Here is a 162147-nt window from a genome sequence, read left to right on the forward strand (position 1 = left end):
AAAGGACAGGCGCGGAAACAGCCGCTTACTGCGTCTTCGCCACCCTTGGCGGCTGGGCCGTGGTGATGAAGCTGGTGGCTTCCAGCATGGCCGGGCCGAGCGGCGTCGGCACTTTCAGCCAGAACGGGACCAGGATGCGGGTGCCGGCGACGGGAGCGAAGGCGATCTCGATGTTGCGCTGGGCGGCAAGGTATTTGATCACGGGGCGGTCGGGGATGTAGCCCGCGACAGGCACGAAATAGAGCGAACAGACCACCACCGGGCCGTGATAGCCCTTCTCCGCCTTCACGCTCTCCATGCGCTTGAAATCGAGCTTCAGATCGTAGCGCATGCGGCCGTCGAACACGGGGGCCGAGTTGTGGCAGGCGTCCGGCGAGACGGGGTCGCCATTGCCGGGCACGCGCAGCAGCGAGGCCGTCATGGGGTCCCAGACGCCGCGGCGATGCGCGTCGGTGACGACGATACGGTCAGGATCGACCGGCGGCTCCGGCAGAATCGCAAAATCCTTCACATTGCCCTTGTCGAGCGTGATGCGGATCTCTTCGGTCTTCTTCGAGGTGGTGGTGGAGGCCTGGTAGCCGGTCGCCACCAGCGCGCCGCCAACGATGCGCCCTTGGCTAGCGCCGGTGCCGGACCCGCCGGTGAACGACTTCAGCAGCCCCGAGGTGCCGCCCGCGGCCGCCGCCGAAAACACGTCGTCCTGGATGTCGATGTTCCATGCGCCCTTGCCGACGGGAATGCCGGCCAGCGAGGCCTCATACTGCGCCTCGAGCTTGCCCTGCGCCGCCGCCGGCACCGCGCCCCACGCCACCACCAGGCCGCAAAGCGCCGCCAGCCAGCCGGCAATGCGCGGGCGGACTGAGCGCTGTTCAGGCGCAAAAGGGGACGGTGTGAGCACGAAACAATCCAATCGGGGCGCGACGGTTGTTACTTAAGCCAAAAACCGCGGCAAACAATGTGTCCGGGCGGGTCGAGCCGGGAACTCCACCGGAGTCTTCAGGCGCGAATACGCCCTTTATGTGATGGTAAGGCGCGACAAACATTGCCGTTTTGGTGATCGGGGGCGCCGGGAGCGCTCACCTACCTCCACCCACTCCGCCGTCATGCCCCGGCTTGACCGGGGCATCCAGTACGCCGCGGCCCCCCTGGTCAGCCGCGCCGCCGCGGAGTACTGGATCGCCCGGTCAAGCCGGGCGATGACACCTGTTGTGGCGCGCAAATCCCCGCCCAAAACCTTGACTGCCCGCCCCTTCCCCCCTATACGTCCGCCCGCTCCCTGCAAGGACAAAAGAATTAGCCCCCGTGGCGCCCAGAATGGCGGCCGCAATCGTTGGGGGATCGAACTCAAGGATTTATGCCATGTCTCGCCGCTGCGAACTGACGGCCAAGGGCCCCCTCGTCGGCCACAAGGTCAGCCACTCCAACATCAAGACCAAGCGCCGCTTCCTGCCGAACCTGGTCAACGTGACCTTCATCAGCGAAGCCCTGGAGCGCAACGTGCGCCTGCGCGTCTCGACCAACGCGGTCAAGAGCGTCGACCACAATGGCGGCCTGGATGCCTTCCTGCTCAAGGCCAACGCCGACGTGCTGTCGCCGCGCGCCCTCGAGCTGAAGCGCGCCATCCAGAAGAAGGTCGGCCCGACGGCCGCACCGGCCAAGAAGGCCAGCTGAGTTTTTCAGGTTTGGGCGGGGGCTAGGTTGCGTCGCGTGGCGTAGGCTTAGCCAGTAGAGTTTGCGTTGCGGCCGGATCGGAAGATCCGGCCGTTTTTGTTTTGTGGTGCAAATGTCTATGTCGCCGCGTTGCTCGGAGTAAACTACTCTAAAGTCATCAATTGACTGAACTTTTGGGAGCCTCTCAAACGACGGCCGCACGGTCCTTCGCGCGCGGCTCAGACCGAGTTAGCTTTTGAGCATTCGCCCAGCGGAAGCACATCCCCTAATGCATAGTTACCAAAAACAAACGGTTGCCGTGCAGAATCACACCGACGAGCACGTCGAAGGTGAACGACAAACCTTTCTTCGTGTCGCGGAGATTGTGTTGAGCAAGTCTCGTGTCCCACTTAGCGCTGGCGAGATCGTTGATCGAGGGATCGAGCAAGGGCTCTTTGGCGACCATACAATGGGCCGCACGCCCCAAAAATCCATGCAAGCACGGCTTAGCATGGACATCTTACACAGAAAGACTGACTCACAATTTGTTCGCACTGGTCGAGGGCGTTTTACTCTACGCACTTCTCTAGGCGCACCAGCCAGTGAACCTGGCACCACTGCCGGTGAAGCTCAATCTGAATATGTAGCCGAGCGCCGTGTCCTTCGTACGCCGAGAGAAGAAGTTCTGTGCGTGCCGGAGTCTGCTTTTCGCGATGTCCTCACTTTTCAGGGCATTGACACCGACACGCCCCCAATACTTGGGCAACTTCTTAGCGAAAGCAACACTACCTACGTCGGGCGGGCTGAGGCCGAAGTCAACAATGACGCGAAGCAATTCATAACGTACGTCCTAGTTCAATGTGGTCAGCGCCTGCTGTTCTTCAAACGGTCCTATCTCAGCCGAGCAGCCGAATTTCTAAGAGGATCGAAGTGCATTGGCTTTGGTGGCCATGTTAGCGCCGCCGACCTCGATATGCTTTCGCGGGTTGACTTTGGCTTGTCAGCTTGTGGACGCAGAGAGCTCGCGGAAGAGCTTTTCTTGCCGGACCGACCTCGACGAAAACGCAAGGTTTCGGCCGAGGCAAGTCTTACGGATAAAGCCACTATCGATCTCTTTCAAAGCGTTCCGTTGGAGTGTCTTGGCGTACTGAACGACGATTCTTCGGAGGTTGGGCGACGGCACGTCGCCGTTGTTTATCGTGCGTGGCTCCCTGATTGGAACACAGCCAAGAAACTTCAAAAGGGCGATTCATCGATCAAGGGGCTGGGATGGATCGACCTTTCAAAGGACAAGGTCGACATAACCGACTTCGAATATTGGTCACAGCTTTGTTTGCGACGCTTCTATCCCTCGACTCTCTTCACGCGAGCGAGATTCGAGATCTTGAATAACTCTCGCTTCGCCAGCGACCGTATCCTAGTCGTCGCAGGCCGAATTGGATCAGGGAAGTCAGAGACCGCCACCTACCTAAGCCAGCGCCTGCATTGCTCTTTGGTCAAGACCGGGGAGTTGGTTCGCGAGCTAATGGCGTCACCTCCAATCTCGGAGATCGGACGTGAGGCGTTTCAAACTCGAGCATACGAATTCATAAGCGCGGAAGGGGGCACTAAGAAGCTGGCTGATGCGATAGCGAGCCAGATCGTTCGCGACGGCAGCAATCGCACGATCATTGATGGAATTAGAAATCTCGACACGTTTGAGCACTTAGAAAAAGGGTGCGATGGCGGGGTTGGATTACTCTTTGTACAAACCCCACCCGACGTCGCCTTCGACATGTATCGCGCCAGGGAGGCGGGGACGCTGAAATTCAGCTATCGCGATTTTCTTAAAGTATACGACGCCCCGGTAGAGGAGGAGATTTCGAGCCTCGGGCGCCGAGCAGACGCGTACATCTACAATTCCTTTGGAATGGAAGCCTTTCGGCGAACACTGGACGAGCTACTACCGAAGATGCGTTCATAGCGCAGGAAACAGGGATGGCTCAGCGGCGAGGCGATGCAGCATGAATGCCTTAAGCGCCTTGATTGATTGCGACACGGCGAGTTTTTCCCCAAGACCGGAACGATCATCCTTTACGATCTCCGCATACGTCCGACCGTCAAAGCCGTCAGGACAAAAAATGGTGTCCCAGTAAAATTCTCTAGTTCCTCTTGGAGAGTTGCTTAAAGTGCCTCGGGTCTCCCCAAGAAAGGTATGCACGTTTAGGCCATCACAATAGCCGACCACAGCCCGTGCAACAGCTCTACTCGTGAGCGTCGAGCAAGCCGCTAAAAACTGCTCTGGGGCAAGCGAGTCCCACATAGGTTGAGTGAGACCGCCCGGAAACGATTTATCTGCGAACCCCTCGAGAATGAGCCCAGCATGCTCAACAATGCAGGGAACTTGAATCTGTCTATAGGCAGACTCAACTTTGAACTTCACCATGGCCTCAAGATCGCACAATAGCGGCTCGGTCGTTGCGACCTTCCTAAAGCGAATATCGAAGAGCTCGCCCAATTTCTTGCCAGTGGCGTCAAGCTCGATCGCGTCCTTCGCTAGCGCCCATTCCTCCTTCTTATAATTGCTCCAAGAACAATACGCGATCTGTATGGGAGAGGAACTCATCACTAGATCCTCATCTCATGAAGCACTTCAGCCACGTTCTTTGATATCTCTTCGGCCCCAACTGGTATGACCTCGATGTTGCGCTCATTGAAGAGCCGCCGCTCAAACTCCGACGGTTCCGGAAGAACGATGTACGCCCTTCTTCCACTCGGAGAGTTTGGCAGATCGGAAAATAGACGATTCACGATGTGGAAGATGTAGTTCACATTGGGATCGCGGAAGCTGTATCCAATGAACAGAACGGCTCTACCAAGAATGTCGCCGCGCAACTTGAAGTCCATTGGACTCTCCAATCTCATCCGCTCCATGTATTGCGATTCGGACACCACCATCTGCTGGGGATTATTGAAATCACCGTGGAACTTCACTACTTCGACGACAGACCTATCATGCGCGATGGTGTGTTCGCCGGATACAATGTGCGTATTGCGGCCGCGCTTTTTTAGAGCTCGTTCGATAAAGTCATCATAATTCGTCGTATAGTAAAGGCTACAGCGATCCAGCTCGACCAACTCTGAATGAACTGGCGAAGCAAGAATGTCTGCATCGGTTGCTTCTGCGAATTGCAGCGAGAGCCAATTCGTTAGCGGCGCGAGCTCACGGTTCATGATCTTGAAGTATTCCAAAATCTGAAGATCACTTCCGCGCAACCGAAGTAAATTTTCTTCATTACAGCCAATCAGCTTGGCGGCCTGATCTACCATAGCCTCCCACGACGGCCCCCTCTTAGTACCTCCGTCCCAGCTAACTGACATAGACGCTCCCGCACCAATAAACGGGACCACGCGTCTATCACGATACAGTCTTCGAAGATCAGGGGGGCAGGTCATAGAACCTTCTTCACCAGCAAACGAGTAAGGCTATGGAAGTGTGGAATGTTGTTGTGAGGATGCGTCTCGTGAATAATTGAGTCCGATTCAGTCAGGATCGTGTGGCCCTCGTATTGATCAACGTAAAATGAATGAGGCAGCAGCATTGGTGAAAAATTTGGATGGGCTGACAGATCGTGCGGTCCGTCATTGAATGAAACAAGGAAATGATACCCGCCGGGCCGTGTCCTCTGTAACGCGGTTTGGATTAGTGAAGATATCTCCTCCGGCGAACTAAGACAGTGCGCCAAGCCGTAGAGCACAATCACATCAAATAGTTCATCCCTACTGAGATAAGCTCTCCCATCTAAGACAAGCCATTCAATTCGCGGGTCTTGAAACGCGCGCCGTCCATTTTCTATAGCCTTCGCGGAGCAATCAACTGCCGTAACACTTGCGCCAGATCGGGCAAAAGCAGCGGCATTCTTCCCTTCCCCGCAGCCCAAGCCGAGTACACGGACTCCACTCAAATCCCGACGCTCTTCGAGGAACGACTTAACTAGAGAGCCCGGGGAAGCTCCCCAAAAGCAATCACTCGATAAATAACCTTCATCGTAACCGCCACTATCTCTCGTCATCTTGCCTGCAATATGGACTGAGCCAGAAACAGGCAGTGTATGGGTATCGATAATATCTCGCAATCACTGGTTGATTTCCGTCCACCGCCTGCTCCGCATGCGATCATCGATTTATTCCGCTATACTCGCCCGGTAGCATCACCCGGAGGCGTATCCGGTGGAGCACGCGCACACCAGCGCCCCCAAACCCTCCCCCGAAAAACCTCGTCATCTGCTGTGACGGCACCGGCAACGAGATTTTCGGAGAACATCTCCAACGTCCTGAAGCTCTATCGCTGCCTGCGCAAGACGGACAGGACACAGCCGCGGCAGACGGTGCTCGGCTCGGTGGCGGGCACTCGTAAACACCCTCCGCGCCCGTTAACCGTCCATTAACCAACGCACCCTAGCCTGCTGTAATCGTCCAGCCATCATTAGCTCGAAATGCCTTCCCGGTTCGCTCCAGGAGAAGCGCCGATGTGCGTTGCGTTGTTGACGTATGCCGATCTCAGTGCCCGCCTCAACATTTCGCGCGAGGCCGCGCGGTCGCTGGCGAGACGACGCCTTCTGCCGCGCTCGCGTTCGGATGACGGCAAGGCCCTGGTGAGCGTTGATCTCGCCGAGCTCCGGTACACGCCCCGCCCGCGACGTGCCCGCCGGGCAGACCCCATCGCCGCCTCCATGGCAAGGATCGAGGCGGTCAAGACCGAGGCCTTCAAGGCGGAGATCGCGCGGCTCGAAGACGTCGCAACCGCCTACAGGGCGGTGTTCGAGCGCGAGCGGGAGCGCGCCGATCGCCTCGCCGTCGAGCTGCAGCAGGCGACCGCCGAGACCATGGCAGCCAATGCGTGGGCGGCGCGACTGGAAGACGAGGTGACGGCGCTGCGGAGCGATCGCCGGGGCGGCTCGATCGCGGGACACGCCGCGCGTCGATTGGGACATCTGGCCGCCGCCATCGTCAAAGCAGATCGCGCGGCTAGAGCGCGATGAGATTGGGATGAATCGTCATCGCGCTCTAGTTTTTGTTCGAGCATGATCTTTTCGGAAAACCGCTTCGCACTTTTCCGGATCATGCTTGCAGGTAGCACTCGAGACCTTCTCCATCCCCGGCTTGCCGGACCAATCGCGAGGGAAAAATGGCTGGCAATATCGATATTCATGAAATGAAGGCCCGCATCGTCGTGTTCGGTGTCGGCGGCGCAGGCGGCAATGCCGTCAACAACATGATCACGGCCGGGCTGCAAGGGGTCGAGTTCGTGGTCGCCAACACCGACGCGCAGGCGCTGGCCATGTCGAAGGCGAAGCACCTCATCCAGCTCGGCACACATGTCACCGCAGGCCTTGGCGCCGGCTCGCAGCCGGAACTGGGCCGCGCCGCGGCCGAGGAGGCCATCGATGCGATCCGCAATCAGTTGACCGGCGCGCACATGGTGTTCGTAACCGCCGGCATGGGCGGCGGCACCGGCACCGGAGCTGCACCCGTCGTCGCCAGGACCGCGCGCGAGCTCGGCATTCTCACGATCGGCGTGGTCACCAAGCCGTTCTACTTCGAGGGCCAGCGCCGCATGCGCTTCGCCGAGGCCGGCATCGAGGAGCTGCTGAAGACGGTCGACACCCTCCTGATCATCCCGAACCAGAACCTGTTCCGGGTGGCCAGCGACAAGACCACATTCGCCGATGCCTTCGCCCTTGCCGACCAGGTGCTTTATTCGGGCGTGGCCTGCATCAGCGACCTCATCGTCAAGGAAGGCCTGATCAATCTCGATTTTGCCGACGTCCTCTCCGTCATGAAGGAGAAGGGCAAGGCCATGATGGGACGAGGCGAGGCCTCCGGCGAGAAGCGCGTGCTCGCCGCCGCCGTCGCCGCGATCTCCAATCCGTTGATCGAGAACCCCTCGATCAAGCGCGCCAGTGGCCTCATCATCTCCATCACCGGCGGCAAGGATCTCATGCTGTACGAGGTCGACGAAGCGGCGAGCCGCATTCGCGACGAGGCCGACCCGGACGCCAACATCATCGTCGGCGCGTCCTTTGACGAAAGCTTAGAGGGCATCGTCCGCGTCTCGGTGGTGGCGACCGGTATCGACAATCTCGACCCGGCGCAGGCGCTGCCGGTGGAAACCGCCCTCACACAACTCGCCGGCAGGCTGCGCAACGACAGCCGCCGCATCGCCGATCGCATCGAGCGTAGCGCACCAATTCCGCAAGCGGGCAGCCCGCCGCTCCGCCCGCAGCCGCACCACCCGGTGGGGCCACCGGCACGGCCGGGTCTGGACGGTGCGCGGCAGCCGGCGCTTCAGCCGCTCGATCCTTATGGCCGCGCGCCTGCGCGCAATGCGCCCGACGAGGCCGTTCTCGATATCCCGGCCTTCCTGCGCCGCGCCGCCAACTGAGTGGTGGCGAGAGCCGCGGTTGCCAATGCCGGAACCAAATCGCTGCTACGCGACAACGCGCTGAGATTAGCCTTGTTCTAGCCGCGCCTCTCCCGCTTGCGGGAGAGGCCGACGCGCCCCGGGCGATGCGAAGCATCGTCCCGAGCGCGGCGGGTGAGGGTTCTCACCACTCGGGGACATTCGCCGCGATTCTCAACAATCCCAATGCGGAGACAGCCCCCACCCCAGCCCTCCCCCGCAAGCGGGAGAGGGAGCCGACTGCCAATGCCGCCGCATCGTGCACGCCATAAGCGATAGCCCTGCCCGCAAGCGGGAGAGGTTGAGCGAGCCCGCGGCCCGCTCGATCCAACCAAAAGCCATCCTGCTCCAGGTCCGCGCGCTTAGAGCGCGCAGATCATTCACGCTGCCGTGCTGCGCGGGCTCTCCGCGGTTTCCTTCTTGTCCGACTCCTTGTCGCGCGACAGCCAGGCCGGAAAGCGAAGCAGGCGTTCGTTGGTGTCTTTCGGCAGCTCGACGGGCGGCGCTTCAACGGCCGAACTCGGCAAGTCCAGCGCTGCCTGTCCGGATCGCACCGAATCCGCGCGCTGATCCAGTTCGCGCAAGAGGGGATCGAGCACGCTGTCGATCTCGGTCGCCACCGACACGAGGAAACTATTGAGCTCGCGCGCCTCGGGCACGACGGCCGCAGCCGATTCGATCGCGCTGGAGAGACCGTCGACGACGGGCGCAAACGCGCCGGCGGCTTGCTTCACTCGCGTCTTGATCATTTCGATCTCGCTCAGGACGCGCTCACGCTCCCGCCTTTTCTTCTCTTCGATGAGGCGCGCTTCGATTTCGGCGATCTGGGCCGTCAGGGTCGTGGCTTCGGATGCGAGCGCATCGCGTCGTCCGCGCGCGCGATCGAGATCGCGGCTGAGATTGTCCACTAAGTCGTCCTTTCCGAACATGGCTTTGCTCCGTAGGACAGGCGCTTTGCCCTGTAGGACGGCCTTGGCGCGAACCGCCAGCCTCGCCACCGACCGGATGGCCGGATCGGTCGAAACAGGCATCAACCTCGGTCGCGTCACATGGGCCGACATGGTGATCCCCCCATCGTCAACATTAGGCAACCGCATGGTTAACAAGGGGTTAATATCAACAGATGATGGGGCCATGGGGCTGCATGCCGCGGCGCCGCCTTCGTCTCCTCGCTGCCACCCCTTTCCGCTATACTCGCCCCGGTAGCATCACCCCGAGGCGCATCCCATGGACCCCGCCCACACCACCTCATCCAACCCCTCCCCGAAAAACCTCGTCATCTGCTGTGACGGCACCGGCAATGAGATTTCGGAGAACATCTCCAACGTCCTGAAGCTCTACCGCTGCCTGCGCAAGACGGACAGGACGCAGCCGCGGCAGATGGTGTTTTACGATCCCGGGGTCGGCACGGTGACGGAGCCGACGACATGGCACCGGCTCAAGGCCAATATCAACCTGGTGCTGGGGCTCGCCACCGGCTACGGGCTCGATGACAATGTGCTCAGCGCCTATTGCTTCCTGGTCGAGCATTACGCGCCGGGCGACAAGATCTATCTGTTCGGCTTTTCGCGCGGGGCCTACACGGTGCGCGTGCTGGCGGGGCTGATCCACAAGGTCGGGCTGATCAGGCCGGAGCAGGCGAACCTCGCAGGCTCGGGCCTCGTCGCCTACAAGCAATATTCCGGCACCGGGCGCGGCAACGACATCGAAGACCTCAGGAACGTCGCCTTCGACGACCAGGGGCCGCTGCCGAAGGACGCGTTCGATCTCGCCGCGCAGTTCGCGCGCATCACCTCGACGCGCTGGCCGACCATCCACTTCATCGGCGTGTGGGACACCGTGGCGAGCGTGATCGTACCGCGCGCCGACCGGCTGTTCTGGCCGAGCCTGGAGGAACTCGCCTTCACGCTGCGCAACCCCAGCGTCAAGATCTTCCGGCAGGCGATCGCGATCGACGAGCGGCGCTGCATGTTCCGCCTGAAAAAATACGAAGAGCCGCAGGAGTTCTGGAGCAACCGCTACGTCCCTGATGAAAAGAAGGTGCCGCAGGACATCCTGCAGGTGTGGTTCGCCGGCGTGCACAGCGACGTCGGCGGCGGCTATCCGGAAGCCGAGAGCGGGGATTCCAAATATCCGCTGATCTGGATGATCGCGGAGGCGGAGAAGGCGGGGCTGAACTTCAACCCGGCGACCATCAAGCAGCTCGCCTGGGGAATCCAGCGCAAGAACTCACCGTTCCAGTATGTCGAGCCGGCCTACACCGGGAAGACCGGCATGCTGCACGATTCGATGACGGCGGGCTGGCGGCTGCTGGAGTTCTTGCCGAAGAGCGCGAAGTACAAGGAGTGGCCGGAGCGGAAGGTTTATTTCGGCTTCTACATCCCCGATTGCGAGCCGCGCCCCATCCCCGATGGCGCGCATGTGCATGAGAGCGTGTTGAAGCGGATGGCGGCGGAGCCGGATTACCGGCCGGTGAATCTGCCGAAGGACTATGTGACGGTGCCGATGCCGGTGGGGCCGCAGCATGCGGAGCTGGAGACGGCGGGTGTGTGAGGAGAGCGGCGCGCTCATAATGATGGGTGTGGAGGCAGGTGCGCGCATCACGCTCAGCCGTCGTCCCTGCGAAAGCAGGGACCCATAACCACAGGGAGGGTTTTGGCGAAGACTCGTTGTTCGGGACTGCTACCGCGCGCAACCGATGGATCACGCGGTATGGGTCCCTGCTTTCGCAGGGACGACGGCGGAGTTTGAGGTGACACCCCATCCCGCTACCGCCGCTTTCTTCCTTCGCCGCTACTTTTCATTAAAATTCTTCCGCCCGCCTTAGCTGGATCGCATCATCTGCGTTCCATCATTGGCTCCGAACCCGCCGCGAGAACCTGCGGAATTGGAGGAGAGTGCCAATGTATCCGCGTAAATATGCCCGCGTGAAGCCTGCAGGGCTGGTGTCGCGCCAGGCCAAGATCATCACCGATCCGCGCGCGCCCGTGATCAACTGCACGCTGATCGACTATTCGCCCGGCGGCGCCTGCGTCGATCTCGGCGGCCAGGTGAACATCCCCGACCGATTCGAGCTGCTGCACGTCAACACCAAGAAGCGCTGCCGCATCGCCTGGAAGCGCGGCACGCGCGTGGGCGTGGTGTTTTGAGGGACGCTGGAGTCACAAGCGCCGCTGCGCTGGAGGTGCGCTCCCTCCCCCGCTTGCGGGGGAGGGCTGGGGAGAGGGTGTCTCCGCAGAGGGATTCCCCCAGCGGAGAGAGCCCCCACCCGGCGCGCGGGACGATGCTTCGCATCGCCCGGAACGCGCCGACCTCCCCCGCAAGCGGGAGAGGTTGTAGCGAGCCCGGAGCACGATTGTTCTCCAACAATTCCCCCGCTACTTCCGCATCCGCGCCTTCGCGCCGCCGACGATCTGCATGGCGACGCCGGCGATCCAGCCCAGCAGAGCAAGCCAGGTCCAGACCAGATGCGGGTCGAGGCGGAGCACGATGACGGCGACGGAGGCGAGCGCGGTGAGCGTGGCGCAGAGCGTGCCGGCGGCGCTGAGGAATTCGGCGGCGTCGATCTCGCTATGCGCCTCGTCGAACGGCAATTGCGGCGTGTCGATGCCGAGATAGAAACCGACGAAGCCCAGCACCATCATCACCAGCAGAAAGCCCTGCGTGGTGAGCGCCGAGATCGCCGATCCCACATAGGCGCCGACGAACAGCCCGCACGCCGCGCCGGCCATCGCAAGCCCGACACGCTCGAACACATGAGCCGTATTGCGAACACGAAACCGCATGGCAGGCCTCCGCGAGGAGTTGGGTCGCGCAAGGTTAGGCCAGTTTTGCGGGAGGTGGAAGCTGGGGGGATTTACGGATGCGGGAGGGCTGGTGCGCGAGAGACGCGAAAGGCGCGCTTCACATTCCGCTGTCGTCCCTGCCTAGTGCGCAATTGCGCACGGGAGCAGGGACCCATAACCACAGGACGTGGTTTGACGAAGACTCTTAGTTAAGTTGTCAACGTGCACCGCGGGTCATCGCGAGATCACGCGGTATGGGTCCCTGCGCCCGTGCGCAATTGCGCACTAGGCAGGGACGACAATGGTGGTCGTCGCGCCACACCAGCAGCGCGCCTTCACCGCGCCCCGAACGTCGTCCTCCCGAACAGCGCCTTCTGCGTCGAGGGCTGCGAGCGCCAGTATTGCGGCGGGGCCTCGACCTCGCCGCCGACATCGGCGGCGGCGTGCCAGGCCCAGCGCGGATCGTAGAGCATGCCGCGGGCGAGCGCGATCATGTCGGCCTTGCCGGATGCGACGATCTCTTCGGCCTGCTTGCCCTCGGTGATCAGGCCGACGGCGATGGTCGGCAATCCGGTCTCGCGCTTGATGGCCTCCGCAAACTGCACCTGGTAGCCGGGGCCGAGCGGGATCTTCTGCAGCGGCGAGACGCCGCCGGAGGAGGCATCGATCCAGTCGACGCCGCGCGCCTTCAGCGCATTGGCAAACTCGATCGTCTGCGCCAGATCCCAGCCGCCCTCGACCCAATCGGTCGACGACACCCGCATGCCGACCGGCTTGTCGTGCGGAAACACCGCGCGCACGGCATCGTAAATTTCGAGCGGGAAGCGCATGCGGTTCTGCAAAGACCCGCCATATTCGTCGGTGCGCTTGTTGGAGATCGGCGACAGGAACTGATGCAGGAGATAGCCGTGCGCGCCGTGCAGCTCGATGGCGTCGATGCCGATGCGCTCCGCGCGCTTGGCGCTGTCGACGAAGGCCTCGCGGATGCGCTTGAGGCCCGCTGCATCCAGCGCCAGCGGGGCGGCCTCGCCCTCCTTGTGCGGCAGCGCCGATGGGGCCACCGTCTGCCAGCCGCCCTGCTCCGCCGGGATTAGTTGGCCGCCGTCCCAGGGCCGCGCGCTACTGGCCTTGCGGCCCGCATGGGCGAGCTGCATCGCGATCGCGGTGGAGGAATGCTTGCGCACCGAAGTGAGCACCTGTTTCAGCGCGGCTTCGGCGGCATCGCTGTAGAGTCCGAGACAGCCCGGCGTGATGCGGCCGATCGCCTCGACATGGGTCGCCTCGATGCAGAACATCGCCGCGCCCGACAGGCTGAGATTGTTGATGTGGGTGAAGTGCCAGTCATTGGCGACGCCGTCGTCGGCCGAGTATTGGCACATCGGCGACACCACGATGCGGTTCTTCAACGTCAGGCCGCGCAGCTTGATCGGGGAAAACAGGACGCTCATGCGGGGGAGTTCCGGGGAATGAGAGGGGCAGTTGAGAGAGTGTAGTGGGCGGGCGGCGGATTGCCAGTTGCGCGCGGGGAATGGCGGGTAGTGGCGGCACGCATTGCGACCGCGGCTTGACGCGAGACCGCGCCACACATTCTGCCGTCGTGCCGGACAAGCGTCAGCGCAGATCCGGGACGACAGTGGAGATTGGGCGCGCCCCGGGACGACGGCGGAGAACTACTCCGCCAGCGTGAATTGCAGCAGCAGGGTCCGCTGCAGCATCGAGAAATTATCGTCGGAGATCAGCGTCAGCACGGTCTCGCCGTCAGCCGTGACGTGGGCGTCGATGCCTTCCATGTTGTCGATCTCGTGGCCGAGATCGGCGGCGAACAGCGCGGGGCCGTCGACCAGCGCGCCGGGCGTGATGGATTTCAGAGGGATCGAGCGGATGCGGATGTTGACGCCGGTGAACCAGGAGAATTTGCGCTCGAGGATCAGAAGCTCGCCGCTAGCCAGCAGCACGGCATCGCTGATGTCGTATTTCTCGGTACGGCGCACGCTGAACTGGCCGGGCGAGGGCCCGCCGATCAGGAAGGCTGTGAGGTTGCCGTCGGCATCCAGCCCGCGCTCGGAGAAGGCGATCAGGGTGCCCGCCAGCGGCAGGTTCTGGTCTTTGCCCTTGTCCTTTTCTTTGGGCACGACGACCAGCGCCTCCAGCCCCTTGTTGGAGGGCAGCTTGCGGATTCCAGCCGGCACCGGCACCACCTCGCCGCGCGCGCGCGTGCCGCCCTTGGCAAAATCGTAGCGCAGGATCTGGTTGACGCGCTCGAGCCCGACATAGACGAAATTGCCGTCGCGCGCGATCGATTCCGAATCCCACCACAGCCGCTTTTCCGTGATCGGCCGCCCTTCGGCGCCGAGCAGCGGCGCGGCCTCGACGTCGTCGAGGCCGACCATCTTGCCACCGGCGTAGCGGATGCGACCCGTGAACCAGCCGCCCTGGTCGGACACCGCGAGGAAGCCTTCGCCCTTGGCGTCGAGCCGGATGCCGGACAGGCCGCCAAAGCCGCGATAGCGCGAGGTCAGCACGAGGCCGCTGCGATATTCCAGCGAGCCGAAGCGCGTCCGCGTGCGGTCACGCGGCTCGAAATTGGGAATGACGCGCGCGTTGACCTCGACGGTGACGGGCTCGACGACAGCGTTCTCGACCTGAAGCGGACGCGGCGGCGGCTCGGCCACCCCTTGCGCCAGCGCGGAGCGGGAGAGTGCGAGAGTGGAGAATCCCGCCGCAGCGTGCCTGAGGAAGCTGCGGCGGGATGGGTGCGTGCTCACGAATGCAATTTGCGTCGCGGGCGACCGGCCGGCTGGGTGGGTGCGGTGTTGGTCTCGCTGAAGAGTTCGGCGAGCTTCTCGGTGATGGCGCCGCCGAGCTCCTCGGCATCCACGATCGTCACCGCGCGGCGGTAGTAGCGGGTCACGTCATGGCCGATGCCGATCGCGATCAGCTCGACCGGCGAGCGGGTCTCGATCTCCTCGATGATGTGGCGCAGGTGCCGCTCGAGATAGTTGCCGGGATTGACCGACAGCGTGGAATCGTCGACCGGCGCACCGTCCGAGATCATCATCAGGATCTTGCGCTGCTCGGGCCGGCCGAGGAGGCGCTTGTGCGCCCAGTCCAGCGCCTCGCCGTCGATGTTCTCTTTCAGCAGGCCCTCGCGCATCATCAGGCCGAGGTTCTTTCGCGCACGACGCCAGGGGGCGTCGGCGGACTTGTAGATGATGTGGCGGAGATCGTTGAGGCGGCCGGGATTGGCCGGCTTGCCGGCGGCCAGCCACGCTTCGCGTGATTGCCCACCCTTCCAGGCGCGCGTGGTGAAGCCCAAAATCTCGACCTTGACGCCGCAACGCTCCAGCGTGCGCGCGAGAATGTCGGCGCAGGTCGCCGCGACCGTAATGGGTCGTCCGCGCATCGAGCCGGAATTGTCGAGCAGCAGCGTCACCACGGTGTCGCGGAACGTCGCCTCCTTCTCGTGCATGAAGGACAGCGGATGATAGGGATCGGTGACGACGCGCGACAGGCGTGCGGGGTCCAGAATACCCTCTTCGAGATCGAACTCCCAGGCGCGGTTCTGCTGCGCCATCAGGCGGCGCTGCAGGCGGTTGGCGAGGCGGGCGACGATGCCCTGCAGATGCGCGAGCTGCTTGTCGAGATAGGCGCGCAGGCGCTCCAGCTCGTCATGGTCGCAGAGGTCCTCGGCCGCGATGATCTCGTCGAACTTGGGCGCGAAGGCATGGTATTCCGGCCCGCGCGGTTCGTTCTTGCCGTGCTGGTTCGGACGCGTCGCCTCGCCCGGGGTCTCGTCGTCGCCGAGCTCGCCGTCGTCGAAGGTGTCGGAGGTCGAGGCCTGCGCGCTTTCCATCGCGCTCTCGCTCATCTCCTCGCTCGACGCCTGCGCCTGGTCGGCACTCATCTCCTGCGCAGCGTCGGAATCGGGCGAGCCCTCGGCGCCGGACTGGTCGTTGTCGCCGTCCTGGTTCTCGTCGTTCTCGTCATCGTCCTCGCTGTCGGCGTTGCGCTCGTCGCCGATATCGAGCGCCGTCAGGAGATCGTGCACGGCGTCGCCGAACCGGGTCTGGTCCTCGACCAGGGTATCGAGCCGGTCGAGCCGCTTGCCGATCTTGTCTTCGAGAATGGGACGCCAGAGATCGACCATCTTCTTCGCCGCGGTCGGCGGCGCCATGCCGGTCAGGCGCTCGCGCACCAGCATCGCCAGCGCGTCCGCCAGCGGCGCGTCGGCACGGTCGGTGATTTCGTCGAACTTGCCGCGGTGGAAATGGTCGTCGAGCATCGCGGTGAGATTCTTCGCAACGCCCGCCATGCGGCGCGCGCCGATCGCCTCCACCCGCGCCTGCTCCACCGCCTCGAACACGCCGCGCGCCTGCGGATTGCCGGGCATCAGCTTGCGATGCAGTTTTGCATCGTGACAGGCGATCTTGAGCGCGATGGAATCGGCGTGACCGCGCACGATCGCCGCATCACGCTTGGTCATTTTGCGCGCGGGCTCGGGCAGCCGCGCCTTGCCGGGCGCAAGGCCCGGCCGCTCGGCCGCGAAGGAGACGTCGAGCTCCGGCGTCTTGGCGATCGCCTTGAGACAGGACGCGACCGAGCGCTTGAACGGCTCGGTCGGCGCTTCCTTGGTGTTACGGAATTTGGAGTTGGAGGTGGTGCTCATCTCGATCTCACCGTCGTCCCCGCGAAAGCGGGACCCATAGCCACCGGCGGTAGTCAGTCAGGGAAACTATCAGCGCGCTTCAATCGAGACATCACGCGGTGAGTCCCGGCGTTCGCCGGGACGACACACCGAGAGAAATCAGCTCAGTGCCACGTTGACCGCCGATTCCGGCAGCTCCGCGTTGAAGCAGCGCTGGTAGAACTCGGCGACCAGGGGACGCTCGAGCTCGTCGCACTTGTTGAGGAAGGTGACGCGGAAGGCGAAGCCGATATCGCCGAAGATGTCGGCGTTCTCAGCCCAGGTGATCACCGTGCGCGGGCTCATCACCGTCGACAGATCGCCGTTGGCGAAGGCGTTGCGGGTGAGATCGGCCAGGCGCACCATCTTGTTGACGATGTCGCGGCCTTCCTGGGTGCGATAGTGCTTGGCCTTGGCCAGCACGATCTCCACTTCCTCGTCATGGCTGAGATAGTTCAGCGTGGTGACGATCGACCAGCGGTCCATCTGGCCCTGGTTGATCTGCTGGGTGCCGTGATAGAGGCCCGAGGTGTCGCCGAGGCCGACGGTGTTGGCGGTCGCGAACAGACGGAAGGCCGGATGCGGCTTGATCACCTTGTTCTGGTCGAGCAGCGTCAGGCGTCCGGAGACTTCGAGCACGCGCTGGATCACGAACATCACGTCGGGGCGGCCGGCGTCGTATTCGTCGAACACCAGCGCGACGTTGTTCTGCAGCGCCCAGGGCAGGATGCCGTCGCGGAATTCGGTGACCTGCTTGCCGTCGCGGACCACGATCGAGTCCTTGCCGACGAGGTCGATACGGCTGATGTGGCTGTCGAGGTTGACGCGGACGCAGGGCCAGTTCAGGCGGGCCGCGACCTGCTCGATATGGGTGGATTTGCCGGTGCCGTGATAGCCGGTCACCATCACGCGGCGGTTGCGGGCGAAGCCGGCGAGAATGGCGAGCGTGGTGGCGCGGTCGAAGCGGTAGTCGGAATCGACTTCGGGCACGTGAGGATCGACTTCGGAATAGGCGGGGACTTCGAGATCGCTGTCGATCCCGAACACCTGCCGCACCGACACCTTCATGTCGGGCTGACCGGAAACTTCCTCAACTTTGGACAGAGCGGCGGTCGTCATCAATCCTCCGAGGTCCCGGGCGGTCCCGAAACCGGTTATTCGCACGTTGGCTGCGGCTGGGTGCTGAAAATCAACCTATCAGAGACAACGTGCCGGCAGAAGCCCGGCCACCAATCAAAGTTCCGTTGTCTTTTCATTTAGATAGGCAAGGAGCGCAGATTTTGGAGGGCTGCCTTGCGAATCACGCCCAAATTCGGGCGCGTCACGCCCGTTCCGTGCGAATGGCACTTTGGCCGTATGCGGTTACTTATGTAGGGTCCAAAGCTCCGAGCTCCAGCCCCTCAAGAGACGACGTGACGTCCTTCCTTGATCCCCTCATATCCTTCGTTTCCGCCCATCCGTGGCTGGCCTATCTGACCCTATTCCTGGCGGCCCTGCTCGAAGCGGTCCCGGTGGTGGGGTCGGTGATCCCCGGCTCGACTATCATCCTGGCGCTGAGCGCCCTGGTTCCGGGCGGTGAGCTGAAGCTGCCATGGGTGCTGCTTGCCGCCGCCACGGGCGCCGTGCTGGGCGACGGCTCGGCCTACTGGATCGGGCACCGGCAGCAGCGCGAGATCCTCAACACCTGGCCGCTGACCAACTATCCGCGCGTGGTCGCGGAGAGCGAAAGCTTCTTCCATCGTTTCGGCACCTGGGCGGTGTTCTTCGCCCGCTTCGTGCCGCCGATCCGCGCCTTCGTGCCTGTGACCGCCGGCGCGCTCGGCATGGCGCCGGCAAAGTTCTACGCCGTGAACATCCCGGCGATCCTGGTCTGGGCTCCCGCCCATGTGCTGCCGGGCGTGCTGGCGGTATCGGCCCTGCACGAATATGCCGGACTGCATCACCATGGGCATGTCGGCAAGCATATCTGGGTGTTGACGGTGGTTGGGGTGGCGATCGTTGGCGGCGTTGGCGTGTGGATCTATCGGCGGCGGAATGGCGTCGCGACGGCCAAGCCGCGGGCGTAGGCCGCACCACACACAGGTGTCGTCCCTGCGAACGCAGGGACCCATACCGCGTGATCTATCGATTGGGACCGGCGGGAGTACCGAACGAACAGTCGTCGCCAAACTGCTCCCTGGGGTTATGGGTCCCTGCGTTCGTAGGGACGACAGCAGAGAGATATTCTAACTAACCCCCACCCTTCGCCCCGGCGCCGGTCCCACATACCTCGCCCTTGGCCTGATCAATTTCCCGAACTGCAACTGCTCGCTGGCGTGCGCGATCCAGCCGACGCTGCGGGCCATGGCGAACAGAGCGAGCTCGCTGCCGGTGGGAAGGCGCAGCGCGTGCACCAGCACCGCGAGGGCATAGTCGATATTGACGAATTCGCCGGTCGCCTCCGCGATCCGCTCCGGCACCTCGCGCGTGAATTTTCGCGGCGCGCCGGCGCGGGAGAGCGCGTTCAGCAGCGATTGCGCGCGGGGATCGCCGCGCTTGTAGACGCCATGGCCAAAGCCGGCAAAACGTTCGCCGAGCGCGACGCGCTCACGCACCATCGGGGCGACGTCGCGATCGATCAGGGTCTTGACGAGCTGCGAAGCCAGCACGCTCGCGCCGCCATGTTTGGGCCCCTTCAATGCGGCGAGACCGGCGATCACGGCATCGTAGAGATTGAGGCCGGTCGAGGCGGCGCAGCGCGCGGTGAAGGTCGAGGCGTTCAGCTCGTGATCGGCCAGCAGCACCAGCGCGCGGCGAATCAGATCGGGCGCGTGCTTGTTATCCGCCGCCCAGGCTGTTGCGATCTGCTGATGCAGCGGCTCGGCCGAGGGTTCGGCATTGAGCATGGTCGCGACCAGCAGCCGGACGATGCGGCCACCGACCATGGCGCGGCCGTCGGGCGCGCGGGTGAAGGCACGGGGATCGACGCTCGCCGCCAGCGCGAGCACGGCGATGGCGCGGTCGATCGGCGCGGCCCGGCGTGCGGCTTGCCCGATCGTGCGCATTTCTTCGGAGAGCGCGGGCTGATTGTCCGGGGCGAATGGATCGACCTCGGAGACATCCCAGAGCAGCGTCGCCGTGTGCTCCAGCGTGTCGTTCTCGGCGAGATCGACGCAATTGACGCCGCGATAGATCGCCCCCTCTTCGGTGATGGTGGAGATCTCCGTGTCCATCACCGGCAGGTCGGCGTCGAAGCTGCGCAGGCCGCGCGGCTCCGGCGACGGCACCCGGCGCTCCTTCAACGCGCGGACGTCCTCGGCACGGTAGCGATTTTTGCGCGAATCCGGCGTCGGCTCGGAGCGGATCAGGCCGCGGCTGACATAGGCGTAGAGCGTGGCCGGCGAGATCGCGAGCTCGGCGGCGGCTTCCCGGGCGGAGAGGTAAAGCCCCTCGGAATTTTTCATATTGATTTATGTAATCAAGATTGATCAATCTGTCGAGAGGACCGAATTTTCCCTGGTGCAACGCAAAGGGAGATTTGGGCCATGAACATCCACCTCACCAAAAGCCAGATCGGGCTGGACGGCGTTCCCGCGGCCGAGACCGTGCTGAGCCATGTCGACGGCGAGCGTGGCGAGCTGATCATCGCCGGCGAGCATGTCGGCCGCCTCGCCGCTCTCTCGAGCTTTGAGGGCGTCACCGCCCGGCTCTGGAACGGCGCCAGCAAGACCACCCTCACCGAAGCCAATGTGCGGGCGAGCCTCGGCCTTGCGCGCGAGCGCGCCTTCGCGCGGCTGCCGGACCTGCTGCCGGCAACGCGCGGCATGGGCGTTGTCGACGGGTTTCGCGCGGCGGTCGCGGGGCTCCGCGCGGAGAACGGGCTGGAGCACGAGGCGACGATCGTCGGCGCGTTTCCGGTGATCGCAGGCGCGCTGGTCCGGCGCGCCAAGGGGCTCGAGCCGGTCGCGCCGGATCCCAATGTCAGCCATGCTGCCGATACGCTTCGGATGTTGCATGGGCGCGCGCCGGCCGCACGCGAAGTCACCGCGCTTGATGCCTATCTCGTCACCGCCAGCGACCACGGCATGAACGCCTCGACCTTCACCGCGCGCGTGGTGGCTTCGACGCAGGCCGATCTGTTTGCCGCGGTGACCGCGGGCTATTGCGCCCTCACCGGCCCGCTGCATGGCGGCGCGCCTGAGCCGGTGCTGGAAATGCTGGACGCGATCGGCTCGCGCGAGCGCATCCAGCCCTGGGTGGATGCGGCGCTGGCCCGCGGCGAGCGGATGATGGGCTTCGGCCACCGCGTCTACCGCGTACGCGATCCGCGCGCCGATGTGCTCAAGACCGCAGTCGAGGCGCTGGCGTCCAACGGCACCGATTTGCCCTTCGCCGGCGAGGTCGAGGCCTACATCCGCGCCGCCTTGCGCAAGAAGAATCCGGAACGGCCGCTGGAGACCAATGTCGAATTCTTCACCGCGATCCTGCTCGATGCGCTGGCGATCCCGCGGCAGGCGTTCACGCCGATCTTCGCAGTCGCGCGCGCCGCAGGCTGGACCGCGCATGCCCGCGAGCAGCAGCGGACGGGACGGTTGATAAGGCCGAGCTCGTCGTATGTGGGGGCGATGCCGGAAGTTTGAGAGCGGATGTCTCCGCGAGCCCCGAAATCGTAGGGTGGGCAAAGGCGCACTTGCGCCGTGCCCACCATCTCTCTCGATCACACAAAATGCGTGGGCACGCTTCCGCCGCTTTGCCCACCCTACGAGACTAGCGCAAGAGGCGGAGCAAAACACTCCGCTGTCGTCCCTGCGAACGCAGGAACCCATACCGCGTGATTTATCGACAAGAAGCGGGTGGAAATACTGCGCGAAGACTTCGTCACGACGAGTCTTCGCCAAATGTTGCCCTGGGGTTATGGATCCCTGCGTTCGCAGGGACGACGCCGAGGGGGTGGCGCCGGGGTGCCTGGCACCTACACAGCGCGCGCAAAGGCCCTACGCCTCGCGCACCACCGTCTTCAGATAATTATAGGCCTTGATGATCTCGATCAGGCGATCTTCCGTCGAGCGGTCGCCGCCATTGGCGTCGGGGTGGTGCTGCTTGACCAGCGCCTTGTACTTGGTCTTGACGTCGGCGAGCGTGGAATCGGGGCCGAGGCCCATGACCTGGAGCGCCTTGCGCTCGGCGTTCATCACCTTGCGCGTCTCGGCCTTGGGCTGAGCATCCGGGCCCTTCCGCCAGCCCGCGCGGCCGTTGATCTCGCTGAACATGCTGAACGGGTCGGCCGCCATGTCGATCTCGGCTTCCGCACCCTTCTTGCCGCCATTGGCGCCCATCTTCCAGGTCGGGCGGTGACCGGTCAGCGCATCCTTCTGATAGCGCGCGACGGCATCGGCGTTCATGCCGGAGAAGAAATTGTAGTTCTGGTTGTACTCGCGCACGTGGTTCAGGCAGAAGTGCCAGTACTCACGCTGGTTCTCACGGCCCTTCGGCGCGCGATGCGCGCCCTTGTTCTGGCATCCGGCCCATTCGCAACCGACCGCGGTGTCGCGCGGCTTCACTTCCGGCTGCTTGCCCCGCGGCTTGACGCGGATGGAGTCGAAGAACTTTGATGAATCGATCGGCATGGCTGACTTTGACTACGCAATGCAAAAACCTTCAAGTCTTGACATTGCAATTCGCTGCAAACCCGGCAAATAACGGGTGTGATCTCTGCACCCGAATGGCACAACATGGCTATGCGCGACACTATCAGCAACAAGTTGCAGGAAGCTTTCACGCCGGAAAGCCTGCAAGTTGTCGACGAGTCACATTTGCACGAAGGCCATGCCGGCCATCGGCCCGGCGGTGAGACGCACTTCCGTGTTTATATTGTATCTGATGGCTTCAAAGGGAAGAGCCGGGTCGAGCGCCACCGCATGATAAATTCGGCGCTGGCCGCGGAACTCTCCGGCAGCGTGCACGCGCTGGCAATCCAGGCAAAGGCGCCGGGGGAAAGCTGACTTCGCTTACCCTCCCCCTCCAGGGGAGGGTAAGAAATTCAAAACGACGTCCCGGCCCGTCTCGGCTTGGCTTCTTCCAGTTCCGCCTCGCGCGCTACCGGTGAAATACGGAGCGCGGTGATGCGGTTGCGCTCGCGGCGCAGGACGCGGAAGCGGAAGCCGTGGAACGTAAAACTCTGGCCGCGGTCGGGGATCGAGCGCGCCTCGTGAATGACGAGGCCGGCAACCGTCGTTGCCTCTTCGTCGGGCAGATGCCAGTCCAGCGCACGGTTGAGATCGCGGATCGGCACCGAGCCGTCGACCACGACGGAGCCGTCGGGCTGGCGCCTTACACCGGCGACCACCACGTCGTGCTCGTCGGAGATATCGCCGACGATCTCCTCCAGAATGTCTTCCAGCGTCACGAGGCCTTCAACCTCGCCATACTCGTCGACGACGAGCGCGAAATGGGTCTTGCGGCGACGGAACGCCTTGAGCTGCTGGGATATTGGCCGCATTTCCGGCACGAACCAGGGCGGCAGCATGATGGTGGTGACGTCGATGCGCGAGGTATCACCTTCCGAGACGCGGATGGCCCGCAACAGATCCTTGGCGTGCAGGATGCCGATGATGTTCTCCGACTTGTCGCGCCACAGCGGAATGCGGGTGTATTCGGTGGCCAGCACCTCCCGCACCAGCTCTTCCGGCGGCAGGTCGGCATTGATCATCACCATGGCGGTGCGGTGAACCATCACGTCGGACACGGTGAGCTCGCCGAGGCGGAAGACGTTGTGAATGTATTCGGCCTCGCCGCTCTCGATCTTGCCGTGCACCGCGGATTCCTCGACCAGGCCCTCGATCTCGGAATCCGTCAGGATCTCGTGCTGCGAAAACTCCTGGACGCCGATCAGACGCAGGATCGCGCTTGAGGCCGTGTTGAGACACCAGCTCAGCGGATAGAACACGAGGTAGGAGGCATAAAGCGGATAGGCGATCCACTGCGACACCGGCATCGGCTCCCTGATTGCAAGCGTCTTCGGCACCTGCTCGCCGATGATGATGTGCAGGGAGGAGAAAACCAGGAACCCCGCCACGAACGAGGTGAAGTGCAGCGTGGCCTCCGATAGTCCGAGCGGCTGGAGGATCGGGCTCAGCAGCGCAGACACGGTCGGCTCGCCGATCCAGCCAAGACCGAGCGAGGCCATGGTGATGCCGAGCTGGCAGCAGGCCAGATAGGATTCGATGTTTCCCATCATGGTCTGCAACAGGCGCGCGCCGAAGCGGTTCTGCTCCACCATGGCCTTGACGCGGAAGCCGCGGCTCTTCACGAGCGCAAATTCGGCTGCCACGTAAAACGCGTTGGCGGCGAGCAGGAGAACCGCAAGCAGCAGATTGATCGAGATCGAACTCATGTTTGCCTCGCGACCGCCTTGATCATCCGCGCCTCATTGCGGGCGGCCGATCCAGACGATGCCGCCATCACTGCGATAATTTCGACTTCAGGAAGTCCCGCACCGGGGCCGGCTCGACATCCTTCGCGATCACCGCGCGCCCGACGGCCTCCAGCAGGATGAAGGTGAGCTTGCCGCGCGTGACCTTCTTGTCCTGCGCCATCAGGGCCATCAGCGCGTCGGCATCGGCAAGCCCCTCCTGCGCAAAGCCCGCGATGTCCTGCAGGCGCGTCGGCAGGCCGGCTTCGATCAAATGCCGCTCGACGCGCGACGCATCGGCTTCGCCGATCATGCCGAGCTTGGCCGAGAACTGCGCCGCCAGCGTCATGCCGATGGCAACGCCTTCGCCGTGGAACAGGCGGTCGGAGAAGCCGGTCGCAGCTTCCAGCGCGTGGCCGAAGGTGTGGCCGAGATTGAGCAGAGCGCGCTCGCCGGTCTCGCGCTCGTCGCGCGAGACGACGCCCGCCTTGGCGCGGCAGGAGGTCGCGATCGCGTGCTCGCGCGCCGAGCCGCCCCTGAAGATGTCGGAATGGTTCTTCTCCAGCCAGGTGAAGAAGGCCTCGTCACCGAGCACGCCGTATTTGGCGACCTCGGCATAGCCGGCGCGGAACTGCCGCGGCGACAGCGTATCGAGCACGGCGGTGTCGGCGACCACCAGCACCGGCTGGTGGAACGCGCCGAGCAAATTCTTGCCCTGCGGCGAGTTGATGCCGGTCTTGCCGCCGACGCTGGAATCGACCTGCGCCAGCAGCGAGGTCGGCACCTGCACGAAATCGACACCGCGGCGCAGGATCGCCGCGGCAAAGCCGGCGAGATCGCCGACCACGCCGCCGCCGAGCGCGATGACGAGGTCGTTGCGCTCGATCTTCGCGGCGATCAGGGCTTCGCTGACCTTTTCGAGGCCGGCATAGGTCTTGGAGATCTCGCCTTCCTCGACAATGATGCGCGAGGTCGGGATGCCGCTGGCGGCGAGCGAGGCCTCGGTGGGCTCGAGCCAGTGCTTGGCCACCGTGCGATCCGTCACGATCGCGGTACGCACGCCAGGACGCAAGGCGGCGACCCGTTCGCCGAGCGAGGACAGCACCCCGCGGCCGATGACGATGTCATAGGCGCGATTCCCCAGCGCGACCTCGACGTTGACAGGGTCGGAATGTTTCAACGGCGCAGTCATCGTATTGCACTCGCAACGTCGGCAGGTGGTTGGGTGGCTTGCTCGCCACAGAGATGCGCGCGCAGCGCCTCGATGGTCTCCTCGACGATCTTGTCGTGCGGCACGTCGCGCGAGGCGATGGTGAGATCGGCATGGCTGTAGACCGGCTCGCGCTCGGTGAGGAGGCGCGTCACGGTTCCCTCGGGGTCGGCGGTCCGGAGCAGCGGGCGGTCGGCACGGCGCCGCACCCGGCGCATGATGACGTCGTGGTCCGCCTTGAGCCAGATCGAAACCGCCTTCGCCGCGATGCGCGCACGGGTCTCCTCGCGCATGAAGGCGCCGCCGCCGGTCGCCAGCACCACCGGACCGCTGTCGAGCAGCCGCGCGATGACCCGCGCCTCGCCGTCGCGGAAATACGGCTCGCCGTGGCGCTCGAAGATCTCCGGGATGCTCATCTGGGCCGAGGTCTCGATCTCGGTGTCGGCGTCGACGAAGGGCAGCTTGAGCCTGCTCGCCATGCGGCGGCCGATGGTGGATTTGCCCACCCCCATCATACCGACGAGCACGATCGAGCGCGCCCCGAGCGCCGACAGGATGTCGGCTTCGGGCGAAGCTGGTATCGGCAACGCGGCGTCGGACATGGATATTGCTCTGGATCTCGCTCTGGATCTCGCTCGATCTGCCGCCAAAGGCGGCATGCTTTGGCCACCTATACGACCCCGCAGGGGGCCTCGCCAGTGGACTCTTGCCACGAAACGGCGAACATGTTGGATGATTTCATTGGTTAATTTGCCCGCCGAGACCCTAACCAAGTCCCCGACAGAGACCCCAGAACGATGCCCAGCCTGTTCCGCTTCCTGACGGTCGTCGCCGTGATCGCCGGCATCGTCTATGGCGTGGTCTTCGCACTGGCCAATTTCGTCAGTCCCAAGTCGCGGGAAATGACGGTGACGATCCCGCCGGACAAGTTTCTCAAGAAATAGGAGCTAGCCTCCCGGGCATGCGCAACCCGCCCTCAGATGCCAAGCTCACCGGCCTGTTCCTCGACATGCTCGCGGCGGAACAGGGCGCCGGGCCCAATACGCTCGACGCCTATCGCCGAGACCTCACCGATTTCTCGGAATTTTTGGGCCGCGACGGCCACAGCTTTGCCGACGCCGAGACGCAAAATTTGCGCGACTACCTCGCCGATCTCGATGCCCGCGGCTTCAAATCCACCAGCGTCGCGCGCCGGCTGTCGGCGATGCGGCATCTCTATCGCTTCCTGCTGAACGAACGCATCCGAGCTGAGGATCCTGCCGCGATCCTGTCCGGCCCCAAGCGCGGCCGCGGCCTGCCGAAGGTGCTGTCGATCGCCGATGTCGACCGCATGCTCCGCCGCGCCAAGGAATTGAGCGAGGCGCAGGATGCCTCGCCGTCGAAGCGGCTGCGCTCTTTAAGGCTCTATTGCCTGCTCGAGGTGCTCTACGCCACCGGCCTGCGCGTCTCCGAGCTGGTGGCGCTGCCGCGCTCGGCGGCCAAGCGCGACGCCCGCATGATCGTGGTGCGCGGCAAGGGCAACAAGGAGCGCCTGGTGCCGCTCAACGAGGCCTCCCGCCAGGCGATGGCGGATTATCTCGCCGCGACGGAAGCTGCGAAGACGGAGAAGAAGAAAGACAGCCTCGCCGCCTCGAAATGGCTGTTCCCCTCGTTCGGCGAGAGCGGGCATCTGTCGCGGCAGCATTTTGCCCGCGACCTCAAGGAGCTTGCGGTCGCCTCGGGGCTTCAGGCGCGGCTGGTCTCCCCGCACGTGCTGCGCCATGCCTTTGCCAGCCACCTCCTGCACAATGGTGCCGATCTGCGCATCGTGCAGACCCTGCTCGGCCACACCGACATCTCGACGACGCAGATCTACACCCATGTGGTGGAGGAGCGGCTGAAGAGCCTGGTGCGCGACCTGCACCCGCTGGCGGAGAAGTAGTTGTCGCCGTAGCCCGGATGGAGCGCAGCGAAATCCGGGGTTCTCGCCCCGCGGACAGACCTTCCCGGATTGCGCTTCGCTCCATCCGGGCTACGGGCACCCCATGAAACCGCCTTGACTTCGGCCACATCTCCGCAGAAAGAGCCGGGGCCTTTCGACTGATTTGGCTCCCGGCCAGGAGCGCACAAGCCAACTCGTTGAAGACGCTACACTTCTCTCCGCGGCCCCGACCTCGCTTCGCCTCTTCGCCCCGTCCCCCTATATTGAGTTGATGCAAGACCAGATGCGCAGCTATCTCGACTTCGAAAAGCCCGTCGCCGAGCTCGACTCCAAGGTCGACGAGCTCAGGACGCTGGCGGCCTCCGGTACCGACATCTCCGACGAGATCGGGCGGATCGAGGACAAGGCGGCGCAGGCCCTGGCCGACCTCTATCAGAATCTGACGCCGTGGCAGAAGACGCTGGTCGCGCGGCATCCGCAGCGGCCGCATTTCAACGATTTCATCAAGGGTCTGATCACCGAATTCACCCCGCTCGCCGGTGACCGCAAGTTCGGCGAGGACGAGGCTTTGGTCGCCGGCTTCGGCCGTTTCCGCGGCGAAGCGATTTGCGTGATGGGCCAGGAAAAGGGCGATTCCACCGAGAGTCGCATCAAGCACAATTTCGGCATGGCGCGCCCCGAAGGCTATCGCAAATGCGTGCGGCTGATGGAGATGGCCGAGCGGTTCGGCCTGCCGGTGCTGTCGCTCGCCGATTCCGCCGGCGCCTATCCCGGCATCGGCGCCGAGGAGCGGGGACAAGCCGAAGCGATCGCGCGCTCGACCGATGCCTGCATGGCGCTGACGGTACCGAACGTCGCCATCATCACTGGCGAGGGCATGTCGGGCGGCGCCATTGCGATTACCACCGCCAACAAGGTGCTGATGCTGGAGCACGCGATCTACAGCGTGATCTCGCCGGAAGCGGCGTCCTCGATCCTCTGGCGCGACGGCACCAAGGCCCAGGAAGCCGCCAACAACATGAAGATCACCGCCCAGGACATGCTCCGGTTCGGGGTGATCGACAGCATCCTGAAGGAGCCGGTCGGCGGCGCCCACCGCGACCCCGCCGCCATGATCGCTACCACCGGCGATGCCATCGCCAAGGCCTTCGACGAGCTGCGCGGCCTGGATGGGGATGCCATCCGAAAGCAGCGCCGGCAGAAATTCCTCGATATCGGCCGGAAACTGGGCTGATTCGGGCCGATTCCGGTGCCGTAGGATGGGCAAAGCGAAGCGTGCCCACCACTGCCGACTATTAGGACCGGCTCGTGGGCACGGCGCCTCGCGCCTTTGCCCACCCTACGGGACCGTTCGGGCGGCCCCCGGTAACCGCCCGTTAACCCTTTTTTTGCCCAAATCAGCGATCTGAGTCCCAGTCGGGCCGAAAGGCCCAAGTAAGGCCCAAAGTCGCGTCCATTCAGTCTTCGTTGACCATGCCGATGGGCCAACGGGCTCGTGATCCCCGCTCGGGTTGCGACCACATGACCCAGAGGTTAGAATTTTAATCAATGGCTTCAGGGCATAAGCGCTGGGGCGTGAGCTGAAAAAGCCCGTCACGACGGGTCCGGTTCTCCGGTCGGATCATGCTCCATCAGAATTGGGGTTCGCGCTCTCTGCCCGGCACGGTGTGGGGTCCATCTTGATTTCTCGTTCGCTTGCTCGCGCGCTCTTGGCTTCGGTTGCGCTGATGACAGCCAGCGTCCTGCTGGCCGGCTGCGATACCGACCAGGTCTCGCTCGCGACCAATGCCAAGGCCAACCAGCCGGTGCCGCCAAAGCTTCTCGCCGCGATGGTCGAGAAGGACATGGACCTGCAATCGCCGATCCTGGTCCGCCTGTTCAAGCAAGAGGCCGAGCTCGAGGTCTGGAAGCAGGCCCGCAACGGCCAGTTCGCGCTGCTCAAGACCTATCCGATCTGCCGCTGGTCGGGCGACTTAGGTCCGAAGGTGCGCGAAGGCGACCGCCAGGCGCCGGAGGGATTCTACTCGATCAACCCGAGCCAGATGAATCCGCAATCGGCCTATTACCTCTCGTTCAACACCGGCTATCCGAACGCATTCGACAAGGCGCTGGGCCGCACCGGCTCGCAGCTGATGGTGCACGGCGACTGTTCTTCGCGCGGCTGCTACGCGATGACCGACGAGCAGATCGCGGAGATCTATTCGCTCGGCCGCGAATCCTTCTTCGGCGGCCAGAAGGCGTTCCAGCTGCAGGCCTATCCGTTCAAGATGACGCCGGTGAACATGGCCAAGCACCGGAACAATCCGAACATGCCGTTCTGGAAGATGATCAAGGAAGGCTATGATCATTTCGAGGTGACGCGGCAGGAGCCGAAGGTCGATTTCTGCGAGAAGAAGTACGTCTTCGACGCGGCGAAGCCCGCGGACGCAAAGCGCGATCCGGTGTTCGACGCCTCGGCAAAGTGCCCGGCCTATGTGATTCCCGAGGACGTCGTCGCCGCCGTGCGGGGCAAGCAAGCCAAGGACGAGGCGGAATACGCCAGGCTAGTCGCCAAGGGCACGCCGGTGGCGCGCATGAACACCGGCATCGACGGCGGCATGAACAAGATCTTTGCCGCAAAAATTCCGGAAGGCTCGACCGGCCTGTCCGAAGGCGCCGAAGGCACCACGCTGCAGATGCTGGCGATGGCCAAGGCGCCGGGCACGATCCCCGGCCACGTCAATCCGCCCAAGCCGAATCTCGACAGCGTGGCGTCCGCGCCTGCGCCGCAGGAAGAGCCGGTCGTCGCCGTCAGCGCGCCCGCGACCAGTGCCCGCGTCGCCACGGCCGCGCCGACGACTGAGAAATCCGGCGGCTTCTTCTCCAACCTCGGCCGCAAGATGGGCATGGGCTCATCCGACACCACCGCGACCACCCCGCCGCCGCAAGCCACGGCATCCGTGGCTCCGGCCACCACGACCACGACCACGACGCCGCCGACCGCCGCGTCGCGGCTCAAGGCCGCCGTGACCCGCTTCGTGCCGGGGCATGACAAGTCCAAGGATGCCGCGAAGGATGCGCCGAAGCCGGCTGCGACCGTGGCCGCCAAGCCCGCCGAGCCGGCAAAGCAGCCCGACACCCGCCTCGCCGCAACGCGTCCGGCGCTGAAGCCGTCAGTGGCGGATGGTACGAGTGAAGCGACGCAGATCATGGGCGCCGCGCCGGTGATCTCGTCGAACTCGTTCGACAGCCGCTTCGGGGCGATGAAGTAGGCGGCGGCCGGAGCCGCGCTTTCCTCGATATAGCCGAGCTGACACCGTCATTATCCGCGGAGGCGGAGGTTGCTCGCTGCTGCGCTCCCAGTGCCAACCTTGCGCCCGATTGATCCCCTGATACGCTTCGGGTTCGAGAGGCAGAAGCTTGGACCCCGAGCAGATCGAAGGCATTGCAGGGACGCCTTGGACGGAGACTGAAATCTCCGCCGTGGTCGACAGCTATTTCCGAATGCTGGCCTCCGAAAAGGCGGGTATCGCCTACAGCAAGGCAGACAATTGGCGTCGTCTCATGACGACCGTCCGTCGATCCAAAGGATCAATCGAACGCAAGCTCCAGAACATCTCTGCAGTTCTGGACGTATTGGGCGCGCAGTGGATCAACGGTTACAAGCCATTGGCGCACTATCAGGATGCGCTAGTGCCGGCTGTCGAACGCAATATTCGGCGCGAGCCAAACTTTCTCTATCCGGCGAGTACAGATACGCAACCGCTAGCACTGAACGACGACACGATCTTCGTTGCTCCCCCACAGTTCACCGATTTGGATAAAGTGTTGCCGCCTGCGATCCGCCAACTTGTCGGAAAGTTTGATCCTGCGGAGAGAGATGCGAGAAATCGCGACTTGGGGAAGGCCGGAGAGAAGTTTGTCGTAGAATTCGAGCGCATTCGCCTCCGACAAGCTGGACGTGAAGATCTCGCCGACGACGTTCGGTGGGTTTCCGATCTGGACGGAGACGGCTACGGGTACGATGTCCGTTCCTTTGAACCCGATGGGCAAGAGCGGCTACTGGAGATCAAGACGACGTGCGGGCACGAACGCACGCCATTTTGGCTGACCAAGCGCGAAGTCGACGTTGCTGCGGAGAGAAGAGACAGATATCGAGTCCGGCGCGTCTTTCACTTTCGGAACCACGCGCAGATGTTCGAAATCGCTCCACCGCTTGAGGATGCGCTCTTCTTGACGCCCACCACGTACTCTGCGGAACCTAGATAGCATTCCTCAAATTCAATCTCTTCGGATAAATCATATTTTCTCTTTACCCGAACCGCGACACACCCTATACTCCCTCGCCATCTCATCCTGCCGGAAGGGGCGGGTCGCGATCGTCACGGTTCGTGGGGTGAGTTGCGGTGGACGCGGGCGGTGTTGGCGCCAGATGCGGTCGCAGGGCGGGTCTCCCCGTGAGCGATCAGCGGGCGCGGTACGACAGGCCGGCCGCGTACGGCAAAATCGTGTGGTCCTGGCGCCCGCAGGCTGGCGTCAAGTCTCCGCGGTGGTGTGCGTGCCCGACCGGGTTGCGCACATCAGCGATCTGCGAGGCGACGGGGGCAAGAGTGCATCGCTCCCCGGGGAGAGCGCGACATAAGCCGTCAACCCACTGCGCAGGGAAGGCCGGTTATCGGGCTGCACCTGTGTCTCCCCTGTGAGCGTCTATCCACGCATCATTGCACAGGGGCTCGCGGGTACCAGCCGGTACCCGGCCTTCCCTGCGCCCTTCCGATTCCGAAGGGCGCCAGAAGCGAACCAAAACCCGGGCGCTGGAGCGCTGCGGGATCGCGATGTCATGTGGGCTGTTTGACAGTTGAAGACGATAAGACCGTGACCAGGCTTCTGGCTGACGTCGGCGAATTGCGGTGAAGTCGGAGCCCACGCGACCATATCTCACCGTCACCCTGAGGTGGCCGCTTCTTCAGCGGCCCTCGAAGGGCGACGGCCCGGCTGGCCGCGCGGCCGTTCATCCTTCGAGGCTCGCTACGCGGTGCTCGTGCACCGCGCTGCTCGCACCTCAGGATGACGGGGCAGCCAGAGTGCTCGCTGCAGAACGGGCGGTGTCAAGCAGCGTCGCCTACGGCGCCAGATACCGCATCAGCTCCGGATTGCCCCGCACCGCGCCCGCCTCTCCCTGCAGCGCGACGCGGCCGCGGTCGAGCACGTAGGCGTAGTCGGCGACGCGCAAGGCGAGGTCGAGGTGCTGCTCGACGATGATGACGGCAATTGTCTTGGCGAGCTCGATCAGGCGCTCGGTGATCTCCTCGATGACGCCGATCCAGACGCCTTCGGTCGGCTCGTCCAGCAGCAGCAGCTTTGGATCGCCCAGCATGGCGCGGCCGATCGCCAGCATCTTGCGTTCGCCGCCGGACAGCGTGCCGGCGGGCTGGTCGAGGCGCTGGCCGAGCTTCGGGAAGATGGTCAGCACCTGGTCGACCGCGTCTGGCTTCTTGCTGGCGAGCGAGCCGACGGCGAGATTGTCGCGCACCGACAGGCGCGCGAACACCGAATGCTCCTGCGGCACGTAGCCGATGCCGGCGCGCACGCGCTCCTGGGTGGCGCGGCGACTGATGTCGCGGCCGTCGAAGGCGACCTCGCCCTTCCACGCCGGCAATTCGCCGACGATGGTCTTCATCAGGGTGGTCTTGCCAGCGCCGTTGCGCCCGAGCACGGCGACGCCGCCGCGCCAGGGAATGCCGAGGGTGACGTCGAACAGCACCTGGCTGCGGCCGTAGCCGGCATCGAGATGTCTAATGTCCAAAAATTCAGGCACGGCGCAGATAAATCTCCTGGACGGCGTTGTTGGCCTGGATCTCGGACACCGTGCCTGACGCCAGCACCTTGCCCTGGTCGAGCACGGTGAGGCGATCGCAGATGTCGCGGATGAAATCGAGGTCGTGCTCGACGATGACGAGCGAGCAATGCTGCTTGATCGGCTGCAGCAGCTCGCCGGTGACGCGGCGCTCCTCCAGGCTCATGCCGCCGGTCGGCTCGTCGAGCAGCAGCAGTTTCGGCCTGCCGGCGAGCGCCATCGCTATCTCCAGCCATTGCTGCTGGCCGTGCGACAGCGCCGCTGCGGCCTCGAAGGCGCGATTCGCGAGGCGAAACTGCGTCAGCATGGTCATGACCTGATCGTGCAGCGCGCCTCTCGTGCGCGAGAACACGAGGTCGACCAGCGAGGACTGCGCCTGCAGCGCGAGCAGGATGTTGTCGTACAGCGTCAGTGACGGCAGCACGGATGTGATCTGGAATTTCAGGCTCATGCCGGCCCGGGCGCGCTCGATCGGCGTGAACGCGGTGATGTCGGTATTGACGAACGAGACCTTGCCTTGCGTCGGCACCTCGGCGCCGGCGATGCACTTCATCAGCGTGCTCTTGCCGGAGCCGTTCGGGCCGATCAGGCCGTGGAACTCGTTGGCACCGACGGTGAGCGCGGCGCCGTCGAGCGCGGTGAGCTTGCCGAAGATTTTTGTGATGCCGGCGGCTTCAAGGAGCATCGCGATTCTCCTTGACGTTCTCCTTGAGGTTTTCTTTGGCCCTGGCGCCGAAGCTACCGACCCGCTCGCGCTCGCCGAGGACGAAACTGATCAGGCCGAGAGGGCGGAACAGGATGACGAGCAGCAGCAACAAGCCCAGAATGATCGGCCAGATGTCGCGATAATTGTCCGAGAGCCAGAAGCTGACGCCCTCGACGATGACGGCCCCGATGACGGCGCCGATCAGCGTGCCGGAGCCACCGAACAGCACATAGAGCACCACCTGCGTCGAGACGACGACGCCGACCATGTTGGGCCAGACAAAGCCTTCGTGGAAGGCATAGAGGCTGCCGGCAAGCCCGGCGACGCCGCCACCGATGGTGAAGATGATCGCCTTCAGGTGCTGCGCCTTGTAGCCGAAGAAGGCGATGCGCTGCTCGTTCTCGCGCAGGCCGGCGAGCGCGAGGCCGAACTGCGAGCGCACAAGGAAGCGGCAGAGCAGGTAGACCACGACGAGAATGCCGAGGACGAGATAATAGAACGCCGGCCCCTCCGTGAACTCGTAAGTCCCGAGCGACATCGGCGCGATCGAGGGAATGCCGTTCTGGCCGCCGAGATAATACCAGCCGCGCGCCAGGCGATCGGCGGCGTAGGAGCCGGTCAGCGTACCGAGCGAAACGAAGATCACGCTGGAGGGATGCCGCCCGAGCAGCAGGAAGCCGCCGAGCAGCAGCGCGAAGGTAAGGCCGATCAGCGTGCCCGCGGGCAGCACCAGGAGGATGTTGGTGATGTCCAAGTCGCGCGCGAGCAGCGCCACGCCATAACCGGCCGAGCCGAAGAACAGGGCCTGGCCGAAGCTCATGATGCCGGCATAACCCCAGACCAGATCGAACGACAGCGCGAACAGCGCGAGGATGATCACGCGCGTCGCGAATACCGTGAGATAGTCCTGCAGCACCAGCGGCGCGAGCAGCGCCGCGACCAGCACGACGCCCTCCACGATCGGCAGGATTTTTCGCGCCGACAATCGTTCCGCCGTCCCGCCGCTATCCATGGCGACGTCCGCCTCCCCGCCGATCTCGGCGGGGATCGCCTGTTTCACTGCGCCCATCGACTTCAGCATTCCAAATCAGCATTCCTTGGGATCGACGAGGCCGTTGCTGCGCCCGACGATCTCGTAGTTTCCGCCCTTGGCGACCGCGGTGTACATCTTCATCTTGCAGTGTCGTTTGCCCGGCACCATCTCGGCAGGTCCTCCGGGGCCTTCGGCGATCTTGGCGTGGTCGAGCGCGGCGGCGACCGACTCACGATCGATCTTGCCGGCCTCCTTGACCGCGGCTTCCCACAGCTTGAGGCCGCGATAGGTGCCGGTGGCGGCGCTGCCGGCGGCGAACAGGAAGTTGCCGGGGAAATCCTTCTCGTAGGCCGCCTGGATTTTGGCGTCGAACGGGTTCTCCTTGGTCAGCACCTTGAAATAGTCGAGGCAGCTGGCGAGTCCCTCGATCTCCGCGGCCTGATTGATGTTGAGCGTGTTTTCGTCATAGTAGACGCAGGCGAGCCGCCCGCCGTTCTTGAGGAAGCCCGCTTCATAGAGCTGCTTGAAGAACGGGCCGACGCCAGGCGGAATGACGGTGTTGAAGACCACGTCGACCTTGTTGGAGATGATGCGGTTGACGGTCGCGGAGAAGTCGACCTGGTCGAGCGGGTAGTATTCCTCGAACACGACCTCGCCGCCGTTCGCCTCGATCACCTTGCGGGCATAGACGTTGAGCGTGTGCGGCCAGACATAATTGGCGCTCGGCAGCGCGAACTTCTTGCCGCCGTTCTTGATCAGCCAGGGGATGAATTCGTCGCATTGCTGCGCCGGCGTCGGGCCGGTGCAGAACAGATAGGGCGTGCACTCCTTGCCCTCGTAGAGCTGCGGATAGATGTAGAGCGTCTTGCCGCGCGCCACGATCGGGTCCTTGATCGCGTTGCGCATCGAGGAGGTGATGCCGCCAAGGACCATGTCGACCTTGTCGCGCTGGATCAGCTTGCGGACATTGCCGACGGCGACGGATTCGTTGGAGGCGGTGTCCTCGATGTAGAGCTCGAGCGGACGGCCGAGCAGACCGCCGGCGGCGTTGATCTCCTTGATCACCATTTTCGCGACGTTGGCGTCGGCGTTGCCGGCATAGGCGATCGGGCCGGTGAGATCGGTCGCGATGCCGACCTTGATCGGAGCCTCTGCGGCATTGGCCCAGTCGGCCGGGATCACCCAGCTTCCGACCCCGGTTGCGACCGCGCCGGAAGCGAAGGCGAAATTGGAGAGGAAGCGGCGGCGTGAGAGCTGAGTGCGATCGAACATGACTAAACCCCTTTTCCAGCGATGAGGCCCTGCGGGCGGAATTTGATGAAGACAATGGCGAGCACGAAGACGAGCACGTCGGCGACGACGGGCGCCATCACCCAGGGCAGCGCGGCGCTGAGCGTGCCGATGACACCGGCGCCCGCGACCGGCCCGATGAAGGAGCCGACGCCGCCGACCATGACCGCGACGAAACCCTGGATCAGGAAACGCAGGCCGAGATCGGCGTAGAGGCTGAACACCGGGACGATCAGGGCACCGGCAAGGCCGGCGAGCGCGGAGCCGAACGCGAAGGTGGCGCCGTACATCAGGGGCGTGGAAATGCCCGAGGCCCGCGCCAGCGATGGATTCTCCAGCGTGGCGCGCATGCGCAGACCAAAGTTGGTGCGGGACAGCAGCAGATAGCAGCCGGCCATCACCAGCAGCGTGATGACGATGATGGTGAAGCGCCAGGCCGAGATGTGCATGGCGCCGATGTCGATCGAGCCGCCGATCGGCTCGGGCACAGTGAGATAAAAGCCGCCGATCAGCCCGCGCACGGATTCGCGGATGATCAGGCCGAGCGCGTAGGTGCCGAGCATGGCGACGATCGGCGCGGCGTAGAATCTGCGGATGATCAGCGCCTCCAGCACGAAGCCGAGCGCGCCGACGACGAAGGGCGCTGCGACCATGCCGGCCCAGATCGGCAGGCCCTTGGCGTAGGCGAGATAGGTGATGTAGGCCCCGAGCAGGACGAACTCGCCCTGCGCGAAGTTGAAGATGCCCATCATGCTGGCGATGATCCCGAGCCCCAGCACGATCAGAACGATGATCGCGCCAAAGCTCAGGATCTCGAACGCTGCGACGAACGCGTTAGCCATAGGGTGGTCTTCCGTCCGTCTGCATCAATGCCCGCTCACATCTTCTTCCAGTCGCCGATCTGCTCGAAGGCGTGGGCGGCGCGGTAGATGGTGGATTCCTCGAACATCCGGCCGACCAGCATCAGGCCGACCGGCAGGCCGTCGACCATGCCGCAGGGCAGCGACATCGCGGGATGATGGGTGATGTCGAACGGCGCGGTGTTGGAGATCATCTCCAGGGCGCGGGCAACGTATTCCTCGCGGCTGGCATTGGGCTCCGGCAGCTTGGTCGCCTTCATCGGCGTGGTCGGCATCAGCAGCAGATCGTAATCGCCGAACGCCTTGTCGTAGGCCGCGGTCAGCCGGCGCGAGATGTTGAGCGCCTTGCCGTAGAAGCGTGGACCGAAATTGTTGTTGATGTAGGTGCCAAGCATCATGAACAATTTCGTGGTCTCGGACAGCGAATCGGCCTGGCGGCGCCAGCCGCGATGGAAATCCATCAGCGAGGTCGAATAGAGATCGCCGCGGGACAGGCCATAGCCGTCGCCGAACATCATGGTCTGGGTCAGGCCTTCGGTGCCGATCGGCGTCCAGATCGCGCCGCCCAGCAGATGCATCGGGATCGACACCGTCTCGACGGTGGCGCCGAGATCCTTGAAGCGTTTCGCCGCCTCGCGCACGCTTTCATTCACCGCGGCCTCGGCCGTCGGCTGTTCAAAGCCTTCCTTGACGATGCCGATTTTCATGCCCTTGACGCCTTGGCCGAGCGCCTTGGTGTATTCCTCGACCTTCGGCGACTTGATGCGCGGATCGTAGCCGTCGTCGCCGGCGAGCACTTCGAGCAGCAGCGCATTGTCGGCGACCGTCGCCGTCATCGGCCCGGTATGGTCGACATAGATCTCGATCGGCATGATGCCGGTGTAGGGGACGAGGCCCCAGGTCGGCTTCATGCCGTAGATGCCGCAGAACGAGGCCGGCATGCGGATCGAGCCGCCCTGATCGCCGCCGATCGCCATGTCGACCTCGCCGAGCGAGACCACGACGCCCGAGCCCGACGACGAGCCGCCGGCCGAGTAGCCCATCTTGTGCGGATTATGCACCGGCCCGTAGGACCCGGTGTGGCTGCCGCCGGACAGGCAGAAGTGCTCGCAATGCACCTTGCCAGCGATCTCGGCGCCGGCATCCAGCATGCGCGTGACGATGGTGGCGTCGAAATCGGGCACATAGCCTTCCAGCGTCGACGAGCCGTTCGTCATGGGAACGCCGGCCAGCATGATGTTGTCCTTCAGCGCGACGGTCTTGCCCTTGAGCTTGCCGCTGGCGGCGCCCTTCACGGTCGACTTGCGATACCAGGCGTTGCGCGGGTTCTCTTCAGCCGAGGGCCGATAGCCCGGGGTGCGCGGATATTTCACCTCGGGCAGTTCGTCCGGCATCGCGGCGACGAGATTGTAGGCCTCGATCGAGCCCTGCATCAGGCCACGGAACGAGGTGACGTCGTCATCGGTGAGCGAAAGGCCGCATTGCTCGGCGACACTGCGAAGTTGGGCGGGGGTGGGAAGGACAACTGTCACGGCGCTCTCCTCTGAGGCTTCTTGATCCCTGGCGTTGGACGGAGTCTCGCGGTCGCGCTGCACAAGCGCGGGCCGTTCGGCTTCGCGTCGATATTACAGACGGAAATATTTTCCTTTTCAAGTATTATTTCGCAAAGCCGCTGCGACGTATCAACAGCCGACTCTCAAAGCGTCTTGATGATCTTGAAGTCGAGACCGTCGGCTTCAGCGAGGTACATCGGCATCTCGGCGCGCCCGTCGCGAAGAACCACGGGACCGCGGCCCGCCGAGTAAACGGTGTTGCGTGCGGCCTTCAGCAGCGGACGAAAGGCCAGCGAGCCGGCACGGTTGGCCACCGACTCCAGGAACCGCAGCCCTTCATAGTTCGACTGGCCGACCGAGCCGACCGGCGGCGCGTGCGGGCCGAACATGGCCTGGTAGCCGCTGAGGAACTCGTCATTGGCACGCGAGGCCATGCAGTTGAAATAGCCGGAGGCGCAGAACAAATTCTCGGTGTTGTCGGCGCCGATGCCGAGCAGCACGGTCTCGTCCATCGCGCCGGCAAGTCGCAGCGTCGAGGTCGCAAGGCCGGCTTCCGCGAAGGCGCGGTTGAAAGTGATGCTGTCGGTGCCGATCAGCGAGATCAGCACGACATCAGGCTTGGCTGCGCGGATGCGCGCCAGATGCGGCTCGTGATTGTCCTCGCCGACCGGGACGAACTCCTCGCCGACGACCTGACCGCCGGCCTCCTTGATGTAGCGCTTCACCGCCCGATGCGACTGCCAGGGCCAGACATAGTCGCTGCCGATCAGGTACCAGCGCGCCGCCTTCTTGACGTCGGCGAGCCAGTGGATCGAGGGGCGGCTCTGCCAGCGCGGCGTCTCGCCGATCGCCATCACGCCCGGCGTGCGCTCGCCGCCTTCATAGACGGGAGTGTAGATGTAGGGGATGCGGTTGCCGGTGACCTTGCGCAGGGCAACACGGACGGCGCTGATATGCGAGCCCATGATCAGGTCGACCTCGTCGAAGGCGATCGCCTGCTCGGCGCGCCGCACGACGTCTTCGATCGGGCCACCGGAATCGTAGATCGATAGCTCGAGCTCGCGCCCCAATATGCCGCCGCGCTTGTTGATCTCGGCGACCGCCAGCATGGCGCTGTTGGTGGAAGTCGGGCCCCAGATTCCGGGCGAGCCGGTGAAGGTGAGGAAATTGCCGATGCGCAGCTTGTTGCGGGCGCCGCGGCGTTTCATGACGTGGATGTCAAATGGCGACAGGTCGAAATCCGCTGCCGCGGACGACAGATTCCTGAACAGCAAAGACGGTGGCAACGCCGGACCGCCATGAGCCGGGAAGTTTACCGTCGCGCGCACGCCAACTCCTGTCTGGCACCAGACCTGAAAGCACATTGAGCAGGCGGCCGCGGCTTCCGCCCTTTTGTTGTGCAATGATCCTATTTTGAAAATATTGAATATTCAAGAATTGAAGTGCATATAGATGCAGCATTGATTGCAAGACATTCACTCAATTGGGTCAAGACGAAGTCTTAGCCGTGGCAAAACCGTCGAAAGAAAACACCCCGATCACCGAACACCTCGCTTACCTGCTCGCGCAAGCCAACCGGGAGATCAACCGGCAGCTCGAACTGAGGTTGAGCAAGGAAGGCGTGCCGGTCGAGCAGTGGCGCATCCTCAAGGTGCTGTCGGATGGCAACGGCCATTCGATGGGCGAGCTTGCAGGCGCCGTGCTGCTCAACCATCCGACGCTGACCAAGATGATCGACCGCATGGTCTCCGACACGCTGGTCTATCGCGTGCAGGACCCGGGCGACCGCCGCAAGGTGCTGATGTTCATCTCCGACCGCGGCAAGGTGCTGTGCAAGAAGCTCAACTCGCTCGCGGTCGACCAGGAGGAGCATATCCTGGAGAGCTACGGCGACAAGTCGACGAGCGAATTGAAGCGGCTGCTGGAGAGCTTGATCGATAGTTCGAATTAGACCTCGTGGAGCGTGGGCGCCTTGCGGAGCCGACACACTCGTCTGCCATTCAATGCATGGAGAGAGGACCTCCATGAAAGCACGCGCGCTGGTCCACGCCGGCTTGGTGGCGCTCACAGCGTGCACCCGGGCCTTATTCAATTCTCAAGGCTCGCCCTTGAGTCCAGGCTGAGAATGAGCATGCGCCGCATGCATCATCGCCAGCACGAGAGGCGATAGCGTTGGCCGTTCCATGTCGTCCAGCCCACGGACTTGTTGCTGACCGGTTTGGCTAGATACCATTTATTGCCATCGGCATGGTTGAAGTATACGCCGCCCTGCGTTCCGCTGCGTGGATTTGTTAACTTCACCCATCGCGAGCCATTATCTGAGAAGTTGCCTGCCCAGCGTGCTCCCGAGCTGCTGGTGCAAGTGCCGCCGCTGCAGCTTGTCTGACTGTCATCAACGGCGGCCCATTTCATCCGGGCCGGCCGGCCGTCTATGTTGCACGACCATGTTCCGCCCCACCATCCGCCCACTTGGCTCGCAGGGGCGGAACCGCAAGCGTAGAAACTCAGGGCAAGAACGCAAAAGGTGGTTGGCAGCGCGCGTTTGGACATTGTCTGGCTCCCAATTTTCGGGCCGCGTATTGTGATTCAATCAAAACACGGATCGAGCTCGGTAGAGGTGATCCAGATCACAATGAGCAGTGGCAAAAGATTGGATGATCTACCCGCAGGTGTTCTCCGAGACACGATGCCGCGCTTTGACCATCGGCTTTCGGGCTTCAGCTGCGCGGCCGGGGGAGCGAGTGGCCGCCGACAATCTGCAGCAACAGCACTCGGAAGTGATCACAGGAACAGGCGCCGCAGGTCACGCGCATGCAACAGAGCGATGCTTCTCGCCTGTTCGCTCAGCATCGGGGCCGGTTGCCAGGTGGCCAAAGCGTGCTCAGCCGCGCGTGACGGATGCCAGACCGCCTAACAAATGTAAGCCAGCCATCCTCAATGGCGTGCGCCTACCATTCGTGATGCACCCTAAAGATCAGCAGGCACCATATGGATCGGAAGCATTTCAACCCCTCGCGAACTCGTAGGCCAATACAGCACCGCGAATTCGCTGGGTCTTGAGATCATCGATCAAGCATACCGCCCGTGGCAGTGCTTGTACTTCTTGCCTGAGCCGCAGGGGCAGTCCTCGTTGCGGCCGACCTTGCCCCAGCTTGCCGGGTTCTTCGGATCGCGCAGCGCGGCGTCGGAGGTCTGGGCTCCGAGCGTGACGCTGGCGAGCGCCATTTCGTCCTCGCCGGTGTTCGGGTCGAACTTGTGCGCCTCCATCGGCGGCAGCACCGGCGCTTCCTGCTCGGGCGGGACGATCTCGACCCGCATCAGCTGTGCCGTGACGGCCTCGCGCAGATGCGCACTCATCTCCTGGAAGAGATTGAAGGCTTCGGTCTTGTACTCCTGCAGGGGATCGCGCTGGCCGTAACCGCGCAGGCCAATGACCTGGCGCAGATGGTCGAGCATGATCAGATGCTCGCGCCAGAGATGGTCGAGCGTCTGCAGCAGAATGGTCTTCTCGACGTAACGCATCACGTCGGGACCCCATTGCGCCACCTTGGCCGCCATGTGCTCGTCGGCCTTGGTCTCGATGCGCGTGAGCAGTTCCTCGTCGGCGATGCCCTCTTCCTTGGCCCAGTCGTCGACCGGCAGGTCGAGATCGAGCACGCGCTTCAATTCGTCCTTCAGGCCGGCGACGTCCCACTGCTCGGCATAGGCATGCTCGGGCACGTGCTTGGCGACGAGGTCGTCGATGAAGGCGTGGCGCATGTCGGTGACGGTCTCGGCGACGCTCTCGTCCTTCATCAGGTCGACGCGCTGGTCGAAGATCACCTTGCGCTGGTCGTTCTGGACGTTGTCGAACTTCAAGAGGTTCTTGCGGATGTCGAAGTTGCGGGCCTCGACCTTCTGCTGCGCCTTCTCGAGCGCCTTGTTGATCCAGGGATGGATGATGGCCTCGCCCTCTTGCAGGCCGAGACGCTGGAGCATGCTGTCGAGTCGATCCGAGCCGAAGATGCGCATCAGATCGTCTTCCAGCGACAGGAAGAATTTCGAGCGGCCGGGATCGCCCTGACGGCCGGAACGGCCGCGCAGCTGATTGTCGATACGGCGGGATTCGTGGCGCTCGGAGCCCATGATGTAGAGGCCGCCGGGCTTGGTCACGGTCTTGGCGGGCTTGTTGCCCTTTGCCGGCTCGATCTCGACGATCTCTTCCGCCTTCAGCACGATCTCGCGGAAGCGCTCGACGTCGGCCTTGATCTGCTCGATCTTCCTGGCCTTCTCGGCCTCGTCCTCGATGCCCGCGGTCTCCTTCGGGATGCGCATCTCGAGCGAGCCGCCGAGCTTGATGTCGGTACCGCGGCCGGCCATGTTGGTCGCGATCGTGATCGCGCCGGGCACGCCGGCTTCCGCGACGATATAAGCTTCCTGCTCGTGGAAGCGCGCATTCAGCACCGCGAACAGTTTCGCCGGCTTGCCGGCGCGCGCGGCAGCGTAAAGCTTGTCGAGCGCGTTCTCCTTGCCGAAATCGATCTGCTTGTAGCCGTTCTGCTTCAGAAACTCGGCCAGCACTTCCGACTTTTCGATTGACGCCGTGCCGACCAGCACCGGCTGGAGCCGCGAATTGGCCCGCTCGATCTCGGCGAGGATGGCCGCGTATTTTTCCTTGTGGGTGCGATAAACCTCGTCGTCCTCGTCGAGGCGGCCGATCGGCACGTTGGTCGGGATCTCAACGACCTCGAGCTTGTAGATGTCGAAGAGCTCGTCGGCTTCGGTCAACGCCGTGCCGGTCATGCCGGCGAGCTTCTCGTACATCCGGAAATAGTTCTGGAACGTGATCGAGGCCAGGGTCTGGTTTTCCGGCTGAACCTGCACGTGCTCCTTGGCTTCCAGCGCCTGGTGCAAACCCTCGGAATAGCGGCGGCCCTGCATCATGCGTCCGGTGAACTCGTCGATGATGACGACCTCGTCGTCGCGGACGATGTAGTCCTTGTCGCGCGTGAACAGCGTGTGCGCGCGCAGCGCCTGGTTGATGTGGTGCACGACGGAGACGTTCTCGACGTCGTAGAGCGACTCGCCCTTGAGCTGGCCGGCATCGCGCAGCAGGGTCTCGATCTTCTCCATGCCGGCTTCGGTCAGCGTCACCGTGCGCTGCTTCTCGTCGACCTCGTAGTCGGTCTTGTCGAGCTTGGGCAGGAAGCCGTCGATGGTGTTGTAGAAATCGGAGCGGTCGTCGAGCGGACCGGAGATGATCAGCGGCGTGCGCGCTTCGTCGATCAGGATGGAATCGACCTCGTCGACGATGGCGAAGAAGTGCGGGCGCTGGACCATGTCCTCGAGCCGGTACTTCATGTTGTCGCGCAGATAGTCGAAGCCGTATTCGTTGTTGGTGCCGTAGGTGATGTCGCAGGCATAGGCCGCCTTGCGCTCGGCATCGTCGAGGCCGTGCACGATCACGCCGGTGGTCATGCCGAGGAAGCCGTAGATCTGGCCCATCCAGCCGGAGTCGCGGCGGGCGAGGTAGTCGTTGACGGTGACGACGTGGACGCCCTTGCCGGCGAGCGCGTTGAGGTAGACCGCGAGGGTCGCGACCAGTGTCTTGCCTTCGCCGGTCTTCATCTCGGCGATGTCGCCCTCGTGCAGCACCATGCCGCCGATCAGCTGGACGTCGAAATGGCGCTGGCCGAGCGTGCGCTTGGCGGCCTCGCGCACGGTGGCGAAGGCGGGGACCAGCAGGTCGTCCAGCGTCTTGCCCTCGGCGAGCTGTTTCTTGAAGTCGGCGGTGCGGGCCTTGAGCGCCTCGTCGGAGAGCTTCGAGACCTCTCCTTCCAGCGCGTTGATCGCGTTGACGCGGGACTGATATCCCTTCACCCGCCGGTCGTTGGCGGAGCCGAAAAACTTGCGGGCGAGCGCGCCGATCATGCCTGGTTCCTGTGTTCGCGATTCAACCGCGTTGGCCTAAGAAGTTGTCACCCGCCTGCCTATCAACTCACCGTGACGCCTCGTGGCGTCAGAGCCCGGACTGCGGGGGTCATCCGCCATATGGGTGGGAATTGGGCAAGTCTGGGTTCAACGGCCAAAAACGCAGCAAAATAAACGCCATCGCCATGGTCGCGACCGGGCAGAGATATGGCCCGGTCAGGGCCTTGTCAACGGCGGGCGCATTGCGGCTAATTCATCATTTTGACAGACTTTTCGCGTTGCCAAGCCCCCCTGTATTGGGCGAGTGTCCGCCCCGCTCGAGCAGCCCCCTGCTTCAACATAAGGATTTTCCATGACCACCTCGTTCCCGGTAACCACCGGCCAGCGTTTCCGCAGTGCGTCCGCCCTGGCTGGCAGCCTCGCTCTGGCGCTGTCCCTGGCGTTCGCAGGCCCGCTCCGGGCCGCCGACGATCCGGTGCTGGCGAAGGTCAATGGCGCGGAAATCAAGAAGAGCGACGTCGCCATGGCCGAGGAGGAGCTCGGGCCGAGCCTCGCCCAGATGGACCCGGCGACCAAGGACGAGAACGTCCTGTCCTTCCTGATCGACATGAAAATCGTCAGCAAGGCTGCCGAGGACAAGAAGGTTGCCGATAGCGAGGAATTCAAGAAGCGCCTGGCATTCGCCCGCAACCGGCTTCTGATGGACAGCCTGCTCGCAGGCGAGGGCAAGGCCGCCACCACCCCCGACGCCATGAAGAAGGTCTATGAAGAGGCCTCCAAGCAGATCACCGGCGAGCAGGAAGTGCGCGCCCGCCATATCCTGGTCGAGACCGAGGACGAGGCCAAGGCGGTGAAGGCCGAGCTCGACAAGGGCGCCGATTTCGCCGAGCTGGCCAAGAAGAAGTCCAAGGATCCGGGCTCGGCCGACGGCGGCGATCTCGGCTTCTTCACCAAGGAGCAGATGGTACCGGAATTCTCGGCGATCGCCTTCGCGCTCGAACCCGGCAAGATCTCCGACCCCGTCAAGTCGCAGTTCGGCTGGCACGTCATCAAGGTCGAGGAAAAGCGCAACCGCAAGGCGCCGGACTTCGAGCAGGTCAAGGCCCAGATCGAGCAGTACGTCACCCGCAAGGCCCAGGCCGACTACGTCGCCAAGCTTCGCGCCGAAGCCAAGGTCGAGCGCCTGGACCAGCCGGCGGCGGACGCCAAGCCGGCGGATGCGGCGAAGCCCTCCGACAGCAAGATGGCGCCCCCTGCAAAGAAGTAAGAATTCGCTGTCACTTCGGTGACGTGAAGAGTATCTAAGCCTTTGTGATGCCCGGCCCCAAGCGCGAAGCGCGTCTTCGCACAGAGGGGCCGGGCATCTGCATATTCAGATCCCACCAAGGCGCCCCGCGATGTCCTCCTCCGTCTCCCCGCTCGCCCCGAAAACAGTTCCCGACATGCCCACCGTTGCGGGCATCCGTCTCGCGACGGCCGAGGCCGGCATCCGCTACAAGAACCGGACCGACGTGTTGCTGGCGGTGATGGACAAGGGCACCGCCGTGGCCGGCGTCTTCACCAAGTCGAAATGCCCCTCCGCGCCGGTGGAATGGTGCCGCGGCAAGCTGAAGGGCGGCAAGGCGCGCGCGCTGGTCGTCAATTCCGGCAATGCCAATGCCTTCACCGGCAAGACCGGCCGGGCCTCCACGGCGCTGACCGCCAAGATCGCGGCCAAGGCGGTCGGATGCAGCGAGGGCGAAATCTTCCTGGCCTCGACCGGCGTGATCGGCGAGCCGCTGGACGCGACCAAGTTCGACGGCGTGCTGGGCCGACTGGCTGAAGCCGCCGAGCCCGGCGACTACCTCGCTGCGGCCAAGGCGATCATGACCACCGACACCTTCCCGAAGGTCGCGACCGCGACCGTCAAGCTCGGCAAGGCCAAGGTCACCATCAACGGCATGGCCAAGGGCGCCGGCATGATCGCGCCCGATATGGCGACGATGCTGTCCTTCATCTTCACCGACGCACCGATCGCGCCCGCGGCCTTGCAGGCGCTGCTCAAGAGCGGCGTCGAGGACACCTTCAACGCGGTGACGATCGACGGCGACACCTCGACCTCGGACACACTGCTGGCCTTCGCCACCGGCGCTGCCGCCGGGCAGGGCGCACCGAAGATCAGCCGCGCCAGCGATCCGCGCCTGAAGGCCTTCGTCAAGGCGTTCAACCAGGTGCTCGCCAACCTCGCCGAGCAGGTCGCCCGCGACGGCGAAGGCGCGCGCAAGCTGGTCGAGATCACCGTCGAGGGCGCCAAGACCAAGGCCTCCGCGCGCAAGATCGCGATGTCGATCGCCAACTCGCCGCTGGTCAAGACCGCGATCGCCGGCGAGGACGCCAATTGGGGCCGCGTCGTGATGGCAGTCGGCAAGGCCGGCGAGCCGGCCGATCGCGACAAGCTCTCGATTTCCTTCAACGGCATCCGCGTCGCCAAGAGCGGCGCGCGCGATCCTGACTATGACGAGGCGCAGGTCTCGGAAGCGATGAAGGCGCCGGAGATCGCGATCAAGGTCTCGCTCGGCCTCGGCAAGGGCCGCGACCGCGTCCTGACCTGCGACCTCACCAAGGAATATGTCGCGATCAACGGCGATTACAGGTCGTAGGGCTCACGACGCCTTCTTCGTCATCCTGAGGTGCGAGGGATGGGGCGCGGAGCGCCCCATCGGGAGCCTCGAAGGATGCAGGGCCACCGCTACAGCCGCGTGGAGAGAGCCGGGCCGTCGCCCTTCGAGGGCCGCTGAAGGAGCGGCCACCTCAGGGTGACGGTAAGAGAGCGCGAGAGCCGTGCTTCAAATCACCCTGAAATCCGCGCGTCCGCGACAGCTTTCTTGAACAGCGCGTTCATGGCGTCCGAGATGCCTTGCGTCGGGCTCACCTCGAAATAGAGCCCGGACGACGCGCAGCTCTGCATGTTCTGCGCGATCTCGCTGTTCGGCGACGGCCCGTAGGGGCCGGTATTGAACGGAGCGATCCATTTCATGTACCAGCTGTTGGTGGGCAGCGCGAGGTACGTTGTGTACAGCACGGCAATCTTGACGCCCCGGTCCTTCATCGTCTTGCAGAGCGCAGCATTGAGCGGCGATTGGCACCGCGTGGTGCCGGAGAGCGGTTTCAGACATCCGGTGTTGCTCTCGTCAGCGACCCCGTCGGAGACGAAGAACAGATATTTGAGCGGGCTGGACGGCGTGCCGGTTCCGGGGGAGCTGATCTCGCCGTTGATCGCAGGGAATATCGCGGTGAATGCCGTGTCCTGGTCGTTATTCTCGTTCTGACCGTTCACCGACATCAGGTCGATATTGCCCGCCGCCGTCTTGGCGCTGGAGAGAGAGGCCGACAACGAAAACAGATTGCGCAGGCCGAGCGTGCTTGCGGAGCCGCCGAAATCATAGATCGCCATTCTGAACTGGTTTGAATAGGTCTGGGTCACACTCGCCGTATCCATCAACGACTGCGTTGCGGTCCGAAGCACGTCGATCCGGGTGGTCACGCCAAGCTTCTTGGCAAGGTCGTAGTAATTGTTCTTGTCCTTGAGGTCGTGGCAGGCGAAAGCGCACTTGTCCGATGTGTTGTTGACCATCGTCTGCACGTCGGTCGGCGTCGCGCCGACACCCATCGACGGCGAATTGTCCAGCAGCAGGTAGAAATCGATATAGAGCGGCATGCTGGCCGTCGCCTTCGACGTACCGGACAGCGTCAGCGCGGACTTGCCGATCAGGCCGAGAAACATGGTGTTCATGGTGGCGTTGAACGCAACGGTCGAGGTGACGGTCGATCCGGTTTTGACCACGGTCGGCGTGACGCTGTTGAGAGTGTAGCCGGTCTGATTGGCGCGATTGGCGTCGAAGATGTTCTGGGCGTCGGTGACGCCGACGGAAATCGACCCATCCGACGTCATGGTACCGGCGGCCTTGAAGGCCGGTGAGGCCTTGGCGATCGAGCCGACGCTGGCGGCATCGGCCGCAGCCTGAAGCTTGGCCCGGGTCTGCGTCGCGCGCGAGTAGTCGACCGCGCAGCCGACCGCAGTGATCAGGGGGACGCAGGCGAGCGCGAAGATCACCGCGATATTGCCGCGCCGGTCGTTGACGAACCGGCGGATGATGGTGGAAAGCGCAGCGCGCATGATTGGGGCCCGGAGTGGTTTAAGCGTTCCCACTCTAGGAACCGTCGATTAAATATGACTTATGGGAACCTCGGAAACACGGGCCGCAATAGGGTTAATAAACCGTTGCGGATGATCTTCAGCGAGCGACATCACGTATGGCCGATCTGAAACTGACCCTGGTTGTGGCCTGCGCGCTGATCGACGCCGACAAGCGCGTCCTGATCGCGCAGCGCCCCGCGGGCAAGACGCTGGCCGGACTCTGGGAGTTTCCCGGCGGCAAGCTCGAGGTGGGCGAGCGGCCGGAGCAGAGCCTGATCCGCGAGCTGCACGAGGAGCTCGGCATCACCGTCGCCGAGCCGTGCCTGGCCCCGCTGACCTTCGCGAGCTACGGCTACGAGACCTTCCACCTCCTGATGCCGCTCTACATCTGCCGGCGCTGGGAGGGACAGGTGACGCCGCGCGAAGGCCAGACCCTGGCCTGGGTCCGTGCCAACAAGCTGCGCGACTACCCGATGCCCCCGGCGGACATTCCGCTGATCCCGCATTTGATTGATCTGCTGATGTGAGACTCCTGTCATTCCGGGGCGGTCCGCAGGACCGAACCCGGAATCTCGAGATTCCGGGTTCTCGCTGCGCGAGCCCCGGAATGACGGTGCTAGTGGCCTAAGTCTTCCCCGCCTTCTTCACCGCCTCCGCCAGGCTCGCTTTCGCCGATCCCGGCTTCAGCGGCTGCTGCTGGCTCGCATGCGGGGCCCAGCCGGAGAGCCAGATGATGTCGAAGGTGGCGCGGATGCGGCCGTCGGCATCGGCAAAGCGCTCAGTGTAGATCTCGGCCATCCGCAGCAGCGTCGCGCGCCGGCTCGGTGTTCGCCGCCGCTCGATCAGCACATTGGCAGCACCCATGCGCCGGAGATCCTGCATCAGCGCGAATGCGTTGGAATAGCGCACCACGACGCGGTCGACATCGGTCACCGGCAGCGCAAAGCCCGCCCGCTGCAGCAGCGCGCCGATGTCGCGCAGATCCGCGAACGGCGCGACGCGCGGCGACACGCCGCCCTCGCATTCGGCTTCCGCGGCGGCAAAGGCCTGGCGCAGCTCGGTCAGGCTGTCGCCGCCGATCATCGCGGCGAGCAGCAGCCCATCCGGCTTGAGCGCGCGGCGGATTTGCGCGAACACGCCCGGCAGATCGTTGACGAATTGCAGCGCCAGCGCGGAGACGACGAGATCAAGGCTTTCGGGCGCGAAGGGCAGCACCTCTGAACCCGCAGCATCAAGCGCGATCCGCTGGAGGGAAGGCAGCCGCGCACGCAATTCCGCCAGCCCTTCACCGGGTGTCCAGAGATCGGCCGGGGCGTGAAACTCCCGCATCACCGCAGCCAACCGGTCGGACATGTCCTCGGCGACACGATCAAGCAGAAAGCTCACGGCATCTTGCGCCTGCGCACGCCGCTGCCGCGCGTGCAGCAAGGCGCGATCGAACAACGCGGGCGGGGTTTGCGGGGTCTGGGCCATGCCGCTGGTTACGCCGATCATGCAGGTCATTGCAATCTCCCCTCTCGTGTCCCGGACGCGCCGCAGCGCCCCTGGCGATGCTTCGCATCGCCGGCGTGGCGCTGCAGATTCGGGGCACGAGAATGAGTCGCTTGAGCGCCGCCAAGCGGAACGCTAGCCTTCCCGCATGGACGCCAACGCCGCCCCCACCCGTTCCCTCGCCGCCCCCTTCCGGGCGGCATGGACGGCCGGCCGCCACGCGCTGTCGCGCGCGGCACGGCTCGCGCTCGACATCGCGCTGCCGACGCAGTGCGTATCCTGCCGCGAACCGGTCGAGGGCGAGGGCGTTTGCGCTTCGTGCTGGGCCCGGCTGTCATTCATCGAGCGGCCCTATTGCCCGCGGCTCGGCATTCCCTTCGTCTATGATCCCGGCCCCGACATGCTGTCGATGGAGGCGATCGCGAGCCCGCCGGCCTACCAGCGCGCCCGCGCAGCGGTGCGCTATGACGACGTCGCGCGCACGCTGGTGCATGCGCTGAAATACCAGGACCGCACCGATCTGGCGCCCGCCATGGGCCGGTGGATGGCGCGCGCGGGCGGCGAGCTGCTGGCGGGGGCCGACATGCTGGTGCCGGTGCCCCTGCATTGGCGGCGGGCCTGGCGCCGCCGCTACAACCAGTCCGGGGCCCTGGCGCAGATCATCGAGCGGCAGAGCGGGGTCAAGGCGAGGGCTGAGGTGCTGCGCCGGGTACGCGCCACCGAGCAGCAGATCGGCCTGTCGCGGGCCCAGCGCGCCACCAATGTGCAGGGCGCGTTCCAGGTATCCCCCGACCGTCAGGCCGAAATCCAGGGCCGCCGCGTTGTCCTGATCGACGACGTCCTGACGTCGGGGGCGACGCTGGATGCCTGCGCGCGGGTCCTGCTCCGGGCCAAGGCCGCCCAGGTCGACGTGCTGGTCTTCGCCCGGGTTGTCGAGAGCGGGCCCCGTCCCATATAATTCAATGACTTCATGACATGAGAGCGTCGGACGCCATGACTTCTGCTGTCGAGATCTACACCAGGCCGGGCTGCGGCTATTGTTCCGCGGCGAGGTCCCTGCTGACCCGCAAGAAGGCAATCTTTACCGAATTTGACGTCGCCAAGAACCCCTCCTGGCGGGAGGAGATGTACGACCGCGCCGGCGAGGGCTCGACCTTCCCGCAGATCTGGATCGGTGGAACTCATGTCGGCGGCTGCGACGATCTCTACGCACTCGACCGCGAAGGCAAGCTTGACGGCATGCTGGAAGGTGTGAAGGCCAACTCATGAGCGAGAACCGCACATTTACGGCCGCCATGGTGCAGATGCGCACGGGTCTGATGCCCGGGCCGAGCCTCGAACAGGCCACGAAGCTGATCCGGCAGGCGGCGGCCAATGGCGCCGACTACGTGCAAACGCCTGAAGTCAGCAACATGATGCAGCTGAACCGCAAGGCCCTGTTCGAGCATCTGCAGAGCGAAGAGGACGACACTTCGCTGAAGGCCTACCGGGCGCTCGCGGCGGAACTGAAGATCCATCTCCATGTCGGCTCGCTGGCGCTGCGCTTCTCGGCCGAAAAGGCGGTCAACCGCTCCTTCCTGATCGGGCCCGAGGGCAACGTGCTCGCGAGCTATGACAAGATCCACATGTTCGACATCGAGCTGCCGGACGGCGAGAGCTATCGCGAATCCGCCAACTACCAGCCGGGCGAAACCGCGGTGATCTCCGATCTGCCCTGGGGCCGCGTGGGCTTGACGATCTGCTACGACGTGCGCTTCCCCGCGCTCTACCGCGCCCTCGCCGAGAGCGGCGCTTACTTCATCACCGTCCCGTCCGCCTTCACCCGCAAGACCGGCGAAGCGCACTGGCATGTGCTGCTGCGCTCGCGCGCGATCGAGACCGGCTGCTTCATCTTCGCAGCTGCCCAGGCAGGCACCCACGAGAACAAGCGCGAGACCTATGGCCATTCGCTGATCATCGATCCCTGGGGCGAGATCCTCGCCGAAGGCGACGTCGAGCCCGGCATCATCATGGCCAGGATCGACCCCACCAAGGTCGAGACCGCACGCCGCGCGATTCCCTCGCTCCAGCACGGCCGCCGCTTCGGCGTGTCCGATCCCAAGGCCGGGCCGGATCATTTGCACCTCGTGCGGGGTTCGGCATGATCCGCTACGCGCTCCATTGCGATCGAAACCACGCGTTCGAGAGCTGGTTCCAGAGCTCGTCGGCCTATGATTCGCAAGTGAAGCGCAAGCTCGTGACCTGCCCGATCTGCGGATCCGCCAAGGTCGACAAGGCGATCATGGCCCCGCGCATCGTCGGCAAGAAGGGCCGCGGGCGCGCGACGCCGCCGCCGGAAGCGACCACTACTCCCACGCCCGAGGCCGCGCCATCAGGTCCGACCTCGCTGTTGATGGCGCAGGAGAAAGAGCTGCGCACCAAGTTGAAGGAGCTGCGCGATCACATCGTGAAGAACGCCGACAATGTCGGCGAGCGATTCGCCAACGAAGCCCGCGCGATGCATTACGGCGACAAGGAGCACCGTCCGATCTACGGCGAGGCCTCGCCGGAGGAGGCGAAGTCGCTGATCGACGAGGGCATCGAGGTGTCGCCGCTGCCGACATTGCCGGAAGACCGGAATTAGGCCCCCACCAGCACCGCCACACCGATGATGATCAGCGCGATACCTGCAAGCTCGCGTGGTGCGATCGGCTGCTTGAACGAATAATACGCCACCGCTTGCGCGAACAGCACCTCGATCAGAGCGAGCGTGCGGACATTGGCGGCGGCCGTCAGCGCGAACGCCAGGAACCAGAATTGTGAGGCGAAGGCGCCCATGAAGCCGGCCAGCATCGACGGCTTCCACAGGCCGAGGATCGCCTGCAGCACCTTTGGCGCGCGCCAGAGCAGATAGATCGTCAGCACAAGCGTCTGCACGAACAGGCCGAGCACCAGCGTGAACGAGGCCGAGGTCACGAAGGAGACGCCGGGCACGTTGATGATCGCGCCGCGAAAGCCAACCGCAGACAGCGCAAACGCGGCAGCCGCAACGAGGCCGGTGATGGTCGGCTTCAATTCGGCAAAACTCTTCTCGCCGCCGGGCCTGAGCGCGGTGATGACGACGCCGACGGTCGCGATCACGATCGCCAGCACCTTCAGCCAGGTCAGGTGATCGCCGAGGAAGACGAAACCGAAGATCGCGGTCTGGATCGCCTCGGTCTTCAGATACGCCGTCGTCACCACGAAGGAGCGGTCGTTCATGGCGAGCAGCATCAGGCCGGTGGCGACGATCTGGCTGAGCGCGCCGAGCAGGAGCCACGGCCAGAACACGGTCGGCGGCATGCCCAGATGATCGCCGGTGGCGACCAGCACCACGCCGAGGAACAGCACCGAAAACGGGAAGCCGAACAGGAAGCGGATATTGGTCGCGCCCCAGGTCCCCAGCGGCTTCGTCAACGACCGCTGCATCGCATTGCGCGCGACTTGGCCGAGCGCAGCAACGAGGGTGAAGGGAATCCAGAGGCTGGCGATGGTGAGCATGGGGTGGGGCGGGCATTAGCGGGAAATAACTGCGGCCAACCTGCAAGTTGAGGCCAGCGCGGTCAACCGCACGGACGTCATGGGAGCGATGCTCTCGCCACCGTTTGTGGAGAAGCAGCTCGCATCCAGCTCCAGCCTCACACCATCCCTTCCGCCACCACCATGTAGTTCACGTCCATGTCCGACGAGAGCGTCCATTTGTCGGCGAAGGGTGAGTAGACCACGCCGGTCTGCTCGGTGATGACGAGGCGGTTGTCGAGCAGGTATTTTGTCAGCTCGTCGGGGGTGACGAACTTATTCCATTCGTGGGTGCCGCGCGGCAGCCAGCGCAGGACGTATTCGGCGCCGACGATGGCGAGCGCGAAGCTCTTCCAGTTGCGGTTCAGCGTCGAGACCACCATGAGGCCGTTCGGCTTCAGCATCGCGGCGCAACGCTTCAGGAAGACGCCGACATCGACGACGTGCTCGACCACTTCCATCGCCAGCACGATGTCGAAGCGCTCGCGCGGGTCGATCTCCTCCACCGTGGTGCAGCGGTAGTCGATCGCAAGATGGCCCTTGTCGGCGTGCAGCTTGGCCGCGGCGATGTTGCTCTGGGAAGGGTCGACGCCGATGACCTGCGCTCCGAGCCGCGACAGCGGCTCGCACAACAGGCCGGCGCCGCAGCCGATGTCGAGCACGCGAAGCCCGCCGAGGCAGTTGAGGCTGCGCACGTTGCGCTCGAACTTGCGGCAGGCGGCGTCGCGGATGTAGCCGAGCCGCAGCGGGTTGATCCGGTGCAGCGGCGCCATCTTGCCGTTGGGGTCCCACCACTCCGCCGAGAGTTTCGAGAACTTTGCGATCTCGGCGGCGTCGACGGTCGAGCCCGGCTGCGGGCTGACGGAGAGGGAAGTATTTTGCTGCATGCTCATGGTTACGCGCGGTCCTACCGCGTGGTGATCGAACTACGGAAGGCGAGCGGCGAGGCGATGGTCCGGATGGTTTCGCGACCTTCGCCGACGCCGTTGATGGTCACGTCGCCGTAGTTGAGAATACGTCCAAGAATCGTCTGATTGACATCGACGCTCTCGACCTTGTCCAGCGCCATCTCGAAGGTGCGGCGCTTGATGAAGCCGGTCTTGTGCACAATCCTGAGATTGGTGACGTCGGTCTCGGTGGTGAAGCGATGGAACCAGCCCTTCACGGTCCAGAACAGGGCCGCCAGAGCCACCACGCCCGAGGCGATGAGACAGAGAATCAGGAGCCCGTTGACCGTGGTCTGCCCCGACAGGACGAACAGGGCGAAAGCCGCGATCCAGGCCAGGATGGCCGGAAAATAGAAAATCCAGTGCGCATTGGTCGAATACAGCACCCGCTCGCCGGGCTGCAGGATTTCGTCAATATAGCGCGCCATAACCTCTGATAACCCATTGCCCGGATTGGCCGCAGCAGGAACCCGCTTGCCCCCGGCCCCGCCCCTCTGTATACGCGCGGTCGGGTGCCCGCAGCATCGTCTCGCGCGGGCCACCATACTGATCCCTTTGAAGGAATGCACGCGTCGTCATGAGCCGCCTCGTGATGAAATTCGGCGGCACATCCGTCGCCAACATCGAACGTATCCGCAACGTCGCACGCCATGTGAAGCGTGAGGTCGACGCCGGCCACGAAGTGGCCGTGGTCGTCTCGGCGATGTCCGGAAAAACCAACGAGCTGGTGGCCTGGTGCACCGAGGCCTCGCCGATGCACGACGCGCGCGAATACGACGCCGTCGTCGCCTCCGGCGAACAGGTGACATCCGGCCTGCTTGCCATCGCGCTCCAGGGCATGGGCATCCAGGCCCGCTCCTGGCAGGGCTGGCAGATCCCGATCAAGACCAGCGACGCCCACGCCTCGGCCCGGATCGAGGACATCGACGGCAGCGAGATCATCAGCCGTTTCAAGGATCGCAAGGAAGTCGCGGTCATCGCCGGCTTCCAGGGCATCAATCCGGAGACGGGTCGCATCACCACGCTCGGCCGCGGCGGCTCGGACACCTCGGCCGTGGCGATCGCCGCCGCCGTCAAGGCCGACCGCTGCGACATCTACACCGATGTCGATGGCGTCTACACAACCGACCCGCGAATCGTGCCGAAGGCCAAGAGGCTCGACAAGATCGCATTCGAAGACATGCTGGAACTGGCCTCCCAGGGCGCAAAAGTGCTCCAGGTCCGATCGGTGGAACTCGGCATGGTCCACAACATGCCGATCTTCGTCCGCTCGAGCTTCGACAAGCCCGAGGATATCGACCCGCATGCCAACCAGCCGCCCGGCACGCTGATCTGCAGCGAGGAGGAGATCATGGAAAGCCACGTCGTCACTGGTATCGCCTTCTCCAAGGACGAGGCCCAGATCTCGGTGCGCCAGATCGAGGACAAGCCGGGCGTTGCGGCGTCGATCTTCGGCCCGCTGGCGGATGCCAACATCAATGTCGACATGATCGTGCAGAACGTCTCCGAGGACGGCAAGACCACCGACCTCACCTTCACGGTGCCGGCGGCCGACTATACCCGCGCCAAGGACACGATTACCGCCGCCAAGGGCAAGATCGGCTATGCGCGGCTCGATACCGCCACCGACGTCGCCAAGATCTCGGTGATCGGCAGCGGCATGCGCAGCCATGCCGGCGTCGCTGCCCAGGCGTTCTCGGCCCTCGCCGGACGGAATATCAACATCCGGGCCATTACAACCTCCGAGATCAAATTCTCGGTTTTGATCGACACCGCTTATACCGAGCTTGCGGTGCGCACCCTGCACACGCTCTACGGTCTCGATCAGGCCTGAAACGCGACCATCGTCGCGCTTCAGGCTGTTGTTTGAGCATGGTCTTTCCGGAAAACAGCTTCGCACTTTCCGGACCATGCCCGGACTAATTTTCTCTTAGCGGTCGCAGCAAACGCGAAGGTGTACACACCTTCGCGTTTGGCAGGCGTTTTGCTTGGCAAAACAAGCCTCAATTCGCTATACGGCGAACAGGGTGGGCTGCCGCAGACTGTGTCCCAGTTCGGGGCGGCGCTGATTCGGTGCAGGCGCTAAATCTCAAGGGGATTTTGGGCTTGTGCCGGCGCCGGACAAACAATTTGATTGTTTTTCTGGAATTTTAGGCCAGCCGCCGGCCGATACCGCCGGGCCGGGCAGACGGAGGAGATTGACGGGACATGCGGAGCGCGTCGGGAGGTCCCCGCGTCTTGTTGAGACGGCTCCGCGAAACCATGGCGGAGCAGGTCTCGGCCCAGGAGCGGCTGGACAAGATCGTGGTGCTGATCGCCGCCAACATGGTGGCCGAGGTGTGCTCGGTCTACGTGCTGCGCATCGACAACACGCTGGAGCTCTACGCCACCGAAGGTCTCAACCGCGAGGCGGTGCACCACACCGTGCTGAGCGCCCATGAGGGCCTGGTCGGCCTCGTCGCCAGCGAGGCGACGCCGCTCAATTTGAGCGATGCGCAGAGCCACCCGGCCTTCTCGTTCCGCCCGGAGACCGGCGAAGAAATCTACCACTCCTTCCTCGGCGTGCCGATCCTGCGGGCCGGCAACACGCTCGGCGTGCTGGTGGTGCAGAACCGCGCCAAGCGCAATTATGTCGAGGAAGAGCTCGAGGCGTTGCAGACCACCGCCATGGTGCTGGCCGAGCTGATCGCCTCCGGCGAGCTCTCCGCGCTGGCCCAGCCGGGCCAGGAGCCTGCGGCGCGCCATTCCGCGCAGAAGGTCGGCGCCATCCTGTCGGAGGGCATCGCGCTCGGCCATGTCGTGCTGCATGAGCCGCGCGTCGTCATCAAGGACTACATCGCCGAGGACCTGCCCAAGGAAATCAAGCGGCTCGACACCGCGCTGGCCAAGCTCCGCGCCGATCTCGACCGCATGCTGGAGCGCGGCGACGTCGCCGAGGGCGGCGAGCATCGCGAGGTGCTGGAAGCCTATCGCATGTTCGCCAACGACCAGGGCTGGTCGCACAAGCTGCATGAGGCGGTCGCCACCGGCCTTACCGCGGAAGCCGCCGTCGAGCGCGTGCAGTCCGACACCCGCGCGCGCATGCTGCGCTCGACCGACCCCTACTTGCGCGACCGGCTGCACGACCTCGAGGATCTCGGCTACCGCCTGATGCGGCAGCTGGTCGGCCAGGACCACGCGCCCTCGCGCGAGCAGCTGCCCGACAACGCGATCGTCATCGCGCGCGCGATGGGCCCGGCGGCGCTGCTCGACTATGACCGCAAGCGCCTGCGCGGCATCGTGCTGGAAGAAGGCACCGCCAACTCCCACGTCTCGATCGTGGCGCGCGCGCTCGGCATTCCTGCCGTTGGCGAGGTGCCGAACGCGCCCGGCATCGCCGATCCCGGCGACGCCATCATCGTCGACGGCACCTCCGGTTCGATCTATGTGCGTCCCTCGCAGGAAGTCGAGGCGGCCTTCGCCGAGCGCGTGCGCTTCCGCGCCCGCCGCCAGGCGCAATATCTGGCGCTGCGCGACCTGCCCTGCGTCACCAGGGACGGCCAGAAGGTCGAGCTGATGATCAACGCAGGTCTTGCCATCGACCTGCCGCATATTGAGGACACCGGCAGCGCCGGCATCGGCCTGTTCCGCACCGAGCTGCAATTCATGGTCGGCCAGAGCCTGCCGCGCACCAGCGACCAGCTGGCGCTGTATCGTACCGTGCTCGATGCGGCCGGCACCAAGCCCGTCACCTTCCGCACCCTCGACATCGGTGGCGACAAGGCGCTGCCCTATATGGAAGCGGTGATCGAGGAAAATCCCGCGCTCGGCTGGCGCGCGATCCGGCTCGGGCTCGATCGTCCCGGCCTGCTGCGCGGCCAGATCCGTGCGCTGCTGCGCGCCGGTGGCGGCCGCGCGCTGCGCATCATGTTCCCGATGATCTCGGAGGTCGCCGAATTCGATTCGGCGAAGGCGCTGGTCGAACGCGAGCTCACCTATCTGCGCCAGCACGGCCATACGCTGCCGGAGCGTATCGACATCGGCACCATGGTCGAGGTGCCCGCTTTGCTCTATCAGCTCGACGAGCTCCTGAAGAAGGTCGACTTCATCTCGGTCGGCTCCAACGATCTGTTCCAGTTCCTGTTCGCGGTCGACCGCGGCAATGCAAAAGTCTCCGAGCGCTTCGACACCATGTCGGCGCCGATCCTGCGCGCGCTGCGCGAGATCGCACGCAAGTCACAGGCGGCGAAGAAGTCGCTCTCGCTCTGCGGCGAGATGGCGTCCAAGCCGCTTGGCGCACTGGCACTGATTGCGCTGGGCTACCGCTCGCTGTCGCTGTCGGCAACCGCACTCGGCCCCGTCAAGGCCATGGTCATCGACCTCGATGCCAAGAAGGCCGAAGCCGTGCTCGGCCCACTGCTGGACGCGCCGGCGGGCAGCGTCTCGATCCGGCAGAAACTGACGGAATTTGCCGAGGCCGAAGGCCTGGCATTGTAGCGGACCTGTCGCCGCTCCCTGCCGCCTCGCCTCCTTCCGCCATTTGAGACTGAACCGATGTCGTCACTCCCCGAAGCCAAACTGGACGTGCTCCTTGCACATCATGCCTCTCTCGAGGCCGAATCGCTGGGGCAGCTCGCCTCCGAGCGCTATGTGCAGATCACGCGCGAGCTCGCCGAGATCACCCCGCTGATCGAGGCGGTGAAGGCCTATCGTGCCGCGGTCAAGGAGCTCGCCGACACCGAGGCGCTGATCGCCGATCCCGCGACCGACGCCGAGATGCGCAGCATGGCGGAAGCCGAACGCGACGAGCTGACGCCGAAAATCGAGGAGCTGGTCCAGAAGATCCGGGTCGCGCTGCTGCCCAAGGACGCCATGGACGACCGCAACGTGGTGCTGGAAATCCGCGCCGGCACCGGCGGCGACGAGGCCTCGCTGTTTGCTGGCGACCTGTTCAGGATGTACGAGCGTTTCGCTGCCTTGCAGGGCTGGAAGGTCGAGGTGATCTCGGCCAGCGAAGGCACCGTCGGCGGCTACAAGGAAATCATCGCGGAGGTGCAGGGCCGCGGCGCGTTCTCGAAGCTGAAGTTCGAATCCGGCGTGCATCGCGTGCAGCGCGTGCCGGACACCGAGACGCAGGGGCGCATCCACACTTCGGCCGCGACGGTGGCCGTGCTGCCGGAGGTCGAGGACGTCGACGTCGACATCAAGAACGACGATTTGCGCATCGAGACCATGCGCGCGCAAGGAGCCGGCGGTCAGCACGTCAACAAGACCGAATCGGCGATCCGAATCACCCACATTCCGACCGGCATCGTGGTAATGATGCAGGACAGCCGCTCGCAGCACAAGAATCGCGCCTCGGCCATGAACATCCTGCGCTCGCGCATCTACGACGCCGAACGCCAGCGCGTCGATGCGGCACGGTCGGCCGAGCGCAAGGAGAAGGTCGGCTCAGGCGACCGCTCCGAGCGCATCCGCACCTACAATTTTCCGCAAGGGCGCGTCACCGACCATCGCATCAACCTGACGCTCTACAAGCTGCCGCAGGTGATCGCAGGCGAAGCGCTCGGCGAGTTGACCGACGCGCTGACCACCGAGCACCAGGCCGCGCAGCTCGCCGCACAGGGCGCGGCGGCCTGATCCCTGCCTCAGCGCACCTTTGCCAGGAACGATCGCAGGATCTTGCCCAACGCAGGTGCAGCGGCGCTCAGCTCGTCCAGGTGAATGCGCGAAAGCGAGCGCAGCTTCTGCTCACCCTTGGCCGTTAGCTTGACCAGGACGCGCCTTGCATCCTCGGGATCGGCCTCCCGAGCGATCAGCTTCAACTTCGCCATGCGGTCCACCAGCTCCACCGCCGTATGGTGCCGGATCAGGAGGAAGCCGGCGATGTCGCCGACGCTGGCGCCGTTGGGCTCGGCCAGCCCCTTGATCGCCAGCAGTGCCTGGTGCTGCTGCGGCGTCAACCCGGCGTTCTGGGCCGCGGCCTCGCTGAAGGCGAGGAAGGTGCGCAGCTGGTAGCGGAATTGGGCGAGCGCCGCGTAGTCAGCCTCGCGCATCGCGCCGCCCCTCGAGGGCGCAGCGCGCGCCGTGCGTCCGGTCTTCCGCTTCGCGTCAGCCATTCCGTGCCTTTCGACCTCCGCCCGCCGGCGGAGCGGGCGCTGTCGAGACTAGCAAGGAAGGCCGGGCGGAACCACCGACGGGCCTGGCAGATGCACAAATATAGGGGGTCTTTCAGCCCTGCTATTCGAAATTCGAGAGCAGGATCTTCACCAGGATGACCTGAAATGCGATCGGAATACGAACGCTCTTCCGCCTGATCGAGCGCTGGAGTGCACTGGCGATCTCGGCGCTGGTCAAGGCGCCTTCGGATGCATTCGTGATCAACTCGCCCCACATCTGCGACAGCGAGCCGCCGGGCGGGATCACCGGCTTGATGGTCACGCCGCAACCCTGCGCCCAGTCGACGATCTCCCGCATGGTGTGAGGACCGCAATTGCGCGTCGTCGCAAGCCGCTCCGCCGTCAGCGCGAGCAGCAGCTCGCGCGACGGTGACCAGGTCCCCTTCGGCGGCTGCTCGCCGGTGAGCTCGACCGCGAGCTCCTTCAGGACATTCTGGGCCCGCACGCTCAGTCTCTGCATCGGCACCGGCGTGCGCTTGGCCTGAACGGACCCGACGGGCGGCCCTCGCTGACCGGCGGACCGGCCACGCGGCTCCGGCATGCGCGAGGCATCGCCGGGCTGCGGCGATGCGCGCTGGTCGCTCCCCTCCCCGGCAGGCCACGCCGCCTCCTGCCGCTCCGCTTCTTGCGGCCAGGACCGTCGCTTCCGGGTACCCGCTACTGTCGTCTGCCGCGGCATCTCTCTCGCCGAACCCGCCAATCTCGTACTCACAAAGACTAATATATATCGTGATCCGATATGTTTTCACGCGATAATTTTCATCGTTCGACCAAAGGCGAAATTGACAGAAGGTGTTCACCAGCAATGTTTACGTCCAGGAGCTACACGCGGATGTGACGTGGCCGGTGCAGGCAGGCCCTTCGAGGCCGGTTGCCGCCGGACAGGTCGTCTTTTGCCTGCAAACAAGAACGATATCCGGAGGAAACGATCATGACTGACCATCTCATTCGCCGTGGCCTCTCGCGCCGCGGCCTGCTCCAGACCACGGCAGGCCTCATCGGCGGCTCGGTGCTGCCTGCGATGCCGGCCTTCGCCGAGGACAAGCCGGCGATCGGCTCCTATCCCGCGGGCGTTTCGGGTTCCACCGCCTTCATCGGCATCTCGGTGCCGCGCACCGGCACCTATGCCGTGCAGGGCGAGGACGAGCTCAAGGGCTATCAACTCGCGATCGAGCACATCAACAGCGGTCACGACCTGATCAAGAAGATCTCGCCAAAGACCAGCAAGGGCGTGCTCGGCAAGGAGCTGAAATTCGGCGTCGCGGATTCCGCGGCCAAGCCGAACGAGGCGGTGCAGGCGCAGCAGCGCTTCATCAGCGAGAACAAGGCGATCATGATCACCGGCGGCACCTCGAGCGCCGTTGCGGTCGCGCTGAACAAGCTCGCCCAGCGCGAGAAGGTGATCTTCGTCTGCGGCATCTCCGGCTCGAACGACACCACCGGCAAGGACTGCGTCCGCTACGGCTTCCGCCAGAACTTCTTCGGCCAGACCGCGGCGGCGGCGATCGGCCCCGTCATGGTCAAGGAGTTCGGCAAGGGCAAGAAGGCTGCGTATCTCACGCCTGATTACACCTACGGTCACACCGTCACCAAGTCGATGCAGGACTTTCTTGCGACCGCCGGCTGGACCACCGTCACCAACCAGGTCGCGCCGCTCGGCGCGCCCGATTATTCCTCCTATCTGCTGAACGTCGCGAATTCCGGCGCCGACGTGCTGATCAACGTCAACTGGGGCCACGACGCGGTGCTGTCTACCCAGCAGGCCAAGCAGTTCGGCGTGCTCGACAAGATGAAGCTGGTCGTCCCCTACCAGGTGCCCTTCATCGCGCGCGAGACCGGCGGGCTGATGCAGGGCGTCTACGCCGCCACCGACTATTGGTGGACGCTCGAGGACAAATTCCCGCTCGCCAAGATGTTCAACGAAGCCTTCGAGAAGAAGTACGGCTACAAGCCGGAATGGGGCGCGGAGAACGCCTATGTCAGCTTCGCGCACTGGGCCCGCATGTGCGAGCAGGCCGGCAGCTTCAGCCCGCCCGAGGTGATCAAGGCCTATGAGAAGGGCGAGACGCTGCCGTCCCTGGTCGGCGACGTGCATTACCGCCCCGAGGACCATCAGTGCGTCCGCCCGGTGATCATCGTCAAGGGCAAGCAGCAGAAGGACATGAAGACCAAGGAAGACTGGTACGATGTGGTCGAGGTCGTCCCGGGCGAAGGCTTGATGCAGAAGCCGGACGCCTTCGGCTGCCATCCAGGCGACTACAGCTGAGCTCGCGCTAACCCCCTGTGACGCCGTAGGTCGCTTCCGGCTCCTGCGGCGTCACCCATTTTTTGCGCATCGCCGGAACGCGCCGCCACAACCGTGATCCCTGCATGATTAGTTGGCCCAACCTCGTCTCGCAGCTCTTCAACGGGCTCGCGCTCGGCGCGCTGCTCGCGCTGATCAGCTCCGGCCTGACCATTATCTACGGCACGCTCGGCGTGCTCAACCTCGCGCATGGCGCGATGTTCATGATCGGCGGCTATGCCGGATTCGTCGCCTACCAGTACACGGAATCGTTCATCCTCGCCGTGATCGCCGGCTCGCTGTTCGTGATGCTGCTCGGCGTTGCGATGGAACGCGTCATCATCCGCCATTTCTATCATCGGCCGCACGAGGATCAGTTGCTCGTGACTTTCGGGCTCGGCATCTGCTTCGTCGAGATCATCCGGCTGATCTTCTCCAGCCAGTCGCAGCTGGTCCCGCCGCCGGCGATATTCCAGGGCATCACCAATCTCGGCTTCATGTTCTATCCGACCTACCGCCTCGCGGTGGTCGGCATCGTCGCGATCGCGCTCGGCGCGCTGTTCATCATCCTCTACCGGACAAGGCTCGGCATGATCGTGCGGGCCGGCATCGAGGACTCCGTGATGGTGGATTCGCTCGGCATCAATGTCTACCGGGTCTTCATGGTGGTGTTCGGCATCGGCGCGATGGCCGCCGGTTTTGCCGGCATCGTCAACGCGCCGGTGGTGTCGCTGACACCGGGCATCGGTGACGACATCCTGGTCCAGACCTTCGTGGTGGTGGTGATCGGCGGCGTCGGCTCGTTCCCAGGCGCCATCCTGGGCGGCCTGATCGCCGGCGAGATCATCAGCGTCACCTCCATGTTCAACCCCGGCTACGCCTATGTGATGCTGTTTGCGGCAATGACGCTCGTGCTCGTGGTGCGACCGCATGGCCTGCTCGGCGTCCAGGGCCGCGAGTAAGTGATCTCCTGATGCTCAAGCAACGCCCCTTCCTGATCGAGACACTGACGGCGATCGGCCTGATCGTGGCCCCCTTCGTGCTGCCCCATCTCGGCTTCGCGCCCAACACCGTGAACCGGATCCTGGTCTGGGGCCTGTTCGGCCTCGGCTTCGACATCCTGTTCGGATTCACCGGCCTGCTGTCGTTCGGCCAGTCCGCTTTCTACGGCACCGGCGGCTTCGTCGCGGCCTACCTCCTGACCCGCGCCGGCTTCGGCAACGTGCTGGGCGCGCTGATCATCGGCATGATCGCGGCGGCCGCGACCGGCTATCTGATCGGCCTGATCGCGCTCCGCCGCACCGGCATCTACTTCGCCATGATCACGGTCGCGATCGCGGAAGTGTTTTTCTTCGTCGAGTTCAATCCGCTCTCCGACTTCACCGGCGGCGAAAACGGCCTGCCGGGCGTGCCAACGCCGAGCTTCAATCTCGGCTTCACCACCCTCCACTTCACCAATGGCTGGTCGCTCTATCAATTCATCGCGCTGTGCTACTTCATCGGCGTCATCATCGCGCTGAGGATCGTGCGCTCGCCGGTCGGCGCCATTTTCAGCGCGATCCGCGACAATCCGCTGCGCGCCACCGCGGTCGGCCACAACATCCATGGCTACAAGCTGACTGCTTTCGTGATCGCAGCGGCCTATGCGGGGTTTGCCGGCGGCCTGCTCGGCGTGCTCCAGGCCTTCATGCCACCCGACGCGTTCACCTTCGACACGTCCGGCCAGCTCGTGATGCAGACCGCCATTGGCGGCCGCGGCACGCTGTTCGGGCCTCTGGTCGGCGCGACCGTTTGGCTCTTCCTTCAGGATTTCCTGCAATCCGCGCTGGGCTTGGGTGCCGCCTGGAAGCTGGTGCTTGGCGTCGTGTTCGTGCTGCTGGTCTGCTTCCTGCGCGGCGGCATCATCGGCGGTCTTGCGGACCTTTATCGCCTCCTCTCCGGCAGGCGTAAGCGGAGCGATACGGAGGCCGAGCCGGACACTGACACGACACTGCACCTAGCGCCCGCGCCGATGCAGGCCAAGGAGGTCGCGCACCCCGCTTATTCCGGGCCGATCCTGAAAGCCACCGGCCTCACCAAGCGCTATGGCGGCCTCGTCGCCAACAGCGACATCGATTTCAGTGTCAATCAGGGCGAGCTGCGCGGCATCATCGGCCCCAACGGCGCCGGCAAATCGACCTTCTTCAAGATGCTGACCTGCGAGATCGCGCCGACCTCCGGCCAGATCGTGTTCGAGGGACGTGACATCACGGGATTGAAGGTCACCGAGGTTTGCCAGCTCGGGCTCACCAAGAGCTACCAGGTCAATCAGCTCTTCACCGGGCTGACGGTGCGGCAGAACCTGACGATTGCCGCGCTCGCCGAGCTGCGCGGCAAGTTCCGACTCGATCTCTTCCGCAAGCTCTCCAGCGTCAAAGGCCTGACCGAGCAGGTGGAGCATACGCTGGCGCTGGTCAACCTGACCCGCCGCGCCGACACGCCGGTCGCCGAACTCGCCTATGGCGAGAAGCGCCGGCTCGAGATCGGGCTCGCGCTCGCGACCTCGCCGCGCCTGCTGCTGCTCGACGAGCCGCTCGCGGGCATGAGCCCGCGCGAGCGGGTCGAGACCGTCAAGCTGCTCAAATCGATCGCGCGCGGCCGCACCATGATCATCATCGACCACGACATGGATTCGCTGTTCGAGCTGGTCGAGCGCGTCACGGTGCTTCAGGAGGGCAAGGTGCTGCTCGACGGCACGCCGGAGGAAATCCGGACCAACGCCGCGGTGCAGGAAGCCTATCTCGGCGGCGTGCACGGGGAGATCGCCGCATGAGCCTGATCGAGGTCAACGGCCTGAACAGCTATTACGGGGATTCCCACATCCTGTTCGACGTGGCCATGCACGTCGAACGTCACGAGGTGGTGGCGCTGCTCGGCCGCAACGGCGCCGGCAAGAGCACGACTCTGAAGAGCCTGATGGGCGTCGTGACGCCGCACAGCGGCAGCGTGAAATTCGACGGCATCGATATCGCCGGACGCAGGAGCCACAGAATCGCGCAGGCGGGCATGCAGCTCGTGCACGAGGAGCGGCGCATCTTCGGCAGCCTGTCGGTGGAGGAAAATATCGTCCTTGCCGGGTTCACCGCGCCGAAACGCTGGCCGCTCGACCGCATCTACGAGATGTTTCCGCGGCTGAAGGAGCGACGCAACAACCGCGGCACCGAGCTCTCCGGCGGCGAGCAGCAGATGCTCGCGATTGCGCGGGCGCTGGTGCGCGATCCCAAGATCGTGCTGCTGGACGAGCCGTTCGAGGGGCTCGCGCCCGTCATCGTCCACGATCTCGTCAAGGCCTGCCGGGAGTTGGCGGCGGCCGGCCAGACCATCGTGCTGGTTGAGCAGAATTTGGCGGCGACGCTGGCGCTGGCGAGCCGGATCTACATCATCAACAACGGCCACATCGTGCACGAAGGTCCGGCGCAGGAGCTCAAGGCCCAGCCGGAGCTGCTGCAGCGCTATCTCGGCGTCTAGCCACCCGCCGAGCTCAGGTTCAGCCGCCGAGCGCTGCGATCATCCGTTTGGCATGATCGGCGAGCACGGCCATATCTTCCTTGCGGGTCTGCGCCGGCAAGAGGTCGACGCCGGCCCTGACAGGCATGACGTGCATGTGCAGGTGAAGCACCACCTGCCCGCTGGCCGGCTCGCTGAACTGCTGGAGGATAATACCCTCCGCGTCAAACGCCTTCATCGCCGCAATCGCGATTCGCTTGGCCGTCCGGGCGACGGCGGCAAGATCGTCCTCCGCAATATCCAGGATGCCGCGCGCCGGCGCCCGCGGAATCACCAGCGCGTGCCCGGGCACGCGCGGCATGATGTCGAGGAAGGCCAGGCTGCGCTCATCCCTGAAAACCTCGAAGCAGGGAATCTCGCCGCGCAGGACCTTTGCGAAGACGTTCTGATCGTCATAGGCCGTCATGGACCCCTCCACGCTCGCGAGGCGCGATCAAACGCGCTCCTTTCCGTTGACGCAAGCGAGCCGGCCGATCTATCCACGATGCCAGGCAGGATGGCTCCATTGGCGACAAATATCTATCCCGGACATAATGTCGAGAGTGCCCGGCGCGCGCTTGCGGCACGGCTGCAAGCGGCCGGCATCGAGGAGGCGGCCCTCGATGCGCGCCTGCTCGTCGGCGCCGCGCTGGAGCTCGATCTGACCGGCATGGTGACGCAGGCATCGCGACAACTCACGCCTGAGGAGACCACGCAGCTCGAACGATACGCGCAACGCCGGCTCGCGCATGAGCCGGTCGCCCGCATTCTCGGCGTGCGAGACTTCTGGGGCATGCCGTTGCGGTTGTCCGAGGCGACGCTGGTACCGCGGCCGGATACCGAGACCGTCGTCGAACTGGCGCTCGAGATCTTCCGCGAGCTGGCGATATCGGGCCGGCGCCCGCGAATCGCCGATATCGGCGTCGGATCGGGCGCCATTCTGCTCGCATTGCTGTGGGAGATTCCCGACGCGTTCGGCGTCGGTACCGATGTCAGCCCGACGGCGCTCGATACGGCGCGCGACAATGCGGCCGCCCTCGGCCTCGGCGGCCGCGCAGGCTTCGTCGCCTGCTCCTATCTGACGGCGCTGCGCGGTCCGTTTGACCTCATCGTTTCGAACCCGCCCTATATTCCTTCCGCCGAAATCCCGAGACTGAGCATCGAGGTGCGCGACCACGATCCGCATCTGGCGCTCGACGGCGGCAATGACGGATATGACGCCTATCGCGCTCTCATCCCGCAGGCGGCCGAGCGTCTCGCCCCCGGCGGAGCGCTGATCGTCGAGGCCGGACAGGGGCAGGCCAGAAATATTGAAACCTTGATGATAGCTGGCGCGTTAACGGTGGACAGGCCACCCAAGGCCGACCTGGCGGGCATTCCGCGGGCCGTTTCGGCCCGAAAAATGCCCCCATAAAAGCCGGATTGGCTTGCAAAAAGCTCTTGGAATATCCCTTGGGAACGACTACGTTCCGATCAACACATCGGTGCCGGCCCCGTAGACCTACGGGCGAAAGCCGGGCTCTCGGGCGAGAGCTTTACTGATAAAGGTTCCAAGCCGCAGGTCCTGTGAAGCGCGATAGCCAGTGGAGCTGCGCTGCTCTCCGACCGCAAAAGTGAACGAAAGCCTGATATTGCGCTTGAAGACTTACGCAACACAGCTGGGCTTGTTTCGGCAGGCAAAATGAATGGGTTCGCTGGCGATCAGTGCTGGCGGGTGGGGAACGCGTCCTTGTTGAACGCGACGGTCGACGAACATCGGCAGGGTTCGATCCGCTCTTGCGCGCGGTGCGCGCGAGCGATGTGAACCGCTGTCACCAGGTCACTCCTGGCAATCAGTAATGCGTGCAACGTTTAGGGCTGGAATTAAAGGCAGGACATGAGAAACGGTCAGAACAAGCAGCGGATGCGCAACCGCAACAATAACAATAACAACAACAACCGGCGCAGCCAGAACCCGATGACCCGGGTCTACGAGTCCAACGGACCCGACATCAAGATCCGCGGCACCGCCTCGCACATCGCTGAAAAGTATCTCCAGCTCGCACGCGACGCGCGCTCCTCCGGCGACCCCGTTGCAGCCGAGAACTACTACCAGCACGCCGAGCATTATTTCCGCCTGATCGCCGCGGCCCAGGAACAGTTCCGCCAGAACCAGCAGCCGCGCGGTGACGAGCCGATCAGCAGCAATAGCGACGACGGCGACGACGACGGCGAGAATTTCTCGAATTTCGGCCAGGAGCCGGGCTTCGTCCCGCAGCCGCAACAGCAGCAGCCCTTCGCGCGCGACCGCGACGGCCAGCGCGATCATCATCAGCGTGATCATCAGCAGCGCGACAACCAGCCCTATCAGCGCGATCAGCAGCAGCCGCGCGAGCACCGCGAGCGCGACCATCGCCCGCAGCCGCAATATCAGCCCCAGCCGCAACCGCAGAATCAGCCGCAGCCCGTCGTCACCGACGCCGGCAGCGTCGATCGCCTGCCCTCCTTCATCACCGGCGCGCAGCCGCAGGTGAATGGCGGCGCGAATGGCGGCCAGGCCGGTTTCGAGGGCGGAGCCGGCGGTGGCGAACGCTATCCGCGCCGGCGGCGCCGGCCGCATGGCCCGCGCCCCGAGCGCGAAGCAGCTCCAGCCGCATCCGGCGATGATCTTGCGCCCAGCGAGTAAGTCTCTTCTGATCGACTGATCTGGAATCGTCCCGGCCTCGCCGGGACGATTTTGTTTTTGACGACCACCGGTCGCGACAACGCTTGTGACCTAGCTGCGCGTCGCCGTCGTCGAGGACGGGACCAGCACGGGCTTCGCGAGCGACGGAATCAGCCGTGCCCGCTCGCGCTTGGCAGGGATCGCGCGGTAGACCTGCTTGGTCGCCTCCACGATATGGACGCCGGCAAAGGGCAGCGACAATGCCGCACCGGCGCGCTCCCACATCTGCGCCGATTTCAGCACCCAGCCGCCGGCATAGGGCGGCATGAACAGCGCCTCGCCCCAGGCGGTCGGCGTGAACCAGGTTTGGCGCAGCAGGTCGGTGATCTGCGAGCGCGAATAGGGCCGGCCGTGACCGAACGGCGTGCTGTCGGTACGGGTCCACACCCCGCGCCGGTTCGGGATCACCGCGATCACGCGCCCGGACGGCGACAGCACGCGCCATACCTCGCGCAGCAGCGCGGCCGGATCGTCCGACATCTCCAGCGCGTGGACCAGCAGGATGCGGTCGACCGCGGCGTCGGGGAGCGGCAGCGAGAATTCGTCGACCAGCGAGGCCAGCGCCGGCCGTCCCGTGGGCCATTTCAGGACGCCCTGGGCCGCCGGCATGAAGGCGAGGCAGCGCTCGGCGTCTTCGCGGAACAACCCCAGATAGGGCGTGGGATAGCCGAGGCCGAGCACGCGCTGGCCTGCCGCCCTCGGCCAGCGTTCCCTGATGCCGCGATTGATCATTTGCCGCGCCACGATCCCGAGGCGGCGGGAATAGAACTCGCGGAGGTCGACGACGTCGATGGTCATGACGGCAATGTAACATGCACGAGACCGCCGCCGCGCGCGGAATATTGCATTGCCTGCGCAACGTTAACGCCATATTTGTCTGGCGGGGCTGAGCCCGATGGAGATGACATGGCCGCCGAAATTCGTACTTTCACCTGTTTAAACGACAATTTCGGCTATCTGATCCACGATGTGGAAACCAAGGCGACGGCGTCGATCGACGCGCCTGAGGCCGGCCCCATCCTGGCGGCGCTGGAGCGCGAGGGCTGGCAGCTCACCGACATCCTGATCACCCATCATCACGGCGATCATGTCGGCGGGGTCGCCGAACTCAAGCAGAAATACAAATGCCGCGTCGTCGCGCCGCACGACAAGACCACGAAGATTGCGGACGTCGATCTGCGTGTCGCCAATGCCGACGTCGTCAAGATCGGCAATTTGCTGGCGCGCGTGCTGGAGACGCCGGGTCACACGCTCGACCACATCTCCTACGTGTTCGACACCGAGAAGACGGTGTTCGCCGCCGACACGCTGTTCTCGATCGGCTGCGGCCGCGTGTTCGAGGGCACCTATCCGATGATGTGGGATTCGCTTCTGAAGCTGCGTGCCCTGCCCGACGACTTCAAGCTCTATTGCGGCCACGAATACACGGCCTCCAACGTCAAGTTTGCGCTCACCGTCGATCCCGACAATGCGGCGCTCCAGGCGCGCGCAGCGGAGGTGACGAGGCTCCGGGCCGAGAACAAGCCGACCATTCCCACGCTGCTTGGCGACGAGAAGCGGGCCAACGTGTTCCTGCGCGCCGATGAGCCGCAGGTCGCGGCGAGGCTGCACATGAAGGGCGCGGATGCCGCCGCGGTGTTCGGCGAGCTGCGCGAGCGCAAGAACAAGTCCTGAAGAACAAATCCTGACTGGAATCGATGCCGACTGCAGCCGAGATCATCGCGCGCCTCGAACTCCGTCCGCATCCCGAGGGCGGCCATTATCGCGAGACATTTCGCGACCAGACCACTGATGCCAACGGGCGTTCGCGCTCGACCCTGATCTACTTCCTGCTGGCACGCGGCGAGCGTTCGCACTGGCATCGCGTCGATGCGGTCGAGACGTGGCACTATTACGCCGGCAGTCCCTTGATGCTGCGCATCGCCCATGACGGCTGCTCGCAGCACCATGTGCGGCTCGGCACTGACCTTGCGAATGGAGACCGGCCGCAGGCGATCGTGCCGGCACAGGCCTGGCAATCGGCGGAGACGACGGGCGAGTGGACGCTGGTCGGCTGCACCGTGGCCCCGGCGTTCGAGTTCGCAGGCTTCGAGCTCGCGCCGCAGGGCTGGGAGCCGTAGGGCCAACTGACATTTCGGGGCATCGCATGCAGCATCGAGCCCGGAATGATCATCGCTTCCGCAGCACCATATCCTTCGCCGCAATCAGGCCGCCGCCGGCAATCAGGATTGCGGCAATGGCGATGTTGGCGCTGGCCTTGGCAAATCCGGCGGCGATGAGGAAGCCGGTCGAGAGCAGCGGCGTCGCGTAGGAGGCGGCGCCGAGCACGCGGATGTCACCGCGCTTCATGCCGATGTCCCAGGCGTAGAACGCGGCACCGACGGGACCGATGCCCAGCGCGATCACCGAGAGCCATTGCAGCGTGGTCTCCGGCCAGACGGTGGTCTCGAGCAGGCCGTGCATCAGCGCGGCAAGCACGGCGGTGGCCAGGCAGAATCCAGCGACCGCATCGGTCGGAACGGCCTTGAGCCGGCGCGACAGCACCGAATAGGCCGCCCAGACGAACGCAGCGATGAAGGCCGCGGCCAATCCCGGCACCTGCCCGGCCGCGAAGCCGGAGGTGTTGCCGGCGAACAGCAGCACGGTGCCGACGAGGCCGAGCACCGCGCCGATGATGTGATGAGGCGCGAGCCGCTCGCCCGGCAGGAAGGACGAGAACAGCACGATCAGCAGCGGCCACAGATAATTCAGCAGGCCGGCTTCGGCCGGCGGCGCAAAGCGCAGCGCGAGAAAATACAGTGCGTGATAGCCGAACAGGCCGCCGACGCCGACGGCCCAGACGGCCAGCGGCTGACGCAGGCTCTTCGCCGCCTCGCCGCGGCCGATCCAGGTGAACAGGCCGACCAGGCCGCCGATCGCGAAGGTCATCGCGGCGAGCTGGAACGCCGGGATCCTTCCAGTCGCCACCGTCATTACCGACAGCAGCGACCACATCAGGATCGCGGTCAATCCGATCAGCGTGGCTGTGCGCGGGGTCATTGACGAAGGCTCTGAGGACAACGATGCCCGGCACGAGGCCGGGCATTGTCGTCTTCACTATCGCCTTGTCGCGCCTGAAGCTACAGGCTTTTGACCTGAAGACCTGGCGCCCTATCAGGCCTGATATTGGCCGCCATTGATGGTCATCGTCGAGCCCGTGATGAAACCGGCCTCGTCAGCCGCCAGGAACACGACCGCGCGGGCAATCTCTTCGGGCTCGCCGAGCCGGCTGACCGGGATCTGCGGGATCACGTTCTTCTCCAGGACGTCCTTCGGCACCGCCTGCACCATTTCGGTGTTGATGTAGCCGGGGCAGATCGCATTGACGGTGATGCCGCCCTTGGCATTCTCCAGCGCGAGCGCCTTGGTGAAGCCGATGTCGCCGGCCTTCGCCGCGGAATAATTGACCTGACCGAACTGCCCCTTCTGGCCGTTGATCGACGAGATCGAGATGATGCGGCCGAACTTGCGCGAACGCATGCCCTCGATGACCTGGCGCGTCATGTTGAAGAGCGAGCCAAGATTGGTGTTGATGACCGCGTTCCACTGCTCCAGCGTCATCTTGTGGAAGGCGGTGTCGCGGGTGATGCCGGCATTGTTGACGAGCACCTCGATCGGCCCGAGATCGGCCTCGACCTTCTTCACGCCCTCGGCGCAGGCATCGAAACTACTGACGTCCCATTTGTAGACGGCGATGCCGGTATCGGCCTTGAACTTCTCCGCCGCCGTATCGTTGCCGGCATAGCTCGCCGCAACCTTGTATCCCGCCGCCTTCAGTGCCTTGCTGATCGCAGCACCGATGCCCCGCGTACCACCCGTGACCAATGCAACACGTGCCATGTCGTATTCCTTCCCTTGGACTCTTCGGACGTTTCTGAAGCGATTGTTTTTTAACGTTGGATTATGCGGTTGGTTTGACGGACATCAAGAACAAAACGCCCGGCGTTGAGCCGGGCGTTTGGATTTAGTCGAGGCATGCAAGATTGCGAAGAATATTTGATTTGCAACCGCTGCCTTTTTAGTCGCGTGCAACGCACTCACTGACGTGTGCAGCGCACGCGCAAACCGCGCGTAAGCTACGCGTCAGCTATCTTCAGTCGCGCGCGATGCACATTGCGATGCCCATGCCGCCGCCGATGCACAGCGTGGCGAGGCCCTTCTTCGAATCGCGCTTTTGCATCTCGTGCAGCAGCGTCACCAGCACGCGTGCGCCGGACGCGCCGACCGGATGACCGATCGCGATCGCGCCGCCGTTGACGTTGACCTTGGAGGTGTCCCAGCCGAGATCCTTGTTGACGGCGCAGGCTTGGGCCGCGAAGGCCTCGTTGGCCTCGATCAGGTCGAGATCGCCGACATTCCAGCCGGCCTTCTTCAGCGCGGCGCGCGAGGCCGGGATCGGGCCGGAGCCCATGATCTTCGGATCGACGCCGGCCTGCGCCCAGGACACGATCCGCGCGAGCGGCTTCTTGCCTTCCTTGGCGGCCTGTTTGGCGGTCATCAGCACCACGGCGGCGGCGCCGTCATTGATGCCGGATGCCGAGCCCGCGGTGACCGTGCCGTCCTTCTCGAAGGCCGGCTTGAGCTTGGCCATGCCGTCGAGCGTGGCGCCATGACGCGGATATTCGTCGGCGCTGACGACGATGTCGCCCTTGCGGGTCTTGATGGTGACGGGGACGATCTCGTCGTTGAACTTGCCGGCCTTCTGCGCCGCTTCGGCCTTCTGCTGCGAGGCGACCGCGAACTCGTCCTGCTGGGCGCGGGTGATCTGCCACTGCCGTGCGACGTTCTCGGCGGTGTTGCCCATGTGGTAGCCGTTGAAGGCGTCCCACAGGCCATCCTTGATCATGGTGTCGACGAACTCGACGGCACCCATCTTGACGCCGCCACGCAGATACTGGGCGTGCGGGGCCATGCTCATGGATTCCTGGCCACCGGCGACGACGATTTCGGAATCGCCGTTGAGCAGCGCCTGGTAACCGAGCGCGACCGTGCGCAGGCCCGAGCCGCAAAGCTGGTTGACGCCCCAGGCCGGGCTCTCCACCGGAATACCGGCGGCGATCGAGGCCTGGCGGGCCGGGTTCTGGCCTTGGGCGGCGGTCAGGATCTGTCCCATGATGACTTCCGAGACCCGGCCGGGCTCGATGCCACCGCGCTCCAGCGCGGCCTTGATGGCGACGGCGCCGAGATCGTGGGCGGGAAGGGTCGCGAACGCTCCGTTGAAGCTTCCGACCGGGGTGCGGGCGGCGCTGACGATGACGACATCGTCTGACATGGGCATCTCCTGAGGCTTGAGGTTTCTTGAAAGGGGGCAGGCGGGGCTTTGAGAAAACGGCTCGCCAGTCTCGTCAGCCATCCTGTTAACGTCGTTGAGGCATGTCAATCGGCCGGCGACCGAATTCATGCCGCAGCGCATTCAAAATAGCGTTCTTGGCGCTTTCGCAAGCAAGATTTTGCTCTGCGATTAACCGTGCCGCACAAAACGGTAGCGTGAGCCCTTTGAAAATGCTTATTTTGTTGCGTTGCGTACTCTTCCCGCCCTGCGGCATAGCCCGCCGGGTTCCCGTTCTCCGCGTTCCTTGCAAGTGAGAGCCCATGGCGAAATCAGACCAACCCACAACCATCAAGAAATACGCGAACCGCCGGCTCTATAATACCGGGACGAGTACCTACGTCACGCTGGAAGACCTTGCCGCGATGGTCAAGGATGGCGAAGATTTCCTGGTCTATGACGCCAAGACCGGCGACGACATCACCCGCTCCGTGCTCGCCCAGATCATCTTCGAGCAGGAGAACAAGGCCGGCCAGAACCTGCTCCCGACCACCTTCCTGCGCCAGCTCATCCGCTTCTACGGCGACAGCATGCAGATGGTGGTGCCGAAATATCTGGAGCAGTCGATCGCGACCCTGACCCAGGAGCAAGAGAAGTTCCGCAAGCAGATCGCCAACACCCTGTCCGGCACTCCTTTTGCTCCTCTGGAAGAACAAGTCCGCCGTAACATGGAGCTGTTCCAGCAGACCTTCTCGATGTTCAAGCCGTTTGCTCCGAATGCGGGCCGTCCGGCGACCAGCACGGAGCCGGAGCCCGACGCGAACGCCGAGGCGCCGAAGGACAGCAACATCGACGATTTGCGCCAGCAGATGAAGGACATGCAGGAGCGCCTCGAGCGCATGTCGAAGAAGGACGAGTAGGACCTTTCGCGCCGACCAGCGCGTCCGCCCGCGGCGGGCGCGCGATTGGCAATTTCGCGCGCGCCTACCATTTCTTCCTCACCGGCTTTAGCCCAGTCATCCCCGCGCAACGGCGAAGCCGTTGTCGCTGGAGGCCGCCGCTCCGCTCCGGCGCCTCAGGATGACGGCTTGACACGCACGGAGCGCGCCATGTCCGATCGCACCATGCATTGGGACAACGTCTACGCCACCAAGGGCGAGACCGAGGTCAGCTGGTTTCAGGACAGCCCGACGATCTCGCACGACATGATCCGCGCGGCCAATCCGGATCATGACGCGGCGATCATCGATATCGGCGGGGGCGCTTCGCGACTGGTCGACGCTCTTCTTCAAGACGGATATCGCGATCTCACCGTGCTGGACCTCTCCGCCAACGCGCTCGACGTGGCGAAGACACGAATCGGTCAGGCCTCTTCCGCGGTCGACTGGATCATCGCCGATGCCACGGCTTGGCGGCCGGCCAGGATTTACGATGTGTGGCACGACCGCGCGGCCTTTCACTTCCTGACCGAGCCCCGCGACAGGGCGGCTTATGTCGAGCGGCTGCGATCCGCGATTGCGCCCGGCGGCCAGATCATCATTGCGACCTTTGCACCCGATGGTCCGGAGAGATGCAGCGGCTTGCCGGTGCAACGCCATGACAGCGCCAGCCTTGCTGCAGAGCTCGGGCCGGAGTTCGAGCTGGTCGAGACGCGACGCGAGACGCATCACACGCCGTGGAATTCGATGCAGGCGTTTCAGTTCAGCCGGTTTAAGCGAAGCCTTTAGAAACGGGTGTCATGCCCCGGCTTGACCGGGGCATCCAGTACGCCGCGGCTTATCGAGAAATCACAACTGGCTCTGGAATACTGGATCGCCCGATCAAGTCGGGCGATGACAGCGGAGTCAATGGCAGCTACGCCGCCAGCTTCACCGCATGCGCGAAGTCCCAATAGAGTTTCCGCGCTTTGGTGTAGAACGGGCCCGGCTTCAGCTCGCGCTCGTCGATGCGGATCACCGGGGCGACCTTGGCGAAATTGCCGGTCGAGAAGATCTCGTCGGCAGCCAGGAAGTCGGCATAGCGCAGCGTCTTCTCGACCACGGTGACGCCGTCGCCGCGAAGCAGGGTGATGACGCGCTGGCGCGTGATGCCGTTTAGGAACGTGCCGTTCGGCACCGGCGTATAGACCACGCCGTCCTTGGCCATGAACACGTTGGAATTGCCGAACTCGGCGACGTTGCCGAGCATGTCGAGCATCAGCGCGTTCTGGAAGCCGCGGGACGCAGCTTCCGCGAGCGCGCGCGAATTGTTGGGGTAGAGGCAGGCCGCCTTCGCCTCGACCGGCGCACATTCGGCGGTGGGCCTGCGGAACGGCGACAGGGTGATGGCGTTGCCGACGGGTTTGGGCATCGGCGCCTCGTAGATGCAGAGGCACCAATTGGTGGTCTCGGGGTCGAACAGCACGCCGCCGCCCGAGCCGTTCTCCGCCCAATACATCGGACGGACGTAGAGCTCGGCATTGGCCGCAAAGCGCGCAATGCCCTCATTCGCAAGCGTGAGCCAGGTGCCGGTGTCGACCACCGGCTTCAGGCCAAAATTGATCGCGGATTGATTGGCACGGGCGACATGACGGTCGAGATCGGGCGCAACACCCTCGAACGCGCGTGCACCGTCGAACACGATCGAGCCGAGCCAGGCTGCATGCGTGCGCGGGCCCATGATCGGCACATTGCCGTCGTGCCATTTGCCCTCGAAGAAGGTCCAGCTCGGCGAATATTCGATCGGCTTCCTGATCTCGGCCATATCAGGCCTCCCCTTGCATATCCCCGCACTATTGTCCCAATTCCTAAACGATTTGCTGCGGGGATGAGGTGAGTTACCCTCTCCCCTTGTGGGAGAGGGTGGCTCGCCGCGTAGCGGCGAGACGGGTGAGGGGTAAATATCCGCGATCTCATCTGCGGAGAAAACCCCTCATCCGGCGCTACGCGCCACCTTCTCCCACAAGGGGAGAAGGGAAGATCCATGTCGCTCGATCCGCTCGCAAAGCGCTTGTTGACCATGATGGCTGCGGCTTCGCCGCGGGCGGGGGGCCGGCCGAGCGTGGAGGCGCGGCGGCAATCGCTGGCGAAGCTGATGCAGTTCGCACGCACCGATGCGCCGGATGTGACGGCGCGCGACGGTATGCTGCCCGGTCGCGCCAGCGAACTGCCCTATCGGCTCTACACGCCTGCAAATGCCGATGAGCGCGCGCCGGGCTTCGTATTCTTCCATGGCGGCGGCCTCGTCGCCGGCGGCATTGCCACGCATGATCGCATCGCGGCGGCGCTGGCGCATGCCACCGGCTGCCGCCTCGTCTCGGTCGACTACCGGCTCGCGCCGGAGCACAAATTCCCAGCCGCCGTCGACGACGCGATTGCCGCCACCGAATGGGTTGCGCGCGAGGCCGCATCGCTCGGCATCGATGCGGACCGTCTGGTGGTGGGCGGCGATTCCGCCGGTGCAACGCTCGCTGCCATCGTGTGTCAGGAGGCGGCGCAGACCGCCGGCCTCGCCATCGCCGCGCAATGCCTGATCTGCCCGGTGCTGGATTTCGAGGAAACCTCGCCCTCACGCGAGGCCTTTGCCGAGGGCCATCTGATCGACCGCGTCACGATCGAGGCAGATCTTGCCGACTATCTGCCTGACGGCATCGACACCGCCGATCCCCGCGTGTCTCCCTTGCGGGCAACACGGCTCACGGGTCTGCCGACCGCGATCATCCACACGGCCGAGTACGACCCGATGCGCGATGAAGGCAATGCCTATGCCCGCAAGCTGCTCGCCGCAGGCGTCGCTGTCGAGCATGTCTGCCACGACGGCATGGTTCACAATTTCCACGCCATGGGCGCGATCCTGCCGCAGGCGCAGCTGGTGCTGTCGCAGATCGGCGAGCAGGTGCGACGAGCGGTTGCGAGGTAAGAGCGCGGATCAGGCGCGCGCATCGATAACGGCCCTGGCTGCCACAACATAGTCAGGCCAATGGGCGTCCGCATAACGTTCGGCCTGCCGGGCGCAGGTGACGTCGGGCGCATGCGCCGCGGCGATCATGCGCGCGAAGCGCTCTTCGGCAACCGTCGTGTCATCGGGCACTGGCGCAGATGCGGCCACGGCAGCGGTCGGAGCGACGGCGAGCCCCGCCATTCCGGCGAGCAGGATGCGGCGTGACGTGGTCATGGCTGTCGTCCTCCATTGTCCGGCCTCCTCCGGCCGCCGAGCGAGTCGGTGCAATCGCGACAAGGTAGCCGCGCCTATCGATGCAGTCCATGGTTTGCGGATAGCGCTTGACCATTGGAACGATCACGTTCCATCTAGCACACGATTTCGCCATACAGTCCCCGCGCGCCGGATTGTCACGTGTCCCATCGCAGCCCATCGTATCGCCCGACCTTGCGCGCTGTCGCGATGGGACTGGCCTGCCTGATGGTTTCGGCCAGCGCCGTCTTCGCCGCCGAAGATGAAGAGGACGGGCCGGCGAAGCCAGCGGTCCCGAACCTTTATCTGGATCTGCGCACGACCTATGCGTCGATCCCGGCAGGCACGCTCGGGCTCGGCTTCGGCACCACGTCATTGTCGGCTGCGCTCGAAGCCCTGGCGGTGCGCAGCGGCGCAACGCTGCCGAACGGCTTGCCGGCCGCGAAATCGATTGCCGTCGACCTGCCGCTGACCGTCGACGTCAACGACCGCGTCTCGCTTTATGGCGGCGTGTCGGGCTCGACGACCGACATCGGCGGCGGCTGGTCGGCGTTCGACATCACGAGCTGGAACATCGGCGTGCAGGCCGACCTCTATCAGCAGAATGGCGGAACGATCCCGACCATCACGCTGCAATCGACCCTGACGCAGTCGGTGCCGAACGATCAGGGCATGACGAATTCATTGAACAACATCCTGGAATTCGACTACGCGCTCGACGAGGACGAGACGCGGGGCTGGCTCGCCGGCATGCAATACACTTACACCGCCGTCGCCAGCCCGTTCGCCAGCATTCGGCCGAACACGATCGTCTATGCCGGCGGCTATTACCAATGGCCGAGCAATTGGAAGTTCACCGGACGCCTCGGCATGCAATCGTTCGGAGGCGCGCAGCTCGCGGGCCGGACGCTGGCGGAGCCCTTCACGCAACCGTTCCTGCGGCTCGACCTCGATCGCATGGACGACAACGACAACCGCCTGTTCGGCATCACCGCGCAGATCGCGTGGATGCCGAAGCCGTCCTACCAGGTGACCTTGCGGACGCCGCTCTATGCGGTCCGGAACTGACTGGGATCATGGTGGATAGCAGGTAAACCGAATCTCCCATTTTCCTGGCATCGGTACAGCGGTCGCAATAGCCCCGGCATTGACGATGAAGGACTTTCGCATTCGCCGCGCGGCCGCCCGCGGTCCTCCCGGGCCATGGGCTACACGTCGGTCCTCTCGTCAGAGTGCCCATCCAGTTACCTCTCGGCAATATGCTTGCGACAGACTGGGCCGGAGTCACGCGGGAGGCTGCGAGTGTCCCATTTGGTCCCGGAACGGACGTTGCTTGCTGGAGAGATCTTCTTCAATTTCGGCCAGTCGTCGATCGATTGCGTCGTGCGCCGGCTGACCGAGGAGGCGGCGACGCTCGAAATGGAGAGCGGCCTCGGGGTGCCCGAGCGCTTCCAGCTCAGGCTCGCGGGGCGCGAGATCCTGACCTGCCGCGTGATCTGGCGATCGGACCGTCAGGTCGGCGTCGCCTTCGAGCAATCGGGCAGCGTCGAGCGCATCGCCGGCGAGGAGCGCGGGCGCTCGTCCAATGCGCTGATGCGCAGCCAGATGCTGGCGCTGCGTGCCGCGCTCGATCATGTGCCGACCGGCATCGTGTTGCTGGATTCCAGCCTCAGGGCGCGCCTCATCAACCGGTCGTTTCGCCAGATGTGGCGCCTGCCTGACGAGGTCGCCGACAGCAATCCATCCATCCTCACGCTGCTCCATCACGGTCGTGACACCGGCGCCTATGAGGTGCCCGACCCCGAGCTCGATGCCCTGGTGGCGGAACGCGTCCGGGTGATCGAGGCGGGCGATCCAACGCCGATCGATCTGCGCCGGCAATGGCGATGTCGTGCGCGTCCAGGTCACGCCCCTGCCCGATGGCGGACGCATGCTGACCTATACCCCCGTCACCGACATCGTGCGCGCCTCGGACGAGCTGAAGCTGCTGCGGGATGCGCTGGAGAATGTTCAGGACGGGGTGCTGCTTCTCGACCCCGACCTGCACGCCACCTTCATGAACCGGCGCATGCGGCGCTTCTGGGAGGTCAGTGAAGCCGAGGCCGCGGACCGGCCGGCCTATTCGTCGCTCGTGCGACGCCTGCACCGCGCCAGCGCGCCCAATCTTCCGACGAACGAGCTCGCGAGATTTCCGGCGCGGCGCGTCGCAGAGGTCATGGCCGGCGACCATGTGCGCGATTTGCAGACGCCGGACGGAAGGCGCATCAGGGCCCATTGCACCACGATGTCGAACGGCGGCCGCATGCTGACCTATGTCGACATCACCGACCTGACGGAAAAGGCCGCGATGCTGGAGACGCTCGCGACCACCGACCCGCTCACCGGCCTCTACAACCGCCGCCATTTCCTCGAGAACCTCGATGCGGAATGGAGCCGGTTTCAGCGCTATTATCGCTCCGTCTCGGTGCTGATGCTCGACATCGACCACTTCAAGTCGGTCAACGACCGCTACGGCCATGCCGTGGGCGACGCCGCGATCAGGGCTGTTGCGGCGGCGTGCCTCGACGGCAAGCGCAAGTCGGACATCGTCGGCCGCATCGGTGGCGAGGAGTTCGCGGTGCTGCTGCCCGAGACCAGCCTGTCTCGTGCAAGGACCGTGGCGGATCGCATCCGCAAGCGCGTGATGAGCGCGCAAATCATCGCCGGTGAGATTCAGTTCGGCCTCACCGTGAGCATCGGCATCGCCGAGGCCACCGTCAGCATGTCCGGGATCGACGCGCTGATGGGCGCGGCCGATCATGCGCTCTACCAGGCCAAGGCCGAAGGCCGCAACCGCTGCATCGCCTTCGCGCCCCCGCCGCCCGCAAGCAAGGCGGCGGAGTGATCGAAGGACGCAGCTTTTAGTCCGGTACCGGCACGTCGAAGGTGTTGAGCGTGACCGAGACCATGCAATAGACGCCGACGAGATAGGACAGCTCGGCCGCGCCGTGCTCGCCGAACTCCTTCACCGCGGCGCGCCAAGTCAATTCCGGCAGCACGCCACCACCGACCAGCGCAGACGCCACGTCGTAGGCGACGGCCTCCTGCCTGGTGAGATCGACCGGCCGCTGGCCGGCGACGATGGTCGCGAGCTTTTCGTCGGACAGGCCGCGCTGCTCGGCGACCAGCACATGGGCATAGAGCTCGTAGCCGGAGCGGAAATGAGAGCCGGTGACGAGGATGGCGACCTCGCGCACCGGTGCCGGCAGCAGCGGGTTCGACGCGATCGCCTTGACCAGCTCCCACACCGGCTTGCCGAAGCGCGGCTCGCGGATCCAGGGATTCCAGGGCCCGAGCAGCGCGCCGTCGTCGCGCATGTTCACAAAACCCTTGAAGTGGTCCTTGATGCCCGCTCGCATGTCGTCATAGAGCGGCTTCTGCTCGTCGGTCAGATCCTTGGGATCGAGAATGGGAAGACGCACGGCGGAGATCTCCTCGTTGAGAAGGGGTGAGGCTTGCCCGCAGGTGCGCGCAACGCAAGTGAAGTTGCCGTGACATCGCACGCCGAGCGGGCGTTCCGACAAATTCGACTATGTCGCCTCGGGGCTTCGTGCGCTCTGGGGATTTGCGAAATCGTCGACGGCGAGCGTCAGCGGCTCACCTGTCTCGAGAAACGACGACAAACTGGCCTCGAACGGCGCCGGATCGAGCCCGCGCATCTTCAGCCATTCGGGCTCGTAATAGGTCTGGCGATAGCGCTCGCCGGAATCGCAGATCAGCGTCACCAGCGACCCTGTCGCGTTCGCCTGCCGCATCTCCGAAGCGAGCCGGCACAGCGCCAGGAAATTGGTGCCGGTGGACCCGCCCACCGGGCGGCGCAGCCGGCGCGACAGCACGTTCATCGCCGCAATCGTGGCCGCATCCGGGATCTTCATCATGCGGTCGACCACACCCGGCACGAAGGAGGGCTCGCAACGCGGACGGCCGACGCCCTCGATCAGCGACGGGCGGTCGCAAATACGGGAGCGGTCCTGCGAGCGGAAGCAATCGAAAAAGGCGGAATGCTCGACGTCGGCGACGCACAGCCGCGTCGGATACTGGCGATAGCGCAGATAGCGTCCGATGGTAGCCGAGGTGCCGCCGGTGCCCGCGCCCATCACGATCCAGTCCGGCAGCGGACGCGGTTCGCCCTGCAATTGCGTGAAGATCGATTCGGCAATGTTGTTGTTGCCCCGCCAGTCCGTTGCACGCTCGGCGAAGGTAAACTGGTCCATGTAGTGGCCGTTCAGGCGCGCGGCGAGCGCGGCGGCCTCCGCATAGAGCGCGCGGCCGTCGTCGATCAGATGGCAATTGCCGCCATAATGCTCGATCGCGGCGATCTTCTCGGCCGAGGTCGTGCGCGGCATCACGGCGTAGAAAGGCACGCCGATCATCTGCGCGAAATAGGCCTCCGAGACCGCGGTCGATCCCGACGACGCCTCGACGACCGGCGTGCCTTCGCGGATGTGGCCATTGCAGAGCGCGTAGAGGAACAGCGAGCGCGCCAGCCGGTGCTTCAGGCTGCCGGTCGGATGGGTGGATTCATCCTTGAGATAGATGTCGATGCCCGATAGCGCCGGCACGATCAGCCGGATCAGATGCGTGTCGGCGGTGCGGCACTGGTCGGCCTCGATCGCGGCTACGGCCTCATCGACCCAGCCGCGCCGATAGGCCGGCCCGGCCGGATTGTGCTGGCGGAAGGGAAATGTCTGCATCGAGCGAATCTCTCACGACACGCATTGCGCATCAAGGGCGCGCTCAAAATTCCAGCGGCGCGTTGTCGACCACTTCCTTCATCACGAAGAAGGTGCGGGTCTGGCGCACGCCGGGCAGCGCGATCAGCTGCTCGCCGTGGATGCGGTTGAAATCCTCCATGTCGCCGACGCGGATTTTGAGGAAGTAGTCGAAGTCGCCGGCGACGAGGTGGCAGTCGAGCACGAATTTCAGCCTGGCGATCGCCTGCTCGAAGATGGCAAAGCTCTCCGGCGTCGAGCGGTCGAGCACGACGCCGACCATCACCAGGGTGCCCTTCGCCACCTTCTTCGGCGCGACCATGGCGCGCACCGTGGCAATGAAGCCGTCCTCGAACAGGCGCTGGGTGCGGCGATGGCATGTGGCAGGGCTGATCGCGACGGTTTCCGCCAGCTCCGCGTTGCTGAGCCGACCGTTATTCTGCAGTAATCTCAATATCTTAAGGTCGGTGCGGTCGAGCCGCGCTGTCATGAGAGAAGCTTTCATAAATAGGCGGAATTCTGGAAGGATTATTAGCTATTGCCGCCGCTTCCGCAAGAATTTGCGCAATATTGGCGCAATATTCGAGAGCACATTTTTCCGGCGCGATGCTAGGGAGCTGCCCGACGCCAACGCCAATCGGGATGACCCATGAAGCTGGACAAATTTCCGCGCTATCCTTTGACCTTCGGCCCGACGCCCATCGAGAAGCTGGAGCGGCTGTCCAAACATCTCGGCGGCAATGTCGAGGTCTATGCCAAGCGCGAGGACTGCAATTCCGGCCTCGCCTATGGTGGCAACAAGCTGCGCAAGCTCGAATACATCATCCCCGATGCGATCGCCTCCAACGCCGACACGCTGGTCTCGATCGGCGGCGTGCAGTCGAACCACACCCGCATGATCGCCGCCGTCGCCGCCAAGATCGGCATGAAGTGCCGCCTGGTGCAGGAAGCCTGGGTGCCGCACGAGGACGCCGTCTATGACCGCGTCGGCAACATCATGCTCTCGCGCATCATGGGCGCCGACGTGCGCCTGGTCGACGACGGCTTCGACATCGGCATCCGCAAGAGCTGGGAACAGGCGATCGAGGAAGTGAAAGCAGCGGGCGGCAAGCCTTACGCGATTCCGGCCGGCGCCTCCGTGCACAAGTTCGGCGGCCTTGGCTATGTCGGCTTCGCCGAAGAGGTGCGCAAGCAGGAGAAAGAGCTCGGCTTCACGTTCGACTACATCGTCGTCTGCACGGTGACTGGCTCCACCCATGCCGGCATGCTGGTCGGCTTCGCGGCCGATGGCCGCGCCCGCAAGGTGATCGGCATCGATGCGTCCTTCACGCCCGCGCAGACCAAGGCGCAGGTGCTCGAGATCGCGCAGAACACGGCAAAACTCGTCGAGCTCGGCAAGGAGCTCGTCGCTGACGACGTCGTGCTGATCGAGGACTACGCCTACCCCGCCTACGGCGTGCCGTCGGAAGAGACCAAGGACGCGATCCGCCTGACCGCGCGTCTCGAAGGCATGATCACCGACCCCGTTTACGAGGGCAAGTCGATGCAGGGCCTGATCGACCTCGCGCAGAAGGGCTATTTCGAGAAGGGCGCGAAGATTCTGTACGCCCATCTCGGCGGCGCGCCGGCGCTGAACGGGTACGCGTATGCGTTCCGGAACGGGTGAGTGAGGACATAGCTCTCGCCCGCTATCTTCGTAGCCCGGATGGAGCGCAGCGTAATCCGGGACTCGCGAATGCGGAAAGACTGCCCCGGATTGCGCTACGCTCCATCCGGGCTACGTCATCTATTCCTACCTTGTCCTGACGATCTGCAGCAGCTCGTCGCCGTAATGCTCGAGCTTCTTGTCGCCGATGCCGGGCACGTTGCGGAGCTCGTCGAGTGTCGTCGGCCAGGCCCGGACGATGCCGTCGATGGTGGCATCGTGCAGCACCACATAGGCCGGCACGCCGCGCTCGCGCGCGACCTCCGAGCGCCATGAGCGCAGCCGCGCGCGCAGCTCGGGATCGACATCGCCTTCCGGCGCGCCGGTCGCAGGCGCAAGGTCGCCGCGGCGGGATTTGCCGCGGCTTGCGCGAATGCGGGTGCCGGGCGCTTCCTCGCGCAGCCACACTTCGGTCTCACCGCGCAGCACGCCGCGCGCGGTCTCGGTCAGCTTCAGCGCGCCAAAGGCTTCGCTGTCGCTCTGCAAATGGCCCATCGCCACCAGCTGCCGCAGCACGGTGCGCCACTGCTTTTCGTTGAGCTCGCGCCCGATGCCGAACACGGACAATTTGTCATGGCCGAACTGCGTCACCTTCTCGGTCAGGCGCCCCACCAGCACGTCGATCAGGTGCATCGCGCCGAAACGTTGCCCGGTGCGATAGACGCAGGACAACAGCTTCTGCGCCAGCACCTTGCCGTCGCGCATCTTCGGCGGCGTCAGGCAGTTGTCGCAATTGCCGCAGCTCTCGCCCATCACGATCTCGCCGAAATAGGCGAGCAGCCGCCGGCGCCGGCAGTGCGGCGTTTCGGCAAGGCCGACCAGCGCATCAAGCTTGCCGATCGAGACTCGCTTGAATTCGTCGGAGGCGCTGGATTCGTCGATCATGCGGCGCTGCTGCACGATGTCGGAGAGCCCGTAGGCCATCCAGGCCGCCGACGGTTTGCCGTCGCGGCCGGCGCGGCCGGTCTCCTGGTAATAGGCCTCGATGCTCTTGGGCAGGTCGAGATGGGCGACGAAGCGTACATCGGGCTTGTCGATGCCCATGCCGAACGCGACGGTCGCGACGATGACGATGCCGTCCTCGTTGAGGAAGCGGTCCTGGTTGCGCGAGCGCACGCTGCTGTCGAGCCCGGCGTGATAGGGCAGCGCGGCAATGCCGGCCTCGTCGAGCGCGGCGGCGACCTCCTCGACACGGTTGCGGGACAGGCAATAGACCACGCCGGCGTCGCCGGCATGGCGCTCCCGGATGAACTCCTTCAGCTGCGACACCGCACTGCGCTTGTCGACGATCTCGTAGCGGATGTTGGGCCGGTCGAAGCTGGAGACGAATTGCGGCGAGTCCGTTAGCTGAAGCCGCGCCACGATCTCCTTGCGCGTCAACTCGTCGGCGGTCGCGGTCAGCGCGATGCGCGGCACGTCCGGGAAGCGCTCGGCGATGATGGAGAGGCCGACATATTCGGGGCGGAAGTCATGGCCCCATTGCGAGACGCAATGCGCCTCGTCGATCGCGAACAGCGCCACCTTGGCCTGCGCCAGCAGCGAGAGGCAGCGCGGCGTCACCAGGCGTTCCGGCGCAACATAGAGCAGATCGAGATCGCCCGCGAGCAGGCGCCGCTCGATGTCGGAGGCTTCCTGGAAGCTCAGCGACGAGTTCAACGCAGCGGCGTTGACGCCGGCCTCGATCAGGCCCGCGACCTGGTCGCGCATCAAGGCGATCAACGGCGACACCACGATGCCGCAGCCTTCGCGCAGCAGCGACGGCAGCTGATAGCACAGCGACTTGCCGCCGCCGGTCGGCATCAGCACCAGGCAATTGCCGCCGTCGGTGACGTGCCGGATGATCTCGCCCTGCGCGCCACGAAAACCCGGCAGGCCGAATACCGAATGCAGCACCGACAGCGCGTCACGGCCGTTGGCCGGCGCAGGTCGCGGAGCGGTGGAAGGGGCTGACATGAGAGGGCTGGAACCAAGGCCGTGAGATTCGTCACAAGGCCAGTCGCATGGCGGCGCGGGCGTGGCAAGCCCATCTTCTACCGACCTCTCCCCGCAAGCGGGGAGAGGTGAAAAAAAGCTACGCCCCGATCCTGCGCAGCGCTTCCGCGACCGTCACGATCGGCATGTTGCGCTGTCCGGCCGCCTCCAGCGCGTGGCGCATCAGGCCCGGGGTGCAGCCATAGGGGCTCGGCGCGTCCGCGACGTCATGGCCGTAGAAGATCAGCCATCCACCGCTCGCGACCGCCTCGTCGAAATAGCGATCGACGCCTGCCGTGTCGATCTCGCAATCGACCAAAGGCGACGCACGCAGGAACTGGAGATCGATGACGTCGCTGTTGACGCCGGGAAGGATGCCGCGCGCCGAACGGAACGCCCTGGCGAGCTGCGGCTTGCGCCAGACAGAGGCAATCCCATAGGGATAGGCGAAGTTCTCCAGATTGATCGAGGAATCGATACTACGAAAATAAGTGCGGTTCCGCTCGATCTCGCGAGCCATCGCGGCCTCGTCGAGCTTGGCCGAGCTCTGGTGCGAGAAGGTGTGGCAGGCAATCTCGTGACCGGCGCGGTGAAGCCGCACGATCGCGTCATCCGACAGGCCGTGCCAATGATCTGACGGCTGGCCGATCAGGCTGCCGGCGAGATAGAACGTACCGCGGCCGCCATGCTCTTCCAGGAGCGCGGCGCCTTCGCCTGCAGCGCTATCCGGGGCATCATCGAAGGTGAAGCTCACGATCGGCGCATGCGCGGGCAGCCGATGCGGCGCGGCGCGGAAATGCCGGGCCAGCCGATTGCTCACGCGTCCCTGGAGTGCCGACCACACGACTGCGTTTCCCGTGATTGACGTATGTCTGTACTGAAACATTCGCGCGCTGGTCGAGGCAAGCCTAACGCTTGGGTAATCCTAACGCGGCACCAATATCGGCTAACGCGCAAGGACCGGCGCTTCGGCTTTCATACTGAGATATTGCAGCCAATTGCGAAAAAGCACCTCGGCGGCGCTGCCGGCGCCGATGTCGGCGCGCAAACTCAGCCCGGGTAACTCGTTGGTGAGCGCCGGATGGCGCTGGTGGGCCGCCTTCTTCTCGAAGCGGACCAATTTCTCTTCCGTCGCTGCGTCAAAATAGCTCACGGGCAGCCGCGGATAGTTCTCGCGCTCCCGCGCAAGATAGCGACCGATGTCGCGCAGATATTCGCGCTGGAGCGACAGCGCGTCATATTCCGGATGCCCCTGGAAGAACACGAACCGGCTGGCATATTGGCGCACGAAAACGTCGACGCCGGCCTCAGCCGAGCGTGTCAGCACCTGATAACCGGCCTGCACTAGATCGCTCTCCGCGATCTCGTTCAGGCGCGAATGCGACACCTTCAAAGGCGCCGGCGCGGCGCGCGTCAGCGCATCGCTCGTCACGGCGTCGCAATCGAAGATACCGTGACATTTGGCTGGCAGGCGCCGCCGCTCGATGCCGTCGAGATGCAGCACCGCCGCATGCGCGGCAAGACACGACCAGATCGTCGAGCGCGTGTTGGCCTTGGCCCAGTCAATGAGGTCGGCGAGGTCGCGCCAATACGGCTCCTGGTCGAGTTCGGGCGCGACCGGCTCGGCGCCCGTCACGATCAGCCCGTCGAATTTCTGGCGCTTGAGATCGGACAAGTCTGAATATTCGCTCTCGACATGCCACTTCGCTTCCGGCGAGCGCTTCACGCTGGGCAGCGAGAAGCAGTGGAAGCGAATGCGGCGCGGACCGGCCGCAGCCTGAAGCAGCTTCAAGAATTGACGCTCGGTCGCCTTCAGCGCCGGATCCGGCATGTTGTTGACGAGCCCGATCGTGAGCTCGCCGCCGTGATCGCGCGCAAGATCGCGCTCGGCCGGCACCAGCGCCGGGCTCGAGATGACTTGATCCCTGTCGATCAAGATCGTCATTGGCGCCGTCGCCTACTCCGCGGCCTCGAGGCGCGCTGACCGGCAGGCCTTGTCCAGCGCCTGGTCGATGTCCTCGATGATGTCAGAGACATGCTCGATGCCGATCGACAGACGGATCGTCTCCGGCAGCACGCCGGCGACGCGCTGCTGCTCTGCCGACATCTGCCGATGGGTGGTCGAGGCCGGATGGCAGGCCAGCGACTTGGCATCGCCGATATTGACGAGGCGCGTGATCAGCTTCAGCGCATCATAGAAGGACTTGCCCGCCTCCATCCCGCCTTTGATGCCGAAGGTGAACAGCGAGGAGGCGTTGCCATCGAGATATTTCTGCACCAGCGGATAATACGGGCTGTCGGGAAAGCCGGTGTAATTGACCCAGGCGACGCGCGGATCCTGGCGGAGGAATTCGGCGACCTTGCGCGCGTTCTCGACATGGCGCTCCATGCGCAGCGCCACGGTCTCGATGCCCTGCAGCAGCAGGAAGGCGTTGAACGGCGACAGCACCGAGCCCATGGTGCGCTGATAGACGCTGCGCGCCCGCTCGATATAGGCGGTGCGACCGAAGCGCTTGGCATAGACGAGGCCGTGATAGGAGGCATCCGGCTTGTTGTAGGCCGGGAAACGGTCGGCGTATTTCGCCCACGGGAAGTTCCCGGAATCGACGATCGCGCCGCCGAGCGTGGTGCCGTGACCGCCGAGGAACTTGGTCAACGAGTGCACGGCGATGTCGGCGCCGTAGTCGAACGGCCTCAGCAGGATCGGGGTTGCGACGGTGTTGTCGACGATCAGCGGCACGCCATGCGCATGCGCGACCTTGGCCAGCGCCTCGATGTCGCAGACATTGCCGGCGGGATTGCCGATGGTCTCGGCGAACACCGCGCGGGTATTCTCGTCGATCAGCTTCTCGACCGCCTCCGGCTTGTCGCTCTCGGCGAAGCGGCCGGTGATGCCCTGCCGCGGCAGGATGTGTGAGAGCAGCGTATGCGTGGTGCCGTAAAGCTGCGGCATGGAAACGATGTTGCCGCCGTGATCGGCGACGTTGACGAAGGCGAAATGCAGCGCCGCCTGGCCGGTCGCGACCGCGAGTGCACCGACGCCGCCTTCGAGCTGCGCGATGCGCTTCTCCAGCACCGCGCTGGTGGGGTTGGCGATGCGGCTGTAGCGAAAACCCTCGGCCTCGAGATTGAAGAGCGCCGCGCCGTGATCGGCGCTGTCGAAAGCGTAGGCCGCGGTCTGATAGATCGGCACTGCGACCGCGTGCGTGGTCGCTTCGGGTTCGTAGCCGGCGTGAATAGCGATCGTCTCGTTGCGCATCGTGCCACCTCCGCGTGGGGCGGGCCGCACTTATTGGCCTGTATGAGGCATGTGCGTTGTCCGCCGCCCCCGTGTTAGAGGCGGGTGGTAAAGCGGACAATAATTCGCCTAGAGATCGAGGAAGTAACCCTAATGCTTGTCGGCGAATTGGCCGGAATCCGGGTTAAAGCCGATTAACGAAGTGCTGCTTTGGTGCGCCTCGCGAGGTCCCTTCCTTCTCCCCTTGTGAAGGTGGCGCGAAGTGCCGGATGAGGGGTCTCTCTCCGCGAAGTAATTTCCATAGAGTTCGCGGAGAGAGACCCCTCACCCGTCTCGCCGCTATGCGGCGAGCCACCCTCTCCCACAAGAGGAGAGGGTGAGACTGTCAATGCGGCGATAACCGGCTTGGACTAGGCCATGCTCTCCCACAGCCGATGCGCGAGCACGCCGGCGCGCTTCTCGATCGCGGCCGCTGCGTCGAGCGCGAGGTCCTCGCGATAGCGCCCGGCAATGAGCTGCACGCCGATCGGCTTGCCGTCGTGGAGGGCCACCGGCACCACGGCGCCGGGCAGGCCCAGCACGTTGATCGCGGAGATGAAGCGGATCTCGCCCCAGAAGATCTCGCGCACGCGCTCGGGGCTGACGGTATCCTCGCGCGGGCCCGGCGTCGGCTTCACCGTGGTCGGCGCCAGAACGACCGGATACTCCTCGAAGAACAATTGCCAGGCGCGAATGTGGCCGTTGCGCGCGGCGGTCGCCTGCATCCAGGCATTGAGATCGAGCACGTTGGCCTTGGCCTTCATGCCGCCCCACGCCTTGTGGAAATCCTCGGAGGTGACCTTCAGCATGCCGGCCTCCTGCATCACCACGGTCTCGTTGGTGATGATGTCGCACCAGGTCTGCCAGACGCCGTTGATGTCGGGCACCTCGACCTCGCTGACGCGATAGCCGGAACGTTCGAGATGGTCCGCGGCCTGGCGCAGCGCAGCGCCTACGGAGGGATCGACCTCCATGTCCTCGGGGATCTTGGCCAGCGCCACCTTGATCGGCCCCTTCGGCCTCTCGCCGACCAGCGGCGCCGGCACCCACCAGGGATCGCGCGGATCGCGCCGGCTCATCACCTCGAGCGCAAGGCGAACGTCGCCGACATGGCGGGCGAGCGGCCCCTGCGCCGACATCAGATGCGCCAGCATCGGCCGCTCGGCGGTTGCGCTTGCGTTGAACGCGGGGATGCGTCCTTGCGTCGGCTTGATGGTGGCGACCCCATTGCAATGCGCGGGCCAGCGCAGCGAGCCGCCGATGTCATTGCCATGGGCGATGGTGCCAATGCCGGCGGCGACCGCCGAACCCGCACCGCCCGACGACCCGCCGCAGGTGATGTCGGGATCCCAGGGATTGAGCGTCAGCCCGTGCAGGGGATTGTCGGTAAAACCGCGAAAGGAGAATTCCGGCGTGTTGGTGAGCCCGATGACGATCGCACCGGCCTTCTTCAGGTTGCGCACCACGGGCGCATCCGACGGCGCGACCAGGTCCTCATTGGCGGGCACGCCGTTGAAGTTCGGCCGGCCCTCGTAGTCGACGTTTTCCTTGATGGTGATCGGCACGCCGTGCAGAAGGCCGAGCTCGCCGCCCTTGGCGCGCTGCTTGTCCGCGGCATGCGCAGCCTTCAACGCCTCTTCCGAGAGATCGACGACGACCGCGTTCAGCTTCGGATTGACGGCGCGCATCCGTTCGAGATGCGCTTCGACGGTCTCGACGGCGGAGATTGCGCCGGAGCGGATTGCAGCCGCGGTCTCCACCGCCGACCATTGCCAGGCCGGTCCCTTGGGGCGGCGCGATGAAGCCAGCTTGAGCCCCGCGGCCTTCTTCGCAACGACGGCCTTGCGGCTTGCGCTGGTCTTGCTCAAGGTTTTCGCCGGTTTCTTCGAAGCAGTCTTCTTCTTGGCAGTCTTCTTGGCTGTCTTCTTCGCCACGTCGCATCTCCTGAAATTGCGCCGAGGAAGTTACGGATGGCGAAAGGATGTGTACAGGTGCGTTTTATGCATGGGCCAACGGCGCGACGCGGCGAATTGTCCGCGGTCGCGCCGCTTGCGTTATTCCGCGGGGCAGGCCGCGACGGCCGCCGGAGCGCGGTCGAGCCGCAGGCTCCACAGCGCCAGCACCAGACCGATAGCGGTGATGCCGGCTGCGACCAGAGGCAGCGCCGAGAGGCCGAGCCCGCGGTCGATGGTGACGCCGCCGGCCCAGGCGCCGAGCGCGTTACCGAGATTGAACGCGGCGATGTTGAGGCTCGAGGCTAGCGTGCGGCCGCTGGGACCGGCCGCTTCCAGCACGCGAAGCTGGAGCGGGGCGACAGTCGCAAAGGCCGCGATGCCCAGCAGCAGGATCAGCACGATCGCCGGGATCTTGACCGACAGCACGGCGGCGAGGCCAAGCAACACGATGGCGAGCGCGGCGAGCGTTCCGATCAACGCGCCGGCGAGGCCACGGTCGGCGAGCTTACCGCCGGCAACGTTGCCGATCGCGAGCCCGACGCCGAACACCAGCAGGATCGGCGAGACCGCTGCTTCCGAAAACCCGGTGAAGCGCGTCAGGATCGGCTGGATGTAGGTGAAGACGACGAACAGGCCGGCAAAGCCGAACACGGTCATGGCAAGGCCGAGCAACACTTGCGGGCGGCCGAGCACCGATACTTCCTCGGCAAGCGAGACCCGCTTGTCGCCGTTGCCGACATGGCCGGGCACGAGGGCTGCGACCACGGCAAAGGCGATCACGCCGATGACCGTCACGGCCCAGAACGCCGCGCGCCAGCCGAGCATCAGGCCGAACCAGGCACCGAAGGGCACGCCCAGCAGCGTCGCGACGGTGAGACCGATGAACATGGTGGAAATCGCGGAGGCCCGCTTGTCCTCGGCGACGAGGCTCGTCGCCACCACCGACCCGACGCCGAAGAAAGTGCCGTGGGCGAGCGAGGTCAGCACGCGCGCCGTCATCAGCAATTCGTAATTCGGCGCCAGCGCACAGGCCGCATTGCCGAGCGTGAAGATCGCCATCAGCGCGAGCAGCACGGTTTTGCGCGGCATCCGCCGCGTCGCCAGCGTCAGGACGGGCGCACCGACGAACACGCCGAGCGCATAACCGGAGATGAGCAGGCCCGCGACCGGTACCGTGACATGCATGTCGGCCGCGACCTGCAGCAAGAGGCCCATGATGATGAATTCAGTGGTGCCAATGCCGAAGGCACCGGCGGTGAGCGCGAGAACGGCGGGAGGCATGCGTAGCTCCGATGGATGATTACGAGCCACGCAGATAGCCGTGCCCGCGCAAAATCATTAGAATGTCCGCAATCCAATCATTTGTGACGTGAATTCAACATGGCCCGCTTCGACACCAACCGTTCCGCCGAGATGGAGGTCTTCGTCCGCGTCGTCGATCTCGGCGGGTTCACCCAGGCCGCGCGAAAGCTGCGCCTGACGCCGTCGGGCGTGAGCAAGCTGATGTCGCGGCTGGAGGCCCGGCTCGGCTCGCGGCTCGTCAACCGCACCACGCGCAAGCTGACCCTGACCGAGGAAGGCCAGGCGTTCTACCAGCGCGCCGTGCGAATCCTCGCAGAGATGGAGGAAGCCGAACGCGAGGCGGCCTCAGGCGCGGCGCCGCGCGGCCGCCTCACCGTGAACAGCAACATCCCGTTCGGCATGCTGCATCTGATGCCGCTGATCCCGCGCTTTCTGAAAGAGCATCCCGACGTGACGCTCGATCTCGTGCTGACGGACACGACGATCGACCTGATGCAGGAGCGCGCCGACGTTGCGATCCGGGTAGGACCTCTGAAAGCGTCCCGCCTGATCGCCCGCAAGCTCGGCAGCAGCCGCATGGTGGTCGTCGGCCCCCCCAACTATCTGGCGCGCTTTGGCACACCCAGAACGCCGGCGGATCTCGCCGATCACCGCGGCATCGGCTGGACCTTTCCGCGCATCCGCGGCGGCTGGCCGTTCAAGCGCGGCGATCGCACCGAGGAAGCCGTGCCGCCGCCGGTCGCGCGCGCCAGCGACGGCGAAGCCGCCCGACGCCTCTGCCTCGGCGGCGTCGGCCTCGCGCGCCTCGCCCTCTTCCATATCGGCGCCGACATCGAATCCGGCAGGCTCGTGCCGGTGCTGCAAGGCTACAATCCCGGCGACCGCGAAGACATCCACGCCGTCTATGTCGGCCATACCGCCCCCCTGCCCGCGCGCGTCCGCGCGTTCATCGACTTTCTCGCCGAGCACGTGCGGGTGAGCGATCCCGCGCTGAAGCGGGCGGCGGATGGGAGGTGGAAATTGGTGGGGTGAGGCGTGATGGCAGAGAGAGCGTCAGTCAATCCAGACTGATGCGATCGTGTTTCGCGTGGCTGGACCGTTGAGGACACGCCGCCGGCGCTTGCGCGAGGGTGCCGAAACCGCGAAAGTCCCAACTGTTTCAGAACTTGTCAGGGGAATTCCACACACATGCAGTTCGATGACGTCATCCTCGGTCGCCGGAGTATCCGAGGCTACAAACCCGATCCGGTCCCCAAGGAGCTGATTGCGGAAATCATTGGCTTGGCGATGCGCGCTCCGTCGTCGATGAACACCCAGCCCTGGAATTTCTATGTCATCACCGGCGAACCGCTCGATCGGATCCGCGCCGGCAACACCGAACGGATGGTGGCGGGCATCCCGCAGTCGCGCGAGTTCCGCACGGGCCAGGCCTTTGCAGGCAAGCACCGCGACAGGCAGGTCGGCGTCGCCAAGCAATTATTCTCCGCAATGGGAATCGAGCGCGACAACATGGAAAAACGCCAGGACTGGGTACTGCGCGGCTTCCGCCAGTTCGACGCGCCCGTCTGCGTGATCATCACCTATGACCGCGTGCTTGACGGCAGCGACGATACGCCCTTCGACTGCGGCGCCGTGGCGACCGCCCTGGTCAATGCCGCGTGGTCCCGCGGGCTCGGCGCCGTGATCAACAGCCAGGGCATCATGCAATCCCCCGTGGTGCGCGAGCACGCAGGCATAGCCGACGATCAAGTCATCATGAAAAGCATCGCGCTGGGCTGGCCGGATGAATCTTTTCCGGCGAATGCGGTGGTGTCGGAGCGGAAGTCCATCGAGGAAGCGACGGTGTTCGTCGGGTTCGAGACGTAGCGGCGCGCGGTCGGAAGGGCTGGAGGCACAGCAGTGATCCGCGCCATGGTCCGACGTGTATTCGTGCTGGCGGCGGCTTTTGCCACTGCCTTGACGCCGGTCATTTGTCTCGGCGAAAGCAGCAAGCCGTTGCCGGCCAAGGCAACGAGGGAACTACCTGCCGAGCTGCTCTCGCTGCTCGAACAGAAGAAGATGCCGAAATATTCACCTATCGTCGTGCGCCTGTTCAAAGAGGAGGCCGAGCTCGAGGTCTGGAAGCAGGACGCGACCGGCCTTTTCCAGATCCTCAAGACCTATCCGATCTGTCGGTGGTCGGGCGATCTCGGGCCGAAATTGTACGAGGGCGACCGACAGGCTCCGGAAGGGTTCTATACGATTACGCCCGAGCTGATGAATCCGAACTCCAACTTCCATCTTTCGATCAACCTCGGCTTCCCCAACACGTTCGACAGGGCGAACAAGCGCAACGGCAGCTTCCTCATGATCCACGGCGACTGCTGGTCGAGCGGTTGCTATGCCATGACCGACGAACAGATCAGCGAAATCTATTCGCTGGCACGCGACTCATTCCTCGGCGGCCGGCCCTCGTTCCAGGTCCAGGCCTATCCGTTCCGCCTGACGCCGGCAAACCTGGCGCGGCATCGAAATAGTCCCAACCTGGCCTTCTGGAAAATGCTCAAGATCGGCAACGATCATTTCGAGACGACGCGACTCGAACCAAGGGTGGATGTGTGCGACCGCCGCTATGTGTTCGATGCGCAACCTTCCCCGAATTCGCCGTCGCCTCCAGTGTTCAACCCTGCCGAAAAATGTCCCCCCTTCGTCGTCAACCCGCAAATCGCGCGGCGGGCGCTGGAGAAGAGGCGCTCCGACGAGCTCGAATACGCGCGCTTTCTCGAAGACAATTTTCCGGCTGCCCCGATATACAGCGGACTGGACGGCGGAATGAACAAGGCATTTCTCACACAATTTCCGGGCAGAGTGACGCTTGCGAAAGTCATGCCGTATGCATCCTACCTGCCGCAATTGCCGCCGATCCCCTGGATCGACAATGACGGCTCGTTGACGAGTAGATGGTTTGGCAGCTCGTTGGACAAGCCGCCGGAGTGTAATCCGACGCGTGTCGGCTTCCCGTCAGGTCGGTGCTGAACGCTCGCGCGGCGCCCGATGGATCATCGGTAGACAATGGCTGGCACCGGCATTCCGTCCAGGAAATGCTGGCGGCGTCGGAGCGGAGACCTTGAAAAAAGTTCGTCCCGGCTTGCTGAACCAAAGCAAGCGGCAACGAGTCCGCCTCCGCCCCGCGGGCTTCGGCGCGACAGCCTTGCGCAAACTTTGTTTGAAGGCTGGCGGAGAGAGTGGGATTCGAACCCACGGTACGGTTTCCCGCACACACGCTTTCCAAGCGTGCGCCTTAAGCCACTCGGCCATCTCTCCGGAGCGCCCTCTCTTGAAGGGGCGCCGATGATTTTGCAAGAGACCGCGGGGAAATCGGGTGAATTTTCCGTAAGCTGTTGTATTTACGGGATAATATCTGACACGGCAGATGCCATGACCCGCCTGCCGGCTGAACCGGTGACGGGTTTGGCGCGACGATTCACGTAAGAACAGCAAACACGACCGGGGACGCCATGACCATCCGAAGTACCATCGCCGCCGTCGGCCTGATTTCGACCCTTGGCTCCGCCTTCGCCGTGCCCGCCGCCGCGCAGGTCTGCACCCGGCAAGGGGTCGATGTCAGCTGCAATGACGGCCGGCGCGGGGTGCTGTCGGGCGATGCCATCATCTGGCCGGACGGCACGCGCTCGAGCGCCTCGCCGCATCCGAGCGTGATCATCGGCAACAAGAGCTCGGTGCATGTCGGGCCCGGCGTGTTCGTCGGCCAGGGCAAGGGCATGGTGCCAATGGACGATCCGAACGCGCCGAACAAGCGGCAATGCGCGATCCTGGATGGGGTGTCGTATTGTTATTGATGTCCTCTTTCCTTCTCCCCTTGTTGCGGGTGAAGGTGGCGCGAAGCGCCGGATGAGGGGTGTGCATCAACGAAATATGCTTCGGAAGATTTACGCGAGAGAGAAACCCCTCACCCGTCTCGCCGCATATGCGGCGAGCCACCCTCTCCCGCAAGGGAGAGGGGAAGAGCATCGAGCAAGCTCGTGAGAGCTAAATCAGCCTCACGCCTGATATCGCCGACTTCAGCCAGCGCAATGCCTGCGGCGGCTGCGCGGCGAGCGGGGCGACCGCGGCCTTCTCGGTCCGGCACTTCTCGAGCTCGGCGACGAAATCGGCCGACCATTGCTGGATGGTGTGGCCGCGCAGCTTCTTCATCATCGCGTCCCAGCGCATCTTGCGCTCTGTGAGCGGCATCGCGGCAGCGATCGCGATCGCGCGGGCCATGCCGTCGATGTCATGCGGATTGACAACCAGCGCGGCGTCGAGCTCGTTGGCCGCGCCTGCGAATTTCGACAGCACCAGCACGCCGGGATCGGCCGGGTTTTGCGCGGCGACATATTCCTTGGCGACGAGGTTCATGCCGTCATGCAGCGGCGTCACCACGCCGATCTGCGCGGTCCGGTAGAGCCCTGCGAGCACCGCCTGGCTGAAGCCCTTGTTCAAATAGCGGATCGGCGTCCAGTCGACCTCGCCGTGGCGGCCGTTGACGTCGGTGACGAGGCGCGCGACGTCGTTCTGCAGATTGCCATAGGCCTCGATGCCGCCGCGCGAGGGGTTGGCGATCTGGAGCAGCGAGATGCTGCGCGAGAATTGCGGCTGTTCGGTCCAGAGCCGGTCGAACGCGCTGATGCGGTTGACGAGGCCCTTCGAATAGTCGAGCCGGTCGACGCCGATCGCGAGGCGCTCGCCATTGAGGCTGCGCCGCAGCCGCGACACGTCGGGATGCGAGGCTGATTTCGCCGCGTATTGGGCGAACTTCTCCGCATCGATGCCGATCGGGAAGACCTCGCAGCGGGTGCGGCCATGCTGCGAAATCGCAACGCCGTCCTCGACGGCGAGGCCAAGCTCGCTCGCGACATAGCCGAGAAAATTCTGACAATCCTCCTCGGTCTGGAAGCCCAAGAGATCGTAGGCCAGCATTGCCGTGATCAGCTCGCGATGATTGGGCACGCCCTGCATCACCGCGGCGACCGGCCACGGCGTATGCAGGAAGAAGCCGATCGGATCGTCGAGGCCGAGATCACGCAGTTCGGCGCCGAGCGCGAGGAAATGATAGTCCTGCACCCAGAACGCAGTCTTGGCTTTTCGGAAGCGCATCAAGGCGCGCGCCATGAAGGCGTTGACCTCGCGATAGCTGAGGTAATCGTCGCGCGAGACGCGGATCAAATCGCTGCGCGAATGCAGCGCGGGCCACAGCGCCGAATTGGCGAAGCCTTCGTAATAGCCGCCGTAATGCGCCGCCGGCAGATCCAACGTCGCAATCGCGCCCGATCCGAGCGCTTCGATCTCAGCGAACGGTTCCTTCTGATGGCCGTCACGCACACGGCCTGAAGAACCCACCCAGATCGCGCCCGAATGTTCCACAACCGGCAACAAGGCCGCCGCGAGGCCGCCCGTCATGGGCTCGTTAGGCTTGCCGCGGGCGACGCGATTCGAAACGACGACTAAGTTCACAGGTCGTCCCCTCCTGTTTCATTCCACCCCGTTTAACTGCCGTTCATCAATATGGTTCCTGATCATCGTTTCAACCAATTGAAACCAAAATCGGGCACGCGCGTTGGAACTGGTTTCGCTTCGGGAACCCTAGATTTCGTTGCAAAGACAGCTCATGCGGGCATGTTGCGCAGCACGCATTGCAGCGCGCGGCGGCGCCGTTCCCAGAGCATCATGTCTGCGACATGGCGCTGCCTTTGTTTCACCTCGGGTCGAGCAGGCGGGCGAGGAATGCACGCACATCGTTCGGCGCGTCGAAATGGCCATTCACGCCCATGGCACGGCGGCCGACCGAGAAGGCAAGCCCGTTCATGTCGGGCATGATCGCGAACACGGTTTCATCGGTGACGTCATCACCGATGAAGATCGGACGCCGTCCCTTGAACGGTTCCCGCTTCATCAATTCGCGCACGCCGGTCGCCTTGGTGAATCCGGAATGCTTGATCTCGCAGACGAACTTGCCGGGCAGCACTTCGATCGGCGCATTGGGCAGGTCGGCGCGGATCACCGAGACCGATTCGTAGATCGCTTTCTCCGCGTGCGGCGCGAGGCGGTAATGCAGCGCGAGCGAATAACCCTTGTCCTCGAGCAGAATGCCGGGTGAAAGCTTGGCGATGGCGGCCAGCCGCCGCTTCAGCTCCTTGTCCAGCGGCGGCGCGTGCACGTCATCGGCCTCATTGTCGATCGACAGCCGCATCTCCGCGCCGTGGCCGGCGACGGCGCGGAACACATCGGGCGCGAAGATCAGGTCGATGTCGTTGAGCGAACGACCGCTGACCAGCGCCAGCGCGCCGGAGGTACGCTCGGTCAGCCGATTCAGCGTGTCCGACAGGCCCGGCGGCACCCATACTTCGCGCGGCGTCGGCATCAGGTCGAGCAGCGTGCCGTCGATGTCGAGCAGGATTGCGGTCTCGTCGAGATGCGGCACCAGCGCATGCGGAACCGGCACCGCATCCGGTGCTTCGTCGTCATGCATGGTGCGCTTCTGGTCCAACGCCATTTCTGCAAGTTCTGATTTCATCAGTCTACTCCATAAAGGCAAGCGGCCGCGCGATTTGTTCGAGCGATTTGCGCTCCGCAGGGACGGCATAGCGCCAAGCCACGATCGCGGCTGCGATCATCAGGAATGACCCCAGCAGATAGCCGGCGAACACGCTGGTGCGTGATCCCGTGTCGATCAATACGCCGAACAGCGCCGGCCCAATCACGCCGCCGATGCCGGTGCCGACCGCGTAGAACACCGCGATCGCCAGCGCGCGAACTTCGAGCGGAAAGGTCTCGCTGACGGTGAGATAGGCCGCGCTCGCGGCCGGCGAGGCGAAGAAGAAGATCACCATCCAGGCGATGGTCTGCCCCTGCGCGGTAAGCACACCGATGGAGAACAGATAGCCGGAGATCGCCAGCAACAGGCCCGATACGCCATAGGTGAACATGATCATGACACGGCGGCCGAGCGTATCGAACAGCCGGCCGAGCAGCAGCGGCCCGAGGAAATTGCCGGCGGCGAACGGGAGCAGGTACCAGCCGACATGATCGGCACTGATGCCGTAGAAATCGGTCAGCACCAGCGCGAAGGTGAAGAAGATGGCATTGTAGAAGAACGCCTGCGCGCTCATCAGCACGAGGCCGACCAGCGCGCGCTGGCGGTATGCCGAGAACAGCGTGTGCACGACCTCGCGGATCGGCGTGTGATCGCGCATCTTCAGCCGGATTTTCATGAAGCGCCCGTCGCTCGTATCCTTATCACGTCCGATCACCGAGCGTTCGATCTCGTCGACGATCGCATGGGCCTGATCGGGACGGCCATGGATCATCAGCCAGCGCGGACTCTCCGGAATCCACATCCGCATCAGGAGCACGACGAGGCCGACGGTCGCGCCGATGAGATAAGCCAGGCGCCAGCCGAGATCGGGGCTGATCACAGCAGGATCCAGCAGCACGATGGACGCCACTGCGCCCATTGCGGCCCCGATCCAGAAGCTGCCGTTGATGACGAGATCGGTCCAGCCGCGATAGCGCGCCGGCACCAGCTCCTGGATGGTCGAGTTGATCGCGGTGTATTCGCCGCCGATGCCGGCGCCGGTGAGGAAGCGAAACAGCGCGTAGCTGGCGACATCCCATGACAGCGCGGTCGCGGCCGTCGCCGAGAGATAGAGCGCCAGCGTGATGAAGAACAGCTTCTTGCGGCCGATGCGGTCAGTCAGCCAGCCGAAGCCGAGAGCACCGAGCACGGCGCCGGCGAGATAGGCGGAATTGGCAATACCGAGATCGAGATTGGAGAATTGCAGCGACGGGCTCTGCTTCAGCGCACCGGAGAGCGCGCCGGCCAGCGTCACCTCGAGCCCGTCGAGGATCCAGGTGATGCCGAGGGCCAGCACGACGCGGGTGTGAAAGCCGCTCCAGGGCAGCGCGTCGAGCCGCGCGGGGATACTGGTCTCGACGATGCGATCGGCCGGGGCTGCCGCGACCACAGGAGCATAGTTCGGCGCTGGGCTTTGCTGCAATTCCATCGGGTTGTTGTGTCTGATCAATGGAAGCGCCCCCGGTTCACATGATGTGGACGGGGTCGATCCGATCATCGGGGTGCGGCATTCCGCCTGCCACCTGCGACAACGTCTGCGGCGAGGCCGGGTTCCCAGGGGAACGGCCCTTCATACCGCTCGTTTCCGATGGAGCCGCAAGGAGTTGACGCATGGCTCATGTCAGAAAGACGACACAATCCCGCAAAACAGCCGCGCGCAGGACCACGAGCGCCAAGCGCGGCGCCGTGCGGAAGAGTGCGAGGCGTGCTGCGCCGAAGCGCTGGTCGCAGCGCGTGACGAAGCAGAGCGACGCGCTCGACCTGAAGCGCGGCGTGTTCAAGCTGACCAGCCCAAAGAGAATCGCGACATCGCTGAAGCGATCGGCCGAGCACAGCTCACGCCGCAAGGCCGGCGCCTATCGCTCGGCGCTGTCGATGCTGACCTTCTACATCAACCGCGCCGGCAAGACCTTGCCAAAGACGCAGCGCACGCGATTGGAGAAGGCGAAGCTGGAGCTGAAGCGGGCGTTCGGGAGGGAGTGAGATTTGTAGGGTGGGTTAGGCGAAGCCGTAACCCACCAGTCGACTCCCAGCCGTGACATCAAGGTGGTGGATTACGCTTCGCTAATCCACCTACGCGTTCTTTCCGCGGTCCGCTACGCCGCCCTGATATTGCCCATGAAGCGATCGAGCTCGGCGCGCAGGCGGGTGCTTTCGGATGACAGCGTCTTGGCCGAATGCAGCACCTCCTCGGAAGCCGAGCCGGTCTCGGCGGCGCCGCGGTTGACCTCGCCGATGTCGGTGGCTGCGATACGCAGGCGTGCCGCCTCGATGGTGGCATTGAGTGCGAGAAGGTTGGTCTGCTCGGCAATCGCGGTGATCAGCTTGACGACTTCGCCGATCTGCTGGGCGGCGTGCGACAGCTTGCCGATGCGACCGTCAGTCTCCTTGGCCTGCACCACGGCAGCTTCCGCAATCCGGCTGGAGTCGCGGACCTGACGGCCGATCTCCTCGACCGAGGCCGAGAGCTCTTCCGTCGCGGTGGCGACCGACTGCATGTTGGAGGATGCCTGCTCGGACACGCCGGCGACCTGGCTCGACAGGCTCTGGGTGGTCTCGGCAGTGCGGGTCAGCGTGGACGCCGCCGATTCCAGCTGCACGGCCGAGGCCGACACGTTGGAGACGATGGCGCCGACCGCGCTCTCGAAATCATCGGCAAAGCGGATCAGCTCGGAGCGGCGGGCAGCGCTCGCCTCCCTGTTCTGGGCTTCGCTGGCGGCGGCATCGCGCTCGGCTTTTGCCACGGCCTGGACCTTGAACTCCTCGACCGCGCCCGCCATCTCGCCGATCTCGTCCTTGCGGCCGAGACCGGGCAGCACCACGTCGAAATTGCCAGAGGCGAGCTCACGCATCGCCTTGCACATCGCGATCATCGGACGCGAGATACCGTTGCCGAGCCACAGGGCCAACACGGCACCGATGGCAAGGCCGCCGAGCGCCATCATCAGCATCAGTTGCTCGGTCTCTCCGATCGTCGCGTTGGCGCTCGCCTCGATGCGCTGCTGGTCAGCAGTCAAATCCGAACGCAGCTCGGCCGAGAGCTTGAGGATGGTCGCCGCCGTCTTGGTCATCTCACCGTTCGACTTGACGATGATCTTCACATTCTCGGTCAGCTTCGCGAACGAGGTGCGGTACTGCTTCAGCAGATTTCCGATCTCGGTGACGCGGTCGGTGATCTTCTGGTCGCTGGCATAGATCGAGACCAGCAGGGTCTCCAGGAATTTGATGCGGGCGATCACGCCGTCGGCGGTCTTCGGCTCCGGCTTGGCCACGAAGGCGCCGACCGAGGTGGAGACCGCCAGATATTGCGAGGTGATGTCCTTGGCCGTGGTCTGGACCGATGCCAGCCCCGCCAGCGCGGCAGTATCGGCGAGGTCGTCGAACTTGAAGCGGATCTTGTTGCCGACGCTGTTGAGCTCATCGGCCGCGATCTTGTTGTTCTCGCGCGTCAGGACGATGATCTCTCCGAACACCTTCGTGAAGCGCTGAAACTCGGCTTCCAGCTTGCCGACCTGCTCACGGCGGGCGGCGCCTGTCGTGGCGGACATCGACTTGGCGATCGCGCTCTTCAGATTGTCTTCGGCAGCCTTGGCTGCGGTCTCGTCGTCCACCGCGCCCGTCAGGGTATAGGCCCGGGCCAGTCCCTGATAGGCGATCAGCTCACGATCGACCGTCCGCGCGAGGTCGGCTTCCGATACGCTGGTGCGGTAGGAAGCCACGGCGGCCTGGATCCGCTCGAAGCCGAAATAGGCGAAAGCCATGCTGACGGCGAGGATGGCTAGCACCGCCACGAAGCCGAGGATGATTTTTGCGCGAAAACGCAAGGTAGGCAGCTTCGATTGGTTCGACTTCGACTTGGACTTGACCGACATTCCCCCACCCCATTCCATTCGCGGAAAACCAGGCGCAGCCCGGAAGCAGCCCGCTTCCTGACTCGCCCGCACGGTAATCGGCAAAGGATAAGCTGTGGTAAATTTGTGGCGCCGCAACTCGCGGTTAGGTGACGCGGGGAAGATGCGTACTCCGCTGTCGTCCCCGACAAGTGAAGCGCAGATCGGGGACCTCCGCGCGAGCGCTTGCGCTCATCGCCATAGCCACAGGGAGTGGTTTGGCGAAGACTCGGAGTTACGGGTCTTGCGTCCCAACTTCTCCCTGGGGTTATGGGTCCCTGCGTTCGCAGGGACGACAGCGGACAGCTGACGATAGCGGAGCGTCTAACGCTCAGCGAGCCTTACGCCGCCCGAATATTGGCCATGAAGCGATCGAGCTCGGCGCGCAGGCGGGTGCTTTCGGATGACAGCGTCTTGGCCGAGTGCAGCACCTCCTCGGAAGCCGAGCCGGTCTCGGCGGCGCCGCGGTTGACCTCGCCGATGTCGGTGGCTGCGGTCTGGGTGCCCTGCGCGACGGTCTGGACGCTGCGCGCGATTTCCTGCGTCGCCGCGCCCTGCTGCTCGACGGCGCTCGCGATCGAGGTCGAGATCGACGAGATCTGGCCGATGGTCGCACCGATCTCCTTGATCGCGGCGACCGATTCGGCCGTGGCGCCCTGCATGCCCGTGATGTGCGAGGAAATCTCGTCCGTCGCCTTCGCGGTCTGGCTCGCCAATGACTTCACTTCGCTGGCGACCACGGCAAAGCCGCAAAAAAAAAACGCGATCGAGGTCGAGATCGACGAGATCTGGCCGATGGTCGCACCGATCTCCTTGATCGCGGCAACCGATTCGGCCGTGGCGCCCTGCATGCCCGTGATGTGCGAGGAGATCTCGTCCGTCGCCTTCGCGGTCTGGCTCGCCAATGACTTCACTTCGCTGGCGACCACGGCAAAGCCGCGGCCGGCTTCACCGGCCCGTGCCGCCTCGATGGTGGCATTGAGTGCCAGAAGGTTGGTCTGCTCGGCAATCGCGGTGATCAGCTTGACGACTTCGCCGATCTGCTGGGCGGCATGCGACAGCTTGCCGATGCGACCGTCAGTCTCCTTGGCCTGCACCACGGCAGCTTCCGCAATCCGGCTGGAGTCGCGGACCTGACGGCCGATCTCCTCGACCGAGGCCGAGAGCTCTTCCGTCGCGGTGGCGACCGACTGCATGTTGGAGGACGCCTGCTCGGACACGCCGGCGACCTGGCTCGACAGGCTCTGGGTGGTCTCGGCAGTGCGGGTCAGCGTGGACGCCGCCGATTCCAGCTGCACGGCCGAGGCCGACACGTTGGAGACGATGGCGCCGACCGCGCTTTCGAAATCATCGGCGAAGCGGATCAGCTCGGAGCGGCGCGCAGCGCTCGCCTCCCTGTTCTGGGCTTCGCTGGCGGCGGCATCGCGCTCGGCTTTTGCCACGGCCTGGACCTTGAACTCCTCGACCGCGCCCGCCATCTCGCCGATCTCGTCCTTGCGGCCGAGACCGGGCAGCACCACGTCGAAATTGCCCGAGGCCAGCTCGCGCATCGCCTTGCACATCGCGATCATCGGACGCGAGATGCCGGTGCCGAGCAGGAAGGCGAGGACCGCCCCAAGCAGCGTACCGCCAATGGCCAGCATCAGCACCAGTTGCTCGGTCTGCCCGATGGTCGCCTCCGACTCCGTGTCCAGCCGCTGCTGTTCGGCGACGAGGTCCGCCTTCATGGCGGTCGCGCCTTGCTGGATCGCACCAGCCGAGCCGCTCATCTCGGTGACGAGTTCGTCGACCATCTTGGCGTTGGCGATCAGCTTCTCCAACGCCTCGCGATAGGCGCCGAGGATGGTCTTGGCCTCCTTCAGGCCGGCGACGATCTTGTCGTCCATGGAATAGACCGCGCCGAGCGAGTTCTCGACGAATTTCAGCCGCGCCAGCGCGCTGGTCGCGATGGCCTGATCGGACGTCAGCACGAAATTGGTGGCTGCAGCACTCGCGGTTTGGAACTGAGCGTTGACCTGCTTGGTGCCGAACTCGATCGCCTGCGCCTCGGAATCGGAAGCGTTATTGCCGACGTCGTCGAGCTTGTACTTCAGGAGATTGGCTTGGCGCTGCAGCTGGTTCTGCACCAGCAACGTGCTGTCACGCTTGGCCTGCAGAACCTTGCCGAAGGTTGCGGAGAAATTCGCGAACTCCTTGGCGAGCTTGTCGAGACTCTCCTTCCGTGCCGGGGTCTTGGCGCTCTTGACGGCCTGGTCGATGGCATTCTTCAGGCTGGCCTCGGCCTCGAGCGCCGCCTTGGCGTCATCTTCCTTGCCGGTCACGACGAAATATTTGACGGCCGAACGGTAGCCGAGCAGCTCGCGGTCGATGTTGCGGGCGAGGTCCGCCTCCGACACGCTGCTACGGTAGGACCCGACCCCGGCGGAGACTCGCTCGAAGCCGAAATAGGAGAAGGCCATGCTGCCGGCGGAGATCGCCAGCACGACTGCAAAGCCCAGGATGATCTTGGCGCGGAACCTCAGGGTAGGAAATATTGTGCGCTTTGACGGCGACGCGATACGCCCGGACATTCCCACCCCCATTATTTATTCCAAACAGCCGCGATCCGAAGGCGCCCCGCCTCCCCGACCGCATGCGCAAAACTAAGGCAGAATCGTCAAGGGGCGGTAAATTCCTCCGGCCCGCTATCCCGGGCTGCGCAAGCACCAGGCCGGCAATTTCCAGTCCGGGCCGGAGACCGCGCGATGTTGCGGGTAGACTGGAAAAGCCCTAGTGTTTTCGGCACTTGGCGGCAGATCTTGGCGACAGACCAAGCCGGTCCTTGAGGAGAGAAACGAAGTGGGGCAGGCCGATCTTCGGTTTGGCGGTTCGTCCGGCGTTGCGGTCGCGAAATCGAAAGCTCCGACCGTCGACGAGGCCGTTGCCGAGCTGGTCGCCCAGCTTCCGTCGGACGAGCTGGCCCTGGTCCTGGTCTTCCTCTCCCCCTGCTACGATCCTCATCGGTTCATCGCCGAGATCACGCGACACTTTGCGGACACGCCGGTCTGCGGCTGCACCACGGCCGGCGAGCTGGCGCCGGACGGCTGGGACGAGAACAGCGTTGTCGCGATGACGTTCAGCCAGGCCGACTTCAACGCCGTGGTCCGGCCGATCCTGAATCTCGCCAATTTCCACGTCGAGGACGGCCGCCGGATCGGCAGCGAGCTTCGCCACGAGTTGCTGCGGACGACCTCGGAGGTCAGTGGCGGCAACCCGTTCGGCCTGGTGCTGATCGACGGCATGTGCCGCCGCGAAGAGGCTGTGATGTCCGCCCTCTATGCCTCGCTCGACAATATCCCGATCGTCGGCGGGTCGGCCGGCGACGGCCTGCGCTTCGAAAGGACCTGGGTGTTCTTCGACGGCAGGGCCCACACCGACGCGGCTCTCCTCATTCTCCTCAACACGTCGCTGCCGTTCCGCGTGTTCAAATGCGACAATTTCGAGCCCACCACACAGAAGATGGTGGTCACCGAGGCCGATATCGAGCAGCGCGTCGTCAAGGAATTGAACGCCGAGCCTGCCGCCGCGGAATATTCCCGCGCCGTCGGAATCATCGACGCCAAGCTCGACCCGTTCTCCTTCGCCTCCCATCCGGTGCTGGTCCGGGTCGGCGGGTCCTATTATGCGCGGTCGATCCAGCGCGTCGATCCCGACGGCTCGCTGCGCTTCTTCTGCGCGATCGATGAGGGCATGGTTCTGACGACGGCAACCTCGTGCAGCCTGGTCGGAGCCACCCGCGACGCCTTCGCGGAAACCCGTGACCAGATCGGTGACGTCTCTCTCTATATTGGCTTCGAATGCCTGCTACGCCGGCTGGATGCCGAGCAGCACCAGCTCTCACGCGAAATGTCCGAGCTGTACCGGCAGAACCGCGTCGTCGGATTCCATACCTACGGCGAACAGTTCGGCTCGATGCACGTGAACCAGACCTTCACCGGCGTCGCCATCGGCAGGCGGCCGACGTAACGGAGCCGATGTGGCAGAGACCTGGCAGGATGCCGAAACGATCGAGCAGCTCCGGCGGGAGTCCGTCAAGCTGAAGAAGATCAATGCGGCGCTGATGTCCCGCGTCGAGCGGTCGATGGATCAGCAGCTCAATGCGTTCTCGCTGTTCGAAACCGCAATTGCACTCGACCATCAGATTCGCGACCGGACCCATCAGTTGCGGGATGCTCTGCGTTCGGTCGAACGGGCCAATGAAGGCCTGTACCGCGCCAAGCAGCAGGCGGAGGCTGCAAGCTCGCTGAAATCGTCCGTGCTGATCTCGGTCACCCACGATCTCCTCCAGCCGCTGAACGCGGCGCGCCTGACCCTGTCGGCACTCACCGAGATGATGGAGTCGCAGGAAGCGGGCCTGCTCATCGACCAGGTCGACCGGTCCCTGGTTACGCTGGAAGACCTGCTGCGCTCGCTTCTGGAGATCGCGAAGCTCGATGCGGGCGCGCTCCGGCCCGACGTGCGGCCGATCGCGCTTGGGCCGCTGCTCGACCAGCTCCGCGACGAGTTCGAGCCGATCGCCTGGAGGCAGGGACTGTCCCTGCGCATCCGCACCTCGCCGCTTGCGGTCCTGTCCGACCCGCTGATGCTCCGGAGGATCCTGCAAAACCTTCTCGCGAATGCGATCCGCTATACCCGCAGCGGCGGCGTCATCCTGGGATGCAGGCGGCGTGGCGATCGCATCGCGATCCAGGTCTCCGATACCGGACCCGGGATTGCGCAAGCGCAGCAGGAGGCGATCTTCCGGGAGTTCCAGCGCGGCGATGCGAGCGCGACCGACCAGGCCGGCTTCGGTCTCGGTCTTTCGATCGTGCGCCGCTTCGCGACGGCGCTCGGGCACGAGGTGCGGCTGTCGTCGCATCTCGGCCGGGGATCGACCTTTGTGCTCGACCTGGAGCCGGCCGATCGCGCCGATGTCAGCGACGACCTCCAGGAAATGAAGCCCGCCGATCTGCACTATGGCGGTCTGGGAGGGGCCAAGATCCTGCTGATCGAGAACGACGCCTCGGGCGCGGAGGCGCTGGCCGCCTTGCTGGAAGGATGGGGCTGCGATGTCGCGACCACGAGATCCGCCGCCGACGCCGCCCAGCGTTTGAGTGAGCTAGGCGGCTCGCCGGACGCCATCGTCGCCGATCTCCATCTCGATCACGGCGAAAGCGGATTGTCGGCCGTCGAGGAAATCCGGCGCCAGTTGAACACGGACGTGCCGGCGATGATCATCACCGCGGATTATTCCGAAAAGGCCGCGGCGGAAGCCAGCCGCTATGGGCTGGAAGTGCTGAAGAAGCCGATCAGGCCGGCGGAAATGCGCGCGCTGTTGTCGTTCCTGCTGAGCTAGTTCATCCCCTCGCGCCGCATCGGCGGCGAGCAAGGGCTGCATCATGCGGGCGGATCGGTCCGGGCGCGGTCGCGCTTCGCGGCAGCTCCGGAGCCCGCCAGGGTGGCAAAATCGATCTTCGACATTTCGACGATCGCCTTGGTGCGGCTCAGCACGTTCAGCTTGCGCAGGATATCCGAGACGTGAACCTTCACGGTGGTCTCGGAAATCTTCAGCTCAAAGGCGATCTGCTTGTTCTGCAGGCCGCGCTTGAGCATTTCAAGGACGCGCAATTGCTGCGGCGTCAGATCGTGAAGCCGCTTCAGGAGATCCTGGGCCGCGATCGGCGAGCGCTGCGGGCGGGCCAGCGCGCGAAAAGCGGCCGGCAGACACACCGCGCCGCGCACGACTTCGCTGATCGAATGCGCCAGCTCCTGCTTGGACGAGGATTTGAGGATGTAGCCGGATACGCCGAGCGACAATGCGCCCGAGATGATCTGCGCGTCCTGGTGCCCCGACACGATGACGACGGGAATGCGCGGAAACGCCTTGCGGATGCGGATGATGCCAGACAGGCCGGTCGTCCCGGGTATCGACAGGTCGAGGAGAATGAGGTCGACATCGGGTCTCGACGCCAACAATTCGAGCGCACCGTCGATCGAGGTGGCCTGAAGCATATCGGCATCCGGCGTCGCCATTTGCAGCGCCCCCTCGAGCGCCTCGCGAAACAGCGGATGATCCTCGACAATCAGAAACCGCATCAGATTTGGGCCGTTCCCAGCTCGTCACCGAAGTCAGCGATCAGAGCGGCGAGCATGCCGTTGCCGGAGCAATCCGGCTTGATCCAGATCAAGTCGGACCAGCAGCTCATTGCGGCCTCCCGCGATCGGTCCTTAGCTGGGGCCGCTGCCGCGGATCCGGCAGATCGACCTTGCCGATCTCGACGATCGCCTTGTTGCGGCTGAACAGTCCGAGCTTGCGCAGGATCTCGGTGATGTGCGCCTTCACGGTCGATTCGGCGAGTTGAAGCTCCTGCGCGATCTGCCGATTCGGATAGCCGCGACGAAGCAGATCGAGCACGCGAAGCTGCTGCGGCGTCAGTTCGCGGAGCTTGACCTTGAGTGCCTTGCTGCTGTCGGCCCGCTTCCGCTGCGGCTCCGCCACGAAATCCTTCGGCACGGACACCGATCCGCCGAGCACGCCTTCGATCGATTGCGCGAGCTCGCGCTTGGACGTGGATTTTGGCAGATAGCCGGCAGCACCCAGCGCCAGCGCCTCGCGGACCACATGCTGATCCTCCTCGCTCGAGACGATGGCGACCGGCAGGCGCGGATAGGTCTCGCGCAGCCTGAGAAAGCCGGAGAAGCCGGTTGCGTCGGGAAGCGAGAGATCGAGCAGCGCCAGGTCGATCCCGCGTTCGACCGAAAGCACCCGCAAGGCGTCCTCGATCGACATCGCTTCCAGAATGCGGGCCTCCGGCAGCGCCAGCCGCACGGCATTGCCGAGCGCCTCGCGAAACAGCGGATGATCATCGATGATCAGGAAGCTGGTCATGGCACCTTCCCCGGGGTCCATCGCGCGGGCGCATCCATCGGACGTTGGTGCCGATGGATGCGAAACGGACCCTAGAACATCTCCCCGATGCCGTCCGGTCAAGACCATTCAGTCGTTCGATTCGACCTGAACCGTCAGCAGAAAGGCGTAGATGTTGTCGAACTGGCTGTCGGTGAAGACCTCTTTCCAGGACGGCATGCCCTTGGCCGGACGCCCCTCATGCACCGTGGTCAAGAATTTCTCTCGCATCTCGTCGCCGTAGCGGTGACGCAGCAGCCTCAGATCGATCTTCCGCTCACTCTGGATCGCGTCGGGACCATGGCAATGCGCACAGGTACCGTTGAAGATCTCCTTGCCCTGACCGACAGCTTCGGCATTTGACGCCAGCGCGTCGCCCTTGGTCTCGGTCGCGACGACGTTGGCCACTTGCGCCACGCCGGTCCCGGCGCCGGTCGTGGTTCCCGCCGGTGTCTGCACGGCGCTGAGGCGGAGAGGCTGACCGGTCGGCAGGCCATACTTCGCCTTGAGATCGGCGATGGTCCGCTCGAGGTCCGGCAAGACCGCATCGATCTGGTCGCGCAGCTCTGTCGAGGCCTTCGCGAAGCCGATCGCCGCGTCCCACGACAAACCTTCGCCTTCGGTGAGCTGAACGCGATAGCGATCCTGGTAGACGGTCTTGTTCAGCCAGCCGGCCACGGGTCCCCAGATAAAGGCGACGTCGGCCTTGCCCCGATCCAGCGCCTGCATGCCTTCCTCGGGCGACAGCACCGTCACCTTCTGGATGTCGTCACGCATCGCCAGGAGGTTTTGCGGCGTGCTGGCGAACTGCACGGCGACCCGTTTGCCCCGGAGATCGTCGACCCCTGAGATCGTCCGGTCCTTTGCGGTCACGAGGGCATAGCCTTCACGCGCAACCGTGCTCGAGAAGATCACGGCCGGCCCCATGAAATCCTCGGAGCGCGGCAGGCCGATCATGGCGTCGCATTGCTTGCCGAGCAGTGTGACGCGGACAGTGCGCTTGCCGAAATACGATTTGTACCAGTCGTAGGCGATCGGCCGCCCGAGCGCCCGCGCCAGCGCCTGCCCGATCTCGACATAGAGGCCGGGTTGCGAGGGGCTGTTGCTCGAGAACGGAAGATTGGTCGGATCGGCACAGAGCCGGAACGGCTGCACTTCGTTCGCGCGGCTCGGGGCGGCTGGCACGATGAGCGCGGAGCCGGCAACACATGCGAGCAAAGCTGCGATGGCGCGACGTCTGCTGTGGCCAAGGCCAGAACGATTTGGACGCATCCTCACCTCCCGTGGTTGGGCATCGTTGGCGTGACGTTGGGACAAGGCCTGGCCTCGGCCGCAACGACGCGATCACATTTTGGGAAAAGAGCGCGTGTATCCCGTCACTCGGGGATACACGCGCCAGTGGTCACTGGACGGAGAACACGAAGAGCGAGCCGCCCTCGGGAGCTGCAGCCGTCATCTTCTTGCCAACCTCGCCCAGGAACGCGGGCAGCGCTGCCGTGCGGCCGACGACGATGGCGACGTATTGCTTGCCGTCGACCATGTAGGTCACAGGGCCCGCGCCGATGCCGGAGCCGAGATTCTTGCTCCAGAGCATTTTGCCGGATTTCGCATCGATGGCACGGAAATCGCCATGGATGTTGCCGGCGAACACCAGGCCGCCGCCAGTGGTCAGCGTCCCGCCATTGAAGGGCAGGTCTTCCTTGATGGACCAGACCTTCTTCTGGTTGACGGGATCCCAGGCCACGAGCTCGCCGAGGAAGCCACCGGGGCCTTCCTTGGTCGGGAATTCGGCTCCGAGATAGAACACGCCGCGCTTGTAGGCGACGTCGCTGACCGACCAATCCATGCAGACATTGTTGGAGGGAATGTAGACGAGGCCGGTCTGCGGGTTGAACGACATCGGCTGCCAGTTCTTGCCGCCGATCAAATTGGGGCAGATGTCCTTGGCGGGATGGCCGGGGCCCGGACGCTTGTCGGGATCCTCGACCGCGCGCATGGTGGCGAGATCGAATTTCTGCGCCCAGTTCGAGAAGACATACTTCTCCGCCGAAAGAACCTTGCCGGTCTCGCGGTTGGCGACGAAGAAGAACCCGTTGCGATCCGCCTTCATCAGCGCCGGAACGTTGCTGCCGCCGATGTTGAGATCGGCGAGCACGGCCTCATTCACGCCGTCATAATCCCAGGCGTCGGCGGGTGTGGTCTGGATATGCCATTTGATCTTGCCGGTGTTCGGGTCGAGCGCGAGCGTCGAGGCTGTGTAGAGATTGGTCAGCTTGCCGAAATCGCCGTTGCCGGTCGAGCGCACGGCAGTGTTCCACGGCCCGGGATTGCTGGTGCCCCAATACACGGTATCGGTCTTGGGATCATAAGAGCCGACCAGCCAGGCCGCGCCGCCGCCATGCTGCGCGGAATCGCCCTTCCAGGTATCGCCGCCGGGCTCCTCCGGCGTCGGAACGGTGTAGGTCTGCCAGGCGAGCTTGCCGGTGTTGATGTCGAAGGCCTGAAGCGCGCCGCGCACGCCGTACTCGCCACCGCCGAAGCCGGTGATGACCTTGTCGCGCACGACCAGCGGCGGCGAGGTGATGACCGAGCCCTGCTTGTAATCGACCACCTTCGCCGTCCACAGCGCCTTGCCCGTCGCGGCGTCGAGCGCGGTCAACTTGCCGTCGAGCCGGCCGACGAAGATCTTGCCGTCGGCGTAGGAGACGCCGCGATTGTTCACGTCGCAGCAGGCGTATTGCAGCACGTCGTCCGGAATCTCCGGCTCATAGGTCCACTTTCGCGCGCCGGTCGCAGCGTCGAGCGCATAGACGTATTTCGGCCCCCATGAGGTCGAGACGTACAACGTGTTGCCGATGACGATCGGCGAGGATTCGTTCGAGCGCAGCGATGCAAGCGAGAACGAATAGGCAAGCGACAGCTTGCCGGCGTTCTCGGCGTTGATCTGGTTGAGCGGGCTGAAACGCGTGTTGGCGTAGTCGTGGCCCGCGACCGCCCATTGATTGGAATCGGATTGCGCTTTGAGCAGTGAATCGTTGGCGCGAACGCCAACTGTGCCGGCGCCCAGCATCGCGATCATCGAAATGCCGGCCAAGAAGCCCCTCGTTCCAAAGGTCATTTATTCCCTCCGTGATGTTGCTTTGCGCGCCACGTTGAGCGCCGATGCGCTTTTGCGCTTTTCGATACGCAGTTCGACTGCGAACCATCACGGAAATTACAGCATCGCCTTTTCGCGCTTAGTATAGGCGGAAGGTAGTAGTGCAAATCGTTGTCAGGCTTGGCCGCTCATCTCGTTGTCGGCACTCGTTTCTTGTCGCTTGTTGGCAGCTCCAAACCAGCGATCGGATTGCGGCAACATCGTGTGGCCATCCGCGCGTTCCGTCGAAAGTCGGCATCAGCGACGACCGCAAATCACGACGACGGCTCAACCGCGGCGAGGGCTGCTGAGCGGTTACAATATCCGTCAATGTCGCTGTATCGTTGCAGCTCGCTTTGACCGGCCCGCATTCAGGCACGAGGGTGATGCTCGGCGGCGAAACCATCTCGAGAGATTGGTTGTCTTCTTCGCGTCCATCGATCGCCAGGGATCAGGGCGGACTTGGGCAGGCCGCCTCCCGACAGGCCGGCCAAGCCGGTCCAGCTCGTCATGTCGGATCAACATTCCAATAAAATCAATGACTTATCGTGCAAAACCCTACTACCAAGATCGCGATTACAAAGTTGCCCGGCCGTGCTCCTATTTGCGGAGCGACGACAGGAGTCGTCCCAAGGGAGAGACAATCGGCGGCGCCAAGACCGACATCCACGGGGCGAGCAGCCTTCGCGCGATGGCAGAGCAGGACGCCGCGGAAGACGCGAGAGACCATCTCCTTGCAAGTTTCAGACGGGTCGCGCCATGCACTGGCGGCGACACGGATCGGTGTTGTCTGATCGCAGCGCCTCGACGACCGTTTCGTGACACCCGGCGACCCAAAATCCCAGTTGCAAAGTTTCATCGCGCTGTTTCTAATTGGAATAACTACAAACATTCTGGGAGGACGACACCGTGTCTACAGTCAAACTGACAGTGAACGGCAAGGCCGTTGCTGTCGACGTCGAGGACCGCACGCTGCTGGTCCAACTGCTGCGCGATCATCTCAATCTCACGGGGACCCATGTCGGCTGCGACACCAGCCAGTGCGGCGCCTGTGTCGTGCACATGGACGGCCGAGCGGTGAAATCCTGCACCATGCTGGCGGGCCAGGCCGACGGCGCCAGCATCACCACCATCGAAGGCATCGCCAAGGGCGACGAGCTGCACCCGATGCAGGCCGCCTTCCGCGACAATCACGGCCTGCAATGCGGCTATTGCACGCCGGGAATGATCATGTCGGCGATCGACATCGTGCACCGCCATGGTGGCCAGCTCGACGAAGCCACCGTCCGCACCGAGCTCGAAGGCAATATCTGCCGCTGCACCGGCTACCACAACATCGTCAAAGCCGTGCTGGATGCAGCCGGGCGCATGAAGGTCTCGCAGGCGGCCGAGTAAAGCGGCGCGCCTCGAAAAGAACCACGGCTGCAGCTTTCGAGGGAAAGCGCGGTCAAAGAAATTTCCGGTCGGGAGGACCAGACATGGGTGTTGAAGGCATCGGCGCGCGAGTCGTGCGCAAGGAAGACAAGCGTTTCATCACCGGCAAGGGCCGGTACGTGGACGACATCAAATTGGTGGGCATGACCCATGCCCATTTCATCCGCAGCCCGCACGCCCACGCCAAGGTGAAGGGGATCGATTCCTCCGCCGCGCTGAAGATGCCGGGCGTGGTCGCCGTGCTCACGGGCCGAGAGATTGTCGACGACAAGGTCGGCAATCTCATTTGCGGCTGGGCCATCACCTCCAAGGACGGCAGCCCGATGAAGATGGGCGCATGGCCGGCGATGGCGCCGGAGACGGTGCGCTTCGTCGGGCAGGCCGTCGCGGTCGTGATCGCCGAAAGCAAGAATCTCGCGCGCGATGCGGCCGAGGCCGTCGCCGTCGATTACGAGGAACTTCCCGCAGTCGCCGACGTCCAGGCCGCGATCAAGTCTGGCGCGCCGCAGCTTCACCCCGAAGCTCCCGGCAACCAGGTCTATGACTGGGTGATCGGCGACGAGGGCGCCACCGATGCCGCCTTCGCCAAGGCCGCCAATGTGGTCAAGCTCGACGTCACCAACAACCGCCTCGCCCCGAACGCGATGGAGCCGCGCGCGGCGATCGCCGATTACGACGCGGCGGAAGAGCATTTCACGCTCTATACGACCTCGCAGAACCCGCACGTCGCCCGCCTCGTGCTCTCGGCGTTCTACAACATCGCCCCCGAGCACAAGCTGCGCGTGATCGCCCCTGACGTCGGCGGCGGCTTCGGCTCCAAGATCTTCATCTATCCCGAAGAGATGGTGGCGCTGTGGGCCTCCAAGAAGGTCGGCCGTCCCGTGAAATGGACCGGCGACCGCACCGAGGCCTTCCTCACCGACGCGCACGGCCGCGACCATGTGACCCATGCCGAGATGGCGTTCGACGCCAACAACAAGATCACCGGCTTCAAGGTGAAGACCTACGCCAATTTCGGCGCCTACATGTCGCTGTTCTCGTCCTCGGTGCCGACCTATCTCTACGCGACGCTGCTGTCGGGCCAGTACAACATCCCGGCGATCCATGCCGAGGTGATCGGGGTCTACACCAACACCACGCCGGTCGACGCCTATCGCGGCGCGGGCCGCCCCGAGGCGAGCTATCTGATCGAGCGGCTGATGGAAACGGCGGCGCGGCAGCTCAAGGTCGATCCGGCCGAACTGCGCCGGACCAATTTCATCACCCAGTTCCCGCATCAGACGCCTGTGATCATGGCCTATGACACCGGCGACTTTAACGCCTCGCTCGATGCCGCGATGAAGGCGATCGACTATGCCGGCTTCGCCGCGCGCAAGGCGCAAGCCAAGTCGCAAGGCAAGCTGCGCGGCATCGGCGTGTCCTGCTACATCGAGGCCTGCGGCATCGCGCCGTCGAAGGCGGTCGGCAGCCTCGGCGCCGGCGTCGGCCTGTGGGAATCGGCCGAGGTGCGCGTCAACCCGGTCGGCACCATCGAGATCCTGACGGGATCGCACAGCCACGGCCAGGGCCACGAGACCACGTTCTGCCAGCTCGTCGCCGATCGCCTCGGCGTTCCCATCAGCCAGGTCTCGATCGTCCATGGCGACACCGACAAGGTGCAGTTCGGCATGGGCACCTACGGCTCGCGCTCGGCGGCCGTCGGCCTCACCGCGATCCTGAAGGCCATGGAGAAGATGGAATCGAAGGCCAAGAAGATTGCGGCCCATGCGCTGGAAGCTTCCGAGGCCGACATCGTCATCGAGAACGGCGAGTTCAAGGTGACCGGCACCGACAAGGCGATTGCCCTGCCGATGGTCGCGCTCGCGGCCTATACCGCGCACAACCTGCCTGACGGGATGGAACCGGGTCTGAAGGAGAGCGCCTTCTACGATCCGACCAACTTCACCTTCCCGGCCGGCACCTATATCTGCGAGCTCGAGGTCGATCCCGGCACCGGCAAGACGTCCTTCGTCGACTTCGTCGCAGCCGACGATTTCGGCCGGCTGATCAACCCGATGATCGTCGAGGGCCAGGTCCATGGCGGCCTTGTTCAAGGCATCGGGCAGGCGCTGCTCGAGCACGCGATTTACGACGCCAACGGCCAGCCGGTCACGGCCTCGTTCATGGACTACGCCATGCCGCGCGCCGACGACGTGCCCTCCTTCAACCTCTCCCACACCACGACCCTTTGCCCGGGCAATCCCCTGGGCATCAAGGGCTGCGGTGAGGCCGGCGCGATCGGCGCCTCTGCGGCCGTGATCAACGCGATCACGGATGCGATCGGCAAGAACAATCTGGAAATGCCCGCAACCCCTGATCGGGTGTGGCGCACGATCAACGCGGCTTAAGAGGGAGGAACGAAGATGTACCAGACCACCTATCATCGCGCTTCCTCGGTCGACGAGGCTGCAAGCCTGTTCGCCAAGGGCAGCGAGTCCAAGTTCCTTGCCGGCGGCCAGACGCTGCTGCCTGTGATGAAGCAGCGCCTCGCAAGCCCGTCCGACGTGATCGACCTCGGCAAGATCAAGGAGCTGCAGGGCGTCGAATTGTCGGGCGACACGCTGACCATCAAGGCCGCCACGATCTATTACGACATCATGACCAATGCCGATGTGAAGAAGGCGATTCCTGCGATCGCCTATCTCACCTCGGTGCTCGGCGACCCTGCCGTGCGTTACCGCGGTACGATCGGCGGCTCGATCGCCAACAACGATCCCGCCGCGGATTTCCCCGCTGCATTGCTCGCACTCGGCGCCACCGTGAAGACCAACAAGCGGTCGATCTCGGCCGAGGACTTCTTCCAGGGCCTGTTCACCACGGCGCTCGAAGACGGCGAGATCATCACCGCCGTGTCGTTCCCGGTGCCGGCGAAAGCAGGCTACGAGAAGATGCGGCATCCGGCCTCGCGCTTTGCGCTGACCGGCGTGTTCGTCGCGCAGACCAAATCGGGCGAGGTTCGCGTCGCCGCGACTGGTGCCTCGCAATCCGGTGTGATGCGGGTGCCCGCGATTGAAGCCGCGCTGAAAGCGAACTGGTCGCCGTCGGCGATCGATGGCGTCAGCATTTCGGCGAGCGGATTGCTGGCTGACATCCACGGCACTGCCGAGTACCGCGCCAACCTCATCAAGGTAATGGCGCAGCGCGCGGTGGCCGCGGCGCGCTGATAGCGCCTCGACACAAATTTTCCGCGGCGCGCACTTCGGTGCGCGCCGTTTTATTTTGGCGGTGCGGCATCAAAAGCGCTTGCCTCGCTGGCATGAAGGCGAGAAAAGTTAATCAGCCGATTAACTCGCTCCAAGAATAATGTCAGCGGCGATACCGAACCATCGGCATCCGCCCGCGACCCGAGGAAACAACAACGTGCTCGATAAATCAGCGCCCACCTCGACCGTCCGCGCCTCCGGCCCGCTCTCGGGCTTCCGCATCGTCGAATTCGCTGGCATCGGCCCTGGCCCGTTCGCCTGCATGATGCTGGCGGACATGGGCGCCGACGTCGTCACGCTCGACCGGGTCGGCGCGAAGAAGAGCATGAAGTCGGTGGCGGGACGCGGCCGCAAGGTGATCGAGCTCGACCTGAAGGACAAGGCGGCGATCGCAGAGGTGCTCGAACTGCTTGCCAGCGCCGATGCGCTGGTCGAGGGCTTTCGTCCCGGCGTGATGGAGCGGCTCGGGCTCGGGCCGGACGTCGTGCTCGCTCGCAATCCCAAACTGGTCTATGGCCGCATGACCGGCTGGGGCCAGGAAGGCCCGCTCGCCAACGCGGCCGGCCACGACATCAATTACATCTCCATCACCGGCGCGCTCGCGGCCATCGGCACGAAGGAAGCGCCGGTGCCGCCGCTCAATCTGGTCGGCGATTTCGGCGGCGGCGCGCTTTATCTCGTCGTCGGCGTGCTCGCAGCCCTGCTGGAAGCGCAGCGATCCGGCAAGGGCCAGGTCGTCGATGCCGCGATGTGCGACGGGGCGGCCTCGCTGATGTCGTTCTTCTTCGACATGACGACGCTGGGCCGCTGGACCGAGGGGCGCAACCAGAACTTCCTCGACGGCGGCGCGCATTTTTACGGCGTCTATGAATGCGCCTGCGGCCATTTCGTCTCGATCGGCTCGATCGAGCCGCAGTTCTACGCGCTGCTGCGCGAGCATGCGGGCCTGACGGATGCCGATTTCGACGCGCAGATGAACCCCAAGGCCTGGCCGGCGCTGAAGGAGAAGCTGAAGGCCGTGTTCAAGAGCAAGACGCGCGAGGACTGGTGCAAGATCATGGAAGGCACCGACATCTGCTTCGCGCCGGTGCTGACCATGTCGGAAGCAACCCAGCATCCGCACATGGTCGCCCGCAACGTGTTCGTCGAGCGCCACGGCGTGAAGCAGCCCGCCCCGGCGCCGCGCTTCTCGCGGACACCGTCGGCGGTGCGTGAGCCGGAGCCGGCGGAAATCGGCGCGGTGATGCAGGCGTGGAAGAGGTAAGTCTCACCCGGACAAAGGTCGCGTAGGGTGGGCAAGGGCGCGCAGCGCCGTGCCCACGTCTTCGCATCAACTGGGCAGGACGTGGGCACGCTTCGCTTTGCCCACCCTACGGCAGTGTGCGTGAGGCTAGAACCTACGCCGCATCCACCTTCAAAACCCCGCGCCGGATCTGATCCTCCTCGATCGATTCGAACAGGGCCTTGAAATTGCCCTCGCCGAACCCGTCGTCGCCCTTGCGCTGGATGAACTCGAAGAAGATCGGGCCGATCGCGTTGGCCGAGAAGATTTGGAGCAGCACCTTGGTCTGGCCGCCCTCGACCACGCCTTCGCCGTCGATCAGGATGCCGTTCTTCTGGAGACGCGCGAGGTCCTCGCCATGCTTGGGCAGACGCGCGTCGATCCGCTCGAAATAAGTCTCGGGCGGCGGCGGCATGAACGGCAGACCGGCGTCACGCAGGTCTTCGATGGTGCGGTAGATATCGCGGCAGCCGCAGGCGATGTGCTGGATGCCCTCGCCGCGATAGGTCTTCAGATATTCCTCGATCTGGCCGGAATCGCCGGCATCCTCGTTGATCGGAATCCGGATCTTGCCATCCGGGCTGGTCAGCGCGCGGGAGAACAGTCCGGAGGCGCGGCCCTCGATGTCGAAGAAGCGGATCTGGCGGAAGTTGAATAGCTTCTCGTAGAAGCCGGCCCAGACATCCATGCGGCCGCGGTGGACGTTGTGGGTGAGATGGTCGAGATAGAACAGGCCAGCGCCGGCAGGCCGCGGATCGCGTGCGCCGAGCCATTCGAACTCGGCATCATAGGCCGAACCTTTGGCACCGTAGCGGTCGACCAGATAGAGCAGGCTGCCGCCGATGCCCTTGATCGCGGGCACGTCGAGCGTCTTCTGCGCCGATGACACATCGGCAGGCTCCGCACCGAGCGAAATCGCGCGGTCATAGGCCGCCTTCGCATCGACGACGCGGAACGCCATCGAGGGGGCGCAGGGCCCGTGCGTGGCAACGAACTCGTAACCGTGGCTGCCGGGCTCCTCGTTGAGGAGATAGTTGATGTCGCCCTGGCGGTAGACCGTGATCTTCTTGGTCTTGTGGCGCGCGACGGGCGCATAGCCCATCAGCTTGAACAGCGCATGCAGCTCTTCTGGATTGGGATGCGCATATTCGACGAATTCGAACCCGTCGGTGCCCATCGGATTGTCGGCGCTAACAGTGGCCGGCGGTGCATCGTGCGGAAACGGTCCCATAGACGGCTCTCCCAAATTGCTGCTGGGAGGAACTATCCTTCATGGAGCCCGCAATGAGCGTGCAAACGGAACGGCCTTTGAGTATCATATGCACGATCCGTGCATGAAATGGACAAACAACGCATGATTTCGGTTGACGCCTTCGACCTCAGGATCCTGGGCGCGCTCCAGGACGATGGCCGCCTCACCAACCAGGAGCTCGCCGACCTCGCGGGGCTTTCGGCCTCGCAATGCTCGCGCCGGCGGATGCGGCTGGAGGAGGAGAAGGTGATCGCGGGCTATCACGCCGATCTCTCCAGCGAGGCACTCGGCTTCGGCGTGGTCGCCTTCATCCAGGTGACGCTCGCGACTCACTCGCCGGATAACTCGAAGCGGTTTCGCGCATTGGTTGGCCGTATCGACGAGATTCAGGAGGCCTATTCGCTCACCGGTGACGCCGACTACGTGCTGAAGGCGGTGCTGCGCGATCTCAAGGGGCTCTCCAACCTCGTCAACGACGTCTTGATGCCGCATCAGAGCGTGGCGCATGTGCGCTCTTCCATCGTGCTCGACAGGCTGAAGGAGAGCTCGCGATTGCCGCTCAGGGAGATCAAGGCCGGCTGAAATCGAGGGAACTACGTCATTCGCGCTTCCCGCGCGATCTGCGATGATCCCAGCCAATCCGGAGATTCAGCCATGGCCCTCCAGCTTCGACCGAACTGCGAATATTGCGACCGCGACCTGCCGCCCGATGCAATTGATGCGCGGATCTGCTCCTACGAATGCACGTTCTGTGCGGATTGCGTCGAGACGAAACTCTCCAACGTCTGCCCGAACTGCGGCGGCGGTTTTGCGCCACGCCCGATCAGGCCGACGCAGGAATGGCGGCCGGGCGTGTGCACGAGCAAGCAGGTGCCGTCGGACAAGCGGGTGCATTTGAAATACAGCGTCGAGGACGTCGCGGCACATTGCGCGCGGATACGGGACGTGCCGCCGGAGAAGCGGTAGATCTCGTAGGGTGGGCAAAGGCGCGTTAGCGCCGTGCCCACGTCATCGATATGGTGGGCACGCTTCGCTTTGCCCACCCTACGAGACCGGAGCGCGCCGCAATCACTCCGCCGCCAAAATCGTCCCTTCCACCTCGCCGAAGCCGACGCGATAGCCATTCCCCTGGCACCAGCCGCGCATCACGAGGCTGTCGCCGTCTTCCAGGAAGGAGCGCTTGGCGCCGCCGGGCAATTCAACCGGCTCGGTGCCGTTCCAGCTGATCTCGAGCAAGCTGCCGCGCTGGTTCTTCTCGGGACCGGAGATGGTGCCGGACCCTAAGAGGTCGCCGACATTCATGGCGCAGCCGGAGGAAGCGTGGTGCATGAGCTGCTGCACCGAGGACCAATACATGTACTTGAAATTGGTGCGGCTGATGCTGGCGGGCGCGTTGGCGCCGGCGGCGCGCAAGGAGACGTCGAGCTCGACATCGTAATTCTGCGGCCTGTCCTGCCTGAGATAATCGAGCGGCACCGGCTGCTGCTCCGGTCCAATCAGGCGGAACGGCTCCAGCGCCTCGCGCGTCACCACCCACGGGCTGATCGAGGTCGCGAACGCTTTGGCCAGGAACGGACCGAGCGGCACATATTCCCATTGCTGGATATCGCGCGCGCTCCAGTCGTTGAGCAGCACGAAGCCGAAGATCATCTCTTCCGCCTGTTGCTCGCTCAGCATGCCGCCCATCGGCGAGGATTGGCCGATCACGACGCCCATCTCCAGCTCGAAATCGAGCCGCTTGCAGGGCCCGAAGCTCGGCACCTCGACATTCGGCGGCTTCAGCTGCCCGCGCGGCCGCTTCACCTTGGTGCCTGAAACCACCACAGTCGAGGCGCGGCCGTTATAGGCGATCGGCATATGCAGCCAGTTTGGCTGCAGCGCATTATCCTTGCCGCGGAACATCACGCCGACATTGGTGGCGTGCTCCTTCGACGAATAGAAATCGGTATAGCCGGAGACGGCGAACGGCAGATGCAGCCTGGCATCGCGCATCGGCACGAGCGCGCGGCTACGCAGTTCCCCATTGTCACGCAGCTCAGGATGATCGGCCCGCAGAAGCTCACTGATCCGCGCCCGGGTCTTGGCCCAGACCTTTGGCCCCAGCGTCATGAAGGGATTGAGCGAGGGCCCGGAGAACACCCCGAGCGGGCCGACATCGAGGCGGGATTCCTGCTCGAGCTCCCAGAGATCGAGCACGTAATCGCCGATCGCGACACCGACGCGCGGCGTCGGATTGGCCGCCGTCGAGAACACGCCGTAGGGCAGGTTCTGGATCGGGAAGTCGGAGGCGGAATCGATCTCGATGAAGGAGCGGAGGCTGGGGTCGTTGGGGTGGGGCATGGGTTTCCCGTGGCGCAGCGGTGAGGGTGTCACCCTCCCCTGGAGGGGGAGGGACGGCTCATATTGAGCGCAGCGAAATATGAGACGGGGTGGGGTGATCTCTCAACGCGGGCAGTGTTCCTTGCGGAGAGACTGTCACCCCACCCCGCTACGCATTCCGCTTCGCTGCATGCGTAGCGACCCTCCCCTCCAGGGGAGGGTAGAAAGCTACGGCTTGCTTGGATCGAACCGCTTCTCGAGTCCCTTCCAGCAATCCGCGTAATCATCCTGCAGCGTGGAGGAGTTCGCCGCATGCGCGGTGACGCGCTGCGGGTAGCGGGTCTCGAACATGAAGGCCATCGTCCCCGTCAGCTTCACCGGCTTCAATTCACCGTTGCTGGCGTGCTCGAAGGCGTCGCGATCGGGGCCGTGCGGCAGCATGCAATTGTGCAAGGAGATGCCGCCGGGGACGAAGCCTTGCGGCTTGGCATCGTAGACGCCGTAGATCAGGCCCATGAACTCGCTCATGATGTTCATGTGGTACCAGGGCGGCCGGAAGGTGTTGTCGGCGACCATCCAGCGCTCGGGGAAGATCACGAAGTCGATATTCGCGGTGCCCGCCGTCTCCGACGGCGAAGTGAGAACCGTGAAGATCGAGGGATCGGGATGATCGAAGCCGATCGCGCCGACCGGCGAGAAGGTGCGCAGATCGTATTTGTAGGGCGCGTAATTGCCGTGCCAGGCGACGACATCGATCGGCGAATGCGGCAAGGTCGTCTTGAACAGCGCCCCGCCCCATTTCACGTAGAGCTCGGTCGGCGTGTCCTTGTCCTCGTAATGCGCGACGGGGGTGAGGAAGTCGCGGGCGTTGGCGAGGCAATTGGCGCCGATCGGCCCGCGCTCCGGCAGCGTGAACGCACCACCGTAGTTCTCGCAGAGATAGCCGCGCGCCGGCCCGTTCGGAATCTCGACGCGGAATTTGACGCCGCGCGGGATCACGACGATCTCGCCGGGCTCGGCATCGATGCGGCCGAACTCGGTGACGAGACGAAGATTGCCCTGCTGCAGCACGAACATCAGCTCGCCGTCGGCATTGTAGAAATGCTGGTCCACCATCGATTTGGTGATGAGATAGACATGCGCGGCCATGCCGGCCTGCGTATTAACATCGCCCGCCGTCGTCATGGTTTGCACGCCCTGCACGAAGGTGACCTCTTCCTTCGGAAGCGGCGTCGGGTCCCAGCGCATCTGCGCGATCGGCAGATCGTATTCATGGCACGGCGCCGAACGCCACAGGCCGGCATCTGCTTTCTCGAAGCGGCCGGAATGCTTCACCGAGGGGCGGATGCGATAGAGCCAGGAGCGCTCATTGGTGCCGCGCGGCGCGGTGAAGGGCGAGCCGGACAATTGCTCGGCGTAGAGCCCGTAGGCGCAGCGCTGCGGCGAGTTGCGCCCGATCGGCAGCGCGCCCGGCAGCGCTTCGGTCTCGAAGCTGTTGCCGAAGCCGGACATGTAGCCCGGCGTCACCTGCGCCGAGCTTCGGATGATCTGATCGGGCGAGGTGTTGATGTTCATCACTATCCTCCTCCTTGCAGGGCTGCCCACATGTCCTGGTCGCGCTTGTCGGTCCAGATCACGGGATCGTCGATCCCGGACGCCTCGTCATAGGCACGCGACACGTTGAACGGCAGGCAGTGCTCGTAGATGGCGAAGCTGTGGAATTTCGGATCCATCACCTCGCGGGTCGCCGCCATCGATTCCTTCAGCGTGCGCCCCTTGGCCACCGAGATTTCGGCTGCGCCATAGAGCGAGGTGACGAAATCGCGGGTCATCGCGATGGCTTCGCGCACCGTGGCGGTGCCGTTGAGCGCATCGCCGCGGCCCGGCGCGATCGCCTTGGGATTGAAGTTGCGGATCTCGTTCAGCGTCAGCGGCCATTCGCGCAAATGCGCGTCGCCGCAATAGCAGGCCGAGTGATATTCGATGAGATCGCCGGAGAACATCACTTCGGCATCGGGCACCCAGGCGACGATATCGCCGGAGGTGTGGCCGGCCCCGAGCTGCATCAGCCGCACCTCGCGCTTGCCGAGATAGATCGACATCTCGCCTTCGAAGGTCAGCGTCGGCCAGGTCAGGCCGGGGATGCTTTGGGCGTCCTGGAACAGCCGCGGGAAGCGGCCGTACTCGGAATCCCAATCCTGCTTGCCGCGCTCCTCGATCAGCCGATAGGTCTCCTGCGAGGCGACGATGCCTTGCGCCTTGTAGGCGGAGGCCCCTAGCACGCGCACGGCGTGATAGTGCGACAGCACGACGTACTTGATCGGCTTGTCGGTCACGGTGCGGACGCGCTCGATCACCTTGTTCGCCATCGCCGGCGTCGCCTGCGCGTCGAATACCAGGCAGCCGTCGTCGCCGACGATGACGGCGGTGTTCGGATCGCCCTCGGCGGTAAAGGCATAGAGATCGGTGCCGATCTCGGAGAAGGTGATTTTCTTTTCCGAGAGGTCACCGGTGGATGCGAAGTTCTTCGCCATCAATTCGTCCTTTGAGTCTTTTGGGTTATTGTTGTTGCTGCTGTTGTTGTTGCTGCTGGCCGTCGATCATACGGCGCTTGGCAAGCTCGATCGCCTCACGCAGCACACCGATGTCGCCGATATGGTTGGCGAGGATCAGCACCAGTGCCGCGTCGAAATCAGCGCTTTGTTCCTCGGTGAACCCGCGATGCGCTTCGACGATGGCGCGAAAGGCATCGTCCGGCCGCGCAAAGTTGGAGCTGGTAGACAACGGCATGCGAAACCTCAATTGAGACCTTGAGCCTGCGACAACGCCGCCGCGATCGCGGCGCGCGTCGGATGGCGGAAGCGCGCGGCGACATAGCCATCGGGCCTGAGCAGATAGGCAACGCCCGGCGCGGCGTCGTAGCGCTTTGCGACGAGGCCCGAGGGATCGGCAAGTCCGCCCTCGCCACCGATGCGAACATTCTTGAGGCCATCGGGCACATCAATCGCCGCGCCATTGCTGAACGAGAGCAGGGTGAAGTCCGTTCCACCCTTGCGGAAGGCGTCCGTCAGATAGGCCTGCTCGGCAATTGGCGCATCGAGCATGGAGCAGCCGGGAGAGGGTCCGCCGCCCCACACATCTGCATCCGGCGACGACAACGGCGTGTCGTAGCTGCACGGCACCGACAGCCGTCCGCCATTGACCATGCGCTTGCCAAACTCGGTCTCCTTGGCCAGCGACAGCACCGCCTTGCGCAGCCGCGCTTCCTGATGCGAGTTCGGCGCCATGAAATCGGTCGAGCGCGTCGACTCGCGGATGTTCTCGTCGGCCGCCAGGCTGCGCTCGGCGTGATAGCTCTCGAGCAGGCTTGCGGGCGAGGTGCCCCGCAGCACGCGATCGAGCTTCCAGGACAGATTTTCCGCGTCCTCGAGCCCGGAATTGGCGCCGCGGGCACCGAATGGCGAAACCTGATGCGCGGAATCGCCGGCAAAAATCACACGGCCATGGATGAACCGGTCCATCCGCCGACACTGGAATTTGTAGAGCGAGATCCACTCGAACTCGAACTTGTCGTGGCCGAGCATGCGCGCGATCCGCGGTCGCACGTTCTCCGGCTTCTTCTCGACCACGGGATCGGCGTAGCGATTGAGCTGGAGGTCGATGCGCCAGACATCGTCGGGCTGCCGGTGCAGCAAGGCGGAACGTCCCGCATGGAACGGCGGATCGAACCAGAACCAGCGCTCGGTCGGGAATTCCGCGGTCATTTTGACGTCGGCGATCAGGAACTGGTCCTCGAACACCTGCCCCGCGAACTCGGCGCCGACCATCTGCCGCAGCGAAGAGCGCGCGCCGTCGCAGGCGATCACATATTGCGCATGCAAATGGTAGGCGCCCTCCGGGGTTTCGATCGTCAATGCGACGGAATCGTTGCGCTGCTCCAGCGCCGTCACCTTGTTGCGCCAGCGCAAGTCGATCTCGGGTAGATCGCTGATACGATCGACCAGATAGGCTTCGGCGTAGTATTGCTGGAGATTGATGAAGGCGGGCCGCTTGTGGCCGTCCTCGGGCAGGAGGTTGAACTGGTAGAGCAGGGACTCCCCGTGGAAGATCCGGCCGACGCTCCACACCACACCCTTGGCGACCATGCGGTCGCCGACGCCGAGCCGGTCCCAATATTCCAGCGACCGCTTCGAGAAGCAGATCGCGCGCGAGCCTTCACCGATGCGGTCGGCATCGTCCAGAAGGACGACGCGCTGGCCGCGCTGGGCAAGGTCGATCGCGAGCGACAGCCCGACCGGGCCGGCGCCGACAACCACGACCGGATGCTCGGCCGGGCCTTGGCCGGCGCGGTCCTGATCGGCATGGCGGCGATAGCCGAACTGGGCTTTGGCCTGATAGGTCGTGGCCTGCGCCATACTCGAACCTCGGCTCTGGTCAGGAGAGGCCTGATCTGCTAGATAGTCTCACGTGCAACTATTTTGGACCGGAGCCGGCCGGCCGTCAACTGGAATTCGGAGCGCGCGCCTTGGCGAGGACATCCAGCGACATCGCACTGAAGGCACGCGAAGCCGACGAGGCCTCCGTGCGGCCAAAGGCACGGCTCGACCTGTTCAAGTTCGTGCCGTTCCGCCTCAACCGGCTCGCAGCGGAAGTCAGTTCCGCGCTCGCGGTCGAATACCAGGAACGGCATGGTCTCGACATTCCGGCCTGGCGCGTGATCGCCACGCTCGGGTTCCGCAACGATGCGTGTAGCGCGCAGTACATCGCGCAATGCACCCGCACGCACAAATCCACCATCAGCCGCGCGGTGACTGCGCTGCTCAACGAGGATCTGATCGAGCGGGTCGAGAACGAAGCCGACCGCCGCGAATTCCGCCTGCAACTGACGAAGAAGGGCCGCGCGCTCTACGAAGAGCTGTTCCCGCAGCTGCTGCGGCGGGAAGACGAAATCCTCGCCTGCCTCTCCGCGCAGGAGCGCAAGCAGCTCTCGGTGCTGCTCGGCAAAATCGAAGCGAATCTCGATCTGATCCAGACCAGCGAAGAGGCCGACGCGAAAGAGGCGTATTAGGACGCGTACTCATGGAGGCGCAGACGTCGGCTTTTGGGAGTCCGGTTGAGAAAGCTTGGTAGGCCCGTGACGGCAGTGGCGAATATAGCGATGCTACTTGTGGCCTTTGCTGCAACTCGCGCATACGCCGTTGACATGGGTTATCTGGCTCCCCCCGGAGTCGCTGCAAACGAGTTTCCCTCACCGCAGCGCCCTGTCGCACGAATCGTCAGCCCGCGCCGCTCCTCCGAGGAGCGCCGCGACGCCCTCAATGAGGCCGGTCAAATCGCACGCGTTCTTGAACTGAAACCAGGTGTGACAGTCGGTGACATTGGAGCAGGCAGTGGCTACTACACGGTCAGGCTCTCACACCTCGTCGGACCCGCCGGCTCTGTCGTTGCCCAGGACGTCACGCGGGATTACCTCGTCGAACTCGCTAGGCGAACAAAACTTCTGAAGTTGACGAACGTGCAATTCGCGCTCGGCGAACCCCACGACCCGCGTCTGCCCGCTTCTTCACTGGATGCAGTAATCCTTGCGCATATGTATCACGAGATAGCCCAACCCTATGCCTTCCTCTACAATCTCGCGCCCGCCTTGAAGCAGGGTGCGCGGGTCGGAATTGTCGATCTTGAGCTTCCGACGTCGAAGCATGGCATGCCAATTGCGCTCTTGCGCTGCGAATTAACTGCCGTCGGCTATCGCCGAGGTCGCCACATATAAGCTCGCAGGGGACGGAGGATACCTGGCGATATTCTCTCCCCCGGAGCTAGCGGCTCGAAAATCTCCCCGCGATATCGTTGCTTGTGTGGATCCTGCCGGCACTCGCTGAAACCATATCTGCCGCCCGTCTCGGAGACCGCACACGTCCGAAGAAAAGGTCAGACCGGAATTGCCGATCGAGACTCAAACCCGGCGCTCTCGATCCGGCTCGGCGAGATCGAAGCGAGTCTCGATCTGATCCAGACCAGCAAAGAGGCCGACGCCAAGCAGGCGTATTAGCCGACGCTGTCATTCCGGGGCGCCGCAAAGCGGCGAACCTGGAATCCAGAGATTGTGGCGCGCGATTCTCAGGTGCGCAACTGCGCACCATAGTTCGCGCTTCGCGCGCCCCGGAATGACGGCTTCGCCCTCACTTCGCAAACGACCGCGACGGCGGCAGATGCAGCGCCCAGGCGTCGACCTTGTCGCTGGCGCGCGGATAAATTTCCGTCACGATCGGATCATGGCCGGGAATGAACCTGTCAGGATGGCCGGCGAGACGCTCGATCGTCTCCCAACCCACCGCCATGTCGCCGACATTGTAGACGATCGGGAACGGGCTCTTGCGCTGCAGATTGGCGTAGTAATGCGCAGCATCGGATGCCAGCACCACCGGCCCGCGCGCGGTCTCCACCTTGACCACCTGCAAGCCGTCCGAATGGCCGCCAACGCGATGCACGGTGACGCCGGGCGCGACTTCGCCGTCGCCCGAATAGAAATTGACGCGCTCGCCATAGACGTGGCGCACCATCTGCGTGACGTGCTCGACCGAGAACGGATGTCGCAGCAGTCCGTTGCACATGCAGCGCCCGGTCGCGTAGGCCATCTCGCGCTCCTGGAGGTGGAAGCGCGCATTCTGGAAGCGATCGAGATTGCCGGCGTGGTCGTAATGCAGATGCGTCACGATGACGTCGCGAATGCTTGACGCCGCGACGCCAAAGCGCTCCAGCGCATCGACCGGATTGAGCGTCAGCTTGCGCGCCCGCGCGCTCGCCTCCTCGGCATTGAAGCCGGTGTCGACCAGGATGTCGCGGCCGCCCCCGCGGATCAGCCAGACGAAATAGTCGAGGTCCTGCGCCGCGCTGTCATGCGGATCGGGCTGAAGGAAGTTCATGCTGGGGGTGCGCGGCGACATCGTCGCATAGCGCAGGGCGTAAATCTCGTAGGCGTTTCCCATGGTTTTTGCTTTTGCTTTGCTTTTCTGAGTGGATCTTCGGCACGATCCTGCGCACCAAGCCATTCTCCGCTGCAAAGGTCAAACGCCGCGCCGCATCACGGCGGCAGGCCTTTCAATGTGAGACCAATCACATTTTCGGCGCCATGGAGGTCCTAACGTCCGCCGGTAAGATCGAGCCGGATCGCGTCGAGCACAAACATGACAGCCTGTTTATCCGTTCTGCGGCGCACCCAGGCGTTGCGGTCAATCGTCGCGATAACGCCGAATCTCCAAGCAGTTGACGCCCCCCGTCCCCGGTTTGATAATGCAGGAAGCGTAAGTTAAGGTCGCCGCGGCGCAAGCTGGGAACGGCGCCTTTTTGGCTGGACCGCGCTGATTATGAAAATTCGCTTCTTTCTTCTTCTGCCCTTGCTCGTCTCGCTCGTCCCGACTGCCCCATCGCTTGCGGCCGGTGACCGCTTTGCGCTGGTCATCGGCAACGCCAAATATCCGGATGCGGATGCCCCGCTGAAGGAACCGATCAACGATGCCCGTGACGTCGCCGACGAGCTCAAGCGCGACGGCTTTTCGGTCGAGATCGGCGAGAATCTGACCGGCGACGGCATGCGCCGCGCCTTCGACAAGCTCTACGGCAAGATCAAGCCGGGATCGGTGGCGCTGGTGTTCTTCAGCGGCTTCGGCATCCAGTCGGCGCGCCAGAGCTACATGCTGCCGATCGATGCGCAGATCTGGACCGAATCCGACGTGCGCCGCGACGGTTTCAGCCTCGAGACCGTCCTCGGCGAGCTCAACACCCGCGGCGCCGGCGTCAAGATCGCGCTGGTCGACGCTAGCAGGCGCAATCCGTTCGAGCGCCGGTTCCGCAGCTTCTCGGCCGGCCTGACCCCGGTGATCGCGCCGAACGGAACGCTGGTGATGTATTCGGCGGCGCTGGCCTCGGTGGTCTCCGACGCCGGCGGCGAGCACAGCCTGTTCGTCCAGGAGCTCCTGAAGGAAATCCGGGTCCCCGACCTGATGGCCGAGGAGACGCTGAACCGGACCAAGATGGGCGTCACCCGGGCTTCGCGCGGCGAGCAGGTGCCTTGGATATCCTCTTCATTGGCCGAAGATTTCTCGTTTAGCCCGGGAGCCGGCGGATCGCGTCCGGCACCGTCGACGCCTCCCGCGCCGCCGCCGGTGGTCGCCAACAACCCGCCGCCGTCACCGCCCGCGGCGCCGACACCGCCTCCGCCGCCGAAGCCGGCCGACACCGCGGCGGCACCCGCGCCTGCTTCTCCACCTCCTGCGCCTGCGCCGGCCCCCACGCCGAAGCCGCAGGTCGAGGCCGCCCTGCCCCCGCCGCCACCGCCGGTCAAGCCGATTGATCCCGCTCCGGCACCGAGCACGGACAGCGGGCCGAGCGCCGCCGCGCTGGCCGACGATCCCACGATCAAGAGCCTGACCTCCAAGATTGCCGCCAATCCGGACGACGTGAACGCGCTGTACCGGCGCGGCCAGGTCTATGCCAGCAAGGGCGCCTACAACCTCGCCATCAAGGATTTCGACGACACGCTCCGGATCAACACCAAGGATGTCGAGGCGCTGAACAACCGCTGCTGGACCCGCACCGTGGTCGGCGACCTCCAGGGCGCGCTGAAGGATTGCAACGAGGCGTTGCGGCTGCGGCCCAACTTCGTCGACGCGCTGGACAGCCGCGGGCTCGTCAACCTCAAATCGGGCGCGGTCAAGAATGCCATCGCCGATTTCGATGCGGCCCTGAGGATCAACCCGCGTCTGACCTCCTCGCTTTATGGGCGCGGCCTCGCCAAGCAGCGCAATGGCTCCGCCCAGGAAGGCGCGCTTGATATCGCCAATGCCAAAGCGATGGATCCGAACATCGTTCAGGAGTTCGCAAGCTACGGAGTGCGCTAGTATTTTTTTGAATTGAGGCAGGCGGCGCCTCGAACCTTGGGGGCCCAGGGAAGACTAACGAACGGATGCCGCAGGCGGCCTTCCCCGGGGGGCTCATTGCAGGAACTTTGGCAGGAATTTTCGAACCGCGCGAGCTCGCTGCGCAGGAGGGACTGGCTATGAAATCGGCTGCAAAGGGACTTACCGCGATCCTGTCCATCATCACTCTTGGCGCTGCGCTGTCGCTGCCGGCCTCGCCGGCCTTCGCCGGCGATGACGGCAACAGCAAGAACGTTACCGAGGACGACATCGTCCGCGCGCTGGCGCCGCCGGCCAAGAAGCCCCTGACCCGCGGCCTCTCGATCGCCCCGCAGGCCGATCCCGCGCCGAACGCCGCCGAGAGCAAGCTGATCCAGTCGGTGCGCGGCCGCTCGACGCGTTCGCTGTCCTCGACCGAGCGCGAGGAAATCGCATCGGTCGCCAAGGACAAGCCGAACATCGATCTCGAAATCACGTTCGACTACAACTCCGCCAATATCAGCGCCAAGTCGATGCCATCCGTGCAGGCGCTCGGTCGCGCGCTGACCAGTCCGGACCTAAAGGGCTCCACCTTCGTGGTGGCCGGCCACACCGATGCCGCCGGCGGCGAAACCTACAACCAGGACCTGTCGGAACGCCGCGCGGATGCGATCAAGCGCTACCTCGTCGACAAGTACAGCATCTCCGCCACCGACCTCGTCACCGTCGGCTACGGCAAGAGCAAGCTGAAGAATCCGAGCCAGCCGATGGCCGAGGCCAACCGCCGCGTGCAGGTCGTCAACATGGAAAACAAGACCACCGCATCGAAGTGAGCACGACAAAATCCTCTGAAGTGACAAGTCGTGATGTGGTGTAAAGTCTCGCTTCCAGAGCGCGTCCCGCAGCCTTGCGGGACGCCGCTTTGTTTCAGGGAAATGCTCTCGATGGGCCTCGCGCGGATGGCCGTGAGCCAGGCCAGGATGATCCGGCGATGAACCTCTCCGAATATCTCAAGCCTGCCGGAACCGTGATGTTCGTCGTCGCGCTCGGCGTCGGCTATTACCTGTTCGAGCATCGCAAGCGCGCCGAGCCGAAGGAGACGCAGAGCGAGGCGCTCGTCATCGTGACGAAGTCGACCAATGCCTGCTTCTCCGACCTTGTACGGGTGACCGGCTTCTTCGTGCCGCGCCGCGAGGCCGTGGTCATCGCCGACCAGGAGGGATCCAAGGTCACCGATCTCTTCGTCACCGAGGGCACCGTCGTTGCCGACAACCAGGAGCTGGCGCGCCTGACGGCGCCGCCGCAGATCCCGGGCCAGCCGCAGAGACCCGGTCCGCAAGGTCCGATCTCGCTGAAATCACCTGCGCCGGGCCTCATCACCGAGGTCCGCACCATCGTCGGCGCGCCCGCTTCCCCGCAGGCCGGCCCGATGTTCCGCATCGCCGTGAACAACGAGATCGAGCTCGATGCTCAGGTCCCGGCGGTGCACATGCCCAAGCTCAACTCCGGCGCCACCGTGCGCATCAGCCGCGATGACGCGCCCGATCTGATCGGCCGGGTCCGGCTGGTTGCGCCCGAGATCGACCGCGCCACGCAGCTCGGCCGCGTCCGCATCAGCGTCACCAACAATCCGTCGCTGAAGGTCGGCGTGTTCGCCCGCGCCTCGATCGACGCCAAGCGAAGCTGCGGCGTCTCGATCCCCAAGACCGCGATCGACCATCTCACCATTCAGGTCGTCAAGGGCAACATCATCGAGACGCGCAAGGTGCGGGTCGGGCTCTCGTCCGACAACGCGACGGAAATTCTGGAGGGCCTCGACGTCGGCGAAATCGTCGTGGCCGACGCCGGCTCTTCGCTCCATGACGGCGACCAGATCAAGACCATGTTCGCCGATGAACTCGATCGCACGCGGGTACGCTGATGGCTCTCAATATCTCGGCATGGTCGATCCGTAATCCGCTGCCGTCGGTCGTCTTCTCGATCATCCTCTTGATTCTCGGCTGGGTGTCTTTCACCAAGCTCGCGGTGACGCGGCTGCCTTCGGCCGACATTCCCGTGATCTCGGTCGTGGTCTCGCAGTTCGGCGCGGCGCCCGCCGAACTCGAATCGCAGGTGACCAAGACGGTCGAAGACGCCGTCTCCGGCGTCGAGGGCGTGCGGCACATTACCTCACAGATCACCGACGGTGTGTCGGTCACCACCATCCAGTTCGCGCTGGAGACCAACACCGACCGCGCGCTCAACGACGTCAAGGACGCGGTGACGCGTGTGCGGTCGAACCTGCCGCAGAACGTCACCGAGCCGCTGATCCAGCGCGTCGACGTGATCGGCCTGCCGATCGTCACCTATGCCGCGATCTCGCCCGGCAAGACGCCGGAGCAACTCTCTTACTTCGTCGACGACGTGGTCAAGCGCGCGCTGCAAGGCGTGCGCGGCGTCGCCCAGGTCGAGCGCATCGGCGGTGTCGAGCGCGAAATCCTGGTTTCGCTCGACCCGGACCGTTTGCAGGCAATGGGTCTGACCGCGGTCAATGTCAGCCAGAGCCTGCGCGGCACCAATGTCGACGTCGCCGGCGGCCGCGCCGAGATCGGCAAGAACGACCAGGCCATCCGCACGCTCGCCGGCGCCAAGACGCTGAGCGACCTTGCCGGCACCATGATCCCGCTGTTCGGCGGCGGCGAGGTCCGGCTCGACGATCTCGGTACCGTCACTGACACCATCGCCGACCGCCGCACCTTCGCCCGCTTCAACGGCGAGCCGATCGTCGCGCTCGGCATCAAGCGCTCCAAGGGCGCCAGCGACGTCAAGGTGGCCGAGGCCGTGCAGAAGCGCATCGACGTACTCAAGGCCGCCTATCCCGACGTCGACCTGAAGGTGATCGACACCTCGGTCGAATATACCAACGGCAATTACCACGCGGCGATCTCGACCCTGTTCGAAGGCGCCATCCTCGCCGTCGTCATCGTGCTCTTGTTCCTGCGCGACCTGCGCGCCACCATCATCGCCGCGATCTCGCTGCCCTTGTCGATCTTCCCGGCCTTCTGGGCGATGGACCTGCTCGGCTTCTCGCTGAACCTCGTCAGCTTCCTCGCCATCACGCTGTCGACGGGTATTCTGGTCGACGACGCCATCGTCGAGATCGAGAACATCGTCAGGCACATGAACATGGGCAAGTCGCCCTATCGTGCCGCCCTGGAAGCCGCCGACGAGATCGGCCTCGCGGTGATCGCGATCTCGCTCACCATCATCGCGATCTTCGCACCGGCGAGCTTCATGTCGGGCATCGCCGGACAGTTCTTCAAGCAGTTCGGCATCACCGTCTCGGTGCAGGTGTTCTTCTCGCTGCTCGCCGCGCGCTTCGTCACGCCGGTGCTCGCCGCCTACTTCCTCAAGCCCGGCACTCACGAAGAACCGCCGCCCGGCCGCGTGCTGCGGGCCTATCATCGGATCGTGGCCTGGTCGGTAAAACACTATTTCATCACGGTGCTGGTCGGCTTCGGCATCTTCGCCGCCTCGATCTGGAGCATTACGCTGTTGCCGCAGGGTTTTCTGCCGGCGCAGGACAGTTCGCGCTCACTGCTGGCCCTCGAGCTTCCGCCGGGCACCCAGCTTGCCTATACCGAAAAGGTCACCGAGGACATCGTCGCGCGGCTGCGCAAGCGGCCCGAGGTGAAGAGCATCTTCGTCGACGGCGGGCGCGTCCCGCCGGGCACCCAGGAAGTCCGGCGCGCCGCACTGATCATCAACTACACGCCCAAGGATGCCCGCGACATCACCCAGCGCGAGCTCGAATTCTCGATCAGCCAGGAGCTGGAGAACATCCCGGACATCCGCTTCTGGTTCCTCGACGAGAACGGTCTGCGCGCCATCTCGCTGGTCGTGACCGGCGTCGACGCCAACATCGTCAACAATTTCGCGAGCGAGCTCGCGACGCAGATGAAGCGGATTCCGACCATCTCCAACGTGATCTCGGAAACCACGCTGGAGCGGCCCGAGCTGCGCGTCGAACCGCGCGCCGATCTCGCGGCGCGGCTCGGCGTCTCGACCGAAAGCCTGTCGCAGACCATCCGCGTCGCCACCATCGGCGACGTCGGACCCGCGCTCGCCAAGTTCGACGTCGGCGACCGTCTGGTGCCGATCCGCGTGCAGCTCGAGGATGCCGCGCGCGGCAATCTGAAGACGCTGGAACAGTTGCGCGTGCCGCTCGGCGAGCACGGCGAGAAGGGCGGCGTGCCGCTCTCGGTCATCGCCGACGTCAAGCTCGACCAGGGTCCGACCAGCATCAACCGCTACGATCGCGAGCGGCAGGCGACGGTCGCCGCCGACCTCGTCGGCTCCGCCGCACTCGGCGACGCCACCAAGAAGATCTACGATCTGCCGGTGATGAAGAGCCGGCCGAAGGGCGTGAAGGTCTCTCCCTCCGGCGACGCCGAAAGCCTCAACGAACTGTCCGACGGCTTCGCCACCGCGATCACGGCGGGCCTGATGATGGTCTACGCCGTGCTGGTGCTGCTGTTCGGCACCTTCCTGCAGCCGATCACCATCCTGTTCTCGCTGCCGCTCTCGATCGGCGGCGCGATCGCGGCCCTGCTCCTCACCGGCAAGCAGCTGACCACGCCGGTGTGGATCGGCATTCTGATGCTGATGGGCATCGTCACCAAGAACGCGATCATGCTGGTGGAATTCGCGATCGAAGCCATTCACGCCGGCAAGCCGCGCGAAGAGGCGATGATCGACGCCGGCATGAAGCGCGCCCGGCCGATCGTGATGACCACGATCGCGATGGCCGCGGGCATGATGCCGAGCGCGCTCGCGGTCGGCGCCGGCGGCGAGTTCCGCTCGCCGATGGCGCTCGCGGTGATCGGCGGCCTGATCTTCTCCACCATCCTGTCGCTGGTGTTCGTGCCCGCGATGTTCATGGTGATGGACGATTTTGGCGCCCTGATCTGGCGCTTCGCCAAGCGGCTGATCGTGCACAGCGAGGACGCCGAGACGGACAGTCATCACGGCGCGGCGCCGGCATCGAAAGACGTTGCCCACCGTGCTGCGGAGTAAGATTTCAGGCGAGTGGCCGGAGGGGCGCGTTAACGCAGGGCGCCTCAAGGCGCTATGTTACCCCAATAGCCTTCACGCGGATCACGCTCGGCCCTGGGTCTGCACCGGCAAGCCCTGCATTCGCGGGCTGTGCGGCTGAGCCCTACTCGTTCCGCGCGATCGCGGTCAGCTTGGTCATGTTCCTGAGCAGGATGCGGCCACGCTGAAGATCGAGGATCGCTTCCTTGCGCCAGGCCTGGAGCTGGCGGTTGACGCTCTCGCGGGCGGCGCCGACGAAGACGCCGAGCTGCTCCTGCGAGATGTGGACCTCGGAACCGAAATCGGCGGCCAGCGCGCAGAGCCGCCGTGCGAGGCGCACCGGCAGCGGCTGCAGCATCGATTCCTCCATGCGCTCGCTCTGCCAGCGAATGCGCTGGCACAGCAATGCGATGATCTTGATCGCGACCTTCGGCTCGCGCTCGAGGAAACTGAGGAAATCTTCGCGCCGCAGCACGAACAATTCGCTGGCCTCGCCCGCGGTCGCATCCGCGGTCCGATTCTGGCCGTCCAGCACCGCGACTTCGCCGAACAGGTCGCCGGGGCCCATGAAATTGAGCGTCAGCCGGCTGCCGTCGGAGGCACCTGTCTCGATGCGGACCTGTCCGCGGCGCACGCCGAACAGCGCGTTGCCGGGATCGCCCTTCTGGAACAGCACCTCGCCATTCCCCAGATGCTGGGTGTGACAGAGATTGGACAGCCGCTGGAGCTCGTCTGCACCGAGATCCGCGAACATCGCGTTCATCTTCAAAATGACCGCAAATTCGGCCTGCTTGCTCATTTCAATGTCCTTGTGAAGTCCTGGTCAGTCATCTTGTCAGACGCTTGGCAAATCGCTTGAAACCATCACCATCAGGATCGCGTAAAACCGCGCCGGGGAAGTGTGTCATAAGTCACATAACTTTGCAGCACCCCCAGACTATTTTTACGCGCTTGGAGCCGCTTCCCGTCCGGGGATAAACTCGGCCGCGAAGGATGGATAACCGGCGGGATTCGACGCCGATTGTCCGTCAGTGGAAAGTCGAGATGAGAGCAGTAAAATTCGCCAGCGCGGCATTGGCCGCCGTCATCATCGTGATCGCACTCCTGCTGGTGGTCGGAATCCCCTCGGGCTTCCTGACGTCGACGATCGCCTCGCGCGTCGAGAGCGCGACCGGCTATCGTCTGTCGATCGACGGCACCACCAAGATCAGCCTGTGGCCGACGCTGAACGTCACCCTGAACGACCTCTCGCTTGCCGATCCCCGGGATCGCAGCGGCATCACGCGCCTGACGATCGACAGCGTGCAGGCCGACATGTCGCTCTCCAGCGTGTGGTCGGGCCGCCCTGAGATCCGCGAGCTGATCGTCACCCATCCGGTGCTTTACCAGCCGCTGCTGCGGGAGCGCCTGCCGAATGCGGGAGGCTCGTCGAGGCCGCCACTCGCGCTCGACGCGGATGGCGCGACCATCGACCGCGTCAAGATCACCGACGGCGAAGTCGCATTCTCGCGCGTGCGCGACCGCGTCGAGGGCCGCATCAGTGCCATCAACGCCGACGCGACCATCGGCCGCGACCGCAAGGTCAATGTCACTGGCACCGCGCGCGTCGGCGACCACCCGACCAAGTTCGACATCAAGGCGACCACGCCAGCGCCGCCGGCCGACCGGCCGACGATCCCGGTGGATTTCGCCATCGACATGCCCGACGTATTGAAGTCTCAGCTCAGCGGTCATGCCGAAATGCGAATGAACGGCGACGTCGTGATGATCAACGGCGTGAATGGCCGGCTCGGCGATGGCACATTCAACGGCTGGGCTTCGGTCGACATTGCCAGCAAGCCGCTGGTCAAGCTCGACCTCGACTTCCAGCGGCTGGCGATTCCGCTGGCGAAATCGCCGGAGGGCGCCGCCGGGCAGCCCTGGAGCAATGCGCCGATCGACGTCTCCGGGCTCAATTATGTCGATGCGCAAGTGCGGATCTCCGCGAACGAAGCCGTGATCGGTGATGCCCGCATCGCGCCTCTGGCACTCGATGCGAAGCTCGCCGGCGGGGTGCTGAAGGCGGGGACCGCCAATCTCGGCGCCTATGGCGGCCAGGTCTCCGGCGAGGTGATCCTCGATGCAACCACCGGCGCGCCGAGCTTTGCCATGCATTCCGATCTCGTCGGCGTGCGCGCGCTGCCGCTGCTTCAGGGCCTCGCCGAATTCGACCGCATCGACGGCAAGCTGCAGGCCAAGCTCGCCTTGCGCAGCGCGGGCGCCAGCCAGCGCGCGCTGATGGCGAACATGCAGGGCACGGCCTTCGTCAATTTCCAGGACGGCGCCATCCGCGGCATCAATGTCGCGCAGATGATCCGTTCGCTGACATCGGGCACGCTGTCCGGCTGGCAGGACAACCAGAATGCCGGCCAGGAGCAAAGCACCGACCTGTCGCAGCTTTCGGCCTCGTTCCGCATCGACAAGGGCCAGGCGGTGACGACCGATCTCAACCTGATCGGGCCGCTGGTGCGCGTCACCGGGGCGGGCACCATCGCCCTCGACACCAAGATGATGGGTTTTCGCGTCGAGCCGAAGCTGGTGATGACGACCGAAGGTCAGGGCCGCGCCAATGAGCCTGTTGGCTTCGGCATTCCCGTGATGATCCAGGGCAGCTGGTCGCAGCCCAAGATCTACCCCGACATGGCCGGCATGCTGGACAATCCCGACGCCGCTTATGCCAAGCTGCGCGAGATGGGCAAGGGCCTGTTCGGCCCTGACGGCGCCGGGCTCGGCAACATTCTGGGCAGCCTTGGTCTCGGCGGCACGACTGCGCCCGGCGGCAATGCGGCCGGCAACGCCAATCCGCAAGCCCAGCAGCCGGGCCAGAACAATCTGCTCGGCGGTCCGCTGGGGGAGGCGATCGGCAATTTGATTCAGCAGGGGCTGTCCAGCGGCGCGGCAAGCAGCACTGGCGCCGCGCCGGGCAGTGGCCGCAGCCGGAGCCTGCCGGCAACGCCGTCCACGCCGACACCGCAGGCCTCGCCCGCGGCTCCGGCCCTGGACGACCCGCCGGTCGCGCAGCAGGACAGTCAGCCAATGAACGACGTGCTGCGGCAACTCTTTAACCGGTGATTGGCGGACGGGCGGGCTTAGCTCCACGGCAATCCCCTTACATCAGCTTCCCCGTCATCGGCTTCCTCCGAACGGATGAGGCTGCGGCAACTCACCGGCCTTTCGCCGGCCCCCGCGTCCACAGGGAGTAACCACGCCGGCCGGTCCCCGGCCCGCGCGGCGGTCCTTTGCCCCAAATTGTGATAGAACGGCCGGGAAGGGCCTGCATGGCCCGTGAGCGCCGGCGTCGATGGCGGCGCGAGAGGATCGGGATGGCAGGAGCGAACGACAAGACACGGTTTCTGCGCGAGGGCCTGTTCGCCAAATACGTCGTCTCCCTCGTCGGCCTCGTCGTGTTCGTGCTCGCCGTCAACGGCGCGATGGAGACCTGGATCTCCTACCGCGCCACCAAGACCCAGCTGACTGACGGGCTGGAGGACAAGGCGCAAGCCGCCGCCCGGCGGATCGAGCAGTCGATCTCGGAGCTCGATCGCCAGATCAGCTGGGTGACGCGGGCGAGCCAGGACACCCTCGAAAAGCGCCGTGCCGACTACGCATCGCTGCTGCACCAGGTCTCGGTCGTCAACCAGCTGTTCCAGCTCAACGGCGAGGGCCGCGAGGTGCTGCGCGTCTCGCGCCAGTCGACCACCACCGGCAGCAATGCCGACCTCTCCCGCGACATGCGCTTCACCGACACCGTCGCCCGCGGCGTCAGCTATGCGCCGGCCTGGTTCGCCGACCGGACGCCATTCATGTCGATCTCGGTGGCGCATTCCGGCTTCAATGCCGGCGTCACCGTGGCCGAGATCGACCTCAGCTTTCTCTCCGACTTCCTGTCCGACGCGCAGGTCGGCAAGGCCGCCTTTGCCTATGTCGTCGATCCCCGCGGCCGCGTGCTGGCGACGTCGTCGAAAGGGCCGGATGTCGGCAAGGATTTGTCGAAGCTGCCGCAGGTGGCGGCCGCGATCGCGCCTGGCCATGAGGGCGACAGTTCGGGCACCGACTTCAACGGCCATGCGGTGATGAGCGCCGCGAGCACGGTGCCGAAACTCGGCTGGAGCGTGCTGTTCGAGCAGCCGACCACGCAGGCGCTGACGCCGATCCGCGACCAGCTGGTGCGCATCGCGCTCTTGATCGGCATGGGCCTCATGGTCGCGATCCTCGCCGGCACGCTGCTCGCGCGCCGCATGATCATCCCGATCACGGCGCTGCGCGACGGCGCCTACAGGCTCGGCGAGGGCGATTTCAATCACCGCATCGAAGTACGCACCTCGGACGAGCTGGAAGACCTCGCCGGTCAGTTCAACCGCATGGCCGGCCAGATCCAGGAGACCTATTCGGACCTGGAGACCAAGGTCGAGGAGCGCACGCGCGATCTGGCGCAGTCGATCAACGAGCTGAAGGTGCTGGAGGAGGTCGGCCGCGCCGTCGCCTCCTCGCTCGATCTCAACGCCGTGCTGCCGACGATCGCCGCGCGCGCGATCGAGATCACCCATGCCGATGCGGTGCTGATCTACGGCTTCGATGCCGAGACGCGCCGCTTCAACCTGGTCGAGGCCAACGGCATCGACAAATCCGCCGACGGCGCCCATGTCACCATCGACGAAGGCGAGAACATCCTGAGCGATGCCGCCGAAAGCGGCGAGCCGATCGCGATTGCCGAACTCGGCGCCGCCGCCGAGCAGCCGCTGCGCGAGGTCGCCATCGCGGCCGGCTTCCACTCGGTGCTGGTGGTGCCGCTGGTCGACCAGCAGGGCACGCTCGGCTCGCTGGTGGTGCTGCGCCGCGCGAACGGCGAGTTCGCCGCCAGCATCATCGGCCTGATGCGCACCTTCGCCAACCAGGCCGTGCTGGCGATGCGCAATGCGCGGCTGTTCACCGAGGTCGACCACAAGAGCCACGCCCTGGAGACGGCGAACGAGACCGTGCGCGCCCAGGCCGACAAGCTGCGCGAGCAGACCGAGCAATTGAAGAACTGGAACAAGTCGCTGGAGGAGCGCGTCAAGACCCAGCTCGGCGAGATCGAGCGCATCCGCAAGCTCGAGCGTTTCCTGGCGCCGCAGGTGGCGCAGCTGATCGCCTCCTCCGACAGCCCGGAAGGACTGCTCACCAGCCAGCGCCGCGAAGTGACCGTGGTGTTCTGCGATCTGCGCGGCTTCACCGCGTTCACGGAAGCGACCGAGCCGGAAGAGGCGATGAACGTGCTGCGCGAATATCACGCCGCGCTCGGCAAGCTGATCTTCAAATATGAGGGCACGCTCGACAAATATGCCGGCGACGGCGTGATGATCCTGTTCAACGCGCCGATCCAGTTCGAGGACCACACCAAGCGCGCCGTGAAGATGGCGGTGGAGATGCGCGACACCATCGGCCCGCTGACCGAGCGCTGGCGCAACCGCGGGCACAGCCTCGGCTTCGGCATCGGCATCGCGGTCGGCTATGCCACGCTCGGCCAGGTCGGCTTCGAGCAGCGGCTGGAATATGCCGCGATTGGCAGCGTCACCAACCTCGCCTCGCGCCTGTGCGGCGAGGCCAAGCCCAACCAGATCGTGGTGAGCCGCCGCGTCTACGGCATCGTCGAGCCCTGGGTGGAGGCGCGCGCCCTCGACGATCTCCAGCTCAAGGGTTTCAATCACCCTGTGCTCGCCATGGAGATCTTGAACTGGCGCGAGGAAGTCGAGAACGTGGTGGATGCCTCGGCGGTGCGACGAAGGGGGTAAAGCTGGCGTTGGCGCTGGTGTAGCCCGGATGGAGCGAAGCGAAATCCGGGGTCGTGCCACAAGCGACGGCAGTCCCGGATTGCGCTTCGCTCCATCCGGGCTACAGGCCCTTGTATCGCTCACCGACAGTATTTCACGATCCCGCGGCACATTGCGCCCGGGTTTTGCTTGGGTCACGGCACCCTTCAAAATGGAAGGGCGCAGGGAAGACCGGGCACCGGCTGGCACCCGCAAGACCCCTGTGCATGAGTGCGTGGTATTCGCTCACAGGGGAGAAACAGGTGCGGCCGAATGCCCGGCCTTCCCTGCGCAGTGGTTGAAACGGCTTATGTCGCGCTCTCGCCGGTGAGTCGATCCCTTTGCCACCGTCGTCTTGCAGCTTTCGAGGGATGCGCAGGTCCGGTCGGACCAGCGCACCGCTGCAAGACTTGACGCCGGATATTCGGGCGTCACGACCACACGATTTTGCCGTACGCGAGGCAAGCACCGTCGTACACGCGCCCGCTGATCGCTCACGGGGATACCCCGCCCTGCGACCGCATCTGGCGCCAACGCCACCCGCGTCCACCGCCCCTCATCCCACGAACCCTGACGATCGCGATCCGTCCCTTACCATGGGATGAGTTGGGAGGAGCATAGGGTGTTTCGTTTTTCCAGTAAAGCGAATTTTGGATTATTCGAATGACAAATTCGGATATCGAGCAAACAACCCCATGCACAGTAGACGGGGGTTGTCGGATCAATGGGTTATGAGAGACAGTCGAGGCGACCGACCTCTATCTGGACGACCACAGCTACAGGTGACCCATGCTGACGACGAAGCGCAAGCCGGCCACGGTCGGCGATCCTCATCGAGCGACGTCGATCCGCTCGATGACGGGCGCTGTGGGGACAGTGGACTCCGGGGTCGTCCCGGCGTTCGCCGGCACGACAGCGGAGCTTGAGGCGACGGCGGTGCCGACAATCCCCTTCCCCCGAACCATATCCCTTCTCCCCGCGACTAACCCTCGCCTCAATGGCGAGCAATTCCAATGGAGACCACCTGTGGCGCTTGCCTTGCCTTCGCGCGCTTATGACTTGCAGATGCTGGACCGTCCCGCCGATCGCGCGCGTGACCACGGCTGGGTCTTTGGCCTGCCGCCGGGCATCAGCAGCGAGCAATGGCCGCTCGATCCCGTCACCGGCTATCCGCTGATGCACGGCTTCACCTTGCTGCTGCCGGAGGATTACCGCGTCCATGGCGAGGACATCGTCGCATTGTCATTCTTTGCCACCGCGCCCGATCACAATGACGGCGGCGCGCCCGATGACCCTGAAATCCGCGAGGCCGTGCAGGCGCGCACCTCGCATCCGCGGCTGTCGCGCATGACCGATATCCTCGACTACGAATATGCTGCGCTGCTGCTGACCAGGGCCGAATATGACGGCCCGTTCGCGACACCGCCGGCGCCGCTTGCGCTGGCGACGGCCGACCGGCCGCGCTGGCTCGATATCGGCGGCGCCAGTGCCTTCTTCGAGACCGCCGCGCCGTTCGCGCAGAAGATGTTCGCCGGCCCGCCGCGTGCCGAGCTGGCCGCGAACCTCGCGATCGCGCTGACACCGCGCGCAACCGATCCCAACGCCGGCAAGGCTCCGCAGGACCCGCACATTCCGCGCGACCCGCCGACCGGCTATCAGTCCTACTACTACTTTGAGGGCGGCGTCCCGACCGCCGACAATTACCGCCTGCACGATTGGTGCAAGGACCACGCCCGCAACCATCTCGGCGGCACCATGCGGCCGTGCCAGGCGGTGCCGGAGATGAGCCCGTTCTACATCGAGTTCGAGGAATATTTCGGCGGCTACAATTTCGGCAGTGGCAACGCGCAGCTCGACTTCAAAGACATGAAGTTCGACTGGGCGTGCGACTGATCACGCCCCCCGCTTCGGCCCGATCGCCTCGAAGCCGGCCTTCTGCTCGTCGCTCAAGTCGGCCTCGAAATCGTCGAGCGCATCGGTGACGCCGTTCACGGCTTGCAGCATCGTCTCCAGCCGCGCCTTTGCGGCGGTGAGGCGCGCCTGCGGAGTCGCAGCGGCTTCCGCCGGGCAGGCGCTCAGCGTCTGCATCGTGCGCAGCGTGGTGTCCTGCAGCACCTCGAAGCGGGCGCGGGCGGTCTCGTCGAGGCGGAGCGTGGTGGCAATGTCGCCCGCGGGCCATTGCTGCTGCACGAGCTGCTCGTACTGCCGCTGCAGCTTCTCGTCATAGCGCGGATCGCTGTCGGGGTCGCAGGCGTTTGAGGCCTGCGCATCCTTGCTCGTATCCTTGCTCGTATCTTTGCGCTGCATGGCCGCGAGCGCGGCGCGGCGCTCATTGCCGAGAGCGTTGAGCCGGGCCTTCTGATCGTCATCGAGCGACCTGGTAAACTTCGCCAGCGGCGCCTCGATGGCGTCGGTTGCCTTGATCATGGCCTCGAGCCGCTCGCGCATCAGGCCGAGGCGCTCCGCCGCGGTCGCGGGCACTTGCGATGGGCAGGCGGCACGGATGCTGTCGCGGGCTTCGCTCCAGGCATTTACGAGCTCGTCGAGCGTGGTGCGTTGCAATTCGTTGGGCTGCACGGTGGCGGCGATGCGATCCACCGGAAAGCCGGGGGGATCGCTGGCATCGCAAACGTTCTGCGCCGACGGAATTCGGCGCGCGCGTTTGCCTTGCGGTGCGGTGTAGGCGGCTAGCTCGGTCGCCGCATAGGGCGCGAAGAGCGCGGCGTAGATGTCGCCATAGCCGTAGAGCGAGAGGCTGGTCGCATCGCCGAACACCACGGCATTGGTGAGGTCGTCATGCGCGAACGGCCAGAACACCGGCCCGACCCAGCCGTAGCTGCCGTCGGGATGGCGCCACCAGCCCTGCGGGCGGCGACCGCCCTGCCAGCCCGACAGCGCCGCTTGCGCGGTGAGCGCCGCGCGCAGGACGTAAGGGTTGGCTGGCTGGCCGCGCTCGGCCCCGCGCGGATCTTGTGATCTCAACGCGGCGGAGCGGTATCGGCCGCCCCGAACTGCCATGCGGGAATGGCGCAGCCGCGACATGCCGATCATGTGGCCGACGGCGAAACGGGCGACACCAAACGGGCCGCCACGCAATCCGAACTGCGCTTCAGCCTTACCGGGCAGCAGCAGGGCCGCAATCAGGATGGTCGCGCCCGCCAGCGCCAGTCCCACGCGTCCTGACACGACCGCTGACCTGACCAATTCGGCCTCCTCCCAGCCAAGCGCGCACTGCGTCGCATTGAGATGACGCGCCGGGGAACCAAATGTTCCTTGGGGATACAGGGCAAAGCGTCGCGGTTGATCTCCCAGGCTGGGCAATTGCCTGTGGTGCAGGATCGGCGCTCGGCTTCCTCACCCGCAAGCGGGAGAGGAAGAGCAAGACCGCCCCCTCACTCCGCCTTTTGCGGCATCACAAACGTCTGGCCGGGATAGATCAGATTGGGATTGTGGATCTTGTCGCGGTTGGCCTTGAAGATCACGGCGTAGCGGGCGCCGTCGCCATAGGCGAGCCGGCTGAGTGCCCACAGGCTGTCGCCGCGGGAGATCACCCGGCTGCCTGTCTCTGCCGGCGCAACGCTGAGGGCGTCCGCCGGCGAGGCAGATGCAACGGTCGTCGCCGCCGGCGCCCTCGCCATGACCCGGGGCTTCGGCGCGCCGCCCAGCCTCGGCCGGACCGCGGGCCTGTCGGATGCCGAGGCGGGGTGCGGCGAGGCCGACTGCAGGGATGCCACGACATCCGATTTGTCGTCCGGCTTCTCGGCCTGCTTCGTATCTTGCCTCACGTCTTGCCTCGCGACCGGCGCCGGACGCGCGGGCGGCGGCGCCACCTCGGCGATGGTCACCGGCATGGTCCGGCTGGACTGCGTGACCGTGCCATCCGGCGCCCTGGCGCGGAGCGTCAATTCATAGGAGCCGGCGGGAAGCTGCGGCGGGGTCATCACGAACTGGCCCGAGGCGTCGGCAGTCACCGTATCGAGCGGCTTGCCGTCGCGCAGCAGCTCGACCGTTGCCCCCGGCGCGGCCTGGCCCGCGATCACCGCGGCCTCGCCGTGATCGTCGACGCGGGCGACGTCGAAACGGGGGCCGGTGTCGGCGACCGCCGGCGATGGCTTGACCGGTGCAAGATCGGCGAGCGCGGCCGTGACCTGCTTCTGGGTCTCGGCCAGCGCCCCCGCCTTCGGCTCGGGGGCTGGTGCGGGCGCAGGCGGCGTGGCGGCGGCAAGCTTTGGCTGTTCCGGTTTGGATTCTTCCGGTTTCGGGGCCGGCTTGAGTTCGGCCTTGGCCTCGACCTTGGGTTCGACCTTGGGTTCGACCTTGGCCTCGGGCGTGGCTGCGACGACGGTCTTGGTCCCGTCCGGCAGCAGGCGGCGCAGCTCGGTCGGGCCGATCACCAGCACGGTGCCGACCAGGGCGAGCAGGCAAAGAGCAATGAAGGCCTTGGATGCGGTCATCATCGGAAAAGAACCTTGGATGGCAAATCAGCCGAGGGGGCAAGGTGCGCCGAATTGGCTGCGGCAGCAAGACGGTCGATGGGATGAGACCGCCGTCCCCGCACTCAGGGATGAACCGGTGCCACCCCGCCGGCGTCAAATCACGCGAGACTGAATCGCGGCATTTTTTGAGGAATTTTCCCGTGACCGCATTTTGCCGTTCCGCCCCAAATCTGGCGCTCGGTCTGACCCTGGCCCTCGGGCTGGCGCTTGCCCTGACGCTCACAGCTTCCCCAGCGCTCGCAGCCTCCGGCCCGCCGCCGGGCTTCGTCCTCACCGACAATGCCGACCTCGCCTTCACCTCGCCCGACGGTGCCACCAGGCTCGAGCAATACATGAAGGACAGTGAAGACCTGTTCGAGGTCAAATGGCAGGTCTGGGCGCGACGCGGCGACCAGATGACGGAGCTGAAACCGGAGCAGGGCTACGGCGCGGGCTTCCGCTTCACCAGCGACTCGCAATGGCTGGTGCGGATGCAGAAGACCGGCTCAGGCTCGCAGGATCTGTTTCTCTATCATGTCGAGAACGGCGCCTTCGTCAGCGCGACGAAACAATCACTCAGCGATCTCGCTTGGGCCTATTTCCACAGCCGTGCCGACACGAAGAAGATGAAGCTCGACTACCATATCTCGGCCAATCTGATGAAGGGCACCGAAACTGCCTATCGCTGGCTCGGCGTTGACTGGCCCAACAACCGCTACCTCCTGATCTCGCTGTCGGGCGAAATGGACAAGCATCCGAAGAACGTCGCCGTGAAAGGGCTCGCGGACTGGAAATGCCGCTATGACCTCAAGACCGGCCAGTTCGATGTCCCCAAGATGTTCGCCAAGGGCAACGCGGAAGCGCTGAACTGGGAGATCAAGCGGTGAATGGTGGTCTCGTAGGGTGGGCAAAGCGTAGCGTGCCCACCGATCACGTTGGATGATGCGGATAGGGGTCGTGGGCACGGCGCGAAGAGCGCGCCTTTGCCCACCCTACGGCAGCTTCCGCGATCGATGGAACCAACCCACTGATTCCGTTCCGATTCATAGTTCCCTAACCTTCGCTGGTAACGGGGTCTTGTCGGTTTTGCTGCACCTTGCATCCCACGGGAGGGCTGCATGGGCACATCGATCCGATGGACCGCGCGCATGCGCGCGCTGCTCCGTCGCTGGCGGGGAGCGCCACTGACATGGCTGATCGTCGGCGGCTTCGTGCTGATGGCCGCGACCGCAATCGGCACCGCGCTCACCGTCGACCGCTTCCGGCAGAATGCGATCGAGAGCGGCCGCGACAGCCTTGAAAACACCGTGCGCCTGCTGGCCCGGCATTTCGACCGCGAGTTCGAGGATTTCGCGGTGCTGCAGAAGAGCATCATCACCGAGCTCGAGAGCCGCGGCATCGAATCCGCCGACGTCTTCCGCAGCGAGATGGGCACGCTCGCCATGCACGAGGTGCTGCGTGCGAAAGCCAGCGGCTGGGCCGACGTTGCCGGCGCCAATGTGTTCGATGCCAGGGGCTTGCTGATCAACTCGTCGCGGCGCTGGCCGGTCGCCAACGTCTCGGTCGCGGACCGCGGCTATTTCAACCGCCTCAAGAACGATCCGACCGCGCAGGAGGACGTGGAGGTGGTGCACGGCCGGATCGGCAACGGACCGGCGATCGTGTTCGCGCGGCGCGTGTCCGGCCCGCATGGCGAATTCCTTGGGGTGGTCTCGCGCGCGATCGCGCCCGAGCAGCTCGAATCCTTCTTCGCCTCGACCGGGCTCGGCGAGGAATCCTCGATCGCGATGCACCACCAGAACGGCCAATTGCTGGCGCGCGTTCCGCGCGTCGATGCGATGATCGGGCATAACTTTCGCAAGGGCACGCCGGAGCAGATGGCGGTGTTCGACCGCACCTTCGTCTCGATGCAGATCGCCAGCCCGATCGACGGCAAGGACCGCATCGTCGCCTCGCGCCTGCTCGCCGGCGAGCCGCTGGTCGTGGTCGCGACCAAGTCGCTGGATGCGACGCTTGCGACCTGGCGCACGCAAACGAAATTCTTCGTCACCATCGCCGTGCTGTCGATCAGCCTGCTGGTGCTCACGCTGTTCCTGATCTTCCGCCAGGTGACGCACCGGCTCTCGCTGGAGAAACAGCGGCTCGACACCGCGATGAACACGATGACGCAAGGACTCCTGATGTTCGATCAGGACGAGCGGCTGATCGTCTGCAACCGGCGCTACATCGAGATGTACGGCTTGTCCCCCGAGGTGGTGAAGCCCGGCGCCACTTTCCGTGACGTGATCCGGCACCGCCACGACACCGGCTCGTTCCACGGCGACGTCGAGACCTATTGCGACGACATTCTGAGCCATATCGGGCGCACCCAGAGCGCCATCGTGGAGACCGCGGATGGCCGCCTGGTCGAGATCAAGAACCAGCCCGGCGCCGCCGGCGGCTGGCTCGCGACCCACGACGACGTCACCGCGCGCATCCGCGCCGACGAGCGCATCGCGCATATGGCGCATTACGACGCGCTGACCGACCTGCCCAACCGCGTGCTGCTGCGAGGCCATCTGGAGCGGCGCGTCGCCGAGCTCAGCCAGGGCAAGCCGTTCGCCATCCTCTATATCGACGTCGACGAGTTCAAGGGCGTCAACGATTCGCTCGGACACGAGGTCGGCGACGAGTTGCTGCGGCAGGTGGCGAACCGGCTGCGCGCCTGCGTTTCCGGCAACGACCTCGTCGCGCGGCTCGGCGGCGACGAGTTTGCCATCGTCAAGGCCGGCACTCGCGATCCGGCCGAGCTGTCGGCGCTGGCGGAAGATATCCTCAAGGCGCTGCGCGCGCCGGTGGACTGCAAGGGCCAGGACATCCCGACCGATGCCAGCATCGGCATCGCGATCGCGCCCGACCACGGCGACAATCTCGACGACCTGCTCAAGCGCGCCGATCTTGCGATGTATGCGGCGAAGTCGGAGGGGCGCCGCACCTACCGCATCTTCACGCCGGAATACGACGCCAAGGCGAGGCTGCGCCGTCAGCTGGAGCTCGATCTGCGTCAGGCGCTGGCTCGCGGCGAGTTCGAGGTGCACTACCAGCCGCTGGTCGATCTCGCGGCCAATGTCGTGACCGGCTGCGAAGCGCTGCTGCGCTGGCGTCATCCCGAGCGCGGCATGGTCTCGCCCGCGGACTTTATTCCCGTGGCGGAAGACACCGGGCTGATCGGGGAGATCGGCGAGTGGGTGCTGAAGCAGGCCTGCCGTGAGGCCGCCTCCTGGCCCGGCCAGATCCACATCGCCGTCAACGTCTCGCCGGTGCAGTTCCGCACGCGGACGCTGGCGCTGAAGGTCGCGGCCGCGCTCGCAGAGTCCGGACTTGCGCCCGGACGGCTCGAGCTCGAGATCACCGAGACCGTGCTGATCCGCGACGACGAGGAGGCGCTGACGATCCTGCAGCAGCTGCGCGAGCTCGGCGTGCGTATCGCGCTCGACGATTTCGGCACCGGCTATTCGTCGCTGAGCTATCTGCACCGCTTCCCGTTCGACAAGATCAAGATCGACCGCAGCTTCATCAGCGACATCGGTCAGTCCGAAGATTCCTCGCCGATCGTGCAGGCCGTGGTGCACATGGCCGCCGCGCGCCACATGGCGACGACCGCCGAAGGCGTCGAGACCGAAGCCCAGCGCGAGGTGCTGCGCCAGCTCGGCTGCAGCCAGATGCAGGGCTGGCTGTTCAGTCCGGCGGTGCCGGCGTCGAAATTGAAGCAGCTGCTGGCGACGCAGGCGGTTGCGGCTTAGCGGCGCCACGTCTGGCTTTAGGGTCAAATCCGGACTTGATGAGCCGCACCCCTGCTCAACAAACTCATGGTTGCTGGCTTGCCTCGCTCGTTACCGTGAGGAAGTGCTTGATCGACTCTAAGGCGTCAATGGCTGGAATACTCTCGCAGGCCTGGGCGCTTGAACACCAGGGATACGGCAAGGCCGCGAGCCATTGCATGATCGGCTTCGACATCTCGGCTGGAAGTACACTCATGACTTCGATTTCGATCGCGAGCTTCTCGACGCGGCCGCCATGGCCGGAACCGAAGCGCCAGTCATAGCGTCCGCAGCCGACGCGAACCGCACCACCTTGCCTTGCCGACATCCCGACGAGCCAATCGCAACGGAAACGCGGTAGCTGCTGTGAGGTCGGACGGGAGAGGCAAAAAGTCCGGACGTTCTGGTATTGATCGCCGAAGCTCGTCACCAGTACTTCGGTAACTTGCTCCAGCCCTTTTGCGGAGCTTGGGAATGAGATGGCGTCGGTCTTTACGACCATCTCCAATTCGCAGTCTGAGGCAAAGGCGTCCCTCATCATCTGCGGTCGATTGCCATCCTTTGCAAAGACGTACGTGCTGATCGCGTCGGCGGCGCTGATGGGTGCGGATGGGCTCATTCAATTTCCCCTGGCACATCCAAGCCGGACCAAAGCCGGCGCCGGCGATTGAAGCTGAACAAGCCAATCGAGACAAGGCTTCAAGGCGTCCGCAAAGGGTCACAGGCGGTCGTCGCCGACGACGCCTGGCGCGGGCTCAGAGCTTCTGTTTTGCCGCGGTGATCTCGACGAGCTCCGCGTCGGGGTGGCTGACGATGGTGGCGACCATGATGCCGCTGATAATCAGCGACCAGGCGGTGTTCCAATAAATCCAAAACACGAGCCAGCCTCCGTTTTGATCTGTCACGCCCGCGGGACCGGGGTAACGGCACAGCGATGCCGCCGTTCCCGACTCGCGGCGCGGCACGGCCGCGCGGCGAGGCGCTATTTTGATTTGGTCGGCGGCGAGGCGTGATCGGTTTGGCCGGTGTGGCGCTTTGCCACGACGTCCTCATCGTGTTCGCCTTGGTGTGGGCGCGGCGGCGACTTGGGCTGGCCGGCTTGACCGCCATGCTTGCCGCCCATGTCGGGCTTACCTTCGAGATCGTTTTCACGGGGCATGTCGGTTCAATGCGCTCGCGCGGCATTGGTTCGCCTTGCGCCCGCCGTTTTCGCCTGTGAACGAGTTCATAGGATTGCCGCGGTTTGCAGTGCACGATTCCGGGTGCCCCGCGACTTCATGACAGCGACGGATTCGACCAGATGCGGAAACGGCTCATCGCCTGGACCATCCTGACGTCCGCTCTGGTTGCGGTCGCGGTCTGGGCCGTGCTCGGACCACCCGCGCATCCGTCCAGCCCGCATCTGCCCTCCCGAACCGCGGCGATGCGGTAGTCCCTCCCCGGCGACCGATACAATTTCGGCATCGATCAATCCCAACTGGAATTTGGTGCGGCGGCGCGCCGCCCGCTATCCTCGCCGGCAAAACGACAAGGCCGCGACCGGCCCTCAGGAGGAGCCCATGTTGAGACCGACCCGACGCATCGCATCCAAAGCGCCACGCGCTGCAATCGCCACCACCCTGTTCGCAGTCCTCACTCTCATTTCTGGAGTCCACGCCGGCATGGCCGAGACCTTCGCCTATGTCGGCAACGCCGACAGCAACGACATCAGCGTGTTCAAGATGACCGAGAGCGGCGAGATGATTCCGGTGCAGACGGCCGCCTTCAAGGGCGTCGACAAGCCCGGCTCCTCGACGCCGCTCGCGATCACGCCCGACCACCGCGTGCTGATCGCCGGTGTCCGCTCGCAGCCGTACCTCGCGGTGAGCTTTGCGATTGATCCCAAAACGGGCCAGCTCAGCCATATCGGCAACGGGCCGCTCGCCGACAGCATGGCCAATATCGCGATCGACCGCAGCGGCAAGTTCCTGTTCAGCGCCTCCTATGGCGGCAACAAGGTCGCGCTGAATCCGCTTTCCGCCAACGGTGTCGCCGGCGAGCCGAAACAGGTGATCCCGACCGGGCTGAACGCGCACGCCTTCCTGCCCTCGCCCGACAATCGCTTCGCGTTCGCGACCAATCTCGGCTCCGACCAGGTGCTGGCCTTCGCGTTCGATGCCACGGCCGGTACGCTGACGCCGAGCGATCCGCCAGCCCACAAGGTGCCGGAGAAATCGGGCCCGCGGCACTTCGTATTCCATCCCAATGGCAAGTTCGTCTATCTGATCCACGAGTTGAACGGCGACGTCGCCGCGTTCACCTACGAGGCCAGGAGCGGCGCCTGGGACGAGATCCAGCGCACCACCGCACTGCCGGAGGGCTTTAACGGAAAAGAGTCTGATAAGAAGCCTTGGGCCGCCGACATCCACATCACTCCGGACGGCCGCTTCCTCTACGCCTCCGAGCGCACCACCAACACGCTCACCGCCTACAAGGTCGATGCGGCCAGCGGCAAGCTGACCACGATCGGCAGCGTGCCGACCGAGAAGCAGCCGCGCGGCTTCCACATCGATCCGACGGGGCGCTACCTCGCCGCGGTCGGCGAGCTCTCCGATAGCATGACGGTCTATGCGATCGACCAGGGCAGCGGCGCGCTGGCCAAGCTGAAATCCTACCCCACCGGCAAGAAGCCGAACTGGGTGGAGTTCCTGAACCTGCCGTGAGGGGCGCCGCCGCCGACCTACGTAATCATCCGTAATTTCGGAAAGCGCGCCTTGTCGTCATATCATCGGTCATGGACCGTCAGATCGTCTTCAAATGCCCGCAGACCGGCATGAACGTGCAGCATCGGCTCGGCGACGAGCCGGCCGACCGCACGCATGTGTCGGTGTCCTGTCCGGCCTGCACGCGCCTGCATTTGATCGACCGGGCCAACGGCAAGCTGCTGGGTGAGCGCCGCGGCTGACGGGCCGTTTACGCCCGCGCCGCGACCTGTGCCGTTGACCGATGAGAGGACCGTGATCGACGGCACTTTGGAGTAGTGCCGACCCGCGGCGCGCCGCCCGGGAAATGCGAACCTGTTCTCCAATCCCGCGACTAATCAAAGGCTTGCTGCGTCGGCCCGCGGTGGCGTGGCCTTCTTTTTGGGACAACGCTGCCGTAGTCCGCAGCCCTGCCATCTGCTATCGATTGGAGGCATAGAACCCGTGGAATTTCCGATGCGTCATTTGCCCCGTGCCGTCGTTCGAAGCCTGTGTCCCGCAGCCGTCGCCGGCATGCTCATCCTCGGTCCATATCCGGCCCGAGCCGCCGATGACGACGCGCCCAAGGGGCCGGCGGTCACGGTGCTGAAAGTCGCAAAGTCCTGCTTCTCCGACATCGTCGAGGCCACCGGCACGATCATCGCGCGGGAGGAAACGTCGGTGCGGCCCGAGCGTCCGGGCCTGAAGGTCACCGACGTGCTGGCGGAAGCCGGCGACACCACCACCGCCGGCCAGGTGCTGGCGCGGCTGGCGCTCCCCGAGGGCGGCACCCTGCAGGTCACCGCGCCGGTGGCGGGCGTGATCGCGACGTCGACCGCCCAGATCGGCAACTTCGCCTCGGCCAAGGGCGAGGCGCTGTTCACGATCGTGGCGCGCAGCGAATACGATCTCGTCGGTCTGGTGGCGACCACCGATATGCGCAAGCTCGCGGTCAATCAGCCGGCGACCGTGCGGATCGGCGGCGCCGGCGACATCGACGGCAAGGTGCGCCGCATCGGCCCGACCGTGGAGCCGAACATCCAGCAGGGCATGGTCTATATCGGCATCTCCTCGCAGAAGCGTCTGCTGCTGAAGGCGAGCGGACGCGCGCTGATCAAGACCGGGCAGAGCTGCAATGTCGCGGTGCCGCTGACCGCCGTGCAATATTCATCCGCCGGCACCGTGGTGCAGGTGATCCGCCGCAACCGGGTCGAGACCAAGCGTGTCGAGGTCGGATTGATGTCGGGCGGCAATATCGAGGTCCGCGACGGCCTCAACGACGGCGATGTCGTCGTCGCCCGCGCCGGCGCGCTGCTGCGCGAAGGCGATCCGGTACGCCCGGTGATGGCCGCGGAAGCAGCGAAGTAGCCGGCGGTCTCGTAGGGTGGGCAAAGCGAAGCGTGCCCACGTCTTCTATCGAAATGACGGAGAAAAATGGTGGGCACGGCGCTTTGCGCCTTTGCCCACCCTACGAGAGCTCGCGCGCCCTCGAAAAAACTAGCCGCCGGCTTCGCCGAAATGGACGTCTTCGAGCAGCGAGGAGGAGACGGTCGGGACCTGGTCGCCTTCGCTGGCGCGGGAGATGGCGACGCGGGTCTTGTTGAAGACGCTTTCGGCGCTGCCCTTTGCACTGAGGTTGTTCAGGAACTCGCTGACCAGCACGCTGTGCTCGCCCTTGCCGTCGTCGACGACCTTGCCGGGCGAAGCCGAGGACAGGATCAGCGCATTGTCGGACGCGTTGATCGGCGCGAGGCCGTGGCTGTAGGAGCGGAAGCGACGCTCGTAAGGGTTACGGCGAGAGGCATCGACGACGACGAGCTTGGCCTTGGCGCCCTGCTCCTTCATCATGTCGATCACGCCGTCGATCGAGACGCCCTGGCGGCGGACGTCGCTTTCCTTCCAGATCACGGCATCGACCGGCAGCATGTAGCTCTCGCGTCCCGCCTGCACGCCGTAGCCGCCGAAGAACAGCATGACGACGGTGTCGCGCTTGATCCGGGACTTCAGGCGATTGACGGCGCGGACCATGTCGTCCTTGGTCGCGTCTTCCACCATGTCGACGTCAAAACCGTTCTTGCGCAGGGACGAGGAGAGCGCGCGGGCGTCGTTGATAGACTGCGTCAGCGGCGCGCTGGCGTCGGGATAATGTCCATTGCCGATGACGAGGGCGAGGCGCGAGGTCTGGGCGATCGAGCCCGTGATCTGGTCGGTCGAGACGGCCTTGGCGGCGTCGATCGCGCGCATGTTCAGAGCAGCATGGGCGCCGATCACGAGCGACACCGTGCCGATGAGGGCCGCGGCCAACGCGATCGTGCGTCGGGAAATGTCGAGCTGCCTAACATTCATCTCGCTTCATTCCTGTCAGTGCCAAAGACCAGCCAAGCGCGCGCACACTGTTTGAGTAGCGCGATAGCGTCTTTAGGTTTGAGGGATTGGCCGGGGATGTGCCCCCGAATTGCGCGCAATTTGCGGCGCCGCACCAAACAAACCCTTAACCGGATATCGCCTCCCCGGCAATAGATTGCCCAAAAATTGAGCTAAGCGACTGAAGATGTTCGTTAATTCTCCAAGCTAGATTTGTGCGTTTTTGCCCCTGGCACCCCATTTCGAGCCTCGATCATGCAGCCTTCGTGCCGGCTTTTTCCGTGACCTCCATCACATTTGTATTTCCTGCGAATCCGGGTAGCCTTTTCAACGACTTGGCAAGGGGGCGGCGCGCAGATGGGAGTGTGCCGGCCCCCGACCAAGGCCCCGCGACCAGGTATTTCATGAGCCTTCATTATTTTGCCGGCGCCGCCTGCCGGGCGCTGACCGCCCGGAAGGACGGCCCCTCGCTTTACGACGTCTGCGACCCCGTATTGTCTGTTACGGCCAGCGGCGATCCGCATCTGGCCAAATTCTACAAGACCGCGCTCGGCAATCCCGCGTTGCGGGTGCTGCTGCGGCGGGCTGGACTGCCCGAGCTGCGTGACGAGGCCAGGCTGACGGCGCTGCGCGAGGCGCTGGTTCGCGCCCGCGACGAGGCCGAGCCCGATTGGGCGGCGGTCGGCCAGCCGGTCGCCGATCTCGTCGACAGCATCGCGCTCGACCACCCCAAGCCGCCGCCGGCCATGTTCACCGGCTCCGCGCCGCCAGAGTCGCAGATCGACGGCGTGATCCGCGACTGCGCGCAGCATCTGCTCGGCTCCTACCGCAAGAACGGTTTCCTGCCGACCTACGCCGCCTTCAACCTGATCGGCGATCCTGACTTTCGCGGCCGCGAGCTGACCATGGCGCTCACGGGCCTCAACGCGCGCGGCTACAAGAATTCCTCGCTGCTGTTCAACCTCGCCCGCGTCTTCATCGCGCGCTCGCCAGCCCGGGCCGTCGTCAATCCTCCCTGGCGAGGGGTCGCCGAGCCGATGTGGGAACCGGTTCAGATCCGCCACCGCTCGGCCTATTACGATGCGTTCTTCATCGAGGCGCTGCTCAGCTATGGCGAGACCGGGCTCGCCTCCCAGGCCGACAAGATTGCGGCCGAACGCGCCATCGCCGACATGGTGAATTTTTGCGTCAACATCAGCCGCGAGGAGGTCGAGGGCATCGACGGCGCGCGCTTCAACGTCGTCACCGCCTTGGCGCCTCCGCCGCATCCGCGCTTTTCGCGTTACTTCGCGCAGATCAAGCAGGATCTCGGCTTCGGCGTCTACGTGCCGGATTGCGACACCACGGCGTGCTCGATCTCGGCCGCGACGCAGGCCGGCTGCCTTGATGAGATCATCGACCAGCCGCTGCTGGATTTCTACGCCGGCTACCAGGTGCGCGCCGGCGTCAACGAACCGCGCGTGACCGTGCCGCTCAACGACAATATCGACTATGAGGGCGGCGTCGCGACCTGGATCGACAACCTCAAGGGCGAGCGTCCCTATGGCAACGATCTCGATCCGACGCTCAATCTCGACATTCTCGAGGTGAGCTTTCGCAACCTCGCGCGCTGGAAAGTCCTGGAGACGCCGTCGCGGCTCGCCACGGTGCATCGCATCATCGGCTTCCAGAAGAGGCTGGCGGCGAGCGGCGCCTTCGCCAATCCGCGCTCGCACATCTATTATCTGCCCGAGCTCTACAGCGCGTATTTCGGCCGCTGCTATGCGGCGTTCCTGGCACTGCCGCTGGCCGCGCAGGCCGCGATCGATCCCGCCGGCGATTTCGACTTCATCCGCCATCGCGTGCTGTCCTACGTCAAGGGCGAGCTGATGGCCGCTGAGATGAACGTGTTCGACGCGGCGCTGGCGCTGATCGCGCTCGGCCATCTCGGCGCCGACCCGCGCGCCTTCGCGCCGGCGCTGAACGTGATCGTCGCCGGTCTCGGCGAAGGCGGCCGCCGCGGCCCGTTCCGCGCCTATGAGTGGAACAAGATGAAGACGCCGACGCGGATTTTGGTGGGCGGCCCGGAGGTGACGTCGGCGTTCGTGCTGATGGGGCTGGCGGTGGCGAAGCGGGCGATGACGGGGCGGGGGTAGGTTTCGTGCCCGGACGCAGATCTCGTAGGGTGGGCAAAGGCGCGCTCTTCGCGCCGTGCCCACGATCTCTCGCCACGAAAGACATCGTGGGCACGCTTTCGCTTTGCCCACCCTACGGGACCTTCGACCAATGACGGGAAGTTGAAAGCCTATCTGTTAGGCATACGCTGGCCCGACGGCCAAAAGCCGACCACAATTGCGCGATCTATCGAGATTTTCATCACACGCGGACCGGCATGCTGCGAAAAATCCTGATTGCGCTGTCCTTGCTCGCCCTGCCCTCGCTGGCTGAGGCCACCGACATCACCGGCATGGCCAAGGTCCGCGCCGGCGATGCTGTCGTGATCGGCAACATGCGGATCCGGCTCGGCGGCATCGACGCGCCTGCGGTCGACCAGCTCTGCCTCAACACCAAAAGCGAGCGCTGGACCTGCGGCGTCGCGGCGCGCGACGAGCTCGCCAAATATGCCGAGGGCAAGAGCTGGGTCTGCCACACCCGTTCAATCGACCGGCGCGGCCGCACTGTGGCGCGCTGCGAGGTCGGCGGCGAGGACATCCAGAAATGGCTGGTGCGCAGCGGCTGGGCGCTTGCCTACACCCGCATCTCCAAGGACTACGAGCCCGACGAGGCCGCTGCGCGCGAGGCAAAAGCCGGGATGTGGCAGGGTGCCTTCATCGCGCCCTGGGACTGGCGCGTCCGCAACAAGAAGACCGCCATCCTCGGCGCCACCAAGCCGCCCGACGGGGCGCATGCGGTGCTGCTCGCCTCGGCCTCGGGACCGGTCGCGCCTTCCCCGGACTGCACCATCAAGGGCAACGTCAACAGCGCCGGCGAGTGCATCTTTCACCAGCCGACCAGCCGCTGGTACACCCAGATCAAGATGAAGATCAGCAAGGGCACTCGCTGGTTCTGCTCGGTCGAGGAGGCGGAAGCCGCCGGCTGCCGCGAGACCAAGAGATGAGAGCCCCAGACCTGCGTTTTGCGTGCTTTTCTTGGGGGTTCACGGCGCGTAAAACGTGAATCAGCAAACCCACCAGTCCGTTCTCAAGCAACAAGGACCAACAGCAATGACCGTTCGCGCGGGCCGGGAATTTCTGGCCATCCCCGGGCCCACCACGATGCCCGACGAGGTGCTGCGGGCAATGCACCGTCCGGCGATCGACATCTACTCCAAGGAGATGCTCGACCTGACCGAGAGCCTGCTCAGTGACATCTCGAAACTGTTTGCGACCAAGGGCAAGTCCTACATCTACATCGCCAACGGCCACGGCGCCTGGGAAGCAGCGCTGAGCAACGTGCTGTCGCGCGGCGACAAGGTGCTGGTGCTGGAGAGCGGGCGCTTCGCGATCGGCTGGGGCAATGCGGCAGCGCTGATGGGCGCCGAGGTCGAGGTGCTCAAGGGCGACTGGCGCCGCGCAGTGCGGCCGCACGAGGTCGAGGAGCGCCTGCGCCGCGACAAGGAGCACACCATCAAGGCCGTCGTCGTGGTCCAGGTCGATACGGCCTCGGGTGTGCAGAACGACATCGAGGCGATCGGCAAGGCGATCAAGGCGAGCGGCCATCCGGCGCTGTACATGGTCGACACTGTCGCCTCGCTCGGCTGCATGCCGTTCGAGATGGACAAATGGGGCATCGATGTTGCGATGTCGGGCTCGCAGAAGGGCCTGATGACGCCGCCCGGCCTCGGCTTCGTCGCCGCCAATGCGCGTGCGCTCGAGGTGCACAAGAAGGCCGACATGTCGACGCCCTATTGGAGCTGGAGCGAGCGCGAGGGCACCGAGAATTACCGCAAATACGCCGGCACCGCGCCGGTGCACCTGTTGTTCGCGCTGCGCAAGGCGATCGACATGCTGCACGAGGAAGGCCTCGAGAACGCCTTCCGCCGCCACAGCCTGCTCGGCGAAGCCGCACGCCGCGCGGTTGGCGCATGGTCGGAAGGCCAGGTGCTCGGCTTCAACGTGGCGGAGGCCAACGAGCGCTCCAACACCGTGACCACGGTGACCATGAGCAACGGCCACGATCCCGCGGTGCTGCAACGCTATTGCAAGGACAAGTGCGGCGTCGTGCTCGGCACCGGCATCGGCGACCTCTCGGGCCAAGCCTTCCGCATCGCCCATATGGGCCACGTCAACGCGCCGATGTTGCTCGGCACGTTAGGGGTGATCGAGATTGGCCTGAACGCCCTGAAGATTCCGCACGGCAAGGGCGGACTGGAAGCGGCGGTGTCGTATCTCGGCGAAGAGGTGGCGGTGTAGGGCGCCAGCCACAAACGCCACTGTCGTCCCTGCGAACGCAGCGCTCCTTTCTTCCTTCTCCCCTTGTGGGAGAAGGTGGCGCTAAGCGCCGGATGAGGGGTTGTCTCCGCAAACTCAATTTCGAGATCGATTCGCGGAGAGATACCCCTCACCCGTCTCGCCGCTCCGCGGCGAGCCACCCTCTCCCACAGGGGGCCTGTTGCGTTATCGGTCTTGGAGGCTGAGGACATGAGGAGAGAGGGCCGTGGTTACGGCAATTGCCAGCCAAGTCTGTAGTGGTCGCCCTCGGCGGGCGGCTCAGGCCGCGATCGTGGCCCACCGCCTCATGTTGAAGGCGATCGAGGCGAGCAGGACCTGCCCGCTTGCCTTCATCAGACCAACGTAGCGGATGCAGGTCAGTCGCATGCGGCGTTTGAGAGTGGCGAAGGTGGTCTCGACCTGGGCTCGCCGGCGCGCGATGAGGCGGTTGTAGCGTTTGAGCCTTGGCGGCAGTTCCGGATGATGTCTGTTGGGACGGAACGCGATGCGGGGCTTTTTGCCTTCCGCTTTCAACCGGGCTCGTCTGGCATGGGTGTCGTAGGCCGCATCGGCCCACACCGCGGCTTCATCGCCGCGGATCAAAGCATCGGCTGGCGTGGTGTCGTTGATGTTGGCAGGCGTGGTCAACACCGCGCGGATCAGGCCGGACCCCTCGTCGACCCCCACATGGGCCTTGTAACCGAAGGTCGAGCCGCTCTTGCCCTGCCGCTTGGTGAAGCGGGCGTCGGGATCGTTTGAGGGACGATCCTCCCTCGGAGGAGCTGACACCGCCTGGATCAAGGTTGCATCCAGCATCGTGCCGCGCTTGAGGATGACGCCGGCATTCTCAAGCTGGCGATCCAGTTCGCCAAACAGCTTCTCCAGCAGGCCTTGTTCAACGAGCTGGTTCCGGAAGCGGTTCAGGACCGTATGATCGGGGGTGGCATCCTCGAGGCTCA

The 162147-nt window shown here is 64.5% G+C and carries 140 protein-coding genes, 1 tRNA gene and 4 pseudogenes; 74 read left to right on the plus strand and 71 right to left on the minus strand.

Annotation, left to right across the window (positions count from 1 at the left end; all coding sequences use genetic code 11):
- Positions 1-25 precede the first annotated feature (25 nt).
- On the minus strand, positions 26-835 hold the full coding sequence (locus BM190_RS29650; RefSeq protein ID WP_177237384.1) for a DUF3108 domain-containing protein: 810 nt from the start codon (positions 833-835) through the stop codon (positions 26-28).
- A 524-nt stretch (positions 836-1359) separates the two neighbouring features.
- On the opposite strand from BM190_RS29650, the gene rpmB reads away from it, so the two are divergent.
- Both rpmB and BM190_RS29660 read left to right on the plus strand, forming a co-directional pair.
- On the plus strand, positions 1360-1671 hold the full coding sequence (rpmB, locus tag BM190_RS29655; RefSeq protein WP_018316488.1) for a 50S ribosomal protein L28: 312 nt from the start codon (positions 1360-1362) through the stop codon (positions 1669-1671).
- A 268-nt stretch (positions 1672-1939) separates the two neighbouring features.
- Positions 1940-3613 carry an HTH domain-containing protein gene (locus tag BM190_RS29660; protein ID WP_092261297.1) on the plus strand — a complete coding sequence of 558 codons (1674 nt, stop codon included), beginning with the start codon at positions 1940-1942 and terminating at the stop codon, positions 3611-3613.
- Here the strand turns inward: BM190_RS29660 and BM190_RS29665 are convergent.
- From BM190_RS29665 to BM190_RS29675, 3 genes are all read right to left on the minus strand, one after another.
- Positions 3608-4255: a non-canonical purine NTP pyrophosphatase gene (locus tag BM190_RS29665; RefSeq protein WP_092261298.1), complete on the minus strand. Its 648-nt coding sequence runs from the start codon at positions 4253-4255 to the stop codon at positions 3608-3610. The two genes, BM190_RS29660 and BM190_RS29665, sit on opposite strands and share 6 nt — an antisense overlap.
- A gap of 2 nt (positions 4256-4257) precedes the next feature.
- Positions 4258-4959: an SIR2 family NAD-dependent protein deacylase gene (locus BM190_RS29670; RefSeq protein WP_244550765.1), complete on the minus strand. Its 702-nt coding sequence runs from the start codon at positions 4957-4959 to the stop codon at positions 4258-4260.
- Positions 4960-5081: 122 nt separating this feature from the next.
- The gene (locus BM190_RS29675; protein ID WP_244550766.1) at positions 5082-5765 is read right to left on the minus strand and encodes a class I SAM-dependent methyltransferase; all 684 of its coding nucleotides are present in this window, start codon (positions 5763-5765) and stop codon (positions 5082-5084) included.
- Positions 5766-5854: 89 nt separating this feature from the next.
- Here BM190_RS29675 and BM190_RS41945 point away from each other — a divergent pair.
- From BM190_RS41945 to ftsZ, 3 genes and pseudogenes are all read left to right on the plus strand, one after another.
- Positions 5855-6020, plus strand: a pseudogene (locus BM190_RS41945) (phospholipase effector Tle1 domain-containing protein); the annotation flags it as partial.
- Between the two features lie 138 nt (positions 6021-6158).
- Positions 6159-6671, plus strand: a complete 513-nt coding sequence (locus tag BM190_RS29680; protein WP_177237372.1) for a hypothetical protein — start codon at positions 6159-6161, stop codon at positions 6669-6671.
- A 146-nt stretch (positions 6672-6817) separates the two neighbouring features.
- Positions 6818-8074 carry a cell division protein FtsZ gene (ftsZ, locus tag BM190_RS29685; protein ID WP_092261302.1) on the plus strand — a complete coding sequence of 419 codons (1257 nt, stop codon included), beginning with the start codon at positions 6818-6820 and terminating at the stop codon, positions 8072-8074.
- A gap of 398 nt (positions 8075-8472) precedes the next feature.
- Here the strand turns inward: ftsZ and BM190_RS29690 are convergent, their stop codons facing one another.
- Entirely contained in the window at positions 8473-9228 is a 756-nt protein-coding gene (locus BM190_RS29690; RefSeq protein ID WP_244550767.1) for a hypothetical protein, read from the minus strand.
- A 91-nt stretch (positions 9229-9319) separates the two neighbouring features.
- On the opposite strand from BM190_RS29690, the gene BM190_RS29695 reads away from it, so the two are divergent.
- Together BM190_RS29695 and BM190_RS29700 are read left to right on the plus strand one after the other, a co-directional pair.
- The gene (locus BM190_RS29695; RefSeq protein ID WP_092261304.1) at positions 9320-10645 is read left to right on the plus strand and encodes a T6SS phospholipase effector Tle1-like catalytic domain-containing protein; all 1326 of its coding nucleotides are present in this window, start codon (positions 9320-9322) and stop codon (positions 10643-10645) included.
- Positions 10646-10995: 350 nt separating this feature from the next.
- On the plus strand, positions 10996-11241 hold the full coding sequence (locus tag BM190_RS29700; RefSeq protein ID WP_026201681.1) for a PilZ domain-containing protein: 246 nt from the start codon (positions 10996-10998) through the stop codon (positions 11239-11241).
- A 228-nt stretch (positions 11242-11469) separates the two neighbouring features.
- Here BM190_RS29700 and BM190_RS29705 read toward each other — a convergent pair whose 3' ends face one another.
- The 5 genes from BM190_RS29705 to cobS form a co-directional block, all read right to left on the minus strand.
- Positions 11470-11877 (minus strand): hypothetical protein, encoded by a 408-nt coding sequence (locus BM190_RS29705; protein ID WP_018320584.1) that lies wholly within the window; start codon positions 11875-11877, stop codon positions 11470-11472.
- 335 nt (positions 11878-12212) lie between these two features.
- Complete coding sequence (locus tag BM190_RS29710) at positions 12213-13325, minus strand: NADH:flavin oxidoreductase/NADH oxidase (RefSeq protein WP_092261305.1); 1113 nt, start codon at positions 13323-13325, stop codon at positions 12213-12215.
- A 222-nt stretch (positions 13326-13547) separates the two neighbouring features.
- Positions 13548-14642 (minus strand): esterase-like activity of phytase family protein, encoded by a 1095-nt coding sequence (locus BM190_RS29715; protein WP_092261306.1) that lies wholly within the window; start codon positions 14640-14642, stop codon positions 13548-13550.
- On the minus strand, positions 14639-16543 hold the full coding sequence (cobT, locus tag BM190_RS29720; protein ID WP_092261307.1) for a cobaltochelatase subunit CobT: 1905 nt from the start codon (positions 16541-16543) through the stop codon (positions 14639-14641). Before cobT ends, BM190_RS29715 begins: the two co-directional genes overlap by 4 nt.
- 138 nt (positions 16544-16681) lie before the next feature.
- Positions 16682-17680, minus strand: a complete 999-nt coding sequence (cobS, locus tag BM190_RS29725; RefSeq protein ID WP_092261308.1) for a cobaltochelatase subunit CobS — start codon at positions 17678-17680, stop codon at positions 16682-16684.
- A 293-nt stretch (positions 17681-17973) separates the two neighbouring features.
- Here cobS and BM190_RS29730 point away from each other — a divergent pair, with 293 nt between their 5' ends.
- Positions 17974-18627: a DedA family protein gene (locus BM190_RS29730; RefSeq protein ID WP_092261309.1), complete on the plus strand. Its 654-nt coding sequence runs from the start codon at positions 17974-17976 to the stop codon at positions 18625-18627.
- A gap of 159 nt (positions 18628-18786) precedes the next feature.
- Here the strand turns inward: BM190_RS29730 and BM190_RS29735 are convergent, their stop codons facing one another.
- On the minus strand, positions 18787-20004 hold the full coding sequence (locus tag BM190_RS29735; protein ID WP_092261310.1) for a citrate/2-methylcitrate synthase: 1218 nt from the start codon (positions 20002-20004) through the stop codon (positions 18787-18789).
- An 81-nt stretch (positions 20005-20085) separates the two neighbouring features.
- Between BM190_RS29735 and BM190_RS29740 the strand changes: the two genes are divergently transcribed.
- Positions 20086-21180, plus strand: coding sequence for a citrate synthase/methylcitrate synthase (locus BM190_RS29740; RefSeq protein WP_092261311.1), 1095 nt, complete (start codon positions 20086-20088; stop codon positions 21178-21180).
- Between the two features lie 354 nt (positions 21181-21534).
- Here BM190_RS29740 and BM190_RS29745 read toward each other — a convergent pair whose 3' ends face one another.
- A complete protein-coding gene (locus BM190_RS29745) occupies positions 21535-22167 on the minus strand; it encodes a J domain-containing protein (protein WP_018320576.1) in 633 nt (210 codons plus the stop codon).
- 105 nt (positions 22168-22272) lie between these two features.
- On the opposite strand from BM190_RS29745, the gene BM190_RS29750 reads away from it, so the two are divergent.
- A complete protein-coding gene (locus tag BM190_RS29750) occupies positions 22273-22542 on the plus strand; it encodes a BolA family protein (RefSeq protein WP_092261312.1) in 270 nt (89 codons plus the stop codon).
- A gap of 38 nt (positions 22543-22580) precedes the next feature.
- On the opposite strand, the gene BM190_RS29755 is transcribed toward BM190_RS29750, so the two are convergent.
- The 3 genes from BM190_RS29755 to BM190_RS29765 all read right to left on the minus strand — a co-directional run bounded on the left by BM190_RS29755 (position 22581) and on the right by BM190_RS29765 (position 25763).
- Entirely contained in the window at positions 22581-23933 is a 1353-nt protein-coding gene (locus BM190_RS29755; protein WP_092261313.1) for a hemolysin family protein, read from the minus strand.
- A gap of 67 nt (positions 23934-24000) precedes the next feature.
- Positions 24001-25143 carry a 3-dehydroquinate synthase gene (gene aroB / locus BM190_RS29760; RefSeq protein WP_092261314.1) on the minus strand — a complete coding sequence of 381 codons (1143 nt, stop codon included), beginning with the start codon at positions 25141-25143 and terminating at the stop codon, positions 24001-24003.
- Positions 25140-25763 (minus strand): shikimate kinase, encoded by a 624-nt coding sequence (locus BM190_RS29765; protein WP_018320572.1) that lies wholly within the window; start codon positions 25761-25763, stop codon positions 25140-25142. The genes aroB and BM190_RS29765 overlap by 4 nt, the downstream gene beginning before the upstream one ends.
- 195 nt (positions 25764-25958) lie before the next feature.
- Here BM190_RS29765 and BM190_RS29770 point away from each other — a divergent pair, with 195 nt between their 5' ends.
- The 5 genes from BM190_RS29770 to BM190_RS29790 all read left to right on the plus strand — a co-directional run bounded on the left by BM190_RS29770 (position 25959) and on the right by BM190_RS29790 (position 31330).
- Positions 25959-26105 (plus strand): hypothetical protein, encoded by a 147-nt coding sequence (locus BM190_RS29770; protein WP_014439243.1) that lies wholly within the window; start codon positions 25959-25961, stop codon positions 26103-26105.
- Between the two features lie 17 nt (positions 26106-26122).
- Entirely contained in the window at positions 26123-27082 is a 960-nt protein-coding gene (gene xerD / locus BM190_RS29775) for a site-specific tyrosine recombinase XerD (protein ID WP_092261316.1), read from the plus strand.
- Positions 27083-27353: 271 nt separating this feature from the next.
- On the plus strand, positions 27354-28316 hold the full coding sequence (locus BM190_RS29780; RefSeq protein ID WP_018320570.1) for an acetyl-CoA carboxylase carboxyltransferase subunit alpha: 963 nt from the start codon (positions 27354-27356) through the stop codon (positions 28314-28316).
- Between the two features lie 493 nt (positions 28317-28809).
- Positions 28810-30333, plus strand: a complete 1524-nt coding sequence (locus BM190_RS29785) for a L,D-transpeptidase family protein (RefSeq protein ID WP_177237373.1) — start codon at positions 28810-28812, stop codon at positions 30331-30333.
- A gap of 148 nt (positions 30334-30481) precedes the next feature.
- The gene (locus BM190_RS29790; protein ID WP_092261318.1) at positions 30482-31330 is read left to right on the plus strand and encodes a protein NO VEIN domain-containing protein; all 849 of its coding nucleotides are present in this window, start codon (positions 30482-30484) and stop codon (positions 31328-31330) included.
- Positions 31331-32183: 853 nt separating this feature from the next.
- Here BM190_RS29790 and BM190_RS29795 read toward each other — a convergent pair.
- The 7 genes from BM190_RS29795 to BM190_RS29825 form a co-directional block, all read right to left on the minus strand.
- Positions 32184-32879 (minus strand): branched-chain amino acid ABC transporter ATP-binding protein, encoded by a 696-nt coding sequence (locus tag BM190_RS29795; protein WP_092261319.1) that lies wholly within the window; start codon positions 32877-32879, stop codon positions 32184-32186.
- Positions 32872-33603 carry an ABC transporter ATP-binding protein gene (locus BM190_RS29800; protein ID WP_092261320.1) on the minus strand — a complete coding sequence of 244 codons (732 nt, stop codon included), beginning with the start codon at positions 33601-33603 and terminating at the stop codon, positions 32872-32874. The genes BM190_RS29795 and BM190_RS29800 overlap by 8 nt, the downstream gene beginning before the upstream one ends.
- Positions 33593-34705, minus strand: a complete 1113-nt coding sequence (locus tag BM190_RS29805) for a branched-chain amino acid ABC transporter permease (protein ID WP_092261321.1) — start codon at positions 34703-34705, stop codon at positions 33593-33595. The genes BM190_RS29800 and BM190_RS29805 overlap by 11 nt, the downstream gene beginning before the upstream one ends.
- A gap of 6 nt (positions 34706-34711) precedes the next feature.
- Positions 34712-35929 carry a substrate-binding protein gene (locus BM190_RS29810; RefSeq protein ID WP_092261322.1) on the minus strand — a complete coding sequence of 406 codons (1218 nt, stop codon included), beginning with the start codon at positions 35927-35929 and terminating at the stop codon, positions 34712-34714.
- Positions 35930-35931: 2 nt separating this feature from the next.
- Positions 35932-36789 carry a branched-chain amino acid ABC transporter permease gene (locus tag BM190_RS29815; protein ID WP_028141883.1) on the minus strand — a complete coding sequence of 286 codons (858 nt, stop codon included), beginning with the start codon at positions 36787-36789 and terminating at the stop codon, positions 35932-35934.
- Between the two features lie 35 nt (positions 36790-36824).
- Positions 36825-38339 carry an amidase gene (locus BM190_RS29820; RefSeq protein ID WP_092261398.1) on the minus strand — a complete coding sequence of 505 codons (1515 nt, stop codon included), beginning with the start codon at positions 38337-38339 and terminating at the stop codon, positions 36825-36827.
- Positions 38340-38503: 164 nt separating this feature from the next.
- Positions 38504-39688 carry a substrate-binding domain-containing protein gene (locus tag BM190_RS29825; RefSeq protein ID WP_026202380.1) on the minus strand — a complete coding sequence of 395 codons (1185 nt, stop codon included), beginning with the start codon at positions 39686-39688 and terminating at the stop codon, positions 38504-38506.
- A 179-nt stretch (positions 39689-39867) separates the two neighbouring features.
- Here BM190_RS29825 and BM190_RS29830 point away from each other — a divergent pair, with 179 nt between their 5' ends.
- Complete coding sequence (locus BM190_RS29830) at positions 39868-40311, plus strand: MarR family winged helix-turn-helix transcriptional regulator (RefSeq protein ID WP_018320557.1); 444 nt, start codon at positions 39868-39870, stop codon at positions 40309-40311.
- A gap of 194 nt (positions 40312-40505) precedes the next feature.
- On the opposite strand, the gene BM190_RS41950 is transcribed toward BM190_RS29830, so the two are convergent.
- On the minus strand, positions 40506-40910 hold the full coding sequence (locus BM190_RS41950; protein ID WP_084674919.1) for a DUF6006 family protein: 405 nt from the start codon (positions 40908-40910) through the stop codon (positions 40506-40508).
- A 519-nt stretch (positions 40911-41429) separates the two neighbouring features.
- Positions 41430-44270, minus strand: coding sequence for a preprotein translocase subunit SecA (secA, locus tag BM190_RS29840; RefSeq protein ID WP_092261323.1), 2841 nt, complete (start codon positions 44268-44270; stop codon positions 41430-41432).
- A gap of 352 nt (positions 44271-44622) precedes the next feature.
- On the opposite strand from secA, the gene BM190_RS29845 reads away from it, so the two are divergent.
- Together BM190_RS29845 and argJ are read left to right on the plus strand one after the other, a co-directional pair.
- Positions 44623-45537 (plus strand): peptidylprolyl isomerase, encoded by a 915-nt coding sequence (locus BM190_RS29845; protein WP_092261324.1) that lies wholly within the window; start codon positions 44623-44625, stop codon positions 45535-45537.
- Positions 45538-45667: 130 nt separating this feature from the next.
- Positions 45668-46909 carry a bifunctional glutamate N-acetyltransferase/amino-acid acetyltransferase ArgJ gene (argJ, locus tag BM190_RS29850; protein ID WP_092261325.1) on the plus strand — a complete coding sequence of 414 codons (1242 nt, stop codon included), beginning with the start codon at positions 45668-45670 and terminating at the stop codon, positions 46907-46909.
- A 191-nt stretch (positions 46910-47100) separates the two neighbouring features.
- Here the strand turns inward: argJ and BM190_RS29855 are convergent, their stop codons facing one another.
- Complete coding sequence (locus BM190_RS29855; protein WP_018320553.1) at positions 47101-48426, minus strand: TadE/TadG family type IV pilus assembly protein; 1326 nt, start codon at positions 48424-48426, stop codon at positions 47101-47103.
- Between the two features lie 137 nt (positions 48427-48563).
- On the opposite strand from BM190_RS29855, the gene mutT reads away from it, so the two are divergent.
- Positions 48564-48974 carry an 8-oxo-dGTP diphosphatase MutT gene (gene mutT, locus BM190_RS29860; protein ID WP_018320552.1) on the plus strand — a complete coding sequence of 137 codons (411 nt, stop codon included), beginning with the start codon at positions 48564-48566 and terminating at the stop codon, positions 48972-48974.
- Between the two features lie 97 nt (positions 48975-49071).
- On the opposite strand, the gene BM190_RS29865 is transcribed toward mutT, so the two are convergent.
- Positions 49072-49941, minus strand: coding sequence for a methyltransferase domain-containing protein (locus tag BM190_RS29865; protein WP_177237385.1), 870 nt, complete (start codon positions 49939-49941; stop codon positions 49072-49074).
- Positions 49942-50086: 145 nt separating this feature from the next.
- Between BM190_RS29865 and BM190_RS29870 the strand changes: the two genes are divergently transcribed.
- The 4 genes from BM190_RS29870 to BM190_RS29885 are packed head-to-tail and all read left to right on the plus strand — an operon-like array spanning position 50087 to position 52561.
- On the plus strand, positions 50087-50896 hold the full coding sequence (locus BM190_RS29870) for a ComF family protein (RefSeq protein WP_092261327.1): 810 nt from the start codon (positions 50087-50089) through the stop codon (positions 50894-50896).
- A gap of 35 nt (positions 50897-50931) precedes the next feature.
- Positions 50932-51207, plus strand: coding sequence for a glutaredoxin 3 (grxC, locus tag BM190_RS29875; protein ID WP_018320549.1), 276 nt, complete (start codon positions 50932-50934; stop codon positions 51205-51207).
- Positions 51204-52082: a carbon-nitrogen hydrolase family protein gene (locus BM190_RS29880; protein ID WP_092261328.1), complete on the plus strand. Its 879-nt coding sequence runs from the start codon at positions 51204-51206 to the stop codon at positions 52080-52082. Before grxC ends, BM190_RS29880 begins: the two co-directional genes overlap by 4 nt.
- Positions 52079-52561, plus strand: a complete 483-nt coding sequence (locus BM190_RS29885) for a DUF1178 family protein (RefSeq protein WP_018320547.1) — start codon at positions 52079-52081, stop codon at positions 52559-52561. Before BM190_RS29880 ends, BM190_RS29885 begins: the two co-directional genes overlap by 4 nt.
- Here BM190_RS29885 and BM190_RS29890 read toward each other — a convergent pair.
- From BM190_RS29890 to BM190_RS29900, 3 genes are all read right to left on the minus strand, one after another.
- Positions 52558-53457 carry an EamA family transporter gene (locus BM190_RS29890; RefSeq protein ID WP_018320546.1) on the minus strand — a complete coding sequence of 300 codons (900 nt, stop codon included), beginning with the start codon at positions 53455-53457 and terminating at the stop codon, positions 52558-52560. The two genes, BM190_RS29885 and BM190_RS29890, sit on opposite strands and share 4 nt — an antisense overlap.
- Positions 53458-53594: 137 nt before the next feature.
- A complete protein-coding gene (gene ubiG, locus BM190_RS29895; protein ID WP_018320544.1) occupies positions 53595-54368 on the minus strand; it encodes a bifunctional 2-polyprenyl-6-hydroxyphenol methylase/3-demethylubiquinol 3-O-methyltransferase UbiG in 774 nt (257 codons plus the stop codon).
- A 14-nt stretch (positions 54369-54382) separates the two neighbouring features.
- Positions 54383-54850 carry a PH domain-containing protein gene (locus BM190_RS29900; RefSeq protein ID WP_018320543.1) on the minus strand — a complete coding sequence of 156 codons (468 nt, stop codon included), beginning with the start codon at positions 54848-54850 and terminating at the stop codon, positions 54383-54385.
- Between the two features lie 149 nt (positions 54851-54999).
- Here BM190_RS29900 and BM190_RS29905 point away from each other — a divergent pair, with 149 nt between their 5' ends.
- The 3 genes from BM190_RS29905 (at position 55000) to prfA (ending at position 60041) form a co-directional block, all read left to right on the plus strand.
- Positions 55000-56256, plus strand: a complete 1257-nt coding sequence (locus BM190_RS29905; protein ID WP_018320542.1) for an aspartate kinase — start codon at positions 55000-55002, stop codon at positions 56254-56256.
- A gap of 374 nt (positions 56257-56630) precedes the next feature.
- Positions 56631-58898, plus strand: a complete 2268-nt coding sequence (ptsP, locus tag BM190_RS29910; RefSeq protein WP_018320541.1) for a phosphoenolpyruvate--protein phosphotransferase — start codon at positions 56631-56633, stop codon at positions 58896-58898.
- A gap of 57 nt (positions 58899-58955) precedes the next feature.
- Entirely contained in the window at positions 58956-60041 is a 1086-nt protein-coding gene (prfA, locus tag BM190_RS29915) for a peptide chain release factor 1 (protein ID WP_018320540.1), read from the plus strand.
- A gap of 8 nt (positions 60042-60049) precedes the next feature.
- Here the strand turns inward: prfA and BM190_RS29920 are convergent, their stop codons facing one another.
- Both BM190_RS29920 and BM190_RS41280 read right to left on the minus strand, forming a co-directional pair.
- Positions 60050-60520: a MarR family winged helix-turn-helix transcriptional regulator gene (locus BM190_RS29920; RefSeq protein WP_092261329.1), complete on the minus strand. Its 471-nt coding sequence runs from the start codon at positions 60518-60520 to the stop codon at positions 60050-60052.
- 121 nt (positions 60521-60641) lie between these two features.
- A complete protein-coding gene (locus BM190_RS41280) occupies positions 60642-61025 on the minus strand; it encodes a hypothetical protein (protein ID WP_244550768.1) in 384 nt (127 codons plus the stop codon).
- Between the two features lie 486 nt (positions 61026-61511).
- Between BM190_RS41280 and BM190_RS29930 the strand changes: the two genes are divergently transcribed.
- The 4 genes from BM190_RS29930 (at position 61512) to BM190_RS29945 (ending at position 66371) form a co-directional block, all read left to right on the plus strand.
- Positions 61512-62846, plus strand: a complete 1335-nt coding sequence (locus tag BM190_RS29930) for a substrate-binding protein (protein WP_092261331.1) — start codon at positions 61512-61514, stop codon at positions 62844-62846.
- Between the two features lie 104 nt (positions 62847-62950).
- Positions 62951-63826, plus strand: a complete 876-nt coding sequence (locus BM190_RS29935; RefSeq protein ID WP_026202378.1) for a branched-chain amino acid ABC transporter permease — start codon at positions 62951-62953, stop codon at positions 63824-63826.
- Positions 63827-63837: 11 nt separating this feature from the next.
- The gene (locus tag BM190_RS29940; RefSeq protein ID WP_092261332.1) at positions 63838-65676 is read left to right on the plus strand and encodes a branched-chain amino acid ABC transporter ATP-binding protein/permease; all 1839 of its coding nucleotides are present in this window, start codon (positions 63838-63840) and stop codon (positions 65674-65676) included.
- On the plus strand, positions 65673-66371 hold the full coding sequence (locus BM190_RS29945; RefSeq protein WP_018320534.1) for an ABC transporter ATP-binding protein: 699 nt from the start codon (positions 65673-65675) through the stop codon (positions 66369-66371). The genes BM190_RS29940 and BM190_RS29945 overlap by 4 nt, the downstream gene beginning before the upstream one ends.
- 19 nt (positions 66372-66390) lie before the next feature.
- Here BM190_RS29945 and BM190_RS29950 read toward each other — a convergent pair whose 3' ends face one another.
- Positions 66391-66816 (minus strand): HIT domain-containing protein, encoded by a 426-nt coding sequence (locus tag BM190_RS29950; RefSeq protein WP_092261333.1) that lies wholly within the window; start codon positions 66814-66816, stop codon positions 66391-66393.
- A gap of 90 nt (positions 66817-66906) precedes the next feature.
- Here BM190_RS29950 and prmC point away from each other — a divergent pair, with 90 nt between their 5' ends.
- Together prmC and BM190_RS29960 are read left to right on the plus strand one after the other, a co-directional pair.
- Positions 66907-67803 carry a peptide chain release factor N(5)-glutamine methyltransferase gene (gene prmC, locus BM190_RS29955; protein ID WP_092261334.1) on the plus strand — a complete coding sequence of 299 codons (897 nt, stop codon included), beginning with the start codon at positions 66907-66909 and terminating at the stop codon, positions 67801-67803.
- Between the two features lie 462 nt (positions 67804-68265).
- Positions 68266-69054, plus strand: coding sequence for a DUF4167 domain-containing protein (locus BM190_RS29960; RefSeq protein ID WP_018320531.1), 789 nt, complete (start codon positions 68266-68268; stop codon positions 69052-69054).
- Positions 69055-69144: 90 nt separating this feature from the next.
- Here the strand turns inward: BM190_RS29960 and BM190_RS29965 are convergent, their stop codons facing one another.
- Entirely contained in the window at positions 69145-69891 is a 747-nt protein-coding gene (locus BM190_RS29965) for a methyltransferase domain-containing protein (RefSeq protein WP_092261335.1), read from the minus strand.
- A 108-nt stretch (positions 69892-69999) separates the two neighbouring features.
- Between BM190_RS29965 and gloB the strand changes: the two genes are divergently transcribed.
- Positions 70000-70767, plus strand: coding sequence for a hydroxyacylglutathione hydrolase (gene gloB / locus BM190_RS29970; RefSeq protein WP_092261336.1), 768 nt, complete (start codon positions 70000-70002; stop codon positions 70765-70767).
- Positions 70768-70790: 23 nt separating this feature from the next.
- Positions 70791-71213, plus strand: a complete 423-nt coding sequence (locus BM190_RS29975) for a cupin domain-containing protein (RefSeq protein ID WP_092261337.1) — start codon at positions 70791-70793, stop codon at positions 71211-71213.
- A 49-nt stretch (positions 71214-71262) separates the two neighbouring features.
- Here BM190_RS29975 and yddG read toward each other — a convergent pair whose 3' ends face one another.
- The 3 genes from yddG to BM190_RS29990 form a co-directional block, all read right to left on the minus strand.
- Complete coding sequence (gene yddG, locus BM190_RS29980; RefSeq protein WP_092261338.1) at positions 71263-72132, minus strand: aromatic amino acid exporter YddG; 870 nt, start codon at positions 72130-72132, stop codon at positions 71263-71265.
- A 114-nt stretch (positions 72133-72246) separates the two neighbouring features.
- On the minus strand, positions 72247-72972 hold the full coding sequence (gene phbB, locus BM190_RS29985; protein ID WP_018320526.1) for an acetoacetyl-CoA reductase: 726 nt from the start codon (positions 72970-72972) through the stop codon (positions 72247-72249).
- A 253-nt stretch (positions 72973-73225) separates the two neighbouring features.
- The gene (locus tag BM190_RS29990; RefSeq protein ID WP_026202376.1) at positions 73226-74404 is read right to left on the minus strand and encodes an acetyl-CoA C-acetyltransferase; all 1179 of its coding nucleotides are present in this window, start codon (positions 74402-74404) and stop codon (positions 73226-73228) included.
- Between the two features lie 320 nt (positions 74405-74724).
- Here BM190_RS29990 and phaR point away from each other — a divergent pair, with 320 nt between their 5' ends.
- The gene (gene phaR, locus BM190_RS29995) at positions 74725-75321 is read left to right on the plus strand and encodes a polyhydroxyalkanoate synthesis repressor PhaR (protein WP_092261339.1); all 597 of its coding nucleotides are present in this window, start codon (positions 74725-74727) and stop codon (positions 75319-75321) included.
- Between the two features lie 189 nt (positions 75322-75510).
- A complete protein-coding gene (locus BM190_RS30000; protein ID WP_092261340.1) occupies positions 75511-76128 on the plus strand; it encodes a class I SAM-dependent methyltransferase in 618 nt (205 codons plus the stop codon).
- 127 nt (positions 76129-76255) lie between these two features.
- Here BM190_RS30000 and BM190_RS30005 read toward each other — a convergent pair whose 3' ends face one another.
- Positions 76256-77143, minus strand: coding sequence for a branched-chain amino acid aminotransferase (locus BM190_RS30005; protein WP_092261341.1), 888 nt, complete (start codon positions 77141-77143; stop codon positions 76256-76258).
- A gap of 219 nt (positions 77144-77362) precedes the next feature.
- Between BM190_RS30005 and BM190_RS30010 the strand changes: the two genes are divergently transcribed.
- Positions 77363-78298, plus strand: coding sequence for an alpha/beta hydrolase (locus BM190_RS30010; protein WP_092261342.1), 936 nt, complete (start codon positions 77363-77365; stop codon positions 78296-78298).
- Between the two features lie 9 nt (positions 78299-78307).
- Here the strand turns inward: BM190_RS30010 and BM190_RS30015 are convergent, their stop codons facing one another.
- Positions 78308-78553, minus strand: a complete 246-nt coding sequence (locus BM190_RS30015) for a hypothetical protein (RefSeq protein WP_092261343.1) — start codon at positions 78551-78553, stop codon at positions 78308-78310.
- Positions 78554-78766: 213 nt separating this feature from the next.
- On the opposite strand from BM190_RS30015, the gene BM190_RS30020 reads away from it, so the two are divergent.
- The 3 genes and pseudogenes from BM190_RS30020 (at position 78767) to BM190_RS41290 (ending at position 81455) form a co-directional block, all read left to right on the plus strand.
- On the plus strand, positions 78767-79639 hold the full coding sequence (locus tag BM190_RS30020; RefSeq protein WP_092261344.1) for a hypothetical protein: 873 nt from the start codon (positions 78767-78769) through the stop codon (positions 79637-79639).
- Between the two features lie 537 nt (positions 79640-80176).
- Positions 80177-80389 (plus strand): annotated as a pseudogene (locus tag BM190_RS41285) (PAS-domain containing protein); the annotation flags it as partial.
- 73 nt (positions 80390-80462) lie between these two features.
- Entirely contained in the window at positions 80463-81455 is a 993-nt protein-coding gene (locus BM190_RS41290; protein ID WP_244550769.1) for a sensor domain-containing diguanylate cyclase, read from the plus strand.
- Positions 81456-81471: 16 nt separating this feature from the next.
- On the opposite strand, the gene BM190_RS30030 is transcribed toward BM190_RS41290, so the two are convergent.
- The 3 genes from BM190_RS30030 to BM190_RS30040 form a co-directional block, all read right to left on the minus strand.
- Positions 81472-82032 (minus strand): carboxymuconolactone decarboxylase family protein, encoded by a 561-nt coding sequence (locus tag BM190_RS30030; RefSeq protein WP_092261345.1) that lies wholly within the window; start codon positions 82030-82032, stop codon positions 81472-81474.
- Between the two features lie 108 nt (positions 82033-82140).
- Positions 82141-83304, minus strand: a complete 1164-nt coding sequence (locus BM190_RS30035; RefSeq protein WP_092261346.1) for a PLP-dependent cysteine synthase family protein — start codon at positions 83302-83304, stop codon at positions 82141-82143.
- Between the two features lie 43 nt (positions 83305-83347).
- Entirely contained in the window at positions 83348-83812 is a 465-nt protein-coding gene (locus tag BM190_RS30040) for an Lrp/AsnC family transcriptional regulator (protein WP_092261347.1), read from the minus strand.
- Positions 83813-83971: 159 nt separating this feature from the next.
- On the opposite strand from BM190_RS30040, the gene BM190_RS30045 reads away from it, so the two are divergent.
- On the plus strand, positions 83972-84988 hold the full coding sequence (locus BM190_RS30045) for a 1-aminocyclopropane-1-carboxylate deaminase (protein ID WP_092261348.1): 1017 nt from the start codon (positions 83972-83974) through the stop codon (positions 84986-84988).
- 126 nt (positions 84989-85114) lie between these two features.
- On the opposite strand, the gene recQ is transcribed toward BM190_RS30045, so the two are convergent.
- The 6 genes from recQ to BM190_RS30075 all read right to left on the minus strand — a co-directional run bounded on the left by recQ (position 85115) and on the right by BM190_RS30075 (position 93511).
- The gene (gene recQ / locus BM190_RS30050) at positions 85115-86980 is read right to left on the minus strand and encodes a DNA helicase RecQ (RefSeq protein ID WP_092261349.1); all 1866 of its coding nucleotides are present in this window, start codon (positions 86978-86980) and stop codon (positions 85115-85117) included.
- Positions 86981-87098: 118 nt separating this feature from the next.
- Complete coding sequence (locus BM190_RS30055; protein WP_092261350.1) at positions 87099-87842, minus strand: polysaccharide deacetylase family protein; 744 nt, start codon at positions 87840-87842, stop codon at positions 87099-87101.
- A 102-nt stretch (positions 87843-87944) separates the two neighbouring features.
- Positions 87945-88943, minus strand: coding sequence for a homoserine O-succinyltransferase MetA (gene metA / locus BM190_RS30060; protein ID WP_092261351.1), 999 nt, complete (start codon positions 88941-88943; stop codon positions 87945-87947).
- Positions 88944-88955: 12 nt separating this feature from the next.
- The gene (locus BM190_RS30065) at positions 88956-90257 is read right to left on the minus strand and encodes an O-acetylhomoserine aminocarboxypropyltransferase/cysteine synthase family protein (protein ID WP_092261352.1); all 1302 of its coding nucleotides are present in this window, start codon (positions 90255-90257) and stop codon (positions 88956-88958) included.
- A 389-nt stretch (positions 90258-90646) separates the two neighbouring features.
- Positions 90647-92209, minus strand: coding sequence for an amidase family protein (locus tag BM190_RS30070; RefSeq protein WP_092261353.1), 1563 nt, complete (start codon positions 92207-92209; stop codon positions 90647-90649).
- 120 nt (positions 92210-92329) lie between these two features.
- Positions 92330-93511 (minus strand): MFS transporter, encoded by a 1182-nt coding sequence (locus BM190_RS30075; protein WP_092261354.1) that lies wholly within the window; start codon positions 93509-93511, stop codon positions 92330-92332.
- Between the two features lie 99 nt (positions 93512-93610).
- Here BM190_RS30075 and BM190_RS30080 point away from each other — a divergent pair, with 99 nt between their 5' ends.
- The 3 genes from BM190_RS30080 to BM190_RS30090 all read left to right on the plus strand — a co-directional run bounded on the left by BM190_RS30080 (position 93611) and on the right by BM190_RS30090 (position 96547).
- A complete protein-coding gene (locus BM190_RS30080) occupies positions 93611-94564 on the plus strand; it encodes a LysR family transcriptional regulator (protein WP_092261355.1) in 954 nt (317 codons plus the stop codon).
- A gap of 156 nt (positions 94565-94720) precedes the next feature.
- A complete protein-coding gene (locus BM190_RS30085) occupies positions 94721-95398 on the plus strand; it encodes a nitroreductase (protein WP_092261356.1) in 678 nt (225 codons plus the stop codon).
- A gap of 45 nt (positions 95399-95443) precedes the next feature.
- The gene (locus BM190_RS30090; RefSeq protein WP_092261357.1) at positions 95444-96547 is read left to right on the plus strand and encodes a L,D-transpeptidase family protein; all 1104 of its coding nucleotides are present in this window, start codon (positions 95444-95446) and stop codon (positions 96545-96547) included.
- A gap of 198 nt (positions 96548-96745) precedes the next feature.
- On the opposite strand, the gene BM190_RS30095 is transcribed toward BM190_RS30090, so the two are convergent.
- Positions 96746-96835 (minus strand) — tRNA-Ser (locus tag BM190_RS30095).
- Positions 96836-97029: 194 nt separating this feature from the next.
- On the opposite strand from BM190_RS30095, the gene BM190_RS30100 reads away from it, so the two are divergent.
- Positions 97030-97371, plus strand: a complete 342-nt coding sequence (locus BM190_RS30100) for a hypothetical protein (protein WP_092261358.1) — start codon at positions 97030-97032, stop codon at positions 97369-97371.
- A gap of 190 nt (positions 97372-97561) precedes the next feature.
- On the opposite strand, the gene BM190_RS30105 is transcribed toward BM190_RS30100, so the two are convergent.
- The 3 genes from BM190_RS30105 to BM190_RS30115 all read right to left on the minus strand — a co-directional run bounded on the left by BM190_RS30105 (position 97562) and on the right by BM190_RS30115 (position 101574).
- Complete coding sequence (locus BM190_RS30105; protein ID WP_092261359.1) at positions 97562-99025, minus strand: trehalose-6-phosphate synthase; 1464 nt, start codon at positions 99023-99025, stop codon at positions 97562-97564.
- Positions 99026-99266: 241 nt separating this feature from the next.
- Entirely contained in the window at positions 99267-100085 is an 819-nt protein-coding gene (gene otsB, locus BM190_RS30110) for a trehalose-phosphatase (RefSeq protein WP_092261360.1), read from the minus strand.
- A 4-nt stretch (positions 100086-100089) separates the two neighbouring features.
- On the minus strand, positions 100090-101574 hold the full coding sequence (locus BM190_RS30115) for an MFS transporter (protein WP_177237386.1): 1485 nt from the start codon (positions 101572-101574) through the stop codon (positions 100090-100092).
- Between the two features lie 182 nt (positions 101575-101756).
- Here BM190_RS30115 and BM190_RS30120 point away from each other — a divergent pair, with 182 nt between their 5' ends.
- The gene (locus BM190_RS30120; protein ID WP_092261362.1) at positions 101757-102128 is read left to right on the plus strand and encodes a DUF3175 domain-containing protein; all 372 of its coding nucleotides are present in this window, start codon (positions 101757-101759) and stop codon (positions 102126-102128) included.
- Between the two features lie 113 nt (positions 102129-102241).
- Here BM190_RS30120 and BM190_RS30125 read toward each other — a convergent pair whose 3' ends face one another.
- On the minus strand, positions 102242-104017 hold the full coding sequence (locus BM190_RS30125) for a methyl-accepting chemotaxis protein (protein WP_177237375.1): 1776 nt from the start codon (positions 104015-104017) through the stop codon (positions 102242-102244).
- 359 nt (positions 104018-104376) lie between these two features.
- Entirely contained in the window at positions 104377-106605 is a 2229-nt protein-coding gene (locus tag BM190_RS30130; protein ID WP_092261363.1) for a methyl-accepting chemotaxis protein, read from the minus strand.
- Positions 106606-106873: 268 nt separating this feature from the next.
- On the opposite strand from BM190_RS30130, the gene BM190_RS30135 reads away from it, so the two are divergent.
- Positions 106874-108040 carry an FIST N-terminal domain-containing protein gene (locus BM190_RS30135; RefSeq protein WP_092261364.1) on the plus strand — a complete coding sequence of 389 codons (1167 nt, stop codon included), beginning with the start codon at positions 106874-106876 and terminating at the stop codon, positions 108038-108040.
- 10 nt (positions 108041-108050) lie between these two features.
- On the plus strand, positions 108051-109409 hold the full coding sequence (locus tag BM190_RS30140; RefSeq protein WP_092261365.1) for a hybrid sensor histidine kinase/response regulator: 1359 nt from the start codon (positions 108051-108053) through the stop codon (positions 109407-109409).
- 41 nt (positions 109410-109450) lie between these two features.
- Here BM190_RS30140 and BM190_RS30145 read toward each other — a convergent pair whose 3' ends face one another.
- The 4 genes from BM190_RS30145 to BM190_RS30160 all read right to left on the minus strand — a co-directional run bounded on the left by BM190_RS30145 (position 109451) and on the right by BM190_RS30160 (position 114078).
- Complete coding sequence (locus BM190_RS30145) at positions 109451-110149, minus strand: response regulator (RefSeq protein WP_018321558.1); 699 nt, start codon at positions 110147-110149, stop codon at positions 109451-109453.
- 106 nt (positions 110150-110255) lie between these two features.
- The gene (locus BM190_RS30150) at positions 110256-110942 is read right to left on the minus strand and encodes a response regulator (RefSeq protein WP_092261400.1); all 687 of its coding nucleotides are present in this window, start codon (positions 110940-110942) and stop codon (positions 110256-110258) included.
- A gap of 108 nt (positions 110943-111050) precedes the next feature.
- Positions 111051-112232, minus strand: coding sequence for a c-type cytochrome (locus BM190_RS30155; protein ID WP_210311275.1), 1182 nt, complete (start codon positions 112230-112232; stop codon positions 111051-111053).
- A 130-nt stretch (positions 112233-112362) separates the two neighbouring features.
- A complete protein-coding gene (locus tag BM190_RS30160; protein ID WP_063707628.1) occupies positions 112363-114078 on the minus strand; it encodes a PQQ-dependent methanol/ethanol family dehydrogenase in 1716 nt (571 codons plus the stop codon).
- A gap of 927 nt (positions 114079-115005) precedes the next feature.
- Here BM190_RS30160 and BM190_RS30165 point away from each other — a divergent pair.
- From BM190_RS30165 to BM190_RS30180, 4 genes are all read left to right on the plus strand, one after another.
- On the plus strand, positions 115006-115491 hold the full coding sequence (locus tag BM190_RS30165) for a (2Fe-2S)-binding protein (protein ID WP_018321562.1): 486 nt from the start codon (positions 115006-115008) through the stop codon (positions 115489-115491).
- A gap of 83 nt (positions 115492-115574) precedes the next feature.
- Positions 115575-117917, plus strand: a complete 2343-nt coding sequence (locus BM190_RS30170; RefSeq protein WP_092261367.1) for a xanthine dehydrogenase family protein molybdopterin-binding subunit — start codon at positions 115575-115577, stop codon at positions 117915-117917.
- A gap of 15 nt (positions 117918-117932) precedes the next feature.
- Positions 117933-118733, plus strand: coding sequence for an FAD binding domain-containing protein (locus tag BM190_RS30175; RefSeq protein WP_092261368.1), 801 nt, complete (start codon positions 117933-117935; stop codon positions 118731-118733).
- A 196-nt stretch (positions 118734-118929) separates the two neighbouring features.
- A complete protein-coding gene (locus BM190_RS30180) occupies positions 118930-120036 on the plus strand; it encodes a CaiB/BaiF CoA transferase family protein (RefSeq protein WP_177237376.1) in 1107 nt (368 codons plus the stop codon).
- 133 nt (positions 120037-120169) lie between these two features.
- Here BM190_RS30180 and hppD read toward each other — a convergent pair whose 3' ends face one another.
- The gene (hppD, locus tag BM190_RS30185) at positions 120170-121285 is read right to left on the minus strand and encodes a 4-hydroxyphenylpyruvate dioxygenase (protein ID WP_092261370.1); all 1116 of its coding nucleotides are present in this window, start codon (positions 121283-121285) and stop codon (positions 120170-120172) included.
- A 123-nt stretch (positions 121286-121408) separates the two neighbouring features.
- Between hppD and BM190_RS30190 the strand changes: the two genes are divergently transcribed.
- On the plus strand, positions 121409-121888 hold the full coding sequence (locus BM190_RS30190) for an Lrp/AsnC family transcriptional regulator (protein WP_026202578.1): 480 nt from the start codon (positions 121409-121411) through the stop codon (positions 121886-121888).
- A 72-nt stretch (positions 121889-121960) separates the two neighbouring features.
- Positions 121961-122272 (plus strand): DUF1272 domain-containing protein, encoded by a 312-nt coding sequence (locus BM190_RS30195; protein WP_018321568.1) that lies wholly within the window; start codon positions 121961-121963, stop codon positions 122270-122272.
- A gap of 102 nt (positions 122273-122374) precedes the next feature.
- Here the strand turns inward: BM190_RS30195 and fahA are convergent, their stop codons facing one another.
- From fahA to BM190_RS30220, 5 genes are all read right to left on the minus strand, one after another.
- Positions 122375-123646, minus strand: a complete 1272-nt coding sequence (fahA, locus tag BM190_RS30200) for a fumarylacetoacetase (RefSeq protein ID WP_092261371.1) — start codon at positions 123644-123646, stop codon at positions 122375-122377.
- A gap of 207 nt (positions 123647-123853) precedes the next feature.
- The gene (hmgA, locus tag BM190_RS30205; protein WP_177237377.1) at positions 123854-125200 is read right to left on the minus strand and encodes a homogentisate 1,2-dioxygenase; all 1347 of its coding nucleotides are present in this window, start codon (positions 125198-125200) and stop codon (positions 123854-123856) included.
- A 2-nt stretch (positions 125201-125202) separates the two neighbouring features.
- Positions 125203-126159 (minus strand): MBL fold metallo-hydrolase, encoded by a 957-nt coding sequence (locus tag BM190_RS30210; RefSeq protein WP_092261373.1) that lies wholly within the window; start codon positions 126157-126159, stop codon positions 125203-125205.
- A gap of 25 nt (positions 126160-126184) precedes the next feature.
- Entirely contained in the window at positions 126185-126415 is a 231-nt protein-coding gene (locus BM190_RS30215) for a DUF2783 domain-containing protein (RefSeq protein ID WP_092261374.1), read from the minus strand.
- An 8-nt stretch (positions 126416-126423) separates the two neighbouring features.
- Positions 126424-128040: an FAD-dependent oxidoreductase gene (locus tag BM190_RS30220; protein WP_092261375.1), complete on the minus strand. Its 1617-nt coding sequence runs from the start codon at positions 128038-128040 to the stop codon at positions 126424-126426.
- 110 nt (positions 128041-128150) lie between these two features.
- Here BM190_RS30220 and BM190_RS30225 point away from each other — a divergent pair, with 110 nt between their 5' ends.
- The 3 genes and pseudogenes from BM190_RS30225 to BM190_RS41780 form a co-directional block, all read left to right on the plus strand.
- Positions 128151-128693, plus strand: a complete 543-nt coding sequence (locus BM190_RS30225) for a MarR family winged helix-turn-helix transcriptional regulator (RefSeq protein ID WP_018321574.1) — start codon at positions 128151-128153, stop codon at positions 128691-128693.
- 90 nt (positions 128694-128783) lie between these two features.
- Positions 128784-129504 (plus strand): annotated as a pseudogene (locus tag BM190_RS30230) (class I SAM-dependent methyltransferase).
- Between the two features lie 86 nt (positions 129505-129590).
- Positions 129591-129674 (plus strand): annotated as a pseudogene (locus tag BM190_RS41780) (MarR family winged helix-turn-helix transcriptional regulator); the annotation flags it as partial.
- 130 nt (positions 129675-129804) lie between these two features.
- Here BM190_RS41780 and BM190_RS30235 read toward each other — a convergent pair.
- The gene (locus BM190_RS30235) at positions 129805-130611 is read right to left on the minus strand and encodes an N-acyl homoserine lactonase family protein (RefSeq protein ID WP_177237378.1); all 807 of its coding nucleotides are present in this window, start codon (positions 130609-130611) and stop codon (positions 129805-129807) included.
- Between the two features lie 378 nt (positions 130612-130989).
- Here BM190_RS30235 and BM190_RS30240 point away from each other — a divergent pair, with 378 nt between their 5' ends.
- The 4 genes from BM190_RS30240 to BM190_RS30255 all read left to right on the plus strand — a co-directional run bounded on the left by BM190_RS30240 (position 130990) and on the right by BM190_RS30255 (position 137574).
- The gene (locus tag BM190_RS30240; protein ID WP_092261377.1) at positions 130990-132522 is read left to right on the plus strand and encodes a caspase family protein; all 1533 of its coding nucleotides are present in this window, start codon (positions 130990-130992) and stop codon (positions 132520-132522) included.
- A 158-nt stretch (positions 132523-132680) separates the two neighbouring features.
- Positions 132681-133352, plus strand: coding sequence for an OmpA family protein (locus BM190_RS30245; protein ID WP_177237379.1), 672 nt, complete (start codon positions 132681-132683; stop codon positions 133350-133352).
- A gap of 158 nt (positions 133353-133510) precedes the next feature.
- Positions 133511-134440 (plus strand): efflux RND transporter periplasmic adaptor subunit, encoded by a 930-nt coding sequence (locus BM190_RS30250; protein WP_018321581.1) that lies wholly within the window; start codon positions 133511-133513, stop codon positions 134438-134440.
- Complete coding sequence (locus BM190_RS30255) at positions 134440-137574, plus strand: efflux RND transporter permease subunit (RefSeq protein WP_092261379.1); 3135 nt, start codon at positions 134440-134442, stop codon at positions 137572-137574. Before BM190_RS30250 ends, BM190_RS30255 begins: the two co-directional genes overlap by 1 nt.
- Before the next feature lie 142 nt (positions 137575-137716).
- Here BM190_RS30255 and BM190_RS30260 read toward each other — a convergent pair whose 3' ends face one another.
- Entirely contained in the window at positions 137717-138391 is a 675-nt protein-coding gene (locus BM190_RS30260) for a Crp/Fnr family transcriptional regulator (RefSeq protein WP_018321583.1), read from the minus strand.
- A 245-nt stretch (positions 138392-138636) separates the two neighbouring features.
- Here BM190_RS30260 and BM190_RS30265 point away from each other — a divergent pair, with 245 nt between their 5' ends.
- From BM190_RS30265 to BM190_RS30275, 3 genes are all read left to right on the plus strand, one after another.
- Positions 138637-140703: an AsmA family protein gene (locus BM190_RS30265; protein WP_092261380.1), complete on the plus strand. Its 2067-nt coding sequence runs from the start codon at positions 138637-138639 to the stop codon at positions 140701-140703.
- Positions 140704-140954: 251 nt separating this feature from the next.
- Positions 140955-143402 (plus strand): adenylate/guanylate cyclase domain-containing protein, encoded by a 2448-nt coding sequence (locus BM190_RS30270; RefSeq protein ID WP_092261381.1) that lies wholly within the window; start codon positions 140955-140957, stop codon positions 143400-143402.
- Positions 143403-144485: 1083 nt separating this feature from the next.
- The gene (locus BM190_RS30275) at positions 144486-145313 is read left to right on the plus strand and encodes a hypothetical protein (RefSeq protein WP_210311273.1); all 828 of its coding nucleotides are present in this window, start codon (positions 144486-144488) and stop codon (positions 145311-145313) included.
- Here BM190_RS30275 and BM190_RS30280 read toward each other — a convergent pair whose 3' ends face one another.
- Together BM190_RS30280 and BM190_RS30285 are read right to left on the minus strand one after the other, a co-directional pair.
- Complete coding sequence (locus BM190_RS30280; protein WP_092261383.1) at positions 145314-146624, minus strand: Spy/CpxP family protein refolding chaperone; 1311 nt, start codon at positions 146622-146624, stop codon at positions 145314-145316.
- A 188-nt stretch (positions 146625-146812) separates the two neighbouring features.
- On the minus strand, positions 146813-147877 hold the full coding sequence (locus BM190_RS30285; protein WP_092261384.1) for a LysM peptidoglycan-binding domain-containing protein: 1065 nt from the start codon (positions 147875-147877) through the stop codon (positions 146813-146815).
- Between the two features lie 179 nt (positions 147878-148056).
- Between BM190_RS30285 and BM190_RS30290 the strand changes: the two genes are divergently transcribed.
- Entirely contained in the window at positions 148057-148782 is a 726-nt protein-coding gene (locus tag BM190_RS30290; RefSeq protein ID WP_409362480.1) for a hypothetical protein, read from the plus strand.
- 231 nt (positions 148783-149013) lie between these two features.
- Positions 149014-151677, plus strand: a complete 2664-nt coding sequence (locus BM190_RS30295; RefSeq protein ID WP_092261385.1) for a bifunctional diguanylate cyclase/phosphodiesterase — start codon at positions 149014-149016, stop codon at positions 151675-151677.
- 64 nt (positions 151678-151741) lie between these two features.
- On the opposite strand, the gene BM190_RS30300 is transcribed toward BM190_RS30295, so the two are convergent.
- Together BM190_RS30300 and BM190_RS41645 are read right to left on the minus strand one after the other, a co-directional pair.
- A complete protein-coding gene (locus BM190_RS30300) occupies positions 151742-152314 on the minus strand; it encodes a hypothetical protein (protein ID WP_092261386.1) in 573 nt (190 codons plus the stop codon).
- Between the two features lie 136 nt (positions 152315-152450).
- Positions 152451-152573, minus strand: coding sequence for a hypothetical protein (locus tag BM190_RS41645; RefSeq protein ID WP_283806130.1), 123 nt, complete (start codon positions 152571-152573; stop codon positions 152451-152453).
- A gap of 131 nt (positions 152574-152704) precedes the next feature.
- Between BM190_RS41645 and BM190_RS40735 the strand changes: the two genes are divergently transcribed.
- The 5 genes from BM190_RS40735 (at position 152705) to BM190_RS30315 (ending at position 155783) form a co-directional block, all read left to right on the plus strand.
- Entirely contained in the window at positions 152705-152914 is a 210-nt protein-coding gene (locus BM190_RS40735) for a hypothetical protein (protein ID WP_177237380.1), read from the plus strand.
- Between the two features lie 81 nt (positions 152915-152995).
- Complete coding sequence (locus BM190_RS41650) at positions 152996-153127, plus strand: hypothetical protein (protein ID WP_256375113.1); 132 nt, start codon at positions 152996-152998, stop codon at positions 153125-153127.
- 127 nt (positions 153128-153254) lie between these two features.
- Entirely contained in the window at positions 153255-154397 is a 1143-nt protein-coding gene (locus BM190_RS30310) for a lactonase family protein (protein ID WP_177237381.1), read from the plus strand.
- A 71-nt stretch (positions 154398-154468) separates the two neighbouring features.
- A complete protein-coding gene (locus BM190_RS40740; RefSeq protein WP_018321596.1) occupies positions 154469-154639 on the plus strand; it encodes a hypothetical protein in 171 nt (56 codons plus the stop codon).
- A 253-nt stretch (positions 154640-154892) separates the two neighbouring features.
- Complete coding sequence (locus BM190_RS30315; RefSeq protein ID WP_177237382.1) at positions 154893-155783, plus strand: efflux RND transporter periplasmic adaptor subunit; 891 nt, start codon at positions 154893-154895, stop codon at positions 155781-155783.
- 129 nt (positions 155784-155912) lie between these two features.
- Here the strand turns inward: BM190_RS30315 and BM190_RS30320 are convergent, their stop codons facing one another.
- Complete coding sequence (locus BM190_RS30320; RefSeq protein WP_018321598.1) at positions 155913-156761, minus strand: caspase family protein; 849 nt, start codon at positions 156759-156761, stop codon at positions 155913-155915.
- Positions 156762-157183: 422 nt separating this feature from the next.
- Between BM190_RS30320 and BM190_RS30325 the strand changes: the two genes are divergently transcribed.
- The 3 genes from BM190_RS30325 (at position 157184) to BM190_RS30335 (ending at position 161170) form a co-directional block, all read left to right on the plus strand.
- A complete protein-coding gene (locus tag BM190_RS30325; protein WP_177237383.1) occupies positions 157184-158914 on the plus strand; it encodes a hypothetical protein in 1731 nt (576 codons plus the stop codon).
- Positions 158915-159150: 236 nt separating this feature from the next.
- Complete coding sequence (locus tag BM190_RS30330; RefSeq protein ID WP_092261390.1) at positions 159151-159876, plus strand: thermonuclease family protein; 726 nt, start codon at positions 159151-159153, stop codon at positions 159874-159876.
- A gap of 106 nt (positions 159877-159982) precedes the next feature.
- Entirely contained in the window at positions 159983-161170 is a 1188-nt protein-coding gene (locus BM190_RS30335) for a pyridoxal-phosphate-dependent aminotransferase family protein (RefSeq protein ID WP_092261391.1), read from the plus strand.
- 297 nt (positions 161171-161467) lie between these two features.
- Here the strand turns inward: BM190_RS30335 and BM190_RS30340 are convergent.
- On the minus strand, positions 161468-162147 hold a 680-nt coding region (locus BM190_RS30340), incomplete at its 5' end, for an IS5 family transposase (protein ID WP_092261392.1).

The organism is Bradyrhizobium sp. Rc3b (assembly GCF_900114915.1).
Lineage (GTDB): Bacteria > Pseudomonadota > Alphaproteobacteria > Rhizobiales > Xanthobacteraceae > Bradyrhizobium.

Bases quoted from the DNA above. Each gene is read 5' to 3' on its own strand.
- cobS (WP_092261308.1), bottom strand. From the start codon at position 17,680: ATGACGACCGCCGCTCTGTCCAAAGTTGAGGAAGTTTCCGGTCAGCCC.
- secA (WP_092261323.1), bottom strand. From the start codon at position 44,270: ATGATCGGCGCGCTCGCCCGCAAGTTTTTCGGCTCCGCCAACGACCGG.
- BM190_RS30265 (WP_092261380.1), top strand. From the start codon at position 138,637: ATGAGAGCAGTAAAATTCGCCAGCGCGGCATTGGCCGCCGTCATCATC.
- BM190_RS29755 (WP_092261313.1), bottom strand. From the start codon at position 23,933: ATGAGTTCGATCTCGATCAATCTGCTGCTTGCGGTTCTCCTGCTCGCC.
- ptsP (WP_018320541.1), top strand. From the start codon at position 56,631: ATGCGGAGCGCGTCGGGAGGTCCCCGCGTCTTGTTGAGACGGCTCCGC.
- BM190_RS30035 (WP_092261346.1), bottom strand. From the start codon at position 83,304: ATGCAGACATTTCCCTTCCGCCAGCACAATCCGGCCGGGCCGGCCTAT.
- BM190_RS29705 (WP_018320584.1), bottom strand. From the start codon at position 11,877: ATGCGGTTTCGTGTTCGCAATACGGCTCATGTGTTCGAGCGTGTCGGG.
- hmgA (WP_177237377.1), bottom strand. From the start codon at position 125,200: ATGAACATCAACACCTCGCCCGATCAGATCATCCGAAGCTCGGCGCAG.
- BM190_RS30150 (WP_092261400.1), bottom strand. From the start codon at position 110,942: ATGACCAGCTTCCTGATCATCGATGATCATCCGCTGTTTCGCGAGGCG.
- BM190_RS29710 (WP_092261305.1), bottom strand. From the start codon at position 13,325: ATGAGCGTCCTGTTTTCCCCGATCAAGCTGCGCGGCCTGACGTTGAAG.
- BM190_RS29930 (WP_092261331.1), top strand. From the start codon at position 61,512: ATGACTGACCATCTCATTCGCCGTGGCCTCTCGCGCCGCGGCCTGCTC.
- BM190_RS29750 (WP_092261312.1), top strand. From the start codon at position 22,273: ATGGCTATGCGCGACACTATCAGCAACAAGTTGCAGGAAGCTTTCACG.
- BM190_RS29905 (WP_018320542.1), top strand. From the start codon at position 55,000: ATGAGCCGCCTCGTGATGAAATTCGGCGGCACATCCGTCGCCAACATC.
- BM190_RS30300 (WP_092261386.1), bottom strand. From the start codon at position 152,314: ATGAGCCCATCCGCACCCATCAGCGCCGCCGACGCGATCAGCACGTAC.
- BM190_RS29800 (WP_092261320.1), bottom strand. From the start codon at position 33,603: ATGCTCCTTGAAGCCGCCGGCATCACAAAAATCTTCGGCAAGCTCACC.
- ftsZ (WP_092261302.1), top strand. From the start codon at position 6,818: ATGGCTGGCAATATCGATATTCATGAAATGAAGGCCCGCATCGTCGTG.
- otsB (WP_092261360.1), bottom strand. From the start codon at position 100,085: ATGAAATCAGAACTTGCAGAAATGGCGTTGGACCAGAAGCGCACCATG.
- BM190_RS30145 (WP_018321558.1), bottom strand. From the start codon at position 110,149: ATGCGGTTTCTGATTGTCGAGGATCATCCGCTGTTTCGCGAGGCGCTC.
- BM190_RS29660 (WP_092261297.1), top strand. From the start codon at position 1,940: ATGCATAGTTACCAAAAACAAACGGTTGCCGTGCAGAATCACACCGAC.
- BM190_RS29845 (WP_092261324.1), top strand. From the start codon at position 44,623: ATGACCACCTCGTTCCCGGTAACCACCGGCCAGCGTTTCCGCAGTGCG.
- BM190_RS41950 (WP_084674919.1), bottom strand. From the start codon at position 40,910: ATGTCCAAACGCGCGCTGCCAACCACCTTTTGCGTTCTTGCCCTGAGT.
- BM190_RS30285 (WP_092261384.1), bottom strand. From the start codon at position 147,877: ATGATGACCGCATCCAAGGCCTTCATTGCTCTTTGCCTGCTCGCCCTG.
- BM190_RS29810 (WP_092261322.1), bottom strand. From the start codon at position 35,929: ATGTTCGATCGCACTCAGCTCTCACGCCGCCGCTTCCTCTCCAATTTC.
- BM190_RS30310 (WP_177237381.1), top strand. From the start codon at position 153,255: ATGTTGAGACCGACCCGACGCATCGCATCCAAAGCGCCACGCGCTGCA.
- BM190_RS29700 (WP_026201681.1), top strand. From the start codon at position 10,996: ATGTATCCGCGTAAATATGCCCGCGTGAAGCCTGCAGGGCTGGTGTCG.
- BM190_RS29745 (WP_018320576.1), bottom strand. From the start codon at position 22,167: ATGCCGATCGATTCATCAAAGTTCTTCGACTCCATCCGCGTCAAGCCG.
- recQ (WP_092261349.1), bottom strand. From the start codon at position 86,980: ATGTCAGCCCCTTCCACCGCTCCGCGACCTGCGCCGGCCAACGGCCGT.
- BM190_RS30315 (WP_177237382.1), top strand. From the start codon at position 154,893: ATGCGTCATTTGCCCCGTGCCGTCGTTCGAAGCCTGTGTCCCGCAGCC.
- BM190_RS29765 (WP_018320572.1), bottom strand. From the start codon at position 25,763: ATGTCCGACGCCGCGTTGCCGATACCAGCTTCGCCCGAAGCCGACATC.
- prmC (WP_092261334.1), top strand. From the start codon at position 66,907: ATGGCTCCATTGGCGACAAATATCTATCCCGGACATAATGTCGAGAGT.
- BM190_RS30065 (WP_092261352.1), bottom strand. From the start codon at position 90,257: ATGCGCAACGAGACGATCGCTATTCACGCCGGCTACGAACCCGAAGCG.
- gloB (WP_092261336.1), top strand. From the start codon at position 70,000: ATGGCCGCCGAAATTCGTACTTTCACCTGTTTAAACGACAATTTCGGC.
- phaR (WP_092261339.1), top strand. From the start codon at position 74,725: ATGGCGAAATCAGACCAACCCACAACCATCAAGAAATACGCGAACCGC.
- argJ (WP_092261325.1), top strand. From the start codon at position 45,668: ATGTCCTCCTCCGTCTCCCCGCTCGCCCCGAAAACAGTTCCCGACATG.
- BM190_RS40740 (WP_018321596.1), top strand. From the start codon at position 154,469: ATGGACCGTCAGATCGTCTTCAAATGCCCGCAGACCGGCATGAACGTG.
- BM190_RS29780 (WP_018320570.1), top strand. From the start codon at position 27,354: ATGCAAGACCAGATGCGCAGCTATCTCGACTTCGAAAAGCCCGTCGCC.
- BM190_RS29670 (WP_244550765.1), bottom strand. From the start codon at position 4,959: ATGGTAGATCAGGCCGCCAAGCTGATTGGCTGTAATGAAGAAAATTTA.
- BM190_RS30325 (WP_177237383.1), top strand. From the start codon at position 157,184: ATGAGCCTTCATTATTTTGCCGGCGCCGCCTGCCGGGCGCTGACCGCC.
- BM190_RS29935 (WP_026202378.1), top strand. From the start codon at position 62,951: ATGATTAGTTGGCCCAACCTCGTCTCGCAGCTCTTCAACGGGCTCGCG.
- rpmB (WP_018316488.1), top strand. From the start codon at position 1,360: ATGTCTCGCCGCTGCGAACTGACGGCCAAGGGCCCCCTCGTCGGCCAC.
- BM190_RS29945 (WP_018320534.1), top strand. From the start codon at position 65,673: ATGAGCCTGATCGAGGTCAACGGCCTGAACAGCTATTACGGGGATTCC.
- BM190_RS29865 (WP_177237385.1), bottom strand. From the start codon at position 49,941: ATGATCGGCGTAACCAGCGGCATGGCCCAGACCCCGCAAACCCCGCCC.
- BM190_RS29690 (WP_244550767.1), bottom strand. From the start codon at position 9,228: ATGGCCCCATCATCTGTTGATATTAACCCCTTGTTAACCATGCGGTTG.
- BM190_RS30275 (WP_210311273.1), top strand. From the start codon at position 144,486: ATGCTGGACCGTCCCGCCGATCGCGCGCGTGACCACGGCTGGGTCTTT.
- BM190_RS30215 (WP_092261374.1), bottom strand. From the start codon at position 126,415: ATGCCGTTGTCTACCAGCTCCAACTTTGCGCGGCCGGACGATGCCTTT.
- prfA (WP_018320540.1), top strand. From the start codon at position 58,956: ATGTCGTCACTCCCCGAAGCCAAACTGGACGTGCTCCTTGCACATCAT.
- BM190_RS30210 (WP_092261373.1), bottom strand. From the start codon at position 126,159: ATGGCGAAGAACTTCGCATCCACCGGTGACCTCTCGGAAAAGAAAATC.
- BM190_RS30245 (WP_177237379.1), top strand. From the start codon at position 132,681: ATGAAATCGGCTGCAAAGGGACTTACCGCGATCCTGTCCATCATCACT.
- BM190_RS30125 (WP_177237375.1), bottom strand. From the start codon at position 104,017: ATGTCGGTCAAGTCCAAGTCGAAGTCGAACCAATCGAAGCTGCCTACC.
- BM190_RS30195 (WP_018321568.1), top strand. From the start codon at position 121,961: ATGGCCCTCCAGCTTCGACCGAACTGCGAATATTGCGACCGCGACCTG.
- mutT (WP_018320552.1), top strand. From the start codon at position 48,564: ATGGCCGATCTGAAACTGACCCTGGTTGTGGCCTGCGCGCTGATCGAC.
- BM190_RS30255 (WP_092261379.1), top strand. From the start codon at position 134,440: ATGGCTCTCAATATCTCGGCATGGTCGATCCGTAATCCGCTGCCGTCG.
- BM190_RS29665 (WP_092261298.1), bottom strand. From the start codon at position 4,255: ATGAGTTCCTCTCCCATACAGATCGCGTATTGTTCTTGGAGCAATTAT.
- BM190_RS30295 (WP_092261385.1), top strand. From the start codon at position 149,014: ATGGGCACATCGATCCGATGGACCGCGCGCATGCGCGCGCTGCTCCGT.
- BM190_RS29900 (WP_018320543.1), bottom strand. From the start codon at position 54,850: ATGGCGCGCTATATTGACGAAATCCTGCAGCCCGGCGAGCGGGTGCTG.
- BM190_RS29885 (WP_018320547.1), top strand. From the start codon at position 52,079: ATGATCCGCTACGCGCTCCATTGCGATCGAAACCACGCGTTCGAGAGC.
- BM190_RS29975 (WP_092261337.1), top strand. From the start codon at position 70,791: ATGCCGACTGCAGCCGAGATCATCGCGCGCCTCGAACTCCGTCCGCAT.
- fahA (WP_092261371.1), bottom strand. From the start codon at position 123,646: ATGCCCCACCCCAACGACCCCAGCCTCCGCTCCTTCATCGAGATCGAT.
- BM190_RS29890 (WP_018320546.1), bottom strand. From the start codon at position 53,457: ATGCTCACCATCGCCAGCCTCTGGATTCCCTTCACCCTCGTTGCTGCG.
- BM190_RS30270 (WP_092261381.1), top strand. From the start codon at position 140,955: ATGGCAGGAGCGAACGACAAGACACGGTTTCTGCGCGAGGGCCTGTTC.
- BM190_RS30335 (WP_092261391.1), top strand. From the start codon at position 159,983: ATGACCGTTCGCGCGGGCCGGGAATTTCTGGCCATCCCCGGGCCCACC.
- BM190_RS29965 (WP_092261335.1), bottom strand. From the start codon at position 69,891: ATGACCATCGACGTCGTCGACCTCCGCGAGTTCTATTCCCGCCGCCTC.
- BM190_RS30170 (WP_092261367.1), top strand. From the start codon at position 115,575: ATGGGTGTTGAAGGCATCGGCGCGCGAGTCGTGCGCAAGGAAGACAAG.
- BM190_RS30240 (WP_092261377.1), top strand. From the start codon at position 130,990: ATGAAAATTCGCTTCTTTCTTCTTCTGCCCTTGCTCGTCTCGCTCGTC.
- phbB (WP_018320526.1), bottom strand. From the start codon at position 72,972: ATGGCACGTGTTGCATTGGTCACGGGTGGTACGCGGGGCATCGGTGCT.
- BM190_RS30155 (WP_210311275.1), bottom strand. From the start codon at position 112,232: ATGCGTCCAAATCGTTCTGGCCTTGGCCACAGCAGACGTCGCGCCATC.
- BM190_RS30235 (WP_177237378.1), bottom strand. From the start codon at position 130,611: ATGGGAAACGCCTACGAGATTTACGCCCTGCGCTATGCGACGATGTCG.
- BM190_RS29785 (WP_177237373.1), top strand. From the start codon at position 28,810: ATGACAGCCAGCGTCCTGCTGGCCGGCTGCGATACCGACCAGGTCTCG.
- BM190_RS30040 (WP_092261347.1), bottom strand. From the start codon at position 83,812: ATGACAGCGCGGCTCGACCGCACCGACCTTAAGATATTGAGATTACTG.
- BM190_RS29990 (WP_026202376.1), bottom strand. From the start codon at position 74,404: ATGTCAGACGATGTCGTCATCGTCAGCGCCGCCCGCACCCCGGTCGGA.
- metA (WP_092261351.1), bottom strand. From the start codon at position 88,943: ATGACGATCTTGATCGACAGGGATCAAGTCATCTCGAGCCCGGCGCTG.
- aroB (WP_092261314.1), bottom strand. From the start codon at position 25,143: ATGACTGCGCCGTTGAAACATTCCGACCCTGTCAACGTCGAGGTCGCG.
- BM190_RS29870 (WP_092261327.1), top strand. From the start codon at position 50,087: ATGGACGCCAACGCCGCCCCCACCCGTTCCCTCGCCGCCCCCTTCCGG.
- BM190_RS29950 (WP_092261333.1), bottom strand. From the start codon at position 66,816: ATGACGGCCTATGACGATCAGAACGTCTTCGCAAAGGTCCTGCGCGGC.
- BM190_RS29735 (WP_092261310.1), bottom strand. From the start codon at position 20,004: ATGAAAAATTCCGAGGGGCTTTACCTCTCCGCCCGGGAAGCCGCCGCC.
- BM190_RS30130 (WP_092261363.1), bottom strand. From the start codon at position 106,605: ATGTCCGGGCGTATCGCGTCGCCGTCAAAGCGCACAATATTTCCTACC.
- xerD (WP_092261316.1), top strand. From the start codon at position 26,123: ATGCGCAACCCGCCCTCAGATGCCAAGCTCACCGGCCTGTTCCTCGAC.
- BM190_RS30100 (WP_092261358.1), top strand. From the start codon at position 97,030: ATGACCATCCGAAGTACCATCGCCGCCGTCGGCCTGATTTCGACCCTT.
- BM190_RS30220 (WP_092261375.1), bottom strand. From the start codon at position 128,040: ATGGCGCAGGCCACGACCTATCAGGCCAAAGCCCAGTTCGGCTATCGC.
- BM190_RS30260 (WP_018321583.1), bottom strand. From the start codon at position 138,391: ATGAGCAAGCAGGCCGAATTTGCGGTCATTTTGAAGATGAACGCGATG.
- BM190_RS41650 (WP_256375113.1), top strand. From the start codon at position 152,996: ATGCGGAAACGGCTCATCGCCTGGACCATCCTGACGTCCGCTCTGGTT.
- BM190_RS30045 (WP_092261348.1), top strand. From the start codon at position 83,972: ATGAAGCTGGACAAATTTCCGCGCTATCCTTTGACCTTCGGCCCGACG.
- BM190_RS30250 (WP_018321581.1), top strand. From the start codon at position 133,511: ATGAACCTCTCCGAATATCTCAAGCCTGCCGGAACCGTGATGTTCGTC.
- BM190_RS29960 (WP_018320531.1), top strand. From the start codon at position 68,266: ATGAGAAACGGTCAGAACAAGCAGCGGATGCGCAACCGCAACAATAAC.
- BM190_RS30005 (WP_092261341.1), bottom strand. From the start codon at position 77,143: ATGGCCGAGATCAGGAAGCCGATCGAATATTCGCCGAGCTGGACCTTC.
- BM190_RS30175 (WP_092261368.1), top strand. From the start codon at position 117,933: ATGTACCAGACCACCTATCATCGCGCTTCCTCGGTCGACGAGGCTGCA.
- BM190_RS30120 (WP_092261362.1), top strand. From the start codon at position 101,757: ATGGCTCATGTCAGAAAGACGACACAATCCCGCAAAACAGCCGCGCGC.
- BM190_RS29740 (WP_092261311.1), top strand. From the start codon at position 20,086: ATGAACATCCACCTCACCAAAAGCCAGATCGGGCTGGACGGCGTTCCC.
- BM190_RS30330 (WP_092261390.1), top strand. From the start codon at position 159,151: ATGCTGCGAAAAATCCTGATTGCGCTGTCCTTGCTCGCCCTGCCCTCG.
- BM190_RS30190 (WP_026202578.1), top strand. From the start codon at position 121,409: ATGATTTCGGTTGACGCCTTCGACCTCAGGATCCTGGGCGCGCTCCAG.
- BM190_RS29695 (WP_092261304.1), top strand. From the start codon at position 9,320: ATGGACCCCGCCCACACCACCTCATCCAACCCCTCCCCGAAAAACCTC.
- cobT (WP_092261307.1), bottom strand. From the start codon at position 16,543: ATGAGCACCACCTCCAACTCCAAATTCCGTAACACCAAGGAAGCGCCG.
- BM190_RS29920 (WP_092261329.1), bottom strand. From the start codon at position 60,520: ATGGCTGACGCGAAGCGGAAGACCGGACGCACGGCGCGCGCTGCGCCC.
- BM190_RS30010 (WP_092261342.1), top strand. From the start codon at position 77,363: ATGTCGCTCGATCCGCTCGCAAAGCGCTTGTTGACCATGATGGCTGCG.
- BM190_RS29940 (WP_092261332.1), top strand. From the start codon at position 63,838: ATGCTCAAGCAACGCCCCTTCCTGATCGAGACACTGACGGCGATCGGC.
- BM190_RS30160 (WP_063707628.1), bottom strand. From the start codon at position 114,078: ATGACCTTTGGAACGAGGGGCTTCTTGGCCGGCATTTCGATGATCGCG.
- BM190_RS30075 (WP_092261354.1), bottom strand. From the start codon at position 93,511: ATGCCTCCCGCCGTTCTCGCGCTCACCGCCGGTGCCTTCGGCATTGGC.
- yddG (WP_092261338.1), bottom strand. From the start codon at position 72,132: ATGACCCCGCGCACAGCCACGCTGATCGGATTGACCGCGATCCTGATG.
- BM190_RS30080 (WP_092261355.1), top strand. From the start codon at position 93,611: ATGGCCCGCTTCGACACCAACCGTTCCGCCGAGATGGAGGTCTTCGTC.
- hppD (WP_092261370.1), bottom strand. From the start codon at position 121,285: ATGGGACCGTTTCCGCACGATGCACCGCCGGCCACTGTTAGCGCCGAC.
- BM190_RS30015 (WP_092261343.1), bottom strand. From the start codon at position 78,553: ATGACCACGTCACGCCGCATCCTGCTCGCCGGAATGGCGGGGCTCGCC.
- BM190_RS29680 (WP_177237372.1), top strand. From the start codon at position 6,159: ATGTGCGTTGCGTTGTTGACGTATGCCGATCTCAGTGCCCGCCTCAAC.
- BM190_RS29770 (WP_014439243.1), top strand. From the start codon at position 25,959: ATGCCCAGCCTGTTCCGCTTCCTGACGGTCGTCGCCGTGATCGCCGGC.
- grxC (WP_018320549.1), top strand. From the start codon at position 50,932: ATGACTTCTGCTGTCGAGATCTACACCAGGCCGGGCTGCGGCTATTGT.
- BM190_RS30085 (WP_092261356.1), top strand. From the start codon at position 94,721: ATGCAGTTCGATGACGTCATCCTCGGTCGCCGGAGTATCCGAGGCTAC.
- BM190_RS30115 (WP_177237386.1), bottom strand. From the start codon at position 101,574: ATGGAATTGCAGCAAAGCCCAGCGCCGAACTATGCTCCTGTGGTCGCG.
- ubiG (WP_018320544.1), bottom strand. From the start codon at position 54,368: ATGAGCATGCAGCAAAATACTTCCCTCTCCGTCAGCCCGCAGCCGGGC.
- BM190_RS29880 (WP_092261328.1), top strand. From the start codon at position 51,204: ATGAGCGAGAACCGCACATTTACGGCCGCCATGGTGCAGATGCGCACG.
- BM190_RS29855 (WP_018320553.1), bottom strand. From the start codon at position 48,426: ATGCGCGCTGCGCTTTCCACCATCATCCGCCGGTTCGTCAACGACCGG.
- BM190_RS30320 (WP_018321598.1), bottom strand. From the start codon at position 156,761: ATGAATGTTAGGCAGCTCGACATTTCCCGACGCACGATCGCGTTGGCC.
- BM190_RS30090 (WP_092261357.1), top strand. From the start codon at position 95,444: ATGGTCCGACGTGTATTCGTGCTGGCGGCGGCTTTTGCCACTGCCTTG.
- BM190_RS30000 (WP_092261340.1), top strand. From the start codon at position 75,511: ATGTCCGATCGCACCATGCATTGGGACAACGTCTACGCCACCAAGGGC.
- BM190_RS29815 (WP_028141883.1), bottom strand. From the start codon at position 36,789: ATGGCTAACGCGTTCGTCGCAGCGTTCGAGATCCTGAGCTTTGGCGCG.
- BM190_RS29805 (WP_092261321.1), bottom strand. From the start codon at position 34,705: ATGCTGAAGTCGATGGGCGCAGTGAAACAGGCGATCCCCGCCGAGATC.